The 230686-nt window shown below is 53.3% G+C and carries 242 protein-coding genes and 2 tRNA genes (2 of these 244 cut by a window edge); 204 read left to right on the top strand and 40 right to left on the bottom strand.

Going from position 1 to position 230686, the window contains the following annotated elements; genetic code table 11:
* The 5 genes from nrdR to AC13H5_RS09735 all read left to right on the top strand — a co-directional run.
* Positions 1 to 74 carry the final stretch of a transcriptional regulator NrdR gene (gene nrdR / locus AC13H5_RS09755; RefSeq protein WP_021065634.1) on the top strand. The gene continues 394 nt to the left of window position 1, outside the view, so 74 of the gene's 468 nt are visible here — the last part of the coding sequence; its start codon lies beyond the left edge, outside the window; it ends in the stop codon at positions 72 to 74.
* Positions 75 to 116: 42 nt separating this feature from the next.
* The gene (locus AC13H5_RS09750; RefSeq protein WP_034778203.1) at positions 117 to 1469 is read left to right on the top strand and encodes a DnaD domain protein; all 1353 of its coding nucleotides are present in this window, start codon (positions 117 to 119) and stop codon (positions 1467 to 1469) included.
* 5 nt (positions 1470 to 1474) lie between these two features.
* Positions 1475 to 2389 (top strand): primosomal protein DnaI, encoded by a 915-nt coding sequence (gene dnaI / locus AC13H5_RS09745; protein WP_021065636.1) that lies wholly within the window; start codon positions 1475 to 1477, stop codon positions 2387 to 2389.
* A gap of 312 nt (positions 2390 to 2701) precedes the next feature.
* Positions 2702 to 4639 (top strand): threonine--tRNA ligase, encoded by a 1938-nt coding sequence (thrS, locus tag AC13H5_RS09740; protein ID WP_483545659.1) that lies wholly within the window; start codon positions 2702 to 2704, stop codon positions 4637 to 4639.
* A gap of 113 nt (positions 4640 to 4752) precedes the next feature.
* Complete coding sequence (locus tag AC13H5_RS09735; protein WP_034779979.1) at positions 4753 to 5616, top strand: DUF1002 domain-containing protein; 864 nt, start codon at positions 4753 to 4755, stop codon at positions 5614 to 5616.
* A 52-nt stretch (positions 5617 to 5668) separates the two neighbouring features.
* Here AC13H5_RS09735 and AC13H5_RS09730 read toward each other — a convergent pair whose 3' ends face one another.
* Positions 5669 to 5878, bottom strand: a complete 210-nt coding sequence (locus tag AC13H5_RS09730; protein WP_483545658.1) for a hypothetical protein — start codon at positions 5876 to 5878, stop codon at positions 5669 to 5671.
* Between the two features lie 339 nt (positions 5879 to 6217).
* Between AC13H5_RS09730 and infC the strand changes: the two genes are divergently transcribed.
* The 9 genes from infC to pheT all read left to right on the top strand — a co-directional run bounded on the left by infC (position 6218) and on the right by pheT (position 13773).
* Positions 6218 to 6748 (top strand): translation initiation factor IF-3, encoded by a 531-nt coding sequence (infC, locus tag AC13H5_RS09725; protein ID WP_021065640.1) that lies wholly within the window; start codon positions 6218 to 6220, stop codon positions 6746 to 6748.
* Between the two features lie 30 nt (positions 6749 to 6778).
* Positions 6779 to 6973 (top strand): 50S ribosomal protein L35, encoded by a 195-nt coding sequence (gene rpmI, locus AC13H5_RS09720; RefSeq protein WP_021065641.1) that lies wholly within the window; start codon positions 6779 to 6781, stop codon positions 6971 to 6973.
* Between the two features lie 28 nt (positions 6974 to 7001).
* Positions 7002 to 7361: a 50S ribosomal protein L20 gene (gene rplT, locus AC13H5_RS09715; protein WP_021065642.1), complete on the top strand. Its 360-nt coding sequence runs from the start codon at positions 7002 to 7004 to the stop codon at positions 7359 to 7361.
* 86 nt (positions 7362 to 7447) lie between these two features.
* Positions 7448 to 7702 (top strand): hypothetical protein, encoded by a 255-nt coding sequence (locus AC13H5_RS09710; RefSeq protein ID WP_034778195.1) that lies wholly within the window; start codon positions 7448 to 7450, stop codon positions 7700 to 7702.
* Positions 7703 to 7725: 23 nt separating this feature from the next.
* Positions 7726 to 8208, top strand: a complete 483-nt coding sequence (locus AC13H5_RS09705) for a dUTP diphosphatase (RefSeq protein ID WP_029595195.1) — start codon at positions 7726 to 7728, stop codon at positions 8206 to 8208.
* A gap of 25 nt (positions 8209 to 8233) precedes the next feature.
* Positions 8234 to 9313 (top strand): M42 family metallopeptidase, encoded by a 1080-nt coding sequence (locus AC13H5_RS09700; RefSeq protein WP_034778191.1) that lies wholly within the window; start codon positions 8234 to 8236, stop codon positions 9311 to 9313.
* Position 9314: 1 nt separating this feature from the next.
* Positions 9315 to 10061, top strand: coding sequence for a TrmH family RNA methyltransferase (locus tag AC13H5_RS09695; RefSeq protein ID WP_034778188.1), 747 nt, complete (start codon positions 9315 to 9317; stop codon positions 10059 to 10061).
* A 301-nt stretch (positions 10062 to 10362) separates the two neighbouring features.
* Positions 10363 to 11385 carry a phenylalanine--tRNA ligase subunit alpha gene (pheS, locus tag AC13H5_RS09690; protein WP_483545657.1) on the top strand — a complete coding sequence of 341 codons (1023 nt, stop codon included), beginning with the start codon at positions 10363 to 10365 and terminating at the stop codon, positions 11383 to 11385.
* A gap of 12 nt (positions 11386 to 11397) precedes the next feature.
* A complete protein-coding gene (gene pheT, locus AC13H5_RS09685) occupies positions 11398 to 13773 on the top strand; it encodes a phenylalanine--tRNA ligase subunit beta (protein WP_483545656.1) in 2376 nt (791 codons plus the stop codon).
* A gap of 42 nt (positions 13774 to 13815) precedes the next feature.
* Here the strand turns inward: pheT and AC13H5_RS09680 are convergent, their stop codons facing one another.
* The 3 genes from AC13H5_RS09680 to rnhC form a co-directional block, all read right to left on the bottom strand.
* On the bottom strand, positions 13816 to 14838 hold the full coding sequence (locus tag AC13H5_RS09680; RefSeq protein ID WP_034778182.1) for a PTS sugar transporter subunit IIC: 1023 nt from the start codon (positions 14836 to 14838) through the stop codon (positions 13816 to 13818).
* Positions 14839 to 15165: 327 nt separating this feature from the next.
* Positions 15166 to 15978, bottom strand: a complete 813-nt coding sequence (locus AC13H5_RS09675; protein ID WP_138859206.1) for an alpha/beta fold hydrolase — start codon at positions 15976 to 15978, stop codon at positions 15166 to 15168.
* Between the two features lie 72 nt (positions 15979 to 16050).
* Positions 16051 to 16962 (bottom strand): ribonuclease HIII, encoded by a 912-nt coding sequence (gene rnhC, locus AC13H5_RS09670; RefSeq protein WP_483545655.1) that lies wholly within the window; start codon positions 16960 to 16962, stop codon positions 16051 to 16053.
* 123 nt (positions 16963 to 17085) lie between these two features.
* On the opposite strand from rnhC, the gene AC13H5_RS09665 reads away from it, so the two are divergent.
* The 7 genes from AC13H5_RS09665 to AC13H5_RS09635 all read left to right on the top strand — a co-directional run bounded on the left by AC13H5_RS09665 (position 17086) and on the right by AC13H5_RS09635 (position 25146).
* Positions 17086 to 17487 (top strand): hypothetical protein, encoded by a 402-nt coding sequence (locus AC13H5_RS09665; protein WP_034778175.1) that lies wholly within the window; start codon positions 17086 to 17088, stop codon positions 17485 to 17487.
* The gene (locus AC13H5_RS09660; protein WP_214753060.1) at positions 17487 to 18008 is read left to right on the top strand and encodes an NfeD family protein; all 522 of its coding nucleotides are present in this window, start codon (positions 17487 to 17489) and stop codon (positions 18006 to 18008) included. The genes AC13H5_RS09665 and AC13H5_RS09660 overlap by 1 nt, the downstream gene beginning before the upstream one ends.
* A gap of 3 nt (positions 18009 to 18011) precedes the next feature.
* A complete protein-coding gene (locus AC13H5_RS09655; protein ID WP_483545654.1) occupies positions 18012 to 19526 on the top strand; it encodes a flotillin family protein in 1515 nt (504 codons plus the stop codon).
* A 140-nt stretch (positions 19527 to 19666) separates the two neighbouring features.
* Positions 19667 to 20638: a BMP family lipoprotein gene (locus tag AC13H5_RS09650; RefSeq protein ID WP_034778167.1), complete on the top strand. Its 972-nt coding sequence runs from the start codon at positions 19667 to 19669 to the stop codon at positions 20636 to 20638.
* A complete protein-coding gene (locus AC13H5_RS09645) occupies positions 20635 to 22278 on the top strand; it encodes a methyl-accepting chemotaxis protein (protein ID WP_214712729.1) in 1644 nt (547 codons plus the stop codon). The genes AC13H5_RS09650 and AC13H5_RS09645 overlap by 4 nt, the downstream gene beginning before the upstream one ends.
* A 155-nt stretch (positions 22279 to 22433) precedes the next feature.
* The gene (locus tag AC13H5_RS09640; protein WP_483545653.1) at positions 22434 to 23003 is read left to right on the top strand and encodes a helix-hairpin-helix domain-containing protein; all 570 of its coding nucleotides are present in this window, start codon (positions 22434 to 22436) and stop codon (positions 23001 to 23003) included.
* 1 nt (position 23004) lies between these two features.
* Entirely contained in the window at positions 23005 to 25146 is a 2142-nt protein-coding gene (locus AC13H5_RS09635) for a ComEC/Rec2 family competence protein (RefSeq protein ID WP_483545652.1), read from the top strand.
* A 49-nt stretch (positions 25147 to 25195) separates the two neighbouring features.
* On the opposite strand, the gene AC13H5_RS09630 is transcribed toward AC13H5_RS09635, so the two are convergent.
* Complete coding sequence (locus tag AC13H5_RS09630; protein ID WP_016508105.1) at positions 25196 to 25360, bottom strand: YqzM family protein; 165 nt, start codon at positions 25358 to 25360, stop codon at positions 25196 to 25198.
* Between the two features lie 90 nt (positions 25361 to 25450).
* Between AC13H5_RS09630 and holA the strand changes: the two genes are divergently transcribed.
* Positions 25451 to 26461, top strand: a complete 1011-nt coding sequence (gene holA, locus AC13H5_RS09625) for a DNA polymerase III subunit delta (RefSeq protein WP_353048645.1) — start codon at positions 25451 to 25453, stop codon at positions 26459 to 26461.
* Between the two features lie 9 nt (positions 26462 to 26470).
* Positions 26471 to 26905 carry a GNAT family N-acetyltransferase gene (locus AC13H5_RS09620; protein ID WP_483545651.1) on the top strand — a complete coding sequence of 145 codons (435 nt, stop codon included), beginning with the start codon at positions 26471 to 26473 and terminating at the stop codon, positions 26903 to 26905.
* A gap of 30 nt (positions 26906 to 26935) precedes the next feature.
* Here the strand turns inward: AC13H5_RS09620 and rpsT are convergent, their stop codons facing one another.
* Positions 26936 to 27196 carry a 30S ribosomal protein S20 gene (gene rpsT, locus AC13H5_RS09615; protein ID WP_034778152.1) on the bottom strand — a complete coding sequence of 87 codons (261 nt, stop codon included), beginning with the start codon at positions 27194 to 27196 and terminating at the stop codon, positions 26936 to 26938.
* Between the two features lie 219 nt (positions 27197 to 27415).
* Between rpsT and lepA the strand changes: the two genes are divergently transcribed.
* The 5 genes from lepA to hemW all read left to right on the top strand — a co-directional run bounded on the left by lepA (position 27416) and on the right by hemW (position 33994).
* Entirely contained in the window at positions 27416 to 29239 is a 1824-nt protein-coding gene (lepA, locus tag AC13H5_RS09610; protein ID WP_034778150.1) for a translation elongation factor 4, read from the top strand.
* Between the two features lie 108 nt (positions 29240 to 29347).
* Complete coding sequence (gene serC / locus AC13H5_RS09605) at positions 29348 to 30421, top strand: 3-phosphoserine/phosphohydroxythreonine transaminase (protein ID WP_034778148.1); 1074 nt, start codon at positions 29348 to 29350, stop codon at positions 30419 to 30421.
* Positions 30399 to 31562: a 3-phosphoglycerate dehydrogenase family protein gene (locus tag AC13H5_RS09600; protein ID WP_483545650.1), complete on the top strand. Its 1164-nt coding sequence runs from the start codon at positions 30399 to 30401 to the stop codon at positions 31560 to 31562. The genes serC and AC13H5_RS09600 overlap by 23 nt, the downstream gene beginning before the upstream one ends.
* A gap of 12 nt (positions 31563 to 31574) precedes the next feature.
* On the top strand, positions 31575 to 32759 hold the full coding sequence (locus AC13H5_RS09595) for a DUF1015 domain-containing protein (RefSeq protein ID WP_214823138.1): 1185 nt from the start codon (positions 31575 to 31577) through the stop codon (positions 32757 to 32759).
* Positions 32760 to 32824: 65 nt separating this feature from the next.
* Positions 32825 to 33994 (top strand): radical SAM family heme chaperone HemW, encoded by a 1170-nt coding sequence (hemW, locus tag AC13H5_RS09590; RefSeq protein ID WP_214823137.1) that lies wholly within the window; start codon positions 32825 to 32827, stop codon positions 33992 to 33994.
* A 41-nt stretch (positions 33995 to 34035) separates the two neighbouring features.
* Here the strand turns inward: hemW and AC13H5_RS09585 are convergent, their stop codons facing one another.
* Complete coding sequence (locus AC13H5_RS09585; protein WP_214797268.1) at positions 34036 to 34641, bottom strand: DUF1054 domain-containing protein; 606 nt, start codon at positions 34639 to 34641, stop codon at positions 34036 to 34038.
* 191 nt (positions 34642 to 34832) lie between these two features.
* On the opposite strand from AC13H5_RS09585, the gene hrcA reads away from it, so the two are divergent.
* The 6 genes from hrcA (at position 34833) to AC13H5_RS09555 (ending at position 41220) form a co-directional block, all read left to right on the top strand.
* Positions 34833 to 35855: a heat-inducible transcriptional repressor HrcA gene (hrcA, locus tag AC13H5_RS09580; protein ID WP_214823136.1), complete on the top strand. Its 1023-nt coding sequence runs from the start codon at positions 34833 to 34835 to the stop codon at positions 35853 to 35855.
* Between the two features lie 17 nt (positions 35856 to 35872).
* Positions 35873 to 36445 carry a nucleotide exchange factor GrpE gene (gene grpE, locus AC13H5_RS09575; protein WP_034778140.1) on the top strand — a complete coding sequence of 191 codons (573 nt, stop codon included), beginning with the start codon at positions 35873 to 35875 and terminating at the stop codon, positions 36443 to 36445.
* A gap of 29 nt (positions 36446 to 36474) precedes the next feature.
* Positions 36475 to 38298 (top strand): molecular chaperone DnaK, encoded by a 1824-nt coding sequence (gene dnaK, locus AC13H5_RS09570; protein WP_214823135.1) that lies wholly within the window; start codon positions 36475 to 36477, stop codon positions 38296 to 38298.
* A gap of 109 nt (positions 38299 to 38407) precedes the next feature.
* A complete protein-coding gene (gene dnaJ, locus AC13H5_RS09565) occupies positions 38408 to 39514 on the top strand; it encodes a molecular chaperone DnaJ (protein WP_034778138.1) in 1107 nt (368 codons plus the stop codon).
* Positions 39515 to 39531: 17 nt separating this feature from the next.
* Complete coding sequence (prmA, locus tag AC13H5_RS09560; protein WP_034778137.1) at positions 39532 to 40470, top strand: 50S ribosomal protein L11 methyltransferase; 939 nt, start codon at positions 39532 to 39534, stop codon at positions 40468 to 40470.
* Positions 40471 to 40473: 3 nt separating this feature from the next.
* Positions 40474 to 41220, top strand: a complete 747-nt coding sequence (locus tag AC13H5_RS09555; protein ID WP_483545649.1) for a 16S rRNA (uracil(1498)-N(3))-methyltransferase — start codon at positions 40474 to 40476, stop codon at positions 41218 to 41220.
* Between the two features lie 87 nt (positions 41221 to 41307).
* On the opposite strand, the gene AC13H5_RS09550 is transcribed toward AC13H5_RS09555, so the two are convergent.
* A complete protein-coding gene (locus AC13H5_RS09550; protein ID WP_483545648.1) occupies positions 41308 to 44973 on the bottom strand; it encodes a S8 family serine peptidase in 3666 nt (1221 codons plus the stop codon).
* A gap of 328 nt (positions 44974 to 45301) precedes the next feature.
* Here AC13H5_RS09550 and AC13H5_RS09545 point away from each other — a divergent pair, with 328 nt between their 5' ends.
* The 26 genes from AC13H5_RS09545 (at position 45302) to AC13H5_RS09420 (ending at position 68924) form a co-directional block, all read left to right on the top strand.
* The gene (locus tag AC13H5_RS09545; protein WP_214753078.1) at positions 45302 to 45946 is read left to right on the top strand and encodes a class I SAM-dependent methyltransferase; all 645 of its coding nucleotides are present in this window, start codon (positions 45302 to 45304) and stop codon (positions 45944 to 45946) included.
* On the top strand, positions 45943 to 46410 hold the full coding sequence (locus tag AC13H5_RS09540; protein ID WP_021065678.1) for an S-ribosylhomocysteine lyase: 468 nt from the start codon (positions 45943 to 45945) through the stop codon (positions 46408 to 46410). The genes AC13H5_RS09545 and AC13H5_RS09540 overlap by 4 nt, the downstream gene beginning before the upstream one ends.
* Positions 46411 to 47349, top strand: coding sequence for a PLP-dependent cysteine synthase family protein (locus tag AC13H5_RS09535; RefSeq protein WP_215189972.1), 939 nt, complete (start codon positions 46411 to 46413; stop codon positions 47347 to 47349).
* Complete coding sequence (locus AC13H5_RS09530; protein ID WP_214797266.1) at positions 47315 to 48472, top strand: bifunctional cystathionine gamma-lyase/homocysteine desulfhydrase; 1158 nt, start codon at positions 47315 to 47317, stop codon at positions 48470 to 48472. Before AC13H5_RS09535 ends, AC13H5_RS09530 begins: the two co-directional genes overlap by 35 nt.
* 122 nt (positions 48473 to 48594) lie before the next feature.
* Complete coding sequence (gene rarD / locus AC13H5_RS09525) at positions 48595 to 49482, top strand: EamA family transporter RarD (protein ID WP_214797265.1); 888 nt, start codon at positions 48595 to 48597, stop codon at positions 49480 to 49482.
* Positions 49483 to 49573: 91 nt separating this feature from the next.
* A complete protein-coding gene (gene deoC / locus AC13H5_RS09520; RefSeq protein WP_029595219.1) occupies positions 49574 to 50239 on the top strand; it encodes a deoxyribose-phosphate aldolase in 666 nt (221 codons plus the stop codon).
* A gap of 77 nt (positions 50240 to 50316) precedes the next feature.
* A complete protein-coding gene (gene rpsU, locus AC13H5_RS09515; RefSeq protein WP_029334745.1) occupies positions 50317 to 50511 on the top strand; it encodes a 30S ribosomal protein S21 in 195 nt (64 codons plus the stop codon).
* Positions 50512 to 50544: 33 nt separating this feature from the next.
* On the top strand, positions 50545 to 50994 hold the full coding sequence (locus AC13H5_RS09510) for a GatB/YqeY domain-containing protein (RefSeq protein WP_034778124.1): 450 nt from the start codon (positions 50545 to 50547) through the stop codon (positions 50992 to 50994).
* A gap of 136 nt (positions 50995 to 51130) precedes the next feature.
* Positions 51131 to 51643 carry an NfeD family protein gene (locus AC13H5_RS09505; RefSeq protein ID WP_034778122.1) on the top strand — a complete coding sequence of 171 codons (513 nt, stop codon included), beginning with the start codon at positions 51131 to 51133 and terminating at the stop codon, positions 51641 to 51643.
* Positions 51640 to 52620 carry a flotillin-like protein FloA gene (gene floA / locus AC13H5_RS09500; RefSeq protein WP_034778121.1) on the top strand — a complete coding sequence of 327 codons (981 nt, stop codon included), beginning with the start codon at positions 51640 to 51642 and terminating at the stop codon, positions 52618 to 52620. The genes AC13H5_RS09505 and floA overlap by 4 nt, the downstream gene beginning before the upstream one ends.
* Before the next feature lie 5 nt (positions 52621 to 52625).
* Positions 52626 to 53066, top strand: coding sequence for a hypothetical protein (locus AC13H5_RS09495; RefSeq protein WP_034778119.1), 441 nt, complete (start codon positions 52626 to 52628; stop codon positions 53064 to 53066).
* 134 nt (positions 53067 to 53200) lie between these two features.
* Complete coding sequence (locus AC13H5_RS09490) at positions 53201 to 54157, top strand: PhoH family protein (RefSeq protein WP_034779973.1); 957 nt, start codon at positions 53201 to 53203, stop codon at positions 54155 to 54157.
* Between the two features lie 18 nt (positions 54158 to 54175).
* On the top strand, positions 54176 to 56257 hold the full coding sequence (locus tag AC13H5_RS09485; protein WP_034778117.1) for an HD family phosphohydrolase: 2082 nt from the start codon (positions 54176 to 54178) through the stop codon (positions 56255 to 56257).
* Positions 56235 to 56711: an rRNA maturation RNase YbeY gene (gene ybeY, locus AC13H5_RS09480; RefSeq protein WP_034778115.1), complete on the top strand. Its 477-nt coding sequence runs from the start codon at positions 56235 to 56237 to the stop codon at positions 56709 to 56711. Before AC13H5_RS09485 ends, ybeY begins: the two co-directional genes overlap by 23 nt.
* Complete coding sequence (locus AC13H5_RS09475) at positions 56708 to 57058, top strand: diacylglycerol kinase family protein (protein WP_034778113.1); 351 nt, start codon at positions 56708 to 56710, stop codon at positions 57056 to 57058. Before ybeY ends, AC13H5_RS09475 begins: the two co-directional genes overlap by 4 nt.
* A gap of 35 nt (positions 57059 to 57093) precedes the next feature.
* Positions 57094 to 58002: a GTPase Era gene (gene era, locus AC13H5_RS09470; protein WP_029595225.1), complete on the top strand. Its 909-nt coding sequence runs from the start codon at positions 57094 to 57096 to the stop codon at positions 58000 to 58002.
* Positions 58003 to 58005: 3 nt separating this feature from the next.
* Positions 58006 to 58755: a DNA repair protein RecO gene (recO, locus tag AC13H5_RS09465; RefSeq protein ID WP_034778111.1), complete on the top strand. Its 750-nt coding sequence runs from the start codon at positions 58006 to 58008 to the stop codon at positions 58753 to 58755.
* Between the two features lie 287 nt (positions 58756 to 59042).
* On the top strand, positions 59043 to 59936 hold the full coding sequence (gene glyQ / locus AC13H5_RS09460; protein ID WP_371743415.1) for a glycine--tRNA ligase subunit alpha: 894 nt from the start codon (positions 59043 to 59045) through the stop codon (positions 59934 to 59936).
* Positions 59929 to 61983, top strand: a complete 2055-nt coding sequence (gene glyS / locus AC13H5_RS09455) for a glycine--tRNA ligase subunit beta (RefSeq protein ID WP_483545647.1) — start codon at positions 59929 to 59931, stop codon at positions 61981 to 61983. The genes glyQ and glyS overlap by 8 nt, the downstream gene beginning before the upstream one ends.
* A 21-nt stretch (positions 61984 to 62004) precedes the next feature.
* Positions 62005 to 62634 (top strand): transcriptional regulator CcpN, encoded by a 630-nt coding sequence (gene ccpN / locus AC13H5_RS09450; RefSeq protein WP_034778102.1) that lies wholly within the window; start codon positions 62005 to 62007, stop codon positions 62632 to 62634.
* Positions 62621 to 63469, top strand: coding sequence for a pyruvate, water dikinase regulatory protein (locus AC13H5_RS09445; protein WP_214711413.1), 849 nt, complete (start codon positions 62621 to 62623; stop codon positions 63467 to 63469). The genes ccpN and AC13H5_RS09445 overlap by 14 nt, the downstream gene beginning before the upstream one ends.
* A gap of 107 nt (positions 63470 to 63576) precedes the next feature.
* Complete coding sequence (gene dnaG, locus AC13H5_RS09440; protein ID WP_233004389.1) at positions 63577 to 65397, top strand: DNA primase; 1821 nt, start codon at positions 63577 to 63579, stop codon at positions 65395 to 65397.
* A 35-nt stretch (positions 65398 to 65432) separates the two neighbouring features.
* Positions 65433 to 66527 (top strand): RNA polymerase sigma factor RpoD, encoded by a 1095-nt coding sequence (gene rpoD, locus AC13H5_RS09435; protein ID WP_034778096.1) that lies wholly within the window; start codon positions 65433 to 65435, stop codon positions 66525 to 66527.
* A 132-nt stretch (positions 66528 to 66659) separates the two neighbouring features.
* Positions 66660 to 66998 (top strand): cytochrome c550, encoded by a 339-nt coding sequence (gene cccA, locus AC13H5_RS09430; protein WP_021065699.1) that lies wholly within the window; start codon positions 66660 to 66662, stop codon positions 66996 to 66998.
* A gap of 97 nt (positions 66999 to 67095) precedes the next feature.
* Positions 67096 to 67812, top strand: coding sequence for a tRNA (adenine(22)-N(1))-methyltransferase (locus AC13H5_RS09425; RefSeq protein WP_034778092.1), 717 nt, complete (start codon positions 67096 to 67098; stop codon positions 67810 to 67812).
* Complete coding sequence (locus tag AC13H5_RS09420; protein ID WP_483545646.1) at positions 67812 to 68924, top strand: Nif3-like dinuclear metal center hexameric protein; 1113 nt, start codon at positions 67812 to 67814, stop codon at positions 68922 to 68924. The genes AC13H5_RS09425 and AC13H5_RS09420 overlap by 1 nt, the downstream gene beginning before the upstream one ends.
* Before the next feature lie 47 nt (positions 68925 to 68971).
* Here the strand turns inward: AC13H5_RS09420 and AC13H5_RS09415 are convergent, their stop codons facing one another.
* Positions 68972 to 69925 carry a 4-hydroxy-3-methylbut-2-enyl diphosphate reductase gene (locus AC13H5_RS09415; RefSeq protein WP_034778089.1) on the bottom strand — a complete coding sequence of 318 codons (954 nt, stop codon included), beginning with the start codon at positions 69923 to 69925 and terminating at the stop codon, positions 68972 to 68974.
* 120 nt (positions 69926 to 70045) lie between these two features.
* Here AC13H5_RS09415 and AC13H5_RS09410 point away from each other — a divergent pair, with 120 nt between their 5' ends.
* From AC13H5_RS09410 to AC13H5_RS09390, 5 genes are all read left to right on the top strand, one after another.
* On the top strand, positions 70046 to 71809 hold the full coding sequence (locus AC13H5_RS09410; RefSeq protein ID WP_138859231.1) for a sensor histidine kinase: 1764 nt from the start codon (positions 70046 to 70048) through the stop codon (positions 71807 to 71809).
* Complete coding sequence (locus AC13H5_RS09405) at positions 71806 to 72744, top strand: sugar ABC transporter substrate-binding protein (protein WP_034778085.1); 939 nt, start codon at positions 71806 to 71808, stop codon at positions 72742 to 72744. The genes AC13H5_RS09410 and AC13H5_RS09405 overlap by 4 nt, the downstream gene beginning before the upstream one ends.
* Positions 72745 to 72796: 52 nt before the next feature.
* Entirely contained in the window at positions 72797 to 74149 is a 1353-nt protein-coding gene (locus AC13H5_RS09400) for a DEAD/DEAH box helicase (protein WP_330857571.1), read from the top strand.
* A gap of 81 nt (positions 74150 to 74230) precedes the next feature.
* Complete coding sequence (locus AC13H5_RS09395) at positions 74231 to 75133, top strand: deoxyribonuclease IV (RefSeq protein ID WP_034778080.1); 903 nt, start codon at positions 74231 to 74233, stop codon at positions 75131 to 75133.
* Positions 75093 to 75698 (top strand): hypothetical protein, encoded by a 606-nt coding sequence (locus AC13H5_RS09390; protein WP_251131363.1) that lies wholly within the window; start codon positions 75093 to 75095, stop codon positions 75696 to 75698. Before AC13H5_RS09395 ends, AC13H5_RS09390 begins: the two co-directional genes overlap by 41 nt.
* Positions 75699 to 75731: 33 nt before the next feature.
* On the opposite strand, the gene AC13H5_RS09385 is transcribed toward AC13H5_RS09390, so the two are convergent.
* From AC13H5_RS09385 to AC13H5_RS09375, 3 genes are all read right to left on the bottom strand, one after another.
* Positions 75732 to 75902 carry a DUF1427 family protein gene (locus AC13H5_RS09385; RefSeq protein WP_021065708.1) on the bottom strand — a complete coding sequence of 57 codons (171 nt, stop codon included), beginning with the start codon at positions 75900 to 75902 and terminating at the stop codon, positions 75732 to 75734.
* A 92-nt stretch (positions 75903 to 75994) separates the two neighbouring features.
* Positions 75995 to 78160: an RNA degradosome polyphosphate kinase gene (locus AC13H5_RS09380; RefSeq protein ID WP_034778078.1), complete on the bottom strand. Its 2166-nt coding sequence runs from the start codon at positions 78158 to 78160 to the stop codon at positions 75995 to 75997.
* Complete coding sequence (locus AC13H5_RS09375) at positions 78157 to 79689, bottom strand: Ppx/GppA phosphatase family protein (RefSeq protein ID WP_214753098.1); 1533 nt, start codon at positions 79687 to 79689, stop codon at positions 78157 to 78159. Before AC13H5_RS09375 ends, AC13H5_RS09380 begins: the two co-directional genes overlap by 4 nt.
* 189 nt (positions 79690 to 79878) lie before the next feature.
* Between AC13H5_RS09375 and AC13H5_RS09370 the strand changes: the two genes are divergently transcribed.
* The 4 genes from AC13H5_RS09370 to AC13H5_RS09355 are packed head-to-tail and all read left to right on the top strand — an operon-like array spanning position 79879 to position 83351.
* Positions 79879 to 80637, top strand: a complete 759-nt coding sequence (locus AC13H5_RS09370; protein ID WP_483545645.1) for a metal ABC transporter ATP-binding protein — start codon at positions 79879 to 79881, stop codon at positions 80635 to 80637.
* A complete protein-coding gene (locus tag AC13H5_RS09365; protein ID WP_034778071.1) occupies positions 80634 to 81497 on the top strand; it encodes a metal ABC transporter permease in 864 nt (287 codons plus the stop codon). Before AC13H5_RS09370 ends, AC13H5_RS09365 begins: the two co-directional genes overlap by 4 nt.
* Positions 81484 to 81894 (top strand): Fur family transcriptional regulator, encoded by a 411-nt coding sequence (locus AC13H5_RS09360; protein WP_483545644.1) that lies wholly within the window; start codon positions 81484 to 81486, stop codon positions 81892 to 81894. The genes AC13H5_RS09365 and AC13H5_RS09360 overlap by 14 nt, the downstream gene beginning before the upstream one ends.
* 59 nt (positions 81895 to 81953) lie before the next feature.
* Complete coding sequence (locus AC13H5_RS09355; RefSeq protein WP_483545643.1) at positions 81954 to 83351, top strand: NAD(P)H-hydrate dehydratase; 1398 nt, start codon at positions 81954 to 81956, stop codon at positions 83349 to 83351.
* 31 nt (positions 83352 to 83382) lie between these two features.
* Here AC13H5_RS09355 and AC13H5_RS09350 read toward each other — a convergent pair whose 3' ends face one another.
* Both AC13H5_RS09350 and ispG read right to left on the bottom strand, forming a co-directional pair.
* Positions 83383 to 83964 carry a hypothetical protein gene (locus tag AC13H5_RS09350; RefSeq protein ID WP_233004382.1) on the bottom strand — a complete coding sequence of 194 codons (582 nt, stop codon included), beginning with the start codon at positions 83962 to 83964 and terminating at the stop codon, positions 83383 to 83385.
* 71 nt (positions 83965 to 84035) lie between these two features.
* Positions 84036 to 85157, bottom strand: coding sequence for a flavodoxin-dependent (E)-4-hydroxy-3-methylbut-2-enyl-diphosphate synthase (gene ispG / locus AC13H5_RS09345; protein WP_021065716.1), 1122 nt, complete (start codon positions 85155 to 85157; stop codon positions 84036 to 84038).
* Positions 85158 to 85428: 271 nt separating this feature from the next.
* Between ispG and AC13H5_RS09340 the strand changes: the two genes are divergently transcribed.
* Positions 85429 to 87060 carry a methyl-accepting chemotaxis protein gene (locus tag AC13H5_RS09340; protein WP_251131362.1) on the top strand — a complete coding sequence of 544 codons (1632 nt, stop codon included), beginning with the start codon at positions 85429 to 85431 and terminating at the stop codon, positions 87058 to 87060.
* A 15-nt stretch (positions 87061 to 87075) separates the two neighbouring features.
* Here AC13H5_RS09340 and AC13H5_RS09335 read toward each other — a convergent pair whose 3' ends face one another.
* On the bottom strand, positions 87076 to 87552 hold the full coding sequence (locus AC13H5_RS09335; protein WP_483545642.1) for a hypothetical protein: 477 nt from the start codon (positions 87550 to 87552) through the stop codon (positions 87076 to 87078).
* Positions 87553 to 87733: 181 nt separating this feature from the next.
* Here AC13H5_RS09335 and AC13H5_RS09330 point away from each other — a divergent pair, with 181 nt between their 5' ends.
* The 22 genes from AC13H5_RS09330 to AC13H5_RS09225 all read left to right on the top strand — a co-directional run bounded on the left by AC13H5_RS09330 (position 87734) and on the right by AC13H5_RS09225 (position 110212).
* Entirely contained in the window at positions 87734 to 89377 is a 1644-nt protein-coding gene (locus AC13H5_RS09330; protein ID WP_034778062.1) for a Na/Pi cotransporter family protein, read from the top strand.
* Positions 89378 to 89485: 108 nt separating this feature from the next.
* Positions 89486 to 89562: transfer RNA gene (locus tag AC13H5_RS09325), tRNA-Met, on the top strand.
* 4 nt (positions 89563 to 89566) lie between these two features.
* A tRNA-Ile gene (locus AC13H5_RS09320) sits at positions 89567 to 89640 on the top strand.
* 125 nt (positions 89641 to 89765) lie between these two features.
* Entirely contained in the window at positions 89766 to 91235 is a 1470-nt protein-coding gene (locus AC13H5_RS09315; protein ID WP_034778060.1) for an alpha-amylase, read from the top strand.
* An 84-nt stretch (positions 91236 to 91319) separates the two neighbouring features.
* Entirely contained in the window at positions 91320 to 91928 is a 609-nt protein-coding gene (locus AC13H5_RS09310) for a superoxide dismutase (protein WP_034778058.1), read from the top strand.
* Positions 91929 to 92093: 165 nt separating this feature from the next.
* A complete protein-coding gene (locus tag AC13H5_RS09305; protein WP_052090135.1) occupies positions 92094 to 94151 on the top strand; it encodes a peptidoglycan D,D-transpeptidase FtsI family protein in 2058 nt (685 codons plus the stop codon).
* Between the two features lie 152 nt (positions 94152 to 94303).
* The gene (locus AC13H5_RS09300) at positions 94304 to 95242 is read left to right on the top strand and encodes a PstS family phosphate ABC transporter substrate-binding protein (protein ID WP_034778056.1); all 939 of its coding nucleotides are present in this window, start codon (positions 94304 to 94306) and stop codon (positions 95240 to 95242) included.
* A gap of 83 nt (positions 95243 to 95325) precedes the next feature.
* Positions 95326 to 96270: a phosphate ABC transporter permease subunit PstC gene (gene pstC, locus AC13H5_RS09295; RefSeq protein ID WP_138859246.1), complete on the top strand. Its 945-nt coding sequence runs from the start codon at positions 95326 to 95328 to the stop codon at positions 96268 to 96270.
* A 1-nt stretch (position 96271) separates the two neighbouring features.
* Complete coding sequence (pstA, locus tag AC13H5_RS09290; protein WP_034778052.1) at positions 96272 to 97183, top strand: phosphate ABC transporter permease PstA; 912 nt, start codon at positions 96272 to 96274, stop codon at positions 97181 to 97183.
* 103 nt (positions 97184 to 97286) lie between these two features.
* Positions 97287 to 98048 carry a phosphate ABC transporter ATP-binding protein PstB gene (gene pstB, locus AC13H5_RS09285; protein WP_233004945.1) on the top strand — a complete coding sequence of 254 codons (762 nt, stop codon included), beginning with the start codon at positions 97287 to 97289 and terminating at the stop codon, positions 98046 to 98048.
* A gap of 15 nt (positions 98049 to 98063) precedes the next feature.
* Positions 98064 to 98726, top strand: a complete 663-nt coding sequence (gene phoU / locus AC13H5_RS09280; protein ID WP_034778050.1) for a phosphate signaling complex protein PhoU — start codon at positions 98064 to 98066, stop codon at positions 98724 to 98726.
* 118 nt (positions 98727 to 98844) lie between these two features.
* Positions 98845 to 99612, top strand: a complete 768-nt coding sequence (locus AC13H5_RS09275; RefSeq protein ID WP_214706178.1) for a DUF4912 domain-containing protein — start codon at positions 98845 to 98847, stop codon at positions 99610 to 99612.
* Positions 99613 to 99626: 14 nt separating this feature from the next.
* The gene (locus AC13H5_RS09270; RefSeq protein ID WP_483545641.1) at positions 99627 to 101828 is read left to right on the top strand and encodes a 1,4-alpha-glucan branching protein domain-containing protein; all 2202 of its coding nucleotides are present in this window, start codon (positions 99627 to 99629) and stop codon (positions 101826 to 101828) included.
* Positions 101829 to 101912: 84 nt separating this feature from the next.
* Entirely contained in the window at positions 101913 to 102077 is a 165-nt protein-coding gene (gene rpmG, locus AC13H5_RS09265) for a 50S ribosomal protein L33 (protein WP_255313299.1), read from the top strand.
* Positions 102078 to 102132: 55 nt separating this feature from the next.
* Complete coding sequence (locus AC13H5_RS09260; RefSeq protein ID WP_167491780.1) at positions 102133 to 102687, top strand: 5-formyltetrahydrofolate cyclo-ligase; 555 nt, start codon at positions 102133 to 102135, stop codon at positions 102685 to 102687.
* Entirely contained in the window at positions 102666 to 103436 is a 771-nt protein-coding gene (locus tag AC13H5_RS09255; protein WP_034778042.1) for a DUF92 domain-containing protein, read from the top strand. The genes AC13H5_RS09260 and AC13H5_RS09255 overlap by 22 nt, the downstream gene beginning before the upstream one ends.
* 169 nt (positions 103437 to 103605) lie before the next feature.
* Positions 103606 to 104562 (top strand): L-lactate dehydrogenase, encoded by a 957-nt coding sequence (locus AC13H5_RS09250; RefSeq protein ID WP_034778040.1) that lies wholly within the window; start codon positions 103606 to 103608, stop codon positions 104560 to 104562.
* Positions 104563 to 104714: 152 nt separating this feature from the next.
* Complete coding sequence (locus AC13H5_RS09245; RefSeq protein ID WP_483545640.1) at positions 104715 to 105767, top strand: rhomboid family intramembrane serine protease; 1053 nt, start codon at positions 104715 to 104717, stop codon at positions 105765 to 105767.
* A gap of 15 nt (positions 105768 to 105782) precedes the next feature.
* Positions 105783 to 106805, top strand: a complete 1023-nt coding sequence (locus AC13H5_RS09240) for a M42 family metallopeptidase (protein WP_034778036.1) — start codon at positions 105783 to 105785, stop codon at positions 106803 to 106805.
* Positions 106802 to 106996 (top strand): YqgQ family protein, encoded by a 195-nt coding sequence (locus AC13H5_RS09235; protein ID WP_034778034.1) that lies wholly within the window; start codon positions 106802 to 106804, stop codon positions 106994 to 106996. The genes AC13H5_RS09240 and AC13H5_RS09235 overlap by 4 nt, the downstream gene beginning before the upstream one ends.
* 93 nt (positions 106997 to 107089) lie before the next feature.
* Complete coding sequence (locus tag AC13H5_RS09230) at positions 107090 to 108052, top strand: ROK family glucokinase (RefSeq protein WP_034778031.1); 963 nt, start codon at positions 107090 to 107092, stop codon at positions 108050 to 108052.
* 243 nt (positions 108053 to 108295) lie between these two features.
* On the top strand, positions 108296 to 110212 hold the full coding sequence (locus AC13H5_RS09225; protein WP_214753112.1) for an LTA synthase family protein: 1917 nt from the start codon (positions 108296 to 108298) through the stop codon (positions 110210 to 110212).
* Positions 110213 to 110292: 80 nt separating this feature from the next.
* Here AC13H5_RS09225 and AC13H5_RS09220 read toward each other — a convergent pair whose 3' ends face one another.
* Entirely contained in the window at positions 110293 to 110472 is a 180-nt protein-coding gene (locus AC13H5_RS09220) for a DUF2759 domain-containing protein (protein WP_029595254.1), read from the bottom strand.
* Positions 110473 to 110630: 158 nt separating this feature from the next.
* On the opposite strand from AC13H5_RS09220, the gene AC13H5_RS09215 reads away from it, so the two are divergent.
* On the top strand, positions 110631 to 111251 hold the full coding sequence (locus AC13H5_RS09215; RefSeq protein WP_034778027.1) for an MBL fold metallo-hydrolase: 621 nt from the start codon (positions 110631 to 110633) through the stop codon (positions 111249 to 111251).
* A gap of 38 nt (positions 111252 to 111289) precedes the next feature.
* Here AC13H5_RS09215 and AC13H5_RS09210 read toward each other — a convergent pair whose 3' ends face one another.
* Positions 111290 to 111553, bottom strand: coding sequence for a DUF2626 domain-containing protein (locus AC13H5_RS09210; RefSeq protein ID WP_021067727.1), 264 nt, complete (start codon positions 111551 to 111553; stop codon positions 111290 to 111292).
* A 249-nt stretch (positions 111554 to 111802) separates the two neighbouring features.
* On the opposite strand from AC13H5_RS09210, the gene AC13H5_RS09205 reads away from it, so the two are divergent.
* The 13 genes from AC13H5_RS09205 (at position 111803) to gcvPB (ending at position 120567) form a co-directional block, all read left to right on the top strand.
* Positions 111803 to 112189, top strand: coding sequence for a Spx/MgsR family RNA polymerase-binding regulatory protein (locus tag AC13H5_RS09205; RefSeq protein WP_052090134.1), 387 nt, complete (start codon positions 111803 to 111805; stop codon positions 112187 to 112189).
* Between the two features lie 58 nt (positions 112190 to 112247).
* The gene (locus tag AC13H5_RS09200) at positions 112248 to 113054 is read left to right on the top strand and encodes an ATPase, T2SS/T4P/T4SS family (protein WP_483545639.1); all 807 of its coding nucleotides are present in this window, start codon (positions 112248 to 112250) and stop codon (positions 113052 to 113054) included.
* The gene (locus AC13H5_RS09195; protein ID WP_214788418.1) at positions 113036 to 114013 is read left to right on the top strand and encodes a type II secretion system F family protein; all 978 of its coding nucleotides are present in this window, start codon (positions 113036 to 113038) and stop codon (positions 114011 to 114013) included. The genes AC13H5_RS09200 and AC13H5_RS09195 overlap by 19 nt, the downstream gene beginning before the upstream one ends.
* Positions 114014 to 114030: 17 nt before the next feature.
* On the top strand, positions 114031 to 114342 hold the full coding sequence (locus tag AC13H5_RS09190; protein WP_034778021.1) for a prepilin-type N-terminal cleavage/methylation domain-containing protein: 312 nt from the start codon (positions 114031 to 114033) through the stop codon (positions 114340 to 114342).
* Positions 114339 to 114776, top strand: a complete 438-nt coding sequence (locus AC13H5_RS09185; protein ID WP_138859259.1) for a prepilin-type N-terminal cleavage/methylation domain-containing protein — start codon at positions 114339 to 114341, stop codon at positions 114774 to 114776. The genes AC13H5_RS09190 and AC13H5_RS09185 overlap by 4 nt, the downstream gene beginning before the upstream one ends.
* Positions 114763 to 114999, top strand: coding sequence for a hypothetical protein (locus AC13H5_RS09180; protein WP_152567771.1), 237 nt, complete (start codon positions 114763 to 114765; stop codon positions 114997 to 114999). Before AC13H5_RS09185 ends, AC13H5_RS09180 begins: the two co-directional genes overlap by 14 nt.
* Positions 114935 to 115417: a prepilin-type N-terminal cleavage/methylation domain-containing protein gene (locus AC13H5_RS09175; protein WP_215189986.1), complete on the top strand. Its 483-nt coding sequence runs from the start codon at positions 114935 to 114937 to the stop codon at positions 115415 to 115417. Before AC13H5_RS09180 ends, AC13H5_RS09175 begins: the two co-directional genes overlap by 65 nt.
* The gene (locus AC13H5_RS09170) at positions 115417 to 115695 is read left to right on the top strand and encodes a hypothetical protein (protein WP_215189987.1); all 279 of its coding nucleotides are present in this window, start codon (positions 115417 to 115419) and stop codon (positions 115693 to 115695) included. The genes AC13H5_RS09175 and AC13H5_RS09170 overlap by 1 nt, the downstream gene beginning before the upstream one ends.
* Positions 115688 to 116173, top strand: coding sequence for a shikimate kinase (locus AC13H5_RS09165; RefSeq protein WP_034778010.1), 486 nt, complete (start codon positions 115688 to 115690; stop codon positions 116171 to 116173). The genes AC13H5_RS09170 and AC13H5_RS09165 overlap by 8 nt, the downstream gene beginning before the upstream one ends.
* The gene (locus AC13H5_RS09160) at positions 116170 to 116508 is read left to right on the top strand and encodes a hypothetical protein (protein WP_034778008.1); all 339 of its coding nucleotides are present in this window, start codon (positions 116170 to 116172) and stop codon (positions 116506 to 116508) included. The genes AC13H5_RS09165 and AC13H5_RS09160 overlap by 4 nt, the downstream gene beginning before the upstream one ends.
* Positions 116509 to 116655: 147 nt before the next feature.
* A complete protein-coding gene (gcvT, locus tag AC13H5_RS09155) occupies positions 116656 to 117729 on the top strand; it encodes a glycine cleavage system aminomethyltransferase GcvT (RefSeq protein WP_034778006.1) in 1074 nt (357 codons plus the stop codon).
* 25 nt (positions 117730 to 117754) lie between these two features.
* Positions 117755 to 119092 carry an aminomethyl-transferring glycine dehydrogenase subunit GcvPA gene (gene gcvPA / locus AC13H5_RS09150; RefSeq protein WP_483546553.1) on the top strand — a complete coding sequence of 446 codons (1338 nt, stop codon included), beginning with the start codon at positions 117755 to 117757 and terminating at the stop codon, positions 119090 to 119092.
* Positions 119092 to 120567: an aminomethyl-transferring glycine dehydrogenase subunit GcvPB gene (gcvPB, locus tag AC13H5_RS09145; protein ID WP_214753118.1), complete on the top strand. Its 1476-nt coding sequence runs from the start codon at positions 119092 to 119094 to the stop codon at positions 120565 to 120567. Before gcvPA ends, gcvPB begins: the two co-directional genes overlap by 1 nt.
* 91 nt (positions 120568 to 120658) lie before the next feature.
* On the opposite strand, the gene AC13H5_RS09140 is transcribed toward gcvPB, so the two are convergent.
* Positions 120659 to 121039 carry a rhodanese-like domain-containing protein gene (locus AC13H5_RS09140; RefSeq protein ID WP_034778003.1) on the bottom strand — a complete coding sequence of 127 codons (381 nt, stop codon included), beginning with the start codon at positions 121037 to 121039 and terminating at the stop codon, positions 120659 to 120661.
* A 164-nt stretch (positions 121040 to 121203) separates the two neighbouring features.
* On the opposite strand from AC13H5_RS09140, the gene mntR reads away from it, so the two are divergent.
* A complete protein-coding gene (gene mntR, locus AC13H5_RS09135) occupies positions 121204 to 121632 on the top strand; it encodes a transcriptional regulator MntR (protein ID WP_034778001.1) in 429 nt (142 codons plus the stop codon).
* A gap of 178 nt (positions 121633 to 121810) precedes the next feature.
* The gene (hpt, locus tag AC13H5_RS09130) at positions 121811 to 122338 is read left to right on the top strand and encodes a hypoxanthine phosphoribosyltransferase (protein WP_034777998.1); all 528 of its coding nucleotides are present in this window, start codon (positions 121811 to 121813) and stop codon (positions 122336 to 122338) included.
* Between the two features lie 55 nt (positions 122339 to 122393).
* On the opposite strand, the gene AC13H5_RS09125 is transcribed toward hpt, so the two are convergent.
* Together AC13H5_RS09125 and AC13H5_RS09120 are read right to left on the bottom strand one after the other, a co-directional pair.
* Positions 122394 to 122807, bottom strand: coding sequence for an SA1362 family protein (locus tag AC13H5_RS09125; RefSeq protein WP_034777995.1), 414 nt, complete (start codon positions 122805 to 122807; stop codon positions 122394 to 122396).
* 16 nt (positions 122808 to 122823) lie between these two features.
* A complete protein-coding gene (locus AC13H5_RS09120; RefSeq protein WP_214711441.1) occupies positions 122824 to 123768 on the bottom strand; it encodes a DUF1385 domain-containing protein in 945 nt (314 codons plus the stop codon).
* Between the two features lie 142 nt (positions 123769 to 123910).
* On the opposite strand from AC13H5_RS09120, the gene aroQ reads away from it, so the two are divergent.
* The 15 genes from aroQ to spo0A all read left to right on the top strand — a co-directional run bounded on the left by aroQ (position 123911) and on the right by spo0A (position 137634).
* On the top strand, positions 123911 to 124348 hold the full coding sequence (gene aroQ, locus AC13H5_RS09115) for a type II 3-dehydroquinate dehydratase (RefSeq protein ID WP_214753120.1): 438 nt from the start codon (positions 123911 to 123913) through the stop codon (positions 124346 to 124348).
* Positions 124344 to 125411: a M24 family metallopeptidase gene (locus AC13H5_RS09110; RefSeq protein WP_483546552.1), complete on the top strand. Its 1068-nt coding sequence runs from the start codon at positions 124344 to 124346 to the stop codon at positions 125409 to 125411. Before aroQ ends, AC13H5_RS09110 begins: the two co-directional genes overlap by 5 nt.
* A gap of 29 nt (positions 125412 to 125440) precedes the next feature.
* Positions 125441 to 126007 (top strand): elongation factor P, encoded by a 567-nt coding sequence (gene efp / locus AC13H5_RS09105; RefSeq protein ID WP_021067706.1) that lies wholly within the window; start codon positions 125441 to 125443, stop codon positions 126005 to 126007.
* Positions 126008 to 126120: 113 nt separating this feature from the next.
* A complete protein-coding gene (accB, locus tag AC13H5_RS09100; RefSeq protein WP_138859268.1) occupies positions 126121 to 126576 on the top strand; it encodes an acetyl-CoA carboxylase biotin carboxyl carrier protein in 456 nt (151 codons plus the stop codon).
* A gap of 7 nt (positions 126577 to 126583) precedes the next feature.
* Positions 126584 to 127927: an acetyl-CoA carboxylase biotin carboxylase subunit gene (gene accC, locus AC13H5_RS09095; RefSeq protein WP_483545638.1), complete on the top strand. Its 1344-nt coding sequence runs from the start codon at positions 126584 to 126586 to the stop codon at positions 127925 to 127927.
* Between the two features lie 112 nt (positions 127928 to 128039).
* The gene (gene nusB, locus AC13H5_RS09090; protein ID WP_034777985.1) at positions 128040 to 128423 is read left to right on the top strand and encodes a transcription antitermination factor NusB; all 384 of its coding nucleotides are present in this window, start codon (positions 128040 to 128042) and stop codon (positions 128421 to 128423) included.
* Positions 128424 to 128505: 82 nt separating this feature from the next.
* A complete protein-coding gene (locus AC13H5_RS09085) occupies positions 128506 to 129342 on the top strand; it encodes a bifunctional 5,10-methylenetetrahydrofolate dehydrogenase/5,10-methenyltetrahydrofolate cyclohydrolase (RefSeq protein WP_483545637.1) in 837 nt (278 codons plus the stop codon).
* Positions 129335 to 130684, top strand: a complete 1350-nt coding sequence (xseA, locus tag AC13H5_RS09080) for an exodeoxyribonuclease VII large subunit (RefSeq protein ID WP_214763215.1) — start codon at positions 129335 to 129337, stop codon at positions 130682 to 130684. Before AC13H5_RS09085 ends, xseA begins: the two co-directional genes overlap by 8 nt.
* Complete coding sequence (gene xseB / locus AC13H5_RS09075; RefSeq protein WP_034777980.1) at positions 130653 to 130883, top strand: exodeoxyribonuclease VII small subunit; 231 nt, start codon at positions 130653 to 130655, stop codon at positions 130881 to 130883. Before xseA ends, xseB begins: the two co-directional genes overlap by 32 nt.
* On the top strand, positions 130880 to 131758 hold the full coding sequence (locus AC13H5_RS09070) for a polyprenyl synthetase family protein (protein WP_034777978.1): 879 nt from the start codon (positions 130880 to 130882) through the stop codon (positions 131756 to 131758). The genes xseB and AC13H5_RS09070 overlap by 4 nt, the downstream gene beginning before the upstream one ends.
* 123 nt (positions 131759 to 131881) lie before the next feature.
* Complete coding sequence (dxs, locus tag AC13H5_RS09065) at positions 131882 to 133774, top strand: 1-deoxy-D-xylulose-5-phosphate synthase (protein WP_214720373.1); 1893 nt, start codon at positions 131882 to 131884, stop codon at positions 133772 to 133774.
* A 6-nt stretch (positions 133775 to 133780) separates the two neighbouring features.
* On the top strand, positions 133781 to 134602 hold the full coding sequence (locus AC13H5_RS09060) for a TlyA family RNA methyltransferase (RefSeq protein ID WP_034777976.1): 822 nt from the start codon (positions 133781 to 133783) through the stop codon (positions 134600 to 134602).
* Positions 134603 to 134741: 139 nt separating this feature from the next.
* A complete protein-coding gene (gene ahrC, locus AC13H5_RS09055; RefSeq protein WP_021067696.1) occupies positions 134742 to 135191 on the top strand; it encodes a transcriptional regulator AhrC/ArgR in 450 nt (149 codons plus the stop codon).
* Between the two features lie 13 nt (positions 135192 to 135204).
* Entirely contained in the window at positions 135205 to 136902 is a 1698-nt protein-coding gene (gene recN, locus AC13H5_RS09050; RefSeq protein WP_214797248.1) for a DNA repair protein RecN, read from the top strand.
* Positions 136903 to 137634 (top strand): sporulation transcription factor Spo0A, encoded by a 732-nt coding sequence (gene spo0A, locus AC13H5_RS09045; RefSeq protein ID WP_034777972.1) that lies wholly within the window; start codon positions 136903 to 136905, stop codon positions 137632 to 137634. It begins immediately after the preceding gene.
* Between the two features lie 613 nt (positions 137635 to 138247).
* On the opposite strand, the gene AC13H5_RS09040 is transcribed toward spo0A, so the two are convergent.
* Entirely contained in the window at positions 138248 to 138496 is a 249-nt protein-coding gene (locus AC13H5_RS09040; RefSeq protein ID WP_034777970.1) for a DUF2627 family protein, read from the bottom strand.
* 130 nt (positions 138497 to 138626) lie between these two features.
* Between AC13H5_RS09040 and AC13H5_RS09035 the strand changes: the two genes are divergently transcribed.
* The 8 genes from AC13H5_RS09035 to AC13H5_RS09000 all read left to right on the top strand — a co-directional run bounded on the left by AC13H5_RS09035 (position 138627) and on the right by AC13H5_RS09000 (position 148246).
* Complete coding sequence (locus AC13H5_RS09035) at positions 138627 to 140264, top strand: sigma-54-dependent Fis family transcriptional regulator (protein WP_034777967.1); 1638 nt, start codon at positions 138627 to 138629, stop codon at positions 140262 to 140264.
* A gap of 122 nt (positions 140265 to 140386) precedes the next feature.
* Positions 140387 to 141283: a phosphate butyryltransferase gene (yqiS, locus tag AC13H5_RS09030; protein WP_138859278.1), complete on the top strand. Its 897-nt coding sequence runs from the start codon at positions 140387 to 140389 to the stop codon at positions 141281 to 141283.
* A gap of 24 nt (positions 141284 to 141307) precedes the next feature.
* On the top strand, positions 141308 to 142429 hold the full coding sequence (locus tag AC13H5_RS09025; RefSeq protein WP_214753129.1) for a Glu/Leu/Phe/Val family dehydrogenase: 1122 nt from the start codon (positions 141308 to 141310) through the stop codon (positions 142427 to 142429).
* 1 nt (position 142430) lies between these two features.
* Positions 142431 to 143522, top strand: a complete 1092-nt coding sequence (gene buk, locus AC13H5_RS09020) for a butyrate kinase (protein WP_483545636.1) — start codon at positions 142431 to 142433, stop codon at positions 143520 to 143522.
* Positions 143506 to 144915 (top strand): dihydrolipoyl dehydrogenase, encoded by a 1410-nt coding sequence (gene lpdA / locus AC13H5_RS09015; protein WP_034777958.1) that lies wholly within the window; start codon positions 143506 to 143508, stop codon positions 144913 to 144915. The genes buk and lpdA overlap by 17 nt, the downstream gene beginning before the upstream one ends.
* 21 nt (positions 144916 to 144936) lie before the next feature.
* Entirely contained in the window at positions 144937 to 145935 is a 999-nt protein-coding gene (locus tag AC13H5_RS09010) for a thiamine pyrophosphate-dependent dehydrogenase E1 component subunit alpha (RefSeq protein ID WP_034779950.1), read from the top strand.
* Positions 145935 to 146912 (top strand): alpha-ketoacid dehydrogenase subunit beta, encoded by a 978-nt coding sequence (locus tag AC13H5_RS09005; RefSeq protein WP_034777955.1) that lies wholly within the window; start codon positions 145935 to 145937, stop codon positions 146910 to 146912. The genes AC13H5_RS09010 and AC13H5_RS09005 overlap by 1 nt, the downstream gene beginning before the upstream one ends.
* Before the next feature lie 11 nt (positions 146913 to 146923).
* Positions 146924 to 148246, top strand: a complete 1323-nt coding sequence (locus tag AC13H5_RS09000) for a dihydrolipoamide acetyltransferase family protein (RefSeq protein WP_483545635.1) — start codon at positions 146924 to 146926, stop codon at positions 148244 to 148246.
* Positions 148247 to 148327: 81 nt separating this feature from the next.
* Here AC13H5_RS09000 and AC13H5_RS08995 read toward each other — a convergent pair whose 3' ends face one another.
* Positions 148328 to 149104, bottom strand: a complete 777-nt coding sequence (locus tag AC13H5_RS08995) for a sporulation protein (RefSeq protein WP_483545634.1) — start codon at positions 149102 to 149104, stop codon at positions 148328 to 148330.
* A 99-nt stretch (positions 149105 to 149203) separates the two neighbouring features.
* On the opposite strand from AC13H5_RS08995, the gene AC13H5_RS08990 reads away from it, so the two are divergent.
* From AC13H5_RS08990 to AC13H5_RS08955, 8 genes are all read left to right on the top strand, one after another.
* Positions 149204 to 150388 carry a class I SAM-dependent methyltransferase gene (locus AC13H5_RS08990; protein WP_483545633.1) on the top strand — a complete coding sequence of 395 codons (1185 nt, stop codon included), beginning with the start codon at positions 149204 to 149206 and terminating at the stop codon, positions 150386 to 150388.
* Positions 150389 to 150422: 34 nt separating this feature from the next.
* Positions 150423 to 150851 (top strand): BrxA/BrxB family bacilliredoxin, encoded by a 429-nt coding sequence (locus AC13H5_RS08985; RefSeq protein ID WP_021067682.1) that lies wholly within the window; start codon positions 150423 to 150425, stop codon positions 150849 to 150851.
* Between the two features lie 55 nt (positions 150852 to 150906).
* Positions 150907 to 151248: a DUF952 domain-containing protein gene (locus AC13H5_RS08980; RefSeq protein ID WP_021067681.1), complete on the top strand. Its 342-nt coding sequence runs from the start codon at positions 150907 to 150909 to the stop codon at positions 151246 to 151248.
* A gap of 184 nt (positions 151249 to 151432) precedes the next feature.
* Positions 151433 to 152221 carry a transporter substrate-binding domain-containing protein gene (locus AC13H5_RS08975; RefSeq protein WP_034777944.1) on the top strand — a complete coding sequence of 263 codons (789 nt, stop codon included), beginning with the start codon at positions 151433 to 151435 and terminating at the stop codon, positions 152219 to 152221.
* Between the two features lie 57 nt (positions 152222 to 152278).
* Complete coding sequence (locus AC13H5_RS08970; protein ID WP_034777942.1) at positions 152279 to 152938, top strand: amino acid ABC transporter permease; 660 nt, start codon at positions 152279 to 152281, stop codon at positions 152936 to 152938.
* Complete coding sequence (locus tag AC13H5_RS08965) at positions 152935 to 153657, top strand: amino acid ABC transporter ATP-binding protein (RefSeq protein WP_214797244.1); 723 nt, start codon at positions 152935 to 152937, stop codon at positions 153655 to 153657. The genes AC13H5_RS08970 and AC13H5_RS08965 overlap by 4 nt, the downstream gene beginning before the upstream one ends.
* A gap of 39 nt (positions 153658 to 153696) precedes the next feature.
* The gene (locus AC13H5_RS08960; protein WP_215189997.1) at positions 153697 to 154371 is read left to right on the top strand and encodes a metal-dependent hydrolase; all 675 of its coding nucleotides are present in this window, start codon (positions 153697 to 153699) and stop codon (positions 154369 to 154371) included.
* Positions 154371 to 154958, top strand: coding sequence for an HD domain-containing protein (locus AC13H5_RS08955; protein WP_215191389.1), 588 nt, complete (start codon positions 154371 to 154373; stop codon positions 154956 to 154958). The genes AC13H5_RS08960 and AC13H5_RS08955 overlap by 1 nt, the downstream gene beginning before the upstream one ends.
* A gap of 32 nt (positions 154959 to 154990) precedes the next feature.
* On the opposite strand, the gene fadH is transcribed toward AC13H5_RS08955, so the two are convergent.
* Together fadH and AC13H5_RS08945 are read right to left on the bottom strand one after the other, a co-directional pair.
* Positions 154991 to 155755, bottom strand: a complete 765-nt coding sequence (gene fadH / locus AC13H5_RS08950) for a 2,4-dienoyl-CoA reductase (protein ID WP_034777934.1) — start codon at positions 155753 to 155755, stop codon at positions 154991 to 154993.
* A 93-nt stretch (positions 155756 to 155848) separates the two neighbouring features.
* On the bottom strand, positions 155849 to 156928 hold the full coding sequence (locus AC13H5_RS08945) for an N-acetylglucosaminidase (RefSeq protein ID WP_353049032.1): 1080 nt from the start codon (positions 156926 to 156928) through the stop codon (positions 155849 to 155851).
* Positions 156929 to 156995: 67 nt separating this feature from the next.
* Between AC13H5_RS08945 and AC13H5_RS08940 the strand changes: the two genes are divergently transcribed.
* Both AC13H5_RS08940 and AC13H5_RS08935 read left to right on the top strand, forming a co-directional pair.
* Positions 156996 to 157985, top strand: a complete 990-nt coding sequence (locus AC13H5_RS08940) for an aromatic acid exporter family protein (RefSeq protein WP_034777929.1) — start codon at positions 156996 to 156998, stop codon at positions 157983 to 157985.
* A gap of 179 nt (positions 157986 to 158164) precedes the next feature.
* Positions 158165 to 159295 (top strand): M20/M25/M40 family metallo-hydrolase, encoded by a 1131-nt coding sequence (locus AC13H5_RS08935; protein ID WP_483545632.1) that lies wholly within the window; start codon positions 158165 to 158167, stop codon positions 159293 to 159295.
* Between the two features lie 44 nt (positions 159296 to 159339).
* Here AC13H5_RS08935 and AC13H5_RS08930 read toward each other — a convergent pair whose 3' ends face one another.
* Positions 159340 to 159513 (bottom strand): hypothetical protein, encoded by a 174-nt coding sequence (locus tag AC13H5_RS08930; RefSeq protein WP_167491781.1) that lies wholly within the window; start codon positions 159511 to 159513, stop codon positions 159340 to 159342.
* Positions 159514 to 159588: 75 nt separating this feature from the next.
* Between AC13H5_RS08930 and rnz the strand changes: the two genes are divergently transcribed.
* Genes rnz through AC13H5_RS08895 form a run of 7 tightly spaced genes read left to right on the top strand, consistent with a single transcriptional unit; the run spans position 159589 to position 164244 of the window.
* On the top strand, positions 159589 to 160494 hold the full coding sequence (rnz, locus tag AC13H5_RS08925; protein WP_215189999.1) for a ribonuclease Z: 906 nt from the start codon (positions 159589 to 159591) through the stop codon (positions 160492 to 160494).
* A gap of 1 nt (position 160495) precedes the next feature.
* Entirely contained in the window at positions 160496 to 161386 is an 891-nt protein-coding gene (locus tag AC13H5_RS08920; RefSeq protein WP_138859295.1) for a hypothetical protein, read from the top strand.
* On the top strand, positions 161383 to 161793 hold the full coding sequence (locus tag AC13H5_RS08915) for a DUF4430 domain-containing protein (RefSeq protein WP_138859296.1): 411 nt from the start codon (positions 161383 to 161385) through the stop codon (positions 161791 to 161793). The genes AC13H5_RS08920 and AC13H5_RS08915 overlap by 4 nt, the downstream gene beginning before the upstream one ends.
* Positions 161771 to 162439: a hypothetical protein gene (locus AC13H5_RS08910; protein WP_215190000.1), complete on the top strand. Its 669-nt coding sequence runs from the start codon at positions 161771 to 161773 to the stop codon at positions 162437 to 162439. Before AC13H5_RS08915 ends, AC13H5_RS08910 begins: the two co-directional genes overlap by 23 nt.
* Positions 162408 to 163370: an ATP-binding cassette domain-containing protein gene (locus AC13H5_RS08905; protein WP_215190001.1), complete on the top strand. Its 963-nt coding sequence runs from the start codon at positions 162408 to 162410 to the stop codon at positions 163368 to 163370. The genes AC13H5_RS08910 and AC13H5_RS08905 overlap by 32 nt, the downstream gene beginning before the upstream one ends.
* On the top strand, positions 163343 to 163888 hold the full coding sequence (locus AC13H5_RS08900) for a hypothetical protein (RefSeq protein WP_214797236.1): 546 nt from the start codon (positions 163343 to 163345) through the stop codon (positions 163886 to 163888). The genes AC13H5_RS08905 and AC13H5_RS08900 overlap by 28 nt, the downstream gene beginning before the upstream one ends.
* Positions 163889 to 163923: 35 nt before the next feature.
* A complete protein-coding gene (locus AC13H5_RS08895; protein WP_034777912.1) occupies positions 163924 to 164244 on the top strand; it encodes a hypothetical protein in 321 nt (106 codons plus the stop codon).
* 68 nt (positions 164245 to 164312) lie between these two features.
* On the opposite strand, the gene AC13H5_RS08890 is transcribed toward AC13H5_RS08895, so the two are convergent.
* Complete coding sequence (locus AC13H5_RS08890; protein ID WP_483545631.1) at positions 164313 to 165107, bottom strand: SDR family NAD(P)-dependent oxidoreductase; 795 nt, start codon at positions 165105 to 165107, stop codon at positions 164313 to 164315.
* 150 nt (positions 165108 to 165257) lie between these two features.
* Between AC13H5_RS08890 and AC13H5_RS08885 the strand changes: the two genes are divergently transcribed.
* The 3 genes from AC13H5_RS08885 (at position 165258) to AC13H5_RS08875 (ending at position 168891) form a co-directional block, all read left to right on the top strand.
* Positions 165258 to 166160, top strand: coding sequence for a peptidase U32 family protein (locus tag AC13H5_RS08885; RefSeq protein WP_483545630.1), 903 nt, complete (start codon positions 165258 to 165260; stop codon positions 166158 to 166160).
* A 10-nt stretch (positions 166161 to 166170) separates the two neighbouring features.
* Positions 166171 to 167424, top strand: coding sequence for a peptidase U32 family protein (locus AC13H5_RS08880; RefSeq protein ID WP_034777908.1), 1254 nt, complete (start codon positions 166171 to 166173; stop codon positions 167422 to 167424).
* 81 nt (positions 167425 to 167505) lie between these two features.
* Positions 167506 to 168891: an MATE family efflux transporter gene (locus AC13H5_RS08875; protein WP_034777906.1), complete on the top strand. Its 1386-nt coding sequence runs from the start codon at positions 167506 to 167508 to the stop codon at positions 168889 to 168891.
* Here AC13H5_RS08875 and AC13H5_RS08870 read toward each other — a convergent pair.
* Positions 168886 to 169755, bottom strand: a complete 870-nt coding sequence (locus AC13H5_RS08870) for a DMT family transporter (RefSeq protein ID WP_214753161.1) — start codon at positions 169753 to 169755, stop codon at positions 168886 to 168888. The genes AC13H5_RS08875 and AC13H5_RS08870 overlap by 6 nt on opposite strands.
* Positions 169756 to 169881: 126 nt before the next feature.
* On the opposite strand from AC13H5_RS08870, the gene AC13H5_RS08865 reads away from it, so the two are divergent.
* Positions 169882 to 172008 carry a DNA topoisomerase III gene (locus tag AC13H5_RS08865; RefSeq protein WP_483545629.1) on the top strand — a complete coding sequence of 709 codons (2127 nt, stop codon included), beginning with the start codon at positions 169882 to 169884 and terminating at the stop codon, positions 172006 to 172008.
* Positions 172009 to 172038: 30 nt separating this feature from the next.
* Here AC13H5_RS08865 and ytzI read toward each other — a convergent pair whose 3' ends face one another.
* The gene (gene ytzI, locus AC13H5_RS08860) at positions 172039 to 172206 is read right to left on the bottom strand and encodes a YtzI protein (protein ID WP_131436521.1); all 168 of its coding nucleotides are present in this window, start codon (positions 172204 to 172206) and stop codon (positions 172039 to 172041) included.
* A gap of 161 nt (positions 172207 to 172367) precedes the next feature.
* On the opposite strand from ytzI, the gene AC13H5_RS08855 reads away from it, so the two are divergent.
* Positions 172368 to 173480, top strand: coding sequence for a PP2C family protein-serine/threonine phosphatase (locus AC13H5_RS08855; RefSeq protein ID WP_034777900.1), 1113 nt, complete (start codon positions 172368 to 172370; stop codon positions 173478 to 173480).
* A gap of 41 nt (positions 173481 to 173521) precedes the next feature.
* On the opposite strand, the gene AC13H5_RS08850 is transcribed toward AC13H5_RS08855, so the two are convergent.
* Positions 173522 to 174457: a magnesium transporter CorA family protein gene (locus AC13H5_RS08850; protein ID WP_034777898.1), complete on the bottom strand. Its 936-nt coding sequence runs from the start codon at positions 174455 to 174457 to the stop codon at positions 173522 to 173524.
* 141 nt (positions 174458 to 174598) lie between these two features.
* Here AC13H5_RS08850 and AC13H5_RS08845 point away from each other — a divergent pair, with 141 nt between their 5' ends.
* Positions 174599 to 174976, top strand: coding sequence for an Hpt domain-containing protein (locus tag AC13H5_RS08845; protein ID WP_034777895.1), 378 nt, complete (start codon positions 174599 to 174601; stop codon positions 174974 to 174976).
* A 43-nt stretch (positions 174977 to 175019) separates the two neighbouring features.
* Here AC13H5_RS08845 and AC13H5_RS08840 read toward each other — a convergent pair whose 3' ends face one another.
* Positions 175020 to 175895 (bottom strand): chemotaxis protein CheV, encoded by an 876-nt coding sequence (locus tag AC13H5_RS08840; protein ID WP_034777893.1) that lies wholly within the window; start codon positions 175893 to 175895, stop codon positions 175020 to 175022.
* A 227-nt stretch (positions 175896 to 176122) separates the two neighbouring features.
* On the opposite strand from AC13H5_RS08840, the gene AC13H5_RS08835 reads away from it, so the two are divergent.
* From AC13H5_RS08835 to AC13H5_RS08795, 9 genes are all read left to right on the top strand, one after another.
* Positions 176123 to 177559 carry an NADP-dependent glyceraldehyde-3-phosphate dehydrogenase gene (locus tag AC13H5_RS08835; RefSeq protein ID WP_034779944.1) on the top strand — a complete coding sequence of 479 codons (1437 nt, stop codon included), beginning with the start codon at positions 176123 to 176125 and terminating at the stop codon, positions 177557 to 177559.
* Positions 177560 to 177660: 101 nt separating this feature from the next.
* Positions 177661 to 178638 (top strand): MBL fold metallo-hydrolase, encoded by a 978-nt coding sequence (locus tag AC13H5_RS08830; protein ID WP_034777891.1) that lies wholly within the window; start codon positions 177661 to 177663, stop codon positions 178636 to 178638.
* Complete coding sequence (locus AC13H5_RS08825) at positions 178635 to 179381, top strand: SDR family NAD(P)-dependent oxidoreductase (protein ID WP_034777889.1); 747 nt, start codon at positions 178635 to 178637, stop codon at positions 179379 to 179381. Before AC13H5_RS08830 ends, AC13H5_RS08825 begins: the two co-directional genes overlap by 4 nt.
* A gap of 33 nt (positions 179382 to 179414) precedes the next feature.
* Positions 179415 to 180584: an ABC transporter substrate-binding protein gene (locus AC13H5_RS08820; RefSeq protein WP_483545628.1), complete on the top strand. Its 1170-nt coding sequence runs from the start codon at positions 179415 to 179417 to the stop codon at positions 180582 to 180584.
* The gene (locus AC13H5_RS08815; protein ID WP_034777886.1) at positions 180571 to 181344 is read left to right on the top strand and encodes an ABC transporter permease family protein; all 774 of its coding nucleotides are present in this window, start codon (positions 180571 to 180573) and stop codon (positions 181342 to 181344) included. The genes AC13H5_RS08820 and AC13H5_RS08815 overlap by 14 nt, the downstream gene beginning before the upstream one ends.
* Entirely contained in the window at positions 181341 to 182042 is a 702-nt protein-coding gene (locus AC13H5_RS08810) for an ABC transporter permease (RefSeq protein ID WP_034777884.1), read from the top strand. The genes AC13H5_RS08815 and AC13H5_RS08810 overlap by 4 nt, the downstream gene beginning before the upstream one ends.
* Positions 182039 to 182926: an ABC transporter ATP-binding protein gene (locus tag AC13H5_RS08805; RefSeq protein WP_483545627.1), complete on the top strand. Its 888-nt coding sequence runs from the start codon at positions 182039 to 182041 to the stop codon at positions 182924 to 182926. Before AC13H5_RS08810 ends, AC13H5_RS08805 begins: the two co-directional genes overlap by 4 nt.
* Positions 182926 to 183507, top strand: coding sequence for a CDP-alcohol phosphatidyltransferase family protein (locus AC13H5_RS08800; RefSeq protein WP_034777878.1), 582 nt, complete (start codon positions 182926 to 182928; stop codon positions 183505 to 183507). Before AC13H5_RS08805 ends, AC13H5_RS08800 begins: the two co-directional genes overlap by 1 nt.
* Positions 183504 to 184436 carry an NAD(P)/FAD-dependent oxidoreductase gene (locus tag AC13H5_RS08795; RefSeq protein ID WP_034777876.1) on the top strand — a complete coding sequence of 311 codons (933 nt, stop codon included), beginning with the start codon at positions 183504 to 183506 and terminating at the stop codon, positions 184434 to 184436. Before AC13H5_RS08800 ends, AC13H5_RS08795 begins: the two co-directional genes overlap by 4 nt.
* Before the next feature lie 35 nt (positions 184437 to 184471).
* On the opposite strand, the gene AC13H5_RS08790 is transcribed toward AC13H5_RS08795, so the two are convergent.
* Complete coding sequence (locus AC13H5_RS08790; RefSeq protein ID WP_214707562.1) at positions 184472 to 184786, bottom strand: thioredoxin family protein; 315 nt, start codon at positions 184784 to 184786, stop codon at positions 184472 to 184474.
* A 126-nt stretch (positions 184787 to 184912) separates the two neighbouring features.
* On the opposite strand from AC13H5_RS08790, the gene AC13H5_RS08785 reads away from it, so the two are divergent.
* The gene (locus AC13H5_RS08785; RefSeq protein ID WP_034777872.1) at positions 184913 to 185452 is read left to right on the top strand and encodes a PadR family transcriptional regulator; all 540 of its coding nucleotides are present in this window, start codon (positions 184913 to 184915) and stop codon (positions 185450 to 185452) included.
* 3 nt (positions 185453 to 185455) lie between these two features.
* Here the strand turns inward: AC13H5_RS08785 and AC13H5_RS08780 are convergent, their stop codons facing one another.
* The gene (locus AC13H5_RS08780; RefSeq protein ID WP_483545626.1) at positions 185456 to 186286 is read right to left on the bottom strand and encodes an aldo/keto reductase; all 831 of its coding nucleotides are present in this window, start codon (positions 186284 to 186286) and stop codon (positions 185456 to 185458) included.
* Positions 186287 to 186362: 76 nt separating this feature from the next.
* Here AC13H5_RS08780 and AC13H5_RS08775 point away from each other — a divergent pair, with 76 nt between their 5' ends.
* Positions 186363 to 186893: an NUDIX domain-containing protein gene (locus AC13H5_RS08775; RefSeq protein ID WP_214753174.1), complete on the top strand. Its 531-nt coding sequence runs from the start codon at positions 186363 to 186365 to the stop codon at positions 186891 to 186893.
* Between the two features lie 112 nt (positions 186894 to 187005).
* Positions 187006 to 187485: a ferric iron uptake transcriptional regulator gene (gene fur / locus AC13H5_RS08770; protein ID WP_024371580.1), complete on the top strand. Its 480-nt coding sequence runs from the start codon at positions 187006 to 187008 to the stop codon at positions 187483 to 187485.
* Positions 187486 to 187533: 48 nt separating this feature from the next.
* Here the strand turns inward: fur and AC13H5_RS08765 are convergent, their stop codons facing one another.
* Genes AC13H5_RS08765 through AC13H5_RS08750 form a run of 4 tightly spaced genes read right to left on the bottom strand, consistent with a single transcriptional unit; the run spans position 187534 to position 190945 of the window.
* Entirely contained in the window at positions 187534 to 188370 is an 837-nt protein-coding gene (locus AC13H5_RS08765; protein WP_034777864.1) for a Cof-type HAD-IIB family hydrolase, read from the bottom strand.
* 12 nt (positions 188371 to 188382) lie between these two features.
* The gene (locus tag AC13H5_RS08760) at positions 188383 to 188763 is read right to left on the bottom strand and encodes a VOC family protein (protein WP_483545625.1); all 381 of its coding nucleotides are present in this window, start codon (positions 188761 to 188763) and stop codon (positions 188383 to 188385) included.
* On the bottom strand, positions 188760 to 189941 hold the full coding sequence (locus AC13H5_RS08755) for an MFS transporter (protein ID WP_483545624.1): 1182 nt from the start codon (positions 189939 to 189941) through the stop codon (positions 188760 to 188762). Before AC13H5_RS08755 ends, AC13H5_RS08760 begins: the two co-directional genes overlap by 4 nt.
* Before the next feature lie 11 nt (positions 189942 to 189952).
* Complete coding sequence (locus AC13H5_RS08750; protein ID WP_214753182.1) at positions 189953 to 190945, bottom strand: ROK family transcriptional regulator; 993 nt, start codon at positions 190943 to 190945, stop codon at positions 189953 to 189955.
* Between the two features lie 225 nt (positions 190946 to 191170).
* On the opposite strand from AC13H5_RS08750, the gene xerD reads away from it, so the two are divergent.
* From xerD to AC13H5_RS08720, 6 genes are all read left to right on the top strand, one after another.
* Entirely contained in the window at positions 191171 to 192055 is an 885-nt protein-coding gene (gene xerD / locus AC13H5_RS08745) for a site-specific tyrosine recombinase XerD (protein WP_034777856.1), read from the top strand.
* Positions 192056 to 192078: 23 nt separating this feature from the next.
* Positions 192079 to 193245, top strand: a complete 1167-nt coding sequence (gene deoB, locus AC13H5_RS08740) for a phosphopentomutase (RefSeq protein WP_483545623.1) — start codon at positions 192079 to 192081, stop codon at positions 193243 to 193245.
* Positions 193246 to 193258: 13 nt separating this feature from the next.
* A complete protein-coding gene (locus tag AC13H5_RS08735; RefSeq protein ID WP_034777854.1) occupies positions 193259 to 194068 on the top strand; it encodes a purine-nucleoside phosphorylase in 810 nt (269 codons plus the stop codon).
* Between the two features lie 28 nt (positions 194069 to 194096).
* Complete coding sequence (locus tag AC13H5_RS08730; protein WP_483545622.1) at positions 194097 to 195398, top strand: pyrimidine-nucleoside phosphorylase; 1302 nt, start codon at positions 194097 to 194099, stop codon at positions 195396 to 195398.
* A gap of 114 nt (positions 195399 to 195512) precedes the next feature.
* Positions 195513 to 195953, top strand: coding sequence for a peptidylprolyl isomerase (locus AC13H5_RS08725; protein ID WP_029334855.1), 441 nt, complete (start codon positions 195513 to 195515; stop codon positions 195951 to 195953).
* A gap of 89 nt (positions 195954 to 196042) precedes the next feature.
* Positions 196043 to 196399 (top strand): GNAT family N-acetyltransferase, encoded by a 357-nt coding sequence (locus AC13H5_RS08720; protein WP_034777852.1) that lies wholly within the window; start codon positions 196043 to 196045, stop codon positions 196397 to 196399.
* 12 nt (positions 196400 to 196411) lie between these two features.
* Here AC13H5_RS08720 and AC13H5_RS08715 read toward each other — a convergent pair whose 3' ends face one another.
* Positions 196412 to 196882: a DUF309 domain-containing protein gene (locus AC13H5_RS08715; protein WP_483545621.1), complete on the bottom strand. Its 471-nt coding sequence runs from the start codon at positions 196880 to 196882 to the stop codon at positions 196412 to 196414.
* Positions 196883 to 196960: 78 nt separating this feature from the next.
* On the opposite strand from AC13H5_RS08715, the gene AC13H5_RS08710 reads away from it, so the two are divergent.
* The 24 genes from AC13H5_RS08710 (at position 196961) to AC13H5_RS08595 (ending at position 220011) form a co-directional block, all read left to right on the top strand.
* A complete protein-coding gene (locus tag AC13H5_RS08710) occupies positions 196961 to 197728 on the top strand; it encodes a segregation and condensation protein A (RefSeq protein WP_029595324.1) in 768 nt (255 codons plus the stop codon).
* Complete coding sequence (gene scpB, locus AC13H5_RS08705; protein ID WP_029595325.1) at positions 197706 to 198299, top strand: SMC-Scp complex subunit ScpB; 594 nt, start codon at positions 197706 to 197708, stop codon at positions 198297 to 198299. The genes AC13H5_RS08710 and scpB overlap by 23 nt, the downstream gene beginning before the upstream one ends.
* A complete protein-coding gene (locus tag AC13H5_RS08700) occupies positions 198300 to 199058 on the top strand; it encodes a pseudouridine synthase (RefSeq protein WP_029595326.1) in 759 nt (252 codons plus the stop codon).
* A 136-nt stretch (positions 199059 to 199194) separates the two neighbouring features.
* Positions 199195 to 199776 (top strand): redoxin domain-containing protein, encoded by a 582-nt coding sequence (locus tag AC13H5_RS08695; protein ID WP_034777847.1) that lies wholly within the window; start codon positions 199195 to 199197, stop codon positions 199774 to 199776.
* Positions 199777 to 199795: 19 nt separating this feature from the next.
* Positions 199796 to 201343, top strand: coding sequence for a cytochrome c biogenesis protein ResB (resB, locus tag AC13H5_RS08690; protein ID WP_233004336.1), 1548 nt, complete (start codon positions 199796 to 199798; stop codon positions 201341 to 201343).
* Positions 201343 to 202527, top strand: a complete 1185-nt coding sequence (gene ccsB / locus AC13H5_RS08685; RefSeq protein ID WP_233004335.1) for a c-type cytochrome biogenesis protein CcsB — start codon at positions 201343 to 201345, stop codon at positions 202525 to 202527. Before resB ends, ccsB begins: the two co-directional genes overlap by 1 nt.
* A 158-nt stretch (positions 202528 to 202685) precedes the next feature.
* Entirely contained in the window at positions 202686 to 203402 is a 717-nt protein-coding gene (locus tag AC13H5_RS08680) for a response regulator transcription factor (RefSeq protein ID WP_034777838.1), read from the top strand.
* Positions 203402 to 205105: a sensor histidine kinase gene (locus AC13H5_RS08675; RefSeq protein WP_483545620.1), complete on the top strand. Its 1704-nt coding sequence runs from the start codon at positions 203402 to 203404 to the stop codon at positions 205103 to 205105. The genes AC13H5_RS08680 and AC13H5_RS08675 overlap by 1 nt, the downstream gene beginning before the upstream one ends.
* A 53-nt stretch (positions 205106 to 205158) precedes the next feature.
* A complete protein-coding gene (locus tag AC13H5_RS08670) occupies positions 205159 to 205710 on the top strand; it encodes a cob(I)yrinic acid a,c-diamide adenosyltransferase (RefSeq protein ID WP_034777834.1) in 552 nt (183 codons plus the stop codon).
* 8 nt (positions 205711 to 205718) lie between these two features.
* A complete protein-coding gene (yfmF, locus tag AC13H5_RS08665; protein ID WP_483545619.1) occupies positions 205719 to 206957 on the top strand; it encodes an EF-P 5-aminopentanol modification-associated protein YfmF in 1239 nt (412 codons plus the stop codon).
* The gene (gene yfmH, locus AC13H5_RS08660; protein ID WP_483545618.1) at positions 206954 to 208213 is read left to right on the top strand and encodes an EF-P 5-aminopentanol modification-associated protein YfmH; all 1260 of its coding nucleotides are present in this window, start codon (positions 206954 to 206956) and stop codon (positions 208211 to 208213) included. The genes yfmF and yfmH overlap by 4 nt, the downstream gene beginning before the upstream one ends.
* On the top strand, positions 208210 to 208905 hold the full coding sequence (gene ymfI / locus AC13H5_RS08655; RefSeq protein ID WP_214791946.1) for an elongation factor P 5-aminopentanone reductase: 696 nt from the start codon (positions 208210 to 208212) through the stop codon (positions 208903 to 208905). Before yfmH ends, ymfI begins: the two co-directional genes overlap by 4 nt.
* Before the next feature lie 97 nt (positions 208906 to 209002).
* Positions 209003 to 209779, top strand: coding sequence for a YmfK family protein (locus tag AC13H5_RS08650; protein WP_034777827.1), 777 nt, complete (start codon positions 209003 to 209005; stop codon positions 209777 to 209779).
* A gap of 27 nt (positions 209780 to 209806) precedes the next feature.
* Entirely contained in the window at positions 209807 to 210679 is an 873-nt protein-coding gene (locus tag AC13H5_RS08645) for a helix-turn-helix domain-containing protein (RefSeq protein WP_034777825.1), read from the top strand.
* Between the two features lie 31 nt (positions 210680 to 210710).
* On the top strand, positions 210711 to 211289 hold the full coding sequence (pgsA, locus tag AC13H5_RS08640) for a CDP-diacylglycerol--glycerol-3-phosphate 3-phosphatidyltransferase (RefSeq protein ID WP_021067614.1): 579 nt from the start codon (positions 210711 to 210713) through the stop codon (positions 211287 to 211289).
* 70 nt (positions 211290 to 211359) lie between these two features.
* Positions 211360 to 212586, top strand: coding sequence for a competence/damage-inducible protein A (locus AC13H5_RS08635; RefSeq protein ID WP_483545617.1), 1227 nt, complete (start codon positions 211360 to 211362; stop codon positions 212584 to 212586).
* 76 nt (positions 212587 to 212662) lie between these two features.
* Complete coding sequence (gene recA / locus AC13H5_RS08630; protein ID WP_021067612.1) at positions 212663 to 213712, top strand: recombinase RecA; 1050 nt, start codon at positions 212663 to 212665, stop codon at positions 213710 to 213712.
* 187 nt (positions 213713 to 213899) lie between these two features.
* Positions 213900 to 215462: a ribonuclease Y gene (rny, locus tag AC13H5_RS08625; protein WP_029595337.1), complete on the top strand. Its 1563-nt coding sequence runs from the start codon at positions 213900 to 213902 to the stop codon at positions 215460 to 215462.
* A 48-nt stretch (positions 215463 to 215510) separates the two neighbouring features.
* Positions 215511 to 216305 carry a TIGR00282 family metallophosphoesterase gene (locus AC13H5_RS08620; protein ID WP_034777819.1) on the top strand — a complete coding sequence of 265 codons (795 nt, stop codon included), beginning with the start codon at positions 215511 to 215513 and terminating at the stop codon, positions 216303 to 216305.
* Between the two features lie 26 nt (positions 216306 to 216331).
* Positions 216332 to 216592, top strand: a complete 261-nt coding sequence (locus AC13H5_RS08615; RefSeq protein ID WP_012726477.1) for a stage V sporulation protein S — start codon at positions 216332 to 216334, stop codon at positions 216590 to 216592.
* Between the two features lie 169 nt (positions 216593 to 216761).
* Positions 216762 to 217838, top strand: a complete 1077-nt coding sequence (gene tdh / locus AC13H5_RS08610) for an L-threonine 3-dehydrogenase (RefSeq protein ID WP_483545616.1) — start codon at positions 216762 to 216764, stop codon at positions 217836 to 217838.
* 15 nt (positions 217839 to 217853) lie between these two features.
* Positions 217854 to 219035, top strand: a complete 1182-nt coding sequence (locus tag AC13H5_RS08605) for a glycine C-acetyltransferase (RefSeq protein WP_483545615.1) — start codon at positions 217854 to 217856, stop codon at positions 219033 to 219035.
* A gap of 320 nt (positions 219036 to 219355) precedes the next feature.
* Complete coding sequence (locus AC13H5_RS08600) at positions 219356 to 219529, top strand: hypothetical protein (RefSeq protein WP_483545614.1); 174 nt, start codon at positions 219356 to 219358, stop codon at positions 219527 to 219529.
* Positions 219529 to 220011: a hypothetical protein gene (locus tag AC13H5_RS08595; protein WP_483545613.1), complete on the top strand. Its 483-nt coding sequence runs from the start codon at positions 219529 to 219531 to the stop codon at positions 220009 to 220011. The genes AC13H5_RS08600 and AC13H5_RS08595 overlap by 1 nt, the downstream gene beginning before the upstream one ends.
* A gap of 24 nt (positions 220012 to 220035) precedes the next feature.
* On the opposite strand, the gene AC13H5_RS08590 is transcribed toward AC13H5_RS08595, so the two are convergent.
* Entirely contained in the window at positions 220036 to 220584 is a 549-nt protein-coding gene (locus AC13H5_RS08590; RefSeq protein ID WP_483545612.1) for a DUF4256 domain-containing protein, read from the bottom strand.
* 88 nt (positions 220585 to 220672) lie between these two features.
* Here AC13H5_RS08590 and AC13H5_RS08585 point away from each other — a divergent pair, with 88 nt between their 5' ends.
* Positions 220673 to 221500, top strand: a complete 828-nt coding sequence (locus tag AC13H5_RS08585; RefSeq protein WP_483545611.1) for a hypothetical protein — start codon at positions 220673 to 220675, stop codon at positions 221498 to 221500.
* Positions 221490 to 222011, top strand: coding sequence for a hypothetical protein (locus AC13H5_RS08580; protein ID WP_483545610.1), 522 nt, complete (start codon positions 221490 to 221492; stop codon positions 222009 to 222011). Before AC13H5_RS08585 ends, AC13H5_RS08580 begins: the two co-directional genes overlap by 11 nt.
* A gap of 61 nt (positions 222012 to 222072) precedes the next feature.
* Here AC13H5_RS08580 and AC13H5_RS08575 read toward each other — a convergent pair whose 3' ends face one another.
* Entirely contained in the window at positions 222073 to 223233 is a 1161-nt protein-coding gene (locus AC13H5_RS08575) for an MFS transporter (protein ID WP_483545609.1), read from the bottom strand.
* Positions 223234 to 223375: 142 nt separating this feature from the next.
* Here AC13H5_RS08575 and AC13H5_RS08570 point away from each other — a divergent pair, with 142 nt between their 5' ends.
* On the top strand, positions 223376 to 223924 hold the full coding sequence (locus tag AC13H5_RS08570) for a GNAT family N-acetyltransferase (protein WP_483545608.1): 549 nt from the start codon (positions 223376 to 223378) through the stop codon (positions 223922 to 223924).
* A gap of 19 nt (positions 223925 to 223943) precedes the next feature.
* Here the strand turns inward: AC13H5_RS08570 and AC13H5_RS08565 are convergent, their stop codons facing one another.
* On the bottom strand, positions 223944 to 224954 hold the full coding sequence (locus AC13H5_RS08565) for a site-specific integrase (RefSeq protein WP_214711301.1): 1011 nt from the start codon (positions 224952 to 224954) through the stop codon (positions 223944 to 223946).
* A gap of 102 nt (positions 224955 to 225056) precedes the next feature.
* Between AC13H5_RS08565 and hflX the strand changes: the two genes are divergently transcribed.
* The 5 genes from hflX to AC13H5_RS08540 form a co-directional block, all read left to right on the top strand.
* Positions 225057 to 226301: a GTPase HflX gene (gene hflX, locus AC13H5_RS08560; RefSeq protein ID WP_483545607.1), complete on the top strand. Its 1245-nt coding sequence runs from the start codon at positions 225057 to 225059 to the stop codon at positions 226299 to 226301.
* Positions 226302 to 226308: 7 nt separating this feature from the next.
* Positions 226309 to 227604: a methionine gamma-lyase family protein gene (locus AC13H5_RS08555; RefSeq protein WP_138860295.1), complete on the top strand. Its 1296-nt coding sequence runs from the start codon at positions 226309 to 226311 to the stop codon at positions 227602 to 227604.
* Between the two features lie 93 nt (positions 227605 to 227697).
* Positions 227698 to 228096 (top strand): MerR family transcriptional regulator, encoded by a 399-nt coding sequence (locus AC13H5_RS08550; protein ID WP_021067593.1) that lies wholly within the window; start codon positions 227698 to 227700, stop codon positions 228094 to 228096.
* A 46-nt stretch (positions 228097 to 228142) separates the two neighbouring features.
* The gene (gene glnA, locus AC13H5_RS08545) at positions 228143 to 229483 is read left to right on the top strand and encodes a type I glutamate--ammonia ligase (RefSeq protein ID WP_034777799.1); all 1341 of its coding nucleotides are present in this window, start codon (positions 228143 to 228145) and stop codon (positions 229481 to 229483) included.
* Positions 229484 to 229648: 165 nt separating this feature from the next.
* Positions 229649 to 230686: the 5' portion of a DNA alkylation repair protein gene (locus tag AC13H5_RS08540; RefSeq protein ID WP_483545606.1), read on the top strand. Its footprint extends 63 nt past the window's final position; 1038 of the gene's 1101 nt are visible here — the first part of the coding sequence; its start codon is at positions 229649 to 229651; its stop codon lies beyond the right edge, outside the window.

Here is a 230686-nt window from a genome sequence, read left to right as displayed (position 1 = left end):
GCCAGTTCAAAGATATCTCTGTGTTCTTTAAAGAACTAGAAGATTTAATGAAGCAAGAAAAATCGACCAACTAAACGGGCGGCCTGCTGGTCGCCTTTTTTCAAGGGAGACCTACCATGGAAAAAGAACGAATCCTGTACGGAACTGACGAACTGTTGATCATGAGCACCGGACTCATCGATCGCGAGTCGTATCAGTCGCTGTACCATTTATATCAGCCGGTCATCGGAGTGAAGGCGCTCGCGATGTATCAGACGCTTTGGAGCGAGCTGAAGCCCGGGAAAATGAAATCGAACTATATGTCACATAGCGCGCTTTGTGAGATGCTCGATTACTCGATCAACGAGCTGACAGACTGTCTGTTCCGGCTCGAAGCGATCGGTCTCGTCCGGACGTATAAGACGAAAGACGAGCGCTTGACCCAGTACGTGTATCAACTGCGGGTCCCGCTCGCGCCCCATACGTTCTTGAACGACGGGCTCTTGTCGAGCTTTCTTTTCTATAAAGTCGGAGAAGTCCGCTTCAAACAGTTACAAGGTCGATTCACGATTGATCCGTTGCCGGCCGGAATCATTGAAGTGACGAAAGACTTTAATGAAGTGTTCGACGTCAAAGGGGTCAATCATATGGCGTTCACACAAAAGAACTACGAGAAACCTGACCGCGCCAAAATCGAGATCAACTATACGTTCGATATGGAAATCGTCAAAAAGTTGACGAACTTTCCCGTCGGCTTCTTCACGAAGAAGCTCGATGAGACGATCACGAAGCTTGCCTACGTTTCACAAATCGATGAAGAGACGATGGCCGAGATGTTGAAGGAGTACTTCGTCCACGAGGCGTATCTACCGCTCAGCGAGCAAGAGAAACGCGACGGCTGCCGTCAGATGGTGTTGCAGTTGAAGAAAAAACAGACGCGCCATCGGAAAGTGAAGTCGGATGAGACGGAGAAGGCAGAAATCGGTGATTTGCATGACGTGACTGTCATGGAAGAAGCGCATCCGCATCAGTACGTGTCGACGTTACGGAAGACGCCACAGTTGTCGAAGAGCGACGAGCAACTCATCATCGACCTCGTCGATACGCTCGGACTCGCGCCAAGTGTCATCAACGCGTTGTTCTATTACTGTATCGAAGTGAAGAAGCAGACTAGGCTCAGTGAGAACTACGTCATGCGGATCGCGACGAGTTGGAAGACGGCAGGCTATTTGAACGCCAAAGACGCGTTGGAACAAGAAGCGACACAAGACGCGCTCATCGAGAAGAAACAGCAGAAGCGGGAGAACGTGCAACAGCGGACGACCGTCGGCTCGAGACGCAAAGACAAGACCGAGATGCCAAAATGGCTCGAGGACGAGGCGAAAGAACAACGGACGTACGATCAAAAACGAAAACAAGAGCTCGAGGCATCGGTTCCAGACGATGCGGAACTCGTCAAGCTGTTAAATGAATTGAAAGAGAAAGGATGAGGGACATGGAACGCATCAATCAAACGCTCGCCCAAATGATGAACCGGAAAGAAGTGCGGGAAGCGTACGAATCGATTCGCCGGCGCACCCTCGAACATCCAGAAGTCGTCGCCTTTTTAAAGGCGCATCCGGAGTTAGACGAGACGGCGGTCGAGGTCGGCTTTACGAAGCTCAGTGAATATGCAGAACAGATGGACGGCAAGAAGCTCGTCGAGGAGCAAGCCGTCATCCCGGGCCATCAGCCGGTGCTCTATGTCGATCTCGGTCAAATCGCGATCCGTTATGAAGAGACGGTCAAGCATCGTCAAGCACGGCGCCAAAAAGAGATGGACCGGAAGTTTAAGAGCTTATTCTTGCCGGAAGAAGTGCGAGAGGCGAGCTTTGAATCGTTCGACTGGTCGGATGACGCCCGTAAAATCGCACTCCGTGAATCGATGCGATTCGTCTCGGGCATGAAGACCCGCCAAAAAGTGAACGGCCTGTACTTACACGGCAGCTTCGGGGTCGGGAAGACGTATTTGCTTGCGGCGATCGCCAACGAACTGAAAGTGGCGGACATCGAGACGATTCTCGTCCACGCCCCGGGATTCGTCTCGGAAGCGAAACGAAAGATCCGGACCGATTCGTTCGACTCATTTTTGACGTCGTTCCAACACGTGCCGGTGTTATTGATCGATGACATCGGTGCCGAGGCGATCAGTCCGTGGGTACGCGACGAGCTGTTCGGGATCATCTTGCAATATCGCATGATGCATCGCTTACCGACGCTTTACAGTTCGAACTTCAGCGGTGAAGAGCTCGAGACGCACTTCTCGATCGACGGTTCGCCGCAGAACAAAATGAAAGCCCAGCGGCTCATGCAGCGCATCTCGACGACGACGACACAAATCGAATTAAAAGGTGAGAACCGACGTCGGTAAAGGGATTGTATTTCTTGAACGAGTTGACTATACTAATAATCATATAACCGATGCATCGAAGAGGACATGAGACGTCGTCACGGGTTTCAAAGCGAGGGAAGACTGGTGAGAGCTTCCTAAACACGCCGATCGCCTTACTCCCTCAGAGCACCGTACGGGCCAATCGTGCGGCGATTCACACTCGTTATCGTGTGTTCGAGCCAAGCGTTACGCTTGGGAACGAGGGTGGTACCACGAGAATCAAAGCTCGTCCCTTTCATAGGGATGGGCTTTTTTTATTTATTTTTAAATGTAGAGAGGGGAAGTTGACACATGATTCAATTGACATTTCCAGATGGGGCCGTCAAAGAGTTTGAGGCCGGCATCACAGCAGAAGAAGTAGCAGGTTCGATTAGTCCAGGACTCCGAAAAAAAGCAATCGCCGCCAAAATCGATGGTGAGATGATCGATTACCGTCGTCCGATTGAACAGGACGGTAAAATCGAGCTCGTCATGCCCGACTCAGAAGACGGCATCGATTTGATGCGCCACTCGTCAGCCCACTTGATGGCCCAAGCCATCAAACGGTTGTACGGCGAAGAAGGCAGCATCTACCTCGGCATCGGACCGACGATCGAGAACGGTTTCTATTATGATATCGAGATGGATCGCCGCATCAACGAAGAAGATCTCCCGGAAATCGAGAAGATGATGAAGCGGATCGTCGACGAGAACTTGGACATCACACGTGAAGTCGTGTCGCGCGACGAGGCGCTCGAACGCTACAAGGCGCTCGGAGACCCGCTCAAAATCGAATTGATTGAAGATATCCCGTCGAGCGAGACGCTCACGATTTACCATCAAGGCGAATTTTTCGACTTATGCCGTGGGCCGCACGTCCCGTCGACATCGAAGTTGAAAGTGTTCAAGTTGATGAGCGTGGCCGGGGCATACTGGCGCGGCGACTCGGACAATAAGATGCTCCAACGCATTTACGGAACGGCGTTCGCGACGAAAGAACAACTCGCGGAACACTTGCGTCTATTGGAAGAAGCGAAAGAGCGCGACCATCGCAAGCTCGGGAAAGAGCTCGATCTCTTCTTCGTGTCGCAAGAAGTCGGTCAAGGCTTACCGATGTGGCTTCCGAAAGGTGCCTCGATCCGTCGGACGGTCGAACGTTATATCGTCGACAAAGAACTCGAGCTCGGTTACCAGCACGTCTACACACCGGTCCTCGGTTCGGTCGACTTGTATAAGACATCGGGTCACTGGGATCACTATCAAGACGATATGTTCCCGAAAATGGAGATGGACAACGAAGAACTCGTTCTTCGTCCGATGAACTGTCCGCACCACATGACGATTTATAAACATGAGCCGCGCTCATACCGCGAACTCCCGCTTCGCATCGCCGAGCTCGGCGGCATGCACCGTTACGAGATGTCAGGTGCGCTCACAGGCCTCCAACGCGTCCGTTACATGGTGTTGAACGACGGGCACACGTTCGTCACACCGGAACAGATGAAGCAAGAATTCAAAGATATCGTCCACTTGATTCAAGAAGTGTACGCTGACTTCGGCATCAAAGACTATCGTTTCCGCTTGTCGTACCGTGATCCGGCCGACAAAGAGAAATACTTCGACAACGACGCAATTTGGGAAACAGCCCAACGTCAATTGAAAGAGACGATGGATGAGCTCGGTCTCCCGTATTTCGAAGCCGAAGGCGAAGCGGCATTTTACGGACCGAAACTCGACGTCCAAGTCCGCACGGCGCTCGGCAAAGAAGAGACGTTGTCGACGGTCCAACTCGACTTCTTGCTCCCTGAGCGGTTCGACTTGACGTACACAGGACCAGACGGCAAAGATCATCGCCCGATCGTCCTTCACCGTGGGGTCGTCTCGACGATGGAACGTTTCGTCGCCTACTTGATTGAAGAATATAAAGGCGCATTCCCGACATGGCTCGCCCCGGTCCAAGTCAAATTGATCCCGGTCTCACACGTCCACGACGAATATGTCGCGGAAGTGAAAGCAGAGCTCGTTAAGCGCGGTGTCCGCGTCGAAACGGACCTTCGGGACGAGAAACTCGGCTATAAGATCCGGGAAGCACAGATGAAGAAAATTCCGATGACGCTCGTCCTCGGAGATAAAGAACGTGATGAGCGTGCAGTCAACATCCGTCGCTACGGACAACAAGAACAAGTATCGGCCACGCTCGATGAATTCTTGTCGTCACTTACAGCAGAGATCGCCAACCGTTCACGTTAATATGTCGACCATCCTTCATTGGAAGGGTGGTCATTTTTTCGGTCTTGAGACGGATGCGGAAGACTTCACCAAACACGTATGGTAGAAGAAAGGAGTGATTCATTTTGAATTATATGAAACCATTAGTGGCGTTGACGATCGGTTCGGTCGTCGCGACAAGCATGATTCCAAAAGTAAACGCAGAAGCCATCGTCGATGATACGATCGTCACACTCGGAGAGTCGTTATCGGCGAGCCAACGGGACTGGGTACTCGAACGGGTTGAGGCACCGGCGGGGATTGAGCCGATCATCACGACCGCAGCAGATGAAGATAAATACTTAGGGGATGCCGTCCCGCAAGCGCAGCGCGGCGGGGGGATGTATTCATCAGCCCGCATCAAATTGACCGACGGGACTGGGCTCGATATCAAAACGGAGAATGTCACATGGGTGACCGAAGATATGTATGCGAATGCTCTCGTGACGGCAGGCGTCACGGATGCCGATATTTATATCACGTCGCCGATTCGCGTCACCGGGACGTCGGCGTTGACGGGCATCATGAAAGCCTACGATCAGACGGCCGCGGAGACAGGCATTCAATTGAGCGAGGAACGGAAAGACTTGGCGCAAGAAGAGCTCGCGGTCACCTCTGAGATCGGGAAGACGGTCGGGCAAGAGGACGTGGCCGGACTCATGAACGAGATCAAAGCGGAAATTGCGAACAAGGCACCGGAGACGAACATCGAGATTCGGGATATCGTCATCCAAGTGTTGAATCAAAACAACGTCCAACTGTCTGATACGCAGTTGACGCAATTGACGACGTTGTTCGAGAACATGCAACAGGCGAACCTCGACTGGGGTGCGATCAGCAATGGGTTACAAGGGGCCGGTCAAGACGTTCAGGCGTTTCTCGAGACCGAGGAAGTCCAAGGCTTCTTCGCCCGCTTGTTCGAAGCGCTCAGCAACTTCTTCAAGTCGTTGACGAATTGAGCGGCTTTGAGTACATGACAAATGGTATTGAAAAAAGGGCCGAGGCCCTTTTTCAATACCATCGTTTATGAATGTAGTCGCGAGCGGACTCATGGTCGTCCACAATCTTCAACGTGATTCGATTCATTTCTTCTAAAAGGTCTGTCAATACCGCTTCGAGCTTGGCATCACTCACGTCATGGTGGCGCATCGTTTCTTGTACGATGTGTTTGATTTGGTCGTGATAATTATGGTCATCTTTCACTTGCTGTCTCCAAGACACGGCCCATCCCTCCTTTTTTTATTTTATTCCCTCGGAAAAGGTATTGCGAAACAGCGAAATGACTGTTATCATCATAAAAGTGTGAGCTACCAATTATTCATGCGCGAATTCTTGACATCTTAATCCTATTGGTGTTAAGATGACATAGTGATTAAATACAACAAAGCAGAAGCGCCCGCTTCTCACCTCGTCCGAACAGCTTCGGTCAGGTCCATCATGTACGTGAAGCAGTCGAGCCTTGGTCTCTGCTGACTCCGAAATGATGTGTGGGCGGGAAACTGCCGACGCTTTTTTTATTGCCATGTTGTCTTATCAATCTAAAACTCGTGCAATCGCACGATGGAGGTGCTAACCATTAGCAAAGAGCTCTTTATCAACGAAAACATTCGTGCCCGTGAAGTTCGCTTAATTGGAGCGGACGGTGCACAACTCGGTGTGCAATCGCGTAATGAAGCATTACGTTTAGCAGAAGAGGCTGAACTCGATCTCGTCTTGGTCGCCGATAAAGCTAACCCACCGGTCGCTAAAATCATGGACTACGGGAAATACCGTTTCGAACTCCAGAAAAAGGAGAAAGAAGCGCGTAAAAACCAAAAAGTCATCCAATTGAAAGAAGTACGCCTCAGCCCGACAATCGAGGAAAACGATTTCCAAACGAAATTGCGTAACGCTCGCAAATTCCTTGAAAATGGTAACAAAGTGAAAGCGTCGATCCGTTTCCGCGGACGCGCCATCACACACTCGGAAATCGGCCGACGCGTTATGGAAAAATTGGCGGCGGAATGTGCCGACTTGGCAACAGTTGAGCAAAAGCCGAAGATGGAAGGACGCAGCATGTTCTTAGTGCTGGCTCCGAAGAAAGAAGATTAATCATCGAGTCATAGTGGGGAGGAAATACTCATGCCGAAAATGAAATCGCACCGTGGTGCTTCTAAACGTTTCAAACGTACTGCATCAGGTAAACTCAAGCGTTCACACGCTTACACAAGTCACTTGTTTGGTAACAAATCGACTAAAGCGAAACGTAAGCTCCGTAAAGGTGCTATCGTATCAGCTGGAGACTTCAAACGCATTCGCAACATGATCGCGAAGTAATACAGAAAGAATTTAGGAGGGAAACCATATGCCACGCGTAAAAGGCGGTTATACGACTCGTCAACGTCGTAAAAAGCAAATCAAGCTTGCCAAAGGTTATTTTGGCTCGAAACACATTCTATTTAAAGTAGCAAAACAACAAGTCATGAAGTCACTCATGTACGCTTACCGTGACCGTCGTCAAAAGAAACGTGATTTCCGTCGTCTTTGGATCACACGTATCAATGCGGCAGCACGCACAAACGGCCTCTCATACAGCCGTATGATGCACGGACTCAAGCTCGCAGGAATCGACATCAACCGTAAGATGCTTGCTGAGCTTGCTGTGACAGATGCACAAGCATTCGCGTCACTTGCTGATACAGCTAAATCAAAATTGAACGCGTAATCGTTCAATCGACAGCGCCGAGACCTTATCTCGGCGCTTTCTTTTTTCAGATTTTTTCCTTAAACTTAAGATAAGGAGGACGTCCCATGGATCAATCAGTCTTAGCCATCGTCGCATTGGCGCTCATCGTCTTGAACGTCTACACCTATTTGCAGGCGAAACGTTATACGCTCGGAGAAGGTGATTTCAACGTCTTGTACGCGTATGCAGGCGGTGCGATCGGTGCTCTGTTCGGACTTCATTTGACGCGTAAAAAGGCGGTTCATGCCCCAAAACGTGTTCAAATACAAGTATTGATTTTGGCAGTCGGCTGGTCTTTAATGATTTTAGTACTGCTTTGAATGGAGAATAGGAGGAGCAACCGGTGAACTGGACAACATTGTTTGATCGGCAGCGTGAATTAGATGAGCGGATCAAAGAAGAACATCAATTATCCGGGAACCAATTTGATGAGCGTTTGCTTGCTTTGCTCGTCGAGCTTGGTGAACTCGCCAATGAGACCCGTAGTTTTAAATTTTGGTCAACGAAGGGCCCGTCGCCTCAAGACGTGATCTTAGAAGAGTATGTCGACGGCATTCATTTCTTATTGTCGCTCGGACTTGCCCTCGGGTATGAACGTGATTCGTTCCCGGCAGGTAGCTCGTATCTTGACGCGACTGACGCTTTTTTAGACGTGTTCCGCAAAGTGACGAACTTTGGTTTGTCGAAGACGGAACCGATGTACGAGACGCTGATGGCGGCTTATCTCGAACTTGGCTATACGCTCGGGATCAATGAAGAGTTGATGGTGATGGCGTATATGGCGAAAAATGAAAAGAACCATGAGCGACAAAATCAAGGTTACTAATCAAAAATCGAAGGAGCGATGCCCCATGAACGAATCATTACATATGTTGAAACGTTTGACGGATGCCACAGGTGTCCCTGGAAATGAAGGTGAAGTCCGCTCACTCATGCGTGAGTATTTAGAACCACACGTCGAAACGTTCGAACAGGATGGGCTAGGCAGTCTGTTTGGTCGAGTGACGGGCGATGCGGAAGGTCCGCGTGTCATGATTGCCGGTCATATGGACGAAGTCGGGTTCATGGTCACGCGCGTTGAAGAGGGCGGCTTCCTCCGCTTCCAAGCACTCGGCGGCTGGTGGAACCAAGTTCTCCTCGCACAGCGCATGGACGTCGTCACACGCTCGGGAGAGAAAATCCCAGGCGTCATCGGTGCCAAACCACCTCACGTCCTTCCGGTCGAGGCACGCAAAAAGCCGGTTGAAATCAAAGACATGTTCCTTGATATCGGTGCAACATCGAAAGAACAAGTGGCCGAGTGGGGCATTCGTCCGGGCGATACGGTCGTCCCGCATTGTGAGTTCACGGTCATGAAGAACGAAGATTTCTTGATGGCGAAAGCATGGGATAACCGAATCGGTTGTGCCATCGCGATCGAGGCGGCGAAACGTTTGAAGAACGAACAAGTACCAGGTGTCGTCTATACCGGAGCGACGGTCCAAGAAGAAGTCGGGTTGCGTGGCGCTGTCACGGCCGCCAACTTGGTCAAACCAGACGTCGCCATCGCCGTCGATACAGGCATTCCTGGAGATACGCCAGGAATGACACCGGCAGAAGGATTGTCGAAACTCGGGGAAGGGGTCCAAGTCATCTTCTTTGATGCGACGACCGTCACGAACCCACGCCTCATCGATTTGATTGTCGACGTGGCCAAAGAGAACGACATCAAGTACCAATTGGATTTGACGCCGGGCGGCGGGACAGACGCAGGTCGGTTCCATTTGTCTGGAGTCGGAATGCCGGCCGTCGCGCTCACGGTGCCGGTCCGTTATTTGCATACGAATGTCTCAATCATTCACAAAGCAGATTATGAAGCAGCCGTCGATTTGGTCGTAGCGCTCACGAAACGACTCGACCAAGAAACGGTTCAATGGTTGAAAGAGGGATAATATGACGAAAATCACGTCTACGAAAAGTGAGACGATCAAACGCTTAAAGCGATTGATGACGAAAAAAGGCAGACAAGAGTCCGGGCAATTTTTAGTCGAAGGCGAGCATTTGGTCGACGAGGCGATTCGGGCCGGACGACTCGTTCAGCTGATCATGGGGGAATCGTATACCCCGAAAGGATCGTGGCGCCTCGATGAGATGCCGGTCCTCGAACTATCGGACCATGTGGCCGACCTGTTATCTGAAACGGAGAAGACGCAAGGTGTCTTCGCCGTCGTCAAGATGGCCCCGGTCGAACGGAAGATGAAGCACGTCCTCGTCCTCGATCGGATTCAAGACCCAGGTAACCTCGGGACGATGATTCGCACGGCCGATGCGGCCGGATTTGACACGGTCCTCCTCGGCAAAGGGACGGTCGATCCGTTCAACGCCAAGGTCGTCCGGGCGACGCAAGGTTCGTTGTTCCACGTGAACGTGCGCTCGGTCGATTTGCTCGAGACGCTACCAGAACTGAAGAGCGAAGGCTTCCATGTGTATGGGACCGCACTCGCGAAAGCGACATCTTACGAACAAGTTGACTTCAAGGACAAAGTCGCGCTCGTCATCGGCAATGAGGCGCAAGGCGTCCATAACGACGTGCTTGATTTATGTGACACGCGCGTTCATATCCCGGTTCTCGGCGATGCCGAATCATTGAACGCGGCTGTTGCGGCGGGCATCCTCATGTACCGGATCGCATTACAATAATCTTGTCAGCACTGAAAAATCGTGATAGGTTTATAACATCGAACAACATACCGAATAGACGTTGAAAGAGCATAGTACGCGAACTACCGAACGAGTACAGGGAGCATGGGCCGAGACTGCGAGCCGATGCCTTGGTCGGCGCCGAATTCACTCTCGAGTCGTGTTGGAGACAACACCGGAGTAGCATCCCGATACCGATGCTCTCAAGTGGGCCGATTTCGGCCAAGTAGGGTGGTACCGCGATTATTCGTCCCTTCAGTCATCGACTGGAGGGACTTTTTTTGTAGAGGAGGAAATAAGGATGAAAGAACAGTTAGAACAATTACAGCAAGAGGCATTGCAGGAGATTCAGGCGGCTTCGTCGCAAAAAGAATTGAACGATGTCCGCATCAAATATTTAGGGAAGAAAGGTCCGATGACCGAGGTACTTCGTGGGATGGGGAAACTGTCTCCTGAAGAACGTCCGGTCGTCGGAGAGTTGGTCAACACGGTCCGGACGACGATCCAAGACACGTTAGAGGCACGGATCGAGGAAGTGAAGGCGGTCGAACTTGAAGCGAAACTCGCGGCTGAGACAATCGACGTCACACTACCAGGTCGGACGGCGCTGCCGGGCCATACCCACTTGCTTCAACAAATCGTCGATGAGATGGAAGACTTGTTCGTCGGGCTCGGCTATACAATCGCCGAAGGCCCGGAAGTCGAGACAGACCTGTACAACTTTGAGATGCTCAACTTGCCGAAAGACCATCCGGCACGTGATATGCAAGACTCGTTCTATATCACGGATGAGACGCTTCTCCGGACACACACGTCACCAGTTCAGGCCCGGACGATGCTCCAAGCCGACGGGAAACCGATTCGAATCATCTGCCCGGGGAAAGTGTACCGCCGCGACGAAGACGACGCGACACACTCACACCAGTTCATGCAAATCGAGGGGCTTGTCGTCGATGAGCACATCTCGATGGCTGATTTGAAAGGCACACTCGAAGTGTTCGTCAAGCAATTGTTCGGTGAGACGCGTGAAATTCGTCTTCGCCCGAGCTTCTTCCCGTTCACGGAACCATCAGTCGAAGTTGATATCTCTTGCTTCAAATGCGGAGGCAAAGGCTGCAACGTCTGTAAGGGAACAGGCTGGATCGAGATTCTCGGAGGCGGCATGGTCCATCCACGCGTTCTCGAGATGGCTGGCTATGACGCCACGAAGATGTCTGGATTCGCATTCGGGATCGGCGTCGAACGGATGGCGATGTTAAAACATGGAGTAGACGATATCCGTCACTTCTATACAAACGATCTACGTTTCATCGAGCAATTCTAAGGGGGAACACATATGTTATTATCGAAAAAATGGTTGAATCAATATATTGATGTATCAGACTTGAGCGGGCAAGAACTCGGAGACTTGATCACGAAGAACGGAATCGAAGTCGAGAGCGTCATCAGCCGCGCTGAAGGATTGTCAGGACTCGTCGTCGGTCACGTCCTCTCGTGCGAGAAACATCCCGAAGCGGACAAGTTGAACGTAACGACGGTCGATATCGGTGCGGACAGCCCGGTGCAAATCGTCTGCGGCGCACCGAACGTCGCGACCGGACAGCACGTCATCGTGGCGACGGTCGGAGCGCGTCTCCCAGGACTCAAAATTAAGAAAGCGAAACTGCGTGGTGTCGAGTCACAAGGCATGATCTGCTCACTCGAGGAACTCGGTTTTGAGAAGAAGCAGATTCGTGAAGATGAACAGGACGGCATCCATACGTTCCGTGAATCGGTCGAGGTCGGTGCGGACGTCATCAGCTTACTCGACCTTGACGACGAAGTGATCGAGCTCGGGTTGACACCGAACCGCTCGGATTGCTTGAGCCTATACGGAATCATCCATGAAGTTGCGGCCATTCTCGAGCGTCCTTACACGCTTCCGTCGGCAGATGTGACGACTGAAGCACCAAACGCGGTCAGTGTCCGTCTTGAGACAGACAACTGTCCGTACTACGCGACACGTCGCGTCGATGGTGTCACAATCGGAGATTCGCCACAATGGCTGAAGAACGTCTTGATTGCCGAAGGTGTCCGGCCGATCAACAACGTCGTCGATGTGACGAACTATGTCATGCTCGAGCTCGGCCAGCCGCTACATGCGTTCGATACGGCAAAACTCGGGACGACGATTGCTGTCCGTCAAGCGCATGACGGCGAAGAAATCGTCACGCTCGATGACGTGACGCGCACGCTCGATGCCTCGATGATGGTCATCACGGACGGTGAACATCCTGTCGCCATTGCCGGCGTCATGGGCGGTGCGAACACAGAAGTCGATGCGACGACGTCGAGTATCATCCTCGAGTCGGCCTACTTCGCACCGGCATCGGTCCGGAAGACGAGCCGTACGCTCGGATTACGTTCGGATTCGAGTGCCCGCTTTGAAAAAGGAGTCGACCCGGAACGGTTGCAACTGGCCCTCGACCGTGCCGCCGAGCTCATCGTCGAAGTGAGCGGTGGCACGATCAGCGACATCGTCGTCGCTGGGGACAAAGCTTCAGCGGCCCGGACGATCGATGTCTCGGTCGCCTATATCAACCATCGCCTCGGGATGGATCTCGAACAAGCGACGATCGTCCGCATCTTGGAGCGACTCGGTCTCGACGTGACCGGAGACGAGACGTTGACGGTCCACGTACCGTCACGCCGGCCTGACTTGGAACTACCGGCCGACATCACGGAAGAAGTGGCTCGCCTCTATGGGTATGACAGTCTGCCGTCGACACTCCCGGCGTCGCGTTCAAAAGGGTACCTCCCACAAGAGAACGTGTTACGTCGCCGAGTTCGTCATGTCCTTCAAGGGACAGGATTGTCGCAAGCGATCACGTACTCGCTCACGAGCGTCGGACACGCCGCACGCTTCAGTGGGGAAGGCTCGGACAAAGTTAACTTGGCGATGCCGATGAGCGAAGAGCGCTCAGTGCTCCGGACCTCACTCGTCCCAGGTCTCCTCGAAGCGGCGCGATACAACACGTCACGCCAACAAGCGAACGTGCGCTTGTATGAAACAGGGCGCGTCTACGTGGAACAAGGCGAGACGTTACCACGCGAAACGGAACGTGTCGCCGGTGTATTGACGGGGCTTTGGTACGACCATCGCTCGCAAGGCACACGCGTCCCGGTCGACTATTTTGTCGCCAAAGGCATCATCGATACGCTGTTGCATGCACTTCGCATCGACGCGACGTATGAGGCGGCGACGATTGCGGATATGCATCCGGGCCGGACTGCGAACGTCCTCGTGGACGGACGTGTCATCGGCTATGTCGGACAAGTCCATCCGGGCGTGTCAAAAGAAGCGTACGGTTTGAAAGAAGTGTACGTATTCGAGCTCGACTTGGATGTGTTGCATCAGACGGCACAACTCGTCTACGAAGACGTGCCACGTTTCCCATCGATTTCACGCGACTTGGCACTCGTCTTGAAGCGGGATATCCCGGCGGGTCAAGTCGAAGCAACGATTAAACAGGCTGCCGGACCGCTCTTGATCGACCTCGCCTTGTTCGATGTCTATGTCGGAGAGAACGTAGGAGACGATGAAAAATCAATCGCCTTCTCGCTCAAATATCAAGACCCGACGCGGACGCTTCAAGATGAAGAAGTGACGGCGTCGTATGAAGCAATCCTTGCAGCCGTTCAAGCGGCCCACGGCGCAGAAGTTCGCGCCTAACCTAAAAAAGGTGTCCACCACGTGTGGACACCTTTTTTGAGTTTACTGGACCTCGAGAGCCAAGTCGCCGAACTTCGTCCAACCGACGAGGCATGTCACTTTATACAACAGGAGCGTGATGACGGCCGGGAGGACGACACCCGTTCCGACGAAGATGAGGAACGCGTCCATTCCTTGCGCGGCAAGGATGTTGAGCGGGGCGATCAACGAGTTGAGGCCGAGCCCTGCGATCTCGTATGGGACCTCGAGCGAGAAGACGAGCGTCGCGATCGGAGCGCTGATCATCGCTGCGATAAATGGTGGCATGACGACGCGAGGATTTTTGACGACGTTCGGGAACTGCACTTTCGGTGTGACGAAGAACGAGGCGACCAAACCGCCCGGATCCGTTTGACGATACGCCATGAGGGTGAAGCCGACGAACTGGGCCGTACATCCGATCAACGCAGCGGCGCTGGCGACCGGGTCGAGCTGGAGCGCGATGGCGAGTGCGGCCGATGAAGCAGGCGACATGAGCATGACGCTAAACACGAGCGCGATGACGAGCGATGTCGCGATTGGAGACGTATTGACCGATGCGGTGATGCTCGCACTGATCGAGTTGATGAGCGGTGTCGTGACGGCGGCTGCCCCGACCCCGACGATCCCGCCGCCGAGGACGGCTGTGACCGGGACGACCATCATGTCGAACTTCGTCTTGCCAAGAACACGTTTACCAAGCCAAACTGCAGCCGCGGCAGCGATTAAAGCACTGATCGGTTGACCAGGTACGAGCACGAGCCCGCTCTCGGTCGGTTGGAGCGCCGCACCACCGACGGTTGCCGCAATCATCGCACTGAACAAAACGAGGGTATTGCCGCCGAGCTGGTAGGCGACACCGGCACCGAGTGCCGGGGCGAGCAACGATTTCGCGACTTGCCCGATCAAGACGAGTGTCTCGATTCCGGCCATCTTCCCAATCGTTTCAATCAAGAGTCCGACCCCGAGCGTGACGAGGACGGCGCTTGCCATTCCTGCTGATATTTTGATCATCCGATCCATTGCGTACTGTTTCACTTCCATCATCTCCTCTATGTGTATCGTTCCAATAAAAAAACCTATCCAGATTGGATAGGCGCGTCGGTCAAACCATGAGCGCCTCGTCCGAAACCATCGAAACAAGGGCCCAAAAATTCGTCTCGGTCATCGAGTCGATTTTCAGTCCCTCAGTCGAATAATAATCAGTAGGCCGTGTTGTGCATGGGTTTTCATTAGTGCCAGCTCCTCCGTTTGTTAAGATTTGTCTAAGAGTAACACGATATTTTTCAATAATCAATATTTTCTGAAAATTTATTTGAAAAAAATTGAAAACCGCTCAAAAAGAAAGACGGCCCCGTGCAGGACCGTCTTTCTTTAAGATGTGCTGGCGGCGAGTGAGCCGACTTGTTGATCGATGAACGCCATCGAGATCGAATTGAAGTGATCGGGTTGGTCGACGTTGACGACGTGACCCGAGTCCGAGACGACCTGGACGCGAGCCGTCGGTTGATGTTTCGCGGTCCGTTCGACAGCTTCGAGGAACATGTAGTCCTCATCACCCATAATATAGAGAATCGGTACGTTCGTCTCGATTGATGAGAAGTGACGAAGCAACGGATTCATATTCTCGGTCATCTTGAACCAGCGGATGAACTCGCGCTGGCATAGGTTGGCCGCGTCGCGGACGAACATCATCCGTGATTTTTTATGACGTTTTTTTGGTAGCAAGATCCACGCGAACAACTGATACAGCCACATGTACGGCACGAAGCTCTGCACGAGACTGCCAAGTCGAATCAACAACGTCGAGCGGACGTTGAACTTGACGATGGCCCCACCGAGCACGACGGAAGCGATTCGTTCCGGATGGTGCTCGAACATCGCCTGGATGACGATTGTCCCGAGCGACAGGCCGACCATATGTCCTTTTTCAATCTTCAAATGATCCATGACTTCGACGACGTCTTCGACGACGACGTCGAGCGTATATGCGTTCAGCGGTTGGTTCAACGACTGTTCTTCGTTGTACGAGCCGCCGTGTCCACGGAGATCGAGCAAGAGCACGTTATATTTTTTTTTGAACGGCCGAATTTGACGATACCAATGCGACAGACTTCCACCGGCGCCATGGATGAAGATGACCCAAGGATGGTCGTCGCTTAAAGTGTACGTTTTATAATGCAACATGAACGCTATCCTCCAAAAATTTTTAAGTTCATTAAACCCTAAAATTAATATACCATATCTTCGAAGTGAGGACTATCGTTTCAGCTCACTCAAACGGATCGCTTTCTTCGTGTTGGCGAAGTGGACTTTCGCCACTTCGTTTAAACGTTCTTGACCGTAACGGATGATCAACGCGGCAGCGACTTGATCGACTTTGGCACCGGCCCCTTTCGGTAACGTGACCCCGAGTGTCGCGCTTAACTTGTCCATTTCTTTTAAGAACAAGGCCCGGGCGAGAATCGAGGCAGCGGCCACGGCGACGTGCAGTCCTTCCGCTTTCGTCGAGAAATAGACGTCGTCTTTGACGACCGCCTTTTCAGATCGCAAATGGTTGTAATAGACGTTCTTTTCAGCGAACTGATCGATTAAAATCGCGTCCGGTGTCGCATCGAGCTTCTGTAATAAGGCCGACAAGGCGGCATTATGAGCGATGGCCGTCATTTTACCTTGTGTCATCGTTCGCTGCATCTTATTATACGCCGGATTGTGCAGCATCGCTTTCTGATAGGTGATGGTAACATGTAAATCTTTGGCGATGCGGACGATCTCTGTATCGGACAACAGTTTTGAGTCTTTGACCCCGAGCTCTTTGACAAGGGCGATTTTCTCTTTCGGCACATAGGCGGCGACGACGACGAGCGGTCCGAAATAATCTCCTTTTCCGACTTCATCGCTCCCGATGACAGACCAGTCCGAAAAGCCTTCCGGTAGAACGATTTTAGGCACACTTGGTTCTTTCTTTATACTCGTTCCCCATTTTGCGGCCTCGCTGTCGGCATCGCGTCCTTGGAACATGACTTTACCCGAATTGTAGACCGTAATCACACACTGAGGTGTTTTGGCACTGAATCGTGCATGGGGCGGTGGATTGACCGCGTGGGCCCGATAACTCGCGATAAGTTCTTCTTGGGCCGCGGTCGACAATTTGATGACTTGATTGCCCAACGTGAGCACTTCCTTTCTAACTCTAGCAAATCAATCTTACATTTTTTTTAGATATTTTGAAACCAAAGTTTCGCTCTAAACGTATAGACAAGTGAGTAAAGAAAGAAGTGAGGTGAGTCGGAGATGTGGTGGCGCGATGACACGGATGAAGATGAGGCGGGATCTCTCTATAAACATATTCTCGAGCTAGAGGCTAGGATTGCGAAGCTGATCGCCCATCAAGTCAGGGTGCGTCGCCTGCTGATGCAAGAATCGTCGGCCGCGGCGACCGAACAAATCATTGCGCTGCAAGCGGAAGTCGATCATTTTTTATCGCTATTGCGACAAGAGCGAGCGGAAGCGGTCGATCGCTACGATCGCTTGCGTCTCGAACAGACGTTAGGACGTGTGCGGCAGGTGGTCGATCAACCGACTCGGCCTTTGTCCGAATGGGACACGATCGAGCAAGCACTCGCACTCGAAGTCGAACATTTGCGTCGTGTTCTTTCATATGAACGACAGCGTCGCGCCGAGGAGGAGTGGTAATGGAATCGTTAGATCAGCTGTATTGGTGGGTACTCATCATCGCCGGTCTCGGTACATTTTTGTACATGTTATTTTCAGATGCGTTTGATTTATTCGATGGTTGGTTCAATCCAGCGGTCATCCTGTCATTTTTAGCACTCGGTGCGGGCATCGGCCTCATTTTGAACGCGCTCGCCCATGTGTCCCCGATGATCGGGCTCGCCGTCGCACTCGTCGGATCGTTCGCGCTCACGACGCTCCTGTACTTATTCGTCCTCTTGCCGTTATCGAACGCGGAAGAATCGATCGGGATGACCGATGAATCGCTCATCGGACTTGTCGGACGGTTAACCGTCCCCGTTCCGGAAGGCGGTTACGGGGAAGTACTCGTCGAATCGGTCATCGGTTCGATTTTAAAGACGGCTCAAAGTGTGGACGGCAAAGCGATTCCGAGTGATCGACGGGTCATCATCATCGAAGTCGAACGAAACATTGCGGTCGTCATGGAATATGACGAGCCGACAATCCGAAAGGAGTTTTAACTTATGAGCACAGCCATATTAGCCAGTATTATCGTCGGGGTGATTTTGCTCGCCTTGATTTTCGTCTTCGTGTTGAAGTATCGCACGGTCGGACCAGATGAGGCGCTCATCGTCACCGGCAGCTACTTAGGGAAAAAGAATGTCCATAGCGACGCGTCGGGCAACCGTGTAAAGATTATCCGCGGGGGCGGAACGTTCGTCTTGCCGGTGTTCCAGCAAGCGGAACCGCTCAGCCTTCTTTCGAGCAAACTTGAAGTGACGACGCCGGAAGTGTACACCGAGCAGGGCGTACCGGTCATGGCGGACGGTACGGCCATCATCAAAATCGGTGGCTCAATCAGCGAGATCGCCACGGCGGCCGAGCAGTTCCTCGGCAAACCGAAAATCGAACGCGAGAACGAGGCGAAAGAAGTGCTCGAAGGTCACCTCCGTTCCATCCTCGGTTCAATGACAGTTGAAGAGATTTATAAGAACCGTGATAAGTTCTCACAAGAAGTCCAACGCGTCGCCTCACAAGACTTGGCGAAAATGGGGCTCGTCATCGTGTCGTTCACGATCAAAGATGTTCGTGACAAGAACGGTTATCTCGAATCACTCGGGAAACCACGAATCGCGCAAGTGAAACGCGATGCTGATATCGCAACGGCCGAAGCGGACAAAGAGACACGCATCAAACAAGCAGAAGCGATGAAAGACGCGAAGAAAGCTGAACTCGAACGGGCTTCGGAAATCGCAGAAGCCGAGAAAGAGAACCAGCTCCGCATCGCCGCCTATCGTCGTGAGCAAGACGTCGCCAAGGCCCGGGCCGACCAAGCGTATGAACTTGAAGAAGCCCGCGCCAAACAAGAAGTCACCGAGCAACAGATGCAAGTCCAAATCATCGAGCGTCAAAAGCAAATCGAGCTCGAAGAGAAAGAAATCATGCGTCGTGAGAAACAATACGATTCAGAAGTGAAGAAAAAGGCCGACGCCGACCGCTATGCGATCGAACAGTCAGCAGAAGCCGACAAGGCGCGTCAAATCGCCTCGGCCGATGCCGAGAAATATCGTATCGAAGCTGAAGCGAAAGCTGACGCCGAACGCGTCCGTCTCGCCGGTGTGGCCGAAGCGGACTCGGAACGGGCAAAAGGGGAAGCCGAAGCCGAGATTATCCGCTTGACGGGTCTCGCCGAAGCCGAAGCGAAACAAAAAATCGCCGAAGCGTTCGAACAGTATGGACAGGCTGCCATTCTCGACATGGTCGTCAAGATGCTTCCAGACTATGCGAAACAGATTGCAGCACCGCTTGGCAATATCGACAAGATCACGGTCGTCGATACGGGCAGCGGCAAAGATGGGGGTGCCGGCAAAGTCACAGGCTACGCCACAGACTTGATGGCATCGCTCCAACAGACGCTCAAAGCGTCGTCAGGAATCGACATGAAAGATTTACTCGACAATTTTGCCGGGAAAGGTAACGTCCAACCGAGCACGAATCGCGAATTGAGCGAATCGACGTTCGCCGCGACGGAAGAGTGAGCCGAGAGCCGCAGACACAATCGTCTGTGGCTCTTTTGTTTCGCACGGATTGCCCTAAATTTGAAAGGAAAGACTTCAAACTCGATTGGTTTCTGACGATAAGGGAGATGTCAGACCATTAGAGAGAGGAAGTAGCTATTATGAAGAAATCACTCATCATCGGCTTGTTGGCCGCATGTGTGACTTGGTTGCCCGGTTGTCAGTCTGTCATCGATCAACCGGAACAAACCGTGGAAACACGTCAATCGATGGGCGTCGTGTTGTCCGATGTTGGTCTCGGGGACCAATCGTTCAGCGACGCGGCGATGCGCGGCATGGGGCAACTCCGTGAGACAGGGAAATGGTTCGTCGACTATCGCGAGCTTGCCGAGACGGAGACGTATAAAGCGGGGTTCGAACAGCTCGTCGCGGACGGACATGATGTCATCATCGGTCTTGGTTTCGCATGTCAGACGGATCTTGAAGCGGTGGCGGCCGAACATCCAGAGCAACAGTTCGCGTTGATTGATGCCGTATCGACGTTACCGAACGTCATCTCGGTGACGTTCCAAGAGACGGAAGGCAGTGCACTCGCCGGGGCAGTCGCGGGGCTCGAGACGGAATCGAATAAAATCGGTTTCATCGGGGGTGTCGACAACGAGTTGATTCAAAAATTCGGGACCGGCTTCGAGCTCGGTGCAAAAGGCGTGAATGAAGACGTAACGATGCTCGTCGATTACGCCAACGATTTTGCTTCGCCTGAAATCGGACGTAAGTTGGCAGAGAAACAGATTGAAGCCGGAGCGGACGTGCTGTACGCCGCTGCAGGACTGACAGGGGTCGGTGTCTTAGAAGCAGCGGAACGGAACGGCGTGAAAGCGATTGGCGTCGATAGCGACCAATCGATGATCGCACCGGACGCGGTCATCACGTCGATGTTGAAACAAGTCGATTTGGCCATCGTCGAAATCGCGGATCGGGTCGAAGCGAAGGCGTTCAACGCTCACGTCGAACTCGGGATCGATCAAGGCGGTGTCGGTTTGGCCGCTCTTCGTCGTGTCCAGTGGGATGACGACGAGACAAAACGGTTCGAGGCGTTTCAGAAACAGTTGATGGAGGGGACGCTGAAATGAGCTTACGGAAACGGTTCATCTTTTCGACCGTGTTCACGGTCTTATTGATTGTCTTGATGATGAGTTATGTCTTGTCGACGTTGAATCGTCTGCAGACTTATAACGAGCAGTACGGCACCCAGATGATTGAGTTGTCCCAACTCGAGACGTCGCTCTTGCAGGAGCAGTCCCTTTGGACCTCGCTCGGTGAACAGATGAGTCAATCGACGCTCACACAGCTCGAGCGGATTCGGACGACAAACACGGAGACGTTTACGACATTGAAACAGACGTATCTTATTCCTGAATTTGCGAACCACCTCGAACGTGCGACGATGAAGTACGAGCGGATCGGAGCGGAGGTCGAGGCGGCCGAGGCCGGCGGGATCGCCGCCCGGATTCAAGCGGCGAAGCTTGAAGGGGTATTGAACGATGTGAATACGCTCCTCTTGAAAAATGGAACATTCTACGAGGCATTACAAGCCGAGGCGGCGAGTGAGACGAAACGTCTCCTGCTCGTGTCCGTATTGTTGACGGTCTTTGTCATCGTCGCACTCAGTGTATACAACTTCTTCTTCGCCCGCTCGATCACCCATCCGCTCGAACGGAACGTCGAGGCGGCGGAAGCGATCGCGGCCGGACGATTGATCACGCTGCCGGATTCGACGCGACGTGATGAAATCGGACGCTTAGAACGAGCGATGCGGGAAATGACGATGTCGCTCCAGACGGTCATCGGTTCCATCCGTGTCACGTCGATGAAAGTGAACGATATGACAGAGACGGCGGCTGCTGAGAACGAGGCCGTGGTCAGTACGACATCGAACATCACGAATGCGGTCGATGAGATGGCGAACGGGGCCCAGTCGATTGCGACCGAACTGCAAGAGACACTTGAATCGGTCGGCATCATGGCGACCTCGTTCGAGACAAGTTTGAACCAGACGAAGCAGACGACCGAACAGACGTCTGAGATGACACGCGAAGTCGCGGCCGGCATCGAGACGTTGACGGACCAGGAAGCAATTTTAGCACGTTCGAGCGAACGTAACGCATCGCTCGTCAACCGGATGGATGATTTCGCCCGGAAAACAGAAGAAATCGAAAAAATGGCGAAGCTCGTGGAAGATGTCGCCGCCCAGACGAACTTACTCGCCTTGAATGCGGCCATCGAGGCTGCACGGGCAGGGGAGGCAGGACGAGGTTTTGCAGTCGTCGCCAGCGAAGTGAAGAAATTGGCCGAGGAGAGCAACGTGGCGACACGTTCCATCTTTGGTGTCGTCCAGACAATCCGGGACGAGGTCGTCCGCTTGACGGACATGGTTGAAGAGTCGAGTCGGGAACAGACGGCACAGCTCGAGGCGTTCGGAATGACGAAGCAGGCGTTCAATCGAATCCATGACCGCACGGACCACGTCGCCTCGTTTGTCAGTACGATTGAACGCGAGATGGTCGCGTCGAGTTCGGAAGTGACGAACGTCTTGAAACGGGTCGAGGAAGTGAGCGGTGTCACCGAGGAACTTGCGGCGGGGAACGAAGAAGTCGCAGCCTCGATGAAAGAACAGCAAGCGAGCTTCGATCAGATTTTCGCCTTGATGCAAGAGTTAGAAGGGCAAGCCGCGGCACTCGCGAGCCAAGTTCAACATTTTGAAGAGCACTGAGACAAGTTTCGGCTTGTCTCTTTTTTGTCGTCTCGCTATGTACGGGAACCGGATGCCTTCGTCCGATAGGCGCGTGGAAAACGACGAGTTCGGCCTCGGCACAGATGACAACGTTTCTTCATACTATAGAAAAGACTCGCTCGAGGAGGGGACGTATGGAGAAGTGGAAACGGTATGTCGCCGTGCTGCTGATCGGACTGTTTATCGGGGTGGGCTATATGTTTTATTCGAAAGAACCGGAGACACCGATGGTCGAACAGTTCGTCGCGACACCCGAACCGGAAGTCGAGCCGAGCGTCCCGACCGAAATCGTCGTCTATGTGACCGGGGCGGTCGAGGCACCGGACATGTATACGATGCCACAAGGGGCGCGTGTCGGTGACGTGTTGTCACTCGCTGTCTTGACGGATGAGGCCGACCCCGAACAATTGAACTTGGCCCAATTGCTCGTCGATGGGACGAAAGTGAGCGTCCCGAAAAAAGGGGAGACGGTCGTTGTGCCGGCCGCTGAAGAAGCGAGCGGGGGGACGAACGGGGTCCATGTCAACAGTGCGACGAAGGACGAACTGATGACCGTACCGGGCATCGGCCCGGCCAAAGCCGAGGCGATTCTCAATCATTTGAAACAACATGGGCCGTTCAAGTCATATGAAGAGATTGGCAACGTCAAAGGATTCGGGGAGAAGACGTTAGAAAGCATGGAAGGCTATTTATTGGTCCCGTGACATGCCGCTGTATCCACTATTGCCGATCAGCCTATTCATTGCCGGGATGTACGGGTCGGTCGCCCTCTGCCTCCTGTTGTCTGTCGCCATCGCGTTCACCTGTCGCGGTCAATCCGTCTATACGCATATCGGCGCCGTCCTGCTCGTCCTGTTCGTGTTCGTACGTCCTGACGCCGAACCGTTGCCGGAGGACGGGCCCTATCTGTTCGCCATCGAGAGCCGGCGGGACAACGGACTATCAGCGCGGCTGTATGGACAAATCGACGGCACGGAAGGTGTGTTGACCGGTCGTGACCTCGCGCTCGGTCGTCCCGGAGAGACGTGCCTCGTCACGTTCACGCAAACCCCGTTCGCACCGCTGCGTAATACGGGCGGATTTAATGAGGCGGCGTGGGCGCTCGGAGCCGGTCTGACGTTCAAAGGGAGTGACGTCGCCATCGAGGCGTGTCGTCCGAGTGACGGGATAGCGGGGCGGATGCTCCGCTGGAAAGAACGACAGCTCGCGAGAATCGAGGCAACGTATCGACCAGATGTGGCACTATATATGGAGGCGTTATTGTTTGGGGAGAGCCGGTTGCTCGACGAGGACACCTCGTTCTCTTACCGGGTGACCGGTCTGCTGCATCTACTCGTCATCTCCGGGTCACACATCGCGCTCCTCGTTTTGGCGTTCCGTTGGCTGATGCGCGGTTTGCCGTTTCATCAGGAGACGAAGACGCAACTCATCATCGCCGCGGTCACACTGTTCGGCTGGCTGACCGGGTTTTCGCCACCGGTGGCACGGGCCGTGCTCGTCGCCGATCTGTTGCTCGGGTTGTCCTTGTTCGGCTATCGTGTCCGTGACCCGATTCGGCTGCTCAGTTGGTGCGCGGCGTTCTTGCTCGCCTTGCAGCCGTACTTGTTGTGGAATTTAGGGTTTCAATTGACGGTCGCGATGACGTTGTTCCTGCTCGTGACCCGTTCGATTTGGACCGGGCCGTTCGGACTGGCCGTATATGCCCAATGGTTCGGGCTCATCTTGTTATGGCCCGTCCAACCGATTATCTCGGTGCTGGCACCCGTGTATAACGTCGTCGGTGCGTTTTTAATCTCCTGGGTCGTCATTCCGCTTGCCTTGGTCGCGTACATCGTGCCGACCGCCGAACAGTTCTTGCATCCGATTCTCGATGGCCTGAACGGGACGTTCGCCTTGCATCACGACTGGCAGCCGTGGCTCCCGCTGCATGAGTTTACGTTTTGGCACGCTCTTGCCTTGGCGATCGTCCTCTGGGGCGGATTGATGCTCCTCGAATGGAAACGGTGGAGCGGTTGGGGGCTGGCCGTGCTCGGCTTAATGCTCATGCATGGCGGCCTTGAATGGGGCGAGGAGCCACGCGTCACATTTTTGGATGTCGGGCAAGGCGATGCCGTCGTCGTCGAGTATGGCGAGGTCACGGGCGTCATCGATGTCGGCGGGGTGTTTCAAGACCCGAAGGAATCGAAGCGGTCCACGTATGACCCGGGAGCGGACGTCGTCGCCCCGTACATATGGAAACGGGGGGAGACACGTCTCGATTTTTTGTTGCTCACCCATGCCGATCATGATCACGTCGGCGGACTGTCCGGGTTACTCTCGTCCATCGAAGTCGATGAGGTGTGGCTCTCGGCGGAAGTAGCGGATCAAGGCAAACGAGACGAGTTGCTGGCCGAGCTGGCGGCCTATCAGGTCCCGGTCCGTCTTCTGAAGAGCGGGGACCGGCCGTACCCGTGGATGTGGGTCGTCGCACCGGGTGAGGCAGGCGAGGACGAGAATGCGAACTCGGTGTCGCTGTTCATGCAGGTCGGGATGCTCACGTATTTATTGACTGGGGATTTGCCGGATACGAAGGAAGGGATGATTCCAACTGTTGATGTCGATGTGTTCAAACTCGGACATCATGGGTCGAACACATCATCGAGCGAGGAGCTGTTGCACCGGATTGATCCGGAATGGGTCATCATCAGTGTCGGCCGGAACAATCGGTACGGACATCCGCATCTCGACACGTTACAACGTCTCGGAGGAAGGCGGGTATTGCGGACCGACGAGGACGGGATGGTCGTCTGTGAACGAAATCGGTGTCGTGGGATTGTGACGAGGGGGGTCACTCCAAGCAATCTATGATAAACTAAAAAAGCGATTGCTCCCCCGGGGCAATCGCTTTCTGACTGACTTATAAGCTCAAGAACTTGATGAGGACACCGATCGCGAAGATGGTGAAGAAAAAGCCGAACGGGACGATGAAGCCGATTGCTGAATCGATGGCATCGTTACGTTTGCACTGTACGTCGTTCTCGAACGGGTTTTCGCTTTGTGGGCGAACAGAGTTAATATGCATAGTGAGTCCCTCCTTGAAATGGTTCCGTCCTAAGTATAGCGAATCAGTGAAGGATAATCTATGTTTAGATAAGAATAAATTGTGAAAGTGGTGTGTGTTTTGAATGAACCGTGGCTGCATAACGGAAAGTTGTCGAACGTGTATGTCCTATTTGGGACAGAGAAATATTTACTAGAGACGTGGGAACGGGCGATCATCAAAGCCGCCAACCCGTCTGGTGATCAATTTGATGTCATGCAGCTCGACTTGCACGAGACGTCACTCGATACGGCGCTTGATGAAGCGGAGACGGTACCTTTTTTCAGTGAGTATCGGACCGTCATCGTCAAACATGCCCAGTTTTTGACGGGGGCGAAAGAAAAGCAGAAACAAAACGTCGAGCGCTTGACGGATTACGCGTTACAACCGGCGCCTTACTCTGTGCTCGTCTTTGTCATTGAAGCGGAAAAACTCGATGAACGAAAAAAAGTTGTCAAACGCCTGAAAGAACGGGCCATCGTCCTCGAAGCGAAAAAACCGAGCCAATCCGAATTAATGCGTTACGTCGGCGACGAATTGAATCGTCGTGGTCAAAAGATGGAGCGGGCGACCGTCGAGCGTCTGTTGTTCCTCTGTCAGGACGATTGGGGAAAACTCGTGCGCGAGCTTGAGAAGTTACAACTCTATGCGAGTGAAGGCGCCGACATCCCGATGGAGATCGTCAACGACTTGGTCCCGCGGACGCTCGAGGATAACGTATTCCAGTTATCCGAGTTTTTAGTGGCCCGACGTGCGGATGCTGCGCTTCGGCTTGTACGGGACTTGGAGAAACAGGGGCAGGAATTGATTGGTCTGTTGTCGCTCCTCGCCCGGCAGTACCGGAATATGTATCTGGCCAAACAGTTGACCGAGAAAGGTTATGGCGAGAAGCAAATCGCCTCGAAAATCGGGGCGCATCCTTATACGGTAAAACTCGCCTCACAAGCGAGCCGGAATTTCTCAGAGGCCCAGCTCGCCCGGGCGCTGACGATGATTGCCGATGCGGACGAGGCGATGAAGACGGGACGGGGCGACAAGCAAATCGTCTTCGACACACTCGTCTGCCAATTAACGTTACTGTGAGGTGAAGACATGGGATTACAGGAAGTGAGACTCATGGACGTGATTCCGCTCCGGCATGACGTGTTACGGCCGGGACAGGCGGTCGAGACATGTTATTTTGAAGGGGATGACGCCGAGACGACACGCCACTATGCCTGGGTCGAAGACGGTCGTGTCGTGTCGATTGCGACCGTGATGGAAGTGGGGCGTGACTTCGACGGTCAGACGGTGCCGTATCAGCTTAGAGGGATGGCAACGGACCGGGCATTTGCTGGCCGAGGAATTGGCTCGTCCTTTTTACAGGCGTTGCATGAAGCGGTCAGTGATTCGTGGTGGTGCAACGCTCGAGCGATCGCCGTCCGGTTCTATGAACGGAACGGATTGGTGACGGTCGGTGACGCGTTCGACATTCCAGGGATTGGACCCCATTATGTGATGAAATACGAAAAAACAGCCGGCTCCTAATGGAGGCGGCTGTTTCGTTTTAGTCTCTAATTAGAGAGCTGCGATGCGAGCTGCGAGACGTGATTTGTCACGACCTGCTTTGTTTTGGTGGATTAGACCTTTTGCTGCAGCCTTGTCGATTTTCTTCGTAGCGAGGACGAAAGCTTCTTGAGCCGCTTCTTTGTTACCTTCTACAACGAGAGTATCAACACGTTTTACTGCTGTACGCATTGCTGCTTTCTCTTGCGAGTTCGCTACGCGACGCTTTTCAGAAGTTTTTGCACGTTTGATTGCTGATTTGATATTTGCCATGTTATTTCACCTCCTGAAACAAGAAAGTGTATGTTCTCATTACTTCAAGTAATCATTCAACAGAACAAGCACAATTGTAGCAAACGGTTATTCGAAAAGCAACCACTTGATGATTATTCTGAAAACTATATGTGGTATTGTTGTAGTAGGTCGTACACATTAACTTAGGATTTTGATATAATGACACGGTATGCATGAGAAGGATAGGTGAACCCATATATGAACAAACAAGAATTAGAGAATCGTCAGAAGAGAATACGGAACTTTTCCATCATCGCCCACATCGACCATGGGAAGTCGACACTCGCTGACCGGATTCTCGAGAGAACTGGTGCGCTCACAGCGCGTGAAATGAAAGAACAGACGCTTGATGCGATGGATCTCGAACGGGAACGTGGGATCACAATCAAATTGAACGCCGTTAAATTGAACTATACCGCAAAAGATGGCGAAGAGTACATCCTTCATTTGATCGATACACCGGGACACGTCGACTTCACATATGAAGTGTCGCGTTCGCTCGCAGCCTGTGAAGGGGCGGTCCTCGTCGTCGATGCGGCTCAAGGGATTGAAGCTCAGACACTCGCGAACGTTTATCTCGCGCTTGATAACGACCTTGAAATCATCCCGGTCATCAACAAGATCGACTTGCCATCGGCTGACGTCGAACGCGTCCGTCAAGAAATTGAGGATGTGATCGGACTTGACGCTAGTGACGCTGTGCCAGCTTCTGCCAAGGCGGGAATCGGGATTGAAGAGATTCTCGAGCAAGTCGTCGAACTCGTTCCACCACCGACCGGTGACCCGTCGGCACCGCTCCAAGCACTTATCTTCGACTCGTATTATGACGCCTATCGTGGCGTCGTCGCCTCGATCCGAATCGTCAACGGTTCGGTCAAAGTCGGGGACAAAGTCCAAATGATGTCGACCGGCAAATCGTTCGACGTGACGGATCTCGGCGTCTCGACACCGAAACCGGTCTCGGTGAAGGAACTGAACGTCGGTGATGTCGGTACGTTATCGGCGTCAATCAAGACGGTCGGCGACGTCCGCGTCGGTGATACGATCACGCTCGCTAAAAATCCATCGACGGAACAGCTCCCGGGCTACCGGAAAATGAACCCGATGGTGTACTGTGGTCTGTATCCGATCGATGCTGCCAAATATAACGATTTACGTGAAGCGCTCGAACGGCTTCAGTTATCGGATGCGGCGCTCGAATTCGAGCCGGAGACGTCACAAGCACTTGGTTTCGGATTCCGTAGCGGATTCCTCGGCATGCTTCACATGGAAATCATTCAAGAGCGAATCGAGCGTGAGTTCGGGATCGACTTGATCACGACGGCGCCATCGGTTATCTATCACGTCACAACGACGGCCGGCGACGTCATCCATGTCGATAACCCGTCGAAAATGCCGGAACAACAAAAAGTCGAGTCGATTGAAGAGCCTTACGTCAAAGCGGCCATCATGACACCGAACGACTATGTCGGCGCCATCATGGAACTTTGTCAGAAGAAGCGCGGCAGTTTCATCGACATGCAGTATATCGATACGACGCGTGTCAAAATCACGTACGACATCCCGCTCAGTGAAATCGTCTATGACTTCTTCGACCAGTTGAAGTCGAGCACGAAAGGATATGCGTCGCTTGATTACGACTTGATTGGTTATCGTCCGTCACGCCTCGTCAAGATGGATATCCTCCTCAACAACGAACTTGTCGATGCGCTCAGCTTCATCGTGCACCGTGATTTCGCCTACGAACGTGGGAAGGTCATCGTTGAGAAATTGAAGGCGCTCATTCCGCGTATGCAGTTCGAAGTGCCGATTCAGGCAGCGGTCGGAACGAAGATCGTGGCCCGTTCGACAATCAAGGCGCTCCGTAAAAACGTCCTCGCCAAATGTTACGGCGGCGATATCTCACGGAAACGTAAATTGCTCGAGAAACAAAAAGAAGGTAAAAAGCGCATGAAGATGGTTGGTTCTGTCGAAGTGCCGCAAGAAGCGTTCATGTCCGTCTTGTCGATGGACGAAGAATAATCGTTCGCCCTTATCTACGGATGAGGGCGTTTTTTTCGCATTTGGCAGGATTCGGTGGGCCAGGTACGGAATAGTACCCACTTACAGATAAATAGAGGAGGAGTGGCGGTGCCGATATATAATTTTTCAGCAGGGCCGGGCGTATTGCCAGAACCTGTCTTACGAGAAGTGCAAGCCGAGTTTCTTTCCTATAAACAAGGGGTGTCCATCGTCGAGATGAGCCACCGCTCCGACACGTTCGCGACGATCGTCGAGCAGCTCGAGACGAGACTGCGGCGATTGATGCAGATTCCAGACGATTACGCCGTCCTGTTCCTTCAAGGTGGGGCGACGCTTCAATTTTCAATGGTGCCGATGAACCTGCGGGAATCGGGTCGCTTCGCCTATCTAGACAGTGGGACATGGTCGAAGAAAGCGATCAATGACGCAAAACACTTTGGTGACGTCATCGTCGTCGGTAGTTCAGCGTCATCCAACTACGACGCAATCCCGGAGTGGCCGGAGCATATTCAGCATGTGGATTATCTTCACGTGACGTTGAACAATACGATCGAAGGGACGCGCTATACGACGTTGCCGGATACGAACGTCCCGCTCGTCGCCGACATCTCGTCGAACATTTTAGCGGAAGCGATCGATGTACAGCGCTATGGTCTCTTGTACGCAGGTGCCCAAAAAAATATCGGTCCGGCCGGCTTGACGATTGTCATCATCCGTCGTGACTTGGTCACCGAGCGCGATTTGCCGTCGTATCTGGCTTACAGCAAGCATGTCGACACGCTACTCAACACCCCGTCGACGTTCAGCTTATATGTCGCTGAGCGGGTTCTCGCTTGGGTCGAGACCGAAGGGGGCGTCGACGAGATGGAACGCCGTAACGAAAAGAAGAGCAAGCTGTTATATGACGCCTTGGATACGTCACCGGTATTTCACGCGCTCGTCTCCGGCAAGGATCGGTCGCTGACGAATATCCCGTTCACGAGCGGAAATGACGCGACGGATGAAGCGTTCCGGCAGTTTGCGGAGATGCGCGGGTTGATCGAGCTCGGGGGTCATCGGTCGGTCGGGGGTCTTCGAGCGAGCCTTTATAATGCGATGCCACTTGAAGGTGTGACGCGTCTCATTGACGTGATGCACGAGTTTGAACAGGAGGGACAAGATGTTTCATATAAAAACGTATAACCAAATCGCCCAAGACGGGCTAAGACGCTTCGAACCGAGCGAGTACGCCGTCAATGATGCGGAGCAAGCCGACGCCTGGGTCATTCGGAGTCACGATGTCCATGGCGCGGACATTCCGCCTTATTTGCTGGCCATCGCCCGGGCCGGTGCCGGTGTGAACAACATTCCGCTCGAACGGTTAGCTCGTCAAGGCGTCGTCGTCTTCCATACACCGGGTGCGAATGCGAACGCCGTCAAGGAACTCGTGCTCGCCAGCATGCTGTTGTCGGTTCGACCGATTTTAGAAGGGACGAACTGGGTCAACGGTCATACGTTTTCCGATCAGGCGTCGCTCGAGCAGGCGATGGAAGACGAGAAACGGCGCTTTGTCGGGTCTGAGCTAAGAGGCAAGCGAGTCGGGATCATCGGTCTCGGTGCGATCGGCGCGTCGCTCGCCAACGACTTGCTCCACCTTGGCATCGACGTCGTCGGCTACGACCCGCATTTATCGGTCGACGCGGCGTGGAACATCTCGCAACAAGTGAAGCGGGCGAAGCAGTTGAGCGAATTGCTCGCAGATGTCGATATCCTGTCGATTCATATGCCGCTCACCGATGACACGCGTCACATGATTGATGCGACGTGGTTCAAACAGATGAAACCGGGCGCCACCATCTTGAATTTCGCCCGCGGTGAGCTCGTGAACGATTCCGATTTGCTCGAGGCGCTCGATGAGAACGTCGCGACGTACATCACCGACTTCCCGAAACAGGCGCTGCTCGGTCATCCGCAAGTCGTCGCCTTCCCGCATCTCGGGGCGTCGACGCACGAGTCTGAGGTGAACTGTGCGATTCAAGCCGTCGATACGCTCAAACTGTACTTAGAGACCGGTAACATTCGTAACTCGGCCAACTTCCCGAACGCGGAACTTCCGTATGTCGGGAAGCGGCGTTTGGCGGTACTTCATTTGAACGTCCCGAACATGGTCGGTCAAATCGCGAGCCGGCTCGCCGAAAACGGAATCAATATCGATAACATGGTCAACCGGAGCCGCAACGATGTGGCCTATACATTGATCGACATCGACAACCATAAACATGAGACGTTATCCGTGCATGCCCTATATGACATCGAGGGTGTCATGCGCGTCCGCGAATTTTAAGGAGGAATGACCATGGTCGTATTTAAACCGTTTGCCCCGTATATGCCGAAACACCCCGAGGCGGTCGCTGCCGCCCCGTACGATATCGTCACTGTCGAACAGGCGCGTGAAGACGTCGAACAGCGTCCCGATTCTTTTCTTTCGGTCGATAAACCAGAACTGTTCACGGCGGACATGCCGCTCGACGCCTGGGGACGCAGAGCCCGTCATGAGCTCGAACGGCTCTATGAATCAGAATTGACCGAGCGGACACATGGGTTTTACGTCTACCGGCTCACCGACCACGGACATGTGCAGACCGGACTCGTTGCCACGTTCTCGGTGACTGATTATGAGGCAGGAAGAATCAAAATCCACGAGCACACACGTGAGGTGAAAGAGCGTGAACGGGTCGAACACGTATCGGCGACGAAAGCGCACACCGGCCCGATTTTGATGAGTCACGTCCCGGACGAAGGATTGCGTCGTATCTTGGACGACGCGACGACAGGAGAGGCGTTGTTTGCCTTCACGGACAGTGAAGGTGTCATCCATGAAGGCTATGCCGTGCCATCCAAGCATCAAGCACGCGTCATCATGCTCGGGGCCAGCATTCCGGCCATCTATATCGCCGATGGGCATCACCGGGCCAAAGCCGCAGCTGTCGTCGCCCGGAGCCCGATCCATGAAGGGGAATCGAAACAAGAGCGGGACCACTTCCTCGGCGTCTTGTTCCCGAGCGATGAGCTGACGATTTTGCCGTATCATCGCATTTTGAACGATGTGGCGCCAGAAGAAGTCAGAGCGTTGCTTGACGGTTTAGCTTTCTCGTATGAGATTGAATCGGTGCCTGCCTTACACGTCCCGAACGAACGGGGCACGTTCGGTTTGTCTTACCGGGGCGAGCATTTTATGCTCAAAAAACGGCAGACGACGACGGCACTCGACGTCGCGACGTTGCAACGGGATGTGCTCGAGCCGTATTTCCATGTCAAAGACGTACGGACGGACAAACGAATCGATTTCATCGGCGGCAAAGATGCCCCGACGCGCCTCGCCGACTTGGCTGAACGTGATGACGTCGTCGTGTTGACGTGTCACGCCACGGCGATGGAAGAGCTGATGCGCGTCGCCGACGAGAGCGGTCAAATGCCGCCGAAATCGACGTGGTTCGAACCGAAATTGAAGAGCGGTCTGTTCATTCATCGGTTCGATTGAACGTGCAGAGTGGCGTCACGGCGTGAAAAGCGTTATAAATGGAAGAGAAGAAAGGGGTGGCCGCCATGGCTAAAGCCGTATATCTTCACATTCCATTTTGTGAACATATTTGTTATTACTGCGATTTCAACAAGGTGTTCTTAAAGAACCAACCGGTTGATGACTATTTAGATGCACTTGAACGAGAAATCAAACTCTCGCTCGAACAATACCCGACCGATACGATTGAGACGATCTTTATCGGCGGCGGGACACCGACCGCCCTCAATGAGGCGCAGATGAAACGTCTCATGGACATGGTCGCGCGTCACTTGCTCCCGCTCGCGTCGCCAGACCTCGAATACTCGGTCGAGGCGAATCCGAACTTCGTGAGCGCCGAGAAGCTCGATACGATGAAACATGGAGGGGTCAACCGCGTCAGTTTCGGCGTCCAGACGTTCGATGACGGTGGACTCGAACGAATCGGACGGACACACCGGGCCGATGACGTGTTCGCGACCGTGACGGAAGCGGCGAAGCGATTCGATAACATCTCGATCGACTTGATGTTCGGCTTGCCGGAACAGACGCTCGAACAGATTGAGCGCGACCTCGACTTGGCGTTCCAGCTCCCAATCCAACACGTTTCTTCCTATTCGTTGATTCTCGAGCCGCATACCGTGTTCGCGATTCAAGAGCGGAAAGGGAAGTTGCGCCTCCCGGGCGAGGATATCGAAGTCGAGATGTACTTGAAAGTGATGGAGACGCTCGAACGTCGAGGCTTGAAACAGTATGAGATCTCGAACTATAGCCTCGAAGGACGCGAAAGCCGTCACAACCAAGTGTACTGGCGCAACGAAGAGTATTATGGTTTCGGGGCTGGGGCGCACAGTTATTTGAACGGGGAGCGTCGGGCGAACATCGCGCCGATTCCGCACTATATCAAGGCGGAAGGGCTACCGGTTCGCAATACGACGACGCTCGAGACGGTCGAGAAGATGGAAGAGGAACTGTTCCTTGGACTCCGGATGCGTCAAGGCGTGTCGTTTGCGACGTTCGAGTCGAAGTATGGTGTGTCGATGCGTTCGGTATTCGGGCATGTCTTGTCGGAACTCGAGGCAAAACGGTTGATCGAGACGACGGACACACACGTCCGCTTGACCGAATCTGGGCTCCCGCTCGCCAACGAGGCGTTCGCTGCCTTCATCGGCGAGGCACGGATGAGCGACTCACCGGAACAGACATCGATGTCATAACAAACAAGGGCGAACCCGGATTGGGTTCGCCCTTGTTTTGGTTATAAGACAAGATCGCGGTAAATCGGCATGAGCCGGCTGAACGTATCCTCGACGAGCGCCAGGAAGGCGGCTTCGTTTTGCAGAATCGACGCATCGGCCGGAAGTTGACGACCGATCAAGAAGTCCGCTTTCTTCACCGTCGCGAACCGTTCTGTGATCGCTTCGATCGATTCAGCTGACGAATCCTCGATTAAGAACGCGTCTTTTTTCATATGGTCCCCGGCGATATGGAAGTCGGGGAACTCTGATTTGAAGTCGATCGTCATGAGTCGACGGCCGATCGCTTCTTTGTTCGGCATCTCATAGATGAACGCGAGCCAGACGAAGACCCGGTCGTCGAATAACCCGACTTGGAAATGGGGATGTTTCTTATAGCCGCGTTTGTCATGGCCGATCGCCATCCACGTGTCTTTCGGTGGATTGACCGTCCGACGGGCATGTTTGGCGACATGCAAGTAAAGCGGGACACCGACATCGGCCTCGAGTTGGGGACCGACCTCCTCATAGATTCGGTGGAACAGCGGTTGAATCTCAGAGCGGATGCCTGCCATGCGGGCATCGAGTCCGTCTTGCGTGAATACGTTAAATTGTTGTGTTGTAAACATCTAATCACCTCAATTCGTATCATACCGAAACTTGAAGAAACATGCATACCGGAAGGCTCTATGGGGCTGGAAAAAATGATGCGAATGAATTGACAAATATGGAGAACATGATAATATTTGAAGTGTGATTAGCACTCAGTAAATATGAGTGCTAATAAAGCGAGGCCAATCCTTCAGAGAGGAGTGACGTTGTGCTGACAGAGAGACAATTGCTCATTTTACGAGCCATCATTGATGATTATATTCAAACGGCCCAACCAGTCGGTTCGCGGACGTTATCGAAGCGGGATGACTTGTCATTCAGTTCGGCAACCATTCGGAACGACATGGCTGATTTAGAAGATATGGGTCTGATTGAAAAGCCGCATACGTCGGCCGGACGCATCCCGTCCGAAGTCGGCTATCGGTATTATGTCGACCATCTCGTCGAGACGAAAATCATCGACGAGCGGGAGACGTATCGCCTTGGCGAGCGGCTACGTGCCTCGGCCCAAGAGTCGGAAGTGCTCATCCGTCAAGCCGCCGACCTACTCTCTGACCTGACCAATTATACGACGGTGGCGCTCGGTCCGAACAGCCAGATGAATCGGCTGGCCCGGATTGATTTGATGCCGCTCGACGAAAGGCGTGGCGTCGTCTTGATCGTGACTGATCAAGGCCACGTCGAACATCGGACGGTCGTATTCGAATCTCCGATGGCGCCGGACCTGGTCGAACAGACGATCCGCTTCTTGAACGATCGTCTGAAAGGAACTCCACTCGGTCAGCTGAAGTTCCGGATCGGAGAAGAAGTGTCCAAGCTTCGACTCGCGCATCAGGAACAATTCGAGTTCATGATGCAACTCATTCAATCGACCGTCGGCGTCCAACATCCTGCTTCGCTCTACTTAGGCGGGAAGAAGAACATCTTCAACCAACCTGAGTTCCAGACGCTTGATACGTTGCGTCCGTTCCTTGAATGGATCGACGAGCAGGAGCGGTTGACCGACTGGCTCGAATCGTTGCCAAACCGTGAGATTTATGTGAGCATTGGAAGCGAGAATGGCATCGTCGCGCTTCAAAATTGTAGCGTCATCACGTCCGACTATACGCTCGACGGTCAGACGTTCGGGACGATCGCGATGATCGGACCGACCCGGATGGATTATCGACACGGGGTTCAGATGATGGGACAAATTATTGAGGCGCTCAGGCGAACGAAATTAGAAGAGTGATGGAAAGGAGCCTCATTATGACAACTGACAAACAGAATGGGCCAGAGCCAGAAGAAGTGCTCGAAGAAAAAGATTTTGATCCGAAACAGACAGAGACGGTAGAAGCTGAAGAGGTTTCAAATGTTGAGTTTGTGGAAGAAACTTCTGAGGGGACGGATTTACAAAAAGAAATCGATGCGCTCAAGGCGAGCGAGCTCCGTATTCGTGCGGATTTTGACAACTTCCGACGCCGGACGAACGAAGAGAACGCAAAACGCGTGAAATTCGCGTCGCAGACGGTCGTCGAGAAATTGATCCCGCTCATCGACAACTTTGAGCGTGCGCTCCAAGTCGAAGCGAATTCGGACGACGCCAAGCAGATTCAAGCTGGTGTCGACATGATTCACCGCCAGTTGCTCGACGTCTTGAACGGTGAGAACGTCGAAGCGATCGAAGCGGTCGGACAACCGTTTGACCCGAACTATCATCAAGCGGTCATGCAAGAGCCGAGCGATGAGTTCGAATCAGGGATCGTGACGATGGAGCTTCAAAAAGGGTACACGATGCACGGGCGCGTCATTCGTCCGAGCATGGTAAAAGTCTCAGAATAACATTACTTAATTAGATGGAGGAATAGACAATGGGTAAAATTATCGGAATTGACTTAGGTACAACGAACTCATGTGTAGCAGTGATGGAAGGTGGCGAAGCAGTCGTCATCTCGAACGCGGAAGGGAACCGTACGACACCATCTGTCGTCGCCTTTAAAGGCGAAGAGCGTCAAGTCGGAGAAGTCGCGAAACGTCAAGCGATCACAAACCCGAACACGATCCAGTCGATCAAACGTCATATGGGTACGGCTCATACAGTAGAAGTCGACGACAAGAAGTTCACGCCGCAAGAAATCTCGGCGATCATCTTACAAAAATTGAAAAAAGATGCAGAAGACTACCTCGGTGAGTCGGTGACGGAAGCGGTCATCACCGTTCCTGCCTACTTCAACGATGCTGAGCGTCAAGCGACGAAAGACGCAGGGAAAATCGCTGGACTTGATGTCAAACGGATCATCAACGAGCCGACGGCAGCAGCACTCGCTTACGGACTCGACAAAGGTGAAGACCACACAATCTTGATTTATGACCTCGGTGGCGGTACGTTCGACGTGTCGATCCTCGAACTTGGCGATGGTGTCTTCGAAGTTGTCGCTACTGCAGGGGACAACCGTCTCGGCGGTGACGACTTTGACCAAAAAGTCATCGACTACCTCGTAGCTGAATTCAAAAAAGAGAACGGCATCGACCTCGCACAAGACAAGATGGCGCTCCAACGTCTAAAAGACGCAGCTGAAAAAGCGAAGAAAGACCTTTCAGGCGTGACAAGCGCACACATCAGCCTTCCGTTCATCACGGCTGGAGCTGCTGGTCCGCTTCACCTTGAAACGACGCTCACGCGTGCGAAATTTGATGAGTTGACAGCCGACCTCGTCGAGCGCACGATGGAACCGACACGCCGTGCCTTGAAAGACTCTGGGCTCACACCATCTGACCTCGACAAGATCATCCTCGTCGGTGGTTCGACACGTATCCCAGCGGTCCAAAAAGCAATTCACGACTTCACGAAAAAAGAGCCGTTCAAAGGTGTCAACCCGGATGAAGTTGTTGCTCTCGGTGCAGCCATCCAAGGTGGTGTCCTCGCTGGTGACGTCAAAGACGTCGTCCTTCTCGACGTGACTCCGCTCTCGCTCGGTATCGAGACGATGGGTGGCGTGATGACGAAGTTGATTGACCGTAACACGACGATCCCGACATCGAAATCACAAGTCTTCTCGACGGCAGCTGACAACCAGCCGGCCGTAGACATCCACGTCCTCCAAGGGGAACGCCCGATGGCGCCGGATAACAAGACGCTCGGCCGCTTCCAATTGACGGACATCCCGCCGGCACCACGCGGTGTGCCGCAAATCGAAGTCAAATTCGACATCGATGCGAACGGAATCGTTCACGTATCGGCGAAAGACCTCGGTACGAACAAAGAGCAGTCGATCACGATCCAATCGTCTTCAGGTATCGATGAGGCTGAAATCGAGCGCATGGTAAAAGAAGCGGAAGCGAACGCAGAAGCGGACAAACAGCGTAAAGAAGAAGCCGAACTCCGCAACGAAACGGATCAACTCGTCTTCGCGACAGACAAAGCGATCAAAGACCTTGGCGACAAAGTCGATGCGGCTGACAAAGAACGTGCTGAAGCGGCGAAAGAAAAAGCCAAGTCAGCACTCGAAGGCACAGACCTCGAAGCAATCCGTACGGCGAAAGACGAATTGTCAAACGTCGTTCAAGAATTGACGCAAAAAGTATATGCGAACATGGCTGAAGAGCAAGGTGCTGAAGGTGCCGAGACACAGACGGAAGCGAAAGACGACAACGTCGTCGACGCGGAGTTTGAAGACCTCGACGATCGTAAATAAGGCAACCGATAGATAGGAGAGCGCCAAAGCAGGTTTCTGCTTTGGCTCTTTCCATGTTAAGGTAGATTCGGTAGAATCTTAGTTTAGACAGTGTAGAGGAGAGAGTAACGTGGCGAAACGAGATTATTATGAAGTGCTTGGCCTGGATAAATCGGCCTCGGCACAAGACATCAAGCGGGCATATCGTAAGCTCGCACGACAATATCACCCAGACATCAACCAAGAGCCGGATGCGGCCGATAAATTTAAAGAGCTCGGAGAAGCGTATGAAGTGCTGTCAGACGAGCAGAAACGGGCCCAGTATGACCGCTTCGGTTTTGAAGGGGCCAGCCAGTTCGGTGGCGGTGGCGACTTCCAAGGTGGCTTCGGTGACATCTTTGACATGTTCTTTGGTGGCGGCGGACGTCGTCAAGACCCGAACGCTCCACGTCGCGGCGAAGATTATCAATACGTCGTCGATCTCGATTTCATGGAGAGCGTGACCGGCAAGACGGAAACAATCGACCTCGAGATCGAAGTGGAATGTGACACGTGCATGGGCAGCGGTGCCAAACCAGGGACGAAACCAGAGACGTGTGGCCGTTGTGGCGGTAGCGGCGTCGAGACGGTTGAACAGAACACGATTCTCGGGCGGATGGTCAACCAGCGGACGTGTAGCCAATGTCACGGCAGCGGGAAGACGATTAAAGAAAAATGTGAAACGTGCCATGGTTCTGGCCACGTCAAGAAACAGAAGCAAGTCGAAGTCAAGATTCCAGCCGGGATTGACAACGGCCAACAAATCCGTCTCTCCGGTAAAGGCGGCCCAGGTTATAACGGCGGACCAGCCGGTGACCTATATATCGTCGTCCGCGTCCGGGCCCACGAGATCTTTGAACGGGTCGACCAACACATCACGATGGAGATGCCGGTCACATACGCACAAGCAGCACTCGGTGCCGAGCTAGAAGTGCCAACCGTCCACGGCAAGGTGAGCCTAAAAGTACCAGCCGGCACGCAGACCGGGTCGAAATTCCGCTTGCGCGGCAAAGGGATGCCGAGCGTCCGCGGCGGCGGCAATGGCGACCAGTACGTCAATATCGTCGTCATGACACCGACGAACATGACCGACCGTCAAAAAGAACTGCTTCGTGAGTTCGAAGAGATTAGCGGGGAAGCAGGCGTCGAAGAACAGCACGGCCTGTTCCAAAAAATGAAGAAGTTTTTTAGTCAGTAAAAGGAGCGTGTGAAACGATGAAATGGTCTGAAATTTGTGTCCACACGACACAGCAGGCAGTCGAAGCCGTATCGAACTTATTACATGAAGTGGGGGCACAAGGGGTCGTCATCGAGGACGTCGAGGACTACGACCAGATGATGGCCGAAGACCATTTCGGAGAGATTTGGGACGTTTCCGGACGAGAATCGTATCCGACGTCCGGCGTCTACGTGAAAGCGTACGTCCCGGCGTCGGGTGATTTCCAAGACACCCTCGCCGCGTTCAAAAAAGAAGTGGACGGGTTGCGTCATATGCTCGACATCGGCACCGGCGAAGTGACGGTCGTCGAGATGGACGAAGAGGACTGGGCCCATTCGTGGAAGCAATACTACAAGCCCGTCAAAATCTCGCAACATCTCACGATCGTCCCGCTCTGGGAAGATTATGAGCCGCAACCTGAAGAGAACGTCATCTTGCTTGACCCGGGCATGGCGTTTGGCACCGGGACACATCCGACGACGATGCTGTGTATCCAAGCAATCGAGAATTATATCGAGCCGGGTGACCGCTTGATCGATGTCGGTACCGGATCCGGTGTACTCGCCATCGCCGCGGCGAAGCTTGGCGCCGAACGTGTCGAGGCGCTTGATTTGGATGCGGTCGCCGTCGAATCGGCGCGTCAAAACGTCGAGACGAACGATGCCCAAGACGTCGTCGACGTGAAGACGGGAGATCTGCTGAAAGGGATGACGGGCGAGTACGACCTCGTCGTCGCCAACATTTTGGCCGACGTCATCATGCTCTTCATCGATGATGCTTATGCGCGCGTCAAATCAGGCGGTTACTTCATCACGTCTGGAATCATCGGTCAGAAGCGGGCCGAAGTGACAGCTGCGCTCGAAGCGGCTGGATTCACGATTGAAGAGACGCGTGTCATGGAAGATTGGGTCGCCATCATCGCGAAGAAAGGGTAAGCCATGCAACGATACTTTTTACAACGTGAAGCGTTTGGAAGCGATCTCGTCGAATTGCCGGCCGACGTCGTGCATCACATCGGCACAGTGCTTCGGGGAGGTCCTGGGTATCAACTCGTGCTCTTGGACGGGACCGGATTTGAATACGTGGCCGAAGTGGTGACGCTCGATAAGAAGTCCGGTACGGCACGCGTCGTCGAGAAGCGGGAAGCGACGACCGAACTGCCGGTTGACGTGACGCTCGCCTACGCGATCCCGAAAGGGGATAAAGTCGAACTCGTTGCCCAAAAAGGGACCGAGCTCGGTATGCATCATCTGTTGGTGTTCGAGTCGAAGCGCTCGGTCGCCAAATGGGACGCCAAGAAGGTGCCGAAAAAGCTGGAACGGCTCCAAAAAATCATGCAGGAGGCGGCCGAACAGTCGTACCGCGCCGTCGTCCCGACATGTGCTTATCTCGCCCCAAAAGAGCTAACGGCTCGTTTCAATGCATATGATGCGGTCGTTCTCGCGTACGAAGAGGTGGCCAAACACGGAGAAGGTTCCGCGTTTGCGACGGTATTGACAGCCGCTCGACCGGGCTCGAAGCTCCTGCTTCTCGTTGGTCCAGAAGGCGGCTTCGATGAAGCGGAAGTGGCCGGTTGGATCGAGGCGGGTGCCGTACCTTGTGCGTTCGGTCCGCGTATCTTGCGTTCGGAAACGGCTCCGCTCTATGCGCTCTCAGCTATTTCCTACGCCCTTGAATTGAATTGATACACCACACAAATGGCTCTCGCACATGCGAGAGCTATTTTTTGTGGAAAGATAAAGGGCTCGCATCCAAGACGCGAGCCCTTCCACTTATTTTTTGACGAGTGTGATCGTCTTCGTCGTCACGTTTCCGGCGAGGTCAGTCGCCTCGAACGTGAACGTGTTCTCACCTGTTGTCACAGGTAACGCGATTCGCTCGGTTTTAGTGAACGAACGCATCTCATACGGAGCCTTCAGCGTCTGGCTGAATTTCAAGTCACCGTTGACGAGAAGCTTCACTTCATCAAAGTTGTCTTTCACGGTCACGTCGACGTTGACCGTCGATTGTTTTTTACCGATTTTCTTCGGCAGTTTCCCGATTTCGATGACGGCTGGTGTCGTGTCCACGAAAATCGCACGTTGGAAGTTAGTCACGTTGCCGGCCGCGTCTTCGGCGACGAAACGTAATTTATGGACGCCGTCCCCGAAACTGCGAGTCGTGTTGAAGACGTGTTCTTTCTTCGCATCATCCCACGTGAGTGGCACGTCAACGCCGTCAACTTGGAACGATTGGATCGCAGATGCATCTTGAATCGTTCCAGATACCGGGATGTCCGATGTCGCGTATGGCGTCAATGCGAGCGGGGCGTTCACGAACACGCCCGGCTTATCGGCGTCTGTCGAGTAGGCGACCGTCTTCGTCGTGCTGTTGCCGGCGTGATCGACGACGCGAACGCTGACTTGATCGGCGTCACTGACGCCTGCGAACGTGTAAGCCGCTTTTCCGTCAGCCTGTTTGGCGACGGATTTTCCGTTCAAGAAATATTCGACCGAATGAATGCCTGAGAACTCATCTTTCGCTTGGACGGCCAAGCTGTCCCCTTGCCATTTCGTCGTGAACGTCGGGTCCGTGTAATCGACTTTGACCGGGAAGCGAAGCGTCTGGGCTTGTTTCTTCATGTAGTCGATGCTTCCTTCGATTTCGTAGAAGTACTTGCCGGCAGGGGCTGGCTTGCCGTTCAACTGACCATCCCACGTGTAAGCGGCCGAGTAGTAGTAAGGCGTGTTGGCACCACCGTCAAAGTAGTTCTTACGAAGTTCTTCGTCTTGGAACAGCGTCCGGACGACGTTCCCTGACTCGTCGACGATGCGGTACTTGACGTCTTTGGCGTTGCGGAGCAACGAGAACACCGGTACAGCGACATCTTTCGAGCCATCTTTGTCTGGGGAGAAGGCGATCGCGTCGGCATCAACAGACTGGTCAAGGTTCGAACCGAGATAGTTCCCTGTCTGGTCGACCATGCCTGAAACTTCGTAGAACGAGCCGTCTTCATAAATCGAGGCATCGAAGATCGGTGCCTTGCCCCAGTCTCCTTCGAAACCGACGAACGGTACGACGAGTGACGGGTTGCCCTCAGGACCGTTGACGTCCGTCAAGCGGACGAATCCATCGACGAAGTAACCGTTCTCGAAGACGTCTTTCGCCGGTACGAGGCCGTCGAGCGTTTTCGGATTGAGCACTTTCGCTTTCGAGACGTCGAGCGCGATTTTCAATTCAACTTTTTGATTTGGTTTCACTTTGACCGTGCGAACTTTTTTGCCATTCACCGTCACTTTTGCATTCTCGAGTGCTTGTGCTTCCATCGCGTTCTGAACGAGTCCAGCTGTCTGCTCGATGGCGAGGTCGGTCTGGAGTGACGAAGACACGTTATACGACACGGCCTTATCCGACAAGTTCTCGACGACGAGTGTGAACGTGGCTTTGCTGCGGTTCAATTCCTTGAGCGCGACTTTTGCTTCTTTCGTTTTCTTCTCGTACGCGATCGCTGGTGTCGAAACGGCAGCATGCAATTGCATGAGACCTGCTCCACCACGACGTGGCGTGTACGGAAGGTTTTGTTGCAACTGTTTGTTGAGTGGTCCGATATCCGTGACGGCTTTCGACGTGTTAATAAGCAAGTTCTTCGCCATCGTGACACGTGCCGTGCCTGTCAAGTTGAAGTCGCGGTCAACGCGTTCGAGGACGAGGGCGGCTCCACCGGCAACGTGTGGCGCAGCCATCGATGTACCGCTCATCAAGCCGTACTGGTTATCGTTCAACGTCGAGAAGATCTGTCCGCCTGGTGCCGAAATCTCTGGTTTGAAGTCAAGGTTTGGCGTCATGCCCCATGATGTGAAGTTCGAGAGCTGACCGGCCGCACCGTTAACGACGCTGAGTCGATCGCCGGCAAAGCCGATCGTCATCTGTTCGCCCGCAAGGAGACGTTGTTGCAAGGCGTTTCCGTCCTTGATGCTGAGCGAGGCCATCGGGACTTGCGGGTTTGACAAGGCCATGCTCACGTAGTCGCCGTGACCGACAGCACCGCGGACGATGACACCGGCCGCGCCGTTCGCTTCGGCCGTCTGCTGAATGTTCGAATAGAAGTAACTACCGTCACGGACGGCGAGGACGATTTTCCCTTTGACATCTTTTCCGACGTACTGGCTCGGTTGCCCGTCGCCGACGTAAACGAGTTCATAGTCTCCTTGTGTAAAGGCGGGACCGTCTTGTTTTTTCCAACCGATTTTATCGGTGTTGTCGCCTGACTTGATGGAGAACGCGTCCAATTGGATTTGATCGTTCTCAAGCGATGCAACCGATGTCGATGCCGAGCTGACACTCGGGGCACCGACGACGCCCGTGTCCGGGTTATTGGCGTATGGAAGGTCATAACCGTTCCCGAAGTAGGCCGAGTTCCCTGCTGAAATGGACATGAAGACACCGTTGTCGACGGCACGTTGGACGGCTTGTTGTTCCGGTGAGTCGGCGTCGACGAATCCGGCCGTTGATCCGAGACTCATGTTGATGACGTCCGCCCCGAGTTTGATCGCATCATCGATGGCTTTGATGTAAATATCGCCATATGTCGAAGCGTAGTTCGGGTCGTTACTAAATACTTTGAGCCCGAGCACTTGTGCCTCAGGGGCAACGCCTTTCAATCCACCGGCGGCTTCATCCCCGTTGGCGGCGACAGTACCCGAGACGTGCATCCCGTGCATCGAGGCGCCAGGCGAATCGTCACGGATATCATCGTTCTCATCATAATAGTTATAAGCGTATGGGACTTTCTCGTTTATGTAAGCTCCAGGCATGCCGAACGTGCTGACGGCCGTCTCGACTTCTGTTTGAGATAACTCAGCCTTCGAATCATCGGTGAGACGGAAGTCGCGGTGGTCGGCGTCGACGCCTGTATCGATGACGGCGACGATTGTGCCTTCGCCCGTGAAGCCATAGTCGCCCCACGTCTGTTGCGATTGGACCATGCCGTTGCTCGTGACCATATCCGGTTTGACTTCTGGACGTTCGTACTCATTGACGACGTGGACGTGCGCAACTTCAGGTAACGCCTCGACTTTTTTGACATCTGTCGCTGTGAGCATCGTACTGAACCCGTTGAAGACGGTTGTGAACTCTTCAAGCGTCACGGCTTTAACGCCTTTTTTCGAGATGGCCGCTTTCGCTTTCTTTTGTTCGGCTTTGACGACCTTTTGGGCGCCATCTTTCTCGGTCTTCGTCAATTCATTGAATTTCTTGCCTTTCTTTTTCGCTTGATCGATTGCCGGGGCACCGACGAGTTCGACGACGACACGTAACTTCTCGTGTTTGTCCGTCGTGTTCACGCTTTGTTTGACGGACGGTTTGGCCAAGACCGGTTCGGCACCGAGACCGAGCAGGCCAGGGGTCAACGCGAGACATGTCGCGAGGGAGACGTTCAAATAAAATTTTGGTTGTGGCAATTTAGTATCCTCCAATCGTTTTTTGAAAAAATAAATCCATTTGTGGAAAATGATAGCGGATTTAAATCCAAAAATCCTCCTGTTTTTTAAACGGAAGGGTAATGGATTTGAACAAATTAAAAGATTCTGACAATTACTTTGGACCTATGTGCTCAAATTGGCATATAGGTCTTTTTCCAGTGTAGGCCTCGAAGTCTCAAAAAATGAAGTCTCTAAAACGAAATGAACAATTTACTTGAGATTTCTAGCGTAAGTTGATACAGTCTGTAGTAGATAAATCATATAAAACTTATCGATATAGTCGGAATAAAGATGATGGGGTGACAGAATGGGATTACAGTTCATGGACATTTTTAAGGAGTGGGCGTCGGAATATGACGCGGCCGTGACCGGACACGACGAACAATATCGCGAAGTATTCGCGGGGTACGAGACGATGCTCGGCGAGGTCGTCGACCAGTTAGAAGGCCGAGTGATGGAGTTCGGGATTGGGACTGGGAACTTAAGCGCAAGAATTCTAGAGAGGCACGACCTCATCCCTGTCGAACCGTCGCCAGAGATGCGGGCCGTCGCGGCCGAGAAGTTACAGCTCGATATCGTCGATGGTGATTTTCTCAACTATCCGACTGACAAGTCCGTCGATACGATCGTGTCGTCGTATGCGTTCCATCATTTGACGGATGACGAGAAACGGACGGCGATTCGAAGTTACGTCGAACATCTCGACGCCCCGCGCTTCGTTTTGCTTGATACGATGTTCGCCTCGCAAACAGCGAAACGGGACATCTTGGACTGGGCCGAAGCGAACGGCTATACCGATTTACTCGAAGATTTGAATCGAGAGTTTTATCCGTATACCCAGACGATTCAAGCGATGCTCGAAGCAAACGGCTACACGGTCACCCTTACGCAAAAAAATAAATTCGTCTGGCTCGTCGTGGCCACGAAACAAACAGGAGGAACTCAATCATGAAAAGTTATAAAGTCGAGAGCTTCAATTTAGACCATACAAAAGTACAAGCGCCTTACGTCCGTTTAGCCGGAGTGAAGAAAGGGACGGCCGATACGATTTATAAATATGATATCCGTTTCATTCAACCGAACGAAGGGCTCATGCCAATGCGGGCCGTCCACTCGCTCGAGCATTTGATCGCCGAGAACAGCCGTAGCCATTCGAATCAAATTATCGACGTCTCGCCGATGGGTTGCCAGACAGGCTTCTATTGGACGATGTTGAACGATGGGGATTACGAAGCGATGCTCGACCTCGTCGAAGCGACACTCCGCGACGCAGCAAATGCGACGGAGTTGCCGGCACAAAACCCGATTCAATGCGGGAGCGCGAACCATCACGATTTCGAAGGCGCGAAGAAGCTTGCGGCCGATATGCTTGCCAAGCGTGACGAGTGGCACATCATCTTCAAGGACGAAGCGTAAATGATTGTCCAAAGCGTCTATGAATTGATTGGGGAGACGCCGCTTCTCGAATTGCGGACGTTGCCGGTACCTGCGGGTGTGAAAGTATACGGCAAGCTCGAGATGATGAATCCGGGTGGTAGCGTCAAGGATCGTCTCGGTCTGCAATTGATTGAACGGGCGCTTGAACGTGGACAACTTGAACGCGGGGGAACGGTCGTCGAACCGACGGCCGGGAACACCGGAATCGGGCTCGCGCTCGCCTGTCAACGTCACGGCATCAAGTTGATGACCGTCACGCCGGAAAAGTTCAGTCAAGAGAAGCAGGCGCTCATGGCGCTACTCGGGGCGACCGTCGTCAACACGCCGACCGAACTCGGGATGAAAGGCGCCATCGCGCGGGCGAAAGAGCTCGCCATCGAATATGACGCCTATGTGCCGGAACAGTTCTCGAACCCGGATAACCCGGACGCGTACGTCGACACGCTCGCACTCGAGCTTCAGGCCGACCTTCCCCACATCGATGTGTTCGTCGCCGGGGCCGGCTCAGGCGGCACGTTCACCGGTGTCGCGAGCAAGTTGCGGCCGAACGGGACGAAGGCGATCGTCGTCGAGCCGGAAGGGTCGATTTTGAACGGGGGAGCTCCTGGCCCCCATAAGACAGAAGGAATTGGGGTCGAGGCGTGGCCGGCATTCTTGCCGCACGACCTCGTCGACGGGATTTACACGATTACGGACGAAGAGGCGTTTTATTATGTCGCTCATCTCGCTAAACAAGAAGGCTTGCTCGTCGGAAGTTCATCCGGAGCGGCCATCGCGGCATGTGTTCAAGAAGCGGCGAAGATGACGGAAGGTGTCATCGTCACGATTTTACCGGACAGTGTCGAACGGTATTTAAGTCAAGGAATAGTCAAGGAGGCAGAATATGCGTACAAAAACAGCACTCATTCATGGCGGTAAAACGACGGATCCCCTGACAGGAGCCGTCACACCACCGATTTATCAGACGAGCACATACAAGCAAGACGGCATCGGCAATCTCCGGGACGGATATGAGTATTCGCGGACGGCCAACCCGACGCGGACGGCACTCGAGACGCTCATCGCCGATATCGAGGGCGGTGCCCGCGGATTCGCGTTCGGCTCTGGGATGGCAGCCATCTCGACGATTTTAATGTTAATGAAATCAGGGGACCACGTCATCGTCGGTTCTGACGTATATGGGGGAACGTACCGTGTATTCAATCGAGTATTTCAATCACTTGGCTTGGAGGCATCTTTTGTCGATACGGCCGATACGCAAGCGGTCCGTGAAGCGCTCCAACCGAACACAAAAATGATTTACGTCGAGACACCGACGAACCCGCTGTTGAACGTGACCGACATGCGCCTGATTCGCGCCATCGCTGACGAGGCGGACGTCTTGTTCGTCGTCGACAACACGTTCATGACCCCGTACTTCCAAAATCCGATCGAATTCGGGGCCGATTATGTGCTTCATAGCGCCACGAAATATTTGGGTGGCCACAGCGACGTCGTCGCCGGTCTCGTCGTCGCTCGGACGGAAGAACTCGGAGAGCGTCTCGCATTCCTTCAAAATTCAGTCGGCGCGGTACTCGGACCGCAAGACAGCTTCCTCGTCGTCCGTGGCATCAAGACGCTCGCGGTCCGCATGGAAGCGATCGAGTCAAACGCGCTCGCGCTCGTCGACTACTTGACGAAGCACGAGGCGGTGAGCCGTGTCCTACATCCGAGTGTCGGCAGCGAAGAAGCGAAGCGGGTCCACTTGTCGCAGGCACGCGGCTTCGGTGGAATGATCGCCTTCGATGTCGGTTCAGCCGATGCGGCCGAACTCGTCGTCGCGAAGACGAAATACTTCACGCTCGCCGAGAGTCTCGGCGCGGTCGAGAGCTTGATTAGCGTCCCGGCCCGGATGACCCATGCGTCAATCCCGGCGGAACGTCGTCTCGAGCTCGGCATTACGGACGGGCTCGTCCGCATCTCCGTCGGTCTCGAAGATGTACAAGATTTGATTGAAGATTTGGAGCAAGCGCTCGCGACCGTGGCGACGATTCCGAACTAACATTCATAGTGATGCGAGGTGCGCTTGCGAGCGCACCTCTTTTGTCGTGTGCATGGCGAAAGAATTCGCTTGAATGTCCTAATCGCATCGACTACACTGACGATAATTGATTACGAGAGCGGGTGAACGAAGTGAACAAAGGCGTCATGCCGACGGTCGGAGCCTACGTCATGTGGGGCGTCCTACCGATTTATTGGAAGTTTTTACAGGAGATACCGAGCGGTCAAATCTTGGCCCATCGGATCGTCTGGTCGTTTCTCTTCATCTTACTCGTCTTGAAATGGACGAAGCAGTGGACTGAGTTCAACTATGCGCTCCGGCACCGGGCGACGCGGAACGCCTTTATGTTGAACGGCTTCATCGTCAGTGCCAACTGGTTCGTGTACATATGGGCGGTCAATCACGGCTATATCATCGAGGCGTCACTCGGCTATTACATCAATCCGCTCGTGAGCATGGTGTTAGGTGTGCTTGTTTTTCGGGAATCATTAAACCGAGTCCAATGGCTCGCGGTGACCGTGGCGGCGATCGGCGTGCTCGTCTTGACGTTCGGATATGGGTCGTTCCCTTGGATCGCCTTCATTCTGGCCAGTACGTTCGGATTTTACGGCATGGTGAAGAAACGCCGACCGCTTGCCTCGACGGTCAGTCTCGGGATTGAGACGCTCGCGGTCGTGCCGGTCGCTATCATTTTCTTAGGTTGGCAGACGTCTCAGGGCGGATTGACGATGACGACCGAACCGGTCATTTGGGTCGCCTTGGTCGGGACAGGCGTGATGACGGCGTTGCCGCTTCTTTTGTTCGGGTACGGAGCACAACATATCCCGTTCACGCTTGTCGGGTTTCTTCAATTCATCGCACCGACGCTCAGTCTCGCGATCGGGGTCATCCTCTATAATGAGCCGTTCACGGGTTATCACATTTTTGCGTTCACGTGCATCTGGATTGCGATTTTCTTCTTTAGTTGGAACAGCTGGATCCAGACACGAAAGCGTCGTCAACTCGTCTGAATTGAAAGCTGTTACATTTCAAGAAAACATGATAATATGTTAGATGTCAGACCTATATGTCAGACCGATACATCAGAGGAGGAATTTTACGATGGAATTAGCACGTTATATCGACCACACAGCCTTGAAGGCAGAAACAACGAAAGATCAAGTCACGAAACTTTGTGCCGAGGCGCTCGAATACAAATTCGCAAGCGTCTGTGTCAACCCGACATGGGTGAAGTACGCGGCGGAACAACTCAAATCAGATGACGACGTCAAAGTATGTACGGTCATCGGTTTCCCGCTCGGAGCCAACACGCCAGAAGTGAAAGCGTTCGAAACAAAAGACGCGATTGCCAACGGTGCAGATGAAATTGACATGGTCATCAACATCGGCGCCATGAAAGACGGCGACTTCGACCTCGTCGAGCGCGATATCCGCGCAGTCGTCGAAGCGGCAAACGGGACGCTCGTCAAAGTCATCTTTGAGACGTGCCTCCTTACGAAAGAAGAAATCAAAAAAGCGGCTGAGCTTTCAGTCAAAGCAGGCGCAGACTTCGTGAAAACGTCGACTGGCTTCTCAACAGGCGGCGCGACGGTAGAAGATATCCGCCTCATGCGTGAGACGGTCGGACCAGATCTCGGCGTCAAAGCTTCAGGCGGCGTACGTGATTTCGAAGGCGCACAAGCGATGATCGATGCCGGCGCGACGCGCATCGGCGCATCAGCTGGAATCGCCATCGTCACAGGCGGACGTTCAGATAGCGACTATTAATAACTAGTGGTTGACCGCACGACTTACTTTCACTATAATATGTTATGACGTGTGAAACACGTTTCCTTAGTCGTGTAATTCGGAGGGAGGGAAAACTAGTGGAAACTCGTGTCCGTAAAAACGAATCGCTTGAAGACGCTCTTCGTCGTTTCAAACGCGGTGTTTCGAAAGATGGCACTCTTGCCGAAGTTCGCAAACGTCGTCACTACGAAAAGCCAAGCGTAAAACGCAAATTGAAATCAGAAGCTGCGCGTAAGCGTAAGAAATTCTAATTTCAGTTTCATTTGTAGAGAGGGTGTTAGCTCATGAGTCTTCAAGAACGCTTGACGGACGACATGAAGCAAGCCATGCGCGCAAAACAGAAAGATCGTCTCACGACGATCCGAATGGTCAAAGCGTCGCTCCAAAATGAGGCCATCAAATTTGGTCGACAAGATCTTACTGAGGAAGAGGAACTCACGGTGCTCAACCGAGAGATGAAACAGCGCAGAGACTCCCTCCGAGAATTCGAAAGCGCTGGTCGTGAAGACCTTGCATCTAAAGTAGCTGACGAGATTGTCGTACTAGAGGCCTATATGCCTGAACAACTTTCTGAAGATGAAGTCACGGCGATCGTGAAAGCAGTTATTGCTCAAACGAATGCCACAGGCCCGTCAGATATGGGTAAGGTGATGGGCGTCGTCATGCCTCAAGTTAAAGGCAAGGCAGACGGTGGTCTTGTGAACCGCATTGTCAAACAACAATTGACGAATTAATGAAAGAGACAGGAGCTTTTGGGTCAAACCAAAAGTTTCTGTCTTTTTTTGCGTATTCTGAAACCACAAGCAAACTTGTTTCGTATACACTAGAGATAAGAGGTAGCTTGTGAACTCGGAAGGGGGTTGCAATACGATGACATTTGGTCTCGGAGTGATTCTGACGGTGTTTTTTGTCGGGATCGTCCTTCTAGGAATTGAAGTGTTCGTTGCCGGTTTTGGATTGTTCGGCGTGCTAGGGATCGGGGCGGTCGTCGCCAGTTTGATTATGGCGGGCGCCACGATCGGGCAACTATGGTTGTCGCTCGGTTTAGCCACGGCCATCGTCGCTGGACTCGGATTTTGGGCATATCGTCGCCTGCAGTCCAATCGTTCGCTCATGTATAAAGGGTTGATTTTGACCGATTCGACGTCATCAGACAAAGGGTACCTGTCTCACGATGACCGCAAACGGTTACTCGGGAAAGTCGGGGTCACATTGACGCCGCTGCGCCCGGCGGGTACCGCTGAGATTGACGGAGAACGGATTGATGTCGTGACAGAAGGTAGCTATCTCGATTCGCAAACGAAAATTCAGGTGTATAAAGTCGATTCAGGGCGCGTTGTCGTCCGTAGCTTTATAGAGCCGAAGGAGGATGTAACAGAATGACACCAGAACTATTGACCACGTTACTCATCTCAGGTGGAGGATTGATTGCGCTCGCCGTATTCTTCACGTTCGTCCCGGTCGGGCTGTGGATCAGCTCGTTCGCCGCTGGCGTCCACGTCTCGATTTTCACATTGATCGGGATGCGACTCCGTCGCGTCGTCCCATCGAAAATCGTCAACCCGCTCATCAAAGCGGTCAAAGCCGGTATTGGCTTAAATACGAACCAGCTCGAGAGTCACTTCTTGGCTGGGGGTAACGTTGACCGTGTCGTCAACGCCTTGATTGCGGCCCACCGTGCCGATATCGAATTGTCGTTTGAACGTGCCGCAGCAATCGACCTTGCCGGCCGAAACGTGTTAGAGGCTGTTCAAATGTCCGTCAACCCGAAAGTCATCGAAACGCCGTTCATCGCCGGTGTGGCCATGGACGGGATTGAAGTGAAAGCGAAAGCCCGGATCACGGTTCGTGCCAACATCGACCGTCTTGTCGGGGGTGCCGGAGAAGAAACGATTATCGCCCGTGTCGGTGAAGGGGTCGTCTCGACGATCGGTTCGCAACATAACCATAAACACGTTTTGGAAAATCCGGATATGATTTCACGTACCGTATTGACGAAAGGTCTTGATTCAGGGACCGCGTTTGAAATCTTGTCCATCGATATCGCCGACATTGATATCGGTAAAAACATCGGAGCGGTTCTTCAGACCGACCAAGCCGAGGCTGATAAGAAAATCGCGCAAGCGAAAGCGGAAGAACGCCGCGCGATGGCGATCGCCCGTGAGCAAGAGATGAAGTCATCAGTCGAAGAGATGCGCGCGAAAGTTGTCGCGGCCGAGGCTGAAGTCCCACTCGCGATGGCAGATGCGCTTCGCCACGGCAAGCTCGGTGTCATGGACTACGTCAACTACTTGAACGTCCAAGCCGATACAGAAATGCGTAAAGCGATCGGTCACCCAGTCGAATCTGACAAAGAGTGATCGGGATGGATGGACTTTGGGTACTACTCCTCGCCGCATTCGGGATCGCTTCGGCGGTCATGAAGCGGATGGAGAAATCATCTTCTACTGGAGAACGGCCGCCGAGTACGGATTTGAAACGCTACCTCGATACGGTCGGTGACATGATGAAAGAAGTCGAGGCGACATTTGACGAGCCACGCGATGGCAAGGAAAAACCGACGCCGCAAAAACTGCGTCGTCGTGTCGCTGCCCCGGCTGAATCAAGAGAGTCTCAGCCGTCGCGCCGGCGGGAAGAATTACCGCACGTGAGTGCGCAGTTCGAACAGACAGTCAAGATTCCGCCGATTTCGGAGGCGACCGAGTCGCGGCCGCAACCGCAACCGCGCATGTCGATGAAGCAAGTTCGGCAAGCTGTCGTTTGGAGTGAAATTTTGCAGCCGCCGGTGTCGAAACGCCGTCGCTAAGCCTGAAGCAGTGACATCGAGTCACTGCTTCTTTTTGTGGCCGAAACGGACGGTCTTTCTTTCACGAACGGCTTGATAGTGCTAAAGTAAAGAAGGAACAATCTACTGATGGGGAGGAGAAACAACCATTGATTATGACTGATAAGATACCGTTCGTCATGGAACATGCGAACGAAGCACAGGCACTCCTCGGGCCGAAAGACGAGGTCTTTCACGCTATCGAGGCAGAACTCGCGGTCGCACTCACTCCTCGTGGAGAAGAATTGATCATTCAGGCCGATACTGCTGACACACTTGAATTGACGAAAACCGTCATCAAGACGCTACAACAGCTTGTCAAAAAAGGGGCTCGCTTGAACGAGAGTGATGCCATCAGCGTGATTCAACATATCAAGGTCGGCAAAGGCGATGAACTGCTCGAGCATTATGAGCGGGTCGTCTTCACGACGAACAAAGGCAAACCGATCCGGGCGAAAACAGTCGGACAAAGCCGCTACGTTCGTGCCATTGAAAAACGCGATCTTGTCTTCGGAATCGGGCCGGCCGGGACCGGAAAGACCTATCTGGCCGTCGTTTTGGCAGCACGGGCATTGAAAGAAGGACAAGTCAAACGGATTATTTTGACGCGTCCAGCCGTCGAAGCAGGGGAAAACTTGGGTTTCTTGCCAGGCGACTTGAAAGAGAAAGTCGATCCATACTTACGTCCGCTCTATGACGCCTTGTTTGACGTCTATGGCGTCGAGCAGACGAATCGGTTGCTCGAACGTGGCACAATCGAAGTCGCCCCGCTCGCCTATATGCGAGGACGCACGCTTGAAGATGCGTTCGTCATTTTAGATGAGGCGCAGAACACGACGAAAGAGCAGATGAAAATGTTCTTGACGCGACTCGGTTTCGGGTCGAAAATGGTCGTCACAGGCGACTTGACGCAAGTGGATTTACCTAAAGGGAAGGCGTCAGGTCTTCAAGAGGCGTTACATCTGCTCGAGCGAGTCGAAGGGATTCATTTCGAACACTTTACGTCGTCCGATGTCGTTCGACATCCGCTCGTCAAGAAAATTATTAACGCCTATAGTACCGAACTCACATAACAAAAAGGGGGGGCACTGATGCAGCAAGCACGTCATTGGACGGTCGCGACAATCTCCGTCCTCTTTTTTCTCATTCTAGGCGCGATTCTCTATTTTACGGTGCGCCCATCGATTATTAGCGTCGAACCGCTCGGGATTGCCGAACAGGATATCCGCTCGCCCATCACGGTCGAGGACCGAACGGCGACGGAACGGTTGCAACAAGAAGCCGTCAATGGCGTCGGTAGTCAATTTTCGCTCCGACGCGAGTTTGCCGATCAACAAATCGCCAAAGTCGAGCAACTGTTCGCGGCGTTCGAGGAGACGGGAGAAGAGACCGAACTCTCGGATATTAAGAACCGGTTGAACTCGACCGAAGTGAATGGCTTTCTCGGTGACGATGAGTTGAATCTGTTGCTCGAGGCGAGTGAGAACACGCGTCGAACGGTCGAAGACGTCACCGTGACGGCGCTCCAAGAAGTAATGGGCAACCGCATCGAGACGAGCTCACAGTCGATTTCAGAAGCGAGAGACCGGGCCGAGACGCTCGTCGACCAATCCCCGCTCTCACTCGAGTTCCGGGCCATCGCCAACAGCCTGAGCGATCAATTGATCGTCCCGAACTACGTGTTCGACTCTGAGGCGACGCGCGAGAAAGAACAGCAGGCGCTCGACGCGGTCGAGCCGGTCATCATCCAAGAAGGACAATTGCTCGTCAATCAAGGCGAGGTCGTGACACGTGAGATTTATCGGAAGCTCGAATTGACCGGTGCGATCGACCCGAACCGTTCGTTCGCACCGCTGTTCGGGGCTTACTTACTGAGCGGACTGTTGACGACCGGATTTCTGTTCATGTTGATCCGGTCGAAGATTCAACAGTTGTTGCTTCGTCCTAAAATTTTGATTACCGTGTACGGGTTGTTACTGCTTCAACTCGGCATCTTTTTCGGGGTCGGCTATATCGGCATCGAGTTTACGACGTACGCATACGTGCTCGCACCGACGGCGTTCGTTGTCCTCTTGCTCCGTATCCTCGTCGATGAACGGGTCGCGCTCGCCTCGGCACTCATTACGATGATCGCCGGATCGATCGTGGCGAGTTTCGGGCAAAACACGAGCTTCATGACGGTCGTCTATTTTGCGACCGGTAGTTTCCTGGCTGTCTTCCTCGTCGAACCGAAGATTCAGCGGAAACGGTTATTCTTGTCAGGTGTCTTGCTCGGCATCATCAACATCATTATGGTGCTCGCGCTCTTGTTCCTGCGTAACACGGTAGTGACATGGGAGATGGTCGCGTATCTGTCAGGCTTCGCGATTACGAGTGCCCTGTTATCAATCGTGCTCACGTTCGGCTTCCTGCCGTTTCTCGAGCCGTGGTTCGGCGTCTTGTCATCGGGTCGCTTAATCGAATTGATGAGCCCGACGCACCCGCTGTTGCGGAAATTATTGATGGAGGCACCGGGTACGTATCATCACAGCATGATGGTCGCCAATCTGGCTGAATCGGCTTGTGAGGCGATCGGCGCCGACGGATTGCTCGCCCGGGTCGCTAGTTATTACCATGATCTTGGGAAGACCGAGCGGCCGCTCCACTTCATCGAGAACCAACAGAGCGGCGTCAACCCGCACGACCGGCTCACGCCGGAAGAATCGGCCGACATCATCATGGCCCATCCGTATGATGGTGCTGATCTGTTGCGCCGCTACAAGCTACCGAAAGAAATCATCGATATCGCCGAGCAACATCACGGCACGTCATTGTTGAAGTTCTTTTATGTGAAAGCGAAAGAGACACGAGATGTCACTGAGTCGCGCTTCCGTTACCCGGGACCGAAACCGCAGACGCGCGAGGCGGCGGTCGTCATGATCGTCGATTCGATTGAGGCGGCGGTAAGGTCACAGAAGCAGCCGACACCAGAACGGATCCGGCAGCTTGTCAGCGCGATTATCCGTGACAAGTTGCAAGACGGACAGTTCGAAGACTGCGAGTTGACGACGAAAGAAGTATGGCGGGTCGGGGAGAGCGCGTGTGAGACGTTGACCGGCTTGTTCCATGAACGGATCGAGTACCCAGAACTGAAGAAAGAAGGCGAATTACATGCAAATCATTTCGAACGATGAGCACGGGTTGTTGACCGATGCTCAAGTCGAGCTCGTCGAATCTATTTTGATGCACGCAGCGCTCGAAGAGGACATTGAAGAACCGAGCGAACTGTCGGTCACCTTTTTGACGAACGACGAGATTCAAGCAATCAATCGGGAATGGCGCGGGAAAGATGCGCCGACCGACGTGATCAGTTTTGCTTTTGACGAGATGGGCGAAGAAGAGATGGATTTCATGCTCGATGAAGACGAGCCTCGTCTCCTTGGCGATTTACTCATCTCGGTCGAGCGTTGCCGCGAACAGGCGGCCGACTATGGCCACTCATTCGAACGAGAACTCGGATTTTTGGCCATTCATGGCTTCTTACATCTCCTCGGCTATGATCACATGACGCCTGAGGAAGAAGCGGAAATGACGGCGCGCCAAGAACAAGTGCTTGCTCACTTCGAGCTGAAACGAGGCGAAGTGTGAAACCGTTCTGGTTCGCCGTGCACGGCATCGTGCACGCAGTGCGGACCGAACGCAACATGCTGATTCATCTCGCATCGAGCCTGCTCGTCGTCGTATTTGCCTGGTGGCTCCCAACGACGAAACTGGAGAACTTGATTCTGTTCGGTTGGGTCGTACTCGTCATCGCGCTCGAGCTGATGAACACGGCGGTCGAGCGCACGGTCGACCTCGTCACGAAAGACATCAAACCGTTAGCGAAGCAAGCGAAAGACGTCGCAGCCGGATCAGTGCTCGTTGCCGCCATCGGGGCCGCCATCACGGCACTTTTCATTTTTGGCCCTTATGTAATCGACAAATTCGTTATATGATTGAACGTATTGGAAATTTAGAAAGCAGGTGCACTATGTATCAAGAAGATTTTAAATCAGGGTTTGTGTCCATCATCGGTCGTCCGAACGTCGGGAAATCGACGTTCTTGAATCGGGTCATCGGACAAAAGATTGCCATCATGTCAGACAAGCCACAGACGACGCGCAACAAGGTCCAAGGTGTATATACGACGGATGATTCGCAAATCATCTTTATCGACACGCCAGGGATTCATAAGCCGAAACACCGTCTCGGCGATTTCATGATGAAAGTCGCGACGAACGCACTCCGTGAAGTCGACGCGATCCTCTTCATGGTCAACGTCACGGAACCGCGCGGCGCCGGCGATGAGTTCATCATCGAGAAGTTAAAAGGGCTCGATACGCCAATCATTCTCGTCATGAACAAAATCGATTTGATTCATCCGGACGAGATTCCGGCTGTCATCGAGCAGTATACGAACCAACTCGATTTCGCGGCGTACGTCCCGATCTCGGCACTTCAAGGCAATAACGTCGAACCGCTCCTTAAAGAAATCAAAAAGTTGCTCCCGGAAGGACCGATGTATTACCCGGCCGACCAAGTGACCGACCACCCGGAACGGTTCATCATCTCTGAATTGATTCGCGAGAAAGTGCTCCATAAGACGCGTGATGAAGTGCCGCACTCAATCGCGGTCGCCATCGAATCGATCAAGAAACGGGAAAACTCGGAAATGATTGATGTCGAGGCCGTGATCATGGTCGAGCGTGATTCGCAAAAAGGAATCGTCATCGGCAAAAAAGGTGCGATGCTCCGCGAAATCGGGACAGAAGCACGCCACGACATCGAGGCGCTCCTCGGGACAAAAGTGTATTTGAACCTATGGGTGAAAGTACAAAAAGATTGGCGTAACAAGATGGGTCAACTCCGCGACCTCGGTTTCCGCGACGACGAGTATTAAGCCATGTTGCAAAAGGTCACGGGAATCGTCATTCGGACGGTCAATTACGGGGAATCGAACAAAGTCGTCACGTTGTTCACCGAAGAACTCGGGAAAGTCGCCGTCATGGCGCGCGGTGCGAAAAAGCCGGGCAGTCGCCTGCATGCGTCGAGCCAGCCTTTCGTCGAGGCGGTGTATATTTTCCCGGCGAGCCGTGGCCTCGGTCAACTGAAGTCGTCGGATGTGATCACGTCCTATCCGGAAATCCGGAAAGACGTCGAGCGGATGGCGTACGCCATGTACTGGCTCGAGCTCGTCGACCGCACCGTCGAGGACCGGGTGCCGAACCGTCCGCTCTATCGCATCTTGAACGATGCCCTGCAGGCGCTCAATGCAGGGATGGACCCGGATGTGATCACGCACCACTTTGAACTGCGGATTTTGCACCTGCTCGGGGTCGCACCGGTCTTGACCGGTTGCATCCGGTGCAACGATGTGACCGACCCGATGTATTTTTCAGTGGCGGCCGGTGGTTTTCTTTGCTCGCGTCACCAAGAAGAAGGGTCGGCCCGCATGAGCGAACGTCTAGCGAAGCTCCTCTATTTGATGAGCCGACACGAGCTGTCCGAATTCAGTAACGTCCCGCTCACAAAAGAGACGCGGATTCTGCTCAGGCAGCTGTTCGACGCCTATATGGAATCATACAGTGGCTTGCGGCTGAAGACGAAACGTGTCCTCGATCAAATGCAACGCCTTTACTTGAACGATGATTGACTTTTTCGACAAGATTCGATACCATAATCTACGATTAGACAAATGAAATAGCGTGCGCAATGAAGGAAACGAGTAGCTTTTACGCCATGGGTACAGCGAGTTCGGGGAGGTGGGAGCCGAACGCCAGGGGGAAGTGAATGGCAATTCCGGAGCGCCCACAATCCAAAGAGTGGCCTCATCTCGAGGCAAGTAGGGTGGAACCGCGGGTAATCCCGTCCCTATGTGCATGGCACATAGGGGCGTTTTTTGTCGTTTCAATACTTTTGGAGGTGTCACATATGAAGCACATGACCGTGCAAGAAATTATTTTGACGTTACAAAATTTCTGGGCGTCGAAAGGCTGCTTGACAATGCAAGCGTATGACGTTGAGAAAGGGGCCGGTACGATGAACCCGATGACGTTCTTACGGAGTCTCGGACCAGAGCCGTGGAACGTCTGTTACACGGAGCCGTCACGTCGTCCGGCGGATGGACGGTACGGAGAAAACCCGAACCGTTTGTATCAGCATCATCAGTTCCAAGTCATCATGAAGCCGTCACCGAGCAACATCCAAGAGCTTTACTTAGAAAGTTTAGAGTTGATCGGAATCAATCCGCTCGAGCACGATATCCGTTTCGTCGAAGACAACTGGGAAAACCCGACGTTCGGCGCGGCCGGTCTAGGTTGGGAAGTTTGGTTGAACGGGATGGAGATCACCCAGTTCACGTATTTCCAACAAGTCGGTGGCATCGAGTGTGACCCGATCGCCGTCGAGATCACATACGGTCTCGAACGTCTCGCGTCGTACATCCAAGAAGTCGAGAGCGTGTTTGACCTCGTCTGGACGGACGGATTCAAGTATGGGGACATCTTCTACCAGCCCGAGTATGAACACTCAAAATATACGTTCGAACTTTCAGACGTCGACATGTTGTTCACGTTGTTCGATACGTACGAAAAAGAAGCGAAGCGTGCCCTTGACGAGAACCTCGTCTTCCCGGCTTACGACTATATCCTCAAATGTTCGCATACGTTCAACCTACTCGATGCGAAAGGCGCCATCTCGGTGACGGAACGGACCGGTTTCATCCAACGTGTCCGCAACATGTCCCGTGCGTGTGCTGCCAAATTTATCGAAGAGCGGGAACGTCTCGGTTTCCCACTTTTGAACCAAGAGAAAGCAGGTGCCCTTGATGCGTGACCTTTTATTAGAAATCGGACTTGAAGAATTACCAGCGCAATACGTCCTCCGTTCGGAGAAACAATTGGCAGAGCGTGTGACCGCCTTCTTGACGGACGCCCGTGTCCAGTTCGGGACATTGACCGTCTATTCAACACCGCGCCGTCTCGCCGTTCTTGTCAAAGACGTCGAAGAGAAGCAACAAGACTTGACGGAGACGCTTCGCGGACCGGCGAAAAAGATCGCTCAAGACGCTGAAGGAAACTGGTCGAAAGCAGCCGCTGGGTTTGCCCGTGGCCGTGGTCTCTCGGTCGACGACTTGTACTTCGCTGAAGAGAAAGGTGTCGAGTACGTGTTCGCAGACCGTCACGAGTCAGGTCAGGCGACGAGCACGCTGCTTCCGGCACTCGAAGACGTCGTCCGTGGTATGACGTTCCCGAAAAACATGAAGTGGGGCACGAGCAGTCTCCGCTACATGCGTCCGATTCGTTGGCTCGTCGCGTTGTTCGGTGCCGAGCAAATTGATTTTGAAATCGAAGGCGTAAAGACAGGAAACGTGACACGTGGTCACCGCTTCTTGAGTAAAGGTGACGTCACGATCGCCGAGCCGGCCGGCTACGCCGAGACGCTCGAACGCGAATTCGTCGTCGCGTCATATGAAGACCGTAAGGCCCGCATTGAGCGTCAAATCGACGAGTTGGCTTCAGAACAAGGGTGGACGGTTCCGCTCGACGCCTCATTGCTCGAGGAAGTGACGAACCTCGTCGAATGGCCGACTGCGCTGTTCGGTGAATTCGATGCAAGCTATCTCGAACTTCCGGAAGAAGTATTGATCACGACGATGAAAGAGCACCAACGCTATTTCCCGGTCTATATCGGTGAAACGCTTAAAAACTATTTCGTGACCGTCCGTAACGGGAACGCAGACCATCTTCAAAACGTGGCCAAAGGGAACGAGAAGGTCATCCGGGCCCGCTTGGCAGACGCCGTCTTCTTCTATGAGGAAGACCAAAAGACGAAGATTGACGATCAACTCGTCCGTCTCGACCGCATCGTCTTCCATGAAAAGTTGGGCACGACGGGAGACAAGGTCCGTCGCGTAGAACAACTCGCCGGAACGCTGGCGCCATTGTTCAATGCGGATGCAGCCAAAGTCGCCCGGGCTGGTGCCATCCATAAGTTCGACCTCGTCAGCCAAATGGTGTATGAGTTCACAGAACTCCAAGGGGTGATGGGTGAGAAGTATGCGCTCCAACAAGGTGAGGACAAAGAAGTGGCCGCGGCCATCCGTGAACACTATATGCCACGCTTTGCGGGCGACGCGTCACCATCGATGCCAACGGGTGCGGTTCTCGCACTCGCCGATAAATTGGATTCGATCGCTGCATTCTTCGGAATCGGCATGATTCCGAGCGGTTCGCAAGACCCGTTCGCGCTTCGTCGTCAAGCCCAAGGGGTCGTCCAAATTCTAGCGGATTGGAAGATTGCGCTCCCACTCGACAAATTACTTTCACAAGTTGTCGATTCGCAACTTCAGGCAGGACTTTATGATGCCGATAAAGAACAAGTCAAGGCGCAACTAAAAGACTTCTTCATGCTTCGCCTGAAGTATCGTCTCCAAGAACGGCAAGTCCGTTATGACGTCATCGACGCCGTATTGACGACAGAGCTCGCCATCAACCGGCTCGATGCCCGAGCGGACGCGGTTCAAGCCATGCTCGCAAACGATGCGAAACTACTCATTGAGCAATTGACGCGTGTCGTCAATATCGCCAAGAAAGGTGAGGCTGGAGAGGTCGATCCGGCATTGTTCGAAAACAAAGAAGAGAACGAACTCCATGTCGCCATCGAAGCGACGCTACCGGAAACGGAGCGAGCCGTCGGGGATGGGGATTATCATCAAGCGATCGCGTCATTGCGCGTATTGGAACAACCGATTAGCGCTTATTTCGAAAATACAATGGTCATGAGCGACGCTGAAGCGATTCGCGAGAACCGTCTGCGCGAGATGAAACGACTCGCCATGACGATCGAGAGCGTCGCCGACTTTAGCGCGCTCGTACTCTGACCAAACTTGAGGGGGTTGGCTATGCAGCTGAATGAACGCCAACAGAAGATCGTTGAGATCGTCAGGGTCAACGGACCGATCACGGGTGAGCAGATCGCGCAAGAGCTGTCGCTCACTCGCGCCACGCTCCGCCCGGACCTGGCCATCTTGACGATGACTGGAATACTAGAAGCCCGGCCACGTGTCGGCTACACGTTCGTCGGCAAACGAAACTCATCCCTGCTTCGGGAAAAATTGGATTCATTGACGGTCGGCGACTTCATGTCGTCCGCGAAAGTCGTCAGTGACGAGATGACGGTGTATGACGCCGTCGTGACCTTGTTTTTAGAAGACGTCGGTTCGCTGTTCGTCGTCGGCAAGGACAACGAGCTCGTCGGTGTCTTGTCACGTAAAGACTTACTTCGGGCCGCCATCGGCAATCAAGACTTGGATCAATTGCCGGTCAACGTCATCATGACCCGCATGCCGAACATCACGGTGTGCGAGAAGAGTGAGACGTTGATTCGGGCCGGGATGAAGCTGATCGAGAAACAAATCGATGCCATGCCAGTCGTCGAAGAGAAAGACGGCAAGCTGATCGTGCTCGGTCGCATGACGAAGACGAACATGACGAAAGTATTGATCGCACTCGCCAACGATGAGTCGTTCTGAGGAGGAATCTGGTTTGACACTGACACAAAAACAACTCGTATTTGTCGTGAGCGATTCGGTCGGGGAGACATGTGAACTCGTCGTCCGCGCCGCGAGCATCCAGTTCCACGAGAATGCGATTGAGACGCTTAGAATTCCGTTCGTGGAAGATGAACAGACGATTCACGATGTCGTGACACAAGCGCGTGCCCAAGGAGCAGTCATCGCCTTCACGTTGGTCAACGAAGAGCATCGTGCCCTCCTCGTTCAACTCGGACGAGAGCATGACGTGAAGACGGTCGACTTGCTCGGCGACTTACTCGACGTGCTCGCCGGTCAACTCGGAGAGAGTCCGCGCGAGAAACCGGGACTCATCTATCGTCTCGATGAGGATTACTTCCGGAAAATCGAAGCGATGGAGTTCGCGGTCAAGTACGACGACGGACGTGACCCAAGAGGCTTGAAAAAAGCTGATATCGTCCTCGTCGGCGTATCACGCACATCCAAGACGCCGCTCTCACAATATTTGGCGTTGAAGCGGTATAAGGTCGCCAACGTACCGCTCGTGCCGGAATCACGCCCGCCGGAAGAACTGTTCGATTTGCCGCCTGACAAGTGCGTCGGGTTGATCATCTCGCCGGATAAGTTGATTTCGATTCGGATGGAACGGTTGAAGTCGCTCGGTTTGAAACCGGAGGCCGACTACGCCCAACTCGAACGCATCAATCGTGAACTCGAGTATGCCCGAGGGATTTACGAACGAATCGGTTGCGAGGTCATCGACGTGACGAACAAAGCCGTCGAAGAGACGGCAGGCATCATTTTACGGATGCTCGACCAATCGAAAGACGATTGAGTACTCGGATTAGTAATCGACTGGTGTTAACGGTATAATAGAGTACTGACATTACAGTGAAACGGAACGTGGTGAGCGTTCCGTTTCGTTGCGAGTTTGGATAGGGAGTGGTCGAGTTGCCGCGAATACCGGATGAAGTCATTGCGGAAGTGAAACAAGCCACAGATATCGTTGATTTAATCAGTGAACGCGTTGAATTGAAGAAGCAAGGCCATCGCCTCGTCGGTCTCTGTCCGTTCCACTCGGAGAACAGTCCATCGTTCTCCGTGTCCCCGGAAAAAGGGATGTACCATTGTTTTGGATGTGGAGCCGGCGGGAACGTATTTACGTTCGTCATGGAGACAGAAGGTTTGTCGTTCCCTGAGACGATTGAACGTCTCGCGACGCGGGCGAACATCGCCATCGAGGGCGGGGTGTCTGGCGATGAGGAGTTGTCACGAGACCAAGTCATTCGTAAACAGATGCGCGATGCCCATCGTGTCGTGGCGGATTTGTATCATGAAGTGTTGATGAAGACCGAAGCGGGCGAAGTCGGATTGACGTATTTGCAAGCGCGCGGTCTACAGGAGACGACGATCGGACAGTATAAGATCGGGTATGCGCCTGATCATCGCCGTTTTACCGTTGATTCACTGGAACGAAGAGGTTTCGACCTCGAGGTCATGGTGGAGGCGGGGTTGATTTCTAAGTCAAGGTCCGGTGAATATTTTGACCGGTTTGAAGGCAGAGTCGTCTTTCCGATTGCGGATCGAGACGGCACCATCGTCGGATTTAGCGGACGGGCGATCGATGAGCGACAGCCAAAGTACGTCAACACAGCGGATACGCCCTTGTTCAACAAGAGCGAACTCCTCTTCGGCTTTTCACAGGCACGGGCCACGATGCGAAAGCAAAAACGGGTCGTGCTCGTGGAAGGGAACGTCGACGTCTTGCAAGTCGCGCAAGCCGGGACGAAGGAAGTCGTCGCGTCGCTCGGGACGGCGTTTTCGACGCAGCATGCCCGTGCGTTAGCACGCATGGTCGAAGAAGTGATCATCTGTTATGACGGTGATACGGCTGGGCAAGAAGCGACGATGAAAGTCGTCCGCTTGCTCGAGGGCTACCCGCTCGATGTCCAGGTGCTGATGTTACCTGAGAAGACCGACCCGGATGATTATATTCGGACGAACGGGGCGGAGCAGTGGCACAGACTTGTCGAATCGGAGCGTTTATCCGTCCTCGATTTCATGAACCGGACGCTACGGCGTGGGAAAAACATGAATCGAGAAGGAGAACGGATTCGATTTATTGAATCTATGCTTGTGGAAATCAGTAAAACGGACAATTCGATTCGACGTGATTTATATGTGAGAAAGCTGGCCGACGAATTTGAGATTCCAGTCGAGACATTGTTGTCACGGATGCCCTCGACAAGACCGAAAGAAATCGCCCCCCAACGAGTGCCGGAGGCTGAACCGGTTCGCCGGCGTTCATCTAAGACGAATGAACCGCGTTATGTCAAAGCCGAAAAGCTGTTGCTTCGGGCCATGCTGAGTGGTCCGGAGCGGGTCCGCTTCGTCAGGGACCGCCTCGGGCTAGCCTATCAGGACGAAGTGCATCGCATGCTGGCGACGGCCCTCTATGAGATCGTCTCGGAGGACATGACGCATGAAGAATTCGAACAAGTGGCGCCCCCGTTCATGGAGCGCTATTGTGACCAACGTCCGGACTATGCGAATCGGTATGCCGAGATTCGGCTCATGTCCGCACCGGACGAACTGACCGAAGAGGTTTTAGATGAATACATTAAGGTCATAAACAGTTATGAGGAACAGCGTCAAATCGAACGAGCGAAAAGGGAAATCGGACAAGATGCCGAAAGTATAGTAGACCAGGCATCCAAGTTACAAGAATTGATTACCCGGAGTCGTCGTCTTCGTGAACGATGAACGTGAAGGAAGTTTGGAAGGAGTTGAACTGCTAGATGGCAGAGAAGAAAAAAGAGGACTTATTTAACGCCATAGACGAACTCGAGAAATTAGGTAAGAAAAAAGGCGTCGTATCCATGCAAGCAATCCAAGATCGCCTCAGCCATTTCGAGGTGGATTCGGACTTTATCGATAACTTCATTGAAGACTTAGAAGGTAAAGATATCCGCGTCACAGAAGATGCGGCCGATGCCGAAGAAACACCAACCAAAAAAGAGGACGAAGAGGTCGATTTGAACGACTTGTCCGTCCCGCCAGGTATTAAGATCAACGACCCGGTCCGCATGTATTTGAAAGAGATCGGCCGCGTCGATCTCCTCAGTGCGAAAGATGAGACCGAACTCGCGAAACGGATTGAACAAGGGGACGAAGAGGCGAAGAAACGTCTTGCCGAAGCCAACCTCCGTCTCGTCGTCTCAATCGCGAAACGTTATGTCGGGCGCGGTATGCTCTTCCTTGACTTGATTCAAGAAGGAAACATGGGCCTCATTAAAGCCGTCGAGAAGTTCGACTACATGAAAGGGTTCAAGTTCTCGACGTACGCGACGTGGTGGATTCGTCAAGCTATCACCCGCGCCATCGCCGACCAAGCTCGGACAATCCGGATCCCGGTCCACATGGTCGAGACGATCAACAAGTTGATTCGTGTTCAACGTCAACTGTTGCAAGACCTCGGGCGCGAACCGGCACCTGAAGAAATCGCCAAAGAGATGGAACTCACACCTGAAAAAGTGCGTGAAATCTTGAAAATCGCCCAAGAGCCTGTCTCGCTCGAGACACCAATCGGGGAAGAGGATGATTCGCACCTCGGCGACTTCATCGAAGACCAAGATGCGATGGCACCGCAAGACGCCGCTGCCTATGAGCTACTCAAAGAACAGCTCGAAGACGTGCTCGACACGCTCACGGACCGCGAAGAAAACGTACTCCGTCTCCGTTTCGGTCTCGATGATGGCCGTACGCGCACGCTCGAAGAAGTCGGGAAAGTGTTCGGCGTCACCCGCGAGCGGATTCGTCAAATCGAGGCGAAGGCGCTCCGGAAGCTCCGTCACCCGAGCCGTTCGAAACGCTTGAAAGACTTCCTTGATTAATTGTGTTTTTGAATAAAATGTGAAGTTTTAGAAGAAAGGAAGGAAAATGAGTGATTTTCCTTCCTTCTTTATTATTTTTTGAGTAAAATAGTGATGGGTAGAAATTTGGAATGAACATGAGGGGGAAATACAATGCGTAATCCATTGTTACCGTTTGCAGCGATCGCGATCGTCGCAATCATTGCCATGGTCTCATTATCGTATTTTGGCGTGAACCAAGCTCAGCAGGCTGCTGAAGGTCCGTCGGTCACTGAGATGAACCCGGAAGACTTGTACGCGGCGAAAGGCTGCACAGGTTGCCACGGTGGAAATCTCGAAGGTGGCGTCGGTCCTGCGTTGACAGGCGTCGGCGAACGTTTATCGGCGGAAGAGATCACAAACATCATCGTCAACGGTAAAGGTGCAATGCCAGCCGGTCTCGCGACTGCCGAAGAAGCAGACGTACTCGCGACTTGGTTGCTCGAACAATAAGGGTGAAACGTACTCCTTCTGGGGTACGTTTTTTATTGTCCTGGATATAAATATTCGTTACCCTAATAGTGAAGAAGTAGAAAAAGGAGTTGTCCCTATGCAAGAACAAGTGACGTTAGACCGCCGACTGAAGCAAGTCGTCGATTTCATTCCGAAAGGCAGTGTAGTGGCGGACATCGGCTCTGACCACGCCTACGTGCCATGCTATCTCGTTCAGCAAGGCATCGTCGACCGCGCCATCGCAGGCGAAGTGAACCGTGGACCGATGGAAGCGGCCAAAGCTCAAGTCGAGCTCATCGGGGCGACCGAAAACATCGACGTCCGTCTCGGTGACGGGCTCGCCGTCCTCGAAGCAGATGAGGCGACATGCATCTCGATTTGCGGGATGGGCGGAAGTTTGATTCGGTCGATTTTAGAGAGCGGCCGTGACAAGTTAGGAGCGGTCGAACGGCTCGTCCTGCAACCGAACGTGGACGGGCAACACGTCCGCGAATGGTTGCTCGACGCAGGATTCGTCCTAGTCGCGGAATCAATCGTTGAAGAGAATGACAAAGTATACGAGATTCTCGTCGGCGAACGTGGCACGGAGACGTGCTATAGCCTAGATGACACAGAACGCGCGTGGCAGCTCATGTTCGGACCGTACTTGCTCACGACACGCCCAGAGGCGTTCAAAATGAAATGGGGCCGCGAGGCGGACAAGCTCGATTACGTGCTCGGTCAGATGGCGGCAGGTGCCCAAACCGAAGCGCTCATCCGCAAACAGGAGGAGTTCAAGACGCTGCGTGACAAAATGAGAGAGGTGAGCAACTGATGGCGAACGGAAATCATGTCATTCAATTGTTTGAGGAGTTCGCCCCGAAACATCTCGCGGTCGAGGGCGATAAAATTGGTCTTCAAATCGGTACGTTGAATAAACCGGTACGACGAGTCATGGTGACGCTAGACGTGCTCGAATCGGTCGTTGATGAAGCGATCGAGCGAGACGTCGATTTGATTATCGCCCATCACCCACCCATTTTCAGCGCGCTTGCGCAAGTGAACGATTGCAGTGCCGCTGGCCGGATCGTTATGAAATGCATTCGGCATGACATTGCCGTCTATGTCGCCCATACGAACTTGGACGTCTGTCAGGGCGGGGTCAACGATTGGATGAGTCAGGCACTTGGACTCGTCGACCCGATGGTACTCATTCCAACTTATGAAGAACCGGTGTATAAGCTGTCCGTCTTCGTTCCGGTGACCCATCGGACCGCCGTCTCGGATGCGCTAGGACGTGCCGGCGCCGGCCGAATTGGGGATTATGGGGACTGCCAGTTCACTGTTTCAGGAGAAGGGCAGTTTACTCCGCTTGCCGGGTCCGACCCGTACCTCGGTCAGCATGGCAAGACGGAGCGTGTCGAAGAAGTGAAAATCGAGACGATTGTCACGGAGAGCCAAAAGAAAAGAGTGCTTAAGGCGATGACGGACGCGCATCCATACGAAGAGGTGGCCTACGATTTGATTCGTGACGACATTGACGGGCCCGTGTTCGGCCTCGGTCGTATCGGACGTCTCGAGGTGCCTCTCACACTCGCCGCGTTCGCCGAACACGTCAAGACGAGCTTTGACGTCGAAGCCGTCCGTGTCGTCGGCGATCCGAACCGGATCATCGAGAAAGTGGCGGTGCTCGGCGGGGACGGGAATAAATACGTATCGGCAGCCCATTTCAAAGGTGCGGATGCGTATGTGACGGGCGACCTGTACTTCCATGTGGCCCACGATGCAATGGCGCTCGGACTTTCTGTCGTCGACCCGGGTCATCACGTGGAGAGCGTGATGAAGCAAGGCGTCGTCGACGTGATGCGCGAGAAGTGTGAACGTGCGAAACTCGATGTCGAATTGTTTGTTTCGGAAGCCGATACAAACCCGTTCCGCTTCTACTGATGATTAAACGAAAAACCCCCGTCCTCGGGAGAGGACGGGGGTTCATGTCATTTACGGAGCGCCTTCACTTTCGGAAGAATGCTGCGCAGTTCAAGATATGGCGTCTTATCGTGCGTGCTCAAATCGAGCGGGTCATATTGGGTCAAGAAGTCGATGACTTTTTTTGTGATTGGTGTCGGTGTCGACGCGCCTGACGTGACGGCGACCGTTTCGACACCTTCGAGCCAAGCCAGGTCGAGTTCGCTCAAGTCGCCGATGCGGTAGGCGCTCGTGCCTGCAATCTCTTTCGATACCTGGGCCAAACGGTTCGAGTTGTTCGACTTCGGGTCACCGACGACGATCAATAGTTCACAGTCACCGGCTTGTTCAGCGACAGCTTCTTGCCGGACTTGGGTCGCGTTACAGATCTCGTTGTGGACCTCGACATGAGGATACCGTTCTTGAATCATCTCAATCAAGGCCGAGACGTCCCATTGGCTCATCGTCGTCTGGTTCGTGACGAGAATTTTTGCATCATACAGGTGAGCCGGGAGCGCCTCGAAGTCACTCTCGTATTGGACGAGATGAACTTTTCCTGGAGCGACGCCCATCGCGCCTTCCGGTTCCGGGTGGCCATGCTTGCCGATGTAGATGACTTCATAGCCGACAGCTGTCTTTTCGCGAATCAAATCGTGGGTGACCAGTACATCCGGGCACGAGGCATCGACAATCGTCAAGCCTTTCTCAATGGCACGCTTACGCACGAGCGGTGAGATGCCGTGGGCGGTAAAGACGACCGTTCCACGATCAATTGTCTCGAGCGCTTTCATTCGATCCTCACCGTCGACCGTCTTGACGCCGAGTTCCTCGAATGCTTGGGTGACATGACGGTTATGGACAATCATGCCGAGTATATGGATAGGACGCGGTAAATCTGGGTTGGCCACAGCTTCGTTGGCGAGCTTCATGGCATCGACGACGCCGTAGCAATATCCGCGTGGACTAATTTTTTTAACTTTCATTTTGTAAGGAACGCTCCTTTCGCGATGCTTTCATACGTATTAGTCTAACATTGTTTCGAAAATACGAAAAGATTTCCGTGTATTCATGCTATAATCTTAAGGTTAGAAAGGAGGGACACCGTGGAACGCCTAAGAACATTGCTTGAAGTTCGAAAATCGTACTTCTTTCAGATTACATTCATTATCTTCATTATACTAGGACTTGTCATCTCTTCATTAGCCTTCTCTGCCGACCGCGTGACGGTGTCCCGCGCGGAAGAACTGGCGAAAGAACAATTCGACTACGCGATTGACGGGAGTATTGAAAACCTGGAGACGCGGCTCGGTAAACTATACGAAGACTTGGTCTATCTCGGTGCTTACGTCGGGAATGAGACGTATATCGAAGAGCGGATCCGCACCGGTTATTTGAATCAGCGGACGAGCTTCACCTCGATTTTTTATTACGATTTAGAAGGCGATGCGTTCACGTGGTACTCGCAACGCCAAGTACCGGCGCTGACGCTCAAGAGTGATCCGAAATTTAAAGAGGTGCTCACCGGCGGCAGGAACGACTTGTTTATGAGTGACCCGATTTCGATTTCGGGTGACGTCGGGACGTATTTATACGTACCGGTGCTTGAAGACAACCGGATGATCGGGATGTTCGGCGGTAGTATCAGCGTGCTCAATTCAGATTTATATCGTCGGATGCTTGAATCGGCGAATGATGACATGATTCTCTACTTGTTGAATGAACGGGGCGAAGTATTGTCGACCTCGTTCAATCTCGTCACGGACGCAGAACGGCGTTTGTCCCGGTCCATCATCGAAGCGACGGACGCCTACGACGTCCGTTCGGTGTTCAGTACGAAAGACGATGTCCTCATGTTTGAGCCCGATGCGCGTGTCAACGGATGGAGCGTCCTTGCAAAGCATAGTACCGATTCGGTCTACGAAGCGGTGTACGCGACGCGTTGGCAATACTTGATGATTACGCTCGTGACATTCTTCTTGAGTATCATGGTCGGTCTACTGTTGTCGAAGACGTTGACAAGTCCGCTGCTTGAACTTGTGCAAAATATCAAGAAACAACAGTCGCTCGAACCGATCCAACTCGAACGGACCGGCTCCAAAGAAGTCGAGACGCTGCTCGATACGTACAACGATTATTCCCGCCGTATGGAGACGGCCCGACGCGAACAGCTCAGTCAACAGCAACTATTGTTGCAGCAAGAGAAGCTCGCCTCGCTCGGACAGCTCGCGGCAGGGATTGCCCACGAGATTCGCAATCCGCTCACGCCGGTCCAAATCACGTTGCAGATGGTGAAAGAAGGGCACAGTAGCAGCGACATGCTCGATCTCGCGCTTTCAGAACTTGATCGGGCCAACCATTTGATCACGACGATGCTCACGCTCGCGAAGCCCGACCAGGCGAAGCTACAAGAAGAGTGGCTCGACATGACCGAGTTTGCGAAACGTCTCGAATTCTTGCTCGACGCCGAATGCTATAAGCGGGTCACGAACTGGGAGTTGAACGTCCCGAACGACATGCCGCCGTTTTACTGTTCGAACGACATGCTCGTCCAAATCATCTATAACTTGTTCAAAAACGCGGTCGAGGCCGTCGATACGAAAGGTGCCGACGGCGTCGTGACGGTCACGATTCAATTCACGGAACGGGACTACCGCTTCTTGATCGAAGACAATGGGATCGGGATGACCGAATCTCAAGTCAAGTCGGTCGGGTCCGCGTTTTATACAACGAAAGAGAACGGCAACGGCTTAGGGCTCTACATGATTCGGGAATACTTGAAAGCCGTGAACGGTCACATGGAAATTGAAAGTGTTGAAGGAGAAGGTACGGCCATGATGATTAAAATCCCAAGGCGGTCGCACCCATGACGAAAGGGTTCAAACATTACTGGCTTTGGCTGCCGATCGTCTGGGCGCTATCGATTCTATTGATTACGTCAATCCAATTACCGGAACGGGCGAGAGAAAATAATGAAGTCGGTTTCGTATTCGTCAGTGAAAAGCATGAGCATGCCAATAAACTGTTGGCCGCGTTCGTCCGGACGGCGAATCAAAAAGGTTTTATCCCTGTCCCGACGACGAGTGAGGATTCCCGTGTCCTGGAGAAAGAAAAATTGGACGCGCTGATCGACCGCGGGGTCGAAGCGATTTTCGTGACGACGCTCGATGAAGCATTCATCCGGCCATCGCTCGAACGGGCCGAACGGGAGGGTATTCCGATTATCGCCATCGATCGGATGATCGACCATGACAGCGTCTTGACGTCGGTCATGTCCGATAACGTCGAGATCGGCCGGATGGCAGCGAACCATATCGCCGCCCAACACGCCGGGCTCGACCGTCCGATTCGTGTCGTCGAAGTGAGAGGGACCGCCAAAGTCCGTTCGACGATCGATCGGAGCCTCGGGTTGACGGAATATGACAAGGCCAACGACAACCTGCAAGTCGTCGCCTCGATCACGGGTAATTACGACACGTTCCAAGCCGAGATCGAGATGTCTCGGTGGCTCGATGCCGGTATTCCGTTCGATGCCGTCTTTTCTCACAATGATGACAATACGTTCGGTGTCGTCCGGGCCCTCGAAAGCCATGGCCTCAGTGACAAAACGCTCGTATCGGTCGACGGTGTGACCGGCATTTATCCGCTGATTCATAGCGGGAAAGTCGATGCGACCGTCGTCCAATCACCGAACGAAATGATCGAGGTCGGATTCAAGGCGCTCGAACATCATTTGAACGGCAAGAAAATTGCGTCACACTACTATTCGTCGAGCTATTTGTACGAAGGGCTCGCAAAAGATTAATTGACAAATGATTAGATTCCGCTATGCTAGGAAAAGTGGAAAGAAACAGGAGGTGTATCGATTGAACAGCTTCCAACAGTTCAAATTGTTACCGTTTATCGTCGATGCCTTGACAGAAAAGCGCATCACAGTACCGACGGACATTCAAGCCCGGATTATTCCGGCTGCGATGAATGGCCGCGATATCATTGGGAAATCACAAACCGGGACGGGGAAGACGCTTGCGTTCCTCTTACCTATTTTAGAAGCGATCGATCCGAAAGAAGAATCGGTCCAAGCCATCGTCGTCGCACCGACGCGCGAACTCGCTTGGCAGATTCACGAAGAGTTGAAAACGCTCCTCGTCAAACAGCCGGACTACATTAAAACAAGTCTGATTGTCGGAGGAACTGACCGGGAACGACAAATCGACAAGATGAAAAACCCACCACAACTGATCATCGGGACACCAGGTCGTCTACTCGACTTGATGAAAGTCCAAGCGTTATTCCCGCACAAAGTCACGCATTTCGTCGTCGATGAAGCCGACCAAATGCTCGACATGGGCTTCTTGCCTGAAGTCGACCGCATCGCGCAGGCGTTGCCAGAGAAACTTCAAACGATGGTTTTCTCAGCGACGATTCCTGAGAAGCTACAACCGTTCTTGAAGAAATATTTGCATGACCCGCGTTATGCGGAAGCGAGTGAAGAGCACCGCGTCGTTCCGAAAATCAAGCATCACGTCATCCCGGTCCGTCACCGTGACCGCAAGGCATTGACGGTCGACATCGCAAAAGCGATCAACCCGTTCGTCTGTCTCGTGTTCACGAACACGAAACAAGATGCGGATGAGTTGGAGACGTCGTTCCGCGAGGCGGGACTCAACGTCGGCACGCTTCATGGGGATATGCAAGCCCGTCGCCGGAAGCAAGCGATCAAAGACATCAACGACGCGAAATATCAGTTCGTGATTGCTACCGACTTGGCGGCGCGCGGCATCGATATTAAAGGTGTGTCGCACATCATCAACTTCGGCATTCCGAAAGACCTCGACTTCTATACGCACCGTGTCGGCCGGACGGGCCGCGCTGGTGAGACTGGCGAAGCGTACACGCTGTATGAAGATCACGAGAACGGTCCAATCAATCGACTCGAAGAGCGTGGATTCACGTTCAAGCACGTCGATTTGAAGAACGGATCGCTTCAAGAGATCAAGACACGCAAACGCCGCACGACCGACCGGAAGATGAAAGTCTCGCAAACGGCGCACAGCCGGATGGCGGGCGAAATCAAGAAGGCGAAGAAAAAGGTCAAACCTGGTTACAAGAAGAAGTTCAAGTATAAATTGAAAGAGACGGCCTCACGTGAGCATATGCAGAGCCAACGTAAGGAACGTCGCGAAGTTCGTAAAAAGAACCGACGCTAAGCAAAAGAAGAATCGACTTCGTGGAGTCGATTCTTCTTTTTGTGTACACTAAGGACAGATGAGAATGAAGGAGAAATGACTATGTTAAAAATTGGTTCCCACGTTTCTGTATCCGGTAAGAAAATGTTGCTCGCTGGCAGTGAAGAAGCCGTCTCATACGGCGCTAACACGATGATGGTATATACGGGTGCGCCCCAAAACACACGGCGCAAGCCAATCGAGGATTTGAATATCGAGGCGGCGCTCGCCCATATGGCGGCGCACGACATCGATGAGATCGTCGTCCATGCCCCTTATATCATCAACTTGGGCAACACGACGAAACCGGAGACGTTCGAACTCGCCGTCTCGTTTTTGGCCGCCGAAATCAAACGGGCCGAAGCGCTCCAAGTCGCACGTCACGTCGTCCTTCACCCGGGCGCGCATGTCGGTGCAGGGGAAGACGTCGGCTTGGCCCGCATCATCGAAGGCTTGAACGAGGTGCTCACCGGTGACGAGACCGTGAAAATCGCACTTGAGACGATGGCTGGAAAAGGCAGCGAACTCGGCAAGACGTTCGAAGAACTGGCAACGATCATCGACGGGGTGACACACAACGACCGGCTCTCGGTCTGTTTCGACACATGTCACGTTCATGACGCGGGTTATGACCTCGTCGGCGATTTGGACGGTGTCATTGAACAGTTCGACCAAATCGTCGGACTGGACCGTCTCGGCGTCATCCACGTCAACGATTCGAAGAACGTGCGCGGCGCGAAAAAAGATCGTCACGAGAATATCGGCTATGGCGAAATCGGCTTCGACACGTTGAACCGGATCATCCACCACGAGGCGTTCACCCACTTGCCAAAAATTTTGGAGACGCCGTATATCCCGATCAGTGAGAAGACGAAAGTGGCACCATACAAACAAGAGATCGAGATGTTCCGGGCGAACCGATTCGATGCCGAATGGCGCGAACAGTTCACGCTCGCGCACCAGTAAGATGAACATCATCCGAATCGATCCGAACGAGTATGATGTCTGGTCCGCGCTCCCGATCTACTTTCAGGAAGCGAGCCCGTTCTATGTGGAAGGCCGGCTCGAAGAGGGGACAGCTTGGATTGAGATTCTCGGATACGGTATCGTGGCTGAAGTCGAAGTCATGCTCGTCGAGATGACCAAGCGCCCGGCCGACCGCTATTGGCGGACGGAGGCGGTACCAGAGGCGAAGGCGTATAGCCTCGTCGACGTGGTCGGTCTTGATTTCCATCATCCGTTGCTTCAATCAGGTATGTACGAGGAAGACACGGACGCCGTCATCCGTACCAAATGGGAGCAAGGGTACCGCGTCCCGTCTGCCAAGTGGACCCGGGAGACGTTCACTGCCCACTTGACCGAAGAGCAGGCAGTGTCACAGCTCGCCCCGATGGCCATCTGTGAAGCGTGCGGGGATGACATGAACCGTTTCGGGCCGATCGGCATTCGTTTGATGGAGTATCATCTCGAAGCAGGGAGCGGCACGTGGCTCTGCCCGACGTGTCACAAAGCGAGACATTATAATCTATAAAAAAAACGAAGCCCGCGGGCTTCGTTTTTTGAATTAAAAGGGCCAGTTCGCGAGTGCGAATTGATATACTTTCATCCCAAGAAACACACCGAAGATGCCGATGACGCCCGGTAAGACCGGCGGGGCAGGGAGCGGCAACTTCAAGGCCGTGAAAATCATGCCACAAATGAGACCAGCGAGCAATGACAATAGGATTTCTTGCATGAATGATTCCTCCATAATCGAAATGAAAACGCTTAACTAACAGGTAACCGAGTTCATTATACAATGTTCATTCTCGTTTGAGAAGTCTAACATCAGTCATCTGTCATTTTCTCGTTTTCGGCTCGCAAGCGGAGGACTTCCCGTTCGGCCCAGTTCGACGGTTCGCGCTCAAACACGCTCGGGATGTTGTTCCAACGTCCGCCCGTGTATTGATGGATGATGATTTGTGATTGGATGCGCTCTTGTCCGGCCTCTTGTTTCAAATAGACGTAACTGCCGTCAGCACGCTGGATTCTCGCTTTCACGTTATCGACGAGTTGCAGCGCGAGCATATCTTTGATGTATGACTTGTGTCCCGCGTCAAGAATCGGGAAGAGGATCTCGATCCGTTTGCGCATGTTGCGCGTCATCCAGTCGGCCGATGAGCAATACAAGTCTTCTTTCCCGTTTTGATAGAAGTAGAAGATGCGCGAGTGCTCCAAATACCGGTCAATGATGGACACGACGCGGATATTATCCGAGATGCCTTTAATCCCGGGACGTAAACAACAGATGCCACGGATGATCAAATCGATTTTGACCCCGGCCTGTGAGGCGTCATACAGTTTTGTGATGATTGGTTTGTCGGTGATCGAGTTCATCTTGGCGACGATGCGACCGTTCCCGTATTTCTCATGCAGTTTAATCTCTTCGTCAATCTTTTGAAGGAAGAAGTCGTGCATGTCGTCCGGTGACGTCTCGAACTTGTGCCATGACGGGCGTTCGCCGTAACCGGAGAGCCAGTTGAAGAAGTTGGTCGCATCTTCGGCGAGTTCTTCATTTGTCGTCAACAAACCGATGTCTGTGTACAGTTTGGCGGTCGAGTCGTTATAGTTGCCGGTACCGAGATGAACGAACCGCTGCAGCACCCCGCCTTCTAAGATGCGGACGACGAGCGTGATCTTCGAGTGGGTCTTCAACTCCTTATAGCCATAAATGACGTGGGCGCCGGCCTTCTCAAGCTGTTTCGCCCATTGGATGTTCTTCTCCTCGTCGAACCGGGCCTTCAATTCGACAAGAACGGTCACTTGTTTCCCGCTCTCGGCGGCGTCGGTCAACGCCTTGATAATCGGTGAGTCACCAGAGACACGATAGAGCGTCTGCTTGATGGCGAGCACGTTCGGGTCTTTGGCGGCTTGGGCGATGAAGCGGACGATCGGGTCGAACGAATGGTACGGGTGGTGGAGCAAATAGTCGCGTTTGAGTAACGCTTGGAACAAGTCTTTCCCCGGCTCGAGTCCTTCTGGGACGAACGGGATGAGCGTCTCATTGATCATGTCATCGTATTCGATACCAATCTTGTTATACACCCCAAACAGGAACGTCAAATCGATCGGGCCGTCGACGAGGAAGATGTCGCGGTCATGCAAGTCGAGCACGTCTTGAAGCATGAACAATAGCTCTTTACTGAGCGACCGTTGCTGAACCTCAAGGCGTATCGCGACACCATAACGCCGTTTCTTCAACTCTTTTTCAATCTGTTTAAGGACGTCGCGGCTTCCTTCCTCATGGAACGGCATATCCGCGTTCCGTGTGATCCGGAACGGCATCGTCGACTCGACTTCAAAACCTTTGAACAGCGAGTCGATGAACTGGATGATGACGTCCTCGAGCAACATCAAATCAGTATGGTCCTCGTCCTCTGTCGGCAATTCGAGATAACGCGGCAACACGGCAGGTACCTGGACGAGGGCGAGTCGTTTTTTGCCTTCATCGGTCGAGGCGATCTCGACGGCGATATTGAGTGATTTGGACAACAGCATCGGGAACGGTCGATAAGCGTCGACGGCAATCGGCGTCAACACCGGGAAGACGTGGGTCCGGAAGTATAACTTGACGAAGTCGAGCTGTTCTTTGTTCAAATGTTTCGGGCGTAGGAAGCGGACGTTCTCCGAGGCGAGCTGTTTGACGATTTTCTTATATGTCGCGTACTGGACCTCCACGAGTTCCTGAGCTTTGATGGAGATGGCTTTGATTTGCTGTTTCGGTGTCAACCCGGCCTTGTCTTCCGGACGGTTGAAGCCGGCGAGCACTTCATCTTTCAATCCGCCGAAACGGACCATGTAAAACTCGTCGAGGTTCGAACTGAAGATGCCGAGAAACTTCAACCGTTCCATGAGCGGGTTGCGTTCGTCCATCGCTTCTTGGAGGACGCGTTCGTTGAAGCTCAGCCAACTGAGCTCGCGGTTATTGAAATGTTCGGGTAAGTAGATGGTCATGAATCTCTCTCCTCTACACGTAACTCGATAGTTTGGTCGATGGCACGTTCCAAATGTTTTTTATGACGGATGCCGCGCTGGACTTCAAAACGCGGCGAGCTGTGCGTATGAAGCGTGAAGACGAGTCCCTCGTCCGTCGAAGAGACGTCGATGTCCTCGACGACTTGACGTTCGGTCAAGTCGAGCGCATCGACGAGTTTGACGATCGAGCCGAGCAGCTCTAAGCTCTTCAACATCTTCGAGTCGAACCATTCCGGGAAGCCCTCGATGTGTTGTTCGAGCAGGCGGCGCGATTTATATGACGTCACCAAGGCGAGTGCGAGCCGGTCCTCATTGTTCATCCCTTTAAAGTCGTTCGTCGTGATCAAGTGGAACGTATGGTCACTCTTGTTGTTATGGTCGATGTATTCCCCGACGTAGGCGAGGCGACAGGCCCCTTCTAACAGGCCGGGTTCGAACGGTTTCGGTTTGATCGTCTTTGTTTCAATCAGGCCGGTATAAATTTGACGGGCCAAGTGAATCAAATGTTTGTGCCGGATTGGGTCGACGTCATACTGTTTCTCGAAGTGACGGAAACTTTCCTCTTTGACGTCGCCGAAGCGGACACGGTTGTTTTCTTTTAAGTAATATTCGTAGAATAATCCCTCGCGCAACCCGTTGTTGCTCATCATGAACTCGGGCACTTTCAAATATTTCGCCAGTTCATCGATGGCGGTCACAGCCGGGGCGATGATATCGATTCGGTCTTTCGACAACCCGTCAAGCCGGCCCAACTGTTTACTCGACATATCGATGAGCTCATCGACGACTTCATGCAAGCGGTCAGCTCCGATCGTGTATTGATGGATGCCTTCGAGCGGGAACAACGACAGCGACTGTTCGACCCGGACGAGGTTTCGAGCGGTCCCTCCGACTCCGACGAGCGGAATGCCATGCGGCACGAGCCAGTCGATGTCTTTGAACGACTTCTTCAAAAACGACGTCAGTTGCTTGCGCTCGTCTTTTGAGAGCGTGTCACCTTTCATGAAGTCTTCAGTCAACGTGACGGCGCCGAATGGAAAACTGTGATAGAAGACGAGTTCACGGTCTTTGAAGTACGTCACTTCCATCGAACCGCCGCCGATGTCGACCGAATAGCCATCCTCGATATACGTCGAATTGACGATGGCTGAATAGCCGTAAAAGGCTTCTTCATAATCGCTCAACAGTCGAATCTCCATCCCTGTCGCCTGTCGCACTTCCTCTAAGATGGCTTCAGAATTGCTGGCGTTACGGATGGCGGCTGTCGCGACCGGCAGTACTTCTTTCACTCCATGATGATCGTTCAACCAGCGGAAATGGTTGAGCGTCTCGATGAGCGCCTCGATGCCGGAATCGGACAGTTCATTGTCGTCGGTAATATGACTCGATAACCGGGCCACTTCTTTTACGTTCAGCCGTTCGAAATATTGGCCGTGCCCGTTCACTTCAAAGATGACGTTTCGAATCGAGTTCGATCCGATATCGATGACTGCTAGCTTTTTCTCCACGGAAAAACCCCCTCTGCGTTATCTCTAGTGTACAACGAAGATCCTGAAAAGACATATGCATTTCATACGGACGGACCGACCATCCTCTCTCATCGCCTCATACTTGAAGCCTCGCCTGATATTCTGTATAATACAGACGCCAAGCAAGTAGAAATGATTACGATTTATAACACGAGAGAAGGGTAGCTTATGACGACATCCGTCGTAAAATTAAATCATGTTTCCTATCACTACGATGGGACCGCCGCGCTACAGGACGTGTCCATCGATATCAAACAAGGCGACTTCGTTGCTGTCGTCGGGGAGAACGGATCCGGGAAATCGACATTGATTCGAACGATTCTCGGCCTGTTATCCCCACAAACCGGGACAGTGGAACTGTTTGGACGCCCTCAAGGCCAGTTCAAAGACAAGTCCCGTATCAGTTACGTTTCCCAAAAAGCGGCATCGTTTAACTCGGGTTTTCCGGTGACGGTCGAGGAAGTCGTTGCCATGGGCCGCTATGGACGGCTCGGTTTGTTCAAGCGTTTGAACATCGAGGATAAGGCGGCCATTCAAAACGCCCTTGAGACAGTCAACATGTGGCAGTTCCGGCATCGGAAGATCGGTAGCTTGTCTGGTGGGCAACAACAGCGCGTCTTTATCGCCCGGGCCATCGTCAATCAGCCGGACCTGCTGATCTTGGATGAGCCGACGGTCGGTGTCGACCAGAAGCATTTGCGCGACTTCTACGAAGTGCTTCATCTGTTGCGTGAACATACGTCATGTACGTTCATTCTGGTCACCCATGACTTGAACGTCGTCACCGACCTCGTCACGAAAGTCGTCCATCTCGACCACGGACGGATGGCGTGCAACTGTGGATTGAAAGAATATAGTGAACTCGGCGAATTGACCGCGATCAAGCCATATCCGGTCAAAGTGCTCGTCCATGAAGGTACGTCATGATTGCGGATCTGTTTACGTACAGCTTTTTACGTTATGCGTTCATCGCAGCCGTCGTCATCGGGTTCACCGCTCCGCTCATCGGCTCATTTGTCGTCGTCAGACGGATGAGCTTGATTGCCGACGCGCTGTCCCACATGACGCTTGCCGGAATATCGTTCAGTCTATTTCTCGGACAGTACGTTTTACTGTTCAACGAGTTGAACCCGCTTTACCTCGGGACGCTCGTATCCGTCCTCGCAGCACTCGGGCTGAACTGGCTTCGCGGGAAATATGTGCACTTCCAAGAGTTGTCGATTCCCATTATGATGTCGGCGGGGATGGGGCTTAGTGCCATCTTCATTTCGCTATCGCGTGGATTTTCAATTGATTTGTCGACGCTGTTGTTCGGATCGATTTCGGCGGTCAGTCTGTCGGATATTTGGTTGATTTTAGCGGTGGCCGGTATCACCTTGCTCGTCATCGTCATGTTTTATAAACAGCTGTTGTTCTTGTCGTTCGATGAGGAACAAGCCAAAGTGTCCGGCTTGCCGAGCACGATGTTGCATGTGTTGTTCATGTTCGTCGTCGCACTCGTCATCGCCGTCAGCATGCGCATCGTCGGTACGCTTCTCGTATCGAGTCTCATTACGTTACCGGTCGCGGCTGCACTCCGGTTCACAAACAGCTTTAAACAGACGATTCTTTGGTCGATCGTCTTCGGTGAGGTCGCGACAATCGGTGGGCTCGTGCTCGCCTATGAACTTGACGTCGCCCCAGGCGGTGTCATCGTTTTGCTCGCCGTCTTGATTTTGGCCGTCGTCATGTTGGCCGAGCGATTCGGGATTGCTCGGAAAAAGGAGGTTCGCTATGAAGGAAACTGAACAGTTGGCCCGCTTGCAGTCCTCGTCGCTCAAAGTGACGCCGAAACGGATCGAGATGTTTGCCTTTCTCGCAGCGGAAGAACGCTATGTCAGTGCGAAAGACATCCTCGATTATATGCGCTCAAAGCATCCGACGATGAGTTTTGACACGGTGTACCGCAACTTGAAATCGTTCGCCGAAGAAGGTCTGCTCGAGGCGACCGAGTTGAACGGGGAAAAAGCGTTCCGTGTCACCTGCGGATCGAATCATCACCATCACCATCTCATTTGTCGAGGTTGTGGCAAGACGAAGTTGCTCGAACTCTGTCCGATGCGCTACGTCGAGACGCTCGACCCTGATTTTGAAGTCGTCGATCATAAATTTGAGATTTATGGGTATTGTAAACAATGTAAGTGACCAAAAAGGGATTGTTCATGCAATCCCTTTTTTGTCGAATCACGAAAGGGGGAGTCGGAATGATTTATACGGCAGCTGAAATCAAGCAGGCCGACGAGACAGCGCTCCGCCATGGCATGCCGGCTGACGTCTTGATGGAGCGGGCGGCCTCGGCCTTGGCGGCACGTCTTACCTTCAAGTCGAGAACGTCCGTCCTCATCGTCTGTGGAGCGGGCAACAATGGGGGAGACGGTTGGGTCGTGGCGCGCGAATTGGCGCAACGAGGTCATGCCGTCACTGTCTATGCCCCGTTCGGTGAACCGAAATCGACAGAAGGAAGCAGGCATGCACAGTATGCGCGACAGTTTGTCACGGTCAGCGATGAGCCGCAAGACGCCGATCACGTCATCGATGCATTGTTCGGAGTCGGTTTCCATGGTCCGGTCACGGGTAAGGCTCGTGACGTGATCACATGGATACGCGAGCAACCCGCACCGGTCACAGCCGTCGATGTCCCGTCCGGAGTCCCGAGTGACGACGCAATCAACTTTGACGGTCACGCCGTTGAGGCGGAGATGACGTTTTCGCTCCACGGCTATAAGCGAAGCGCGTTTTTAAAACGGACTGCGCCGTATTACGGCACAATCGAGGTCGTTGAGATCGGACTGCCGCATACGTCAAGATGGCGCGTGCTGACGGAATCAGACTTTGACCGTAACCTACTCGAACGGGATTCCTATAGTCATAAAAATACGTATGGGCACGGTCGCTTGATTGGCGGAAGTCGTCATTTGATCGGCGCCCCGTTCTTGGCGGCGCGGTCGGCGCTCCGGACGGGAGTCGGTCTGCTCGATCTGGCCATCCCGCATGAGGCGCTCGCGCTCGCCTCGAGTTTGCCGGAGGCAATGTATTACGACATCGACGAGTTACCGGATAAGGACTACGCTGCCACGGCGATTGGTCCTGGCCTCATCGATGACGAGCGTCTCAAGCGAGTGTGGGCACTCATCAGCAACGTGAGCGCGCCGCTCATCGTCGATGCCGGAGCGCTGACGAAAGAGCGCCTCGAGGCATCTGGCCCGCTCACGCTGACACCGCATCCGGGTGAACTGGCGCGCTTGATCGATAAATCAGTCGACGAGATCGAAGCGAATCGATTTCAGGTTGCCTCAGAATTTGCGATGACGCACGGGGTCCATCTCATCTTGAAAGGGACGTTTACCCTCATCGTCAATCCGGATGGTACCGGGGCGGTTAATACGGTCGAGGCTTCAGCGCTCGCGAAAGGTGGTAGTGGGGACGTGTTGACGGGGATGTTGCTCGCGTTATGGGCGAGAACGGACCGAATCCATGCCGACAAGTCCCCGAATGAGCAAGCGGTTCTCTGGCATGCGCTCGCGGCGAGAAAGGCGAGCGAACAGGTTCATCCGGCGAGCGTGCTCGCGACCGATGTCATCGAAGCGATCGGACGCATCTAAAAAAGAGGAATCCCGAGTGGATTCCTCTTTTTTAGATGGTGATTGAATTCGTCGTCTCGATGTGACGCACGATGTGCTGGGCCTCGCTCCACGTGGAGATGCGTTTCACGCCGGTCGGCAACGGCTTACGATTATACGGGGCGTCGAACAACAGCACCGGAATCGACGTCTGTTCATGGATGGAGATCGCGTTCTCATAGCGGTCTTCCATAAACAAGTCGAGGTCGAGCTGTTTGACGACACCGACCTTGTCATGACTCCCCGTCATGATGAGGGAGTCGAGTGGGAGTTCATGCTGTCGAATCCACTCCTCGGTGACGGCGCGCACGGCCTCGCTCCGGGCCGTGACGTAATGGAGGCGGTGCGACTTGCGCATATTCCATAAGACGGCGTTCACTTCGGAATGCGGAAGTGAGCGACGATAAATCGCTTCCTCATGACCTTGTTCAATCATGAAGCGCCAAAACGCCTCTTGTGTCATATCTGTATAAGTGTGCAGCTCGTATTCGGTCGCCTGATGATAATCGATGGCGTATCCGAGCGCATCGTTCATATAATGAAAACAACTTTGCGGATCCGTGACGGTTCCGTCGAGGTCAATTCCAATGTGCATATTCGTCCCTCCTTGCTCATAACCCTTATTGTACCAAAAGCCCGCTCGGTTGCAACCGAGCGGGCAAAGGATTAGTTAGATTGGTTGGCGAGCTCTTGCTCTTCGAGTTCACGTGCGGCCAATTTTTCGGCGACGATGGCGTCGATTTCTTTTTTCAATTCTTCGACCATCGTGGCTTCCGGTACTTTCCGGATGATTTTCCCGTGACGGAAGAGAAGGCCTTCGTTGCGGGCGCCGGCGATCCCGATATCGGCTTCACGGGCTTCCCCTGGTCCGTTTACTGCACAGCCGAGAACGGCAACTTTAATGTTGACGTTGATGTTTTGGATATACTCCTCGACTTCTTTGGCGATCGAAATCAAGTCGATTTCAATGCGACCACATGTTGGGCATGAGATGAGTGTCGCTGCGTTAGCCGCGAGACCAAACGATTTGAGCACTTCTTTGGCAACTTTGATTTCTTCGACCGGATCGTCCGATAACGAGACGCGGACCGTCGAACCGATACCGAGCGAGAGAATCGCACCGAGGCCAGCTGCTGACTTGAGTGAGCCTGAGAAGAGAGGACCCGACTCGGTGATCCCGACGTGGAGCGGGTAGTCAAACGTCTTGGCCGCGAGCGTGTATGCTTCGAGGGCGAGGTTTACGTCAGACGCCTTGAGCGAGATGATCGTGTTATAGAAGCCGAGATCTTCCAAAATCTTGACGTGGTGCATGGCACTCTCGACCATCCCTTGGGCCGTCGGGTAACCATATTTCTCGAGAAACTGCTTTTCGAGCGAGCCGGCGTTGACACCGATTCGAATCGGGATACCTTTTGCTTTAGCAGCGTTGACGACCGCTTCAACTTTCTCGCGGCGGCCGATGTTACCCGGGTTGATGCGGATCTTATCGACACCGCTCTCGATGGCTTTGAGCGCCAGTTTATAGTCAAAGTGAATATCGACGACGAGCGGGATATTGATGCGGCTCTTGATTTCAGCGAGGGCGTCAGCCGCACGCTCGTCAGGACAAGCGACGCGGACGACTTGGCAGCCCGCTTCTTCGAGACGTAAAATCTCAGCGACGGTTGCCTCGACGTCATGAGTTTTTGTTGTCGTCATCGACTGGATGACGACTTCATTGGATCCACCGATGATGAGGTTACCGACACGGATCGGACGGGTTAATGAACGATGCAAAATTTCTGACATATACGTAATCTCCTTCTTTTGGAAAGGTTCCAATCGATTTAAGATGAGTGGTTTCCTTATTATCATAACGAAATGTTTGTGAAAAAGCACCCGGCAAGCGCTTGATCGGTGTGCTCTTACGAAACGCTAACGTTATCTTAACAGATGCTTCATAATTTTCCACCGTCTCAGGACCGATATATTCAAAGAAATGACGTCTGAAAAGGTGGAATGTATGATGTTGGAACGAATGAAACGAATATGGAGTAGGAATCATCAGCCGGAGAGAAAAATGAGTCAACGTTTGCTATGGACGTTGATGCCGGTCATGCTCGTCCTGTTTTTAACCGTGTTCGGCTGGTTCGCTTTGAAAGCGGAGCAGTTGTTGACGAGCGAGGTTGAGAAACGGCTACATCGTGAAGCGACCGTCGTCCGCGAAACGGTCAAGACGACGTATGGGGCGTACGTCGCGAATGAAAAAGTGTTGAATCGGGCGTTGAAGTCGATGTATATGCAACAGGCTTCCATTCTATCGGCGGATGGTCTAGAAGCGAGTCAATATTTATTGCGCGACACAGAAGTCGAGCAATTGAGCGGTCGACAAGTCGAGGATCGGTTTATGAATCGTATGGCCGACATCATATCGAACGATGTGAGTGTCAGCGAACAAAAAGACGTGTTTATCGTTACGGCACCGATTCCCGAGTTGAAAGCCCATTATGCGATTGTCGTCATGAAACAGTCGGTGCTCGGCACGATGTGGAATTTAAGAGAACTTGTTCTCGTCGCAATCACGGTCATGCTCGTTATGATGATTGGCTTATTCTCGTTCATGATTCGGCGTGAAATCAAGCCGTTGACGGCATTTGCGGTCCGGCTTCGCGAATCAGTCGCCACGCGTTCGTTCTCAGAGGTTGAACTTCACGCAAAATCGTTTGAAATGCGAAGTTTGGAACGAGAGTACAACACGTTTATCGGGCTATGGAAACGTTCGTTGTTGACGATGCTCGAGACCTCGACCGCTTTCGAATCGAGTCTACCGGTCTTTATGCAACAACTTGAAGCGAATCAAGAGCAAGTGACGGGGTTCAAACAAGTTGCCGCGACCGTCGCGTCGACGAGTCAGTCTTATCAGTCGTTCACGAACGAATCGACGCACCGCTTTACAGATTTGGCGGGACACGTCCGTTCGCTCGAACAAGAGATCGGTTCGGTTGATCAGCGGGCCGAGGCGTTGAAACAGACGATTAAGACAGAGATTGAATCATTCTCGACTGTCAAAGGAGCCAGCGAGCGATTCGCAAGAAAAGCGAGTGCGGTTCAGAACCGGTTGCTAGAAAGTGAAACGACGTCTGAACAGGCGGATGACGCACTTCAGAAGATTTTGTCTGTCGCGGCTGCGACGAAGATGTTGGCACTCAATGCCTCGATTGAAGCGGCACGGGCTGGAGAACACGGAAAAGGATTTTCCGTCGTCGCCCATGAGGTCGGTCAGTTGGCGAAAGTAACGAACGAATCGACACTGTCGGCCGTGGCTGCCATCGAAGCCATTCGCTTGGAGCGTGCCGAGATATTTAATGAGATGAAACGCTTCGAAGAAGATATCCTTTATTTAGGCGAGACGTTGCGCCGGGTTGAGGGCGGGATTGAAACCATTGACCAGGAAATGAGAAGACAAATGACGCAGTTCCAATCCATCACCGAGCAAACGACTGCCACCGGACATCAATTACTACATATGGCGGAAGCAAATGAGCAACTAAAAGAAGTCGGCGTGGCACTCGAACGTAAATTAGACGAATTATATAAAGGCGTCGAGGGTTGGTCGGGCGTACAACAGACGTTACAAGGCGCAGGGGTCGACTTAGGCAAACAAAGTCAACGGCTTCAAACCGTATTATCTGATTTGGCACCGACGTTATAACGATAGAAAGCCGGTTCAACGCAAACGTGCGTTGTCCGGCTTGTTTGATGACTTCGATTTGACGGGGATATGACCCAACGGAACAATCAAATAGACGAGGGATAAGAGAACTCCGAGCCAAGTCAATGGAGGCGCGGCATGGTACAACATAACCAGGAGGAGGACTGGAATCATCGTCATCGCGACTGCGTACGGCCAAGCCTGGCGATACGGCCACGTTTTCTTAGTGCGCCATTTCGTGGCGAGTTGGACGAGAAGGGCACTGAGCGCGACGAACCCCATATAGAAGAAGAAGATGGCGAAGCCATGTAAAAAGATCCACATCGGCCAAAAGAAATCGGGTTGTAATACGATGTAATCGAGCAACGTGACCACAACCGTTAAGACGAGACTCGCCAACATATAGGCGTGGAGTGGGGCGAGGCGTAACCGTAACGCCTGCTTGGACGGGAAGAGGCTGTGGCGGAGAAACTGTGACGTCGTTTTGAGCATAAAATCTAACTCCAATCTGTTATAGTACAAATCTAGTAAAACACACGTAAATCATACAGTGGTTTAATAAAACCTTAACATTAAACCTGTTTACATCGAATGGGTGATGCGGGCATAATGAGTAGGGCAATAAAAACCAAGCAAACACAACTAATTCACAATCAAAAGGAGTACAAAAATCGTGGAATACAATTTGCAAGAAATGTTATTCATGTTTTTTGGAGGATTAGGAATCTTCCTCTTCGGTATCAAATCGATGGGAGACGGCCTCCAAAAGTCAGCAGGTAACCGCCTGCGCGACATCCTTGATAAGTATACATCGAATCCGTTCCTCGGAGTACTAGCCGGGATCATTGTAACGGTCTTAATTCAATCATCGTCAGGTACGACGGTCATCACGGTCGGTCTTGTCAGTGCCGGCTTCATGACACTCCGTCAAGCAATCGGGGTCATCATGGGAGCGAACATTGGAACGACGGTGACGGCGTTCATCATCGGTTTCGACGTCGGCGCCTATGCATTGCCGATTATCGCTATCGGTGCGATTCTTCTGTTCTTCTTTAAAAAAGAGAAGTTGCAACACTTAGGTCAAATCTTCTTCGGGTTCGGGATGCTGTTCTACGGTCTTGAACTCATGGGCAGCGGGATGAAGCCGCTCCGTTCGAGCGAATACTTCATCGATTTGACGCAATCGATGAGTGACAACCCGTTCCTCGGTGTCGTCGTCGGTACGGTCTTCACGGTCATCGTCCAATCATCATCAGCGACGATCGGAATCTTGCAAGAATTGTACTCTGGTGGATCGATTCAACTCGACGCGGCACTCCCGGTCTTGTTCGGGGATAACATCGGTACGACGATCACGGCGATTCTTGCTTCGATTGGTGCTTCGGTCGCGGCCCGTCGTGCAGCAGCAGCCCACGTTATCTTTAACTTGATTGGAACAACAATCTTCATGATCTTGTTGATTCCGTTCACGCAATATATCTACTGGGTCACAGATCTCTTAGCAATCGAAGACAAGATGCAAATCGCTTTCGCTCACGGGACGTTCAACGTCGTCAACACGTTCATCCAGTTCTGGTTCATCGGAACGATCGCATGGATCGTGACGAAATTCGTACCAGGGGAAGATTCAATCGTCGATACGAAAGCACAGCACTTGGATCCAATCTTCATCCAACAGTCGCCATCAATTGCTGTCGAGCAAGCTAAATATGAAGTCATCCGCATGGGCGATTTCGCAAAACTTGGTCTCGATGAAGCACGCAAATATATGGCAACTGGTGATAAGAAACATGCTGAGAAGTCGGCGCACATCGAAGACGCGCTCAACTCACTCAACTCAAAAATCACGGATTACCTCGTGAAGCTTGCCGCTGTCGATTTGACAGAACAAGAATCACAAGAACACAAGACACTCATGCATGCGATCAATGATATTGAACGAATCGGTGATCACGTCGAGAACATCATCGAGTTGATCGACTATAAGACGGCAACGCGCGTCAATCTCTCGGCCGACGCTCAAAAAGAGTTGACGGAGATGTACGATTTGACTCGTTCCACGCTTGAGAAGTCGCTTCAAACGCTTGCGAGCGGCGACATGGTCGAAGCTCGTCAAGTCATCGAGATGGAAGCGAAACTCGACATGCTTGAACGTCAATTCCGTAAAAATCACGTCGTCCGCTTGAACACAGGCGAGTGTGACGGTCAAGCCGGGATGTTCTTCGTCGATATGCTCTCGAACTTGGAGCGCATCGGTGACCACGCGATGAACATCACAGAAATCACGCTTGAAGATGCAAACGAAGGAATCGTTTAATCAAACGGTCCCTCTGGCTCGATTGAGCCAGAGGGACTTTTTGTATAGATGTGACTTTTGATTGACAGTCACGCCTGCATTCAGTATATTATTATTGTATAACAACGTGGCGGTGTAGCTCAGCTGGCTAGAGCGTACGGTTCATACCCGTGAGGTCGTGGGTTCGACTCCCTCCGCCGCTACCAATTAGGACCCTTAGCTCAGCTGGTTAGAGCAGACGGCTCATAACCGTCCGGTCGTAGGTTCAAGTCCTACAGGGTCCATTTGTGAACAGCTTTCAGATGAAAGCTGTTTTTTTGTTTTCATTTTTAGTTTTCAAATCCGAAGTCCTGGGTAAATATCCGTTAGCATTTTGTTTTTTGAAAAATATGAAATGAGGCGAAGCGAGATGGAACGAAATCATACGATGATGCAATTTTTTGAATGGCACGTCCCGGCTGACCAGAAGCATTGGAAGCGATTGAAAGAACGGGCTTCCGAGTTGAATGAAGCTGGAATCACCGCATTATGGTTGCCGCCGGTCACGAAAGGCCAGAGCGACGAGGATACGGGATATGGCGTGTACGATTTGTATGATTTAGGAGAGTTTGACCAAAAAGGAACCGTCGCAACTAAATACGGGACGAAACAAGAACTGCTCGAGGCGACAAAACACGCGCAAGAGCTCGGCATGCAGATTTATATGGATGTCGTCTTGAACCATAAAGCCGGTGCCGATGCGACCGAGAAGTTCGATGTGCTCGAGGTCGACCCGGAGGACCGTACGAACGTACTTTCAGAAGAGCCGTTCGAGATCGAAGGATGGACGAAATTCGATTTTGAAGGCCGCAAAGATAAATACTCTTCATTTAAATGGAACTTCCATCATTTCAACGGGACGGATTATGACGCTGCGAACGACAAGAGCGGCATCTTCTTCATCATGGGTGAGAATAAGAAGTGGAACGATAACGTCGACGACGAGTTCGGCGTCTATGACTATTTGATGTTCGCCAATATCGACTATCATCACCCAGAAGTGAAGGAAGAAGTACTCAGCTGGGGCAAATGGTTTATCGAAGAGACTAAGTGTGACGGGTTCCGACTCGACGCGATTAAACACATCAACTATGATTTCGTCAAAGAGTTCAGTCAGACGATGAAAGCTGAAAAAGGTGAGAACTTCTATTTGGTCGGTGAGTTTTGGAAGTCAGAGCTCGAGGCATGCCGTGAGTTCCTCGACAACATTGACTATCATGTCGACTTGTTCGACGTGCCGCTCCATTACAACTTGCAACGCGCCTCGACCGAAGGAGAATCGTTCGATATGCGGACCATCTTTGACGACACGCTCGTCCAGTCCCACCCGCTCCATTCGGTGACGTTCGTCGACAACCACGATTCACAGCCGGAAGAGGCGCTCGAGTCATGGGTCGAGGATTGGTTCAAACAGATCGCTTACGGATTGATCTTGCTTCGCCAAGACGGTTATCCGTGTGTGTTCTACGGTGACTATTACGGAATCAACGGTCCGCATCCGGCCGAAGGGAAAAAACCGGCGATCGATCCGCTTCTTTATGCCCGTCGTGAAAAGGCATACGGCCAGCAAGATGACTACTTCGATGACGAGCACGTCATCGGCTGGGTCCGTCACGGCAGTGAAGATATCGAGCGCTCAGGATGTGCTGTTGTGATTTCGAACAGCGAAGCAGCTGAGAAGCAGATGTTCGTCGGCGAACAACGAGCCGGTGAGAAATGGGTCGATTTGACGCAGACCGTCGATGAGGTCGTCGAGATTGACGAAGACGGAAAAGGGGTATTTAAAGTGGCGGCAGGGTCGATTTCCGTATGGGCATTGCCGGAACAAGACGTCGAGTGAGGCATTACAATTGAGTCAGCCGTCACAAATCTGTTACATTTAAAACGAACGTTGTTCAAACCAATTTTAAGGGGGATTTTAGTTATGGCTAAATTTGAATTACCACAACTTGATTACGCATACGATGCACTTGAACCACACATTGACGCACGCACGATGGAAATCCACCACACGAAACACCACAACACTTACGTCACGAACGTGAACAATGCACTCGAAGGAAAAGATGTGGAATACTCTTCGCTCGAAGACTTGCTCCAAAAAATCGATTCGCTTCCTGCTGACATTCAAACAGCGGTCCGCAACAACGGTGGCGGTCACTGGAACCACTCATTCTTCTGGAAATTGTTGAAGAAAAACGAGAACGGCGCACCGACAGGCGAACTCGCTTCTGCCATCGATGAGGCGTTCGGTAGCTTTGATGCCTTCAAAGATGAGTTCACGAAAGCAGCAACAACTCGCTTCGGCTCTGGTTGGGCTTGGCTCGTCGTGAAAAATGGTAAGCTCGAAGTCACATCGACACCAAACCAAGATTCACCGATCATGGAAGGCGTTCAGCCAATCCTCGGTCTTGACGTTTGGGAGCATGCGTACTACTTGAACTACCAAAACCGTCGTCCGGATTACATCCAAGCGTTCTTCCATGTCATCGACTGGGATTACGTCGCGAAGCTCTACGCAGACGCAAAATAATGACACTGTCCCGGGATTCTATTGAATCTCGGGATTTTTTCTACATTTCATTATTTTGTAAACAAATTATGATATAGTGAAAATCGAGTCTAAAAATAGAAATATCATCGACATATATGTCACCTATACTTATAGAAAGAACGAGTCAGGAAGGAGACAACTGAATTGGCCAGACACCGTGTGAAAGTGCCGAAGAAACGGCGCAACCACCTGCCCTTGCGATTGAACTTATTGTTTTTCATTGTGTTCATCTTGTTCGCGACGCTCATTTTTCGTTTAGGCGTCGTTCAAATCGTCAACGGCGAGTTGATCGCCCGTGAAGTGCAAAAGACGGAATCGAGTAAAATCAAATACGAGGTGCCGCGTGGCAAGATTTACGACCGGAACGGGCAAGTACTCGCCGATACTATCTCAAACTATTCGGTCATGTACCGTCGTTCGCAAGTGACAAAGACGGAAGAACGGCTCGATGTCGCCATCAAGCTCGCTGAGATCGTCGACGTCCCAGAGAAAGACCGCAAAGTGACGGAGCGGGACCGCAAGGATTATTGGATCGCCATCGATCCTGAGCGCTCGCAAGAACGTGTCCAAAATCTATTAGCCGATCTCCCGGAAGAAGAGCGGGCCGCCCTGTCGAACCAAGATGTCGACCAACTGTTGCTCGATTCGATCACAGAAGCGGAAATCACGTTCGATGATGCGACCGAGGAAATCATCGCCATCAAACATAACATGGAGTCGGGTTACGCCCTCGACCCGCAAGTCATCAAAATCGGGGCGTCTCCGAAAGAGATGGCACTGATTGAAGAAAACTTGGAACTGCTCCCTGGCGTCAGCGTTGAACCGTATTATCAGCGGGATTATCCGTTCGGTGAGACGTTCCAAAGTTTCCTCGGAAGTTATCGTCAAATCCCGGCCGAGCAACGCGCCTCGTATCAAGCGAAAGGCTATGGCTTGAACGACCGCGTCGGCACATCTTATCTCGAACAACAGTATGAGGACGTGCTACGCGGAACCCCGGCCTATGACGTCTTTACGACGTATAAAGGGGAACCGGTCGGAGAACCGACTCGTGTCAGTGGGAACCCAGGGAAAGATATCATCTTGTCGACCGACATCGAGTTCCAAAAAGAAATCGATGAGATTTTGAAGAAAGCGATTCGAGCCGGCCGTTCGGGTAGCCCACACTTTGACCGTGCTTTCGTCGTCGTCATGAACCCGCGGACGGGTGAACTGCTCGCCCTATCGGGACAAGAGCTCGACTATGAAACGAACGAATTCAAAGATGTCTCGACCGGGACGGTCCTGCGAGCGAGTCAAATCGGCTCGACGATCAAGGGAGCGACGGTCGCGTTCGGCCTTGAAGAAGAAGTCATCCAACCGGGTGAATACATTTATGACACGCCGATTCGCATCGGCTCGTCACTCAAGTCGTCGTATCGAAACATGGGGAACATCAACGACCTGGATGCCCTCGCTTTGTCATCGAACATTTATATGTTCCAAATTGCCCTGCGGCTCGCCGATTATTACTCGACCGGCCAAATCGTCGGCGACAACGTGACCGAGGCGTTCAATACGATGGAACATTACTACAAACAGTTCGGGCTCGGAATCGAGACAGGGATCGACCTCCCGTACGAATCAATCGGATTCCGTAGTGTACCGGACCGTGTCACGCTCCTCATGGACATGTCGATCGGTCAGTTCATCTCGTACACGCCGATTCAATTGGCGCAGTATACGTCGACGCTCGCGAACGGCGGCTACCGGATTCAACCGCACCTATTGAAAGAAATCATCGAACCGGGTTCGCTCGACGAGTCGAACAAGCAAGTCGTCAGCACGTTCCAACCGAATGCGCTCAATAAAGTCGACATCCGTGATGAATTCATTCAACGGGCGCGCCAAGGCTTCCGACAAGGGGTCGAGAGCGGAACGTCTCGTATCCTGCAACAGACAGGAATCACGGCGGCCGGTAAGACCGGTACCGCTCAAGCGATCGCAGAAGGGCCGGATGGTCAAGCGAAGCGCAACGCGAACGGGGAACCGATCAAGACGCTCAACTCGAACCACGTCGGCTGGGCGCCGTATGATGACCCGGAAATCGCCTGGGCCATCATCATGCCAGGGCTCGAGGCAGAAGGGATCAACACCCGTGTCGCGCACGACATCATGAAGGCGTACTTTGATTTAGAAGACGTCCAAGCACAGCTCCAGTAAAGAAGTCACTTCGGTGGCTTCTTTTTTTGTCTTTACAATTCTTTTACGTTCCGTTTATTTCTCGTTAATAGTAGTTTATTAGGATGTTAATTGTAGGACAGAGCAAGGAAGCTACAACACAAATCAAAGCAAACTCAAGGAGGACGTCAGAAATGTCTTGGATGAAAAAATCAGCTTTAGTCGCTTCAATCACTTCGGTGGCCATTATCGGTGCCGCGTGTGGAAACAATGAAGAAGGAAACGGCGCAGCCGAAGGTGAAGGACTTTCAGGTAAAGTCGTCATGGATGGTTCGTCTACCGTATTCCCAATCATGGAAGCTGTAGCGGAAGAATACTCAGCTGAACAGCCAGACGTTGAAGTGACGGTCGGGGTTTCAGGTACAGGTGGCGGATTCAAACGTTTCGTCACTGGTGAGACAGACTTCTCGAACGCATCACGTGAAATCAAAGAAGAAGAAGCGGCTGAAGCCGAGAAGAATGGCGTTGAGTACACACAACTCGCTGTAGCGCTTGACGGTCTCTCGCTCGTCGTCAACCCAGAGAATGATTGGGCCCAAGATATCACGATTGATGAATTGAACAAAATGTGGACTGATCCGAACGTGAAGACATGGAAGGACGTCCGTTCAGACTGGCCGGATGAAGAAATCTCATTCTTCTCACCTGGTAAAGATTCAGGAACGTATGACTTCTTCAACGAAGCAGTCCTTGAAGATACAGACATCCGCGAAGACGCACAATTGTCAGAAGACGATAACGTTCTCGTAACAGGTGTTGCCGGTACGAAAGGTGCGATCGGATTCTTCGGATATGCGTACTACATTGAAAACAAAGATACGCTTCGCGCATTGAACGTCGAAGGTATTGAACCGACGACTGACACAATCAATGATCTTTCATACCCGCTCTCACGTGAAATCTACACATACGTGAACAACGCGTCGTTGAAAGATAAGCCGCAAGTCGCTGACTACACGCGCTTCTTGAATGAAAATGCAGCAGCCCTTTCAGAAGAAGTCGGATATGTCGGAATGGAACAAGCACGATACGATGAGAACGCTGAAGTGATCGACGAGATCGCTGGCGAGTAATAGCGCAGAAGGCAGAAGGTGAGAGTCGCTCTCGCCTTCTCGCCGTGCTTTCTAGTATGAAGAGGTAGGGAGCGATACACGAGATGAATCAACCAAACAAAGGGCTGTCAATTCGAGAGATGATTGAAGCCAATAAGAAAAAGAAATATAGTACGACGAACGTGTTTGATAAAGTCATGCCGTTCTTATTATTCTTGAGCGCATTCGTTTCGGTCGTCACGACGGTCGGCATCGCGTTCACACTCGGTTTTGAACTGTTCAAGTTTTTCGAGCGCGTACCGGTCGCCGAGTTTTTAGGCTCGACCGAATGGTATCCGCTTAGTGCCGATCAACGGTTCGGCGTCTGGGCCCTCGTCATGGGAACACTCCAGATCACCGTCATTGCCATGATTGTCGCTGTCCCGCTCGGTTTGGCATCGGCGATTTATTTGAGCGAGTACGCATCTGAGCGTGCCCGCACCATTTTGAAGCCGATTCTTGAAGTGCTCGCTGGCGTTCCAACGATTGTCTTCGGATTCTTCGCTTTGTCGTTCGTTACACCGATTTTGCAAGCGTTGATTCCGGGGCTTCAAATCTATAACGCACTCAGCCCGGGGATCGTTGTCGGAATCATGATTATTCCGATGATCGCTTCTATTTCGGAAGACTCGATGAGCGCCGTACCGAAAAAGATTCGGGATGGAGCCCTCGGTCTTGGCGCGACACGTCTCGAAGTCGCCATCAAAGTCGTCATGCCAGCCGCGCTCTCAGGGATTATCGCCTCGATCGTCCTCGGGATGAGCCGTGCCATCGGTGAGACGATGATCGTAACGATCGCTGGTGGGTCGCAGCCGAACTTCGAGTTCAACCCGCTCAACGCGATTCAAACGATGACGGCGTATATTGTCCAAATCGCCAAAGGTGATGCAGGATACGGGACAATCGAATACTACAGTATCTATGCGGTTGGTGCGCTATTGTTCGTCTTCACCCTTGTGATGAACCTATTCGCGAACTGGGTGACGCGCCGCTTCAGAGAGGAGTACTAATATGGCATTGCCGAACAGTGAGTTCAAGAATACGAAGAACTTGATGGATCGTGATTCGGTTTCACAACGAATCAAACGCCGTCTTCAATTGAATGAGATTTTTAAATATATCTTCTTAGCGGGGCTCGTTTTCGCCCTGCTCGTCTTGTCGACGTTGATTTATGACGTCGTTTCTAAAGGTGGCGGCTGGGTGAATTTGGATTTTCTCCGCAACTTCCCATCCCGTCGTCCTGAACAGGCCGGGCTGTACCCTGCCTTGATTGGGACGTTTTGGTTGATGCTTCTCATCGTCCCGATGGTGTTTGTCATCGGTGTCGGTGCCGCGATTTATCTTGAAGAGTACGCACCGAAGAACCGCATCACGTCGTTTATCGAAGTGAACATTTCGAACTTGGCCGGCGTGCCGTCAATCGTGTTCGGTTTGCTCGGATTGACCATTTTTGTACGTGTCATGGAACTCGGGAATTCGATTATGGCCGGAGCCTTGACGCTCGGACTGATGAGTCTACCGATTGTCATCGTCGCGTCGCAAGAAGCGCTCCGCTCGGTCAAAATGGAGTTGCGTCACGCATCGCTCGCGCTCGGAGCCTCGAAATGGCAGACGACGTTCAACGTCGTCTTGCCGTCGGCGATTCCAGGGATTATCACAGGGATCATCTTGGCCGTATCACGTGCGATTGGCGAGACGGCTCCATTGATCATGGTCGGAGCGGCGACGTTTATTTCGACGACGCCGAGCAGCGTGTTCTCGGACTTCACAGCGCTCCCGATTCAAATCTATAACTGGACGAGCCGTCCGCAAGCGGAATTCCAAAACTTGGCCGCTGCCGGTATCATCGTTTTGATGACGATGTTGATCATCATGAACTCGGCCGCCATCTATATCCGTAACAAATATACGAACCGACATTAAGTCGTAGCAGTAAACGAGGAGGACTCTCGAGATGATGAAACAAAAAGAACTCAAAGGAGATCATGAAGTGAATACAACGACGACCCAACCGAACGAAACGGTGATGCAGAAAGACAGTGCCTATGTCGTGAACAACTTGAACTTATGGTATGGTGACGATCAGGCGTTGATTGACGTCAATCTCGACATCAAGCAAAACGAAGTGACGGCCATCATCGGTCCGTCGGGTTGCGGGAAGTCGACGTTCATCAAGACGTTGAACCGGATGGTCGAGCTCGTGCCTTCGGTGCGTACGAACGGTGAGATTCTTTATCACGGCCGCAACATCTTTGACCGCGACTATCGGGTCGAAGATCTTCGGACGTCGGTCGGTATGGTATTCCAACAGCCGAACCCGTTCCCGAAATCAGTGTATGACAACGTGGCATACGGGCCGCGTACACACGGAATCAAAAACAAGAAAGTGCTCGATGAAATCGTCGAACGTTCGCTTCGCGGCGCGGCGATCTGGGATGAAGTGAAAGATCGTTTGAACGAGAACGCCTACGGCCTCTCGGGTGGTCAACAACAACGTCTCTGTATCGCTCGTACGCTCGCCATCGAACCGGACGTCATCCTCATGGATGAACCGACGTCAGCGCTCGACCCGATTTCGACGCTCAAAGTCGAAGAGCTCGTCCAAGAGTTGAAAGAGCAGTACTCGATCATCATCGTCACACACAACATGCAACAAGCGGCTCGTGTATCGGATAAGACGGCGTTCTTCTTAAACGGAGAAGTTGTCGAGTTCGATGCGACCGACAAAATCTTCTCGAATCCAGCTGATAAACGGACTGAAGATTATATTTCTGGCCGGTTCGGTTAAGAAGGGGAGACAATCATGGCACAAAATCGCACATTCTTTGATATGAAGTTAAACGAATTAGAAGATAAAGTCGTTCGCTTGGCGAACTTGACGATGCGCCAGACGGCGACCGCCATCGAGGTGCTTGAGAAACGTGACCTCGAGCTCGCCCAGACGGTCATCGACAACGATAATGAGCTTGACGACCTCGAGCTCGAAATCAACGACGAGGCCATTCTATTGATCGCGAAACAGCAACCGGTCGCAACCGACCTCCGCCGCTTGATCGTGACGATGAAATCGGCGACGGACCTTGAACGGATTGCGGACTATGCGACGAACATCGCCAAAGCCGTCGGCCGTATCGAGCACGTCCCGTACGTCCTCGACATCAAACCGCTCAAACAGATGGCCGAGCAGTTGATCGACATGCTCGAGCTCGCGACGCGCGCTTACCGGAAGGGCGAGGTCAGCCGGGTGCGTGAATTGAATGAGATGGATAAAGTCATCGATGATTTGAACTTACAGACAATCAAACAATACATGGGATTCGTTCCGAATATGACGGTTGGAACGAACGACGTGTATGAGTTTTCGAACATCGCCCGTTATTTAGAACGGATGGGTGATCACGTGACCAATTTCGGAGAACATCTCATTTTCCTTGAAAAAGGGAAACATTATGATTTAAATCAGTGACAAGAGTGGTAAAGAACAACAGACCAGTTGTTCTTTACTTTTTTTTGTGCAGGAATTCACGGATAAGGAGCGAATAGTAGAACACATGGATTTTTTTTAGGAAGGGAGCCACACATATATGGAAGAGAAAATCGTTTCCTTGAAACAACAAGGACTGACGTTAAAACAGATTGCAGAACAATTAGATATGCCAATCGGGAAAGTCCAATACGCTTGGCGTAAATGGCGTTCCCAACATGGGGAGCCGGCGAAGCCGGTAGCCGCACCAAAACGAAAGACTGAAGGGAAGAAAGCAATGACATCTAAATCGAAGCAAGTACCCGCCTCGTCTGTGAAGCAGGTCGCTTCGACGCTGCAACACGAGGAGCCTGCCCAATCACCGCTTCTTGACAAAGGTCCAGAAGGGTTCTGGAAGCTCCCGGACCGCTACGATCAAGATTTGATGCATGCGGTCGTCCAATCACCGAACGCCGTTTACGTCTTCTGGGAAGTGTCGGACAGCGTCAAAGAGACGCTCTCGATGCAATTTATGCGTCCATGGGAAGACTTGCCGAAAGCGTTCCGCATCCTTGACATCACATTGCTTGATTACGCGAGCGGGCATGCGAACCGGGCGTATACGTTCGAATTGCCGGAGATGACGAACAGTTGGTTCGTCCGTCCGCTCGACCCGAATACGACATACGTATTTGAGTTTGGGATTCGGACGATGGAAGGGGAATTCCTTCCGCTGCTCGCATCCTCACCGATTGACACGCCACGAGCTGAGCCGGCCGGGCACGGTCGTTTCGCCGAACCAGTGCGCCGTTGGCAGTACGGGGAAGTCGAGGCTCCTGAATTACTCGATACGTTACCAAAATATTCCGCATACCGATTCGTGCGCTGAGGAGGATTTTTTAGATGAAACCAGGTTATTTTTCACTCGTCCTTCATGCCCACCTTCCGTACGTGCGACATGAAGAGAAACATCGATTAGAAGAGAGATGGGTGTATGAAGCCATCTCCGAGACATATATCCCGATTCTTTGGCAAGTCGACCGTCTACAAAAACCGCTCCATTGGACGGTCAGCATCTCACCACCCGTCGTCGAGATGCTCGCTGACCCGCTCGTCCAGGACCGCTACGTGGAACACTTGGATGAGATGCTCGAATTGATTGAGATCGAGCTCGCCGAAGGACGGAGCGAACAGGAAGTTGAGACGCTCCATTTTTATCGCGGGCGCTACAACGATTTGAAAACAACGTTCCTGCATTGGGAAAAGAACTTGAACCATGCGTTCCGTACATATCGTGAGCAAGGGTTCATCGATATGGTCACGTGTACGGCGACGCACGGCTTCAACCCGCACTTGTTCACTGAGCAGGCGGCTCGCGCTGAAATCCGGACGGGACTGAACTGTTTCGAACGTCATTACGGGTTCCGTCCGACCGGCATTTGGTTACCGGAATGCGCCTACACACCAGGTGTCGACCGTATCCTTTATGAAGAAGGGATTCGCTATACGTTCGTCGATGAGCACGCCTTGCTCGAAGCTGATCCGACGCCGGAGAAAGGCATTGGCGCTCCGGTCTACTCGCCACATGGCGTCGCCTTGTTCCCGCGTGACCAAATCATCTCCGGAAAAATCTGGAGCTCGATGATCGGGTATCCGGGCCATCCGGACTATCGCGAGTTTTATCGTGACCTCGCCTACGATCGCGACTGGGAGTATATTGAAAAGTTCATGCATCCGGAAGGAATTCGCTTCGATACGGGCTTGAAGATGCACCGCATCACGGGCGACTCGGATGAGAAAGACTATTATGTCCGCGCCTGGGCCGAACATCAAATCGACAACCACGCCCTCGATTTCGCACAGACGCTCGAAGGGCATCTCGAGGCCCACGGTGGACAGATGTTCCCGCCGTTCCTCGTGACGGCACCGTTCGATGCTGAGCTGTTCGGACACTGGTGGTTTGAAGGACCCGAGTTCCTCGGGAAAGTCGCCGAACGGCTCGAAGAGTTTGGCATCGAGACGATCACGCCAGCCTTGTTCCTCGAGCGTCACTTCCAAGACCTCGAGACGGTCCACGTATCGATGAACACGTGGGGACGTAAAGGGTACGGCGACGTCTGGATCAACGAACGCAACGAATGGATGCTACGTCACTTACACATGATGGAGACGCAACTCGTCAAAGACGTGGCCGACTATCGTCACAAGTCGCCACTCGTCGACCGGACACTGATCCAACTCATTCGCCATTACGTGCTCGCTGTGTCGAGTGACTGGGCGTTTATCCTCGACGGGCAGACTACGGCCCAATATGCGGCGGAGCGGTTCCGCGAGCATACGCGACTGTTCGCCGAGCTCGAGACGGCACTTTATCAAAACAAGCTATCGGACGAGTTGCTCGCTGAACATTATCGCGCGTATCCGTTCCTTGACGATGTGGACATCGACATCGACACGTTCTTGTCGCCACACGACTATTATGTGACTACGGAGCGTGGCCAAGAGGACGAGGCAATCCTCGTCTTGACGCCAGAATATACAGGCAACGTCGTCGGGGACCTCGGTCGTCGCGTCATCGACGAGGTCGAGGCACGAGCAGCGGACGGGGAGACAGTGTACGTCTTGACACCGTTCAAAGAAGGGTTGCCGGAATATGAACGCCACAACCGTGTTCACGTGTACCGCGTTCGCCTGACGAGCCCGTTCTTGGAGCATGTGATGAACCAAGTTGCGGCTCAAAACGTGGCCTACGTCAAACTTGCACATGAGCTTGTCTCGAAAGTCACCTTCAAAGCGATCCATCAATTCGATTGGATGACGATTACAGCGGCACGTTCACTTGCGAAAGCACTACAAGTTCCGTTATACTCAACTATGTTGTCATTTGAAACGACTCGCAATCCGCATGGACACGGCGGACTGTTCGACGCAATCCATCGAATCGAGAGCAGCATCCTCGCTGAAGCCGATACGGTCTTTATTTGCGAACAACTGTCGACCGAGGAAGTCGGAATGCGCTATCCGATTGGCGATAACGTAAAAACCTGCCTGCCGCTCGATGCTTCGCCATACGGGCAGAAACGTTTGAAAAAGAACACGAAATAACCTTGCTTTTTCAAATAAAACTTGGTAGGATAATTGAGTATGCTTAGACTGTAAAGCAAAAGCACTTGATACAACATCAGTAAGATGGGAGTGAAAGAAATGCGCGTTAAAATCACACTAGCTTGCACAGAAACAGGCGATCGCACGTACATCACGAAGAAAAACAAACGTAACAACCCAGAGCGCCTCGAATTGCGCAAATACAACCCACGTCTCCGTCGTCACACGCTTTACCGCGAAGTGAAATAATGAGACTGGCCGTCACTCATGTGGCGGCCTTTTTTTTGAACAAGGGGGAATTGAAGTGATTGAAAAGAAACTACTCCGGCAAAATGTACATCGTCAAATCCGTGAACTCGACGACCGACCGGACCGGGACCGCGTCATCATACATACATTGACCGAACTGAAGGCGTGGCGAGAGGCGGATACGGTGGCCGTCACGCTCGCCCTCGATTTAGAGATTGATACGTTGCCACTCATTCGCTTAGCTTGGCAGGCAGGAAAATCGGTGTTCGTGCCGAAAGTTACAAAACAGGGACTTACGTTCCATGAAATTCATTCGTTCGAAGACCTTGAGCCGGGCGTCATGGGTATTTTAGAGCCGACGACGGTCGCGACGACGCGGACGATTGACGTCTGTATCGTGCCGGGACGTGTCTTTGACCGATCCGGGTATCGGATCGGCTGGGGTGGGGGGTATTACGACCGTTTTTTAGCGACGTATGAAGGTGTCACCATCTCGTTGGCCTATGACGTCCAACTGCTCGATGACATCCCGGTCGAGCCACACGACATTCCTGTCGAATTTATCGTGACGGAAAGGGAAACGATTCTATGCTCGCCATCTTTCTCGTAACTTGTCTGGTAGCCTTCGCCGGCTATCGTCTGCGCTCACTGACCCGTTCTGGGGCTGTCTTGACGGTCGTGACGGGTACAGTCATTGGGTACGGATTTGGTTGGTTCGGGCTCTATTTGCTCGGTGTCTTCTTTTCGACGTCATCGCTCGCCTCGAAATACCGTTCCCGCGACAAAGAGCCTGTCGATGAAATCGTTGAAAAATCGGGACCTCGTGACTTCGTTCAAGTGCTCGCCAACGGTGGTATCGGGATGGCGACGGCGCTCGGTATGTTGCTTACACCGAACGATGCCTGGTTATTCGCGTACATCGCTTCGATTGCGGCGGCGACGAGCGACACATGGGGCTCCGAGTTCGGGGTGCTCGCCAAACAAAAACCGCGCTCCATTTTGACGTTCCGCGAAGTGGAACCGGGAACGAGTGGCGGGGTGTCTCCGTTCGGGACGTTCATGTCGGTCGCGGGGGCAACGGTCATTATCGTCGCTTCGTTGCCATTTATCGATATCAGCTTACGGTTCGCCGGCTTGTTGATTGCTCTCGGGTTGACCGGAAGCGTTGTCGACACTCTCCTTGGGGCGACGGTTCAACGCAAGTTTCGTTGTCGTGTATGCGGTAAGCTGACCGAGAAGAAAGTCCATCATCACGAGCCGACGACTTACGTTTCAGGCTGGCGCTTTCTCGGCAATGACGCTGTCAACTTTTTGGCGATCGCCTCGGCGGCGGCGATTAGTTTCCTCTTGCTGCGATGAGGGTAGTACAGTCAGTGAAGATGTTTCAAATGAATGTGAATATTGTCACAATATTGCCAAACTGAAAACGGTTTCCCTTGTAGTGAGTGTTTGTGAATGATGTTACAATCTTTATGTAACAGACAAAACAAAAACATGAAACAGATTGTTCGAAGGGTGGAGAATCAATATGGAAACATTAAATCATGCTAAAGTAACACGCGTCGCGCTCGTCGGGGCCGGAGCGGTCGGTGCCAGCTTTGCTTACCAATTGACGACAGCTAGTCTCTGTGAGGAACTTGTGATCATCGATATCAACAAATCGAAAGCTGAAGGGGAAGCAATGGACTTGAATCACGGTGTCTCGTTCGCCTCTTCACCGATGCGCGTCTGGGCAGGAGACTACACAGACTGTGGTGCAGCAGATATCGTCGTCATCACTGCCGGCGCACCGCAAAAACCAGGTGAAACACGTCTCGACCTCGTCGAAAAGAACGCCAAAATCATGAAGTCGATGATTGGGGACATCATGGCATCTGGTTTTGATGGCATCATCATCATCGCCTCAAACCCGGTCGACATCATGACCCACTTGGCTTGGAAATATTCAGGATTACCGAAGCATCGGGTGTTCGGTTCAGGAACGGTACTCGATACGTCACGTCTTCGCTACATGCTCGGTGATTACTTCAACGTCGATCCACGTAACTGCCACGCTTACATTATGGGCGAGCATGGCGACACAGAGTTCGCGGCATGGAGCAACGCCCGTATTTACGGAAAATCGGTCGAACAGTTGCTTGAAGAGAATGACGAGTACACATGGGAAGACCTCGAAGATATCTACGTCAACGTTCGTGACGCAGCCTACCATATCATCGAACGTAAAGGGGCGACGTACTACGCCATCGGTCTTGGTCTCCTTCGTCTTGTCAAAGCCGTGCTTCGCAACGAGAACACGTTATTGACGGTCGGCGCGCACTTGGACGGTGAGTACGGTTTGAACGACATCCACATCGGGGTACCAGCGATCATCAACCGTCAAGGTGTCCGTCAAGTCGTGGAAATCGAGTTATCAGAAGAAGAAAAACAAAAGATGCATCATTCGGCAGAAGTGCTCTTGAAAACGATGCAACCTGTCTTATAAAACCGAGCAATCCTTCGCTCATCACCGTAGCCGGCTAACGCCGCTACGGTTTTTTTTGTCATCCGCTCTTCTCGACACGTTGCATAGAGGCTCTCTTTTGTCGCCAGCTATAATTTCCTTTAAAATAAAAGTATAGAAGGAGGTGACCATCGATGTCAGAGCCAGCTTGTTTTTGGGAAGACGTATATCGTGCGGTCGAATCGGGAGGGCGCATCGAGGGCATCTTAGAGCCGTCGCGGGCACTTTTATTGTTCGACACGAAAGCGGGGGACGTCTATCACCTCTACATACGGACGGACAAAGCCTGGGCGAACCATGTCGGCATGGACGTCGAGGCGGTCATGAACTCGTTTCGATTGGCCCGCATCGGTCGTGAGAAGTTACACGTCCACATTTACGGCGATCCGCTTGTCGATGAGGAGCGCCTATCGTCCCTCACGTTCCCGATTGCGGCGAAAGTGAAGCTCGACATGAGACCGTGTGGGCAAACAGAAGAGTCGTACCGACCACGGGCCGTCGCGCTCGATCAACAACGGAAGAACGAACTAAAGCAACGGTTCTCCTTCGGGAAACCACAATTCGTCTATGGACTCATGTTCGTGACGTTTCTTGTCATGTGGTTCGCCGAATCGATCGGGTCGACGCTCGACCCGAATACGCTCATCCGCTTCGGGGCGAAAGTGAATCCGCTCATCGACGAAGGGGAATGGTGGCGCCTGGTCACACCGATGTTTCTCCATATCGGCTGGTTCCATTTCGCAATCAATATGTTCGCGCTTTGGTCGCTCGGTCCGCTCGTTGAACGGATGTACGGTTCGTCACGCTTCGTCACCATTTATTTGTTAGCCGGCGTCATCGCCACAGTCGCCTCTTACGCGTTCAGCGAAGCCATATCGGCCGGGGCATCGGGGGCGCTGTTCGGGCTCGTCGGGGCACTCCTCTATTTTGGCCTTCGAGACCGTTCCTTATTTATGAAGACGCTCGGTCCGCCGCTGTTTATTATGTTAGGATTAAACGTAGGACTCGCTTTCGTCCTTGGCGCTAGTTTGGACCATTCCGCACATGCGGGGGGGCTAGTCGGGGGCTTTCTGATGGCGGGAGTGGTCGGCTTGCCGGATGAGCATACGAAGAAGCGCCGCCTGTTGTTTGCGGTGATCGTACTCGTGGCATCTGGAGCGTTATTCTGGTTCGGCTATAATCGATGACAAAGGAGTAAGGATATGATTAATACGTTGAAGCAACTGGTTGAAATTCCGAGTCCGTCGGGCATGACGGATGAGGCGATCGGCTTCGTGGAGCAAGAACTCACGAATCTCGGGGTCGCCACGAAACGCTTGAATAAAGGAGCGCTCCTGGCGACGTTTGACGGGAAATCGGATCGGGCGCGCCTGTTGACGGCTCACGTCGACACGCTCGGGGCGATGGTGAAAGAGATTTTGCCGAGTGGCCGTCTACGGTTGACACAAGTCGGCGGCTACGCCTGGACCGCCATTGAAGGGGAGAACTGTTTGGTCCATGCGGAGGCGGGTGAACCTGTCGAAGGAACGATTCTTATCCATCAATCAAGCGTCCATGTGTATAAAGACACGAACAGTGCCGAACGGACGGCATCAAATATCGAGGTACGACTGGACGCTGACGTTCATTCGGCTGAAGACGTGCGTGCCCTAGGCATCGAGGTCGGGGACTTTGTCTCGTTCGATCCACGCTTTCGCCAGACGAACGCGGGCTATATCAAATCTCGACACCTCGACGACAAGGCGTCCGTCGCCATTTTGCTCGACTTGGCAAAAGACCTCGTCGGCGCCGACTTGCCACATCCGGTCCATTACTTGATCTCCAACTATGAAGAGGTCGGGTTCGGGGGCAACGCCGGGATCCCGGAAGCGGTGACCGAATATATCGCCGTCGATATGGGAGCGCTCGGGGACGGCCAGCACTCGGACGAATATACGGTTTCAATCTGCGCGAAAGATTCATCAGGTCCGTACGATCTTGGATTACGCCGTCAGTTCACCGCGTTGTGCCGGGAACACGGTATCGCCCATAAAGTCGATATTTATCCGTATTATGGATCCGATGCCTCGGCAGCAATCAGTGCCGGCTACGATGTACGCCATGCACTCCTCGGACCAGGCATCGAGTCGAGCCATAGCTATGAGCGGACGCATACAAAATCGCTCGAAGCGACACGGGAACTGCTCTATCGTTACGTGCTCACGACGATGGGAGACGGACGATGAGAAATTTTTATGATGTCCAACAATTCTTGAAATCATTCGGGACGATCATTTATATCGGCGAACGCGATGCCGAGATTGGCCTCATGATGATGGAACTCGACGAGTTGCATGCCGGCGGGATGATTGAACAACGAGAGTATGACACGGCCAAGATCATTTTGACGCATGAATTGAAAAATTCAATAGATTGACAGAAAAACCCCTAGTGCAAAGGTTTGCACTAGGGGTTTAATAGTGTAAACTATGGGATGAAAGCGATTTAATCGAGATGAGGAGTGGAACAGATGAAGTGGTTATTAGGAATCGACATTGGTGGGACGACGGTGAAAATGGCCGTCTTAGATATGAACGGGATCATTTCTGACAAATGGGAGATCACGACGGACATTCGAGAAAACGGGGTACATATTCCGACTGATATCGCTGCTTCATTCGAGGCTTATCTAGAAAAATCGGGCAAAGCGAAAGAGGAGTTCGCCGGTGCGGGGATCGGGGCACCTGGATTCATCAACTTCTCCGAGGGTGTCGTCGAATACTCGCCGAACATCGGTTGGAAAAACTTTGCGCTCGTCAGCGAGTTTGAGAAAGCCGTGGGATTGCCGGCCGTCCTAGAGAACGACGCGAACGCCGCCGCACTCGGTGAGATGTGGAAAGGTGCCGGTGAAGGCGCGTCAGAACTCCTTGCCATTACACTCGGCACGGGCGTCGGTGGCGGTGTCATCACGAATGGGAACATCGTCCACGGGGCAGCAGGGATGGCTGGAGAGATTGGTCACATCACTGTTGAACGTGACGAGTCGAAAGCCGTCATGTGCGGTTGCGGACGCAAAGGTTGCATCGAGACGATCGCTTCGGCGACAGGTGTCGCCCGCTTGGCGCTCCAAAAACGAAAAAATCGGACGACGTCGTTGAACGAGTTGAAAGAAGTGACGGCACGTGACGTGTTTGAAGCGTTCAAGGCGAACGATCCCGTCGCCACAGAAGTCGTCGAAGAGATGACCGAATATCTCGGCCTAACGATCTCAAATATCGCCAACACGTTGAATCCAAAGATGATTGTCATCGGTGGAGGGGTCTCGAAAGCGCGTGAAGCGCTCCTTGAACCGCTCGATGAGCAGTTCAAACGGTTCGCGCTTGAACGCGTCTACGCCTCGACCACGTTCAAAATTGCGGAACTCGAGAACGACGCCGGTGTCATCGGGTGTGCTTGGCTCGCCCGCAAACATTTCTTGCCAACCCGTGTCTAATAATTGTCCATGCACGCCTGCGTCTTGACGCAGGCGTGTTTTTCATATGGAACGGGTATGGGATAATGTAAAATTTGTAATGACAGAGTTGATTTTTTGTTAAAAAAGGGGTAAGATTTGGACTTGATACCGGACTGTTATCGTACGTGAAATGGATAACAAGCTTACTGGACTTATAAAAAAAATAGGGGGACGGACTCCGTTTGAGCTCGTCACCCGTTGAACAGAGGAGGAGGCCGTCAGATGAAGTCATCTCAGAGCTTTTCGAAGCTTACTATGCGACTGAATGATACGGTCCGCGCTTCGTTTCAAGAATATCGGTTATTTTGGATCTTTTCGCTATTACTTTGGACGAAGACGTACGTAGTTTACCAATTTTTCTTCAATATCCCGATTGAAAACACCGCACAAGCATTCATCTTGCTGATCAGCCCGATCAGCTCCACTTTATTCCTATTCGCCTTCAGTTTCTTCTTTAAAGGAAACAAGCAGAAATGGGTATTGTACATGCTCTATGCTGCGGCGTCGTTCATCTTATTCGCAGACGCCGTCTATTACCGCGAGTTCACCGACTACTTGACGATGCCGGTCATTTTGCAACCGTCGAACATGGAGACGTTATCGACGTCGTTCACGTCACTGTTGGAGTGGAAAGATTTGATCATCCTTGGGGACGTCCTTATCTTGCCGTTCATCCTCTGGCGCATTAATGCGACAGCAACGGCTGCTTCCCATCGCAGAGCGCTCGTGACGTTCGCGACGGCGGTCGTCGTCTTCTTGTTCAACTTGTCGCTCGCTGAAACGGAACGTCCTGAACTGTTGACGCGTTCGTTCGACCGGGAGCTGTTGGTCAAGAATATCGGGACGTTCAACTTCCACGTCTATGACGCCATGCTTCAAACGAAGACATCGGCTCAAAAAGCGATGGCCGATGGGTCGGAGCTTGCAAAGATTGAACAGTACACCCGTCAACATTACGCGGCACCGAACCCGGACTACTTCGGGAAATATAAAGGCAAAAACGTGATCGTCGTCTCTTTCGAGTCGGCCCAAAACTTCACGCACAACATGAAGGCCTCGAACGGCGAATACATCACGCCGAACTTGAACAAATTGATCGAAGAGTCCCACTACTGGCCGAACTATTACCATACGGTCGGACAAGGGAAGACGTCAGATGCCGAGTTCGCGCTCGATAACTCGCTCTATGGCCTCCCTCGTGGTGCCGTCTACTTCACGAACGCCGACAACGAGTATCAGGCGCTTCCTGAATTGATCAAGGAAGACAACTATTATTCGGCCGTGTTCCACGCCAACAACAAGTCGTTCTGGAACCGGGACTTGATGTATAAAAATATCGGCGTTGATCAATTCTTCGACGAGAAGAGTTATGACCTCGGTAACCCCGAGGATATGACGGAGTGGGGACTTCTCGACGACAGTTTCTTCGAACAGTCGATCCCGATGCTTGAAGAGTTGCCAGAACCGTTCTACGCGAAGTTCATCACGCTCACGAACCACTTCCCGTACACGATGCCGAGCGAAGACTATGAGCTCGTCCCGAAATTCGAGACGAACTCGACGACGCTCAACAACTTCCCGCAGGCGCTCGCGTATCAGGATTACGCGCTCGGGTTGTTCATTGACGAGTTGAAGGCGAACGGCATGTGGGATGACACGATCTTCGTCGTCTACGGTGACCATTACGGCATCTCGACGAACCATAACGACGCGATGGCCGACCTGCTCGGGAAAGACGAGTTGACGCCATACGACGTCGCCAAGCTCCAAGCGGTCCCGTTCGCGGTCCACTTACCGGGACAAGCCAAGGGCGAAGTACATGACACGATCGGCAGTCATGTCGACATGAAACCGACGATCCTTCACTTGCTCGGAATCGACACGTCGGACACGGTCGGATTCGGTAGCGACTTGTTATCGGAAGACCGGACGAGCCGCGCCATCTTCCGTGACGGCACCGTTATCACTGAGGAGTATGTCTGGACGCAATCGACATGCTATGACGCCTCGAGTGGTGAAGTCGTTGAGGACGTTTCACTTTGTGGACCGGATAGTGAAGAAGCAGAGAAGATTCTCCAAATGAATGATGACTTGATTTATTCGGATCTGCTTCGTTTTAAAGAACAGACCGAACAGTAACAAACAGCGCCATCCCGGCTAAGCCGGGATGGCGCTGTTTGTTATACAAAAAAAGACGACCGAGGTCGTCTTCATGCTCATTAGCCTGGGATTCCACCGTAAATCAATGTCGCGACGCCGAAGAATCCAAATACGAGTACAGTGACCGCGGCGAAAGCCAGTGGAAAGAATTGGCGTTTCTTAAACGAACGGGCCATTCCCCAGATTGCAACGAGTGCAACGATGAGCGAGATCCATCCAAATGGTTCATACAAATGCATGACGAGTTCCCCCTTTATTATACGTCATGAAATTCATAAAAATTTCACTGAAATATCATTATTATTTTATCCGATAATGTACACGCTGTCGAGCAAAGAAAGCCTCCGCTACAATTTTGCCACAATATCGATTAGAATGGGATGTGGAGGTGTTCTGAATGAATATTGTAAAAATCACATCGGGCTTGGCCCAAGAGAACGGATACGTGCTCGAGAAAGACGGGACGGTCCTCATCGTCGACCCAGGTACGGACGATCCGAAATTCTTTGAGGCGGTCGAACGCTTCGGTGGCTTGAACGCCATCTTGTTGACACACGCCCATTTCGATCATATCGGTGGCATCGATGCCCTTCGTGATCGTTACGCCGTACCGGTGTACGTCCATGAAGCGGAACGGACGTGGCTGATGGACGACGAGAAGAACGGGGCGGCGAAGTTCCATCTGCCGAGCGCATCGATGCGTCCAGCCGAACGGGTCTATCAAGGTAAAACGCTCGAAATCGGTGCCTTCACGATTGAGTTGCATCACACGCCTGGTCATTCGCCGGGCAGCGTCACGCTCCACATCCCGACTGAACGCATCGCCTTCTGTGGGGATTTGATTTTCAAACAGTCGGTCGGACGGACCGATTTATACGGTGGCGACCAGGCCACTTTGCTCGGATCGATCGATCGGATGCGACAGCTGTTACCAGGCGAGACCGTGCTCTATTCTGGACATGGGCCGAAGACGACGCTCGAGGCCGAAATTCGGACGAATCCATTTTTCGAGCGATGAATCAAAAAAAGATTGTCTCACGAGGAGACAATCTTTTTTTACATTTGGAAGTTACTCCAATACGTGAAGACGACGAAGAAGACAGTCAAATACGCGCCGAACACGTATACATACGTTTTTTCAGTGAGTTTCAAGTAGCCTAGTGCGACGAAGAAAATAGTTTGAGCTAAAAAGACAAGACCCATTACGACGAAGTCACCACTATGTTCGCTACTGCTTTGATCTCCACCGAGTGCGCCTACGAAAGCAAGCGCCGCGATCAACCCAGTCCAAAAGCCTAGGACACGGAACATTCTCGCCATGTTAATCCCCCCATACGTGCATTATTCCATTCTCATTCACTATTTTACCAACACATTCAGAAAAATGCTATGGAAACGTGTGAATTGAGCAAAATAATCGTGAAAAATATGTGAAATAATTAGGTTGCACAAACTTGTACAAAAAAATAAAAAAACTTGTACAAACTATGTACAAAACGGGTATAAGGTTGTATAATCGACTTACACACATCGAACGAATTGGTTCTCAACTTCAAAGGAGGTATTAAAATGGCAAATGAATTGATGTTCTATACGTATCCGAGCTGTACCTCATGCCGTAAGACGAAAGCGTTTTTACAAGAGCAACACCTCGAGGTGAGCGAGCGCCATATCTTCCGGAACGCCCCGACGGTAGATGAGTTGATGACGCTGTTAGCGCTCAGTGAAAACGGTGTCGACTCGCTTCTCGCGACGAGAAGTCAGGCGTTCAAACAACTCGACATCGACGTCGAAGATTTGAAGCTAAGTGAATTGCTCAAATTGATGAGCGACAACCCGAAACTATTGAAACGTCCAATCTTGACGGATGGCAACGAAGTCATTGTCGGCTATGACAAAGCCACAATCGAGGCGTATGCCCGCCGTTTCGAATCAACAACTGCAAACGTATCCTGACACAAGTCCACTTTCCAAGGAGTGGGCTTTTTTTTATGCTCTTATTGAGGTGGTGGAGATGAAACGAGTGATCGAGCGTGTCGTGGGAGCGGCGCGAAATTTGAATGCGAGCGATGTCCATTTTATGCCATACGGAGACGAGGTGATGATTCAAGTTCGCCACGGGACGCTCTTGCATCGACTGGAGTCGATGACGCAGTTTGACTACGAACGGTTGACGTTACATATGAAATATTGGTGCTCGCTAACGGAAACGGATCATCGCGTGCCTCAGTCTGGTATGTACGTCGGGACGGAGGACGCAATCCGGGTCACGTTTTTACCTTCATTCGACCATACGCTTATGTCGTGGCGACTTCCGAACGCCTCGTTTCAGTTGTCCGAGTTGCTAGACGATGAGGATGTGAACCGCTTTTTGAAGTTGGCTATGCTCCGGCAAGGATTGTTATTGATTGGCGGCGCGACGGGGGCAGGTAAGACGACGGTCCTCTACGCATTTTTGCAAAGTTTGGGCGGCCGCCGAATCGTGACGATCGAGAACCCTCCGGAGAAGCAGGTGCCGGGAGTGATTCAACTCGAGGTCAACCCGAAAGCGGGACTTGACCATCGCAGTCTATTGAAAGAGACACTTCGGGCCGACCCAGACGTCATCGTCATCGGAGAGATCCGGACGAGCGAGGAGTTGCGGGTGGCACACGACGCGGCGCTCAGTGGCCATTTGACGATCGCGACGTTCCATACGGCGAGTGTCGAGGACGGCGAACATCGGCTCGAACAGCTCGTCGGCAAGATGGAGGTCGCCCGTCATTGGTGCATCCTGCACCGCGAAGAGGAGGTGAGCTGTTCATGGTCCGAGATCAGATGAGTAAAGACTTGTTCACAATCCGTCGCTTTCTCAGGCTGCAGGCCCGTGGTGTCGGATTGAAAAAGACGTTCGAAACACTTGAGCTTCATGAACGAGGGAGAGCAAAACAAGTGATTCGGGACATGCGGCTTCAACTCGAGCAAGGGCGGCCGCTCGCCGAAGTGTTCTCGGGACTCGTCACCGACCCAAGAATGCGTGAGATGCTCGTCACGGCGGAGCGAGGCCATCACTTTTTAGAAGGGCTCGAGCAAGTGCTCGTCTTGTCGACGATGCGCCGAAACCTGCAACAAGAGCTCAAGCAGCTAGCGCGGTATCCGCTCGTGATTTTGACGATGCTGCTCGGACTCGGGGCGATTTATGCGCTCTATATTTTCCCAAAGTTGCTGTCGATGGTGGACGTCGAGGCGCTAGATGGGATAAACGCAATTCTGTTGTCCCGTTGGTTTTTCCCGGGTCTATTCATCGGCTTGCTCGTGACCGGAGCGGCCCTCTACTGGAACGGGAGACGCGGCCGGCTCGTGCCGCTACGTGTCGTCGAACGAGGCAGGCGGCTGTACGTCACGTATTTGTTCGTCAGTGAGCTCTCGCTCTTAAGTGAAGGGCAAGGTTCGGTCCGTCATATCATCGAGCGTTTGTCTCGGGGTGACGGGGAAGTCGCGGCCATCGCGAGACGGATCCATGAGCGTATGTCGGACGGTCTTGAACTCGAAGAGGCGGCCCGGCAAGAACGGTTGCTCGAGCATGAGGTCGTCAGTCTCTTCGGCGTCGGTACGGTGAGTGGTGAGCTGGGATCGATCATGACGTTGCATCGTGATCTCGTGTTTGAAGAGATGGAATTGTATTGGAAACAACTAATCACCAAGGCCGAGCCGGTATTATACGGATTTTTGACGATGATGGTGACGATGATTTTTTACACGATTTATTTGCCGGTCAAATTGATCATGGCCCAACTATAACAAGGAGGAACAACAACATGACACGATTCAAATCAGAACAAGGGTTCACGCTCGTCGAAATGGCTGCCGTCCTACTCATCATCTCGGTCTTACTGTTACTGCTCGTTCCCTCGATGTCAGACGGGAAATCCCGGGCAGACAGTGTCAGTTGTGAAGGGAGTGTGCGCATTGTCGAGTCGGAAATCAACTTGTATTATGCGGAACACAAATCCTATCCGGAGACGTTGGCGGTCATCGAACGGGCCTCGACGGAGAGTCCGCTCGAGTATAGTTGTCAATCGATGGTCTACACGTACGCCCCGACGACCGGTACGTTGACAAAACAATGAGGCAAGACGGATATACGTTCGTCGAGATGGCATCCGTCCTCGTCATCTTGTCGCTCTTGCTGTTGATGACGACCCCGGTCGTCCGTTCGATGGATCGATTGGCCTTGTTTGATTTCACCGAGGCGCTTGTGAGCGATATCAACGAGGTTGGCCAATATCCATACGTTGCCGCCGATGAATCATGTGTGCCGCGTCTACGGTGGTACATAAAAGAACGGCGCTATCAAATCGCCTGTGGGATGACGCCGATCGCATCGCGTGTTGTACCCGATGGGGTCGAGATGAGCCTCCCGGCCACAAGTGAGATCGTCTTCTCACGTACAGCGGCGACGTATGCAGGGCAGTGGAAGTTTTATACGGGACCGACGATGGTGACGTTGAAGTTTAGAATGGGGACGTATGAGCCGGAGGTGCTTCGCGTTGAAGGGCGATGAGCAAGGTATCACGTTTTGGGAAATCTGCCTTAGCCTGGCGCTCCTCCTGGCGTGGGTCGGGGTCGTGGCACCTTTTGTCGAGGGCGCGACGGAACGGGTCGACCGTCTCGAAACGACCGTTCGGCGTTATGAGCGGCTTCAAGGGGAGGTGTTGCACGATGCGGTCGAACCGAGCGGACGTACGGAAATCTGTGATGGCGACCTATGTCTCCCGACGCTTTGAGCGGGGGTTCACGTTACTTGAAGTGAGCTTCACGTTGCTCTTGATCCCGCTGTTCGTTGGACTCACGGTTCACTTGTTGGCACTCGGCCAGGCGTTTTATGAGCAACCACGTGAAATGGTGCCGACGACGCCCCAACTGATCGTGCGAAAACTTTTCGATAGCCGGGATTGCGTTGTCGAATCGGGACGTCTTGTCGGCACATACGTGCGCCCGGACGACACAACGTGGTCGTGGACGCTCAAACAGATCAATCGTAATTTGGTCATGGTCGGAGACGAGGGAGGGAATTTACTATTTTTAAGAGGAATCGAGACGTATCAGGTCGAACCGGTAGGAGAGGGTTTTCGCATCCGGTGGACCGACGCGACCGGCCCCCGCGAGAAGAGCGTGATGTGCATGCGCGCGGATACTTTGTGATGTCGACGTTAATCGTGTTGACGTGGTTACTCGGCGGAGCGATGTTTTGGTATACTGATATGGAACGAACGACCGACCGACTGGCGCTCGATATTTTGGCGATCCGCTTCGAATCACACGTCATGGTCGCCAAACGGTCCTGTGGTCCGTCCGCCGTCACGGTGACAAAACCGACCGGGACGATTAACTGTCGACCGCTCGGCAGCGGGATGGTCGAGGTCGAGATTCGCCTTGAGACCGGAGAACGACATAAAGAGGTGATTTATTTCGATGACTAAACCGTTTTACATCATCGGGTTTATGGGTACAGGTAAATCAAGCTTAAAACGATATCTTGAAAAATCGAATCACGTCGTCGATTTGGATGAGCTGTTCGAAATGGACGTCCAAATGGACATCCCCGCATATTTTGACCGTTACGGGGAGGAAGCGTTTCGCCTGCAAGAAAGTGAGATTTTGCGACAGGCGAGCGCTGCCTATATCGTGACAGGCGGCGGAATCGTCGAACGAGACGAAAATCTCGATTGGATGCGCGAAAACGGTGTCGTCATCGCACTTGATCTACCGTATGAGATGTGTTGGGACCGAATCAAAGACTCGGACCGGCCTCTCGTGCGCCACGGCAAGGCGGCCGTCGAAGCGTTGTACGAACGTCGGCGGCCGCTCTACGCGCGTGCCGATCACGTGCTTGACGCCTCGCTCAGCACAGAAGCAATCGCGCATACCTTATATCGGTTGAAGGAGGAAGATACATGATTTGGATCAATCTCGGCATCATTGTGCTCGCACTAGTCGGGCTCGGTTTGTATGGGTTCTTATTGTACCGTAACAAGATGAAGACGGACGTGCGGCGGGTCACCCGTTTGACGGAACGTTTCCAGATTCGTGCGAACGTCATCCAAGGTCTCGTCAATGAAATCAAGCAACACGTCGATACGGTCAACGCCTCTGTGAAGCAGATGAAGGCCTATTCCGTTAACGTGAAAGACGAGACGATGGAGCTTAAGCAAGCGACGATCGGACTGACAAAAGAAATTAAGCGGACAGCTGGAATCGAACGCCCAGACGTTTCCACTGAGACCAAAATATGAAATAATGAGGATGAAAACGTTTTCGTTTTCCATCCTCTTTATTTTTGCCCATTTTAGCTAGGCATAGCCATGAAAAATTGATAAAGTGGAATAGAAAACGAAATATTTCACGAATTACATTATTTACGTTCGGGATTGGGGGATAATATGGAGAAAGTATCGTTAAAACGTACGCCTTTGTATGATTTGATTTCCGTAAAGGCGAAGATGGTGGATTTTGCGGGATTTGAGATGCCGATCATGTTCTCGTCGATTAAAGAAGAACATCAGGCGGTGCGTAACGAGGTCGGCATGTTCGATGTGTCGCATATGGGGGAGATTCGGGTCGAAGGTCCGGATGCGCTCGAGAGCGTGCAACGTCTCGTCACGAATGACGTCTCGAAATTACAGATTGGTCAGGCCCAATACAACTTGTTCTGTTTGCCTGACGGCGGTGTCGTCGATGATTTGCTCGTCTATCGACTCGATGAAGATGCGTTTTGGCTCGTCGTCAACGCCTCGAACATCGAAAAAGACGTGGCCCACGTTCGTCAGTATGTGACGGGTGACGTCACGGTGACCGATGAGTCTGACGCCTATGGTCAAATCGCGATTCAAGGACCGATGGCCGAACACGTGCTGGCTCGCTTGACGGACTTGCCGCTAGCAGACATCAAATTTTTCCGGTTCATGACCGGCGACGTGGCCGGCGTGTCGACCATCGTCTCACGCAGTGGCTATACGGGAGAGGACGGGTTTGAACTATACGCCCGGGCCGAGGACGTGGCCGCAATCTGGTCGGCGTTAGAAGCAGAAAACGTCACTCCATGCGGGCTCGGGGCCCGCGATACGCTCCGTTTTGAGGCATGCTTGCCATTATACGGGCACGAGCTCGATGAGACGGTCACGCCGTTCGAGGCGAACTTGAACTTTGCCGTCAAACTCGATACCGATTTCGTCGGTAAGGATGCCCTCGTGAAGCAAAAAGAAGACATCCCGCGCCGCTTAATCGGCTTACGCTTGCTCGGGCGCGGCATCGCCCGTCAAGGGGCAACGGTCGAAGTTGACGGGGAGACGATTGGTGTCGTCACGACCGGCACGATGCCGCCGACGGTGAACGAATCGATCGCCTGGGCGCGTGTCGACCGCCGTTTCGCGGAGACGACACACTTTATCGTAGAAGTTCGGGGGAAAAAAATAGAAGCCGAACGAGTGCCGACACCGTTCTATAAACGTAAATGATACAGGGGGATTCAGAATGAACAGAATGGAGTTTCGTTATTTACCGATGACAGAGCAAGATGAGCGTGACATGTTGCAGACGATCGGCGTCGAGTCGATTGAAAACCTACTCGAAGATATTCCAGCATCGCTCCGGGAGACGGCTTCTTTAGCGGCCATCGGTGCGCCGCTTCCGGAAGTTGACCTCGTTCGTCATATGACGAAGCTCGCCGAGAAGAACGTGCACACGAAATCGACTCCGAGTTTCCTCGGGGCCGGAATGTACGATCACCTCTCTCCGAGCGTCATGAACCACATGCTTCTCCGTTCCGAGTTCTATACAGCCTATACGCCGTATCAGCCGGAAATCTCGCAAGGTGAACTCCAAGCGATGTTCGAGTTCCAAACGATGATTTGCGAATTGGCGGGCATGGACGTGGCCAACTCGTCGATGTACGACGGCATCACAGCCCTCGCTGAAGCAACGTATCTCGCGAGTGCCCATACGAAGAAAAAACGTGTCGTCGTCTCGGGAGCGGTCCATCCGGAAGCGAAGGACGTCATCCGGACGTATGCCGGTGGGCCAGGGCTCACGGTCGAGTATACGGACGTTAACGCCGGATTGACCGACGTGACAGACATCGATTTGACGGACGCCTCGTGTCTCGTCGTCCAATATCCGAACTTTTATGGACGCGTCGAGGACTTGTCAGCCCTCGCGAAAGCAGCGCACGACGCCGGCGCCTTGTTCGTCGTGTCGAGCAATCCGCTCGCGCTCGGGATTTTGGAGTCGCCGGGTGCGCTCGGGGCAGACATCACGGTCGGTGACGCCCAACCGTTCGGGATTCCGCAAAGCTTCGGCGGCCCGTCATGTGGATACTTCGCCGTCAAAAAAGCGCTCATGCGCAAACTTCCGGGTCGTCTCGTCGGACAGACGGTCGATGAGGATGGCAAGCGCGGCTTCGTCTTGACGCTTCAGGCCCGAGAGCAGCACATCCGTCGTGACAAGGCAACGTCGAACATTTGCTCGAACCAGGCGCTCAATGCGCTCGCAGCATCGATCACGATGTCCGCACTCGGGAAGTACGGGATTCGTGACATGGCCGTCCGTAACATTCAAACGGCCCATTACATGAAAGAAACGCTCAAAGCGGCCGGCTATACGGTTATCGATGAAGGACCGATGTTCAACGAGTTCGTCGTCGACTTCGGAATCGATGCGGAGCAAGTATCGCGTCATCTGCTCGACAATGGTATCATCGGCGGTTTGCCGCTCGGGACGTATGAAACGGACCGTCAGACCCAGATGTTGCTCTGTGCGACGGAGCTTCGGACGAAAGAAGAAATCGATTTATTTGTTGAAGTGGTTGGGGGGATGAACTGATGCAACACGAACAAACGCTTATCTTTGAGGTGTCACGTGAGGGGCGGACTGGCTACAATTTGCCGACGCCGACGGTACCGGAAGTCGATTTGGAGACGCTCTTGCCGGCTTCGATGGTTCGACAAGAGGCGGCCGAACTGCCAGAAGTGTCTGAACTCGATGTCGTACGCCATTACACGTCGCTCTCGACACGTAACCACGGAGTCGACTCCGGTTTCTATCCGCTCGGTTCGTGCACGATGAAATATAACCCGAAAGTGAATGAAGACATGGCCCGACTTCCTGGCTTCGCCCATATTCACCCGTTGCAGCCGGTCGAGTCGATTCAAGGGGCGCTCGAGCTCATGGTCGATCTGCAAGAACAACTTGCTGAGATCACTGGCATGGATGAAGTGACCCTGCAACCTGCAGCCGGGGCCCATGGGGAATGGACCGGTCTCATGCTCATCAAGGCGTTCCACCATCACAACGGTGATATGGAACGGACGAAAGTACTCGTGCCTGATTCGGCACACGGAACGAACCCGGCCTCGGCCGTCGTCGCCGGTTTCGAGACGGTGACGGTCAAGTCGGATGAGCGCGGGCTCGTCGATTTGGAGGATTTGAAAGCGAAAGTCGGGACGGATACGGCAGCGCTCATGCTGACGAACCCGAACACGCTCGGTTTGTTCGAGGCTGATATTTTAGAGATTGCCAAAGTCGTGCACGAGGCCGGCGGCAAACTGTATTACGACGGTGCTAACTCGAACGCGATTCTAGGCATCGCCCGTCCTGGGGATATGGGCTTCGACGTCGTCCACTTGAACTTGCACAAAACGTTCACAGGGCCGCACGGCGGTGGCGGTCCGGGTTCTGGTCCGGTCGGGGTGAAACGCGATTTGATTCCGTACTTGCCGACGCCGATCGCGCGCCGCTCTGAGTCTGGCTTCACGCTCGATTATGATCGCCCGCAATCGATCGGTCGCATCAAACCGTTCTATGGCAACTTCGGGATCAACGTCCGGGCTTATAGCTACATCAAGACGATGGGTGCGGAAGGGTTGACGCGCGTCTCACGCGAAGCGGTATTGAACGCCAACTATATGTTCGCCCGCTTGAAAGATGCGTTCGATGTGCCGTATGACACGTTCTGCAAGCATGAGTTCGTCTTGTCTGGAAAACGTCAGAAAGCACTCGGCGTTCGGACGCTCGATATCGCCAAACGCTTGCTCGATTTCGGTTATCACCCACCGACGATTTACTTCCCGCTCAACGTCGAGGAGTGCATCATGGTCGAACCGACGGAGACGGAGTCGAAAGAGACGCTCGATGCCTTCTGCGATGCGATGCTCCAAATCGTCAAAGAGGCGGAAGAGAATCCGGAAATCGTTCAGACGGCCCCGCATACGACGGTCGTCAAACGCCTGGACGAGACGCTTGCGGCTCGGAAACCAGTGCTCAAATACGAACGACGCCAACCGTCGTCAATCAATTGAATCCGAACCCGCTCACTATTCGTGAGCGGGTATTTTTCTGGAAATAAAAAAACGTCCCTCCTCGGAGTGAGGAGTGGACGTGGTGGGCAGGTCAGTCTTTCTTGACTTTCCCTTTCCAGTTTTTGAAGCCGCCATCGAGCATGTAAATGTCGGTATAACCATTTTTCATAAGCAATTTGGCCGCCTGGTTCGAACGCGACTTGCCTTGGCAATACATGAGGATCGGCTGATCTTTGCGAAGTTCTTTCATGCGTAGTTTCAATTGGCCGACCGGGATGTTACGGGCGCCGACGATGTGGCCTCCCTTATACTCGTTCGGTTCACGGACGTCGATCAATTGTCCTTTACGGAGCGACGCACGAAACTCTTCTTGTTTCATTTTCTTCAAACCGCGTGCCGGCAAGAAACGCCAGACGATGTATGCGATGAGCGCAGCCCATAGGATGATGACGAGGATAGTTTCGATTCCCATTGATGTTCTCCCTTTCTCTATTAAGTTTCACCAACATCCATTATAAAGAATTTAAGGTCATGAGACAATGATTGACTGATGGATTTACCCGTTCTGCTTTCGGTTTCTAGGTGGTTGCGTTAAAATAGAGGTTGCAGAACGGAACATAAGGGGAGGCTACGCCCATGCCGACACCGAGTATGGAAGATTACTTAGAACGAATTTATTTGCTAATGGTCGAGAAAGGATACGCCCGCGTGTCCGATATCGCCGAACATTTAGGGGTGCATCCCTCCTCTGTCACGAAAATGGTGCAAAAGCTCGACCGGGAAGACTATTTGATTTATGAGAAATATAGAGGACTCATGTTGACGAAAAAAGGTCAAAAAATCGGGAAACGACTCGTCGAGCGTCATGCGATGCTCGAATCATTTTTACGTTTGATCGGTGTCGACGAGGCCCATGTCTACGAGGACGTCGAAGGGATCGAGCACCATTTGAGCTCGAACACGCTTGACTGCATGACCCAGTTCGTCGAATTTTTTGAAGATAAGCCCGAACTGATGGCCCAGTTTCGCGCGTTTCAAGAACTGAATACGAACGACGATGAGTGAGTCTAGATGACCGCGACCGATGAATCGATTCGGGAGCGGTCTTTTTTTATCAAAACGCCTCTAGAACCGAACGATAAAACGTTTTAATTGAATTTTAGTCTGTTTTTGAGTTGTTTTTGTGATAGAATGGGTGCTGGTAAGAATGATAAGGGGGTGACGGCGAACAATCGCCGACATGATGGATATTCAAATCAAAGGGAAACTGTTTGACGAAGCACAAATCAAACAGCGCGTGGCGGAACTCGCTGAACAAATCGAACGGGATGCGGCCGGGACACCAATCGTCCTCGTGGCCGTCTTGAAAGGGTCGCTCGTCTTTGCGGCTGATTTGATGAGACAGATGACGGGCAGTGTCCAACTTGATACGGTGGCGACGTCTTCTTATGGGAAGAAATCGACTTCGAGCGGGAACGTCCAACTCCGGAAAGATTTAGACCTCGATGTCGAAGGGAAGTACGTCGTCATCATCGAAGACATCATCGACACGGGACAGACGCTTAAATTCTTGTGTCAGCATATGACGTTACATCAACCGGGGCAATTGAAGATTTGTACACTTCTCGACAAGCCGGCCCGCCGACTCGTAACGCTCGACGCCGATTACGTCGGCTTCGAGATCCCGGATGAGTTCGTCATCGGGTACGGTATCGACTACGCCGAACAGTATCGCAATCTACCGTATATCGGTTTCGTCGAAACGGACTGACTTCCGAATCACGACAAAAAACGAACCAGGTCGCCCGTGGCGATCTGGTTCGTTTTCACATGTTCGCTTTCTTTTTCTTCTTGCCTTTCTTCCCCTCGATGACGGTGAGGTGAGGGGCGTCGCTACGATGCGTCGAACGAGCCGGGCGCTTCGAGAGTTTCGTCACGTTTGAACCAGGTTTCGCTTTCTTTTTCGTCGTCGCGGACGGTTTCACTTTAGGGTTCGCACCGGGACGTTGCATCCGTTTTTTGGAAGCCTGAGCGGTCTTCCGGTACCGCATATCCTCGGCTGAGATTTTAGGAGCCATGAACACACGGTAAATCACATAGAAGATTAACCCGAAAATACCGATGAAGAGCAACTGTCTGAACAAGCGACCGGGGTCGGTCGCGAGCATATGTCCGACTCCGATGAAGCCTAAGATGAACACGATCGTGGCAGCGGTCGTACCGATTCTTTGTCTGATCATGGTGCTTTCCTCCTCTTTATCCCTCTCTTTGCGCGGCCGGTTGACCTAGTTCTGAACGTTCCCATGTTTCGAAAGCCTCGATGGCGACGCGGATTTGCTCATCGTTTGGTTCACGCGTCGTCAACAGCTGTAGCGATAGTCCCGGCTTGCCGAGGACGGATAGGAAGCGATGTTCACGAAAACGGTTTGTGAATTGGAGCACCTCGAACGAGATGCCGATGACCACCGGTAACAAGGCGATGCGGCTGACGAGTCGGACCCAGAGCGGATCGATCGGGACGACCATATAGACGCCGATGCCAACGAAAACGGTGAACAGGATGAAGCTTGACCCACAGCGATAGTGGAGGCGTGAGCTCGAGCGGACGTTGTCGACGGTGATCGGTCGTCCGGACTCATAACAGTTGATGACCTTGTGTTCAGCGCCGTGATATTGAAACACGCGTCGAATGAGCGGTGTCAAGGAAATCAAATAGAGGTAACTGAGCAGCAATACTAATTTTATTCCCCCTTCGAGGAGGTTTTGAATCACGTGACCGGACAATGCGGGCACGCTTTGGAACATGGCGGCGAGCAGGGCCGGTGTGACGTTAAAAATGAGCTTGCCGAACACGTACGAGATGATCCCGACGACCGCGATCATGATGACCATCAAGATGTTCTGTTTCTTCTCATCCGGTTTCGTCGCCTCGTCCTCGCTCGGATCGACGTCATAGCGGTCACTGGCGAAGTTCATGTGGGCGGAACCGTTTTTGAGCGATTCGTATAAGGCGACCACGCCGCGCAGGAACGGGACTTTCTTTAACGATTGGACCCAGGGGACGAGGATGCGAGGTTGCTCGAACGTCTCGATGGATCCGTCCTTCCGGCGGATTGCCGAGGCACTCTCGGCGCGTCCTTGAAACATGACGCCTTCCACAAGCGCTTGCCCTCCAACGGGGATCAGTGGTTTAGTTTTCATGGCATTTCCTCGATTCCTACAGTTATATAGTTGAATTATACCGTGATTCACCTAAAAAACGAAACCACATGAACGTCAATTGTCGCTACAACCGTTAAATTTGTTACAATAGAGGCGACTTGACGAACAGGGGGGAAGACTTGTGCACATACTCGTCTTGAATGGGCCGAATTTGAATCTACTCGGGAGACGTGAACCGGACGTATATGGTGACGTCTCGTTGAAGGGACTGACGGCGGAGCTGTTGCTCGCCGCGCCAGATGACGTCGAGTTGACGTTCGTCCAATCCAACCATGAAGGCGAACTGATCGACGCGCTACACGAAGCGTACGATTATGCGGGGGTCATCTTCAACGCCGGGGCGTATACACATACGTCAATCGCGCTTCGAGATGCCATCGCCGCCATCAAGGCCCCGGTCGTCGAAGTACATATCTCGAACGTGCATGCACGAGAGTCGTTTCGTCATGAATCCAAGCTCGCCGGCGTCTGTCTCGGCGTCATCAGCGGCTTCGGGTTGACGAGTTACACGCTCGCGTTGCAGGCGCTGATCGAACATTGGAGGAATCGACATGATTGAACGGGTCAACAAACTGCAAGCTCAGCTAGAAGCGAACGGAATTGACGGATTGCTCGTGACGAAACGGGAGAACATCCGCTACTTGTCGGGGTTCACCGGGTCGAGTGGCGTCCTTGTGATCACGCCAAAGTCGGCGAGTTTCATCACCGACTTCCGCTACACGGAACAGGCCGCGAGCCAAGTGAAAGGGTTCGACATCATTGAACACAAGACATCGCTCATCAAGTCGGTCGCAGAAGTCTTGGACCGGGAAGCGGTCGCACGCCTCGGTATCGAGCAAGATGACATGACGGTCGGGCAATTCCGGACGTATGAAAAAGACGTCAACGCCGAACTCGTCGAGACATCAGGCATCGTCGAAAAGCTACGCTTGATTAAGGATGAGTCAGAGATTAAGATAATGAAGGAAGCTGCGGCGATTGCGGATGCGGCGTTCACCCATATCCAGTCGTTTATCCGCCCGGGCCGGACAGAGAAAGAGGTCGCGAATGAACTCGAGATGTTCATGCGTGCTCAAGGAGCCGACTCGTCGTCGTTTGATATGATCGTTGCATCGGGCCATCGCTCGGCATTGCCGCACGGTGTGGCCAGTGATAAGGTCATCGAGGCAGGCGAACTCGTGACACTCGACTTCGGGGCTTACTATCAGGGGTACTGCTCGGACATCACGCGCACGCTCGCCGTCGGAGAGATCTCAGACGAGTTGCGCAACATCTATGATACGGTACTCCGCGCACAACTCGCGGGTGTCGAAGGCACGAAAGCCGGGATCACGGGAATCGAGGCGGACGCGTTGACGCGTGATGTGATCAAAGAAGCCGGTTATGGTGAGTACTTTGGGCATTCGACGGGACACGGTCTCGGCATGGAAGTCCATGAGGCGCCAGGGTTGTCATTCCGTTCGGAGACGGTGCTCGAACCGGGGATGGTCGTCACGGTCGAACCAGGCATCTACATCGCCGGAATCGGCGGATGTCGCATCGAGGACGATATCGTCATCACTGAGACTGGCAATTTCCGTCTCACGCAGTCGCCAAAAGAGTTAATTACGATTGAGGCTTGAGTCTCAGCTCATCTTAGGAGGAAATCAACATGGTATCAGTTAACGATTTAAAAACAGGCTTAACGGTCAAAACGTCGGACGGATCGATTTGGCAAGTCATCGAATTCCAACACGTCAAGCCGGGTAAAGGCGCGGCTTTCGTTCGTACGAAGATGCGTAACTTGCGCACGGGGGCGATTCAAGAGACGACGTTCCGTGGCGGCGAGCGCATCGAGCGTGCCCACATCGAACGTAAGCGTATGCAGTACCTCTACCCGATGGGCGACACGTACGTGTTCATGGACACAGAGTCGTATGAGCAGCTCGAACTCACGGGCGAGCAAGTGAAAGCGGCGCTCCCGTACATGCTTGAAAACATGGAAGTGAGCATCGCTGACTACGATGGCGAGATTCTCGGCATCGAGCTCCCGACGACGGTCGTCTTGACGATTGTCGAGGCCGATCCAGGCGTCAAAGGTGACACGGCATCGAACGTGAAGAAAAACGCGACGGTCGAAACGGGCCACATCATTCAAGTGCCGCTCTTCATCGAGCCAGGCGAAAAAGTAACGGTCGACACGCGCACAGGCGAGTTCACGGGCCGCTATAACGGGTAAGACAAAGGGTGTCCATTCTTCGGAATGGGCCCTTTTTTTGTCGTTGCATTCACTGGTCTGACCAGTTATAGTAGAGTAGAGATTAGTACCAGGTATAAACAGGGGGTTATTTCATGCAAATCGAACATATTAAAGAGCTGATCACAATGCTCGATCAGACGTCCGTCCACGAGCTGGAGCTCGAGACGTCAGAATTTAAACTATCATTGAAAAAAGAAGCGGCCCCGCAACTCGCCGCCCATCATACACCAGCCGCCCAAGCGGCGCCGGTCGCTGCACCTACACCGGCCGCTCAGACGGAGCAAGCAGTCACACCGGAAGCGGCCCCGAGCAACTTACGGACGATCACGTCGCCGATGGTCGGGACGTTCTATTCGCGCCCGGCACCGGACAAGGAGGCCTACGTCCAAGTCGGCGATCGCGTCGAAGCTGGACAAGTGGTCTGTATTTTAGAAGCGATGAAGCTGTTCAATGACGTCGAGGCGGAAATCAGCGGAGAAATCGTCGAGATGCTCGTCGCTGACGGCGATTTAGTCGAATATGGTCAAGCGCTCTTCAGCGTGAAGTGAGGTGTCTATGAAACTACTCATTGCAAACCGTGGAGAAATTGCGGTCCGGATCATCCGGGCCGCGAAAGAGTTGAACATTCCGACGGTCGCCGTCTTCTCCGAGGCCGACCGTGAAGCGTTGCACGTCCGTCTCGCCGACGAGGCGTACTGCATCGGACCGAACCCGTCCAAAGACTCATACTTGAATATCCCGAACATCCTATCGGTCGCTTGTGCGGTCGATGCGACGATGATTCATCCGGGTTACGGTTTTTTGGCCGAAAACGCCGAATTCGCCGAGATGAGCGAGGCGTGCGGCATCCAATTCGTCGGACCGAGCAGTTATGCGATTCGGAAGATGGGCATTAAAGACGAAGCGAAGCGAACGATGATCGAGTCGGGCGTTCCGGTCGTCCCGGGATCGAGCGGGGTCGTGACCGACGAGGAAGCGGTCGAACTCGCCCGTGAAATCGGTTATCCGGTCATCATCAAAGCGACGGCCGGAGGCGGCGGACGCGGAATCCGTGTCGCCTATGATGAGACAGAGCTTGTCAAAGGGCTCACGGATACTCGTAAAGAAGCGAAGCAGGCGTTCGGCAACGGCGACGTCTATCTCGAGAAGTACATCGAGTCGTTCCGCCACGTCGAGGTGCAAGTGCTCGCCGACCAGTACGGCAACGTCATCCATCTCGGAGAACGTGATTGCACGATTCAGCGCCGGATGCAGAAGCTGATCGAGGAGGCACCGTCGCCGGCGATCGATGAGGCGACGCGCCAAGCGATGGGAGATGCGGCCGTGAAAGCAGCCAAAGCGATCCGTTATTCTGGTGCCGGTACGATCGAGTTCATCTACGTCCCGGAGTCGAACGAGTTCTATTTCATGGAAATGAACACGCGAATCCAAGTCGAACATCCGGTCACCGAGATGATCACCGGCTTCGACCTCGTCCAAGCACAACTCGAGGTCGCGCTCGGTCATCCGCTCGCGATCAGTCAAGCCGACATCACGTTCAGCGGACACTCGATCGAGTGCCGCATCAACGCCGAGGACCCGTTTGCCGACTTCCGTCCGATGGCTGGGAAAATTGATCAGTACATCGTGCCGGGCGGTATGGGTGTCCGGATCGACAGCGGTCTGTTCGCAGGCGCGGTCATCCCGCCGTTCTATGATTCGATGGTGGCGAAGTTGATCGTCCATGCCCCGACGCGGGAAGAGGCGATCGCGAAGATGCTTCGCGCGCTCGATGAGTTCACGGTATCGGGCATTCATACGACGATCCCATTCCATCAACAAGTCATGGCGCACGAACGTTTCCGAGCGGGCGCGTTCGACACGAAATTTGTCGAAAAAGAAATGACGCTCACAAAATGAACCGTACCAGGAAGCCCGAACATTATTTGGGCTTCCTGGTTTTTTGTACTGAATTTATGGAGGCTTTATGCTAAACTATCACAATGAAAGCATGCAAAAGGAGAGTATCTGAATGAAACGTCATGAAGCACGAGAAAAAGCGATTCAAACGCTTTTTCAAATCGAAGTATCAAAACTTGAGGTGGACGAGGCCATCGAATTCGCCCTCGACGGTATGGATTCGGATCCATTCTACGAACAACTCGTCGTCGAGACGTTAGAAAAGAAAGACGAGATTGACGAACTGCTCGTCGAAAACTTGAAAAACTGGAGACTCGATCGTCTCGGCAACGTCGAGCGGACGATTCTCCGCATGGCGACGTACGAGTTGCTCTATGTCGAGACGATTCCGGACAAAGTGACGATCAACGAGGCAGTCGAACTCGCCAAGTCGTTCGCCGACGAAGAAGCGGCCAAGCTCGTCAACGGCGTCCTCGGCAACATTATCAAAGCGTAAAAAAAGAGAGAAACGCATCATACAAATAGAGAAGACACCACACCAACTACAGAGAAACCTAAAACAACGGGGGATGAGAGAGATGGCAGTAGTGATCGACGGGAAACAAATCGCAGCATCATATCGGGAAACGTTGAAAGAACGGGTCAGTGCGCTTCGTACGCGCGGCATCGTTCCGAAACTGAAAGTCATTTTAATCGGGGATGATCCGGCGAGCCACAGCTACGTCCGGGGTAAAGAACGGGCAGCGGCTGAGATCGGGATCGATTCACAAGTGATTCGTTTCGATGAGACGATCTCGGAACGTGAAGTGCTCGAACTGATTGATTCGATGAACGAGGACGACGAGCTCCATGGCATCCTCGTTCAATTGCCGCTACCGAAGCATATCGATGAGAACCGTGTCATCATGCGCATCTCGCCAGACAAGGATGTGGATGGGTTCCATCCGACCAACGTCGGGAAGATGATGCTCGGTCTCGAGACACTGTTGCCGTGCACGCCGCACGGAATTCTCCATCTCGTCAAGACACAGACTGACCTCGTGGGTAAACACGTCGTCGTCGTCGGTCGTAGCCAAATCGTCGGGAAACCTGTCGGGATGCTGTTCTTGAACGAGTCGGCCACGGTGACATACTGTCACTCGAAAACGGTCGATCTCGGTGCGATGACGCGTCAAGCCGACATTTTGATCGTCGCCGTCGGTCGGGCCGGTCTCGTCACGAACGAGATGGTCAAACCGGGAGCGATCGTCATCGATGTCGGTGTCAACCGCGTCGACGGCCGTCTCGTCGGAGATGTTGACTTTGATGGTGTCCGCGACGTCGCTGGCGCCATCACCCCGGTTCCGGGTGGTGTCGGTCCGATGACGATCACGATGCTCATGCACAATACGGTCGAGGTCGCCTCACGTGGCTAATCCGATTCAAGTCTCTGAAGTCGTCCGTTATGTGAAACGTCAACTCGACGGTGACCCGGTGTTGCAACAAGTCGCCGTCATCGGCGAAATCTCGAACTTCAAACGGTACGCCTCAGGGCACTGCTATTTCACACTGAAAGACGAATCGTCCCGCATGAAGGCGGTCATGTTCTCACGAGATGCCCGCACGCTCAACTTTGAACCTACGGACGGGATGAACGTGGTCGTCGTCGCTCGAGTGACGATGTATGAGTCGACCGGTGATGTTCAATTGTACGTCGAGCTCATGCGGCAAGACGGCATCGGCATCTTGTTCGAACGGTATGAGGCAAGGAAACGTGAGCTCGAGGCGAAGGGCTGGTTCGCGGCGGAACGGAAACGTCCGCTACCGGCGTTCCCTGAGCGCATCGGAATCATCACGTCTCCGAAAGGCGCAGCCTTGCACGATATCGCGACGACGCTTAGACGGCGGGCACCGCACGTGGCCATCACGTTCGCTCCTGTCGCAGTCCAAGGTGAACAAGCCGCTCCGCAAGTGGCGAGTGCGATTCGGTGGATGAATGAACGCACCGACTGCGATGTATTGATTGTCGGACGCGGAGGTGGATCGATCGAGGAATTGTGGGCGTTCAACGAGGATGTCGTCGTCGAAGCGATTTACCACTCCGAGATTCCTGTCATTTCGGCCGTCGGTCACGAGACAGATTTTACGTTGGCTGATTTCGTCGCCGACGTACGGGCTGCCACTCCGACAGCGGCGGCGGAGCTCGCGACGGCAACGATCGAAGCGCAACGAAAAGATGTGGAGCGTTTAAGTCGCGCACTCACGCGGGTCGTGACGACGCAAATGGCCTCGCTTCGCGAACGTGTCGAGCGCATGAAAAACAGTTACGGCCTCAAGTCGCCCCGCTATACGATCATTCAAAAGCGAGAGCGGTTCGCCCAGGCCGAGATTCGGCTCGAACAGAGTGCCACGAAACAAGTGACGCACGCGCGGCACCGTTTCGCAGCGTCGTCCCAACGCCTCGACGTCCGCAATCTGATGCAAGTGTTCCGAACGCAAGACGACCGTTTCCGGCAATATGAAGGACGGTTAGAACGCATTCGACCTCTCGAGAGACCGGCGGGTCAATTCGCACAGTTGGCAGGACGATTGCAATCTGTCAGCCCGCTCGCCGTGCTCGCGAGAGGATACACGTTCGTCGAACAGGACGGGACGTACGTGAAAGATGTCAAACAACTACATGACGGCCTGGTGACGATCCGATTTCGGGATGGCCATGCCGTCGCGGAAGTGAAGGAGAGACACGATGGCGAAGAAACAAGAAGAACTGACGTTTGAAGCGGCGCTCGCCCGGCTCGAGGAAATCGTGACACAACTCGAGACGGGAGAAGTCGCCCTTGAAGAAGCGATGACCCTTTACGAGGAAGGCGTGCGATTGTCTGCCCTCTGTCAGACCAAATTGACGGCGGCGGAACAAAAAATGGACGAAATTCTTGAACTCGACGGGACGCTCCGTGAAAAAGGAGGGACCGTATGAGCGTGCAGGTCCATCTACAGGCATGGAAAGAAGAGGTCGAACAGGCGACGCGTCGCTTGCTCGATTCGTCTTTGATGCCGGAGCGCTTGTTTCAATCGATGACATACTCCCTCGAGGCGGGGGGGAAACGGATTCGTCCGGCCCTTCTTTATGCCGTCCTCGATACATATGGCCGTCCGCGGGCGCTCGGGCATGAAGCGGCCGTCGCCCTCGAGATGGTCCACACCTACTCGCTCATCCATGATGACCTTCCGGCGATGGATGACGATGACGTCCGTCGCGGGCGCCCGACGAACCATCGTCAGTTCGATGAGGCGACCGCGATTCTCGCAGGCGACGCCTTGCTGACGGATGCGTTTCATCTCATCGCACGGGCCGATTTGGAAGCGACGAAAGTCGTCGCCCTCATGACACGGTTCAGTGAAGCGGCAGGCAGCGCCGGCATGGTCGGCGGTCAGCTCGATGACATGCTCGCTGAAAAACGGAGCGGTGTGACACTGTCGACTCTGCAATCGATCCATGAACGGAAGACTGGGGCGCTTCTCGTGTATGCCCTTGAAGCGGGGGCCATCCTTTCGGACGCTTCCGAGACGGATCGTCAGGCGCTCGCACGGTTCGGAAAACACCTCGGGGTCGCCTTCCAAATCCAAGATGATATTTTAGACGTCGAAGGAGACGAGGCGCTCATCGGGAAGCGGGTCGGTTCGGACGAAGGAAACGATAAAGCGACGTATCCGAAACTGCTCGGTCTCGATGGAGCGAAAAAAGCGCTGGAACAAGAAGTCACGGAAAGTGAGGCCGCACTGGCCGAACTTTCGGTCGAGGCCCCGCTTTTACGGGAGCTTCTCGACTTCGTCGTACGACGCAATCATTAATCTCGGTGACACGATGAGCACATCGTGTCACCTTTGTTTTTGTGAATGTATAGCATCTATGGACACATTCTTGTAAAATGTAAGGTACGAATCAGTAATAAGACAGGAGAAAGGATGGTCATCATGGACTTGACATCCATTCAAGACCCGTCATTCTTAAAAAAGATGTCGGTACCCGAGTTAGAAGCGCTCGGCGCAGACATCAGACGGTTTTTGATTGAAAAATTGGCTGAAACGGGAGGGCACTTGGGACCAAACCTAGGGGTTGTCGAATTGACGCTTGCCTTGCACCGTGTATTTGACAGTCCGAAAGACCAACTCGTATGGGACGTGGGGCATCAAGCGTACGTCCACAAAATCTTGACAGGACGAACGAGTCAGTTCGATACGCTGCGTCAATACAACGGCTTATGCGGATTCCCGAAGCGTTGTGAGAGCGATCATGACGTCTGGGAGACGGGGCACAGCTCGACGTCCTTATCGGCCGCGATGGGAATCGCCATCGCGAACGAGTTGAAAGGACGCTCGAACGACCGGGCCATCGCCATCATCGGGGACGGGGCGCTCACTGGGGGAATGGCGCTCGAAGCGCTCAACCATATCGGCGCCGAGAAACAAAATGTCATCGTCATCTTGAACGATAACGAGATGTCGATCGCGCCGAACGTCGGCGCGATGCACAACATGCTCGGCCGGATGCGGTCGTCACGTAAACTGAAACACGCCCGTGAGGAAGTCGAGACGCTCATCAAACATATCCCGATCGTTGGCAACTCGCTCGAACGGAGCGGGGAACGCGTGAAGGATATGCTGAAATCAGCGCTCATCCCAGGGACGTTCTTCGAAGAGCTCGGATTCACGTACTTCGGACCGACGGACGGTCACGATTTACGCGACCTGCTCGAGACGCTCGAGTACGCCAAGAAAATCGATGGACCGGTCATCGTTCACGTCATCACGAAAAAAGGCAAAGGCTATCGTCCGGCCGAGCTCGATGGTGTCGGCACGTGGCACGGTCTCGGACCGTATAAAATCGAGTCGGGAGAAGTCATCAAAGGCAAGGTCAAAGGACCGAGCTATTCGAAGGTCGTCGCTGAGACGATCACGAAAGTCGCCGAGACGGACGAGCGCGTGACACTCATCACACCAGCGATGAGCGTCGGCTCGAAACTCGATTGCTTCAACAAGCAATTCCCGGAGCGGATGTTTGACGTCGGCATCGCCGAGCAACATGCGGTCACATTGGCCGGAGGACAGGCGACACAAGGCTTGAAGCCGGTCGTCTCGATTTATTCGACGTTCTTCCAACGCGCCTATGATCAGCTCGTGCACGACATTTGCCGTCAAAACTTGAACGTCGTCTTCACGATCGATCGTTCTGGTCTCGTCGGAGCGGACGGGGAGACGCACCAAGGCGTGTTCGATATCGCCTTTATGCGCCACGTGCCGAACATTCGCATCTTGATGGCGAAAGACGAAGAGGAATTGCAACATCTCGTCTATTCGGCGCTGAAGTATGATGACGGTCCAATCGCCGTCCGTTTCCCGCGCGGCGAAGGAATCGGGACACCGATGAGCGAGACGCTCCGCGAATTGCCGCTCGACGTCTGGGAGACGGTCGCGGACGGAACGGATGTCGCCATCTTGACGTTCGGTCCACAAGTGCAAGATGCGCTTGAAGTGCGTGCACTGCTTGAAGGACAAGTGAGCGTCCGTGTCATCAACGCTCGGACGATCAAACCGCTCGACGACGTCATGCTCTCCGCTTTATACGCGGAAGGCATCCCGCTCGTCACGTTAGAGGAGGCGGCGCTCGCCGGAGGTTTCGGCAGCAGTGTGCTCGAACATGCGAGCGATGCCGGGCAGTTCCCGCGTGTGCTCCGACTTGGCATTCCGGACCGCTATATCGAACACGGCGGCGTCAATCAATTGCTCGAAGAAATCGGGCTCCGTCCGACGCAAATCGCTGACTCGGTTCAGCAGTTCGTTCAAGTGACAAATCGACAGAATGTGTGAGGAACTATGGAAAAACGAAAGAAAACTAGATTAGATGTACTCCTCGTCGACCGCGGGTTAGCGGAGACGAGAGAGAAAGCGAAACGGGCCGTCATGGCCGGTCTCGTCTATAGTGGGACCGAACGGCTTGATAAGGCGGGGGACAAAGTGTTTGACGACATCCCGCTCGAAGTGAAAGGCCAAGTGTTGCCATACGTCGGACGGGGGGGGCTGAAGCTTGAAAAAGCGCTCCAAGTCTTCCCGTTCGATGTGGCTGGTAACATCGGCATCGATATCGGTTCATCGACAGGCGGTTTCACCGATTGTGCGCTCCAAAACGGCGCTGCGCAGATGTATGCCGTCGACGTCGGCTATAACCAGTTGGCGTGGAAACTTCGGAGCGATGACCGTGTCGTCGTCATGGAGCGGATGAACTTCCGCCATGCGACCGCGGACCAGTTTCCGGTGGCGCCGGACTTTGCGACGATTGACGTCTCATTTATCTCGCTTCGGCTCATGATTCCGCCGTTGAAGACGATTTTGAAGCCTAACGGCATCGTCATGGCGCTCGTCAAACCGCAATTTGAGGCCGGGAAGGCCGATGTCGGCAAGAAAGGCATCGTCCGGGACCGTGCCATCCATGAACGGGTCGTCGACGACATGGTCCGTTACTTCGCCTCGGAAGGGTTCGAAGTTGCGGGACTCGACTTCTCGCCGATCACCGGTGGGGATGGGAATATCGAATTCTTATTGTTCGCCCGTTTCACCGGCGTCGGCAGTGTCGACCCAGCCATCGACGTGGACGCGGTCATCGACGCCGCCCACGCGCAATTGAAGAAGAACGCTTGAGCTGCAGACGTCCTGTCTGCAGTTTTTTTGTGTCCGCTCGCCGATCCAGGGAATTCATCCCGCGAAAGCTAGACCTTTTTTCGACAATACTTTAGAATGATACTGAGTATGCGAAACATAAAATGAGGTGTCAGCGAGTATGAACAAAGGACAGCGCTTGATTAAAATTCGAGAAATCGTGACCAATCGTGAAATCGAGACACAAGACGAGCTCGTCGATGAGCTCCACCGCTCCGGCTATCCGGTGACGCAAGCGACAGTTTCGCGGGATATCAAAGAACTTCATCTCGTGAAAGTGCCGCTCAACGACGGTCGCTATAAGTATAGTCTCCCGGCCGATCAACGCTTCAATCCGTACGGCAAGATGAAGCGGATCCTCGGTGACAGCTTCGTCTCGGTCGACTCGGCTCAAAACTTGGTCGTCATGAAAGTGTTGCCGGGCAATGCGGATGCGATCGGTGTCTTGATCGATCATTTGTCATGGGACGAGCTGATCGGAACGGTATGTGGAGACGACACGATTTTGATGATCGCCCGTGACGAAGACCAGGCGAAACGAATCATCGAACGACTACTCGGAATGTTATGAGGTGAATTATCGTATGTTAGCAGAACTATCGATCAAACAATTTGCGATCATCGATGAACTGAATATCACGTTCAAACGTGGGATGACCGTATTGACAGGGGAGACCGGGGCCGGGAAGTCAATCTTGCTCGACGCCATCGGTTTGCTCGTCGGGGGACGCGGCTCGAGCGAGTTCGTCCGTTACGGTCAAGACAAGGCGGAGATCGAAGGGCTGTTCATCGTCGAACCGGACCACCCGATCCTCGAGGCGGCGACCCAATACGGGATCGAGATCGAAGAAGGGACCGTCATTTTACGCCGCGACTTACATAGCAGCGGAAAGAGCGTCTGTCGTGTCAACGGCAAGATGATGCCGTTGTCGACGCTACGCGAACTCGGCCGACTGCTCGTCGATATCCATGGCCAGCACGAGCATCAGCACTTGATGGATGCCGAGTACCATCTCGGTATTTTGGACAGCTTTGCCGAAGCCGAGCTCGCCCCGCTCCTCGAGCGATATCGCGAGGCTTACGTCGATTGGAAAAACGTCGCCGATGAGTTGAAACGGTTGAGTCAAAGTGAACAAGAGTTGGCCCAACGCATGGACTTGCTCGCGTTCCAGACGAATGAGATCGAGGCGGCCGAGCTGAAAGTCGGTGAAGAACAGGCGCTCACGGAGGAACGGAACGAGCTCGCCAACTTCGAGCGGATTCATCAGCACGTCCGGTTATCGTATGAGGCGGTCGCGGATGAGGCGAAAGGGCTCGACCAGATCGGCATCGCCATGCGCGAGATGGAGGAAGCTTCCGCATTGTCTACATCGCTCGCGCCGATGGCCGAGACGATCTCGAACGCTTACTTCTTGCTCGAAGACGCGAAATTTCAGTTGCGTGACCAGCTCGACTCGCTCGAATTCGACCCGATCCGGCTCGATGAGATCGAGACGCGGCTCGCTTTGTTCCAACAGCTGAAGCGGAAATACGGGGCCACGATCGACGAGGTCATCACGTACGGGGAAAAAATTGCCGATGAGTTAAAATCGATGACGAATCGGGAAGAACATTTGCAAGAACTATCGGACCGGCTCGCCCAGCTCGAACAAAAAGTACGTACGTCCGGGCTGGCGCTATCGGCGGCCCGTAAACAAGCGGCTACCGAGCTCGAGAAGGCGATTCAGCGTGAATTGAAAGAATTGTATATGGAGAAGACCCAGTTCGAAGTTCGGTTCAAAGAAGGGCCGTTCAAGGCGGACGGGCTCGATCAAGTCGAATTCTATATGATGACGAACGTCGGGGAGCCTTTCAAGCCGCTCGCCAAAGTGGCCTCCGGCGGAGAATTGTCCCGCGTCATGCTCGCCTTGAAGTCGATTTTCTCGCGAACGGTCGGCGTCGCGTCGATCATTTTCGATGAAGTGGACACGGGTGTCTCAGGACGGGTCGCCCAAGCGATGGGTGAGAAGATCTTCCGTCTGTCGGTCGGCTCACAAGTGCTCTGTATCACCCATTTGGCTCAAGTGGCCGCCATGGCGGATCAGCACTTGTACATCACGAAGACGGAGACGGATGATCGCACGAAGACGAATGTCTCCACGCTCGGTCATGCCGAACGAGTCGATGAGCTCGGGCGCATGATCGCCGGGGCGCAGATGACGGATTTGACGAAACAACATGTGGAGGAACTGCTCACTATGTCTCTCCAATTAAAACGGAAGTTTATCGAAGGGGTGTCTTAATTGATCACATTATGCATCGCGGACGACAATCGAGAAATCGTCGACTTGTTGACCCGCCAACTCGAGTCCGAGGACGACTTAAAAGTCGTCGGGACCGCCTACGACGGCGAGGCATGCTTAGACGTCGTCAAGACACACCAGCCGGACGTGCTGCTGCTCGACATCATCATGCCGCACCTGGACGGCATCGGCGTCCTCGAACGGTTACAGACGGAATTGGCTCACGCCAAACCGGAAGTGATCATGCTCAGTGCGTTCGGGAAAGATGAAGTGACGAAACAGGCCGTTCAACTCGGCGCTTCTTACTTTTTGGTCAAGCCGTTCAACATTCAACAATTGATCACGAAAATCCGCGAACTCGCCGCTGGTTCGAGCCGAGAATTCGAGGCGATGTCGCCGGAAGAACTCGACATCTCGCTGTTATTGCAACAACTCGGGATTTCACCGCGCATCAAAGGGTTCAAATATATTCGTCAAGCCGTCGTCTACGTCCGGGAGCGTCAAGAGCTGCTCGGATTGATCACGAAGGAACTGTATCCGATGATCGCGAAAGAGCATGAGACGACGTCGTCCCGTGTCGAGCGAGCGATGCGCCATGCCATCAAGACGGCATGGGAGAACGGGATGCGCGACCATGAGATGTTCGATGGCCGGCCTGAGCGCGAGCGCAGTCCGAAAAACTCCGAATTCATTTCATATTTCGTCACGTATCAATCGTTTAAACAGCAATGACCGATCAGGGGGTTCTCCTCCTGATTTTCTTTAATATTGTGAAAGAAAGCGCTTGCAAAATTACCGGAACTTGTTATAATAAAGGTGTACCAAGTTACTTGGACGAGCGTCAGATGAACGCTTTCTAACGTGTTCCGGAACAGGTTAGAGCAAGAAATCATCTCGGACCGCTATCCGTCAATAGCTCAGAGGTGGGAACGACATCTCAAATCGTCATCGTCCCGACGAGAGGTCGCGACGTACGCTCATTCGCGAGGCGATTCCGGCATCGGTTCGAAGCTAGGGACCGTGTTCGGGGAAAACGAATCGTTCAGTTGACCAAAAGGAGTGTTGTCAACCGTTGAACAGTTTATGGCAAGCGTTCGACTTCACAATGGATGGTTCGACATGACCCGATGACTATTTGTTAGTAACTCGAATGGGTACGTTTCCGTTCACGCAAGACGGCAGTTACTAATTTCTTTCAAACTTCTTCATTAAGAAGACCATTGGACCTCATGTCACAAGATTGTAGCAAGTAGGAGAGGAGATCATCCGTAGTGATCACAATTCAATACGAATAAAAAGGTTCCGCACTTGAAATGAAGTCAAGTTAGGGAACCTTTTTTTGTGTTCAAGAATCTATTCGCGGGACTTTGCCTGTTTTCTTGTCACGATTGAAGATATAACCTGCCACAAAACCGATCCCGCCCATCGCGATCAACAGCCCGAACGTTCCTTGGAGCATGGAGGCGGCTGCCACCGACTCGATCCAAGAGAATGGGACGCTCGTCTTGAGGAAGAAACTGTCGCGAAGCAACTTGATGCCATAGACACCAAGTAGGCCAGGGATGATCAAGATCAGCAGTGCGATGATGCGCATAGGATCTCCTCCTTAACACTCATTATTTTAACAGAAAATACATAGCTCGACACGGCCTTTTTTGCGAGGTTGCGAAATCAGTTCAGGTTCAGTAGCATGGATGCAGAACGGTAAAATGGGGGATATTAGAATGAATAAACGATTGATGATTGTCGGTGCGGGGAAAGGCGGGACCGAGGTGTTGAAGATGTTGCTCGACTCGCCGCTCGTCACCGTCGTCGCCGTCATCGACCCGGAAGCGATGGCCGAAGGCGTGCAGCTCGCGCGCAACCACGGGATTATGACGGCGGGGGATTGGCGGGTATGTGCTGCAACACGTCTCGATTTCGTGATTGAGACGACCGGACGCTCTGAGACGTTTGATGAGTTGAAAGAACATTTTGCGGACGCGGTCGTCTTGCCCGGGGAGTTCATCCGTATCGTCGTCGAACGCTTGAAACAGAACCAACAGATGCTCGAGGCAATCATCGACTGTACGAGCGAGGCAATCTCCGTCGCCGACCATAACGGGAATACGATTTTAATCAACCCTTCTTATACCCGATTGACGGGATTCAAAAAAGAAGACGTGGTCGATAAGCCGGCGACGGCCGATATCGGCATGCAGGAGAGCGTCCATTTGAAAGTGCTCTCGACAGGCCAAGGTGTCCGTGACATCCGGATGCAAATCGGCGCGACGCGGCGTGACATTCTCGTCAACGCCGAGCCGATCATCGTTGAAGGGAAACTGCGCGGCTCGGTCGGCGTCATTCGCGACGTCTCCCAAATTCGGGCGCTCCGGGACGAGTTGCAAGAAGCAAAGACACGGATCCGAAACCTCGAGGCGAAATATCAGTTCGCCGATATCATTGCGACGAGCGATAAGATGCGGTTCGTCATCGACCAGGCCCGTCTCGCCGCTGTCACACCTGTCACCGTCCTGATCCGAGGTGAGTCGGGAACAGGTAAGGAATTGTTCGCCCATGCGATCCATGGAGAGTCTCCGCGGAAATATAAAAAGTTCGTCCGCGTCAACTGCGCCGCCATCTCACCGACGCTCCTCGAGAGCGAACTGTTCGGTTATGAGGACGGTGCCTTCAGCGGGGCGAAACGAGGCGGCAAGGTCGGCTATTTCGAAGAGGCCGATGGCGGTTCACTTTTCCTCGATGAGATCGGCGAGTTGCCGGTCGACGTCCAAGTCAAGTTGCTCCGCGTCCTTCAGGAGCATGAGATCGTCCGGGTCGGAGGCACGAGTGCGATCCCGGTCGACGTACGCATCATCGCGGCGACGAATGCCGACCTCGAACAAAAAGTGGCCGATGGGACGTTCCGTGAAGATTTGTACTATCGGATCAATCGGATGCCGATCCATATCCCGCCGCTCCGGGACCGGCTTGAAGAAGTCGAGCCGCTCTGTGAGCGCATCGTCCGTAAATTGAATCAAGAGTACGGCCGCAGTGTGCGCGGTGTGAACCGTGAGGCGACCGAACTGTTGAAGAGCCAATACTGGAAAGGCAACGTCCGAGAACTCGAGAACGTGCTCGGTCGGGCGATGATCTATATGGCGAGCAGCGAACAGTGGATCGCTCCGCACCATCTTCAACTCTCGGCCCGTGTCCCGTCGACACGACCGACCGACGCGCTTTCCTTGCAAGACGCCGTCGCACGTTACGAACGAGATTTGATTGAACGGGCGATCGAGGAAGCGGACGGCAACAAGTCGGAAGCGGCTCGTCGATTACACATCTCGATCCGAACGCTGTATAATAAACTTGAACGTCTGCAATAAATTACCTGCACTTTTTTTCATACCATGCAATAATGTGCGTAATGCGCAACCGATTAAAGCGCTTTCAAAAATGGAAACAATCTTGCATGATAGTAAGTGAAGACAGGCAAGGGGGGACACGCATGAATTTTGAACGGATGCTCGAACAAGCGAAACAACTGAACGGGCGCACCGTCTCGATCGCCGGGGCGGCCGACGTAGAAGTCATCCGCGCCGTCAAGCTCGCGACCGATCACGGATTGTCTCGGTTCAAACTGATCGGGGAGGCCCGAGAGATTAAACGATTGTGTGATGATCACGGCATCGACGAGGACGCGGTCGACATCATCCACGTCAAAGGCGACAAAGAGATCGCCAAACGGGCCACACTCGCCGTCAAAACGGGGGAAGCCGATGTGCTCATGAAAGGAATGGTCGCGACGTCGACGTTCATGAAAGCCGTGCTCAGCCGGGAGACGGGGCTGAGGACGAACCGGACGCTCAGCCATATCGCCCTGTTCCAAATCCCGAATCGGGACCGGCTGATCGGGGTGACCGACGCGGCGATCCATATCGCGCCGACGCTCGATGAAAAAGTCGACATCATTCATAACGCCGTGGCGGCGATGCATGACATCGGTTACGCGTCGCCGAAAGTGGCCGCCATCGCGGCGGTCGAAGTCGTCAATCCGCAGATGACGGCGACACTGGACGCCGCACTGCTCAGTCAGATGAACCGGCGCGGACAAATCAAAGGTTGTATCGTCGACGGGCCGCTCGCGCTCGATAACGCCGTCGACATGGTCGCGGCCAAACAGAAAGGCATCGCCAGCGACGTCGCCGGACAAGCCGACCTATTGCTCGTCCCATACATAGAGGTCGGCAACGTCCTTTATAAGTCGATGATGTACTTTGCCGGAGCAAGTGTGGCGGCCATCGTCGTCGGCGCGGCCGCCCCGGTCGTCTTGACGAGTCGGGCCGATACGGCCGAGGCCAAGCTGTACTCACTCGCGTTCGCATTACTGCACGCCAAAAAATAAACTACGCATATGGAGGAATCATCAATGATGGAAACTAACATGGAACCACGCTTTCGTATTTTCGACGTCTTACAGGCTGAAGACTATGAGCAGATCGTCTTCTGTCAAGATCAGGCGTCGGGATTGAAGGCGATTATCGCGATTCATGATACGACGCTCGGACCGGCTCTCGGGGGGCTGCGGATGTGGAACTACGCTTCAGAAGAAGAGGCGCTCACGGACGTTCTCCGTCTCGCCAAAGGGATGACGTATAAGAACGCGGCAGCGGGACTTAACCTTGGTGGCGGCAAGGCCGTCATCATCGGCAATGCGAAGACGGACAAGTCCGAGGCGCTGTTCCGGGCGTTCGGCCGTTACGTCCAATCGCTCAGCGGCCGTTATATCACGGCCGAGGACGTCAATACGACGGTCGCCGATATGGACTTCATCCACATGGAGACTGATTACGTGACCGGTGTCAGCCCGGCGTTCGGATCGAGCGGCAACCCGTCACCGGTGACGGCGTATGGCGTATACCGCGGCATGAAGGCGGCAGCCAAATGGAAATTCGGCTCGGACTCACTTGCTGGCAAGACGGTCGCCGTCCAAGGAGTCGGGAACGTCGCCTATAACTTGTGCCGCCACTTGCACGAGGAAGGGGCACACTTGGTCGTCACCGACATCAACGAAGAGGCGCTCAAACGGGCCGAGACGGACTTCGGCGCGACGGTCGTCAAGCCGGACGAGATTTATGCGGTCGATTGTGACATCTTCGCCCCGTGTGCGCTCGGTGCGGTCATCAATGACAAGACGATTCCGATGCTCAAAGCCCAAATCGTCGCCGGAGCGGCCAACAACCAGCTCGCTGAGGATCGTCACGGGGACGTGCTCGAGGAGCGCGGTATCCTTTACGCCCCAGACTTCGTCATCAACGCGGGCGGTGTCATCAACGTGGCCGACGAGCTCGAAGGCTATAACCGCGAGCGGGCGATGAAGAAAGTCGAGCTCATTTACGACAACATGCAGCGCGTCTTCGAGATTGCCGAACGGGACGGTGTCCCGACCCACGTCGCGGCCGAGAAGATGGCTGAAGAGCGCATTCAGATGATGGCACGTTCACGCAGCCAGTTCTTGAAAGTCGAAAAGAGTCTGTTAGGTGGTCGCTAAAATGACAAGACAGCTCATTCTTGCCATCAACCCTGGTTCTACTTCGACGAAGGTCGGCTTGTTTGACGGAGCGGTCGAGATCATGTCTCGGACCGTCCGTCATGGGGCCGACGTCACAGGATTGTCAATTCCGGAGCAACTGTCGCATCGGGAACGGGAAGTACGGGCCTTGTTGGCCGAGACGGGCATCGCGGGCGAGGACTTGTCCGCGATCGTCGGTCGCGGTGGCTTGCTTGCCCCGATGACGTCGGGGACGTACGCCGTCAATCCGCTCATGCAGGAAGACTTGGCGAGCGGACGTTTCGGCATGCACGCCTCGAACTTGGGCGGTTTGCTCGCCCACAAGCTCGGTGAGTTATTTCAAGTACCGGATTTTATCGTTGACCCAGTAGTCGTCGACGAGCTCGGACCGCTCGCGCGACCAACGGGAATGCCTGAAATCAACCGACGCAGCATCTTCCACGCCTTGAACCAAAAAGCGGTCGCGAAGCGTTTTGCCGCCGAAAATGGAAGCGATTACAAAGAGCTCAACCTGATCATCGCTCACCTCGGAGGCGGCATCACGGTTGGCGCCCATGCCAAAGGGACGGTCATCGATGTGAACAACGGACTCGATGGCGACGGACCGCTCGCGCCGGAACGAGCCGGTTCGATTCCTGTTGGACAGGTAGTAGAACTATGTTATAGTACCAGGTATAAAGAGTCGGAAATGAAACAAAAAATCGTCGGACGCGGAGGTCTGTTTGCCCACCTCGGGACGTTCGACGCGATTGAGATCGAACAGCGGATGGCAGACGGAGATGAGCAAGCCGCACTCCTTTACGAGACGATGGCGTACCGGGTCGCCCAAGAGATCGCCAAACATGGCGCCACCTTATTTGGTGACGTCGACGCGATTCTGTTGACGGGCGGCATCGCCTATTCGACTTGGCTGACCGAGCAAATCAGTGCGCGCGTCGGCTATTTGGCGCCGGTCCACATCTATCCTGGTGAAGATGAGTTGAAGGCACTCGCCGAAGGCGCACTCCGGGCCATCCGACAAGAAGAAGCAGTTCGAGAATATGAGGGGGATACACATGGCACGAGAATTTGAGATCGTCGTCATCGGCGGCGGTCCTGGCGGATATGTCGCGGCCATCAAGGCGGCCCAAGCCGGTAAAACTGTCGCAATCGTGGAGGCCGAGAAACTCGGCGGGACATGTCTACATAAAGGCTGCATCCCGACGAAGGCGTTGTTGAAAGCGGCCCACGTCTATCAGACGGCGAAACATGGGAGCGCCTACGGCGTCGAGACGGGAACGGTCACGTTCAACATGGAACGCGCCCAGTCGTTCAAACGCGATTTGGTCGCAGGGCTTGAGAAAGGCATCGAGCACTTGATGAAACAAGGCAAGATCGAGGTATTCCGCGGCAAGGCCTCGATTTTAGGGCCGAGCATCTTCTCGCCGCAGCCGGGAACGGTCGCGGTCGAGGACAGCTCGGGCGAGTCTGAGCTCATCTTGCCGAACCAGCTCATCATCGCGACGGGGTCGATTCCGCGCGAACTGCCTGGTCTGCCGTTTGACCATACACGGATTTTAAACTCGGACGATCTGCTCCAATTCGAACAGTTGCCGGCATCGATCGCCATCGTTGGCGGTGGGGTCATCGGTGTCGAATGGGCCTCGATGCTCATCGACCTAGACGTCGACGTCACCTTGATCGAAGTCGGAGAGCGACTGTTGCCGCTCGAAGACAAGGCGGTGTCACGGGAAGTCGAACGGCTGCTCAAAAAGCGCGGCGTCAAAGTGAAAAAGAACGTGACGGTCGACCCCGAGCGGACTGAAGTAACCCCGGACGCCGTCGCACTCGCGGTCGGCGAAGAGACGCTCTCGGTCGAGTGTGTGCTCGTCTCGGTCGGACGGGTCGCCAATACGGAACATCTCGGGTTACAGAACACATCGATTGTCGTCGAGAACGGTGTCATCCAAGTCGATGAGCAGTATCGGACGAAAGAACGTCACATCTTCGCCATCGGGGACTGCATCGGCAAGCTCCAGCTCGCCCATGTCGCCTCAGCGGAAGGTGTCAAGGCGGTCGAGACGATTCTCGGTCACGAGCCGACTCCGCTCGATTATGCGTTGATCCCGCGTTGCGTGTACGGGGTGCCGGAAGTCGCATCGGTCGGCATGACCGAGGAAGCGGCCAAAGCTGCCGGTCATGATGTGAAGACGGGCACGTATCGCTTCAACGGTCTCGGCAAGGCCCGCATCGAAGGACAGGCGGACGGATTCGTCAAGCTCGTGTCCGACAAGTCGACCGACGACCTGCTCGGTGTGCATATCGTCGGGCCAAAAGCGACAGAACTGATCACAGAAGGCGGACTCGCTCTCGTCTTGAACGCCACGGCATGGGAAATGGGCCAACTCGTCCATCCTCACCCGGCGCTGAGCGAAGCGTTCCAAGAAGCGGCACTGGCCGTTGACGGATTACCGATTCACGCCTAAGGAGGAAACAGAATGGAACAGATGACTGTGAATTCATATGAGGAACTAGGATTGACAAAACAAGACCTCGGTGCGATGTACGAGACGATGGTCCGCGCCCGTAAAATCGATGAGCGCATGTGGAAATTGAACCGTGCCGGAAAAATCCCGTTCGTCGTCTCGTGTCAAGGACAAGAGGCGGCCCAAGTCGGGGCAGCGTTCGCGCTCGAAAAAGGGACGGACTATATTCTCCCGTATTACCGCGATGTCGCCGTTGTCCTCCACTTCGGACAGACGGCTCGCGACTTGATGTTGTCGGCGTTCGCCAAGGCGGAAGACCCGAACTCGGGCGGTCGTCAGATGCCAGGGCATTTCGGTTCAAAACAGCACCGCATCGTGACGGGTTCGTCTCCGGTGACGACGCAAGTACCGCATGCGGTCGGTGTAGCGCTCGCCGCCAAACTGAAAAAAGAAGAGCTCGTCACATTCGTATCGTTTGGAGAAGGCTCATCGAACCAAGGCGACTTCCACGAAGGTGCGAACTTCGCCGGTGTCCACAAGCTGCCGGTCATCTTGTTCTGTGAGAACAACAAATATGCCATCTCGGTACCGCTCTCGAAGCAGCTCGCTTGTGAGCGTGTATCGGACCGCGCCAAAGGTTACGGGATGCCGGGTGTCACGGTCGATGGGACAGATCCGATTGCCGTCTATGTCGCCGTGAAAGAAGCCCGCGCCCGCGCTCTTCGCGGCGAAGGCCCGACGCTCATCGAAGCCGAAGTCGAACGTCTCGTACCGCACTCGTCGGATGACGATGACAAAGCGTACCGCTCGGTCGAAGAGTTGGCTGACCTTAAAAATCGCGACGGGAATCAATTGTTCCGGAAGCGTTTGATTGAGGATGGCGTCATGACCGAGGAAGAACTCGCAGAGATCGAGGCAAACGTCGATCGTGAAGTCAATGAGGCGACTGCGTACGCCGACAAGGCACCATATGCGTCTCCTGAATCGACGATGGACCATGTGTACGAGGAGGAAATGTGATGAAAACGTTTATTGAAGCGATCAATGAAGCGATCCATGAAGAGATGGAACGCGATGAGAACGTCTTCGTGCTCGGGGAAGATGTCGGCGTCCGAGGCGGTGTGTTCCGCGCGACCCAAGGCTTGATTGAGAAGTACGGCGAGGACCGCGTCATCGATGCGCCACTCGCCGAGAGCGCAATCGCAGGTGTCGGAATCGGAGCGGCAATGTATGGCATGCGTCCGATTGCCGAAATGCAATTCGCCGACTTCATCATGCCGGCGGTCAACCAAATCGTCTCGGAAGCGGCGAAAATCCGCTATCGTTCAAATAACGATTGGACGTGCCCGATGGTCATCCGTGCACCGTTCGGCGGCGGAATCCATGGTGCGCTCTATCACTCTCAATCGGTCGAGGCGATGTTCAACTCGACGCCTGGACTCAAGGTCGTCATCCCGTCCGATCCGGTCGATGCGAAAGGATTGCTTAAGGCAGCCATTCGTTCGAATGACCCGGTTCTCTTCTTTGAGCACAAACGGGCGTATCGTCTATTGAAGTCGGAACTCCCGACCGAAGAGTATACGGTCGAGATCGGCAAGGCCGCCGTCAAGCGGGAAGGTGACGATATCACGATCATCACGTACGGTCTGTGCGTCCACATGGCCCAGGAAGCGGCGAAGACGCTTGAAGCCGAAGGGGTCAGCACGCACATCCTCGATTTGCGCACAATTTATCCGCTCGACCAAGACGCCATCGTTGAAGCCGTCAAGAAAACCGGGAAAGTGCTCCTCGTCACCGAGGACAATAAAGAAGGCAGCATCATCGGGGAAGTCGCGGCCATCATCGCTGAGAAAGCACTATTTGAACTCGATGCGCCGATCGAACGTCTGGCGGGACCGGACGTTCCGTCGATGCCGTACGCACCACCGATGGAGAAGTTCTTCATCGTCTCCCCTGAAAAAATCGCGGAGCGGGCACGTCAGCTCGCCGCCTTTTAAGGAGGGGTCATATGGAACAGACAATTAAAATGCCACAGCTCGGGGAAAGTGTCACCGAGGGGACGATCACGACGTTTCTCGTCAAACCAGGTGACCGCGTCGAGGAGTATGAGCCGCTCGCCGAGGTCATGACCGATAAAGTGACGGCTGAGATCCCGGCGACGAGTGCCGGCGTCGTGAAAGAAATGTTAATCAGTGAAGGGGACACGGTCGCCGTCGGCACACCGGTCCTCATCATGGAAGTCGAAGGTGCCGAGTCTACACCGGCAAAAGCAGAACCGAAAGCAGAACCGGCACAAGTCGAATCGGCCCCGGTCGAGACGAAGCAAGCGGTCACTGCCGCGTCGGCCGCCCCGCGGAAACAGAATAATGGACGTTTCTCGCCGGCGGTCATCCGACTCGCCAATGAGAATGCGATCGACTTGAACGAGCTCGACGGCAGCGGCCTCGGTGGTCGCATCACGCGCAAAGATGTCCTCCGCTACTTGTCAGAAGGTCGTCCGGTCAAACCGGAAGCAGCGACGCAGGCGCCGGTCCAAGAGACGATGACCCAAGTGAAGCTCGAAGTGCCTGAAACAGTTGCTGCCCCGGCTGTAACGCCAGCTGCTACGACTTCTGCTGACGTCTCAACGGACCGCGTCGAGTTGATTCCGACGGCCGGTGTCCGTCAAGCGATCGCCAACAACATGGTCCGCTCGAAACATGAGGCCCCGCATGCGTGGCTCATGATCGAGGTCGATGTGACGAACCTCGTCTCAGCCCGGGCCAAGTTGAAAGACGAGTTCTTCAAGCGGGAAGGTGTCAAACTGACATTCATGCCGTTCTTCATGAAGGCGGCGATCGAGGCGTTGAAAAAACATCCGATGATGAACTCGGAATGGGCGGGCGATCACATCAAAGTCCATCAAGATATCCATCTGTCGGTCGCCGTCGCAGCGAACGACGCCCTCTACGTCCCGGTCATCAAACATGCGGACGAGAAGAACATCAAAGGGCTCGCTGTCGCCCTTCAAGACGTGGCGGCGCGTGCCCGCGGCAACCGTTTGAAAGCGGACGAGATGCGCGGTGGAACGTTCACGATCAACAATACGGGTGCGTTCGGTTCGATTCAATCGGCGCCGATTTTGAACTATCCGCAAGCGGCCATCCTGTCGGTCGAGTCGATCGTGAAACGTCCCGTTTGGGTGAATGGGATGTTCGCAGCGCGTGATATGGTCAACTTGTGTATGTCGGTCGACCACCGTGTCCTCGACGGTCTCGTCGCCGGTCAATTCTTGCAGGCGATCAAGCAGTCGCTCGAATCGATCGACCCAGACACGTATACGCTCTATTGATTCACGTCCTGCCTTCGATCGAGGGCAGGATTTTTCATATGGAAAATAAAAAAGCCACGGAATTTTCCGTGGCAACATGGTTCAGATGAAACGTTCAATCAATGCCTCGAGATCGCGGCGAATCCGTTCGGGCGAGGCGAGCTCGGTGTTCGTATAGCTGAGTCGGTGCGTCGACTCGTCGGTCCCCGTCAAGTCGGCGAACAGGCTGCCGAGATTATGGACGCTCTTGTCGACTTGAATCAATAAGTCTAGAGACGACTCCGTTTGGAGCATGACGACTTCGAGCTCATCGAGTTTGCGTCCATAGCTCGTTCCGTTCGGTGAATATTCGAGTTCTTGGGCAATCGGGAGACGGCCGGAACGATGGCGGGCCGGGAGCATCTCCGTATCAGCCTTCTTCAAGCGGAAACCGATGTCATCGAGCACGTCGAGGACGACCTGTTGAGCGTGGTTCGGTTTGACGAGAATCGAGTCCTCGTCTTTCGGGTCGACGGCCTGGGCGATATCGAGACCGGTCTCAATCCACGATTTCGATTGGCTGACCGAAATCGGCGTGTTGAACGGCACGTCGATCGTGAACGGGATTTCTTTCACTTCGTCGGGACCAATCATGAACGGCGCCTCGTTCAACAAAATCTTCTCAATCGTGAACGTCGAGTACGTTGTCTTGTCGTTCACCTCATGCTTATAGAGCGTGTTGAAGAAGATGTAAATCCGGTCGACCGATTGCTCGGTGCTGCCGCCCTTGATATGGACAACACCATCGAGCGTCCCGCCTGGCACACAGGCACTCTCCGCGAGCCGTGTATCGACCGTCGCGGCACCGATCCCAATCGATGATAATAACTTTTTGAACATACAATAATCCTCCTTTGACGTTTGCACGTGTTCGTGTAATAGTATGTACGAATACACGTGAACAAAAGTTTCGAAACTATTGAAAAAAGGATGAACGCAGTGGAATATACAGAATTAAAACAGCGACTCGCTGATGTGATTCGCCAGAACGAGCTCGTGACGGCGACAGTCAGCCAACCGCGTCAAAAGTCGAACGATTTGCGCCGGGTCAAATTGAAGCCGGTCCTGTTGAAAGGCGAGTACCATATACAGTTCGAATACCAATTTGAACGGGTGATGAAACATAAAAATCTCACACCGGACGAGGCGGTCATCGAGCTCGATGAATTGCTCGAGACGTTCCGCCAAGGTCAGTTCCAGTTGACGGCGTCCGAGGTCCACTTTCAACTGTCTAAAAAGTTCAAAGTGACGTTCAAGGAACGTGAGACGGCCGTCAAACAAGTGAAGCTGAGCCATAACCGCGAGAAGCAGTATTTGTTACCGCTCGATGAACCGGTACCGTTCCTCATCCGCCTCGGCGTCCAGTCCGAGGACGGAAAAGTGAAGCGTCAAAAATACGACAAGTTCAAACAAATCAACCGCTTCCTCGAGTTTATCGAAGACTCAATCAAACATTTACCGACCGACCGGACCGTCCGGATTCTCGATTTCGGCTCAGGGAAGTCATATTTGACGTTCGCCCTCTATCACTTCTTGCATGAAATGAAAGGCTATGACGTCCATATCACAGGGCTCGATTTGAAGAAAGAAGTCATCGAAGAATGTGCCGGGATTGCCCGTGACCTCGGCTATGAGCGCCTCGAGTTTCTCGTCGGGGACATCAACGAGTTCGAAGGCGAGACGGCGGTCGATATGGTCGTCACGCTTCATGCCTGTGACGTCGCGACGGACATGGCGCTCGCCCGGGCCGTTCGCTGGGGAGCTAAAGTCATCTTGAGCGTCCCTTGTTGTCAAAAAGAATTGAATCGTCAACTCGAGGCGCCGAGCCTCGACGTCATGCTGCAGCATGGACTCGTCAAAGAACGGTTCGCGGCGCTCGCCACCGATTCGATTCGGGCCGAATTACTTGGACTCGTCGGCTATGAGGCGCAACTGCTCGAGTTCATCGATATGGAGCACACGCCGAAGAACATCCTCATCCGGGCCTATTTGACGAACCGGGAAGCGACCGCTGAAGCGCGGGCCCGCTATGTGTCCTTCAAGACGCTGTTGAACGCGACACCGTTCCTCGAAGGACAATTGAGCGATAGACTTGTCCTAACTGATCCACTAGACGTAAAATAAGAAAGAACAGACGCAAGTCGAAAGGGGAAACAATATGGATTTTCAATTATACTTTCAAGATGTAGTCGAACAAGCTCGCAATGAGGTACGTTCTGCAGGGTACACAGAACTCACGACACCGGAAGAAGTCGACGCGGCGTTAACAAAAGAAGGCAAAACGCTCGTGCTCGTCAACTCGGTATGTGGCTGTGCTGGTGGCATCGCTCGTCCGGCAGCAGCGTACGTGAACAAGATGGAAGGCGTCAAACCGGACCAGTTCGTGACTGTGTTCGCGGGTCAAGACCGTGAAGCGACGGACCGGGCCCGTGAATACTTCGAAGGTTACGCCCCGTCGTCACCATCGATCGCGCTGTTAGAAGACGGCAATATCGTCACGATGGTCGAACGGAGCACAATCGAGTCATCGACGGCCGAAGAGCTCGTCGAGCAGTTACAGACGTTGTTCGATATTTACTACGCCTAAGAAGTGAGCGCAGAGGCCTTGCCTTTGCGCTTTTCCTTAAGAAGGGATCGATGAGATGGAACCAGTCGTCAAAATCATGAGCGAGGCCGAATATACGATTGCTTTGTCGCGCGGCGAGATCAATGAACCAACCCTCCAGACGGAAGGTTATATTCGTTGTTGCACCCCGCAACAGATCGGCAAATTCGTGCGTCGACATTATCATGGGGAGCGAGTCGTGCTCGTCTCGTTCCATGTCGGACGTCTCGGCAGCCTGCTCCACTACGAGTTTGACGAGGACGGGGAACGCTATCCCCACGTGTATAGCGCCATCCCGATCGCGTCGGTCAAACGGGTGCAGCCCTACGGCTCTCGCGACAACGGTACGGTCACTTATTTTGCTTACGAGCGAATGTGACCGTATTTTTTTATATTTTATGCATGAATATACTTTACAAGTAATAATTATGTGTATATAGTGGTTGAAGAACAAGTCGGACATATGATGAGTCGAAGAACAGTTGAGCACTATTCACATATATGTCATAATTTTGTTAAAGTTCTGATAATTTTATCCTATATAGAAGAAAGGGACGATGAACATGAAAAAAGGTTTTCTAGCATTATGTATCGCAAGTCTTGCCGCTTTCACGGTAGCTTGTGGGGCAGACGTGAACGAAGGAGGTTCGACGTCGACCGATGAGGAGGATAAAGTCATCGTCATGGGGACGAGTGCGGACTACTTCCCATATGAGTTCGTCGATACGGCGAACGGCGACGAGATCGTCGGTTTCGATATCGACATCGCCAAGCAAGTGGCCGAGAACATGGGCTATGAATTGAAAATTGAAGACATGGATTTCGGTAGCCTGCTCGGGGCGCTGAACGCCGGCCGTGTCGATTTCGTCATGGCAGGTATGACACCGACAGAAGAACGAAAAGAGAACGCTGATTTCTCAGACATCTACTTCACTGCGAAGAACTTGATCTTGTCAAAAGGGGATGCCATCCAGTCGCTTGAAGATTTAGACGGGAAACAAGTCGGGGTCCAACTTGGTTCGATTCAAGAAGGAATCGCTAAAGAACAAATCCCGGGCGCTGAAATTGTCGCCTTGAACAAGATCCCGGAGATCATCCAGGAAATCAAGACCGGTCGCATCGATGCAATGGTCATCGAGGACACGGTCGCGAAGAAATACCTCGACCAAGACAGCGAACTTTCAACGTTTGAAATCGTCGATGAAGAAGAGGCCGGTTCTGCCGCCGCCTTCCGTAAGGACGATGAGCTTCGCGATCAATTCAATGAAGAATTGAACAAGATGATCGATTCAGGAGACATCGAGAAGTTGGCACAAAAATGGTTCGAACAAGAAGCAGCACCAGCTGAATAAAGATTGAAGAAGGCTGACTGAAAATATCAGTCAGCCTTTTTTTAGGAGGAACTCACAATGGATTTTAGTCGGATTTATGATTCTATCCCGTATATTCTCGAAGGGATCCCGGTCATGTTTCAAGTCGTGCTCGTCTCGGCCTTGCTCGGGATCACGCTCGGGGTCGTCGTCGCCACATTCAAGATCGTCCCAAACCGTCTCGTCAACTTCATCGGGCACGCCTACACGGCCGTGTTCCGCGGGACACCGCTCATCTTGCAACTCGCGATCATCCACTTCGGGTTACCGCAATTGACCGGTTATATCACGACGCCGTATCAGTCGGCCGTCATCGCCTTCTCACTCAACTCGGCGGCGTATATCTCGGAAATCATTCGGGCCGGGATTCAAGCGGTCGATAAAGGCCAGTGGGAAGCGTCGGATGCCCTCGGCGTCCCGTACGTCAAACAACTGCGGTCAATCATCTTGCCGCAGGCGTTCAAAAACATCTTGCCGGCCCTCGTCAATGAGATGATCACGCTCACGAAAGAATCGGCGCTCGTCTCGACGGTCGGTGTGCTCGACATCATGCGTCGGGCGCAAATCGTCGGTGGGCAAAAGGCGATCTACTTTGAACCGCTCCTGTTTGCCGGTGTGATATACTTTACAATAGTGATGGTGTTGACGTATCTTGGTCAACGTCTAGAAAAACGGCTTAGAAAGAGTGATGGCAGATGATACAAGTAAAGGATTTATACAAACAATTTGGTGACCTCGAGGTCCTCAAAGGCATTACGACATCGATTGAGAAAGGGGAAGTCGTCGCCGTCATCGGTCCGTCCGGTTCCGGGAAATCGACGTTCCTCCGTTGCTTGAACATGCTTGAAGTGCCGACGTCCGGCACGGTCAGCGTCGCCGGCTATGAGCTCACGAAAAAAGGGGCGAACGTCTCGAAGGCTCGTCAAAACATCGGCATGGTGTTCCAACAGTTCAACTTGTTCCCGCATATGAGCGTGCTCGACAATTTGACGTACGCGCCGATCAACGTCTTGAAAGTGAGCAAGGCCGAAGCGATCGAACGGGCGAAAAAGCTCCTCGAACGGGTCGGATTGTCGGAGAAGATTGACGCTTACCCGAGTCAACTGTCAGGTGGACAGAAGCAACGGGTCGCGATCGCCCGGGCGCTCGCCATGGAGCCGAACGTCATGTTGTTCGATGAGCCGACGTCAGCGCTCGACCCAGAGATGGTCAACGAAGTGCTCGATGTCATGAAAGGGCTCGCCGAGTCTGGGATGACGATGGTCGTCGTCACGCACGAGATGGGCTTTGCCCGTGAAGTGGCGGACCGTGTCCTCTTCCTCGACGAAGGCATCTTGATGGAGGAAGGCAAACCGGCCGACCTGCTCCTCAACCCGCAGACCGACCGCGCAAAACGCTTCTTAGAAAAAGTATTATAAGTGAAAGATTCCATCTGATAACAGAAAGGGAGGATTTCTATGAAGATCACCTACTATGGCCATGCGACCGTACAACTCGATATCGACGGGACATCCGTCTTGATCGACCCGTTCCTGACGAGCAACCCGCATACGGACGTCGACCCGGCGAGCGTCAAAGCAGACTATATCCTGCTCACCCACGCTCATTTCGACCATATCGAAGACGTGGAACTGATCGCGAAACAGACGGGCGCGACAATCGTCGCGACGCACGAACTGGCGACATATTATGAGAAAAAAGGCTATTCGGTCCACGGGATGAACATCGGGGGCGGCCATTCGTTTTCGTTCGGTCGCGTCACGATGACGCAGGCTTTCCATAGCTCGAGTCTTGATATGGGGGACGCCCCGATCTACATGGGTATGCCGGGCGGGTTCATCATCGAGACAGAGGCGCTCACGGTGTATCACGCCGGGGACACGGCCCTGTTCTCGGACATGAAACTGTACGGGGAGCGGTTCGATATCGACGTCGCGTTCCTCCCGATCGGTGACAACTTCACGATGGGACCGGTCGACGCACTCGATGCGGCGCACTGGCTCCAAGCGAAACGGGTCGTACCGATTCACTTCGACACGTTCCCACCCATCAAACAAGACGCACAGGCTTTCTGCGATCAACTGCACCAACGCGGGCTCTTGATCGAGCCGAACACGACGATCGAGATTTGATGACGCAACCAGCAGTACTCGAGACCGAACAGTACGTGGCGGCGCTGCATTCCGGGGACTGTACCGGTCATGACATGGCCCACCTCGAGCGGGTGCGCCGCTTAGCCATGCATCTCGCCGAAGGGGGAGACGTCGATCGGCTTGTCTTGACGCTTGCGGCGCTCTTGCACGACGTCGAGGATGAGAAGCTCGGTCGCGAGGCGGGGCTCGTCGCGCGTCACTTGGACACGTTAGCGCTCGATCCGAATCGACGGGCGCACGTCCTGACGATCATCGGCGAGACATCGTTCTCGAAACATAGAAGTCCATCGACGTTGGAAAGTGCCATCCTGCAAGATGCGGATCGACTCGACGCGATTGGGGCGATCGGCATCGCCCGCACGTTCCAATTCGCGGGGTCACGCGGAACGGCTTTATATGACCCGAACGATGCGACAAGTGCGGTCGCCCACTTCGATGATAAGTTGCTCCGGCTCGCGGATGGGATGCATACGGAACGGGCACGACAGATTGCCCGGGAACGCCACGCATTCATGGTCTCATTTTTGGACAGGTTCGAAGCGGAATGGACGGGACAAGACATATGAAACGGCCGAGGAATCTCCTCGGCCGTTTTCGGTTAGAACGGATGTTTATTGAGCCAATGGCCGCCGTCGAGCGAGATACATTCTCCGTTCAAATAGCGCATCTCGTCCGACGCCATCCAATAGGCGAGGTCGGCAATCTCTTCGGGTGTGCCGAACCGTCCGAGCGGCACGTTACGACGGATGCGCTCGACTTCTTTGACGTGGACGGCGAGTTTGTCGGCACCACCGGTCCGCTCGATTGGGCCCGGGCTGATCGCGTTCACGCGTGCCCCGAACTGATACCCCCATTCGACGGCGAGCGTCCGCGTCAAATTGAGCACCCCGGCCTTGGCGGCGGCGCTCGGGGCGACACCGGCGCCCGCTTGCCAGGCGTAGGAGGCAACCATGTTGATGATGGAGCCGTCCCGCAGTTGCTCCCGTTCCCAATGTTTGCCGAGGACGTGGGTACAATTGAACGTCCCGTTCAAGACGATGTCGATGACGCTCGTCCAGCCGTTCGGCGTCAAGTCGAGCGTCGGACAGACGAAGTTGCCGGCTGCGTTATTGACGAGCGCATGCACCGGTCCGAACCGTTCGCTGATTTGATCGAGTGCTTGTGAACACGCCTCGTAGTCACGCACATCGTGTTGCACGGCCATCGCTGCTCCGGCCCCGATGGCCTCCAGTTCGCCCATCGCTTCTTGTAGCCGCTCTTCGTTGCGGCCGCTGATGGCGACGTTCCAACCCTCGGTTTTGAATTTTAGCGCCATCGCCTTGCCCATCCCCGATGAGCCACCTGTGATCCAAATCGTTTTCATACAAATCCCCCTTTGGAATGAATGGTCGTTCATTTAGGTATTCGCTCAGCGAAGGGGGGATTCCTGCAAAAAAAATGACGGCCGCCGTGGCCGTCATTTTAGCTGTTTGAAATAGGTCAATCCGAGTTCACGATCGATGCGATACATCGTCCCGGCGACTTTCTCGCCCCAATATGGGTCCGAGGCGTAAAAGACGTTGACGCCTTCTTGTTTATTGCCCGGAAACGGACCGCGGTCGTAATCTCCGGTCACGTACTTCTCGGCGAATAAACGAGCCGCCGCATCGATGCTCGCCTCGACGGATGGATAAGAGGCCGCATTTCCGCTCGGATCGTTGTCGGTCGCTTGGAAGCCGAACAAGTTATTTTTTTCACGGGCGATGGCAGACGTACCGAAACCGGACTCGTGTCCGGCTACAGCCATGAGGAACAAGGCGTTGATGCCGAATTCGGCCTCGGCGTCCTTAAAGGCGTCGCCTTTCCCAGCGAGCGGGCTATCGTCGAGTGATTCGAGGAATGCGTCGAGCTCGCGAGCCGAATACGGTGCCTTCGACGCGATTGAAGCGAATTGGTAGGGCGAATCGAACACGTCGCGTACGTCCTCCGTGTAATAGCGGTCGGACGACTGTTGCGGCGCCGGTCCGACGAGAAACGTCCCGGCCAAATTGCCGTTAGCCTCGACGGTATGGAACACTTGTCCGTCCCGCATCTGATAGAAGCCGCGCCGCTCGACGACGGCGTCCGGGTAAAGCGTCATGTCGGCCGGCTTCACGTAGACATCGGCCCCAGAGATATTTACCAACAAATGCTTGTCGCCCGTTTGCATGAGACGGAGACGTGTTCCACCGGCGACATAGGACTGCCGTTTCTTAAACTCGGCGTCCTGATATAGGTTTGTGATTCGGTCGGTCGGGGTGACCGCGATTCCAGTACCTGTGAAATCGATGACGTCTCCCGACGCATCGAGTAGGGCGCGATTGCCCCCGCGTTCCATGTAGGCGCGCGCCTCATCGAGCGACTCGAACGCCCGGGTCGAGACGTCCCCGTTGTCATAGGTCTGAACGGTATACGACCCGCTCGGACGATCTTGGAGCCAAAGGAAACCGGATATGGCGAGAGCGAGCGTGAGAATCGTCGGGATCACGCCGCGTTTCTTTCTTTTCAATACGATCACTTCCAAACATATGGATTGCCAAACGGAAGAAACTAGTGAACAATTTTGTGAGAGAGGAGGAGATATTATGAAAATCGGATCACGTACGCTCAAGACGGCGGCAGCCGCCGGGATTGCCATGCTCATCTCGGAGACGATCCATCTCGACTATTACGTCTTCGCGGCCATCATCGCCATCCTCAGTATTCAGGAGACGCGGAAAAAGTCGTTTCGGGCCTCCTATGAACGGGTCATGGCCAGCTTGATTGCCATCGGCATGGGTGCGTTGATGTTCACCTTGCTCGGCTATTCGCCGGCGACGCTCACACTTTATTTTGTCATGTTCATCCCGCTCGTACAACAGCTCAAACTGCAAGATGGCATGATCACAAGTGTCGTCATCCTGACCCATCTGTATACGGAAGGACAGTTCTCACTCGACTTGTTCGTGAACGAGTTGTTGTTGATCGCCATCGGGGTCGGGGTCGGGCTCGTCGTCAACATGTATATGCCGACGCTCGATAAAGAGATCGAACGCATCAAGGACAATATCGACCGGGCGCTCGCCGTACATTTTTATGATGTGGCCGCATGTGTCGAGACCGGCGTCTATAACGACCATTCGATGATGCTGTTGAAGACACGCGATTATTTGAAGCAAGGAAAAGATCTTGCGCTCCGCCGGATGGGGAATTCGATCGGGAAGCGGAACGAGGACATGGATTACTTGTACTTCCGAATGCGGGAGCGGCAATATGACATCTTGAAACGCATCGCCGAGAACTCACGGGAAATCACACTCGTCGTCAATGAAGCCAAACCGGTCGCGACGTTCCTTCGACTCGTCGGCGACAACGTCAACCAACAAGCCGACGCCTCGACGTTCTTGCGGGAGCTCGAGGAGACGATTGAGCATTATCGAAAAAACGTACCCCTCCCCACGTCACGTGAGGAATTTGAGGTACGTTCATCGTTGCTCAATATTTTGTCTGATGTGAAGAGCTACTTGATTTTGAAAGAGCGCTATATCCTATTGTTACAGGAACATGGCCATCCCCGACAAAAACGTGCTCAATAAAAAGATGGATACGATGACGACGACACCGATTTGAATGATGCGTTGCCGCTTTTTCTGTTTCTTACTCATGACGTTCCTCCAAATGTGTTTGTCCTCATTGTACAGAATGGAAAAGGTTCGTGCAAACGGCACGAGTTTGTTATAATAACCTAGAAATGTTTGGATGGAGGGATGTTTTCATGGTAAACGAGAAACGGGTGCTTGACACATTTTTACAGTTGGTCGGCATCGATTCGGAGACGAAAGAAGAGGCAGTCATCTGTGAGCATTTAAAGGCGGTCTTCACTGAGCTCGGATGTGACGTCTACGAGGACGACGCATCGACGAAAACGGCTCATTCAGGTAACAACCTCATCATCACGCTACCTGCGACGAAACAAGGCGTCGACCCGATTTATTTCACGGCGCATATGGATACGGTCACACCAGGTAAAGCGATCAAGACGAGTATTCAAGATGGCTACGTCGTGACGGATGGGACGACCATCCTCGGCGCTGATGATAAAACTGGTTTGACGGCGATGATTGAGCTGGTCCGTATTTTGACGGAACAAGCGATTCCGCACGGTCAAATCCAATTCGTCATCACGGTCGGCGAAGAGTCAGGTCTCGTCGGGGCGAAAGTACTCGACTTGTCGAAAATTGATGCGAAGTTCGGTTTCGCGCTCGACTCGGACGGCCCGGTCGGCGATATCATCGTCGCTGCCCCGACACAAGCGAAAGTGAACGCTAGAATTTACGGTAAGACGGCGCATGCCGGTGTCGCGCCTGAGAAAGGGGTCTCGGCCATTCAAATCGCGGCGAAAGCGATCGCGAAGATGAAGCTTGGACGAATCGATGACGAGACGACAGCGAATATCGGACGGTTCGAAGGCGGACGTGCCACGAACATCGTCTGCGATTACGTCGAGGTGCTCGCCGAAGCGCGCTCGCTCATCCACGAGAAGATGGAAGCCCAAGCCGAGTCGATGAAACAAGCTTATGTCGAGGCGGCAGCGGCACATGGTGGCCGAGCCGAAGTCGACATCGACATCATGTACCCGGGCTTCAAGTTCGAAGAAGGCGACGAAGTCGTCGAAGTCGCGAAAGCGGCGGCAGCGGCCATCGGACGCCCGACACGAATCTTACATTCAGGTGGAGGGTCAGATGCGAACGTCATCGCTGGGGGTGGGATTCCGACCGTTAACCTCGCTGTCGGTTATGAAGAGATTCATACGACGAACGAGCGCATGCCGCTCGTCGAGCTATACAAGTTGGTTGAATATGTCGTTCAAATTGTCGAGCACGTCGCGACACCGAAAACGAAGTGAAAAAGAGCCGACGCGATGTCGGCTCTTCCTATGTGTTCGAGAGATTATGCGGCGAATTCCAATGATTCCAAGACGAGTTCGTCTGAACAGTGAAGTTCCATCGCTATGTCGTGAATGTGGATTGAGGTGCCTAGTTCTTGTTGGTGTTTGCGATTCATTGAAGTCGCCCGTTCCCGAATCAGTTCATAGATCGAGTCGGAATGTTCAACTTTATTCATCACGGATCACATCCTTTATCAACGATTGCCTACAGTATAGCATGGAATGCACTAGAAGAAAGGACAAAATTATTTATGAAGTTACAATTTTTAGGAACTGGCTCCGGCATGCCCTCGAAACAACGGAACGTTTCCGGTCTGGCGCTCACGCTTTCGAAACAGACGTGGCTCATCGATTGCGGTGAAGCGACCCAGCACCAAATGCTTCATACGAAAGTCAAACCGCGTAAAGTCTCGGCCGTCTGGGTGACCCACCTGCACGGTGACCACGTGTTCGGCCTGCCCGGTTTCTTGTCGACGCGTTCAGCGCTCGATGGGTCGAGTCCGCTTACGCTTTACGGACCGAAAGGCATCAAGAAATGGCTCGAGTTGACGATGAAAGTGACTGGATCATTTCTCGGTTATGACTTGACGATTGTCGAGTATGAGGACGGGGATACGTTCGAACAGGACGGCCATCTCGTCACGGTCAAACGATTGGATCATCGTTTTCCATCGTACGGATTTCGAATTGAGGCACCCGAAAAGCCCGGTGCGCTCCTCGTTGATAAAGTGAAGGCGCTCGGGATTCCGAGCGGGCCAATTTATCGGACGATCAAGCAAGAGGAGACGTTCGAGTTTGAAGGAGAAACCTATCTCTCTAAAGAATACGTCACTGACGCGGTCCGTGGACCGATCGTGGCGATTCTGGGGGATACGATTCCTTGTCCGAACGCGGTCGTCCTCGCCGAAGGCGTCGATGTGCTCGTCCACGAGGCGACGTTCATGGACGAAGAGGCAAAGCTCGCCCGTCAATATGGTCACTCGACGACGGTCGAGGCGGCGACGCTCGCGAAGACGGTTCAAGCCGGACGCTTGATTGTCACCCATATCTCGGCCCGCTATCAAGGTCGAGATGATGAATTTTTAGACGAAGTCCGAGCCGTCTTCAAAGACAGTTTTGTCGCCAGCGACTTCTTCGAGTTTACAGTGGGGGATTAACGTGACAGTACAACTATACGTATGGCTTGGATTTTTTGTCATCAGTACGTTGCTAGGTTTACGCTTGAATCAACTGAAAGAACCCGAACCGAACTTTTTCTTTAAATTTTTATTTTTCTCTTTGCTCGGAATCGTGTCGTTCCCGATTGGCGGGTTCCATATCCCCATCGGTTTTCTCATGTCATTCTTGTTTTTTCCGAAACGAAATAGCCGCTATAAATGGTACGGTGCGCTCGTCGGCTTCTTTTTCTTCATCGTCTTGTTGTTCGTCCCGTTGTTTGATCAATCTGAGTTCCGGGCAGAGTCGCAACAAATCGGGGCGGTGTCGATTCAAGACGAGACATTTGACCGGATGACGGACAATATCTTACGTCGCATCAATAGTGACTCGATTAAACTCGACCGAAGCAAGATGGTGTTCACCGAGGACGGGGAACTCCGCTCGCTCGAATATTTGCTCATGGTCGAGCGCTCGAACTCGTTTCAACAGATTCGAATCAACTATGACGAGTCCGGTGAGTTGTCGTATCGCCAAGTCGACGAACTGAACATGGATTCGGGAAGTGCATTTTTCGAGAAGCTCGTCGACTTTGAACATATGCTCGATGCCGTACGCGACACGCCTTGGTCTGAATTTGCGGACCGAGTCGACGCGCCGCTTCTCCAGTTCTCGTTTGACGGCCTGTACGACATGTACACGTTCGAGAACGAGTCGATGCTCATGATCAATCGTGATCGCCGGCTCGTCAAGTTCTGGTTGCAACGAGAACCTGTGCTCGCCAACAGCATCCAATTGTCTGGGCTCAGTCAAGAGGGCCGGACGACTGGTGAAAAATATACGATTCTATACAATTATTCTATCCATCAACGAGAGGATTTGACCGACCAATGAAAAAACTGCTCCTGATGAGTTTACTCGTCCCACTTTTGACCGCATGCGGCGGGGAAGAAACGACGAACGGAGATGCGGCCTGTGACGTCGAACCGACGATTTCCGTTTATGATGCTGCGACCGAGGAGACGTTGTTCCATGAGAAGAGCGTCTGTTTAGAGGACGGGGCGACAGTGCTCGATGCCCTTGAAGCGACTGAACTCGACATCGAATCGGTCGGTAGCGGAGAGATGACATACGTGACGGCGATCGACGGCATTCAAGAGAAGTCGGCCGGTCAATCGTCGGGCTGGGTCTACGCCTTTAATGGAAGCCCAGGCGACGAAGGCGCTGGGGCCAAAGAAGTCGAATCGACCGATATTATTCAATGGCGTTTCGAAGAAGATGCGATTTCTTTCTTCGAATGAGGCAGATTGGGAGCGCAGACATCCGGTCACGCTCCTTTTCTTCTTAGTGGCCCATTTGTTCATCCTGACTTATTTAAATGACTCGGTCTGGCTCCTTCTTGGACTTGTCGGCCTGTTGCTCCTCGAACGACGGTTTCCGCTGGCGATGCTCGGTGTTTTGGCCGCGTTCATGCTGATCTCGTTTGCACCGATTGTTTTTGGGTGGAACGTCTCTCTCATGGGCATCACGAATCAATTGATTCCATTAGCTACATTTTTGTTCGGTATGATCTGGATGAACCGGTTCATGCGACTCGAACGATTGCTTCCGTTCTTGAACAGATGGCCGCGTTCGACCCGGTTGCTCTATGGGGGATGGGCCCTCGTCCCGTCGATGGAGCGGGCGGTGCGATTATCCATTGCGAGCCATCCGAGGCGCGAGTGGCAAGAGGCGATCGTCGTCGGTATCGACAGTCAACGCCTTGAACCGGTGTATGTGACGAATCAAATGCGACGTTTCGAACGGCATGACACCGTTCAATGCCTCGTCTTGCTCGGTTTCGTGGCGATCGCCTCGATGGGAGTGCCGGTCGTGTGGTTACTGTATCCATATTTGACGAAAGGAGGGTTGCGCGATGCGTTGGTTATCCTTGGCAGACGGACATGATGAATTCGATGAGTGGGTGAGGGAAGAACGAGCGCGAGTCATCCGCCTTGATACCCCGCTTGCCGGGAAGGTTTCATCGCTCATTTCTGGGAGTGACGCCCTGCGAGGAGCCGAACTGGCTGCCATTCTTCAAATCGATCATCTATTTCATAAGCGATTCGATGAGTGCTCAAGCGGAGAACGTCAACTCGTCCGCATCGCTCACGCCCTCGCCGATTCAGCCGAGGCGCTCGTCTTGATTGAACCGTTTCGACATTTGGATCGGTTTCGGGTCGAGCATTTAACGATGTTGCTCAGCAGACTGACCGGGCTTGGCGTTCGGATTGCTTACACGGATAGGGCGCGCGAACATAGTCCGTCCGGCGCGTTTCACGTCAATCCGACCATGAATCAGCCTCAACTTGTCGTTACGGACGTGTCCTATCGCCACCCGTTACAGGCGTCCTATGCGGTCGAGCATGTGTCTTACGAAATGAAGGGCCCGGGTCTGACCGTCTGTATCGGTACGAATGGCAGCGGGAAGTCGACGTTGCTCGAATTGATTGCCAAAAGCGTGCGCCCGTTGTATGGGAAGGTCAAATGGACCAAGCGGCCGGTTTATTTACCGGCCGAGCAAGAGTATGGTCCGTTCCCGCATGCGACGAATCGTCGCCTCGCTCAACTGCAAGCCATATTCGATTCTGAGGCATCTCTGTTCTTGTTGGACGAGCCAAGCGTGGGCTTGACCGAGCAAGAGCGCTCTCAGTTTGAACGGGCGTTAATCGAGAAGGCCGGGACGGCGCACATCATGTGTGCCACCCATGACGAGCAACTGATTCAGGCGGCAGACCGCATCATTTGCCTGTCGAACGGGATGCTCGTCTTTGATGGGGATCGCAGCGACTATATGAAACGGAGTGCGCTATGGTCACATATGTCCTCATCCTCTTGATTGCAGCGGGGGTCATGTCGAGGTTCGAACGGAGTGACGCCCCGATTGCCGTCTTGACGCAAATTCTCGCTCTCGCGGTCATCGGACGTTGGCTGTTCGTGGCCATCCCGAATGTCCAACCTTCGACAGCGCTGCTCATGCTGACGACCCTTTATTTTGGATTCACGAGTGGGGCCATGTTGGCATTGTTCGTTCCGATTTTATCAGGCCTGTTGCTCGGGATCGGCCCGTTCGTTCTGTTTCAATTTTTAGGGTGGCTCCTTGTCGTCGCCGTGGTCTCGTTCTTGAAGCCATTGCTCCGTCGCTCCCGGTTGTTCCTTGCCGCCGTCGGTCTCGGGGCCGGCTTTTTATTCGGATGGACGGCCAACCTGTCCTTCGCCGAGGTGATCGGGGTCGACTTCGTCAAATTGCTCGTGCTCAGTTTGCCGTTCGATATGGCCCATGGCATCGGGAATACCGTCTTTCTCGTCTTATTGCACGATCTGTTCGTTCGCATATTTGTACGAGAAGACGGGTAACAAGTAGATATCACACCGAGTGAGGTGACGCGTGCATGAGCGGATACGTCAATCTAGTTGAAATCGGTTGGTTTCTTTTCATTGGACTGTTGTTTATGGGACTCAATTTATTGTTGATGTCTCGTCGTCTCATTCGAACGCGCTATGGGATGCTCAGTATTCTCGGCGCGAGTGTATGGCCTGCACTAATGATCGTCCTGTCTGTACAAGGGGGACGCGTCCTTGACGGACTGGCCGAGCGAGCGGTCACGCTCGAGAGCGTGTTGGCCTGGGCAGTCGTCGTGGCGACGGCTCTGATGGTGTGTATTCCGGGTGTTTCACTGATTCGGCGCATGGTGCAGTTGGCTCGACATTGAACAATCACTATACGTAAAAGGAGGAGGTCCCACAACGGGAACCTCCTCCTTTTTATTGATTATGATTGTCAGGTCATCGGCACATCTTCCGTTCCGGCATCTGACGGTTTTTGGAACCGGCGCAAGATTTCGAGGCTGACCGCCCTAGGCATGAGTTTGGCCGCGGCCACGAGCAACTGGTTCGAGACGCCGGGAACGACCACGCGTTTGTTGTTCATGACGCCTTTATAGCCGAAGAAGGCGACGAGGTGGGACGGCATTTTCGACACCATCATTTCGCTGCCGGCACGATTGAAGAAACCGGTATCGGTCGGTCCCGGGCACAGGACGCTCACGTTCACACCTGTCCCTTTCACTTCGGCATGGAGCGCCTCGGTGAGTGATAACACGTACGCTTTCGTCGCATAATAGACCGCCATGTAAGGGCCGGGTTGGAAGGCGGCGACCGAGGCGACATTTAAGACATAACCATGATTTCGCTCGACCATGCCAGGTAAGTAGGCTTTCGTCAGTTCAGTCAAGGCGTTGACGTTCAAGCGGACCTCTTCGGCCTCGGTCTCGGCGTCGAGGTCGATGAACTCGCCGGCCGTCCCGAAACCGGCATTGTTGATTAAAAAGTCGACCGTCAGTCCGGCGTCTTCAATCGCGTTTGTCAGCCGTTTTGCGGCCTGATGTTCAGACAAGTCGAGGGCGAATACGTGCACGTGGACACGGTACCGCTTCTCAAGTACTTTTTTCAATTCGTGCAAACGGGGCTCGTTGCGAGACACGAGGATACAGTCAAACCCGTCCCGGGCCGCTAAAACGGCAAGATCGAGGCCAATTCCGGTCGAGGCTCCAGTAATTAAGGCGGTTTTTGTCAAAATCGTCCACTCCTTCGATGTAAAAAGTCATACATTGTTACTGATTTCTTCACGAGTTGTTAAATTCCTGCACGGCCACCACATCAAAACGTGTGCTAGAGTATAGCAAGAATATGTGATTAGACTCACAAAGTGAGGAGAAGAAAGCAAATGATGATTCAGCTAGTGACTACGGCACAAAGCGTCGAGCAAGCAGAGGCGCTAATCATGGCGGGCTCCGACCGCATCTATATCGGAGATTCAAAATACGGGTTACGCCACAAAGGTGACTGGTCACTTCCGGCTGTGCGAGAAGTCACAGCAGTCGCCCACCGATACGGCAAAGAAGTGACGGTCGCCGTCAATAACTTGATGCATAACGAGCAAATCGAGACGCTCCCTGAATATTTGCAGGAACTCAAAGCGATCGGGATCGACAGTGTGACGGCAGGCGACCCTGGCGCCATCCGCCTGATCCGTAATGCCAATATCCCCTATTGGTATGATGCTCAAACGCTCGTCACGTCGGCGAGACACATTCAGTTTTGGGGGAAGCGTGACGCCATCGGGGCGATCGCAGCCCGTGAAGTGACGTTGACCGAACTCGGGATGATCCAACAACAGATCGGTTTGCCGGTCGAAGTGCAAGTGTATGGCCCGACGTGCATCCATCATTCGAAACGTCCGCTCTTGACGAACTACTTCAACGAGATCGGCCGGTCGAACACATTGGCAGAAGCACGAGAGTATTATGTGAGCGAACCGTCGGATGCGTACAGTCGCTATCCCGTCTATCAAGACGACAACGGTACGCACGTCTTCTCTGAAGATTTGACACTCATGGGACAATTGCCCACGCTCTTGAAGGGCGGGTTGCACACGTGGAAACTCGAAGGCTGGCATGCGGGCGATGCGTTCGTCGACATCGTCCGTCTGTTCGATAAAGCCCGGTCGGATCTATTGAACGGGCGGTTCGACCGTCATGGCATGGAACGGCGTCTCGCCGAACTCCAACCTGAACAATTCCGGCTCGGGACCGGACTGTTGTTACGAAATCCAGAAGAGATCAAGTGAGGGAACCGAGATGAAAAAACGTCCAGAACTATTAGCACCAGCTGGGAACTTAGAAAAATTGAAGATGGCGATTTTGTACGGGGCCGATGCGGTCTTTATCGGGGGGCAACAGTTCGGGCTCCGTTCCCGGGCGGGTAACTTCGGCTACGAAGAGATGGCCGAAGGAGTCGCGTTCGCCCATGCGCGTGGCGCAAAAGTGTATGTCGCGGCCAACATGGTGACGCATGAAGGGGATATCGACGGTGCTGGCGAGTTCTTTTGCAAGCTTCGCGATATCGGCATCGATGCCGTCATCGTGTCCGACCCGGCCATGATCGAGGTATGCCTCACGGATGCACCGGGACTTCCGGTCCATTTGTCGACGCAAGCGTCAGCAACAAACTATGAGACACTCCGTTTCTGGCAAGAGGAAGGGTTGGAGCGAATCGTCCTCGCCCGCGAAGTTTCGATGGAGGAAATCAAAGAAATGAAACGGCAAGTCGATGTCGAAATCGAGACGTTCGTCCATGGGGCGATGTGCATCTCGTACTCGGGCCGTTGCACGTTATCGAATCATATGGCGCTCCGCGATGCGAACCGGGGTGGCTGTGCCCAATCTTGTCGTTGGAAATATGGTTTCTTCGAGGCGGACGAGCTGTTGACCGACGAGATGGCGGCACGCGACGAGGAACCGTTCTCGATGAGCTCGGTCGATTTGGCGATGGTACGCCACATCCCGGACTTGGTCGATGCTGGCGTCGACAGCTTGAAAATTGAGGGACGGATGAAATCGATTCACTATGTGGCGACCGTCTGTAACGTCTACCGTCAAGTCATCGACGCCTACTGCGCCGATCCTGAAGGGTTCGAGTTCGACCCGGCGTGGGAAGAAGAAATTTGGAAAGCGGCACAACGAGAACTCGCGACCGGATTCTATTACGGCGTCCCGACCGAGAACGAGCAACTGTTCGGCAAGCCGCGCGCCATCCCGCAATATGCATTCGCGGCACGCGTCATCTCCTATGATCCGACGACACAGATGGCAACACTCGAGCAGCGGAACCATTTCCGACGCGGGGAAGAAGTCGAGTTCTTCGGCCCCGGCTTCGTCCGTTTCTCCCAGCGAATCGATGAGCTGTACGATGAGTCGGGAGAAAGACTTGAGACGGCGAACCAGGCGATGATGACGGTGCGCGTCAAAGTCGAGCAGCCGGTCGTGACCGATTTCATTATGCGCAAACGAAAAGCCGGCGTCGTGAGCCCTCCAGTGCCGAGCCCGGTCTGACACATCCGGTAAGACAACATAGTCGACCGTTCCATCCAATCTTGCTACCCTATTAACATAGACGAAAAAGGGGATGGAAGCATGAATCAAAATACGGAGCAGCTCCGGACCGACCCGATCGGACGCCTGCTATTCAAGCTGTCGCTACCTGCGATGATCGGCATGCTGGTGACGGCGCTCTACAATATCATCGATACGATCTTCGTCGCCCGCGGCATCGGGGCGACCGCCGTGGCCGCCATCGGGATCGCCTTCCCGATTCAGATGATTCTCATGGCCGTCTCGAGCGCGGTCGGGTTGGGCGGCGCCTCGATCAGTTCACGGAAACTAGGCAAAGGGGATGATGCCGGGGCCGCCGTCACGTTCTTGAACGTGCTCGTCCTCGTCGGGGTGTTCGCGGCCTTCGCAGTCAGTTCCGCCTTTTTCATGTTAGATGACATTTTGACAGTGTTCGGAGCGACGTCGGCCATCATGGAACTGAGCCGTCAATACTTATCCGTCGTGCTGATCAGCTCCCCGTTCTTCATGTTCACGCTCGCGGCGAGCGCGATGGTACGGGCTGAAGGGCAAGCGCCTTATCAGATGAAAGTGATGCTCACGACCGTCGTCGTCAATTTGGTGACGACACCGCTGTTCATCTTCACGTTCGACTGGGGCATATACGGGGCGGCCTGGTCGACGGCGCTCGCCCAAGTCGTCGGATCGGTTCTCATGCTTCGGTTCTTCTTCGCGAAAAAAAATCGCCGGACCGAGCTCGACTTCCAATGGCGGAAGTTTCGACTACGGTTCGGCGAATTAAAAGAGATTATGGCGATTGGGTCGTCCTCATTCATCATGATGGTGTCGCAATCGATTCTATTCGTCGGCGTCAACGTCATGCTCGGAACGTATGGTGGCACCGAGGAGCTTGCCATCTTCGCGATCATCAATAAATTCATGGCGCTCGTCGGGATGCCAATCATGGGCATCGTTCAAGGCATGCAGCCGATCGTCGGGTATAATTTCGGGGCCAGACAATTCGACCGGATGCGCGAGACGATCTGGACGGCGTTGCGGGTCGGGATTGCCATCGCGGTCATCATCTGGCTGACGCTCCAGTTGATTCCGGAACAGCTCATGCGCATGTTCACGACCGACGCGAACTTGATTGCCGGCGGGGTGACGGCCATCCATGTGTTGTTCGCCGTCTCGTTTCTCCCGAGCGTGCAAATGCTCATCAACGGCATTTATCAATCGCTCGGAAAGGCCCGTGTCGCGATGTTCTTGTCACTGTCGCGCCAAACGCTCTATACGATTCCGCTCGTCTTCATCTTGCCGAACTTCTTCGGCGTGTTCGGGGTGTGGCTCGCGTTTCCAATCGCCGATGCCATGACCTTCTTGACGGCGGTCGGCATGGCGGTGTGGGACCGCAAGTTATTGTTCCGCCCGTCTGAGGAAGAAGTCGAAGCGAAAGCGACCAATTTATGAAGCGACGTCCGTTCTGGTGGAACGGGCGTCTTCTTTTAGGAACAAATAGATTCCGCCGAGCAGGACGGCCGCGCCGATCCATTGCATCACGCCGAGACGTTCGTCGAAGAAGAAGAACCCGAACAGCATGCCCCACAGTGCCTCGCCAAGGATGGTGATGCTGACGACGGTGGCACTGACCCGGGCGAGCGCATAGTTGAACAAGTTATGCCCCAAAATCGTCGGGAAGAAGGCGAGGGCGAGGAAATACCACCAGTTGACCGATTCGAACGCGGTGAACGTCGTCCCCCGCACGAGGAGCATGAAGCAGAGGACGACCGTCGCGACGAGATAGACGCTGAACGAGTAAGTATTCGTGTTCATCTCGGTCCGGACGTGTTGACCGACGAGCCAATAGCCGGCGATAAGAAGGGCGGCGATTAAGGCGAGCAGGTCCCCGAAGAGCGCTTCGCGTCCAAGTTGGATGTCACCCGCCGCGACAAGCATGCCCCCAAGGACGGCGATGAGTGCGAAGGCTAAACCTTTTCGGGTCGGATTCTTTTTAAAGATCAAGGCGTTCCCGATTAAAACGAAAATCGGACTCGACGTCACGAATAACGTTGAACTCGCGACGGTCGTATAATCGAGTGACAAAAACCAGAGCCAAAAGTGGAACGCCAGCAACGTCCCGCTGAGCAACAAGGCATATCTCGTCATGAGACGCGTCCCGATGAGTGATTTGAAGTCGACAAATGGCAACAACATCAGACACGTGATCAGCATTCGGTAAAACGCGGCCGTTTCGGCCGGCGCGGACGTCCATTTGACGAATAATACGCTCGTCGACAAGAAAAATACAGCGGCGAATAAAATGAGATAAGACAATCGACATCCCCCTTTATGTTGTACATACTCTTCTAATGATATTATAGAATAGATAAGAAAATACATTCTTTCTCGAAAGTGTCGTTCCGACGAGATATTTCGGATGACTTTGAAAGTAGGGATCCTATGAGACTAATCATCGCGGAGAAACCGTCGCAGGCTCAAAAACTGGCTGCGCCGTATCCATCAAAAAAGAAAAAAGACGAGATTGAGATCGCTTCTTGCGCCCGTTTTCCAGAAGGTGCCATCGTCGTTTGGGCGGTCGGTCACTTATGCGAGCTTCAAGAACCGTCCCACTATAAACCGGAATGGAAGTCGTGGAAATATGAGTCGCTCCCGATTGTGCCGGACCGATTCGACTATCGCATCTCGAAAGGTAAATCGAAACCGTTTCAGACGATCAAAAAATGGCTGCACGATCGCTCCATCACCGATATCATCATCGCGTCCGATGCCGAGCGAGAAGGAGAAGCGATTGTCCGGCTCATTTTACGACTCGCTGGCAATAAAAAACCGCTGTCACGCCTTTGGATCTCAAGTTTGACCGAACAGGCGGTCGACCGTGGTTTCGCCGAACTGCTGCCCGGCGACCAGACCGTCCCTTATTATCATGAGGCGATGAGTCGTGCTTGTGCCGACTGGCTCGTCGGCATGAACGCCTCAAGGGCGTATACGACGCTGTTGAAGACGATCGGCATCGAGGACGTGTTTTCGCTCGGTCGTGTCCAGACGCCGACGCTCGCTTTGATCGTCAATCGCGAACGAGAGATTAAACAGTTCGTCCCAGAGCCGTATTTCGAGGTCGAGGCGACACTTCAAAAAGGACGTGGCACGTTCAAAGCGAAATACATGCTCGGGAAGACGACGAAACTGAAGACACGCGATCAAGCCGACGCCGTCGTCAACCGGGCGACCGGGACGGCGATTGTCCGTTCGATTGACAAAGAGGACAAGACGGAATACCCGCCGTTTTGGTTCAGTTTATCGGGTTTGCAGGCCGAGGCCGGCAAGCGGTTCGGCTTTGGGGCGAAGAAGACGCTCGATATCGCCCAAAAGTTGTATACGAAAGGATGGATCAGTTATCCACGGACCGACTCGAGCTTCGTCACACCGGACGAAGCGACACTGTTCCCGCAGACGAAAGCCCGGCTGTTGAAGTCCGCGGCCTATGCCGGACTTCAGGACGTGTTGACCGAGAATCCGTCGCGAAACAGTCGCTACGTCAATGCGAAAAAAGTCAGTGATCACTATGCGATCATCCCGACCGAGGCGTGTGGCGATGTGGCTCGGCTCAGCGGGGACGAGGCAAAACTATACGATTTGATTAACCGTCGCTTTCTTGCGGCGTTCGCCCCTCCGGCGAAGCTTGAGAAGACGACGGTCGACCTCATGGACGGGGACGACCTATACCGGGCGAAAGGGACGGTCGTCGTCAGCCCCGGGTACCGGCAAGTCGTCGAGATGAAGTCCAAAGACGTCGAGCTCCCGGCACTTACGGTCGGTGAACCGTTGACCGAAAAAAAAGTCGAAGTATTATCGAAACAGACGGAGCCACCGAAACGGTATACGGAAGGGGCACTCATCATGGCGATGAAAGTGGCCGGCAAGCAACTCGATGATGAGGAACTGATTCACATCATGAAAGAAGTCGAAGGGCTCGGCACTGAGGCCACGCGGGCCAATATTATCGACGGATTGAAAAAACGGGGTTATGTCGACCTGCAAAAGAAAGAGCTCGTCCCGACCGACAAGGGCCGTCTCTTAATCGATGTGCTCGGCGACAGCATCCTCGCCTCGCCGGCCATGACGGCGAAGTGGGAGAAGCGGCTCCATGAGATTGGACAGGCATCGGCATCCGCCGCCGAGTTTATCGAACAGGCGAAAAAGATGTCGATTCATCTCGTCGAGGAGGCGAAGGCGCGTGTCGAGTTGGCGAACCCGGAAGGCTACACGATCGAAGCAAGACGTTTCGGGAAAAAATCTGCGGCACGGCCAAAAGCGTCGTTCGGCGTCTGTCCGAGCTGCGGCAAAGGGCTCGTCGAGTATCCGAAGTTTATCGGCTGCAGCGGTTATCGCGAAGGATGCAAGTTCACGATGTCGAAACAAGTGCTCGGCGTCGGGATTGCCAAGGATGAGCTGAAACAGATGATCAACGGCGGCCAGTCGAACGTGCATACGTTCAAAAAAGGGGACAAGACGTTCGACGCTGCGCTCTATCTTGAAAAAGGGGCGCTCCGATTCGAATTTAAATAAAAAATAAGAGCCATCCGTCGTGGATGGCTCTTATTTTTTCTGCTGCTCATCTTCGGTGATGCGGCGGTTAATTTCCTCGTAATCGAGCACGATGTCGTCTTTGTTGTCCTTGTAGGCGTATCCTTTTTGAATGACGACGATCGAGGCAATCAAGACGAGCAAGATAATCAAACCGCTCACTGCAAAAATCCATCCCATGGGCCATTCCTCGCTTTCGTACTTCTAGTATGCCAAAAACGAAAGAGATTCTCCATCTTTCGGGTACTTCGAACTGTCACAGCATTGAAATACCTAATGAGGCGATTAGATATGATACAATAATATGCAGAAGAACACTGACAGAGAAAGTAGGGATGACTATGGCGATTTTGATTGTGGACGACGAACCGGTCAATACGATGGTTCTCGAACAATTATTGCATCAACATGATTATGAGACGATTTCGGTCTCAAGTGGTGAAGATGCGCTCGCGCTCCTGATGGATCCGCAAGCCCCGTCGCTATACGACCTTGTCCTGCTCGATGTCGAGATGCCAGGGATTTCTGGGATTGAGACATGCAAACGGATTCGACAGATGACCGGTTACGAGGAATTGCCCGTGATCATGGTCTCGGGCCGCACCGAAGAAAAGCAGATTGCGGAAGGACTTGACGCTGAGGCGTCCGATTATACGACGAAACCGATTAAAATCACGGAACTGCTCGCACGGATCCGTTCGGCGCTTCGCTATAAAGCAGCCGTGGATGAACGGAAGAAATATGAGGCACGTCTTCAATATGACCTCGATCTCGCGCAAAAGATTCAACAGAGTGCCTTGACCCCACCGATCAGTAACGATGAGATTGACGTCCGGGCCTTGTATTTGCCGTCTAAAAAACTGGCCGGTGACATGTATGCCTGGTTCCAGGTCGCACCTGATCGCTACGGCGTCATCATCTTTGATGTGATGGGGCATGGCGTGTCGTCTGCGTTGATTACGATGGGCATTCGTTCGATTTTACCGGGCCTCGTCGGCAACGTCCAATATCCGGTCGATGTGATGAGCGAGTTGAACCGCCAGATGACGTTCTTGTTCTCGGGAGAGGACATGCAGAGCTACTTCACGGCCGTATACTGCTATATCGATACGACGAAGCGTCAAATCGAGTACGTCAACGCCGGACATCCGCCGGTCATCGTGACGTCTGATACAGGCGTCACGCGCCTCGAGACGACCGGAGTGCCGGTCGGTATGTTCGAGGAGCCGAACTATGAGTCAAATGTGATTGACATCGAGCCGGGTATGACGATGCATATGTATACGGATGGGCTGATGGAATGTTACAGCAAAGACATCGATGACGGCATCCGTTGGCTCGAGAAGGACATCGCGTCCTACGGGCTCGACTACGCACGCCATGTCGCCGAACAGCTCGTTCCTAAAATCGAGATCGACGATGACCTTTGTCTCGTCACGGTCAAATTGATGTAAATAAGAGGGTGTCACCGTAGCCGGCGACACCCTCCTTTTCTTTAGAAATAACGCTTACGCCACAAAATATAAAAGGCGAGGCTTGAGAAGCCGACCATCATCGCGAGCGCGAACACGAAACCGATCGATTGGCCTTCCCATGGGACTTGAACGTTCATCCCGAATATCCCAGAAATCATCGTCGGGATGCTCAGCACGATTGTGATCGAGGCCAAGAATTTCATGACGAAGTTGACGTTGTTCGAGATGATCGAACCGAAGGCGTCCATTTTAATGCTGATGATGTCGTTATAGATCGACGCCATCTCCATCGCCTGGCGGTGCTCGACGAACACGTCTTCGAGCAATTCCTCGTCTTCCTCGTGCTTCTCGAGGCTCGGTGTCTTGACGATGCGGTCGAGGACGCTGTCGTTCGCTTTAAGTGAGGTCATGAAATAGACGAGCGACTTCTGTAAGTTCATCAATTGAAAGATTTCCTGATTTCGCATCGAACGTTGCAACTCTTGCTCGAGCTCGTCCATGCGCCGGTCGATTTGGCGAAGGAAACGCAAGTACGTCATGCTGACTCGGTGCAAAATCTGGAAGACGAACCGGCTCCGATAGTTCGTTCGGAACAGCCGGGCTTTTCCGTTGGCGAACAGGTTGAGCACGTCGAGGTCTCGTGAGCAGACGGTGATGAAATGTCGGCCGGTGACGATGATACCGAGTGGAATCGTGTTGTAGGCGCGTCCCGTATCATCTTCTTCCACGTACGGGACGTCGATGATCATGAGGAGCCCCTCATCATCTTTTTCAAATCGTGGTTTTTCTTCAATATCAAGCGGGTCGTAGACGAAGTCTTCAGGAATGCCGGAGGCGGCGATGACTTGATCAGCCTCGTCTTTCGTCGGATTGACGAGTTGGATCCAGCTTCCTTTATCAAAGTCGTCGATTTCGTCGACACGCCCAGATGCGTCGGTACGGTAAATCGTTAGCATAATGTTCCTCCTACCTTAGCTCAACCTAATTATAGGTAGGCGATTGAGAGAGTGCAATCGGAAAAGGAGGAGTTTTTTTGTTTTTTCTCGAAAACATGCTACAGTGGGAAAGAATGGCAGTAGGATTGAGTCAAAGGAGGGATGGAGTTGTCACAAACGCCCCAAAATGCTCTGTTTAACGAAGAAAAGTTGGCGGAGCTCCATCAAATCGCTAGCGGAAATAAAGAATTCTTGAAAAAGATTGCCGATACGTACGTACGTCAATTCGAGGCGAAGTTCCCTGAATTGAAACAGATGGTGCGTGAACAAAATCACGAACAAATCGAACAACTTGCCCACTTGTTGAAAGGGGCCTCTTATTCTGTCGGGCTCGACGAGACGGCCGCTCGATTCCATCAGCTTGAAATGGCTGGGGAGACGAACGAGACGTCGAACCTCGAACCGATTCTCGATGAGATTGAAGCCGATATGCATCGCTTCGATCAAGAATGGGACGCCCACTTGAACGAGTTGCCATAGGAAAAACGGGATTCCGCCGCGAGGCGAAATCCCGTTTTTCAAATCAAGCTAAAAATTCGTCGAGTGTGGCGATCAGCATGCCAATCTCTGGTTTTGTGATCTGGGCGTTCGCCCCGACCGCGTCGCCTTTATGCTTCAAATCATCCGAGATGAGTGAAGAGAAGATGACGATTGGCAGGTCGGCGAATTGGTCCATCTCACGGAGTCGTTTCGTCAAATGCAAACCGTCCATTTGCGGCATCTCGATGTCGGTGATGAGCAGGTCGCAATGAACGTCGCTCTGTTCGAACGCATCGAGCGCTTCCTTTCCGTTGTTGAAGATCGTCGTGTTGAAGTAGCCGGCATCGTCGAGCGTGTCGATGATGAGCGTCCGTAACATCTCTGAATCTTCCGCGATCCACACTTGTTTGTTCGACCGTTCCCGGGCACCGAGCCGTTTGACCGATTCGCGGGCCATGATATCCTTTCGTGACAATTCGAGCGCAATCCGCTCGTAATCGAGAAGGATAATCATCTGGTCTCCCGTTTTGACGACCCCGTTCGTGATGCCTTGCATGCCGCGCGCGAGATCGGACGGCGTGTCGATCTGTTCCCATGAGATCCGTTTAATTTCGGTCACTTGGTCGACGCGGAGCACCGATTTTTCTCCGTTGAACTCACAGACGATCAAGCGGTCGTTCTCTCCAACGTCACGCGGGTGACCGATGACCATTGGTAAATCGATGACGGTCATGACCTCGCCGCGAAGCTCGATGAGCCCCATGATCGCTTCCGGGGTACCCGGTAGCGGGGTGAGGGGAAGCATCGTGATGATTTCACGTACTTTCATGACGTTGATCCCGAAAATGAACGGGCCAGATTGGAAAATGACGATTTCTAATTCGTTCGTGCCTGCCTCAAGTAAAATATTATGATCCATGCTCACTGGTGGTCCCTCCTAGTTCACGTACTCTCTTCCTTTCTATCGGTCGATTTGATGAACATCTACAGTTGAAAGTGGCAAAGTCGAGGCGGAATTGACAAAAAATTGACGAGTAACCGTTTACATTACATAAACTGAATCTTTATAGTTGTTCTACCGATTTGATTTTGCATACAATGGGGGTGGCAACGAGATATCAAAGCTTACTCAGGAGGCAGATAGAGATTATGAGTATGAACACGTATCCATATTTAATTAATGGACAATGGCAGGAATCAACAACGAACGAAACAATCGAACTCGTTTCACCTTATACAGAAGAAGTCGTCGGACATGTCCAGGCGATGTCTCGTGATGAAGTCGATGAGGCAATTCACGGCGCGAAAAGTGCACAACAGGAATGGGCGGCGCTTCCGGTCAACAAGCGTGCCGAACTGTTGTACGCTTGGGCGGACAAACTCGAAGAGCGCGTAGATGAGATCGGTCAAATCATCATGCGCGAAGTCGGGAAAAACTTGAGCGATGCGAAGAAAGAAGTCGTCCGGACAGCAGAAATCATTCGCTATACGGCGGAAGAAGGACTTCGCTTCACAGGCGGATTCATGCAAGGCGACTCATTCCCGGGCGGTTCGAAGAACAAGATGGCAATCATCAAGAAAGAAGCACTCGGTGTCGTCCTCGCGATCTCGCCGTTCAACTATCCGGTCAACTTGGCAGCAGCCAAAATCGCACCGGCTCTTATCACTGGTAACGCGGTCGTGTTTAAACCAGCGACACAAGGCGCTATCAGCGGTGTGAAAATGGTCGAGGCGCTTCAAGATGCAGGTCTCCCGAGCGGTCTATTGAACCTCGTAACAGGACGCGGATCGGTCATCGGTGACTACTTGACGTCACACCCTGGCATCGACATGATCACATTCACAGGTGGTACCGGGACAGGGCAACACTTGTCACAACAGGCATCGATGGTACCTGTCGTGCTCGAACTCGGCGGGAAAGATCCGGCCCTCGTCCTTGAAGATGCGGACCTAACCCTGGCGGCCGATCAAATCATCAGCGGGGCGTTCTCGTATTCAGGACAACGCTGTACGGCGATCAAGCGCGTGTTCGTGCTCGAACATCAAGCAGACAAACTCGTCGGTATGTTGAAAGAACGTGTCGAGAAGCTCACGGTCGGCTCACCGGTCGATAACAGCTTTATCGTCCCACTCATCGACAAGAAGTCGGCAGATTACGTCCAAGGCTTGATTGACGACGCCGTCAACAAACAAGCGACGGTCGTCCACGGAAACGAACGCGACGGCAACCTCCTTCATCCGACGCTCCTCGACCACGTCACGCGTGAGATGCGCGTCGCTTGGGAAGAGCCGTTCGGACCGGTGTTGCCGGTCATCCGCGTCAAGTCGCTCGACGAGATGATTGAACTCACGAACGAATCAGAGTTCGGTCTCCAAGCGAGCGTGTTCACACAAAACGTGAACAACGCCTTCACGGTCGCCGACAAGCTCGAAGTCGGTACAGTCCAAGTGAACGGTCGCACAGAACGCGGCCCTGACCACTTCCCGTTCATCGGCGTGAAGCAATCAGGCCTCGGGGTCCAAGGGATTGGACGCAGCCTCGAGACGATGACACGCGATAAAGTTACCGTCATCAACTTATAAGTGATTGGAGAGGAGAAATCCTCTCCTTTTTTTGTGTGATTGAAATCCGTTCTGATCGACAGGTATAATGAGTGAAGATAGGTGGAAGGGGTTGTGGGGACGTGGCGAACTGGATTTCAAGCCAACTGGCAAGACTCGATATACCGACGCCGTTCGAGGTCGGCAACGTGAACGTCTATGTCGTCGAACATATGAACCGTTTCTTCATGGTCGATTGCGGACCAGACACGGAAGAGGCGTGGACTTCATTGACGACACAATTGGCCGAGCTCGAACTGAATCTCGCGGATATTGATTTTTTATTTTTGACGCACCATCATGCCGACCATGCGGGTCAGGCGTGGCGTTTGCGTGACGCCTCGATTCCTGTATATGGACACGAGAAGCTCGTTCGCTATTTGGAACAGACACCGAACTTCATCAAACGGGGCAATCAGTTCTTACACGACTTGGCGCACTGGTTTGGTACACCCGAGTCGATTGTGAACAAACTGCCTGATTATCGGGAAGCGTTGCGTTGGATCGGTCCGACGACCGTCACGATGACGTTCGAGGACGGTCAGGATGTGACGAGTGACGGGGCATGGAAGACGATCCATCTGCCTGGTCATGCGAGTGACCAGCTCGGTCTCCTTGGTCCTGGCGGTGTTTTGATCGCGGGTGATCATTTGATTGATACGGTCGAACCGAACCCGCTCATTGAACAACCGTACGAGGAGGAAGGGTTTGCCTCACCGGTCGTCCTGTATCTCGATTCGCTCCGAAAACTTCAAGACGTCGATTTGAAGCTCGTCGTGAGCGGGCACGGGGAACCGATTCAAAAACCGCGACCGTTGATCGAGGCGCGCATCGCCCAGCGTTATGAGCGAAGTGAACTGCTCCTGAACGACTGGGTGGACGGGTTGAGCGTGTTCGATTGGTCGATGCGCCTCTATGGCCGCAAGATGCGTCGGGCGATGCCGCTCGTCTTCAGTGAGGTGTTCGCGCGCTTGACGTTGCTCGAGGAACGTGGCCGCGTCGTCAAACGGTTGACAGACGGGAAATGGATCTATATGAGAGCGGAGGAATTTGTGGAATGAGACATATTGTGATCACGGGTGCGTCGAGCGGCTTTGGGGCCGCGCTGGCGCATTCTTTTTATGAGGCGGGTGCCCGCTTGACATTGATTGCACGAAGTGAGGACCGTTTGCGTGAACTCGGCACGAAACTATCGGCCGATTGGCTCGTCGCCGACGTCTGTACCGAATACGAGACGCTCGTGGCAAACGTCGAACGAACATACGGGCCGATCGACGTCTGGGTGAACAATGCCGGTATCGGTGAGTTCGACCGGGTCGTCGATCAATCGACCGACGTCATCGAGGAGACGATGCGCTTGAACGCGATCGCCCCGATGATGCTCGCACGTGACTGTGCCCGGTCGATGCGCCGCGGCAGCACGATCATCAACGTCTGCTCGCAAGCGGCGAAAGTACCGACGCCGAAGTCGGCCGTCTATGCCGGTTCAAAGGCGGCGTTACTTCAGTTCTCAAACGCGCTTCGGTTGGAACTGAAGCCGGAAGGGATTCATGTGTTGACGGTCAATCCGGGTCCGATCGCGACACCGTTTTTTCTCCGAGCCGACAAGAGCGGACGTTACGAGGCGAGCGTGAAATCGATTATGCTCAATCCCGATCGTCTCGCGAAACGCGTCGTCGCGGCATGCGAGGCGTCGAAACGTGAAGTGAACGCCCCGTGGTGGATGGAACTTGGCGCGAAACTGTACGCAATGTGCCCGGTCATGTTCGAACGGCTCGCAAAACGGGGATTTGACAGAAAGTAAATGCGCCAACATAGAGAAAAAGGGGGAGACACGATGCGCCGATTGAAACAATTTGGCTTGATGCTGTCACTCATCTTCCTCGCTGCCTGCGGGACGACGCGCGCCGAAATCGCACCGACGTTCGAACAGGCAGCTGAAGAAGCGAAACAGTCGACGGTCAATTTTTATATGTGGGGAGGCGATGACGGCATCAATCGCTACATCGATGAGTATGTCGCGCCCCGCCTGAAAGAGACTTATGACGTGGAGTTGAACCGCGTCCCGATGGACACGGCCGAGTTCGTGCGCCAATTGTCGCTCGACAAGCGGGCAAATCGAGAAGAAGGGACAATCGACCTCATGTGGATCAACGGAGACAATTTCCGTAACGCCGCCGAGGCGGAGTTGCTCCAAGGCGACCTGCTCGACAAAATCCCGAACGCCGCGCTTTTGAACGAAGAAGCCCAGGCAACTGATGCGGGCACCCCGACCGACGGGCTCGAGGTCGCCTGGGGGAACGTGCAGTTCGTCATGCACTATGATGCGGACAAAGTGAAAAATCCGCCGACGACGTTCGACGAATTACATCGTTGGACCGAAGAAAATCCGGGCCGTTTCACGTATCCTGAAGTGACAGACTTCACGGGCAACGCGTTCGTGCGCCATCTGCTCTACGCCGAGTATGGGACTGCGGCCGGTGACGGAGAGATTCCAGACGCGTTCTGGGAGAAGCTTGCGACGTGGTCGCCGACCCTATGGAAACAAGGGTCAACATATCCGAAGTCACTCGCCCAACTCGACCAGTTGTACGCCGCGGGTGACGTCTGGATGACGATGGGCTTCAATGAGCGCCGGGCCGAGGCGGAACGCAACGAGGGCGTGTTCCCGAAGGGGACACGGGCACTCGTGCTCGAGCATTCAATCGCCTCGACGCATTTTCTCGCCGTCCCGTTTAACGCCAAAAATCCGAACGGTGCGCTCGTCGTCATCAATGAGTTACTGTCACCGGAAGCCCAGCTCGCCAAACAAGACGCGACGTATTGGGGGGATGGGACGTCGCTCGATTTGACGAAACTCGATGCGGCCGACCGTGACGCCTTCTTGAAGCTCGATGATGGTGTCACCTATCCTGATCCGGAACGTCTCGGCGAACGATCAATCCCTGACTATGGGCCGGCCGTGATTGATGCGATTCGTGAGGAGTGGGATCGTGTCGCGAAGTAGTCTATGGCTTAGTTTAATCGTTTTGGCATTGCCATTCACCGGCGTCGCCTTCCTGCTCTATGAGACCGTCGGATTTGACTGGTCTGAGTTGAACGAGGCGGCGTGGCGTGCGAGCCTGACGGTGACATTGTACGTGACGCTCACATCGACGTTCCTCTCACTCGTGATTGGGACGTGGCTTGCCCGGACGATCTATATGAGGCGTTCGATGTGGCTGGCATCATTCCTCAAATGGCCGATGTTCGTGCCACACGTCGCGGCAGCCTATTTGTTTTATCTGTTGTTCTCAGGTGGCTTTCCGGTATATGGCCTCATTGAGGCAAATGAGCGCCATCATCTCGTCGTCATCTTGACGTACGTCTGGAAAGAAGTGCCGTTCGTCTTTTTGATGGTGGTCGGCACATACGGCCAACTGAATCCAGGGTATTTGGATATGGCCAAGACGCTCCAGCTCAAACCGCTCGAACAGTTCAGAGTGGCCGAATGGCCATTTCTCATCAAACCGCTCCTCGACTCGTTCTGGGTGCTCGTGGCGTTCATCTCGTTCGCCTATGAAGTGCCGGCTTTGCTAGGTGTCACGTACCCCGAGCTGCTCGGGGTACTCGCCTACGAGCGATTGACGACTGGTCTGTTTTTAAATGCATTCGAGTCGTATGCGGTCGCGCTCGCTTGGACATTGTTCATCTTCAGCGGCGTCATCGCATCCTACGCTTTGACGGCCAAGCGGAGACGCCGAATCGAACGGGGGGTGAGACGATGAGTCGACTTCTCGTCGCTTGTTTCGTCGTCTTTCCGTTCGCCGGGTTGTTTTTGACGTTCCCGACGTCGCCCACGTGGGACGAGGCGATTTTGAATACGGTCGCCTACGTGGTCGCCGTGGCGCTCATCAACGTTTGGCTCGGCATCGGGACGGCCTGGTGGCTCTTGTTCACCGAGTCGAAATGGAAGGCGTGGGTCGAATGGCTCACGTTTCTGCCATTGTTTATCCCCGTCTTGGCGAGCATGTTCGGCATGTATATCGCCCTCGCCCAAGTCGGACTCATCGGGACGTACACGGGGGTCGGGCTCGTCCTGCTCGTCACGACGTTGCCGTATTCGATTCGATTGGCATACAACGCCATGTACGTGATCGGGAGACCGCTCCTCGAACAGTCACTGACGCTCGCGCCGCTCACCCGGATTGGGTTCGTCCTATTCCCGCTCATGAAAGAGTCGGTCCGGACGATCGTCTTGTTCTCGACCGTCATCGTGTTGAGTCAATTCGTGCTCGTCCAATTGATCGGGGCCGGACTCGTCCCGACGGTCACAACGAGGCTATATCAGGCCTACGGAGGCAATGACGTCTCATTGGCGTTACAAAATACATGGGTGCTCGTCTCGTTGCCGGTCTTATTTTATATCGGGCTCGGTGCGATGTTTGGCATCTGGATTAGATTGGTGAAGGGGCGTTTGCAATGAGCTTGGTATTGTCAGGAATACGAAAACGTTTTAAAGACCGCGACGTGTTGTGCGGCATCGATCTCACCATCCCGAACGGAGAAATCCATGCCCTCGTGGGTGTGAGCGGTTCCGGGAAGTCGACACTGCTCCGCATCGTCGCCGGACTTGAGACGCTTGATGCCGGGTCGGTGACGTGGGAGGAGATGCCGCTCGATGGGGTACCGCCTCACTTGCGCCGGATTACGATGTTGTCCCAATCCCCGCTCTTGTTCCCGCATCTGACAGTCGGGGAGAACGTGACGCTCGCCACGCCGAACCGGTCACGGGAAGAAGCGGAAGCGTGGCTCACCCGAGTCAAGCTTCCCGGCCGATACGACGCTGAAATTCATGAATTGTCTGGAGGGGAACAGCAACGCGCGAGCTTCGCCCGGGCGCTCGCGGCCGCGCCTCGACTCATTCTGCTCGATGAGCCGTTCACGAACCTCGACCCCGGTCTCAAATCCGAGTTGCAACGACTGATTCGTGACCTCGTCCGTGAACTCGAGTTGACGGCGCTCCTTGTGACCCACGACCGGGAAGAAGCGATGCTCGTCGCCGACCGGGTGACATTGCTCGCGACGGGCCAGGTTCTAGTGACCGGTACGCCGGGACGTTTATCCGAGACGGAGTCGACGTTCGGTGACTTTGTCGAAATGAGCGGTACGCTGCTTCCGTCGACCGATATCGACGTGTCGACAGAGCCGACGTCCGATTCGATCGTGCTCGTCCGGACGTTCATTCGCTTCGGGCATCATTTCGGCGAGTATCGACGCCCGACCGGGGAATATGTCATCTTACCGCGGAGCAAATCGTTCAAAGTCGGCGAGACGTATTATTTGCGACAGAAACAAGGAGGAATTTGATGTTAGACACATACGGTAGCCGCTTCGTCCGACCCGTCATCGAGCGCGGGGCCGATCGGCTTTTGAAATGGAACTTTACCCCGAACGAAGTGACGATCCTCGGAGGCATCATCGGTGTCTCGGTCGGTCTGTTCATTTATAACGATATGTTGTGGACGGCCGTGTTGCTGTTATGGGTGTCGGGTCTCTTCGACGTCCTCGATGGGACGATGGCCCGGCGCTCCCAAAAGACGGGGTTCGGCACGGTGCTCGACCTCGTCTTCGACCGCATCGTCGAGATTGCCGTCGTCATCGCGCTCGCGCTACGACATCCTGAACATATGCCGATCTTCCTGCTCTTGCTCGGGTCGTTCGTCGTGGCGATGACGTTGTTCCTCGCAGTCGGGGCGAGCAGCTCACGCCGTTCAGAGAAATCATTTTATTATCAGCCTGGTATCTTGGAGCGGACGGAATGTTTCATCTTGTTCACGCTCATGATTCTTTTCCCGACATGGATCGGCGTCATCGCGACGATTTTCCTCGTCCTTGAAGTGTTCACGATCTTCCAACGTTTGTTTGAAGCAAGGCGGATTCTAAGATGAAGCCGCGCCTTGTCTTGGTCGGGCTCGGTCATGGGCAGCTCGAGATTCTCGAACATCTCGATGCGCTTAACGAAAACTACGAAGTGTCGTATATCGGTGGACGAGAGGCGATTTATACGGGTGCGTTCCCTCAAGTGATCGCTGGCGAGATGGAATCGGCGACGACGCGGTTGCGTCGTGACGTCTCTCCCGTCGCCGAGCGCCTGATCGGTCTCGATCCGGATGCGCGCCTCGTCGAGACCGATCGCGGCCACGTCGCATATGACATCCTCGTGCTCGCGACCGGTGCGAAGAGTCGTGGGATCGGGAACCGGTTAAAACCGATGACGACAAACATGCTGGACGAGATTTTACAGAGTGACGCGATCACGATCGTCGGCGGGGGCAAAGCCGGAGTCGAACTCGCCTTCGCTTGCATCAGACAGAAGCAACGCGTGACGCTCTATGCTCGTGACATCTTACCCGAACTTCCCCATCATGTCGGGCGACAGATGGCGCGGCGTCTCGTCCGCAGCGGCGTGATGCTCATTCTGACGTCGTTCCAACCAGGGACTCAGACAGAGGGACTCGTCTTAGACGCGACCGGTGTCGTTCCTGATGATTTTTGGTCTGAGGCTGGACTTGCGGACGATGGGGCGTTCATCGACACGGAAGACGATTTGCGACACCCGGTCTACCGCGAGATTTATATTACCGGGGATATGGCGGCCCGATTGAACGGTGGTGTCGATGCCGTCCGTTCGGGTCGGCATGTCGCCCGTCAACTGCTCGGTACGCCACGCCGGTTCAAATCGCGGACGTCGCTCAATATTTTGTTGACGACCCCAGGACGGGCACTCTTGACGTTCGGGAAGCTGACATGGCACGGTCGTCTGCCGTTTTGGCTAAAGCGGCGCATCGACCGGCGTTATCTCGAGCGCTTCAAGTGAACAAAAAAAGACGACCACGACGGCCGTCTTTTTGTTTACGCGTTCAACGTATCGAGGAACGAGCGGATTTGCATCTCCGTCTTGGCGTTCGCCGAGTGGAGGTGTTCTTGTTTGACGCCTTCTTGATAGAAAAGAAGTGAGGGGATGCCTCGGACTTCTTGCGCGTCCGACAGTTCAGGCAACTCGTCGCGGTCGACGACGTACCAGTTGAACTGCGGATAATCTTTGACTAGTTCGTCGACGTACATATCAAGACGACGGCAGTCGGGACACCATGATGTCGTAAAGATGACCATACCTTTATCTTGGATGGCCTCTTGGAATTGTTGATCAGATTGGATCGGTTTCATAAAATCTCTCCCTTCACATATATTGTCTGTGTATTCGCAACGGGCGTCAACCGATTGGCATTCTCGGTCGCATGGCAATATGTGATACACTTATAAAAATAGAACCGCAAGGGATAGGTGATGGTTATGGCGTTACGTCATGCACTACTCGGGTTATTGACCCATCAACCCGCTACCGGCTATGCCTTGAACGCGACGTTCAAAGCACAAATGATTCATTTTTGGCACGCCCATCATACACAGATTTATCGCGAACTGTTAAAGATGGAAGACGAGTCACTCGTCTCCTCTGAGCACGTCGCTCAACATGACTTACCGGATAAAAAGATTTATTCAATCACCGAGGCGGGACGTCAAGAGCTAATCGACTGGCTCCGGCAACCGACCTCGTACCAACCGAAGATGAAAGATGAGAACTTGCTGCGGGTCAGCCTCCTGCAACTACTCCCGCTCGACGAGGCGATCCGTTACGTCGAGGAGACGAAAGCGCATCATGAACAAGTCGCTCATCAGATTCGGGCGTTTCAAGCGGCGCACCAGTCCGAGGCTGACACGCTCGGTTATTTACTGACGAGCGAGTACGCCATCCGGATGATGGAAAATTACGCCGGTTGGGCTGATTGGGCCATCGAACAGATGAAACAGCGAGACAAACATGCGACCTGACGTTCAGGTCGCATGTTTTGTGTAGGGTTGGACCGGCAGCCGGGCCAACAGATCGTCGAGTTTGCGCGAATCGACGCCGCATTGATGAGCGGCGATCAAATCGTTCAATTGGTCGACCGAGGACGCGCCCGGTAGGACGACGGCACATGTCCGCTCCGCGGCTGCGAGGGCGTACGCTTGAATCGGTTCGGGAATCGTCGGCATCAAGTCGCGCAACTCCGCTTCAGTCCACGATTCAAAGCCCTTCTCCGACAAGCGGGCAGACCATCCGTCGGTCAGTATGCCTTTGGCGAGCGGACCGCGCCCGACGATCGGGATGTCGAGTTCGAGCGTTTCGATGCGGCGGTCGAGCAGGGAGTACGGGGTCATCAAGACATCGAGTTCTCCGTGTTCGAGCCAGTAGCGGATGACGTTCGGGCGAATCGAGGACAGTCCGATTTGGCGGATGGCGCCAGCTTGTTTCTGTCGACGCATGAAATCGATTGTCGCGTCCAGGTCGTCTTCCATCGTGCCGCCATGAACGTAATATAAGTCCAAGTAATCCGTCTGTAAGCGTTCGAGAGAATCGCGTAGGGCCTGTTCTAAATAGGAGGGGGCTGGATTCCAACGCATTCCGTCCCCTGTCCATTGATTCCCGCCTTTACTGGTCAAAAACAGTTCGTTCCGACGTCCGGCGAACGTCGAGCCGACGAGTTTTTCGACTTCGAAGTGGTCATAGACGTCGGCCGTATCAAAGTGGCGGATGCCAGCCGCATAGGCGGCCTCTAAAATCTGTCGCGCTTCCGCCTCGCCATGTTTCAAAATCGACATAGTTCCTAATCCTAACTCTGCCATTGATAATTCCTCCTTGTTCCGTCTGTCAATATGAATCATAATTACAGTATATAGGAAAAGGTGAGGGGTACATACAATGGAAGAAAAAACGATTGAACGGGAAGTCATTTACGAAGGAAAGATCTTTAACGTGGAGAAGCACGTCGTGTCACTCCCGAACGGAGGGACGTCGGTCCGCGAACTCGTCTATCACAACGGGGCCGTCGCCGTCCTCGTCGTCGATGAAGACGACCGCATCGTCCTCGTCGAGCAGTACCGGAAAGCGTTCGAATCGATGTCGCTCGAAATTCCGGCCGGAAAATTGGAAGTCGGTGAGGAGCCGCTTGCGAGCGCGAAGCGCGAGCTCGAAGAAGAGACCGGTTATACGGCCGAGAACCTTGAAAAAATCTTCTCGTTTTACGGGGCACCCGGCTTTTGTAGCGAACGGGTCGACGTCTATGTCGCACACGGCTTGACGGCCGGTGTGATGAACCTCGATGAAGACGAATTTTTACAAGTCCAACGCTTTACGTTCGACGAGGCGGTCGACTTGTTAGCGAGTGGACGCATCACCGACGCGAAGACGATCATGGCGATTCAATGGTGGCAATTATCTAAATTGAAATGATTCTAAACTAGAGTGACATATGTTACACTTACATAGGAATCATTTTAATTTGAAAAACCGAACGAACTTCGGTATGCTTTGAATAGTGAATTATGCAAAGAGGGGGCGCCTTATGGAAACGCGAATTGAACGGATCAAACAGCAATTGAGCGCCAAAGGATATAAATTGACACCGCAACGAGAATCGACGGTCCGCATCTTACTTGAGAATGAAACGGATCATTTGAGTGCGGAGAACGTCTTCATGCTCGTCAAAGGCATCGCTCCGGAAATCGGGCTCGCGACGGTTTACCGGACGCTCGAGCTTTTGACCGAGCTCGGTGTCGTCGACAAAGTCAACTTCGGTGACGGCGTTGCCCGTTTCGACCTCAGACCAGAGGGCGCGAACCATTCGCACCATCATCTCGTCTGTGTCGAGTGTGGTTCAGTCGAAGAAATCATGGAAGACTTGCTCGTCGACGTTGAGAAGAAAGTCGAAAGCAAATACGAATTTTTAATCAAAGACCATCGCTTGACGTTTCACGGCATCTGTAAAGTGTGCCAAGCCAAAGGCGTCACGCTTGAGGGTCATAAAGCAGTCATCAACGGATAAAGCAAGACAGGCAGCCGCTTAAGCGGCTACCTGTTTTTTTGTATGTCGTCACATCGTCAAATAACGGGACAAGACGGTGGCGATGCCATCGTGATTGTTCGACAGCGTGATTTCGTTCGCAATAGCCTTGATGTCTTCGACGGCGTTGTCCATCGCGACCCCGATGCCGGCAAACTCGATGATGGAGCGGTCGTTATGGCCGTCCCCGAACGCGATGACGTGCTCGCGGTCAATCCCAATCTCCCGGAACACGTGATCGAGTGCCCGGGCCTTGTCGATGCCGAGATCCGTGAACTCATAGTACATGGCTGCCGTGAACATGCCCGTCACGCGGTCCGTGAACGGTCCGGCGAGCAAGTCGGCATGGGCCTGTAGATAGTCCGGCTGTCCGGCGACGAGGATTTTATAGATCGGGAAGGTGATGGCGTCGGCGAGTCGCGGCTCTTCCCGCAATTGGAACCGTCCGCCGCGCGACTCATATTCGATGATATTGAACGGCTTACCATTTAACTCGAGCATGCCGCTGAAGACATCATTGACGTACATATACGTCTCGTCATTGATCATCGGGATGACGTCAAAGCCGGTCAAATGATCCAAGATGGCAATCGCGTCGTCCTGATCGATGGCCTGTTCGAACAGCGTCTCGTTCGTTCTGGCATCGGTCACACATGCCCCGTTCGAGGACACGAGGAGACCGCCATACTCGTGGAGCCGGAGCTCGTCGGCGAACGGTTCGATGCCCCGTTTCGGTCGGCCCGAGGCGAGGACGACTTTGACACCGTTCGCCTGCAAATCGAGGAGCGTCTGTTTCGTTTGGGGTGAGATGAGTTTTTGATCGTTCAATAGCGTTCCGTCGAGGTCTAATAAGATGGCTTTGATCATGGTGTCGTCTCCTTATATGGTCAATTCGAGTTTGTTTTGTTCCGGATCGAGGAAGACGCTCTCGTAATAGCCGTCCCCGGTCGTCCGCGGACCATCGACAAGCGGATAGCCGTCGGCCTCGAGCCGTCGCGTCAACGTGTCGACCGCTACTTTGTTGCCAAGCGCGAACGCGATATGTGCGTAGCCAACCGTTTCACGAGGTGTGCCTTGGATGTCCGGGCGGCGCATCAACTCGAGTCGGCACGTCGAATCAGGGAACGTCAGGAAATACGATTCGAACTGTTTCTGTTCGTTCGTATACTTGTCGTTCGCCGTTGCCCCGAGATACGTCTCATAAAAACGGCGCATCTGTTCAAGTTCGTTCACCCAGAGGGCGACGTGTTCGATCTTCATGTGGGTTCCTCCTTTGATTGTTGCTGCATGATGACATTCAAGCGTTCCGTGTTCAAGAGCATCCCGACCATGATCAAAACGGCCACGAGCGGAAATAGACCGAGCGATGTCTGGGACACGACGAGACCGAATAGCGGTGGCAGGAACGTGCTGCCCGTGTAGGCGAACGCCATCTGGAAGCCCATCAAGCGTTTGGCCCGTTCCGCACCGAACCGCTGCGGCGTCTCATGGAGCATGCTCGGATAAATCGGAGCTAGCCCGAGACCGATACAAATTAAGCCGATCAACATGGTTTCAGTCGTCGGAATGAGAAATACGAGGCTACCGATTAAGGCGAGGGTTTGCCCGAGTCGGATCATCTGTCGATTCGTGAAGCGGAATGACAGGAACCCGCTCAAGAAACGCCCGAGCGTGATGCTGCCGTAATAGATTGATACCCACGTCGCGGCCGTCGCGACCGTAAACTGTTTCATCTGGACGAGGTAACTGCTGGCCCACAGTCCGATGAGCGCTTCAATGCCGCAATAAAGCAGGAACGTGGCTAGTGCATACGAGACGCCTTTCGGCAGTTTTCGATCGAGCGCGGTCACGGCCGTCTCTTGTCGTTCGAGCGAGGAGGGTTCCGTTTTGACTTCGCGCTTCCAGAGCGGGAACGACAGGAGCAAGATGAAGGCGAGCGCGAACTGAATCAACGCGACAATCAAATAGCCATCGCGCCAACCGTTCTCCGTCAAGACGCCGGCCATGACGAGCGGTCCGCCCGTCGCTCCGACGCCCCAAAAACAATGGAGCCAGTTCATATGGTGCGCCTTATAGTTTTCCGCGACGTAATGGTTGAGCGCGGCATCGACCGCGCCGGCGCCAAGTCCGAGCGGAATCGATAGGACAAACAGCCAAATCAAGGACGGGGCCGCGTAAAAACCGAGCAGGCACAGAGCAGTCACGAGCCCGGAGCCGAATGTGACTTGTTTCGTATCGAACCGTTCGAGCAATCGGCCACTGAGCAGGCTCGATAAAATCGTCCCCGCGGCGATGGTCATAAAAATCCATCCGGCCATCGAGATCGGGGCGTTGAACTCGACGTGCATCAACGGCCAACCGACACCGAGCAAGGCGTCGGGCAGACCGAGACTGATAAAAGCGATGTAAATCACGGCCAATAATAAAAATCCTGTCATGGTACACCTCTTCAAATTGATTCAAGCATCAACCCGACGCAACGTCGAGCCAAGCCTGCAAAATAATCTTCCTCCCAGTTGCCAATCAATAGATCTGGCATGTGAGCCACCGGAATGTGACGCTGGCAAGCATGCCTGATTGCCTCCAACTCAGGATCGACGAGATCGACATCCGAAAAAATGATGGCGTTCGGATTCAGCGTCGCGGTGAACGTCGCGACAAGCCGACCGAGCGCTTCGAAAGCGGAATCCGAAAGCGGGGCCGCTCGCTCGCTCTCCATCCGATTATGAAACGTCGAGTCGTCGTAAAGGGGTAAAAACGAGATTTCCCCGCTGAATCCCGTCTTGCCGCGGATGAGCTGTCCGTTGATGAGAATCCCGGCACCGGGTCCGTTCTTTCCTAAATAGATGTAGACGATAGATTGGTCACCGGCGAGTTCGTGCGTGTGTCCGTATCCATAGACGGCAGCGTTCATATCGTTCTCGATGACGGCAGGGCGATTGGAACGCGACTCGACCCAACTTTTCAAGTCGAGGTGTGCGAACGTCGGATAGTCCGGGGCGAAGATGACCGTCCCATCTGCGACGGCCGCTGCGACACCGATGGAGATCGCGCTCACATCGGGGGTTCGGTCCAACTGTCGGTCGAGCACCGAGCCGAGCGCACCGAGGTGGTCCCCGTTTAGAATCTCCTGCGTCCCGTCGTCGATCATCGTACCGATGCTATCGATGACACGATAGCGGACGACCGACTTCTCGACGTATAGCGTCAATCCGTGCGTGAACCGCTCATTATAGATGTAACGTTTGGCTGGGCGACCACCGCGTGAATCCTCAAAACCTTGTTCAAACACTTCACCGGCCTCCATCAACTGCTCCAACTGCTTCTTGACGGTCGGAAAACTGAGCCGGGTCGCTTCTGAGATGGCGGCGATGGTCGAATGACCGGATAAGACGAGTTGACGTCTGACGGCGACCGTCAGATTAGTAATGGTCTGGTCCATGGACGACTCCTTTCAAACTTTTTAAATCATTTTAATAAGTCGACTTGAGTGTACCAAATCATGATGAGATTTGTAAGCCCTCAATCGAAATATATGCGTGAAAACCTCACCAATTCCTGTCACAAAAAAGCTTTTAAAAAAATGAGGTCAGACGTCTTCACAACGGTTTACATAAGTGATATGATGTAAGCGTATTCAGGTGTAGCGAGGAAGGAGGGGGATGTCATGCGTTCGCAAGTCGAGTCATTTTTGCAGTACATGACGGTTGAAAAACGAATGTCCACGAACACGAGACAAGCCTATGCGAGCGATTTGACCCAGTACTTATCGACACTCACCCAACTCGGGGTGACAGAATGGAATGAAGTCACGCGGGCACACATCGTCAAACATATGGAAGAGTTATCGCAAGCTGGTCGGGCTGCTTCATCACTCCGACGGGCCGTCAGTTCGATTCGGACGTTCCATCATCATTTGAAGATGACAGGTGGTGCAACGACTGACCCGGCACTTTATTTGGAGACGCCGAAAGCGGAACGGCATCTGCCGGACACATGGTCTCAAGATGAAGTTGAACGGTTGCTCGACAGTGTGCCGACGTCAGACCCGCTCGCGCTCCGTGATCGGGCCATGCTCGAACTGCTCTACGGCACGGGGATGCGCGTCAGCGAACTTCTTGGGCTCGATTTGGATGATTTACAGTTCGAATTGGGGTATCTACAGTGTGAAGGCAAAGGCGAGAGCGCCCGGATCATCCCGGTGTCATCGGTCGCCCAAGGTTTTGTCGAACGCTATATCCAACAGGCCCGCAACGGGCTCGGCGGTCGGGAGACCGAGGCGTTGTTCTTGAACGGGCGCGGCGGAAGGCTCAGCCGTCAAGGGTTCTGGAAGATGATCAAACGACGGGCCAAAGAGGCCGGTATCCAAAAAGAGATCACGCCACACGTGCTCCGTCATTCGTTTGCGACACACTTGCTCGAGAACGGGGCCGATCTTCGGGCCATCCAACAGATGCTCGGGCATGCTGACCTCTCCACGACTCAAATCTACACACATGTCAATAAGGCACGACTCCACGATGTCTATCGAAAACATCATCCGCGTGCGTAAAGACACTAAAGGAGGAACTTTTTGTGAAGAAATTTAAACGTATTTTCTTGGTCGTCATGGACTCGGTCGGGATTGGGGAAGCCCCAGATGCCGACCAGTTCGGAGACGTCGGTTCAGACACGCTCGGGCATATCGCTCGTGAACACGGTGGGTTGAACATGCCGAATATGGGCCGCCTCGGGCTGTCGAACATCAAGCCGATCGACGGCATCGAAGTGTCGACGACACCGAGCGCCTACGGTCGCATGGAAGAAATCTCGGCTGGGAAAGACACGATGACGGGCCACTGGGAGATCATGGGCCTTCATATCGATACGCCTTTCCGCGTGTTTGAGGAGTTCCCGGATGACTTAATCAATCGTCTCAAAGAGTTCAGTGGACGTGACATCATCGGCAATAAACCGGCATCAGGGACAGAGATCTTGGATGAACTCGGCGAAGAGCACGTCAAGACAGGTGCCTTGATCGTCTATACATCAGCTGACTCGGTACTCCAAATCGCGGCGCACGAAGAAGTCGTCCCGCTCGACGAGTTGTACCGCATCTGCGAATACGCCCGTGAAATCACGCGCGAAGACCCGTACATGCTCGGTCGCATCATCGCCCGCCCGTTCCTCGGAACACCTGGCGCTTGGGTCCGGACATCGAACCGCCACGACTACGCGCTCAAGCCGTTCGGCAAGACGGTCATGAACACGCTTGAGACAGCTGGGAAAGATGTCATCGCCCTCGGGAAAATCAGCGACATTTATGACGGCGAAGGCGTCACGAAAGCGATTCGGACGAAATCGAACATGGATGGGATGGACAAACTCGTCGACTCGCTCGATGAAGAGTTCGAAGGACTCTGCTTCTTGAACCTCGTCGACTTTGACGCACTCTTCGGTCACCGCCGTGACCCAGAAGGCTATGCGATCGCGCTTGAAGAGTACGACGCCCGTCTGCCGGAAGTGATGGAGAAGTTGCGTGAAGACGACTTGCTCATCATCACGGCCGACCACGGGAACGACCCGACGGCACCAGGAACGGACCATACGCGTGAATATGTGCCGCTCATCGTCCATCATCACGGTTCGACAGCGGTCGACCTCGGCATCCGCGGAACGTTCGCCGATATCGGCGCCACAGTGGCCGATAACTTCGACGTCGATGCACCAGCGCATGGAAAGAGTTTCTTAAACGAAATTTGAGGAGGCATTACTCATGGTAAATTGGAACGAAACAAAGGCATTTTTACAGGAACGCATGAACGGAACACCAGAAATCGGACTCATTCTTGGCTCAGGTCTCGGCGTCCTCGCGGATGAAATCGAGAACGCGGTGAAAATCCCTTATGAGGACATCCCGCACTTCCCGGTATCGACCGTCGAAGGTCACGCCGGCCAACTCGTCTTCGGGGACCTCGAAGGAAAACGCGTCGTCGCGATGCAAGGACGGTTCCACTTCTATGAAGGCTACTCAATGGAACAAGTCACGTTCCCGGTCCGCGTCCTCAAATTGATTGGTGTCGAGACGCTCATCGTCACGAATGCGGCCGGTGCTTGCAACGAGTCGTTCAACCCAGGGGACTTGATGATCATCACGGATCACATCAACTTCTTCGGTACGAGCCCACTCATCGGTAAGAACGCGAGCGACTTCGGAACACGTTTCCCAGACATGTCAGAAGCGTACGATAAAGAGCTCGTCACATTGACGGAAGGCGTCGCCACAAAACTTGGACTTTCTGTTCAAAAAGGCGTCTACTTCGGGAACACGGGTCCGACATACGAGACACCGGCCGAAGTCAAGATGGCTCGCCTGCTCGGAGGCGACGTCGTCGGCATGTCGACGGTGCCTGAAGTCATCGTGGCCCGTCACTCAGATATGCGAGTGCTCGGCATCTCGTGCGTGTCGAACATGGCAGCCGGGATTTTAGATCAACCGCTCAACCATGAAGAAGTCATCGAGACGACAGAACGCGTCCGCCAAGACTTCCTTTCACTCGTACGCGGCACGATTCAAAGCATGTAACCACTACCCAACTAGGAGGACGAAACTTATGCGCATGGTCGATTTGATTTTGAAAAAACGTAACGGTGGCGAATTGAACGAAGAGGAGATTCGTTTCATCGTCGAAGGCTTCACGAACGAGACGATTCCTGATTATCAGATGTCAGCCCTTTCGATGGCGATTTACTTTAACGGCATGACAGAGAAAGAGACGGCGGCCCTGACGATGGAGATGGTCAAGTCTGGTGACGTCATCGATTTGTCGAACATCCAAGGTAAAAAAGTCGATAAACACTCGACTGGCGGCGTCGGTGACAAAATCAGCTTAATCGTCGCTCCGCTCGTCGCGTCAATCGGTATTCCGGTCGCGAAGATGAGTGGTCGTGGTCTCGGCCACACGGGCGGGACGATCGATAAGCTCGAATCGTTCCCTGGCTTCAACGTCGAGTTGACGGAAGAACAGTTCACGAAGCAAGTAAACGACATCAAGATGTCAATCATCGGTCAGACAGGCAACTTGACGCCTGCCGACAAACGTCTTTACGCACTCCGTGACGTGACAGCGACGGTCGATTCAATCCCGCTCATCGCGAGCTCGATCATGTCGAAGAAGATCGCGGCCGGTGCCGACAGCATCGTCCTTGACGTCAAGACGGGTTCAGGCGCGTTCATGAAGTCGTTCGACGACGCGAAAGCGCTCGCTGAAGAGATGGTCGCCATCGGTAAGAACGTCGGCCGTAAGACGGTCGCCGTCATCACGGATATGGACCAGCCGCTCGGTTTCGAAATCGGGAACGCCAATGAAGTGAAAGAAGCGATTGAAGTCCTCTCGGGCAAAGACGTGACCGACTTGAAGACGATTGCCCTCACGATTGCCGGCCATATGGCGGTACTCGGCGAGTTCTATCAGACGTTCGAGGAAGCGTACGATGACCTTGAGAAACGGATGGCCGACGGTCATGCCCTCGAAGTGTTCCGTCAGTTCGTAGCGGCACAAGGTGGCGACGCGTCGCTCGTCGATGACTTATCGAAACTTCCGCAAGCGAAGTATGAGACGACGTTCGTCGCGAAACAAGCAGGTTACGTCGAGTCGATTATCGCTGACGAAGTCGGTGTGGCAGCGATGCTCCTCGGCGCAGGTCGCGCGACAAAAGATGATCAGCTCGACTTCGCGGCCGGTATCACGCTCGAGAAGAAAGTCGGTGACAAGGTCGAGGCCGGTGACGTGATCGCCGTGCTCCGTTCGAACAAAGAAGACATGACATCTGCGCTCGAGCGGATGGACCACGCGTACACGATCGGTGCGACAGAGCCGACGGCGCGTCCACTCGTCCACGCCGTCATCCAGTAAGCGGCAAGTCAGAACGTCTGTTTCCACAAAATAGTGGAGACAGACGGTTTTTTTTGATAGAATGGGCAATGTGTGAGTGAGAATGACAATATGAACATAAAGGGGTAACTTTTCATGAAAAAAGGATCTATGAAATTAGAGAACGGCGAAATGATCGAATTCGACTTGTTCCACGATGCGGCACCAATCACGGTCGACAACTTCGAGGAGCTCGCGAACAGCGGCTTCTATAACGGTTTGACGTTCCACCGGGTCATCCCAGGTTTCGTCAGCCAAGGCGGTTGCCCAGACGGGACAGGTATGGGTGGTTCAGGCAAGACGATCCCATGTGAGACATCGACATCGTTCCCATACAAACATGAAGCGGGTTCGCTTTCAATGGCACACGCCGGACGCAACACGGGCTCGTCACAGTTCTTTATCGTCCATGAGCCACAACCACATCTCGACGGTGTCCACACGGTCTTCGGAAAAGTGACGTCTGGCCTTGAGCACGCGGTCAAACTTCGTCAAGGCACGAAGATGGCCGAAGTTAAAGTTTGGGACGAGAATTGATTTCTGCCTGAACGTTATGGCACAATGAGCCATGTCTCTCACGTGTTCACTTAGTGAAACATGAATGACTAAAGGTGGTGAAACCAGCAATGCTGGTGAAATACAAACAATCGTACGAAAAGACGGCGATGGGCTTGCTCGCGTTCTCATGTAGCGACAAATCTCCGCTCGCCTTGCTCGAACTCGTCCGATCCTACGAAGAAGACCCTGCCAAATTCCTCTATCTGTGGAGAGTCGGGGAAGACTTCGTCGGGATCATCGGGATGGAGCAACAAGAGACGACGATGTTCATCCATCATATCGCGCTGTCTCCGTCGTTCCGCGGCGAGAAGCGTTCTTACGAATTGCTCGATGAGACCCGGAACTTATTGCCGCTCGACTTGACGCTTGTCGGTCAAGGCAAAACCGGTGACCTGCTCGATAAATGGAACCAAGTCGTCATTTAAAAAAAGCTAGGCTCAGCGCCTAGCTTTTTTACGTGCCTCGAGCGCGCGGAGCCGCTCGGTGACGACGGGTGTCCGGTCACGATACATATGTTTATGGACGAGCTCGTCAAACGTCAAAGTGGTCGGTTCGAAGGCGGGCTTCAAACGCTCGATGCGTTGTCGTGTCGCTCCATTGAGCGGAAGCGCCTCCGGGAGCGGCCAACGTTGCAAGTCACGGGCGAACGCCGCGGTATCGATTCCAAGGGCTTCGAGTTCGGTCACGGCCAACGTGAGCTTCTGCTGTAACGCTGCGATACTCTTTTTTGCACCGGGCGTGTTACCGCGACGGGCATGGTAGTGGGCAACGGCGTATTGAATCAAGGCGGCGTAACCGAGATCCTCTCGCCCCCCGTCCTGCCATGCTTCTTCAAGCACTTCATGGCACTCGAAATAATCGGCATGACATTCAAATAAGAGCGTATACTGGATAAAAGGCGTCGACATCAAATTTCTCCTTTCGTGGTCACGGTACTACAAAACATGTTATACTAAAGCGCAAAAATGTAAATGGCAGGTGTCTCTATGGAAGCGTACAACGTCAAAATCGATACGTTCGAAGGCCCGCTTGACCTGTTGCTCCACTTGATTGGAAAAATGGAGCTCGACATCGCAGACATCTCTGTCTCCGAGGTCACGGATCAGTATGTCGCCTATATCCGGACGATGCAAAAATTTGAACTCGATGTGGCCAGTGAATATTTGGTCATGGCGGCGACGTTGCTCCAATTGAAGAGCAAGCAACTGTTGCCACCGGTTCCAGTTGAAGAAGATGACATTCCCGACTTTGGGGAAGAACCGACCCGAGAAGGGTTGATTCGACAGTTGATTGAATATAAGGCGTATAAAGAAGCGGTCGTATTCATGCGCGAGCAAGAAGAGTCTCGCCTCGAACTGTATAGCCGTCCCGGTGAGGATTTGACGCGCTACATGTCCGACCTCGTCCAGCCGTATGACGGTCCACTCAACTTTGCGGACTTATTGCACGCCTATTCGAAAATGGTCGAACGCAAGCGGTGGAAAGAGCGTCGCAAAAAGACGATCAAACGTGAAGAACGGACGCTTGAAGAACAGATGACACGGTTGCACGATCACGTCTCGGCAAAGCGGACAACATCGTTCTTCTCGTTTTTCGAGGAACGTCCCGATGTGTCGGACCTTGTCGTCACGTTCATGGCGCTACTCGAATTGATCAAGTTGCGCGTCGTTACGACCAAACAGGAAGAGCGAGACATTCAAATCTCGTTCGTCGAATCGTCAAAGGAAAGGGATGAAGCCGTTGCTGTCCTATGAAACGATTATTGAGAGTCTATTGTTCGTCGTCGGCGAAGAAGGAATGGAAGTGCGGGCCCTCGCGGACACGCTCGACATTTCGGAAGCCGCTGCACGCGAACAGTTGAGCAAACTAGAAGCATCGTTCAAAGATTCGGGTCGTCCGTTCCAACTGATTGAATCCGCGGGCGTGTATAAGCTCGTGACGATTCCTGAAGTGTCGGAGTACATTCAACGCTACGTCGGCACGATGGCCGAACAGGCGTTATCACGTGCCGCGATGGAGACGCTCGTCATCATCGCGTACAAGCAACCGGTCACCCGGGCCGATATCGAGGAAGTCCGGGGCGTCAAAGTCGAACGTGTCATCCATACGCTGTTGTCTAAAGGATTGATTGAAGCGGCCGGCCGGGCCAAGACGATTGGGCGGGCCAAGTTATACCGGACGACCGAACATTTCCTGGACCATTTTGGATTCAATTCACTCGATGAATTGCCCCCATTAACGTTTGAAGACGAGCTCTCGGACGAAGGCGATTTGTTCTTCGGCCAGCCGTCTGCGATTACGCAAGATAGATTGGAGAATGAATAAATGGAACGTTTACAAAAAGTGATTGCCCAAGCAGGTGTCGCCTCACGGCGTAAAGCCGAAGAAATGATTTTAGATGGACGGGTGCGCGTCAACGGGAAAGTCGTGCGCGAACTCGGTACGAAAGTCGGTCCAAAGTCTGAAGTCGAGGTCGACGGTGTGAAAATCGAACAAGAAGAGCATGTTTATTATGTGCTCTATAAGCCGAGCGGTTACGTCTCGACGGTCGAAGATGATAAAGGACGGAAAGTCATCACCGATCTCGTACCGCCTGGATCGCGTGTCTTCCCGGTCGGACGTCTCGACTATAACACGACGGGACTCATCATTTTAACGAATGACGGTGAGTTCTCGAACATGATGACCCACCCGAAGTTCAAGATCCCAAAACGTTATGTCGCGAAAGTGAAGAACATTCCTTCGTATATCGCGATCAAACAACTCGAGTCGGGTGTCGAACTCGATGACGGCTACAAGACGGGTAGCGCCCAAGTGAAGATGAAGACGGTCGACCATAAGAAAAACTCGGCCATCTTAGAAATCGTCATCTCGGAAGGCCATAACCGTCAAATCCGCCGCATGCTCGAAGCAGTCGGTTCAGAAGTCATCAAACTGAAACGCGAACAGTTCGGTTTCTTGACGCTCGACGGTCTCACGACGGGCGAATGGCGTGAACTGTCACGCAAGGAAGTATCGAAGCTACGTGAGCTTGCCAACCCGACGGTACCACCCGTACAACGAGGCAAGAAAAAGAAAAAATAACAACTAAAAAATCGTCCTGAGATAGGATGATTTTTTATTTTGTGGAGATTGTGTGACAAAAAGATGAAAAAAGTCTGTTAATGTGCGTTTTTGGTGTTTTTTCAGTACAATAACAACTGAAGGATGGTGTGAACTCATGACGAAAGAAACAAAGTCGGGTGATCGCATGAACCAGGCGATGGCCCATAAGAAAAAAAGGTCATTTTGGAGGCTCATGATCATGACGATGGTCCTGTTCGCAGGAGCGGTCGTTATCATGCAATTATTTGAACAAGCCGGCAACGACGGACGTGTCGAGGCCGGTGACGATGCGCCGAACTTCAAGCTCGTCAGTCTTGACGGGACGACGATGGTCGAGCGTGACACATACGACGGTAAAGGGTTGCTCTTGAACTTCTGGGGCACATTCTGTGAACCGTGTGAGAAAGAGATGCCGGTCGTCCAGGACAACTATGCCGCACTCCAAGACATGGGCGTCGATTTTTGGGCGGTCAACGTCGGCGAGACACCGCTTCGAGTCGATAATTTCGTGAACGACCTCGGCGTCAAGCTCGACTATCCGATTTTGATGGACACGCGCAGCGAAGTCGAGAAGGCGTACGGGATTTATAACTTGCCGGTCACGTTCGTCATCGATGCCGACGGCAAAGTGATTGAAAAGTACGAAGGTGAACTCACGAAAGAAAAACTGATGGAGTTGGCCGAGAAGTCATTGTAAGCGAACGGGGGGCGCACAAATGCTAGATATGAAATACGACGGCGCCGATTTACGATCGAAGCGCCGTCCACGGTCATGGATTGACCGGGTGTGGAGCTTTTTTGCATCGGTCAAGGTCGGTCTATGGCTCATCGGGCTCATCATCGTCGGGTCGGCGATCGGAACGATTTTCCCGCAAGAGATGTATATTCCTCAACAGTTGCCGGCGAGCCAGTATTACACGGACGAGTACGGGACACCGGGTACGATTTACTATACGCTAGGATTCCACAACCTCTATACATCGTGGTGGTACATCACGTTGATCGTGATGCTGACGTTATCGCTCATCGTTGTATCGATTGATCGATTTTTCCCGCTGTATAAAGCGTTGAAATTTCAACCGGTCCGACGAACCGATCGCTTCATGCGCGGTCAACGTTTGATTGGTGAGGGAAAAGGGACGGACGAACAAATCGATGCGTTCGGAGAGGCTTTAAAAGCCAAGCGTTATCAAGTGAAGCGTGACGGGGATGCCTTACTCGCCGAGAAATATCGCTTCGGGCGCTGGGGTCCATACGTCAATCACATCGGGCTCGTCATCTTCTTCATCGGGGCGATGCTTCGCGTTTTCCCGGCATTCCATACGGATACGCTCGAATGGGTGCGCGAAGGCGATACAGTTCCGCTCGAAGCGACGGATGATGAATATTATCTTCGCAACGATCAATTCATCTTAGAGATGTATGATCCGGAAAATAACGCGGAAGATGCGAAATTTGCCGAGGCGATCGAGAAAGCGGGCGCAGTCCCAAAAAACTATGAGACGGAATTGACGCTGTTCAAGAAGACCGGAACGAACGAGGACGGATCGCCGCAACTCGAGGAAGTCGATACCGGTTCGACGAAAGTGAACCATCCGTTCAAGTTTGAAAAGTACGAAGTGTATCAAGAACAGTATTCAAGTCGCCCGGAATTCTTGTCGATGTCCTTTAACGTTGCCGATAAAGAGACAGGTGATGTGTATGGACCGTTCACGGTCGATTTGACGAACCCGGAGACGACGTATGACCTCGGAGACGTCACGGTCAAACTGAACGACCTGTATCCGGACTTTGAGGTCAAGGACGGTCAACCGAACACGAAATCGCCACGGGCGCTTAACCCGGCCTTCTTCATGGCGATTGACACACCAGACGGCACGACGGAATCGAATTTGATTGGAATTCGTTTAAACGTGGCCGATGAAGATAATCGCTATGCGTTCCAGTTCGCTGGTACGGAAATGGCAAGTACGAGTGGTCTACGCGTCAAGAGTGACTCGACGTATCCGATCTTGATTGTCGGTGGAGTCATCTTCATGATTGGAATTGTGATGGGGATGTATTGGCCGCACCGTCGTATCTGGATTCGCCGACACAATGAGACGGACGTGCTCGTCGCTGGTTTCACCAACAAGAACCCGTCCTCGCTCAATCGCGAAATCACACCGCTCCTAGAGAAAAATGGCCTGCCGATCTGGGAAGATCAGGCACGGTTTGAAAAAAAGACGGACGACAACTCAACCAATGAAAGAGGGGAATCATAATGGAGTGGATTCAGTGGAGCAGTCGTTTGCTCTTTATCGCGTTCATCCTTTACGCTGTTGCGACCGTGTTATTCACGATCGCGGTCAGCGGGATGCGCAAAGGCCGAAACGTCAACCGTATCGCCTACGGCAAATATGCGTTCATTTTGGCCGTCATCGGCTTCATCGCCCAAATGACATATTTTATTTTACGTTGGGTCGGGGTCGGTTATGCACCGGTATCGAACTTGTATGAATACACGACGTTCTTCGGCATGATGATGGTGCTCGGGTTCCTCGTCGTGTACGGGATTTATAAAAATGACGTGCTTGGCTTGTTCGCCATGCCGGTGGCGCTTCTCGTCATTGCTTTCGCTTCGATGTTCTCGAGCGAAGTGGCACCGCTTATCCCGGCCTTGAACAGTGTCTGGTTGAAAATTCACGTCACGACGGCCGCGCTCGGCCAAGGAATTCTCGCCATCAGCTTCGCCTCAGGCCTCATTTTCTTATTGAATGAGACGTCGATGCGAGAACAGTCGAAGTCACGAACGTGGCTTGAAATTACGATGTTCGTCCTCATGTGCACGCTCGGCTTCATTCTCGTCTCGATGCTCTTCAAGGCGATCGGTGCCGGTGGCGTGGTCGAGTTCACGAACGACCGCGGCACACAAGAGTCGTATGAATACTTCATGCCGATGTTGTTCGTGCCGGAAGGGGCTCAGCTTCTCTCTGGTTCGAGCGGACTGTCACTTGAGTTACCGACGTTCATCAATACATTGAAGTTGAACACGCTCATTTGGTCGGTCATCGCCGGCGTCGTGATTTATGTACTGCTTCGTTTCGTCATCTTGCGAAAACGGATTGCCGAGGCGCTTCAACCGCTCGCGAAAAAAGTCGACCTCGATCTCGCCGACGAGATCAGTTACCGGTCGATCGCCATCGGCTTGCCGGTGTTCATCCTCGGTGGACTCATCTTCGCGATGATTTGGGCGCAAATCGCCTGGAACCGTTTCTGGGGCTGGGACCCGAAAGAAGTGTGGGCGCTCATCACGATGCTCATCTATATCTACTATTTGCATATGCGCATCCAACGTGGTTGGACGGGAACAAAAGCCGCTTGGTTATGTGTCGGCGGCTTCGCCGTCATCATGTTCAACTTGGTGTTCGTCAACCTCGTCATCGCAGGTTTGCACTCATATGCGTAAAAAAAGAAGTCACTTCGGTGGCTTCTTTTTTTACGCCGCTGTCAACTGACCGTTGTGAAGCCAAATAATAGAGTGGTATAGTTATGAAAGAGAGCGAAATGTTCACAATTGTGCAACATTCGCTACATCTTGTAATGGTTCTTTAGGAGGTTTAGTGGATGGCTAATAAAACAAAAATTTTAGTGGTCGACGACGAGGAAAGAATTCGCCGCCTATTAAAAATGTATTTGGAACGGGAACAATATGTGATCGTCGAAGCGACGAACGGGGAAGAGGCGCTTCAGCTCGCCCTTGAGCACAATTTTGATGTCATCCTGCTTGATTTGATGATGCCAAAAATGGACGGGGTCGAAGTATGTACCGAGCTTCGGAAATCGAAGGCGACACCGGTCATCATGCTGACGGCGAAAGGCGAAGAAGTCGATCGTGTCCAAGGTTTCGAAGTCGGAGCGGACGACTATATCGTCAAACCGTTCAGTCCGCGTGAGGTCGTCTTGCGCGTCAAGGCACTCCTTCGCCGCTCGGGCTCGACGAAATATTTGCGTACGGCCGAAAAATCAAAAGACTTGATCGTCTTCGCGCATTTGACGATCGACAACGATGCGCACCGCGTCACGGTCGACGGAGAAGAAATCGCGCTCACGCCGAAAGAGTATGAGCTCTTGTTCTTCTTGGCCAAACAAGTCGACAAAGTATTTTCACGAGAGCAACTGTTGAAAGAAGTTTGGAACTATGAATTCTTTGGAGACCTTCGAACGGTCGACACACACGTGAAACGACTCCGGGAGAAGTTGAACCGTGTCTCTCCAGAAGCCGCGCAAATGATCACGACGGTATGGGGTGTCGGGTACAAGTTCGAAGTCGTCAGTGAGTGATGATTCGCCGGAATAGCATCGTCACAAAACTATGGTTGACGATTCTCGTATTGGTCAGTCTCATCTTGTTCATCGTCTCTGTGTTGATGCTCGAGTTTTTCAACTCGTTCCATATCGACCAGGAGCGTGGCCACTTGGCCAAGCTCGGCGGGCAGGTCCAGTCGGTGTTGCTTCAAGAAGGGGACGCGTCACGGACGGTCGACCAAATCATTGAAGTGTACGGCGCGAACTATATATTAGAGAACGGGACGGTCCGTTCGAACTTTGGAACGGAAGTCGACGGTCTCATGACGGAGCTCGGCCGTCAGGATTGGGAAACGTATCAGGCGGTCGGGGAGACGGCGATTGGAAACTTTTCGTCATTTGACGATCAGGCGGCACTCGCGTATCGGACGACATTCTCACTCGAGACAGGCGAATACACGCTCTACTTGATCGAACCGCTCGACGCGATCTCGAGTGCGAACGAAGGGGCTCGGACGATCATCTTTTGGACGGTCGCGTCGGCGATCATCGTCACGACCGTATTTGCCTTCTTCTTATCGACCCGGATCACGGCACCGCTCCGCGAGATGCGTGACGCGGTCAATAAGACGGGAGAAGGGCAGTTCGACCTCCGTCTCGTCCAGAAGTCGAACGATGAGATTGGGGAGTTGGCCGGGTCGTTCAATGCGATGAGCAGCCAACTGTCGACATACGTGAATGCGCTCGATCGAGAGCGGCTCCAACTCGCCTCGATTTTACGGTCGATGGCCGATGGGGTCATCACGCTCGATCGTCATGCGAACGTCATCGTCACGAATCCGCAAGCCCAACCGCTCCTCATCGACGAACAGCCGCATGAAGTCGTCCTGTCTCTCTATGAGGACGTCGTTGCCGGGGCACCGGAGAAGACGATCGAAGTGAAACAAGACGATCATTATTATACGTTGACGGTGACACCGCTTCTCGGCGAGGATGATTTTGAAGGCGCGGTCGTCGTCATCCGTGACACGACCGAGAGCCATCGTCTTGACAAGATGCGAACCGATTTTGTTGCCAACGTCAGCCACGAGCTACGGACACCGCTCGTGACGCTTCAGGGGTATTCCGAGGCGATTATCGACGGCATGACCGAAAGTGATGACGCGACGAAAGAGTTCGCTTCGATCATCTACGATGAATCGCTTCGATTGGCCCGTCTCGTCAACGATTTGCTCGACCTGGCACGAATCGAGTCAGGCAAAGAGACGATGCAGTTCACGACGTTCGACCTCGGTGAATTTCTTCCACGCGTCATGCGCAAATTCAACCAAATGGCGAACGAAAAAGGCATCACGCTGTCAACGGAGGCCCCGCGTCACGCCATCGAGGCGGACGGGGACCGATTGGAACAGGTGTTCACGAATTTGATCGGCAATGCCATCGCCCATACCGAGTCGGGATCAATCCGGCTCGAGGCGAGGGAAGAGGAGGCCGGCTTCGTGATCCGTTTGTCGGATACGGGCAGTGGCATCCAGAAAGAAGATTTGCCGTTCGTGTTCGAACGGTTCTACAAAGCGGATAAAGCGCGGACGAGCGGCGGCAAGACGGGTACCGGCATCGGTCTCGCCATCGTCAAAAACGTCATCGATGCCCATCACGGCACGGTCGACGTCTCGAGCACGCACGGGGAAGGGACAACGTTCACGATTCATCTTCCGTACACACAACCGCACGCATAACGACAATGGTGACTCCTATGGGTCACCATTTGTGGCATCAAGGAGGAAATGACATGAAACTGTACACACGAGGCGGGGACAAAGGGGAAACATCACTTATCGGCGGACGTGTCTTAAAGATTCATCCGCACATCCAGGCGATGGGGCTGTTAGATGAATTGAACAGTCAGATTGGGCTCGCGCTCGCCCATCAGACAGACGAGACGCTCCGGTCCCAGCTGACGAAGATTCAACATGATCTATTCGATCTCGGCTCGGAGCTCATGTATACTGAGACGCCGCCACAACAAGTCGATTTGACAATCGTCACCGAGCTCGAGACGTGGATTGACGAACTTGAACCGAAATGTCCGGAGCTCGTCCGTTTCATCTTGCCGGGTGGCAGTGTCGGTGCGGCGAGCCTGCACGTGGCACGTACCGTCTGTCGCCGTGTCGAACGGGAACTCGTCAACGTCGACGCCGCCGCTCGTCAGCTCCCGTACTATAACCGGCTGAGCGACTATTTGTTCACCGCGGCCCGTTACGCCAATGTCGTGGCCGGAGTTCCCGATCAAGAATACGCCCGCGGTGCGGACGTGTTCAAAACGAAAAAGAAAAAGGAGTAGATCAACTTATGAAAGGAATCGAACAATTCCAACAACGTCTGCATTATTCGGTCTACCCGACCCAAAAATTTAAAACGACGACATGCCTCGTCTCATTTGCGGCCCCACTGTCGGCTGAGACGATTGCCGACCGGGCTTTACTGCCGTATGTGATGGAGAAAGCGACCGAAGCCTATCCGTCGATCGAATTGTTTCATACGCCGCTCGAACAATTATATGACGCGAGCCTTTACGCCGGAGCGTCGAAAGTCGGCAAAGAACATGTCATCCAGTTCCAGCTCGAAGTCGTGAGCGATGCGCTCGTCGGCGAACCGGTGCTCAGTGAGGCGATCAAGCTGCTCGAAGAAGTACTCCTTCGTCCGAACGCCTATGACGGGGCGTTCCAACCGCTCATCGTCGAACAGGAGGCCCGTCTCCAGCGTCAGCGCATCGAATCGGTATACGATGACAAGATGCGCTTCGCCCAGCAACGTCTTCAAGAACTGCTCGGCGGCGAACTCGCCATCCAGTCGCTCGGTACACTCGAACAGTTGGATCACGTGACGCCGAAGACGCTCTTTGATGCCTATACCTCGATGATCCGTCACGATCGTGTCGACGTCTACGTCGTCGGCGACGTGAGTCGTGAGCAAGTGACTGCCGCGTTCGCGCCGCTCGAAGGGCTCGGGGAACGAATCGTCCGTGAGTATCCACAGCCGGTCGACCGTGAGTTTCAGCGCCTCGAGGAACATCAAACGATCAATCAGAGCAAATTGCACCTCGCCTATCAAGTCGACGTCGACCCGCGCAGTGAAGATGCTGTCCGGATGCAAGTCGTCAATGGACTGTTCGGCGGCTTCCCGCACTCGAAACTGTTCATGAACGTCCGGGAGAAAGAGAGTTTGGCCTACTATGCCGCCTCGCAGTACAGCTCACTCAGCCGGATGTTATTCGTCTATGCCGGGATCGATGCCTCGAACCAGGCGAAGACCGAGGCGATCATCGCCGACCAACTCGCCGACCTCCAAGCAGGGACGTTCGAGGACGGGACACTCGAACAGACGAAAGCGATGCTGTACCATCAACGTCGTCAACTCGGGGACAACCCGCGCCAATTGATCGCTTGGATGAGCGGCTCGGACATCCGTCCGTTCTCGCTCGAGGAAGAGATGGCCATCATCGAGCGGACCTCGCGGGATGATGTGGCCGCGCTCGCCAAGGGCCTGGACTTACAGGCTGTCTATTGTTTAAAGGGGGGAACTGTATGAAACTCGATTTTCCAAACGTCGGAGAAACGCTCCATCACACCGTCCTCGAGAACGGATTGACGGTCTATTTATTGAAGAAGAGCGGTTATGAGAAGACGTATGCCACGTTCACGACGAAATATGGTTCGATCGACCGTCGCTTTAAAACGGAAGATTGGGTCGACGTGCCAGACGGGATCGCCCATTTCCTTGAGCATAAGATGTTCGAAAAAGAAGACGGCGACGTGTTCCAACAGTTCGGACGCCTCGGCGCGTCGGCGAACGCGTTCACGTCGTTCACCCGGACGGCGTACTTGTTCGGTGCGACGTCGAACGTCGGCGAAAACTTGAAGACGTTGATCGACTTCGTCCAAGCGCCGTACTTCACGGAGGCCTCGGTCGAGAAAGAGAAAGGGATTATCGGCCAAGAGATTCAAATGTATCAGGACAACCCGGGCTGGCGCCTCTACTTCGGTTTGATTGAGGCGATGTATGCCGAACATCCGGTCAAAATCGATATCGCCGGCACGATCGAATCGATTAGCGCCATCACGGCCGACGATTTATATCGCTGTCACGAGGCGTTTTACCATCCGAGCAATATGGTGCTGTTCGTCGTCGGCAATATCGACCCTGACGCTGTCCTTGCCGAGATTACCGCCAATCAGGCGGCGAAGACGTTTGATGCGCCGCTATTGACGGCGCGTGAGATGGTCGAGGAGCCCGAGACGGTCCATATGACGGAACGGGTCATCGAGATGGACGTCTCGGTCCCGAAAGTGATGATCGGCTATAAAGATACGCCACGCCCCGGTAAAGAGGGCATGAAGCAAGAGCTCATCGTCGAGCTCCTCATGCACGCCTTGTTCGACACGACGGCACCGCTCTATGCGGAACTGTACGCCGAAGGATTGATCGATGACGCGTTCTCGTTCGACTATACGTCAGAAGAGACGTTCGCCTTCGCCGTCCTGTCAATGGAGACGCCGCACGTCGAGACGTTCGTCGACCGGATCACGTCCGCTCTCGAGCGTCCGCTCGAACTCGGCGGCGAGACACTCGATCGCAAGAAGCGCATGATGAAAGGACAGTTTTTGAAGGCGCTCAACTCACCAGAGTTTATCGCCAACCAGTTCTCACGCTACGCGCTCAGCGGCGGCAACATGTTCGACATCCCGGACTTGCTCGATGCGATCACGCTTGACGACCTGTATGCGGCGTACGACCGTCTGTTCGAAGCCGATCATCGGACGGTCTGTGTCGTCAAGAAACCGTGACGACGCTCATCACGGGAGCGAGCGGAGCGATTGGCCGTGCCGTCGCGCTAGCGTTTCGAGACGATGCACTCATTTTGCAGGCGCATTCGCAAACGGAGTCGCTTCGTGCGTTCGTTTCACACGAACAGTTGACGGCAGACGTCGTCACGTGTGACCTCGACGATGAGGCCGGACTCGAAGCTTGGCTCGAGACGCTCGGACCGGTCGACCGCCTCATCCATGTCGCCGGTAATCATGCCTACGGTCTGCTCGTCGATCAGTCACTTCTCGAGCTCGATCGGCTGTATCGCATCCATGTCCGCTCGATGGTCCGTCTCGTCCAGCACGTCGTCGGGCAGAAACCGTATGACCGCCCGCTCGACATCGTCGTCGTCTCGAGTGTCTGGGGCGAGGTCGGTGCGGCCGGAGAAGTCCTCTATTCAACGGTCAAGGCCGCCCAGCTTGGATTCGTCAAAGCGTTCGCGCGCGAGGCCGGACCGTTTCACGTCCGCATCAACGCGGTCACGCCGGGGTGGATTGACACCCCGATGAATGATACGGTAGAAGAGACGAAACAAGACGTTCGGGATGAGATTCCGCTCGGCCGGTTAGGAGGCCCAGGGGAAGTAGCGGAGACAATCCGCTTCCTCTGCTCTCCGGCAGCCGCATACATGACCGGCACCGTGCTTCGGATCGACGGCGGTTGGGTGTGAAACTTTGTTGGCTCGGTTGAAACGAGTTCTTTTCAATTCTTCTAAAATAATTTAGAATGAACAAGGTAGCGAGCACACATCAGAAAGGGTGGACGAGATGGATCATAAGTTCGAAGAATGGTATCTCGAATATGAACTTTGCCAAAATCGACCCGGTATCCTCGGGGATATCGCCTCACTGATGGGGATGCTTCAAATCTCAATCGTGACGATCAACGGCGTCGATCTACAGCGCCGCGGCATGCTGTTAAAGGCACCGGCGGCCGATCACGTCCATCGTTTGGAACATATTTTGCGCAAGATGGAAGCCATCGTCGTCATCAAGCTCCGGCGCCCGAAACTTCGGGACCGGATCGCAATTCGACACGGACGTTACATCGAGCACGATAACGATGACAAGAAGACGTTTCGTTTCGTGCGTGAGGACCTGGGTGTCCTCGTCGATTTCGTCGCCGAACTGATGAAAGAAGAGCGGCATTTGTTGATCGGCGTGCGCGGCAACCCGCGTGTCGGAAAGACCGAGTCGATTGTGGCAGCGAGCGTCTGTGCGAACAAGCGCTGGCTATTCCTGTCCTCGACGCTCATGAAGCAGACGGTGCGGACTTCGCTGTTCGAGGAAGAACGCGAAGGAGACCACGTCTACATCATCGACGGTGCCGTCTCGACGCGGACGATGGATGAACGCCATCGGCAATTGATTCGCGAAGTCATGCGGCTTCCGTCTGTCAAAGTCATCGAGCACCCAGATCTTTATGTGCGCAACACCGACTGTGTGTTCGAGGACTTTGATTACATCATCGAACTACGGAACTCACAAGATGAGGAGATCATTATTCCTCAAGAGACACATCGTGAGGCAGAATGGTTTGAATAACTACTTGAATGGAAGGTGTGGACCCCTGTGACAGAACTAGGGACTTTTTTGAAACAAAGGCGTGAGGCGAGCGGTTTGACGCTCGACCAAATCCAGCAGACGACGAAGATTCAAAAACGCTATATCATCGCGATCGAGGAAGGTGATTACAAAAATCTCCCTGGCTCGTTCTATGCACGGGCGTTCATCAAAACGTACGCGGAATCGTTAGGGCTTGATGTCGATGAACTGTACGAGACGTATGCGAAAGACTTGCCGAAAATCGAGCCGCAGCCGACCGTTCAATTGTCGCGAAAACAAACCTACTCGAAAGCCTCGGAAACGTCGAGCCGTGTCTCGCGTTGGGTACCGAAAGTCATGCTCGTGCTCGTCGCGTTCCTGTTGATGACGGCCGTCTATTACGTCGTCCGAAACCTTGATTTTGGTGATCAAAACGCGTCACCGGCCGAGCCGTCGAACTCGGGTGTGACGATTGACCAAAATAAGGACGTCCCGAAAGAGGAACCGGTTGAAGAAGAACCGGTCGAGGAAGAGCCGGTCGAAGAAGAGCCTGCTGAAGAGACGGGGCCGATTGCGGTCGCGTCGACGAGCGGAGCTGATCTCACGTACGAGATTGCGACAGCCGATAAGTTGACGACGGAGATCCATGTGAAAGAGTCGCCGGCGACGTATGTCGGCGTCCGAGACACATCACTCGAAGGACCGTTCCTCGCTCCGGAATATCCGAACCAATCGAAACAAAACCCGATTGTCATCGAGGACGCGGAGACGGATACGCTTCGCATCCGAATCGGCTTGATCGGTGGGGTCGAGAAAATTGTTGTCAATGGCCGGGAGCTTGAATTAGCCGACTCGCCGGTCACACAAAATATATTTGTAAAGAGAGTCGACGCAGAATAAGTTGACTCTCCTTCTAGAGGAGGAGTTCTCGATGAACCTACCTAACCGTTTGACGATGTTACGGGTGTTGCTCATCCCCGTGTTCGTCGTCTTACTCGCCGTAGATTTTGATTGGGGAGACATCGCTTTCCTCGGGGCGGACGTACCGCTCCATCAATTCATCGCCGCGGTCATCTTTACGATCGCCGCTATTACTGACTGGCTTGACGGACATCTCGCCCGCAAGCACAACTTGGTCACCAACTTCGGGAAGTTCATGGATCCGCTCGCTGACAAACTACTCGTCACGGCGGCACTCGTCCTGCTCGTCGAGATGGACCTCGTCGCGGCTTGGGTCGTCGTCGTCATCCTATCGCGTGAATTCGCGGTGACGGGGTTACGTCTCGTGGCTGCCGATGAAGGAATCGTGGTCGCGGCCGGAAAGTCGGGCAAAGCGAAGACATGGGTCCAACTCTTTGCCATCATCTTCCTGTTGTTCGGTAATCCGATTTTCAGCTATGTCGGCATCCCGTTCGGTGAATGGGCGATGTGGCTCGCGCTCGTCTTGACGATTTACTCAGGGGCCGAATATTTTGCACAAAATTACAAGATCATTGTAAAGTCGATGTAACCGTCGGCACAGACGAGTTGTTCAGCTTGGCCGAACAGCTCGTTTTTTTTATTTGGGGGGAGGAATTCGGATGAAACGGACCGAAATCATTGCGGTAGGCTCTGAACTGCTCTTAGGGGAAATCACCAACACGAACGCCCGTTACTTGTCAGAACAGCTGTCGAAATACGGACTGTCCGTCCTGTATCATGTAGTCGTCGGGGATAACCGGGAGCGTCTGAAAGCAACGCTCGAAGAAGCGAAGGCCCGGAGCGAACTCGTTATCGTCACTGGCGGACTTGGCCCGACGGCCGATGATATCACGAAGACGACGCTTGCCGACGTGATCGGCCGCCCACTCGTCCGCGACGAGCCCTCGCTCGAGACGATTCGTCGTTTTGTCGCCTCGCGCGGACGGACGATGAACGAAGGAGACGCTCGTCAGGCCGACGTCTTATCCGGGTCCGAAGTACTTGACAACCCGGTCGGTCTTGCGCCCGGCATGTGGATTGAAGGGGAGACAACATGGCTCTTACTGCCTGGCGTACCGTGGGAAATGAAAGCGATTGTCGAGTCCGCGTTCCCGAACAAGTTCACGGGTGCGACGATTCATTCCGAGTCACTTCGGTTTTATGAAATCGGCGAGTCCGCGTTAGATGAGGCGGTGGTCGATTTAACGACCGGTGCCAATCCGACGGTCGCCCCATATGCCGAGTCGGGTGAGTCACGGCTTCGAATCAGTGCTCGGGCCGAAACGGAATCCGAGGCGCGGCAAATGGTCGACCAGGTAAAACGGGACATTTTAAATCGGGTCGGCCGGTATTACTTTGGTTCCGATGAGGAGACGCTCGCTACCCATTTGATTCGAGAGTTGCAAGCGCGCAATGCCACACTGTCGATTGCCGAGTCGCTCACCGGCGGTCAGGCCCAAGCGATGCTCACGGCCGTGCCGGGGGCATCCTCGGTGTTCAAAGGTGGGGTCGTCACGTACTCGGACGAGCTAAAAAATAGGTTTTTAGGGGTGTCCCTTGATACAATTGAGTCACACTCGGTCGTCTCAAAAGAAGTCGCCTTTGAAATGATCCTCGGTTTGATTCGTCAGACCGGGACGGATTATGGACTGGCGTTCACTGGAGAAGCCGGACCCACGTCAAGTTCGGGTCAACCGGTCGGCAAAGTGTTTATCGGTATCCGGTCACCGGCCGGGATTGACGTGATTGAACGTAACTATCCACATCAAGAGCGGCACGTCATTCAAGCCCGAGCGACAAAAGACGGAATATGGGCGCTCCTTCAACAAATGAAAAAAGGCGAATAAACGTTCGCGAAAAACTTGTGTATCGTTCTCGGTTCGCTTATAATGAAAGTATCAATCAAAGGAGGCTCATTAATCTATGAGTGATCGTAAACAAGCGTTAGAAATGGCATTACGCCAAATTGAGAAACAATTCGGTAAAGGCTCAATCATGCGCCTTGGTGAAAATACAGATCAGCAAGTTTCCGTTACCCCATCAGGCTCAATCGCCCTTGACATCGCCCTCGGTGCCGGTGGCTACCCACGTGGTCGTGTCATCGAAGTGTACGGACCTGAATCGTCAGGTAAGACGACGGTGGCGCTTCATGCCATCGCTGAAGTTCAAAAGCGCGGCGGGCAAGCAGCCTTCGTCGACGCCGAGCACGCGCTCGACCCGAAATACGCCCAAAACCTTGGCGTCAACATCGATGAGTTGCTCTTGTCTCAACCGGATACAGGGGAACAAGCCCTTGAGATCGCGGAAGCCCTCGTCCGCTCTGGTGCGGTCGATATCCTCGTCGTCGACTCGGTTGCGGCACTCGTTCCGAAAGCCGAGATTGAAGGGGAGATGGGAGACTCACACGTCGGTCTTCAAGCCCGCCTCATGAGCCAAGCGCTCCGTAAATTGTCTGGTGCGACGAACAAGTCGAAGACGATCGTCATCTTCATCAACCAAATCCGTGAGAAAATCGGAATCATGTTCGGTAACCCGGAAACGACACCTGGTGGTCGTGCCCTCAAGTTCTACTCGTCGGTCCGTCTCGAAGTCCGTCGTGCTGAAACGCTCAAACAAGGCCAAGACATGGTCGGGAACCGGACGAAAATCAAAGTCGTCAAAAACAAGATTGCGCCTCCGTTCAAGACGGCGGAAGTCGATATCATGTACGGCGAAGGCATCTCGCGTGAAGGCGAGCTCATCGACATCGGGGCCGACCTCGATATCGTTCAAAAGAGCGGCGCGTGGTACTCGTACAACGAAGAGCGTCTCGGTCAAGGCCGTGAGAACGCGAAGCAGTATATGAAAGAGAACCCGTCGGTGGCCGCATCGGTCGAAGAACGAATCCGCGACCACTACGGTCTCAATGGTGAAAAGACGGTCACAGTCGAAGCTGACAACGATGACGTCCTCTCGCTTCTAGACGAAGAATAAGCAACGTTTCTCGCCTGACACGGTTCAGGCGAGATTTTTTTAGTATAATTTTTTTGATGAATTGGTAGTTCTATCCTGTCCGTGCATTGCATTCTAACAGGTAAATAAGTACAATAAAGCTATACGCGGGCTCGCTCGCGTTTTCATTCATGAAAAAATAAAATAACCTTGCGAAAGGGAGGTGAACATGATGGAATGGCTATTAGAGCTTATTCTGATCCTCCTTTTGCCGATAGCTTTTGTTGCAGGTTTTTTTGTGCGTAAATCGATCGCCGAAGCGAAGATTCAAGGTGCCGAGACGGAAGCGACCAAGATTGTGGAGCAAGCGCGCCAACAATCGGAAGCGATGCAAAAAGAAGCACGGCTTGAAGTAAAAGAAGAGATGATTCAACTTCGCAATGAAACCGAACAAGAATTGCGCGAACGACGTGAAGAGCAGAAAGTGAAAGAAAATCGTTTCGTCCAAAAGGAAGAGCTTCTCGACCGGAAAGCAGACATGCTTGAACGGAAAGAAGACGCCTTGGATGAACGTGAGGCTGCACTCGCGAAACGGAAGCGTGAAGCGGAAACGCTCGAGAGCAAAGTGGAGGAATTATATGAGGAGGCACGCCAAGAACTAGTACGCGTGGCAGCCTTGTCGAAAGAAGAAGCACGGACCATCATCATGGACGAAGCGAAGCAAGAAGCGCTTCACGATGCTGCTCTCCTTCAAAAAGAAATCGAGCAAAAAGCAAAATTAGAAGCTGATAAAAAAGCGAAACACCTCTTGTCTCTCACGATGCAACGTTACGCGGCCGAACACGTCGCCGAGACGACCGTATCAGTCGTCAACTTGCCGAGTGATGAGATGAAAGGACGCATCATCGGACGTGAAGGACGTAACATCCGCACGCTCGAGACGCTCACCGGCATCGACCTCATCATCGATGACACGCCGGAAGCGGTCATCCTGTCTGGATTCGACCCGGTCCGTCGTGAAATCGCCAAGATGACGCTCGAGAAACTCGTTCAAGACGGTCGGATTCACCCGGCCCGCATCGAAGAGATGGTCGAGAAGTCGCGTCGAGAAGTCGATGAGCGCATCCGTGAATACGGAGAAGAAGCGACATTCTCAGCCGGCATCCACGGTGTCCACCCGGACCTCGTCAAGACGCTCGGTCGAATGCGTTACCGGACGAGTTACGGTCAAAACGTGCTCGCTCACTCGGTCGAAGTGGCCCATCTCGCCGGCATGATGGCCGCCGAGCTCGGGGAAGACGTCACGCTCGCCAAACGAGCGGGTCTCCTCCACGATATCGGGAAAGCCATCGACCATGAAGTCGAAGGCAGCCACGTCGAGATCGGTGTCGAGCTCGCCACGAAGTACAAAGAGCATCCGGTCGTCATCAACTCGATCGCCTCGCACCACGGGGACGTCGAAGCGACCTCGACGATCGCGGTTCTCGTCGCAGCGGCTGACGCCTTGTCAGCGGCGCGTCCAGGAGCCCGTCAAGAGACGCTCGAAAGCTATATCCGACGCCTTGAGCGCCTCGAAGCGATTTGTGAGTCGTTCGAAGGAGTCGAGAAATCATATGCCATCCAAGCGGGACGTGAAGTCCGGATCATCGTCCGCCCAGACGTCGTCGACGACGTCGTGGCGAACAAGATGGCCCGCGACATCTGTAAACGGATCGAAGATGAGCTTGATTATCCAGGCCAAATCAAAGTGACGGTCATTCGCGAAACGCGTGCCGTCGATTATGCGAAGTAACAAGAGCGGAGACATTCTCCGCTTTTTCTATTGGAGGAGGACAAAACTATGAAAATTTTATTTATCGGCGACGTGGTCGGAAAACCGGGTCGCGACATCCTGAGTGCCCAAATCGGACGCTTGAAGAGCAAGTACAGCCCGACGTTCATGCTCGTCAACGGTGAAAACGCAGCCAACGGACGCGGTATCACAAAAAAAATCTACCAACAGTTCCTTGAGCTTGGGTTCCATGGCGTGACGATGGGGAATCATACTTGGGACAACCGTGACATCTTCGACTGGATCGATGATGCCGACCGTATCGTCCGTCCGGCCAACTATCCGGAAGGCACACCTGGTGTCGGCATGATGGTGTTGAAACAAGGTGGGAAGAAGCTCGCTGTCATCAATGCGATGGGGACGGTGTTCCTGCCATCGCTTGACTGTCCGTTCCGCACGGTCGATGCCCTCGTCGAAGAAATCCGTGGTGAGGTCGATGCCATCTTCGTCGATATGCACGCTGAAGCGACGAGTGAGAAGATTGCGATGGGCTATCATCTTGATGGACGCGTTCAAGCCGTCGTCGGGACCCATACGCACGTCCAGACCGCTGACAACCGCGTATTGAACAACGGCACGGCATACATCACCGACGTCGGGATGACGGGACCGCTCGATGGGGTGCTCGGCATGGATGCCGAGGTCGTCTTGAGAAAATTCATGACACAACTCCCGGTCCGGTTTGAAGTTGCCGAGGGACGGGAACAACTTAATGGAGTTTTAATTACGATCGATGACCAATCGAAACGAGCCACAAAAATCGAACGCATACACCTAGATGATCAGACCGTATGGTTTGATTGAACAACCTACCCGAGGGGGAAACAAGAATGGACGTACTCAAAGTTTCGGCAAAATCGAATCCTAACTCCGTGGCGGGTGCACTCGCTGGCGTACTTCGTGAAAAAGGAACGTGTGAGATTCAAGCAATCGGCGCCGGGGCGCTCAATCAATCCATTAAAGCGGTCGCGATTGCGCGTGGTTTCGTCGCGCCGAGCGGACTGGATTTGATTTGCATTCCTGCGTTCACCGATATTATGATTGACGGAGAAGAACGAACGGCAATCAAGCTCATCATCGAACCACGATGAGCTTGCGGTCGGGACATAGGTCCTATTCTTGTAAGAGAAGCCATCGGCGCGGATGGCTTCTCTTTTTTGTCTGAAAATATGACGTTCTATCTTCTCAGGTTCGTCATTTTATGACAAGATGAAAGGGAACGTGAAGTTCGATCAAGAGATGAAGAGGGGGACGTTTTCAATGGAACAGCTCGTGTCTATGACAGAGAAGGAAGCAACGACACCTGTGATGAAAGCGATTCAAAAACATACGGCCGGATTCGGGGCGAAGTTGGTCGAAGTGCCAATCCCGACACCAGGAGCCGGGCAAGTGTTGATCAAAGTGAAGGCGACATCGATTTGCGGGACCGATGTCCACATCTATGAGTGGGACGACTGGGCGAAGAGCCGAGTCAAACCGCCATACGTGTTCGGTCACGAGTTCGCGGGGGAAGTCGTGGCGCTCGGGGAAGGTACGAAACGCATCCAAATCGGACAGACCGTATCGGCCGAGACGCATATCGTTTGTCATCAATGCAAACAATGTTTGCGCGGGCAATATCACATCTGTAAGAACACGAAAATCATCGGTGTCGACACGCAAGGCTGTTTCGCCGAGTACGTCGTCATGCCGGAAGAGAACTTGTGGGTCAATCCCGAGTCGATGCCGTCGAAGCTCGCGTCGATTCAAGAACCGCTCGGTAACGCTGTCCATACGGTGCTCGCCAGTGACGTGTCGGCCAAGTCGGTCGCCATCGTCGGTTGTGGACCGATCGGGCTCATGGCCGTCGGTGTCGCCAAAGCAGCGGGCGCGAGCCGGGTCTATGCGATCGATGTCAACCCGTATCGGTTGAAGCTCGCCGAAGACATGGGGGCGGACATCGTCATCAATAGCCTTGAGCAAAATCCGCTCGAGCTGATCATGGATCAGACGGACGGGAACGGCATCGATGTCGTTTGTGAGATGAGCGGGCATCCGGTCGCCATCGACCAGGCGTTCAAGATGGTCACGGCCGGCGGCGATGTCAACGTGTTGTCACTCCCGGCCAAACCGGTCGCGATCGACCTGACACGTGACGTCGTCTTTAAAGGGGTACGCGTCCAAGGCATCACCGGACGCAAGATGTATGAGACGTGGGGCCAAGTGTCGACGCTTCTCGCGACGGGTCAGCTGAACGTCGAACCGATTATCACGCATGTGTTCAAGCTCGAGGAGTTCGAGCAAGGTTTCGAGCTCATGCGGGCCGGGAAATGTGGAAAGGTCGTCTTATTACCATAAACAGGGGGAATCAATATGGCATTTGAACATATTACAGAAGCAGTCAATGAAATGAAACAAGCGGGCACGTTCCGCTCGCTCGTGCCGCTCGAATCAGCACAAGGGAACGAGGTCACGATCGGTGGCAAGTCGCTCGTCCAGCTATCGTCGAACAACTATCTCGGTCTCGCCAACCATCCGCGCTTGAAGCAAGCGGCAATCGAAGCGGTCGAACAGTTCGGTGCCGGCACTGGGTCGGTGCGGACGATCGCCGGGACGTTCGAGATGCATGAGGCGTTCGAACGCGAGCTCGCCGAGTTCAAGCATACGGAAGCGGCGCTCGTGTTCCAGTCGGGCTTCGCGACGAACCTCGGCGTCTTGTCGGCGCTACTCGGCCCAGAAGACGTCGTCATCAGCGACGCGCTCAACCACGCTTCGATCATCGACGGCATCCGGTTGACGAAAGCGGCCCGCCGCATCTATAAACACGTCGATCTCGAGGACTTAGAAGCGGCCTTGAAAGAGACGCAAGATTACCGGACACGTCTCATCGTCACGGACGGCGTCTTCTCGATGGACGGCAATATCGCGCCGCTCCCGGAAATCGTCGAGCTCGCCGAGAAGTATGACGCGGCGGTCATGGTCGACGACGCCCACGCTTCGGGCGTGCTCGGGAAGAATGGTCGCGGTACGGTCAACCACTTCGGTCTCGACGGACGGGTCGCGCTCCAAGTCGGGACGCTCTCAAAAGCGATCGGCGTCCTCGGCGGATACGTCGCCTGCTCGAACGACGTGCGTGACTTCTTGATTCAAAAAGGACGTCCGTTCTTGTTCTCGACGTCACACCCGCCAGCGGTCGTTGCGGCAAACCGTGAAGCAATCCTTGTCATGAAGGAAGAAGAGGAATTGTTCGACAAGTTATGGGCGAACACCGAGTTCTTCAAAACAGGACTGCGCGACCTCGGCTTCGATATCGGGCATGCGACGACGCCGATCACGCCGGTCATGCTCGGTGAAGAGACGCTCGCACACACGTTCTCGGACAAGCTGAAAGACCACGGCGTGTTCGCACAGAGCATCGCCTTCCCGACGGTCGAGAAAGGCAAGGCCCGGATTCGGACGATCGTGACGGCGGAACATACCCGTGACGACCTCGAACGTGCGCTCGCTGCCTTCAAGGCGGTCGCCGAAGAATTGAACGTCACACTCCATGCGTAAGATTGAACTGCAGACAAATCGTCTGCAGTTTTTTTATTGGGGCGATGTGGTCGTGAGATAAACCATCATGCCCATCCGTTCATTCATTTGAAATTTTTGGTAGACATATAGGAAGGCAGGCTCTAAAATTTGAACAGGTAACTCATAGTTTTTAGATATTTCTTATTTCACATACCGTATTTTCATACATAAAGGAGTTTAAAAGAAAGATGTTAGCGACTGTTCTATTTTTAAGCGCCTGTCTAGGTATCATTTTATCAACCGCCGGCATGTATTTGTTGATCAAGCCGAAACGAGTTGTATCAGGGGATAGTACGACTGTGGACAGCATTATTGGTACGCTCGTGCTTCATGTCATCATCGTCTGCATGACGACAAAGCACATAGGAGCACTTCTGTTGCTCCTCGGGATTGGCATGGGGATCGGGATGGGACTATACGTTGAATTGTATGATGAGCTATTACCGCACGTGCATGAAGTGAGAACGTGGTGATGGAGCAAAACACGAATTTAGCGGTCGGAACAATCATGTCCGCCGAAACATTTTCTATCCTGACGATTTCACCCCCATTCATTATCAACGTCATCTTTAGCGTGTTGATTTTAATTGGTGTGTTTTATTTTCGGAGTGAGAGTTGGAAAGGGCTGTTACTTAATATTGCTCTGACGCTGTGGTCACTGCTTTTCATAGCGGTGTATATAATCGCCTGGTATGTGCGATTGAAGTACGATATCACGCCGGACTTTGCGGCCTCGTTTGCGCCGGGTCCACTCCCAGGATGGAAAGAAATTATTGCGCAAGGGATGGAAGAACCAGATGTTACTGGGAATGCAGTCACATATAGTGCGTTGATCTTTTTCACTCGAAAATATAACGGATGGTATATGTGGGTGTTAAGAGCATTTGCCGTCGTCCCGGTGAGTCTATTTTTCGTCAAGTATGTCCCCATCGTCGTCAATTGGCTCTTCACATAAAAAAAGCAAGGCACGTGGCCCTGCTTAGAGGATGAACATTCCGCGGAATCCTCGGGCCGCATAATACGAATCGGCACCATTATGATAGACGAAGATCTGGTCGTAGCGCCGGTCGCAGAATAAGGCGCCACCTTTTTGACGAATCGCTTCCGGTGTGGCAATCCAGCTCGACGTTTTCAAGTCAAATGAGCCGAGCGTCTGCAGATGGCGATACGTTGCTTCGTCGAGTAGCTCGATTCCCATCTTCTCAGCTGATGCGACGGCACTCCCATTCGGTTTGTTTTTCTTTCGTGCGGCTAACGCCGCATCGTCATAGCATAAGCTGCGTCGGCCGCTCGGACTTTCAGGTGAGCAGTCGCAAAAAGCTAAGGCGCCATTCGGAAGTCGAATCACATCAGGTTCGCCGCCGGTCCGCTCCATTTCAGAGAGTATGATGAGCTTGTTCGAATCCGTCTCCAGTTTCGTGAACACGTCTGACCAGACGACATTGGGATGTCGTTCCATGTGGGTGTGAAAACGTGCTTCGAGAATAGCGAATAACTCGTTTCTGTCTCCAGTTGAGAAGTTAGCCATGATTCTTCACTCCATTTCAGCAGTTTTTATCAGTATAAGATATTTTCGTTATCTATTTATAATTCATTTAGAGAAAGGGGAATGTACGATGAACTTTGAAGAGGTTAATGTTCAGCAGCTACACGAGCAGACGTTCCAGACGATTGATTTGTTTCAAATCAAAACGATTTGGTCTGATTGTCTGCTGAATGATTCTTACCGTGTGACAGATTATTCCGAACTGAACTTACATGTGACGAAGCAAGAATTACTTCAGCTTCGATGGATCGATTTGACGTTACCGATTGGCATCTATTCGAATGAAAAATTAGTCTTTTTGTATAATTCGTATCATCGCAAATTATATACAGAAAAAGTTGTGTCCATCGAGCTAGCCGGACACGATGTTTCTTTCCTCGATTTTTTATTAGCACACAGTCAGACATTTCATTATCCAGATTCATTCTCTGCACAAATGGAATCACTCTATGATTTTTCGGGGGACAATTTGTGGGACAGCCAATGGAGAGAGTTTTATTTACCGAAGTTGAAAGAACCTACATCATTTATCACTTATTTATTGGTCACGCTTGGCGCTCAATCATTTCATATCGTTTCATCAAAGAATGAATTTTTGTCCGGTTTTGAAATCTGGGCGAAACGGACGGGATGTGACCATTCGATAGAACACATCGGGAAATGGATGTGGTCGAAGACATATAAGGTGAGATGTGACGTATCACAACTTTCAGAACATGCTTTGCATCAGCTTGTGTCAATAGTAAACCAATATGAAGAGTGGAAAGGCATTCGATTCCTCATCCCGACCGAGGCAGAAACCGTCTCATTGTTTATCGGAGGCGATTTGATGCAAGGGGATGGGTACGGTGCGTTTCAGTATAAACTTCCGGGAAAAGTGATTTCCAATGAAATTTGAAGATTTATTCTTGTATGACGGGATGATGCACGTATTTGCTTTCAATTATGACCTCGGACCTAAGACTCTGACGTTCAATCTACAGCTCTCCGACCACCCTAGGAAACGGAACGCCTCCTTCCGCGAGCGGCTCGAGGCGAATGGGATTCCTCCACAAAGCGAGATGGTGAACGTGAAGCTCCGCTTTGAAGAGATTATCTACTTGGAAGTCATCGATGAATCGTATGCCGATGGCGTGGTGATCACGCCTCATGACCAGTTTGAAGGACATCAAATCATTCGTTACATGAGATCAGGCTATCTCGAGCAACTCCAAGAAACACGTTTCCAATTGTGGGAGTACATCAAACCGGACGTCGTTACATTTTGTCACTATCGGATATACGGATTGGACACGGTCCTCGAAATCATCACGATGTCGGAACCGATTGTCGAGGTGGCGATCGGATTGAAATGCATCCGTCGCGGCAGCCCGACCATCTATTTTGGCGGGAAGCATTACTACGAGTAATCGTATGAAGCACTCATATCAGCAAACAGGCGCCCTCTCTGACCGAGAAGGCGCCGTCTTGTTATGCAGATTGAATCACATCGTCCGTTAAATCGATTTGTCGACCGAGCCAGACGAGCGGAACGGTCAACGCTGCGCCAATCAAATAGACGATGGCAATCGGCAATCCGTCCGCGAGTAGTCCGAACGTCAGGCTGCCGATGCTGAAGGCGAGGGTGTAGGCCGTCTGTTGGACGCTATACACGTACGGAAGTTGCGAGGCAGCTGTCATTTCTTGGAGCACCGTGTTCGTCTGGATGATGCGGAGCTGGGTGGCGTATCCTTGAACCGCGAGCGCGATGAGCGCGAACGCGATATGAGATGTCATGCCGAACAATAGGGCCGCTAAGACAGACAAGATGGAGCTGACGGCGAGCGAGCTGTTGCGCTTTGCGCGATACAGGTAAGCGCTGGCCAGAATCATGCTAATCAAGAAGCTCGCGTTCATCGTTCCCCACCAGCCCGTATCGATGTGGAGGTGGCGTTCCAGATAGACGAGCAAGAGCGCCGAGATCCAGAGTGTGCTGACGAACGACTCGAACGTGACGAACACCGTGATTAACCTGGCGAAAGGAGCAGTGAGCACGAAGGCGAGGCTGTCCTTAAGCGATATGTCTGATTCGCCATCTTCTACCGTCACGTCGCGGTCGAGTGAACGGACGAAGCGAAGCGTGACGAGCGTCGAGAGCATGAACAACATCAACGCGATCATCAGAGCGAGCTCGCTTGAGAAGGAAGCGACGACCATCGTGCCGAGAGGCCACATCGCCAGCTGAATGAACTGGTTCGACCCTTGGACGAGACTGTTCGCTTGTTGGCGATTCGTTGTCAGCCTGGGGATGAACGACGCCTGGACCGGACGGGCGAACCCATCCAAGAAGGCGATGAGCACGACGAGGCCGAGGACGAGAATCGACTCCGGCCAAATGACGGCCCCGAGCAAGACTGTCTTCAACAGTTGTGTGACGAGCAACGTCTGACCGAGGGTGAACCGAGACAAGACGCGGGCAAAGAACAGACCGCTCACGGTCATGCCGAGCGTGACGGCAATCGGGAAACTGGCCGCAGCCAGGGCGGAACCGGTCTGTTGATATAACAAAGCGATTAAGGCGACGATATAAAGCACGTCGCCGATATTGGCCAGCCATTGACTGACCAGCAGCATGTAAAACGACTTCATCATGACTCTCCTCCGGAACTATTCAATTTTGGGTGGATGACATGAGATCGAATTACATACTTTCACCGCTTTCAAATTATTTACAAATAGTTTACGATGAAATGATGAAGAACACAATAATTGGTAACTTAACGGGGGAAATGACATGTTACGCTATGACATCAATGATCAGCTTCAACTACGAATGTTCACCATTGACGACGCGGAGGCGTTGTTCCAATTGACGATGGCATCGAAGCCATACCTTCGCGAGTGGCTCGGGTGGCTCGATTACACCGAGACGGTCGAAGATTCGCGGCAAAACATCGAAGGACGAATCAAGGGATTGATGGAGACGGGCGGCTATCCGAAATCGTTCGCGATTGTGTATCAGGACGAGCTCGCCGGGACGATCGGCTTCAATGACATCGACCGGGGCATCAAATGCGGGACGGTCGGCTATTGGCTCGGCCAAGACTTTCAAGGCAAGGGCATCATGAGTCAAGCGCTCGAGACAGTCATCGATTATGGGTTCCGTGATTTGAAACTCGATAAAATCGAGATTCGGGTCGCAACTGGGAACGTGAAGAGCCGGGCGCTACCCGAGCGATTCGGCTTCCTCGAAGAAGGGGTGCTCCGGAATGCGGAGTGGCTCTATGACCGCTACGTCGACCACGTCGTGTACGGGCTGTTGCGAAATGAATGGGCCCATTAACATACAAAACCCCGTCCTGTTACAAGGCGGGGTTTTCGTTTGGGATTTGTTCGCCGTAGAGTTCGCTACCGAACTCCGCGTACGCCTGTTCGTAGCGCCGGAGTGATGACTCTTTATGCATACATGTCACGTTCATCCGCTCGAGTGACGTCATGTCGGTCGCGTACGTCTTCAAGACGTGGGCATTGCGGAGCATCGATGGTGTGACCGAGCGGGTGAGACCGCTCCGTTCGTTCAATTGGCGCATCATCTTCGTGATCATGACGATCGTCAACTGTTTCGGCTGGTTCTTCGCATACACCCAGCGGAATGTCATTCGGGCGAAATCGAAAGAGACAAATACAGGATCATCCGAGTACCAGCGCGGACGGACCGGCGTCGGGATGTCGGCCAAATAGTTCATGAGAAGTGCCTGGTCCTCTGGACTAAGTTTCAACGTGAACCGGTTGCCGAGCCGGTCATAGACGTCGAACTCGTGGCTCGCGAGGTGCAGGTCGTTCATCCGGAGACGGATGATATGGTGGACCCGGAGACCGTACTTATAGAACAGAGTGACGATCAACTCGTTTCGGTTGACGAGGTATGGATGCGCCTGAAGCTGATTCTCGCTCAGACCGCTTGTTGAGCGGATCGTTCGGACGAGCTTGTTGAACTCAGCGGGCAAGGCGATCTGGTCGACGGTGAGCGTGTGGGCCGGTTGCGCATACGTCAGCATCTTCTTACGGAGCGGGTTCAAGAAGACGGTCAGGCTATTGATGACGGTGACAATCCGGGCGACCGTCGCCTGTTGATATTGCTTCTCCTCGATGAGGAAGTCGTTGACGAACGTCTTCCACGATTCGAGCGGGACGGCGAGCCACGCCTCCGGGGCATCGAGCTCGACGTTATGGTCATGAAAGTATTTGTGCACATCGATCAAATCGTACCGATAGCGTTTCAGCGTCGACGGTTGACGGCCGCTCGCGCCGAGATGGAACAAGTACGCCTCGATATATTCAGGCAATGGATACTCTTTTCTACGTTTCGTCATGGACGTTCCTCCTTCTCCTCATATCGTACCACAAACGGACGTTCTCCATTCGTCGTTTCGTGGTAAGATGGAGGATGAGACTTATAGGAATGAGGGATTTTTATGCAACGAGAGAAAGTCATTATCGTCGGGTGTCAATTACCGACCGTCGACGATTGGACATATGAACAATCGATGGGGGAACTTGTCGAATTGGTCGATACGGCACGAGGTGAGGTCGTCGCCCGTCTCGATCAGAAACGGCAACAAGTCGACCGCCGCACATTCATCGGAAAAGGGAAAGTCGAGGAGCTCGCGGTGCTCATCGAACAGTTCGAGCCGGACATCGTCATCTTCAACGCCGAGCTGTCGCCGGCCCAATCGAAGAATATCCGCATCTCGCTGAACGACCCGGACGAGATGAAACTGATTGACCGGACGCAATTGATTTTAGACATCTTTGCCGGACGGGCCCAATCGAAAGAAGGGAAGCTCCAAGTCGAGCTCGCTCAGATGAACTACCTGCTTCCACGTTTGATCGGACAAGGCACGCAGTTGTCACGTCTCGGTGGCGGAATCGGGACTCGGGGACCGGGTGAGACGAAACTCGAGTCCGACCGTCGTCACATCAAGCGCCGCATCGATGAAATCAAGAAAAATCTCGAAGGCACGGTCGCGCACCGTGACCGTTACCGGGAGCGTCGGAAAGAAAACCGTGTGTTCCAAGTCGCGCTCGTCGGTTACACGAACGCCGGGAAGTCGACAATCTTTAACCGCTTGACGGATGCGGATACGTACGAACAGGACGAACTGTTCGCGACGCTCGACCCGCTCACGCGCGAGCTCGAGTTGCCGCGGGGCGGTAAAGTGCTGATCACGGACACGGTCGGATTTATTCGTGACTTGCCGACGAAACTCGTCGCCGCGTTCCGCTCGACGCTCGAGGAAGTGCTCGGGGCCGATCTCGTCTTGCACGTCATCGACGCATCGAATCCGCATTACATGAACCAAATCGATACGACGAATTCGGTATTGTCGGAACTCGGTGCGAGTGAGTTGCCGCAGCTCGAGGTATACAATAAGAAAGATCGGTTGACGGGAGACTTCGTCGGCGGACCGCTCGTCATCTCGGCGCTCGATTCGACCGATATCGAGACGCTCATCGGCGCGATCGAAGATAAGATTGCGGATGTGTTGACGAAAGTACACGTCGTCTTGCCGGTCCGCTCGTTCGAGCATTACCATCCGGCCAAAGATTCGATGTATCGTCTCGAGGAGAAGTTCCTCGATGACGGTTCGGTCGAACTCGTCGGATATATGAGAGAAGACACGCGTCTATATGCGACGCTGAAACAATTTGAGGTGTGAAACAATGATGTGGCAAGAAAAGATTGCGTACTATGATGAATTGGCCCCGTTCGTGACCGAGGCGGAAGAACGGGTAAAACCATATTTTGAAACGATCGAGGCGACGGCGGAGTTCAACCAATACCGTGTCCTCGAGTCGTTCAAGAAACACAAAGTGTCGGATTTCCATTTCAATCCGACGACCGGGTACGGCTATGACGATATCGGGCGCGACACGCTCGAATCGATCTACGCCGACGTGTTCGGGGCGGACCTCGCCCTATGCCGTCCGCAAATCATCTCCGGGACACACGCCATCGGGATCGCCTTGTTCGGTGTGTTGTTGCCAGGAGATGAGCTGCTCTATATCACCGGCAAGCCGTACGATACGCTCGAAGAGATCGTCGGGATTCGGGGAGACGGCCGTGGGTCGCTCAAAGAGCTCGGTGTCGGCTACGACACGGTCGAGCTGAAAGAGGACCGAATCGACGTCGAGACCGTCATCGGACGGATTCGTCCTGAGACAAAGCTCGTCGGCATCCAGCGCTCGAAAGGTTACGCCAATCGTCGCAGCATCCCGGTCCAAGAAATCGGTGAGGCGATCAGGAAGATCAAAGCGGCACATCCGCACGTCTTCATCTTCGTCGACAACTGCTACGGCGAGTTCGTCGAGACGATCGAACCGACCCACGTCGGGGCCGATCTCATGGCCGGCTCGCTCATCAAGAACCCGGGTGGCGGCTTGGCGAAGACGGGCGGCTATATCGCCGGGACGAAAGAACTCGTCGAACGCTGTTCGTTCCGCATGACGACGCCAGGCATCGGGAGCGAGGCCGGTCCGTCACTCTACTCGCTCCAAGAGATGTACCAAGGGTTTTACATGGCGCCACATACGGTCGCCCAAGCGTTGAAAGGGGCACACTTGACGGCGAGCCTGCTCGGATTGCTCGGTTTCGAGACCGACCCGCATTATACGACGCCCCGGACCGATTTGATTCAATCGGTGACGTTCCGCGACCGTGACAAGATGATCGCCTTCTGTCAGAGCATCCAAATGGCGTCACCGGTCAATGCCCACGCGTTGCCGGTACCAGCCTATATGCCGGGCTATGAGGATGACGTCATCATGGCGGCCGGGACGTTCATTCAAGGATCATCGATTGAACTGTCGGCCGATGGACCGCTCCGGGCTCCATACACGGCATACGTCCAAGGCGGATTGACTTACGCCCACGTCAAGGTCGCGCTCATGCTCGCCTTGAGCCAATTGCGGACGAAAGAGCTCGTCACATTTGACCGTGACAATATCTCACAGAAGTTGTAACCGAAATGTCATGTTAACTTTCTTAACATCTATTGACAGGTAAGTTGTCATGTATTATTCTCACAGTGTGAGACAGAAAAGGAGGGGTAAGAGATGGCCGATCAATTTCGTCGCTCCAACCCGTTGTTTCCGATTGGAATCGTTCAAGATTTGACACAGCTGACAGGTAGACAGATTCGGTACTATGAAGAACAGGGTCTAATTTCGCCTAGTCGGACGGAATCGAAACGACGGCTCTATTCCTTTAATGATGTCGAACGTCTACTCACGATCAAGGATTTTATCGACCAAGGCTTCAACTTGGCGGCGATTCGTCATATGCTCGACAACACGGACGCCAAAGATGCGGAATCACCAAAGGCACCGGTCGATGAAGCACCGAAGATCTCTGAACAAGAGTTACACAAATTATTGAAAACACAGCTTCAAGAAGCTGGCCGTTTCAATAAGACGTCGCTCATTCAAGGTGAGCTGTCACGTTTTTATCGATGACGCCAGTACACTAACCATTACACAATGTGAGAGGGGACATTTCACCATGGCCAGAAAAACGTTCACGAAAGAAGACATCAAACGCATCGCACAAGAAGAGGACGTACGCTTTATTCGTCTTCAATTCACGGATATCCTCGGTACGATCAAAAACGTCGAGGTTCCGATCAGCCAATTGGACAAAGCACTTGATAACAAGATGATGTTCGATGGCTCTTCAATCGAAGGGTTCGTACGCATCGAGGAATCAGACATGAACCTCTATCCAGACCTTGACACATGGGTTGTCTTCCCGTGGACAGACGGCAGCGGTAAAGTCGCTCGCTTGATTTGTGATATTTATACGCCGGACGGCAAACCGTTCAGCGGTGACCCGCGCGGCAATTTGAAGCGTAACCTCGAGCGCATGCAAAAGCTCGGCTTCACAGCATTCAACGTCGGACCAGAGCCTGAGTTCTTCCTCTTCAAGAAAGACTTGAACGGCCAACCGACACTCGAACTCAACGACCAAGGCGGTTACTTCGACTTGGCACCGGTCGACCTCGGCGAGAACTGCCGTAAAGAGATCGTCATCGAGCTCGAAAACATGGGCTTCGAAATCGAAGCATCACACCACGAAGTCGCACCAGGTCAGCACGAGATCGACTTCAAATACGCAGATGCGGTCACGACGGCCGATAACATCCAAACGTTCAAACTCGTCGTCAAGACGATCGCAGCAAAATACGGTCTTCACGCGACGTTTATGCCGAAGCCACTCTTCGGTGTCAACGGTTCAGGGATGCACGCTAACATGTCGCTCTTCAAAGGTGACACGAACGTCTTCTACGATCCAAACGGCGAAATGGAACTCTCTGACACGGCTCGCGCCTTCACGGCAGGGATTCTCGAGCACGCTCGTGCGTTCACGGCTGTCTGTAACCCGACTGTCAACTCGTACAAGCGCCTCGTTCCTGGTTACGAAGCACCTTGCTACGTAGCATGGAGCGCGCGCAACCGTTCACCACTCGTTCGTGTACCAGCGGCCCGTGGCCTCTCGACACGTATCGAAGTACGTTCGGTCGACCCAGCGGCGAACCCGTACCTCGCTTTGGCCACGCTTTTGGCTGCAGGTCTTGATGGAATCGAGAAAGAAATGGCGGCTCCGAAGCCGATCGATAGCAACATCTACGTCATGGACAAGCCAGAACGTGTTGCTAACGGGATTGACGACCTTCCGGCTACGCTCTTCGACGCGCTCGAAGTACTCCGTACCGACAAAGTCGTCATGGAATCACTCGGTGAACATATCGGTGAGCACTTCCTCGAGTTGAAAGAAATCGAGTGGGATATGTTCCGTACGCAAGTGACAGAGTGGGAACGCGATCAGTACATGACGCTCTACTAAGTCGACTAATAAGGGATATTCCCTTTAAAATCAGAGTCCTGAACGAGTCTTCGTATGAAGTGCTCATTCAGGACTCTTTTTCTATAATTCGCTTCAACTAATCAATATAATGAGGGAGAATGTATATCACTATAAATGTAATGGAATGGGATAGGGGGACGAGAAGTGGCAACACCATTAAAAGACGTGTATGATGAGACCTTTTTGTTGGAATTTGGACGACGTATTCAAACCGTGTATCCGTCATTTGACGTACAGGCTTTTATCGCATCAATCATAGATGAATCGTGGGAAGCGTTGGCACTCAAAGGGCGTACTCGACGTATTTCGATAAAACTCGGTCAGTATTTGCCACAGGATTACGAATCAGCTTTGGACGTATTGGTTGAAATTGCAGATGACTGCGTCGGCTTTCCTTATTTGTTTTTCCCGGACTTTGTAGCGGTGTATGGACAGGCAGAAGAGCATTGGGAACGCTCGATGTCAGCGCTCGAACTCTTCACGCAGAAGTCGTCTTCTGAATTCGCCATCAGACCTTTTTTGTTGCGGGATCCAACGCGTGTGATGCACCAAATGACAGCTTGGGCCATTCATCCGAACGAACATGTTCGGCGTTTGGCGAGTGAGGGTTGTCGTCCTCGCCTTCCGTGGGCGGAATCGTTACCGATGTTCAAAGAAGACCCAGCTCCAGTGTTGGAGATCCTAGAGTTGTTAAAAGAAGATCCATCATTATATGTGAGAAAAAGTGTCGCTAACAACCTCAACGATATCTCGAAAGATCACCCAGAAGCTGTACTCGCAGTCTCGCGACGATGGCAGGGCGAGCATCCTCATACCGATTGGATCATTAGGCACGGATGCCGGACACTGATCAAGTCAGCCCATCCTGACGCGTTAACGATATTCGGTTATACGCAGGAAACAAATTTAACCGTCGACGCATCGATTTCTATACATCCGAACGTGATCCGCATAGGGGAGGCGTGCGAGATTGAGTACGATGTGTCCATTCGTCCAGGGGATGCTGCTTATATTCGTATCGAATACGCGATTGAGTTTATAAAGGCCAACGGGAAAGCGAGTCGTAAAGCATTCCTGCTAGCGAATAGAACCGTCGCTGGGGGTGCGCGACTTGCAGCGACCAGAGTGCACGACTGGTCAGATTTGACGACCCGTCGGCATTATCCAGGGGAGCATCGTGTC

The sequence above is a fragment of the Exiguobacterium sp. FD-YE-25-4 genome, assembly GCF_057004685.1.
The sequence above is the reverse complement of the archived record's forward strand: the minus strand, read 5'-3'. Positions and strand labels throughout refer to the sequence as shown.

Bases quoted from the DNA above. Each gene is read 5' to 3' on its own strand.
- pheS (WP_483545657.1), top strand. From the start codon at position 10,363: ATGAAAGAACAGTTAGAACAATTACAGCAAGAGGCATTGCAGGAGATT.
- glyQ (WP_371743415.1), top strand. From the start codon at position 59,043: ATGACCGTGCAAGAAATTATTTTGACGTTACAAAATTTCTGGGCGTCG.
- scpB (WP_029595325.1), top strand. From the start codon at position 197,706: ATGAAGCCGTTGCTGTCCTATGAAACGATTATTGAGAGTCTATTGTTC.
- AC13H5_RS09660 (WP_214753060.1), top strand. From the start codon at position 17,487: ATGGAATCGTTAGATCAGCTGTATTGGTGGGTACTCATCATCGCCGGT.
- AC13H5_RS08820 (WP_483545628.1), top strand. From the start codon at position 179,415: ATGCGCCGATTGAAACAATTTGGCTTGATGCTGTCACTCATCTTCCTC.
- AC13H5_RS08585 (WP_483545611.1), top strand. From the start codon at position 220,673: ATGAACTTTGAAGAGGTTAATGTTCAGCAGCTACACGAGCAGACGTTC.
- AC13H5_RS09535 (WP_215189972.1), top strand. From the start codon at position 46,411: ATGATTGTCCAAAGCGTCTATGAATTGATTGGGGAGACGCCGCTTCTC.
- yqiS (WP_138859278.1), top strand. From the start codon at position 140,387: ATGAATTTTGAACGGATGCTCGAACAAGCGAAACAACTGAACGGGCGC.
- AC13H5_RS08590 (WP_483545612.1), bottom strand. From the start codon at position 220,584: ATGGCTAACTTCTCAACTGGAGACAGAAACGAGTTATTCGCTATTCTC.
- AC13H5_RS08985 (WP_021067682.1), top strand. From the start codon at position 150,423: ATGGATTTTCAATTATACTTTCAAGATGTAGTCGAACAAGCTCGCAAT.
- lepA (WP_034778150.1), top strand. From the start codon at position 27,416: ATGAACAAACAAGAATTAGAGAATCGTCAGAAGAGAATACGGAACTTT.
- AC13H5_RS08940 (WP_034777929.1), top strand. From the start codon at position 156,996: ATGAAAATCGGATCACGTACGCTCAAGACGGCGGCAGCCGCCGGGATT.
- AC13H5_RS09390 (WP_251131363.1), top strand. From the start codon at position 75,093: ATGCCGAATGGCGCGAACAGTTCACGCTCGCGCACCAGTAAGATGAAC.
- AC13H5_RS08900 (WP_214797236.1), top strand. From the start codon at position 163,343: ATGGTCACATATGTCCTCATCCTCTTGATTGCAGCGGGGGTCATGTCG.
- AC13H5_RS08680 (WP_034777838.1), top strand. From the start codon at position 202,686: ATGGCTAATAAAACAAAAATTTTAGTGGTCGACGACGAGGAAAGAATT.
- AC13H5_RS09620 (WP_483545651.1), top strand. From the start codon at position 26,471: ATGGGATTACAGGAAGTGAGACTCATGGACGTGATTCCGCTCCGGCAT.
- AC13H5_RS08760 (WP_483545625.1), bottom strand. From the start codon at position 188,763: ATGAAGATCGAACACGTCGCCCTCTGGGTGAACGAACTTGAACAGATG.
- AC13H5_RS08905 (WP_215190001.1), top strand. From the start codon at position 162,408: ATGCGTTGGTTATCCTTGGCAGACGGACATGATGAATTCGATGAGTGG.
- AC13H5_RS09200 (WP_483545639.1), top strand. From the start codon at position 112,248: ATGAAACGAGTGATCGAGCGTGTCGTGGGAGCGGCGCGAAATTTGAAT.
- dnaI (WP_021065636.1), top strand. From the start codon at position 1,475: ATGGAACGCATCAATCAAACGCTCGCCCAAATGATGAACCGGAAAGAA.
- AC13H5_RS08565 (WP_214711301.1), bottom strand. From the start codon at position 224,954: ATGACGAAACGTAGAAAAGAGTATCCATTGCCTGAATATATCGAGGCG.
- gcvPB (WP_214753118.1), top strand. From the start codon at position 119,092: ATGCAACACGAACAAACGCTTATCTTTGAGGTGTCACGTGAGGGGCGG.
- AC13H5_RS08955 (WP_215191389.1), top strand. From the start codon at position 154,371: ATGACGCAACCAGCAGTACTCGAGACCGAACAGTACGTGGCGGCGCTG.
- glyS (WP_483545647.1), top strand. From the start codon at position 59,929: ATGCGTGACCTTTTATTAGAAATCGGACTTGAAGAATTACCAGCGCAA.
- AC13H5_RS08780 (WP_483545626.1), bottom strand. From the start codon at position 186,286: ATGGCAGAGTTAGGATTAGGAACTATGTCGATTTTGAAACATGGCGAG.
- ahrC (WP_021067696.1), top strand. From the start codon at position 134,742: ATGAACAAAGGACAGCGCTTGATTAAAATTCGAGAAATCGTGACCAAT.
- recO (WP_034778111.1), top strand. From the start codon at position 58,006: ATGTTGCAAAAGGTCACGGGAATCGTCATTCGGACGGTCAATTACGGG.
- AC13H5_RS09530 (WP_214797266.1), top strand. From the start codon at position 47,315: ATGCGTACAAAAACAGCACTCATTCATGGCGGTAAAACGACGGATCCC.
- AC13H5_RS08895 (WP_034777912.1), top strand. From the start codon at position 163,924: ATGAGCGGATACGTCAATCTAGTTGAAATCGGTTGGTTTCTTTTCATT.
- AC13H5_RS08720 (WP_034777852.1), top strand. From the start codon at position 196,043: ATGCTGGTGAAATACAAACAATCGTACGAAAAGACGGCGATGGGCTTG.
- AC13H5_RS09650 (WP_034778167.1), top strand. From the start codon at position 19,667: ATGAAGAAATCACTCATCATCGGCTTGTTGGCCGCATGTGTGACTTGG.
- AC13H5_RS08785 (WP_034777872.1), top strand. From the start codon at position 184,913: ATGGCGTTACGTCATGCACTACTCGGGTTATTGACCCATCAACCCGCT.
- glnA (WP_034777799.1), top strand. From the start codon at position 228,143: ATGGCCAGAAAAACGTTCACGAAAGAAGACATCAAACGCATCGCACAA.
- AC13H5_RS09355 (WP_483545643.1), top strand. From the start codon at position 81,954: ATGATTTATACGGCAGCTGAAATCAAGCAGGCCGACGAGACAGCGCTC.
- rpoD (WP_034778096.1), top strand. From the start codon at position 65,433: ATGGCAGAGAAGAAAAAAGAGGACTTATTTAACGCCATAGACGAACTC.
- AC13H5_RS08775 (WP_214753174.1), top strand. From the start codon at position 186,363: ATGGAAGAAAAAACGATTGAACGGGAAGTCATTTACGAAGGAAAGATC.
- AC13H5_RS08620 (WP_034777819.1), top strand. From the start codon at position 215,511: ATGAAAATTTTATTTATCGGCGACGTGGTCGGAAAACCGGGTCGCGAC.
- AC13H5_RS09005 (WP_034777955.1), top strand. From the start codon at position 145,935: ATGAAAACGTTTATTGAAGCGATCAATGAAGCGATCCATGAAGAGATG.
- AC13H5_RS08805 (WP_483545627.1), top strand. From the start codon at position 182,039: ATGAGCTTGGTATTGTCAGGAATACGAAAACGTTTTAAAGACCGCGAC.
- pstB (WP_233004945.1), top strand. From the start codon at position 97,287: ATGCAGAAAGACAGTGCCTATGTCGTGAACAACTTGAACTTATGGTAT.
- pstC (WP_138859246.1), top strand. From the start codon at position 95,326: ATGAATCAACCAAACAAAGGGCTGTCAATTCGAGAGATGATTGAAGCC.
- AC13H5_RS08845 (WP_034777895.1), top strand. From the start codon at position 174,599: ATGGAGTTGTCACAAACGCCCCAAAATGCTCTGTTTAACGAAGAAAAG.
- AC13H5_RS08650 (WP_034777827.1), top strand. From the start codon at position 209,003: ATGGATCATAAGTTCGAAGAATGGTATCTCGAATATGAACTTTGCCAA.
- AC13H5_RS09190 (WP_034778021.1), top strand. From the start codon at position 114,031: ATGACACGATTCAAATCAGAACAAGGGTTCACGCTCGTCGAAATGGCT.
- fur (WP_024371580.1), top strand. From the start codon at position 187,006: ATGGAAACGCGAATTGAACGGATCAAACAGCAATTGAGCGCCAAAGGA.
- nusB (WP_034777985.1), top strand. From the start codon at position 128,040: ATGAAACGTCATGAAGCACGAGAAAAAGCGATTCAAACGCTTTTTCAA.
- AC13H5_RS09555 (WP_483545649.1), top strand. From the start codon at position 40,474: ATGCAACGATACTTTTTACAACGTGAAGCGTTTGGAAGCGATCTCGTC.
- AC13H5_RS08790 (WP_214707562.1), bottom strand. From the start codon at position 184,786: ATGAAACCGATCCAATCTGATCAACAATTCCAAGAGGCCATCCAAGAT.
- AC13H5_RS09540 (WP_021065678.1), top strand. From the start codon at position 45,943: ATGAAAAGTTATAAAGTCGAGAGCTTCAATTTAGACCATACAAAAGTA.
- AC13H5_RS09710 (WP_034778195.1), top strand. From the start codon at position 7,448: ATGGATCAATCAGTCTTAGCCATCGTCGCATTGGCGCTCATCGTCTTG.
- phoU (WP_034778050.1), top strand. From the start codon at position 98,064: ATGGCACAAAATCGCACATTCTTTGATATGAAGTTAAACGAATTAGAA.
- AC13H5_RS09195 (WP_214788418.1), top strand. From the start codon at position 113,036: ATGGTCCGAGATCAGATGAGTAAAGACTTGTTCACAATCCGTCGCTTT.
- hpt (WP_034777998.1), top strand. From the start codon at position 121,811: ATGGATATTCAAATCAAAGGGAAACTGTTTGACGAAGCACAAATCAAA.
- ccpN (WP_034778102.1), top strand. From the start codon at position 62,005: ATGCAGCTGAATGAACGCCAACAGAAGATCGTTGAGATCGTCAGGGTC.
- AC13H5_RS09420 (WP_483545646.1), top strand. From the start codon at position 67,812: ATGGCGAACGGAAATCATGTCATTCAATTGTTTGAGGAGTTCGCCCCG.
- AC13H5_RS08615 (WP_012726477.1), top strand. From the start codon at position 216,332: ATGGACGTACTCAAAGTTTCGGCAAAATCGAATCCTAACTCCGTGGCG.
- AC13H5_RS08715 (WP_483545621.1), bottom strand. From the start codon at position 196,882: ATGTCGACGCCTTTTATCCAGTATACGCTCTTATTTGAATGTCATGCC.
- AC13H5_RS09395 (WP_034778080.1), top strand. From the start codon at position 74,231: ATGTTAAAAATTGGTTCCCACGTTTCTGTATCCGGTAAGAAAATGTTG.
- AC13H5_RS09735 (WP_034779979.1), top strand. From the start codon at position 4,753: ATGAAACCATTAGTGGCGTTGACGATCGGTTCGGTCGTCGCGACAAGC.
- AC13H5_RS09485 (WP_034778117.1), top strand. From the start codon at position 54,176: ATGCAGCAAGCACGTCATTGGACGGTCGCGACAATCTCCGTCCTCTTT.
- AC13H5_RS08725 (WP_029334855.1), top strand. From the start codon at position 195,513: ATGAAAAAAGGATCTATGAAATTAGAGAACGGCGAAATGATCGAATTC.
- buk (WP_483545636.1), top strand. From the start codon at position 142,431: ATGACAAGACAGCTCATTCTTGCCATCAACCCTGGTTCTACTTCGACG.
- AC13H5_RS08935 (WP_483545632.1), top strand. From the start codon at position 158,165: ATGGTAAACGAGAAACGGGTGCTTGACACATTTTTACAGTTGGTCGGC.
- AC13H5_RS08850 (WP_034777898.1), bottom strand. From the start codon at position 174,457: ATGCTAACGATTTACCGTACCGACGCATCTGGGCGTGTCGACGAAATC.
- tdh (WP_483545616.1), top strand. From the start codon at position 216,762: ATGGAACAGCTCGTGTCTATGACAGAGAAGGAAGCAACGACACCTGTG.
- efp (WP_021067706.1), top strand. From the start codon at position 125,441: ATGGTATCAGTTAACGATTTAAAAACAGGCTTAACGGTCAAAACGTCG.
- AC13H5_RS09370 (WP_483545645.1), top strand. From the start codon at position 79,879: ATGACGACATCCGTCGTAAAATTAAATCATGTTTCCTATCACTACGAT.
- AC13H5_RS08700 (WP_029595326.1), top strand. From the start codon at position 198,300: ATGGAACGTTTACAAAAAGTGATTGCCCAAGCAGGTGTCGCCTCACGG.
- AC13H5_RS08695 (WP_034777847.1), top strand. From the start codon at position 199,195: ATGACGAAAGAAACAAAGTCGGGTGATCGCATGAACCAGGCGATGGCC.
- AC13H5_RS09505 (WP_034778122.1), top strand. From the start codon at position 51,131: ATGACATTTGGTCTCGGAGTGATTCTGACGGTGTTTTTTGTCGGGATC.
- AC13H5_RS08550 (WP_021067593.1), top strand. From the start codon at position 227,698: ATGGCCGATCAATTTCGTCGCTCCAACCCGTTGTTTCCGATTGGAATC.
- AC13H5_RS08960 (WP_215189997.1), top strand. From the start codon at position 153,697: ATGAAGATCACCTACTATGGCCATGCGACCGTACAACTCGATATCGAC.
- AC13H5_RS09340 (WP_251131362.1), top strand. From the start codon at position 85,429: ATGAGTCAACGTTTGCTATGGACGTTGATGCCGGTCATGCTCGTCCTG.
- ispG (WP_021065716.1), bottom strand. From the start codon at position 85,157: ATGTCAGAAATTTTGCATCGTTCATTAACCCGTCCGATCCGTGTCGGT.
- gcvT (WP_034778006.1), top strand. From the start codon at position 116,656: ATGGAGAAAGTATCGTTAAAACGTACGCCTTTGTATGATTTGATTTCC.
- resB (WP_233004336.1), top strand. From the start codon at position 199,796: ATGCTAGATATGAAATACGACGGCGCCGATTTACGATCGAAGCGCCGT.
- AC13H5_RS08555 (WP_138860295.1), top strand. From the start codon at position 226,309: ATGTGGCAAGAAAAGATTGCGTACTATGATGAATTGGCCCCGTTCGTG.
- AC13H5_RS08810 (WP_034777884.1), top strand. From the start codon at position 181,341: ATGAGTCGACTTCTCGTCGCTTGTTTCGTCGTCTTTCCGTTCGCCGGG.
- AC13H5_RS09205 (WP_052090134.1), top strand. From the start codon at position 111,803: ATGGCAAATGAATTGATGTTCTATACGTATCCGAGCTGTACCTCATGC.
- AC13H5_RS08880 (WP_034777908.1), top strand. From the start codon at position 166,171: ATGAAAAAACGTCCAGAACTATTAGCACCAGCTGGGAACTTAGAAAAA.
- AC13H5_RS09000 (WP_483545635.1), top strand. From the start codon at position 146,924: ATGGAACAGACAATTAAAATGCCACAGCTCGGGGAAAGTGTCACCGAG.
- xseB (WP_034777980.1), top strand. From the start codon at position 130,653: ATGGCGAAGAAACAAGAAGAACTGACGTTTGAAGCGGCGCTCGCCCGG.
- AC13H5_RS09250 (WP_034778040.1), top strand. From the start codon at position 103,606: ATGGAAACATTAAATCATGCTAAAGTAACACGCGTCGCGCTCGTCGGG.
- AC13H5_RS09415 (WP_034778089.1), bottom strand. From the start codon at position 69,925: ATGAAAGTTAAAAAAATTAGTCCACGCGGATATTGCTACGGCGTCGTC.
- ytzI (WP_131436521.1), bottom strand. From the start codon at position 172,206: ATGGGATGGATTTTTGCAGTGAGCGGTTTGATTATCTTGCTCGTCTTG.
- rpmG (WP_255313299.1), top strand. From the start codon at position 101,913: ATGGGAGTGAAAGAAATGCGCGTTAAAATCACACTAGCTTGCACAGAA.
- hemW (WP_214823137.1), top strand. From the start codon at position 32,825: ATGGCTAAAGCCGTATATCTTCACATTCCATTTTGTGAACATATTTGT.
- fadH (WP_034777934.1), bottom strand. From the start codon at position 155,755: ATGAAAACGATTTGGATCACAGGTGGCTCATCGGGGATGGGCAAGGCG.
- AC13H5_RS09025 (WP_214753129.1), top strand. From the start codon at position 141,308: ATGATGGAAACTAACATGGAACCACGCTTTCGTATTTTCGACGTCTTA.
- AC13H5_RS09125 (WP_034777995.1), bottom strand. From the start codon at position 122,807: ATGATCAGACAAAGAATCGGTACGACCGCTGCCACGATCGTGTTCATC.
- AC13H5_RS09120 (WP_214711441.1), bottom strand. From the start codon at position 123,768: ATGAAAACTAAACCACTGATCCCCGTTGGAGGGCAAGCGCTTGTGGAA.
- AC13H5_RS08570 (WP_483545608.1), top strand. From the start codon at position 223,376: ATGTTACGCTATGACATCAATGATCAGCTTCAACTACGAATGTTCACC.
- AC13H5_RS09545 (WP_214753078.1), top strand. From the start codon at position 45,302: ATGGGATTACAGTTCATGGACATTTTTAAGGAGTGGGCGTCGGAATAT.
- AC13H5_RS09490 (WP_034779973.1), top strand. From the start codon at position 53,201: ATGACTGATAAGATACCGTTCGTCATGGAACATGCGAACGAAGCACAG.
- thrS (WP_483545659.1), top strand. From the start codon at position 2,702: ATGATTCAATTGACATTTCCAGATGGGGCCGTCAAAGAGTTTGAGGCC.
- AC13H5_RS08765 (WP_034777864.1), bottom strand. From the start codon at position 188,370: ATGATCAAAGCCATCTTATTAGACCTCGACGGAACGCTATTGAACGAT.
- AC13H5_RS09495 (WP_034778119.1), top strand. From the start codon at position 52,626: ATGGATGGACTTTGGGTACTACTCCTCGCCGCATTCGGGATCGCTTCG.
- recN (WP_214797248.1), top strand. From the start codon at position 135,205: ATGTTAGCAGAACTATCGATCAAACAATTTGCGATCATCGATGAACTG.
- AC13H5_RS09385 (WP_021065708.1), bottom strand. From the start codon at position 75,902: ATGCAAGAAATCCTATTGTCATTGCTCGCTGGTCTCATTTGTGGCATG.
- AC13H5_RS08750 (WP_214753182.1), bottom strand. From the start codon at position 190,945: ATGGACCAGACCATTACTAATCTGACGGTCGCCGTCAGACGTCAACTC.
- AC13H5_RS09255 (WP_034778042.1), top strand. From the start codon at position 102,666: ATGCTCGCCATCTTTCTCGTAACTTGTCTGGTAGCCTTCGCCGGCTAT.
- AC13H5_RS08580 (WP_483545610.1), top strand. From the start codon at position 221,490: ATGAAATTTGAAGATTTATTCTTGTATGACGGGATGATGCACGTATTT.
- AC13H5_RS09220 (WP_029595254.1), bottom strand. From the start codon at position 110,472: ATGCATTTGTATGAACCATTTGGATGGATCTCGCTCATCGTTGCACTC.
- AC13H5_RS09635 (WP_483545652.1), top strand. From the start codon at position 23,005: ATGCCGCTGTATCCACTATTGCCGATCAGCCTATTCATTGCCGGGATG.
- AC13H5_RS08595 (WP_483545613.1), top strand. From the start codon at position 219,529: ATGGAGCAAAACACGAATTTAGCGGTCGGAACAATCATGTCCGCCGAA.
- AC13H5_RS09585 (WP_214797268.1), bottom strand. From the start codon at position 34,641: ATGTTTACAACACAACAATTTAACGTATTCACGCAAGACGGACTCGAT.
- gcvPA (WP_483546553.1), top strand. From the start codon at position 117,755: ATGGAGTTTCGTTATTTACCGATGACAGAGCAAGATGAGCGTGACATG.
- AC13H5_RS08675 (WP_483545620.1), top strand. From the start codon at position 203,402: ATGATTCGCCGGAATAGCATCGTCACAAAACTATGGTTGACGATTCTC.
- yfmH (WP_483545618.1), top strand. From the start codon at position 206,954: ATGAAACTCGATTTTCCAAACGTCGGAGAAACGCTCCATCACACCGTC.
- AC13H5_RS09165 (WP_034778010.1), top strand. From the start codon at position 115,688: ATGACTAAACCGTTTTACATCATCGGGTTTATGGGTACAGGTAAATCA.
- mntR (WP_034778001.1), top strand. From the start codon at position 121,204: ATGCCGACACCGAGTATGGAAGATTACTTAGAACGAATTTATTTGCTA.
- AC13H5_RS09275 (WP_214706178.1), top strand. From the start codon at position 98,845: ATGGAAGAGAAAATCGTTTCCTTGAAACAACAAGGACTGACGTTAAAA.
- AC13H5_RS09405 (WP_034778085.1), top strand. From the start codon at position 71,806: ATGACGAAAGGGTTCAAACATTACTGGCTTTGGCTGCCGATCGTCTGG.
- AC13H5_RS08710 (WP_029595324.1), top strand. From the start codon at position 196,961: ATGGAAGCGTACAACGTCAAAATCGATACGTTCGAAGGCCCGCTTGAC.
- AC13H5_RS09360 (WP_483545644.1), top strand. From the start codon at position 81,484: ATGAAGGAAACTGAACAGTTGGCCCGCTTGCAGTCCTCGTCGCTCAAA.
- AC13H5_RS09700 (WP_034778191.1), top strand. From the start codon at position 8,234: ATGAACGAATCATTACATATGTTGAAACGTTTGACGGATGCCACAGGT.
- AC13H5_RS08855 (WP_034777900.1), top strand. From the start codon at position 172,368: ATGGCGATTTTGATTGTGGACGACGAACCGGTCAATACGATGGTTCTC.
- AC13H5_RS09655 (WP_483545654.1), top strand. From the start codon at position 18,012: ATGAGCACAGCCATATTAGCCAGTATTATCGTCGGGGTGATTTTGCTC.
- AC13H5_RS08885 (WP_483545630.1), top strand. From the start codon at position 165,258: ATGATGATTCAGCTAGTGACTACGGCACAAAGCGTCGAGCAAGCAGAG.
- AC13H5_RS09680 (WP_034778182.1), bottom strand. From the start codon at position 14,838: ATGATGGAAGTGAAACAGTACGCAATGGATCGGATGATCAAAATATCA.
- AC13H5_RS09170 (WP_215189987.1), top strand. From the start codon at position 115,417: ATGTCGACGTTAATCGTGTTGACGTGGTTACTCGGCGGAGCGATGTTT.
- AC13H5_RS08975 (WP_034777944.1), top strand. From the start codon at position 151,433: ATGAAAAAAGGTTTTCTAGCATTATGTATCGCAAGTCTTGCCGCTTTC.
- AC13H5_RS09245 (WP_483545640.1), top strand. From the start codon at position 104,715: ATGTCAGAGCCAGCTTGTTTTTGGGAAGACGTATATCGTGCGGTCGAA.
- dxs (WP_214720373.1), top strand. From the start codon at position 131,882: ATGGACTTGACATCCATTCAAGACCCGTCATTCTTAAAAAAGATGTCG.
- AC13H5_RS09225 (WP_214753112.1), top strand. From the start codon at position 108,296: ATGAAGTCATCTCAGAGCTTTTCGAAGCTTACTATGCGACTGAATGAT.
- rpmI (WP_021065641.1), top strand. From the start codon at position 6,779: ATGCCGAAAATGAAATCGCACCGTGGTGCTTCTAAACGTTTCAAACGT.
- AC13H5_RS09600 (WP_483545650.1), top strand. From the start codon at position 30,399: ATGTTTCATATAAAAACGTATAACCAAATCGCCCAAGACGGGCTAAGA.
- AC13H5_RS08755 (WP_483545624.1), bottom strand. From the start codon at position 189,941: ATGACAGGATTTTTATTATTGGCCGTGATTTACATCGCTTTTATCAGT.
- AC13H5_RS08575 (WP_483545609.1), bottom strand. From the start codon at position 223,233: ATGATGAAGTCGTTTTACATGCTGCTGGTCAGTCAATGGCTGGCCAAT.
- AC13H5_RS09300 (WP_034778056.1), top strand. From the start codon at position 94,304: ATGTCTTGGATGAAAAAATCAGCTTTAGTCGCTTCAATCACTTCGGTG.
- AC13H5_RS09630 (WP_016508105.1), bottom strand. From the start codon at position 25,360: ATGCATATTAACTCTGTTCGCCCACAAAGCGAAAACCCGTTCGAGAAC.
- AC13H5_RS09215 (WP_034778027.1), top strand. From the start codon at position 110,631: ATGAATATTGTAAAAATCACATCGGGCTTGGCCCAAGAGAACGGATAC.
- AC13H5_RS08930 (WP_167491781.1), bottom strand. From the start codon at position 159,513: ATGAATAAAGTTGAACATTCCGACTCGATCTATGAACTGATTCGGGAA.
- pgsA (WP_021067614.1), top strand. From the start codon at position 210,711: ATGAACCTACCTAACCGTTTGACGATGTTACGGGTGTTGCTCATCCCC.
- hflX (WP_483545607.1), top strand. From the start codon at position 225,057: ATGCAACGAGAGAAAGTCATTATCGTCGGGTGTCAATTACCGACCGTC.
- accC (WP_483545638.1), top strand. From the start codon at position 126,584: ATGAAACTACTCATTGCAAACCGTGGAGAAATTGCGGTCCGGATCATC.
- AC13H5_RS09240 (WP_034778036.1), top strand. From the start codon at position 105,783: ATGATTAATACGTTGAAGCAACTGGTTGAAATTCCGAGTCCGTCGGGC.
- AC13H5_RS08865 (WP_483545629.1), top strand. From the start codon at position 169,882: ATGAGACTAATCATCGCGGAGAAACCGTCGCAGGCTCAAAAACTGGCT.
- AC13H5_RS08795 (WP_034777876.1), top strand. From the start codon at position 183,504: ATGAAGCCGCGCCTTGTCTTGGTCGGGCTCGGTCATGGGCAGCTCGAG.
- lpdA (WP_034777958.1), top strand. From the start codon at position 143,506: ATGGCACGAGAATTTGAGATCGTCGTCATCGGCGGCGGTCCTGGCGGA.
- dnaK (WP_214823135.1), top strand. From the start codon at position 36,475: ATGGGTAAAATTATCGGAATTGACTTAGGTACAACGAACTCATGTGTA.
- grpE (WP_034778140.1), top strand. From the start codon at position 35,873: ATGACAACTGACAAACAGAATGGGCCAGAGCCAGAAGAAGTGCTCGAA.
- xerD (WP_034777856.1), top strand. From the start codon at position 191,171: ATGCGTTCGCAAGTCGAGTCATTTTTGCAGTACATGACGGTTGAAAAA.
- AC13H5_RS08635 (WP_483545617.1), top strand. From the start codon at position 211,360: ATGAAACGGACCGAAATCATTGCGGTAGGCTCTGAACTGCTCTTAGGG.
- AC13H5_RS09070 (WP_034777978.1), top strand. From the start codon at position 130,880: ATGAGCGTGCAGGTCCATCTACAGGCATGGAAAGAAGAGGTCGAACAG.
- deoC (WP_029595219.1), top strand. From the start codon at position 49,574: ATGGAATTAGCACGTTATATCGACCACACAGCCTTGAAGGCAGAAACA.
- AC13H5_RS08995 (WP_483545634.1), bottom strand. From the start codon at position 149,104: ATGTTCAAAAAGTTATTATCATCGATTGGGATCGGTGCCGCGACGGTC.
- AC13H5_RS09315 (WP_034778060.1), top strand. From the start codon at position 89,766: ATGGAACGAAATCATACGATGATGCAATTTTTTGAATGGCACGTCCCG.
- AC13H5_RS08840 (WP_034777893.1), bottom strand. From the start codon at position 175,895: ATGGATCATAATATTTTACTTGAGGCAGGCACGAACGAATTAGAAATC.
- AC13H5_RS09750 (WP_034778203.1), top strand. From the start codon at position 117: ATGGAAAAAGAACGAATCCTGTACGGAACTGACGAACTGTTGATCATG.
- AC13H5_RS09665 (WP_034778175.1), top strand. From the start codon at position 17,086: ATGTGGTGGCGCGATGACACGGATGAAGATGAGGCGGGATCTCTCTAT.
- AC13H5_RS09675 (WP_138859206.1), bottom strand. From the start codon at position 15,978: ATGTTGCATTATAAAACGTACACTTTAAGCGACGACCATCCTTGGGTC.
- AC13H5_RS08825 (WP_034777889.1), top strand. From the start codon at position 178,635: ATGAGACATATTGTGATCACGGGTGCGTCGAGCGGCTTTGGGGCCGCG.
- recA (WP_021067612.1), top strand. From the start codon at position 212,663: ATGAGTGATCGTAAACAAGCGTTAGAAATGGCATTACGCCAAATTGAG.
- accB (WP_138859268.1), top strand. From the start codon at position 126,121: ATGCAAATCGAACATATTAAAGAGCTGATCACAATGCTCGATCAGACG.
- AC13H5_RS09270 (WP_483545641.1), top strand. From the start codon at position 99,627: ATGAAACCAGGTTATTTTTCACTCGTCCTTCATGCCCACCTTCCGTAC.
- floA (WP_034778121.1), top strand. From the start codon at position 51,640: ATGACACCAGAACTATTGACCACGTTACTCATCTCAGGTGGAGGATTG.
- AC13H5_RS08970 (WP_034777942.1), top strand. From the start codon at position 152,279: ATGGATTTTAGTCGGATTTATGATTCTATCCCGTATATTCTCGAAGGG.
- ybeY (WP_034778115.1), top strand. From the start codon at position 56,235: ATGCAAATCATTTCGAACGATGAGCACGGGTTGTTGACCGATGCTCAA.
- AC13H5_RS08800 (WP_034777878.1), top strand. From the start codon at position 182,926: ATGTTAGACACATACGGTAGCCGCTTCGTCCGACCCGTCATCGAGCGC.
- AC13H5_RS09595 (WP_214823138.1), top strand. From the start codon at position 31,575: ATGGTCGTATTTAAACCGTTTGCCCCGTATATGCCGAAACACCCCGAG.
- AC13H5_RS09445 (WP_214711413.1), top strand. From the start codon at position 62,621: ATGAGTCGTTCTGAGGAGGAATCTGGTTTGACACTGACACAAAAACAA.
- rnz (WP_215189999.1), top strand. From the start codon at position 159,589: ATGAAGTTACAATTTTTAGGAACTGGCTCCGGCATGCCCTCGAAACAA.
- AC13H5_RS08910 (WP_215190000.1), top strand. From the start codon at position 161,771: ATGCGATTTCTTTCTTCGAATGAGGCAGATTGGGAGCGCAGACATCCG.
- AC13H5_RS09210 (WP_021067727.1), bottom strand. From the start codon at position 111,553: ATGGCGAGAATGTTCCGTGTCCTAGGCTTTTGGACTGGGTTGATCGCG.
- ccsB (WP_233004335.1), top strand. From the start codon at position 201,343: ATGGAGTGGATTCAGTGGAGCAGTCGTTTGCTCTTTATCGCGTTCATC.
- AC13H5_RS09335 (WP_483545642.1), bottom strand. From the start codon at position 87,552: ATGCTCAAAACGACGTCACAGTTTCTCCGCCACAGCCTCTTCCCGTCC.
- AC13H5_RS08670 (WP_034777834.1), top strand. From the start codon at position 205,159: ATGAAACTGTACACACGAGGCGGGGACAAAGGGGAAACATCACTTATC.
- AC13H5_RS09185 (WP_138859259.1), top strand. From the start codon at position 114,339: ATGAGGCAAGACGGATATACGTTCGTCGAGATGGCATCCGTCCTCGTC.
- rpsT (WP_034778152.1), bottom strand. From the start codon at position 27,196: ATGGCAAATATCAAATCAGCAATCAAACGTGCAAAAACTTCTGAAAAG.
- rny (WP_029595337.1), top strand. From the start codon at position 213,900: ATGATGGAATGGCTATTAGAGCTTATTCTGATCCTCCTTTTGCCGATA.
- AC13H5_RS09160 (WP_034778008.1), top strand. From the start codon at position 116,170: ATGATTTGGATCAATCTCGGCATCATTGTGCTCGCACTAGTCGGGCTC.
- AC13H5_RS09085 (WP_483545637.1), top strand. From the start codon at position 128,506: ATGGCAGTAGTGATCGACGGGAAACAAATCGCAGCATCATATCGGGAA.
- AC13H5_RS09510 (WP_034778124.1), top strand. From the start codon at position 50,545: ATGAGTCTTCAAGAACGCTTGACGGACGACATGAAGCAAGCCATGCGC.
- AC13H5_RS08605 (WP_483545615.1), top strand. From the start codon at position 217,854: ATGGCATTTGAACATATTACAGAAGCAGTCAATGAAATGAAACAAGCG.
- AC13H5_RS09235 (WP_034778034.1), top strand. From the start codon at position 106,802: ATGAGAAATTTTTATGATGTCCAACAATTCTTGAAATCATTCGGGACG.
- yfmF (WP_483545619.1), top strand. From the start codon at position 205,719: ATGAAAGGAATCGAACAATTCCAACAACGTCTGCATTATTCGGTCTAC.
- AC13H5_RS08965 (WP_214797244.1), top strand. From the start codon at position 152,935: ATGATACAAGTAAAGGATTTATACAAACAATTTGGTGACCTCGAGGTC.
- pheT (WP_483545656.1), top strand. From the start codon at position 11,398: ATGTTATTATCGAAAAAATGGTTGAATCAATATATTGATGTATCAGAC.
- AC13H5_RS08915 (WP_138859296.1), top strand. From the start codon at position 161,383: ATGAAAAAACTGCTCCTGATGAGTTTACTCGTCCCACTTTTGACCGCA.
- cccA (WP_021065699.1), top strand. From the start codon at position 66,660: ATGCGTAATCCATTGTTACCGTTTGCAGCGATCGCGATCGTCGCAATC.
- AC13H5_RS09695 (WP_034778188.1), top strand. From the start codon at position 9,315: ATGACGAAAATCACGTCTACGAAAAGTGAGACGATCAAACGCTTAAAG.
- AC13H5_RS09040 (WP_034777970.1), bottom strand. From the start codon at position 138,496: ATGCGCATCATCGCACTGCTGATCTTGATCATCCCTGGCCTACTTGGT.
- AC13H5_RS09380 (WP_034778078.1), bottom strand. From the start codon at position 78,160: ATGACCATCTACTTACCCGAACATTTCAATAACCGCGAGCTCAGTTGG.
- pstA (WP_034778052.1), top strand. From the start codon at position 96,272: ATGGCATTGCCGAACAGTGAGTTCAAGAATACGAAGAACTTGATGGAT.
- AC13H5_RS09140 (WP_034778003.1), bottom strand. From the start codon at position 121,039: ATGGGAATCGAAACTATCCTCGTCATCATCCTATGGGCTGCGCTCATC.
- infC (WP_021065640.1), top strand. From the start codon at position 6,218: ATGGAGGTGCTAACCATTAGCAAAGAGCTCTTTATCAACGAAAACATT.
- AC13H5_RS09175 (WP_215189986.1), top strand. From the start codon at position 114,935: ATGCGGTCGAACCGAGCGGACGTACGGAAATCTGTGATGGCGACCTAT.
- AC13H5_RS09010 (WP_034779950.1), top strand. From the start codon at position 144,937: ATGACTGTGAATTCATATGAGGAACTAGGATTGACAAAACAAGACCTC.
- AC13H5_RS09425 (WP_034778092.1), top strand. From the start codon at position 67,096: ATGCAAGAACAAGTGACGTTAGACCGCCGACTGAAGCAAGTCGTCGAT.
- AC13H5_RS08730 (WP_483545622.1), top strand. From the start codon at position 194,097: ATGCGCATGGTCGATTTGATTTTGAAAAAACGTAACGGTGGCGAATTG.
- AC13H5_RS08735 (WP_034777854.1), top strand. From the start codon at position 193,259: ATGGTAAATTGGAACGAAACAAAGGCATTTTTACAGGAACGCATGAAC.
- AC13H5_RS09365 (WP_034778071.1), top strand. From the start codon at position 80,634: ATGATTGCGGATCTGTTTACGTACAGCTTTTTACGTTATGCGTTCATC.
- rplT (WP_021065642.1), top strand. From the start codon at position 7,002: ATGCCACGCGTAAAAGGCGGTTATACGACTCGTCAACGTCGTAAAAAG.
- AC13H5_RS08875 (WP_034777906.1), top strand. From the start codon at position 167,506: ATGAATCAAAATACGGAGCAGCTCCGGACCGACCCGATCGGACGCCTG.
- era (WP_029595225.1), top strand. From the start codon at position 57,094: ATGTATCAAGAAGATTTTAAATCAGGGTTTGTGTCCATCATCGGTCGT.
- AC13H5_RS09645 (WP_214712729.1), top strand. From the start codon at position 20,635: ATGAGCTTACGGAAACGGTTCATCTTTTCGACCGTGTTCACGGTCTTA.
- AC13H5_RS09640 (WP_483545653.1), top strand. From the start codon at position 22,434: ATGGAGAAGTGGAAACGGTATGTCGCCGTGCTGCTGATCGGACTGTTT.
- AC13H5_RS08980 (WP_021067681.1), top strand. From the start codon at position 150,907: ATGGAACCAGTCGTCAAAATCATGAGCGAGGCCGAATATACGATTGCT.
- AC13H5_RS09350 (WP_233004382.1), bottom strand. From the start codon at position 83,964: ATGCACATTGGAATTGACCTCGACGGAACCGTCACGGATCCGCAAAGT.
- AC13H5_RS09310 (WP_034778058.1), top strand. From the start codon at position 91,320: ATGGCTAAATTTGAATTACCACAACTTGATTACGCATACGATGCACTT.
- AC13H5_RS09060 (WP_034777976.1), top strand. From the start codon at position 133,781: ATGGAAAAACGAAAGAAAACTAGATTAGATGTACTCCTCGTCGACCGC.
- prmA (WP_034778137.1), top strand. From the start codon at position 39,532: ATGAAATGGTCTGAAATTTGTGTCCACACGACACAGCAGGCAGTCGAA.
- AC13H5_RS09035 (WP_034777967.1), top strand. From the start codon at position 138,627: ATGAATAAACGATTGATGATTGTCGGTGCGGGGAAAGGCGGGACCGAG.
- AC13H5_RS09230 (WP_034778031.1), top strand. From the start codon at position 107,090: ATGAAGTGGTTATTAGGAATCGACATTGGTGGGACGACGGTGAAAATG.